The 230,686-nt window shown below is 37.0% G+C and carries 194 protein-coding genes, 5 tRNA genes and 2 pseudogenes (1 of these 201 cut by a window edge); 86 read left to right on the top strand and 115 right to left on the bottom strand.

From position 1 onward, the window contains the following. The coding region (locus tag G440_RS20920; RefSeq protein WP_157417857.1) for a type IX secretion system membrane protein PorP/SprF at positions 1 to 336 on the top strand (336 nt) is incomplete at its 5' end. Between the two features lie 98 nt (positions 337 to 434). On the opposite strand, the gene G440_RS0104485 is transcribed toward G440_RS20920, so the two are convergent. Both G440_RS0104485 and G440_RS0104490 read right to left on the bottom strand, forming a co-directional pair. After that, positions 435 to 1,148, bottom strand: a complete 714-nt coding sequence (locus tag G440_RS0104485) for a tRNA1(Val) (adenine(37)-N6)-methyltransferase (RefSeq protein WP_026450206.1) — start codon at positions 1,146 to 1,148, stop codon at positions 435 to 437. A gap of 356 nt (positions 1,149 to 1,504) precedes the next feature. Beyond that, positions 1,505 to 3,424: a chloride channel protein gene (locus G440_RS0104490; protein WP_211228190.1), complete on the bottom strand. Its 1,920-nt coding sequence runs from the start codon at positions 3,422 to 3,424 to the stop codon at positions 1,505 to 1,507. Between the two features lie 192 nt (positions 3,425 to 3,616). On the opposite strand from G440_RS0104490, the gene ruvC reads away from it, so the two are divergent. Further along, positions 3,617 to 4,168, top strand: a complete 552-nt coding sequence (gene ruvC, locus G440_RS0104495) for a crossover junction endodeoxyribonuclease RuvC (protein WP_026450208.1) — start codon at positions 3,617 to 3,619, stop codon at positions 4,166 to 4,168. Between the two features lie 106 nt (positions 4,169 to 4,274). On the opposite strand, the gene G440_RS0104500 is transcribed toward ruvC, so the two are convergent. Continuing rightward, positions 4,275 to 5,339: a transporter substrate-binding domain-containing protein gene (locus G440_RS0104500; RefSeq protein WP_026450209.1), complete on the bottom strand. Its 1,065-nt coding sequence runs from the start codon at positions 5,337 to 5,339 to the stop codon at positions 4,275 to 4,277. 166 nt (positions 5,340 to 5,505) lie between these two features. On the opposite strand from G440_RS0104500, the gene hemW reads away from it, so the two are divergent. From hemW to G440_RS0104535, 7 genes are all read left to right on the top strand, one after another. Beyond that, positions 5,506 to 6,669, top strand: coding sequence for a radical SAM family heme chaperone HemW (gene hemW, locus G440_RS0104505; RefSeq protein ID WP_051285151.1), 1,164 nt, complete (start codon positions 5,506 to 5,508; stop codon positions 6,667 to 6,669). 76 nt (positions 6,670 to 6,745) lie between these two features. After that, positions 6,746 to 7,492 carry a cyclase family protein gene (locus tag G440_RS0104510; RefSeq protein WP_026450211.1) on the top strand — a complete coding sequence of 249 codons (747 nt, stop codon included), beginning with the start codon at positions 6,746 to 6,748 and terminating at the stop codon, positions 7,490 to 7,492. Between the two features lie 2 nt (positions 7,493 to 7,494). After that, positions 7,495 to 7,845 carry a DUF4260 domain-containing protein gene (locus G440_RS0104515; protein ID WP_026450212.1) on the top strand — a complete coding sequence of 117 codons (351 nt, stop codon included), beginning with the start codon at positions 7,495 to 7,497 and terminating at the stop codon, positions 7,843 to 7,845. A gap of 4 nt (positions 7,846 to 7,849) precedes the next feature. Next, positions 7,850 to 8,458 (top strand): DUF4230 domain-containing protein, encoded by a 609-nt coding sequence (locus G440_RS0104520; protein ID WP_026450213.1) that lies wholly within the window; start codon positions 7,850 to 7,852, stop codon positions 8,456 to 8,458. Positions 8,459 to 8,542: 84 nt separating this feature from the next. Continuing rightward, positions 8,543 to 8,902 carry an MmcQ/YjbR family DNA-binding protein gene (locus G440_RS0104525; RefSeq protein WP_026450214.1) on the top strand — a complete coding sequence of 120 codons (360 nt, stop codon included), beginning with the start codon at positions 8,543 to 8,545 and terminating at the stop codon, positions 8,900 to 8,902. A gap of 77 nt (positions 8,903 to 8,979) precedes the next feature. Beyond that, a complete protein-coding gene (locus tag G440_RS0104530; RefSeq protein ID WP_026450215.1) occupies positions 8,980 to 10,752 on the top strand; it encodes a MutS-related protein in 1,773 nt (590 codons plus the stop codon). A 9-nt stretch (positions 10,753 to 10,761) separates the two neighbouring features. Then, positions 10,762 to 11,757 (top strand): metal-dependent hydrolase, encoded by a 996-nt coding sequence (locus G440_RS0104535; protein WP_026450216.1) that lies wholly within the window; start codon positions 10,762 to 10,764, stop codon positions 11,755 to 11,757. Here the strand turns inward: G440_RS0104535 and G440_RS0104540 are convergent. After that, positions 11,754 to 12,182 (bottom strand): YybH family protein, encoded by a 429-nt coding sequence (locus G440_RS0104540; protein WP_026450217.1) that lies wholly within the window; start codon positions 12,180 to 12,182, stop codon positions 11,754 to 11,756. The two genes, G440_RS0104535 and G440_RS0104540, sit on opposite strands and share 4 nt — an antisense overlap. Positions 12,183 to 12,324: 142 nt before the next feature. Here G440_RS0104540 and G440_RS0104545 point away from each other — a divergent pair, with 142 nt between their 5' ends. Continuing rightward, positions 12,325 to 13,359 (top strand): AI-2E family transporter, encoded by a 1,035-nt coding sequence (locus G440_RS0104545; protein WP_026450218.1) that lies wholly within the window; start codon positions 12,325 to 12,327, stop codon positions 13,357 to 13,359. Positions 13,360 to 13,455: 96 nt separating this feature from the next. Here the strand turns inward: G440_RS0104545 and G440_RS0104550 are convergent, their stop codons facing one another. Together G440_RS0104550 and G440_RS0104555 are read right to left on the bottom strand one after the other, a co-directional pair. Beyond that, positions 13,456 to 16,476 carry an aminotransferase class III-fold pyridoxal phosphate-dependent enzyme gene (locus G440_RS0104550; RefSeq protein WP_026450219.1) on the bottom strand — a complete coding sequence of 1,007 codons (3,021 nt, stop codon included), beginning with the start codon at positions 16,474 to 16,476 and terminating at the stop codon, positions 13,456 to 13,458. A gap of 98 nt (positions 16,477 to 16,574) precedes the next feature. After that, a complete protein-coding gene (locus G440_RS0104555; RefSeq protein ID WP_026450220.1) occupies positions 16,575 to 16,964 on the bottom strand; it encodes a lipocalin family protein in 390 nt (129 codons plus the stop codon). A 454-nt stretch (positions 16,965 to 17,418) separates the two neighbouring features. Here G440_RS0104555 and G440_RS0104560 point away from each other — a divergent pair, with 454 nt between their 5' ends. Beyond that, entirely contained in the window at positions 17,419 to 19,092 is a 1,674-nt protein-coding gene (locus G440_RS0104560; protein WP_026450221.1) for a BCCT family transporter, read from the top strand. A 39-nt stretch (positions 19,093 to 19,131) separates the two neighbouring features. Next, a complete protein-coding gene (locus tag G440_RS0104565; RefSeq protein ID WP_026450222.1) occupies positions 19,132 to 20,010 on the top strand; it encodes a universal stress protein in 879 nt (292 codons plus the stop codon). A 109-nt stretch (positions 20,011 to 20,119) separates the two neighbouring features. Here G440_RS0104565 and G440_RS0104570 read toward each other — a convergent pair whose 3' ends face one another. The 6 genes from G440_RS0104570 to G440_RS0104595 form a co-directional block, all read right to left on the bottom strand. Continuing rightward, positions 20,120 to 21,304 carry an ABC transporter permease gene (locus tag G440_RS0104570; RefSeq protein ID WP_026450223.1) on the bottom strand — a complete coding sequence of 395 codons (1,185 nt, stop codon included), beginning with the start codon at positions 21,302 to 21,304 and terminating at the stop codon, positions 20,120 to 20,122. A gap of 367 nt (positions 21,305 to 21,671) precedes the next feature. Next, complete coding sequence (locus tag G440_RS0104575; protein WP_026450224.1) at positions 21,672 to 22,637, bottom strand: HlyD family secretion protein; 966 nt, start codon at positions 22,635 to 22,637, stop codon at positions 21,672 to 21,674. A gap of 23 nt (positions 22,638 to 22,660) precedes the next feature. Further along, the gene (locus G440_RS0104580; protein WP_026450225.1) at positions 22,661 to 24,034 is read right to left on the bottom strand and encodes a TolC family protein; all 1,374 of its coding nucleotides are present in this window, start codon (positions 24,032 to 24,034) and stop codon (positions 22,661 to 22,663) included. 326 nt (positions 24,035 to 24,360) lie between these two features. Continuing rightward, positions 24,361 to 24,918: a Crp/Fnr family transcriptional regulator gene (locus G440_RS0104585; RefSeq protein ID WP_026450226.1), complete on the bottom strand. Its 558-nt coding sequence runs from the start codon at positions 24,916 to 24,918 to the stop codon at positions 24,361 to 24,363. Positions 24,919 to 25,128: 210 nt separating this feature from the next. Further along, positions 25,129 to 26,997 (bottom strand): S8 family peptidase, encoded by a 1,869-nt coding sequence (locus tag G440_RS0104590; protein WP_169718941.1) that lies wholly within the window; start codon positions 26,995 to 26,997, stop codon positions 25,129 to 25,131. 351 nt (positions 26,998 to 27,348) lie between these two features. Beyond that, on the bottom strand, positions 27,349 to 30,900 hold the full coding sequence (locus G440_RS0104595; RefSeq protein WP_169718942.1) for a beta strand repeat-containing protein: 3,552 nt from the start codon (positions 30,898 to 30,900) through the stop codon (positions 27,349 to 27,351). Positions 30,901 to 31,145: 245 nt separating this feature from the next. Between G440_RS0104595 and G440_RS0104600 the strand changes: the two genes are divergently transcribed. Next, positions 31,146 to 32,240, top strand: a complete 1,095-nt coding sequence (locus G440_RS0104600; RefSeq protein WP_026450229.1) for a diphosphomevalonate decarboxylase — start codon at positions 31,146 to 31,148, stop codon at positions 32,238 to 32,240. A 52-nt stretch (positions 32,241 to 32,292) separates the two neighbouring features. On the opposite strand, the gene G440_RS0104605 is transcribed toward G440_RS0104600, so the two are convergent. Then, entirely contained in the window at positions 32,293 to 35,502 is a 3,210-nt protein-coding gene (locus tag G440_RS0104605) for a CHAT domain-containing protein (protein WP_245574826.1), read from the bottom strand. A 578-nt stretch (positions 35,503 to 36,080) separates the two neighbouring features. Between G440_RS0104605 and G440_RS0104610 the strand changes: the two genes are divergently transcribed. Then, complete coding sequence (locus G440_RS0104610; RefSeq protein WP_026450231.1) at positions 36,081 to 37,019, top strand: mevalonate kinase family protein; 939 nt, start codon at positions 36,081 to 36,083, stop codon at positions 37,017 to 37,019. 49 nt (positions 37,020 to 37,068) lie between these two features. After that, entirely contained in the window at positions 37,069 to 37,980 is a 912-nt protein-coding gene (locus G440_RS0104615) for a geranylgeranylglycerol-phosphate geranylgeranyltransferase (RefSeq protein ID WP_026450232.1), read from the top strand. A 107-nt stretch (positions 37,981 to 38,087) separates the two neighbouring features. On the opposite strand, the gene G440_RS0104620 is transcribed toward G440_RS0104615, so the two are convergent. Further along, a complete protein-coding gene (locus G440_RS0104620) occupies positions 38,088 to 38,624 on the bottom strand; it encodes a TrmH family RNA methyltransferase (RefSeq protein ID WP_026450233.1) in 537 nt (178 codons plus the stop codon). A 367-nt stretch (positions 38,625 to 38,991) separates the two neighbouring features. On the opposite strand from G440_RS0104620, the gene mutS reads away from it, so the two are divergent. Next, entirely contained in the window at positions 38,992 to 41,628 is a 2,637-nt protein-coding gene (gene mutS, locus G440_RS0104630; RefSeq protein ID WP_026450235.1) for a DNA mismatch repair protein MutS, read from the top strand. 36 nt (positions 41,629 to 41,664) lie between these two features. On the opposite strand, the gene G440_RS0104635 is transcribed toward mutS, so the two are convergent. Genes G440_RS0104635 through G440_RS0104650 form a run of 4 tightly spaced genes read right to left on the bottom strand, consistent with a single transcriptional unit; the run spans position 41,665 to position 48,129 of the window. Then, a complete protein-coding gene (locus G440_RS0104635) occupies positions 41,665 to 43,416 on the bottom strand; it encodes a hypothetical protein (protein WP_034259028.1) in 1,752 nt (583 codons plus the stop codon). 11 nt (positions 43,417 to 43,427) lie between these two features. Beyond that, positions 43,428 to 44,603 carry a DUF4249 domain-containing protein gene (locus G440_RS0104640; protein WP_026450237.1) on the bottom strand — a complete coding sequence of 392 codons (1,176 nt, stop codon included), beginning with the start codon at positions 44,601 to 44,603 and terminating at the stop codon, positions 43,428 to 43,430. 44 nt (positions 44,604 to 44,647) lie between these two features. Further along, on the bottom strand, positions 44,648 to 47,428 hold the full coding sequence (locus tag G440_RS0104645) for a TonB-dependent receptor domain-containing protein (protein ID WP_245574827.1): 2,781 nt from the start codon (positions 47,426 to 47,428) through the stop codon (positions 44,648 to 44,650). Between the two features lie 2 nt (positions 47,429 to 47,430). After that, positions 47,431 to 48,129, bottom strand: a complete 699-nt coding sequence (locus G440_RS0104650; RefSeq protein WP_157417859.1) for a hypothetical protein — start codon at positions 48,127 to 48,129, stop codon at positions 47,431 to 47,433. A gap of 276 nt (positions 48,130 to 48,405) precedes the next feature. Between G440_RS0104650 and G440_RS0104655 the strand changes: the two genes are divergently transcribed. From G440_RS0104655 to G440_RS0104665, 3 genes are all read left to right on the top strand, one after another. Continuing rightward, positions 48,406 to 48,478 (top strand) — tRNA-Gly (locus tag G440_RS0104655). A gap of 131 nt (positions 48,479 to 48,609) precedes the next feature. Next, positions 48,610 to 48,693: transfer RNA gene (locus G440_RS0104660), tRNA-Leu, on the top strand. A gap of 202 nt (positions 48,694 to 48,895) precedes the next feature. Beyond that, the gene (locus G440_RS0104665; RefSeq protein WP_026450240.1) at positions 48,896 to 49,360 is read left to right on the top strand and encodes a hypothetical protein; all 465 of its coding nucleotides are present in this window, start codon (positions 48,896 to 48,898) and stop codon (positions 49,358 to 49,360) included. Between the two features lie 122 nt (positions 49,361 to 49,482). Here the strand turns inward: G440_RS0104665 and G440_RS0104670 are convergent, their stop codons facing one another. Next, positions 49,483 to 49,743 (bottom strand): hypothetical protein, encoded by a 261-nt coding sequence (locus G440_RS0104670; RefSeq protein WP_026450241.1) that lies wholly within the window; start codon positions 49,741 to 49,743, stop codon positions 49,483 to 49,485. Between the two features lie 450 nt (positions 49,744 to 50,193). On the opposite strand from G440_RS0104670, the gene G440_RS0104680 reads away from it, so the two are divergent. Continuing rightward, entirely contained in the window at positions 50,194 to 50,961 is a 768-nt protein-coding gene (locus tag G440_RS0104680; RefSeq protein WP_026450242.1) for a LexA family transcriptional regulator, read from the top strand. 53 nt (positions 50,962 to 51,014) lie between these two features. On the opposite strand, the gene G440_RS0104685 is transcribed toward G440_RS0104680, so the two are convergent. The 3 genes from G440_RS0104685 to G440_RS0104695 form a co-directional block, all read right to left on the bottom strand. Then, positions 51,015 to 51,251 (bottom strand): hypothetical protein, encoded by a 237-nt coding sequence (locus G440_RS0104685; protein ID WP_026450243.1) that lies wholly within the window; start codon positions 51,249 to 51,251, stop codon positions 51,015 to 51,017. A gap of 38 nt (positions 51,252 to 51,289) precedes the next feature. Then, the gene (locus G440_RS0104690; protein WP_026450244.1) at positions 51,290 to 51,502 is read right to left on the bottom strand and encodes a hypothetical protein; all 213 of its coding nucleotides are present in this window, start codon (positions 51,500 to 51,502) and stop codon (positions 51,290 to 51,292) included. A 139-nt stretch (positions 51,503 to 51,641) separates the two neighbouring features. After that, the gene (locus G440_RS0104695) at positions 51,642 to 52,883 is read right to left on the bottom strand and encodes a 3-deoxy-D-manno-octulosonic acid transferase (RefSeq protein ID WP_026450245.1); all 1,242 of its coding nucleotides are present in this window, start codon (positions 52,881 to 52,883) and stop codon (positions 51,642 to 51,644) included. Between the two features lie 220 nt (positions 52,884 to 53,103). Here G440_RS0104695 and G440_RS0104700 point away from each other — a divergent pair, with 220 nt between their 5' ends. The 3 genes from G440_RS0104700 (at position 53,104) to G440_RS20925 (ending at position 55,731) form a co-directional block, all read left to right on the top strand. Next, positions 53,104 to 54,258 carry a DegT/DnrJ/EryC1/StrS family aminotransferase gene (locus G440_RS0104700; RefSeq protein WP_026450246.1) on the top strand — a complete coding sequence of 385 codons (1,155 nt, stop codon included), beginning with the start codon at positions 53,104 to 53,106 and terminating at the stop codon, positions 54,256 to 54,258. Positions 54,259 to 54,302: 44 nt separating this feature from the next. Beyond that, positions 54,303 to 55,340 carry a UDP-glucose 4-epimerase GalE gene (galE, locus tag G440_RS0104705; RefSeq protein ID WP_026450247.1) on the top strand — a complete coding sequence of 346 codons (1,038 nt, stop codon included), beginning with the start codon at positions 54,303 to 54,305 and terminating at the stop codon, positions 55,338 to 55,340. Between the two features lie 199 nt (positions 55,341 to 55,539). Continuing rightward, entirely contained in the window at positions 55,540 to 55,731 is a 192-nt protein-coding gene (locus tag G440_RS20925; RefSeq protein ID WP_084426613.1) for a hypothetical protein, read from the top strand. A 112-nt stretch (positions 55,732 to 55,843) separates the two neighbouring features. On the opposite strand, the gene G440_RS0104715 is transcribed toward G440_RS20925, so the two are convergent. Next, on the bottom strand, positions 55,844 to 56,320 hold the full coding sequence (locus G440_RS0104715) for a hemerythrin domain-containing protein (RefSeq protein WP_026450248.1): 477 nt from the start codon (positions 56,318 to 56,320) through the stop codon (positions 55,844 to 55,846). A 192-nt stretch (positions 56,321 to 56,512) separates the two neighbouring features. Between G440_RS0104715 and G440_RS0104720 the strand changes: the two genes are divergently transcribed. From G440_RS0104720 to G440_RS0104730, 3 genes are all read left to right on the top strand, one after another. Next, positions 56,513 to 56,854 (top strand): cupin domain-containing protein, encoded by a 342-nt coding sequence (locus tag G440_RS0104720; RefSeq protein WP_026450249.1) that lies wholly within the window; start codon positions 56,513 to 56,515, stop codon positions 56,852 to 56,854. A gap of 285 nt (positions 56,855 to 57,139) precedes the next feature. Next, positions 57,140 to 57,559, top strand: coding sequence for an OsmC family protein (locus G440_RS0104725; protein ID WP_026450250.1), 420 nt, complete (start codon positions 57,140 to 57,142; stop codon positions 57,557 to 57,559). 306 nt (positions 57,560 to 57,865) lie between these two features. Beyond that, positions 57,866 to 59,191 carry a D-serine ammonia-lyase gene (locus G440_RS0104730; RefSeq protein WP_026450251.1) on the top strand — a complete coding sequence of 442 codons (1,326 nt, stop codon included), beginning with the start codon at positions 57,866 to 57,868 and terminating at the stop codon, positions 59,189 to 59,191. A gap of 131 nt (positions 59,192 to 59,322) precedes the next feature. Here the strand turns inward: G440_RS0104730 and fabD are convergent, their stop codons facing one another. The 5 genes from fabD to G440_RS0104755 form a co-directional block, all read right to left on the bottom strand. Continuing rightward, the gene (fabD, locus tag G440_RS0104735; protein WP_026450252.1) at positions 59,323 to 60,204 is read right to left on the bottom strand and encodes an ACP S-malonyltransferase; all 882 of its coding nucleotides are present in this window, start codon (positions 60,202 to 60,204) and stop codon (positions 59,323 to 59,325) included. A 98-nt stretch (positions 60,205 to 60,302) separates the two neighbouring features. Continuing rightward, entirely contained in the window at positions 60,303 to 60,800 is a 498-nt protein-coding gene (locus G440_RS0104740) for a pyridoxamine 5'-phosphate oxidase family protein (protein ID WP_026450253.1), read from the bottom strand. Between the two features lie 84 nt (positions 60,801 to 60,884). Then, complete coding sequence (locus G440_RS0104745) at positions 60,885 to 61,730, bottom strand: fructosamine kinase family protein (protein WP_026450254.1); 846 nt, start codon at positions 61,728 to 61,730, stop codon at positions 60,885 to 60,887. 104 nt (positions 61,731 to 61,834) lie between these two features. Next, the gene (locus G440_RS0104750; RefSeq protein ID WP_026450255.1) at positions 61,835 to 62,317 is read right to left on the bottom strand and encodes a dihydrofolate reductase; all 483 of its coding nucleotides are present in this window, start codon (positions 62,315 to 62,317) and stop codon (positions 61,835 to 61,837) included. Continuing rightward, positions 62,314 to 62,751: a 2TM domain-containing protein gene (locus G440_RS0104755; RefSeq protein ID WP_026450256.1), complete on the bottom strand. Its 438-nt coding sequence runs from the start codon at positions 62,749 to 62,751 to the stop codon at positions 62,314 to 62,316. The genes G440_RS0104750 and G440_RS0104755 overlap by 4 nt, the downstream gene beginning before the upstream one ends. 82 nt (positions 62,752 to 62,833) lie before the next feature. Here G440_RS0104755 and G440_RS0104760 point away from each other — a divergent pair, with 82 nt between their 5' ends. Continuing rightward, entirely contained in the window at positions 62,834 to 63,919 is a 1,086-nt protein-coding gene (locus G440_RS0104760) for an aminotransferase class V-fold PLP-dependent enzyme (RefSeq protein ID WP_026450257.1), read from the top strand. Positions 63,920 to 63,923: 4 nt separating this feature from the next. Here G440_RS0104760 and G440_RS0104765 read toward each other — a convergent pair whose 3' ends face one another. From G440_RS0104765 to G440_RS0104830, 14 genes and pseudogenes are all read right to left on the bottom strand, one after another. Then, positions 63,924 to 64,205 (bottom strand): DUF427 domain-containing protein, encoded by a 282-nt coding sequence (locus G440_RS0104765; protein WP_026450258.1) that lies wholly within the window; start codon positions 64,203 to 64,205, stop codon positions 63,924 to 63,926. A 107-nt stretch (positions 64,206 to 64,312) separates the two neighbouring features. Then, positions 64,313 to 65,284, bottom strand: a complete 972-nt coding sequence (locus tag G440_RS0104770) for an L-histidine N(alpha)-methyltransferase (protein ID WP_026450259.1) — start codon at positions 65,282 to 65,284, stop codon at positions 64,313 to 64,315. Positions 65,285 to 65,300: 16 nt separating this feature from the next. Beyond that, positions 65,301 to 66,464, bottom strand: a complete 1,164-nt coding sequence (gene egtB / locus G440_RS0104775; RefSeq protein WP_026450260.1) for an ergothioneine biosynthesis protein EgtB — start codon at positions 66,462 to 66,464, stop codon at positions 65,301 to 65,303. A gap of 101 nt (positions 66,465 to 66,565) precedes the next feature. Then, positions 66,566 to 67,048 carry an energy transducer TonB gene (locus G440_RS19485; protein ID WP_051285155.1) on the bottom strand — a complete coding sequence of 161 codons (483 nt, stop codon included), beginning with the start codon at positions 67,046 to 67,048 and terminating at the stop codon, positions 66,566 to 66,568. 1 nt (position 67,049) lies between these two features. Continuing rightward, a complete protein-coding gene (locus G440_RS0104785; RefSeq protein WP_026450261.1) occupies positions 67,050 to 67,481 on the bottom strand; it encodes an energy transducer TonB in 432 nt (143 codons plus the stop codon). A gap of 14 nt (positions 67,482 to 67,495) precedes the next feature. Then, entirely contained in the window at positions 67,496 to 68,347 is an 852-nt protein-coding gene (locus G440_RS0104790; protein WP_026450262.1) for a thymidylate synthase, read from the bottom strand. 135 nt (positions 68,348 to 68,482) lie between these two features. Next, positions 68,483 to 70,194: pseudogene (locus G440_RS19490) on the bottom strand (NupC/NupG family nucleoside CNT transporter). A 92-nt stretch (positions 70,195 to 70,286) separates the two neighbouring features. After that, a complete protein-coding gene (locus G440_RS0104800; protein ID WP_026450263.1) occupies positions 70,287 to 70,910 on the bottom strand; it encodes a bifunctional nuclease family protein in 624 nt (207 codons plus the stop codon). 188 nt (positions 70,911 to 71,098) lie between these two features. Continuing rightward, complete coding sequence (locus G440_RS0104805) at positions 71,099 to 72,064, bottom strand: electron transfer flavoprotein subunit alpha/FixB family protein (RefSeq protein ID WP_026450264.1); 966 nt, start codon at positions 72,062 to 72,064, stop codon at positions 71,099 to 71,101. A 118-nt stretch (positions 72,065 to 72,182) separates the two neighbouring features. Next, positions 72,183 to 72,923 (bottom strand): electron transfer flavoprotein subunit beta/FixA family protein, encoded by a 741-nt coding sequence (locus G440_RS0104810; RefSeq protein ID WP_026450265.1) that lies wholly within the window; start codon positions 72,921 to 72,923, stop codon positions 72,183 to 72,185. Between the two features lie 282 nt (positions 72,924 to 73,205). Next, on the bottom strand, positions 73,206 to 74,237 hold the full coding sequence (locus G440_RS0104815; protein WP_026450266.1) for a T9SS type A sorting domain-containing protein: 1,032 nt from the start codon (positions 74,235 to 74,237) through the stop codon (positions 73,206 to 73,208). A gap of 193 nt (positions 74,238 to 74,430) precedes the next feature. Further along, positions 74,431 to 78,507, bottom strand: a complete 4,077-nt coding sequence (locus G440_RS0104820) for an InlB B-repeat-containing protein (protein ID WP_084426590.1) — start codon at positions 78,505 to 78,507, stop codon at positions 74,431 to 74,433. A 98-nt stretch (positions 78,508 to 78,605) separates the two neighbouring features. Continuing rightward, positions 78,606 to 79,445: a response regulator transcription factor gene (locus G440_RS0104825; protein ID WP_034259034.1), complete on the bottom strand. Its 840-nt coding sequence runs from the start codon at positions 79,443 to 79,445 to the stop codon at positions 78,606 to 78,608. 144 nt (positions 79,446 to 79,589) lie between these two features. Continuing rightward, positions 79,590 to 81,623 carry a tetratricopeptide repeat-containing sensor histidine kinase gene (locus G440_RS0104830; RefSeq protein WP_026450269.1) on the bottom strand — a complete coding sequence of 678 codons (2,034 nt, stop codon included), beginning with the start codon at positions 81,621 to 81,623 and terminating at the stop codon, positions 79,590 to 79,592. A 302-nt stretch (positions 81,624 to 81,925) separates the two neighbouring features. Between G440_RS0104830 and G440_RS0104835 the strand changes: the two genes are divergently transcribed. The 5 genes from G440_RS0104835 (at position 81,926) to G440_RS0104855 (ending at position 86,684) form a co-directional block, all read left to right on the top strand. After that, a complete protein-coding gene (locus G440_RS0104835; RefSeq protein WP_026450270.1) occupies positions 81,926 to 82,903 on the top strand; it encodes a pyruvate dehydrogenase complex E1 component subunit beta in 978 nt (325 codons plus the stop codon). 93 nt (positions 82,904 to 82,996) lie between these two features. After that, positions 82,997 to 83,359 (top strand): four helix bundle protein, encoded by a 363-nt coding sequence (locus G440_RS0104840; protein WP_026450271.1) that lies wholly within the window; start codon positions 82,997 to 82,999, stop codon positions 83,357 to 83,359. 111 nt (positions 83,360 to 83,470) lie between these two features. Next, positions 83,471 to 85,963 carry a DUF5686 and carboxypeptidase-like regulatory domain-containing protein gene (locus G440_RS0104845; protein ID WP_026450272.1) on the top strand — a complete coding sequence of 831 codons (2,493 nt, stop codon included), beginning with the start codon at positions 83,471 to 83,473 and terminating at the stop codon, positions 85,961 to 85,963. Between the two features lie 195 nt (positions 85,964 to 86,158). Next, positions 86,159 to 86,404: a ribbon-helix-helix domain-containing protein gene (locus G440_RS0104850; RefSeq protein ID WP_026450273.1), complete on the top strand. Its 246-nt coding sequence runs from the start codon at positions 86,159 to 86,161 to the stop codon at positions 86,402 to 86,404. Continuing rightward, the gene (locus G440_RS0104855; RefSeq protein WP_026450274.1) at positions 86,397 to 86,684 is read left to right on the top strand and encodes a type II toxin-antitoxin system RelE/ParE family toxin; all 288 of its coding nucleotides are present in this window, start codon (positions 86,397 to 86,399) and stop codon (positions 86,682 to 86,684) included. Before G440_RS0104850 ends, G440_RS0104855 begins: the two co-directional genes overlap by 8 nt. Positions 86,685 to 86,830: 146 nt before the next feature. Here G440_RS0104855 and lipB read toward each other — a convergent pair whose 3' ends face one another. Continuing rightward, a complete protein-coding gene (gene lipB, locus G440_RS0104860; RefSeq protein WP_026450275.1) occupies positions 86,831 to 87,547 on the bottom strand; it encodes a lipoyl(octanoyl) transferase LipB in 717 nt (238 codons plus the stop codon). A 179-nt stretch (positions 87,548 to 87,726) separates the two neighbouring features. Between lipB and G440_RS19495 the strand changes: the two genes are divergently transcribed. Further along, on the top strand, positions 87,727 to 89,970 hold the full coding sequence (locus tag G440_RS19495; protein ID WP_051285157.1) for a zinc-dependent metalloprotease: 2,244 nt from the start codon (positions 87,727 to 87,729) through the stop codon (positions 89,968 to 89,970). Between the two features lie 634 nt (positions 89,971 to 90,604). Here G440_RS19495 and G440_RS0104875 read toward each other — a convergent pair. From G440_RS0104875 to G440_RS20930, 3 genes are all read right to left on the bottom strand, one after another. Beyond that, complete coding sequence (locus G440_RS0104875; protein WP_157417861.1) at positions 90,605 to 91,138, bottom strand: hypothetical protein; 534 nt, start codon at positions 91,136 to 91,138, stop codon at positions 90,605 to 90,607. 201 nt (positions 91,139 to 91,339) lie between these two features. Next, positions 91,340 to 92,083 carry a hypothetical protein gene (locus G440_RS0104880; protein ID WP_034259037.1) on the bottom strand — a complete coding sequence of 248 codons (744 nt, stop codon included), beginning with the start codon at positions 92,081 to 92,083 and terminating at the stop codon, positions 91,340 to 91,342. 90 nt (positions 92,084 to 92,173) lie between these two features. Next, positions 92,174 to 92,332 carry a YqaE/Pmp3 family membrane protein gene (locus tag G440_RS20930; RefSeq protein WP_084426593.1) on the bottom strand — a complete coding sequence of 53 codons (159 nt, stop codon included), beginning with the start codon at positions 92,330 to 92,332 and terminating at the stop codon, positions 92,174 to 92,176. A 324-nt stretch (positions 92,333 to 92,656) separates the two neighbouring features. On the opposite strand from G440_RS20930, the gene lysS reads away from it, so the two are divergent. From lysS to G440_RS0104900, 3 genes are all read left to right on the top strand, one after another. Beyond that, the gene (lysS, locus tag G440_RS0104890; RefSeq protein ID WP_026450278.1) at positions 92,657 to 94,348 is read left to right on the top strand and encodes a lysine--tRNA ligase; all 1,692 of its coding nucleotides are present in this window, start codon (positions 92,657 to 92,659) and stop codon (positions 94,346 to 94,348) included. A gap of 167 nt (positions 94,349 to 94,515) precedes the next feature. Beyond that, positions 94,516 to 94,965: a hypothetical protein gene (locus G440_RS0104895; protein WP_026450279.1), complete on the top strand. Its 450-nt coding sequence runs from the start codon at positions 94,516 to 94,518 to the stop codon at positions 94,963 to 94,965. Positions 94,966 to 95,057: 92 nt separating this feature from the next. Then, positions 95,058 to 95,402, top strand: coding sequence for a hypothetical protein (locus tag G440_RS0104900; RefSeq protein ID WP_026450280.1), 345 nt, complete (start codon positions 95,058 to 95,060; stop codon positions 95,400 to 95,402). Positions 95,403 to 95,491: 89 nt separating this feature from the next. On the opposite strand, the gene hemL is transcribed toward G440_RS0104900, so the two are convergent. The 6 genes from hemL to G440_RS0104930 all read right to left on the bottom strand — a co-directional run bounded on the left by hemL (position 95,492) and on the right by G440_RS0104930 (position 102,386). Next, the gene (gene hemL, locus G440_RS0104905; protein ID WP_026450281.1) at positions 95,492 to 96,784 is read right to left on the bottom strand and encodes a glutamate-1-semialdehyde 2,1-aminomutase; all 1,293 of its coding nucleotides are present in this window, start codon (positions 96,782 to 96,784) and stop codon (positions 95,492 to 95,494) included. Positions 96,785 to 96,856: 72 nt separating this feature from the next. Then, on the bottom strand, positions 96,857 to 97,693 hold the full coding sequence (locus G440_RS0104910) for a glucosaminidase domain-containing protein (protein WP_026450282.1): 837 nt from the start codon (positions 97,691 to 97,693) through the stop codon (positions 96,857 to 96,859). Between the two features lies 1 nt (position 97,694). Beyond that, entirely contained in the window at positions 97,695 to 98,615 is a 921-nt protein-coding gene (locus G440_RS0104915; protein WP_034259042.1) for a 1-aminocyclopropane-1-carboxylate deaminase/D-cysteine desulfhydrase, read from the bottom strand. An 81-nt stretch (positions 98,616 to 98,696) separates the two neighbouring features. After that, positions 98,697 to 101,036, bottom strand: coding sequence for a hypothetical protein (locus G440_RS0104920; RefSeq protein ID WP_157417863.1), 2,340 nt, complete (start codon positions 101,034 to 101,036; stop codon positions 98,697 to 98,699). A gap of 227 nt (positions 101,037 to 101,263) precedes the next feature. Then, positions 101,264 to 101,845 (bottom strand): ribonuclease HII, encoded by a 582-nt coding sequence (locus G440_RS0104925; RefSeq protein ID WP_026450285.1) that lies wholly within the window; start codon positions 101,843 to 101,845, stop codon positions 101,264 to 101,266. A gap of 280 nt (positions 101,846 to 102,125) precedes the next feature. Further along, positions 102,126 to 102,386 carry a heavy-metal-associated domain-containing protein gene (locus G440_RS0104930; protein WP_026450286.1) on the bottom strand — a complete coding sequence of 87 codons (261 nt, stop codon included), beginning with the start codon at positions 102,384 to 102,386 and terminating at the stop codon, positions 102,126 to 102,128. Positions 102,387 to 102,813: 427 nt separating this feature from the next. Here G440_RS0104930 and G440_RS0104935 point away from each other — a divergent pair, with 427 nt between their 5' ends. Continuing rightward, positions 102,814 to 104,718: a putative porin gene (locus G440_RS0104935; protein ID WP_026450287.1), complete on the top strand. Its 1,905-nt coding sequence runs from the start codon at positions 102,814 to 102,816 to the stop codon at positions 104,716 to 104,718. Positions 104,719 to 104,865: 147 nt separating this feature from the next. Here the strand turns inward: G440_RS0104935 and G440_RS0104940 are convergent, their stop codons facing one another. Beyond that, positions 104,866 to 105,417, bottom strand: coding sequence for a hypothetical protein (locus G440_RS0104940; RefSeq protein ID WP_026450288.1), 552 nt, complete (start codon positions 105,415 to 105,417; stop codon positions 104,866 to 104,868). A gap of 416 nt (positions 105,418 to 105,833) precedes the next feature. Further along, a complete protein-coding gene (locus G440_RS0104945) occupies positions 105,834 to 106,976 on the bottom strand; it encodes an acyl-CoA dehydrogenase (protein WP_026450289.1) in 1,143 nt (380 codons plus the stop codon). A 255-nt stretch (positions 106,977 to 107,231) separates the two neighbouring features. On the opposite strand from G440_RS0104945, the gene G440_RS0104950 reads away from it, so the two are divergent. From G440_RS0104950 to G440_RS0104990, 8 genes are all read left to right on the top strand, one after another. Beyond that, positions 107,232 to 108,293: an anhydro-N-acetylmuramic acid kinase gene (locus G440_RS0104950; protein WP_026450290.1), complete on the top strand. Its 1,062-nt coding sequence runs from the start codon at positions 107,232 to 107,234 to the stop codon at positions 108,291 to 108,293. Positions 108,294 to 108,303: 10 nt separating this feature from the next. Then, positions 108,304 to 109,338, top strand: a complete 1,035-nt coding sequence (locus G440_RS0104955) for a TlpA disulfide reductase family protein (RefSeq protein WP_026450291.1) — start codon at positions 108,304 to 108,306, stop codon at positions 109,336 to 109,338. A gap of 172 nt (positions 109,339 to 109,510) precedes the next feature. Continuing rightward, the gene (locus G440_RS0104960) at positions 109,511 to 110,737 is read left to right on the top strand and encodes a Glu/Leu/Phe/Val dehydrogenase dimerization domain-containing protein (RefSeq protein WP_026450292.1); all 1,227 of its coding nucleotides are present in this window, start codon (positions 109,511 to 109,513) and stop codon (positions 110,735 to 110,737) included. Between the two features lie 22 nt (positions 110,738 to 110,759). Continuing rightward, positions 110,760 to 112,139 carry a sodium:proton antiporter NhaD gene (nhaD, locus tag G440_RS0104965; protein ID WP_026450293.1) on the top strand — a complete coding sequence of 460 codons (1,380 nt, stop codon included), beginning with the start codon at positions 110,760 to 110,762 and terminating at the stop codon, positions 112,137 to 112,139. Between the two features lie 48 nt (positions 112,140 to 112,187). Next, complete coding sequence (locus tag G440_RS0104970) at positions 112,188 to 112,886, top strand: MotA/TolQ/ExbB proton channel family protein (RefSeq protein ID WP_026450294.1); 699 nt, start codon at positions 112,188 to 112,190, stop codon at positions 112,884 to 112,886. Further along, positions 112,886 to 113,278 (top strand): ExbD/TolR family protein, encoded by a 393-nt coding sequence (locus G440_RS0104975; RefSeq protein WP_026450295.1) that lies wholly within the window; start codon positions 112,886 to 112,888, stop codon positions 113,276 to 113,278. Before G440_RS0104970 ends, G440_RS0104975 begins: the two co-directional genes overlap by 1 nt. Positions 113,279 to 113,426: 148 nt before the next feature. After that, positions 113,427 to 114,245, top strand: coding sequence for an energy transducer TonB (locus G440_RS0104985; RefSeq protein WP_026450296.1), 819 nt, complete (start codon positions 113,427 to 113,429; stop codon positions 114,243 to 114,245). 27 nt (positions 114,246 to 114,272) lie between these two features. Next, the gene (locus G440_RS0104990) at positions 114,273 to 115,490 is read left to right on the top strand and encodes a bifunctional folylpolyglutamate synthase/dihydrofolate synthase (RefSeq protein ID WP_026450297.1); all 1,218 of its coding nucleotides are present in this window, start codon (positions 114,273 to 114,275) and stop codon (positions 115,488 to 115,490) included. Positions 115,491 to 115,637: 147 nt separating this feature from the next. On the opposite strand, the gene G440_RS0104995 is transcribed toward G440_RS0104990, so the two are convergent. Continuing rightward, on the bottom strand, positions 115,638 to 115,889 hold the full coding sequence (locus G440_RS0104995) for a GIY-YIG nuclease family protein (RefSeq protein ID WP_026450298.1): 252 nt from the start codon (positions 115,887 to 115,889) through the stop codon (positions 115,638 to 115,640). A gap of 40 nt (positions 115,890 to 115,929) precedes the next feature. Next, a tRNA-Val gene (locus G440_RS0105000) sits at positions 115,930 to 116,007 on the bottom strand. A gap of 400 nt (positions 116,008 to 116,407) precedes the next feature. Here G440_RS0105000 and G440_RS0105005 point away from each other — a divergent pair. Both G440_RS0105005 and G440_RS0105010 read left to right on the top strand, forming a co-directional pair. Continuing rightward, positions 116,408 to 117,388 carry a YitT family protein gene (locus tag G440_RS0105005; protein WP_026450299.1) on the top strand — a complete coding sequence of 327 codons (981 nt, stop codon included), beginning with the start codon at positions 116,408 to 116,410 and terminating at the stop codon, positions 117,386 to 117,388. A 76-nt stretch (positions 117,389 to 117,464) separates the two neighbouring features. Then, a tRNA-Val gene (locus G440_RS0105010) sits at positions 117,465 to 117,539 on the top strand. 32 nt (positions 117,540 to 117,571) lie between these two features. Here G440_RS0105010 and G440_RS0105015 read toward each other — a convergent pair. Beyond that, positions 117,572 to 118,852, bottom strand: coding sequence for a UDP-N-acetylmuramoyl-tripeptide--D-alanyl-D-alanine ligase (locus G440_RS0105015; protein WP_026450300.1), 1,281 nt, complete (start codon positions 118,850 to 118,852; stop codon positions 117,572 to 117,574). A 69-nt stretch (positions 118,853 to 118,921) separates the two neighbouring features. Further along, positions 118,922 to 120,589: a gliding motility lipoprotein GldJ gene (gldJ, locus tag G440_RS0105020; protein ID WP_084426616.1), complete on the bottom strand. Its 1,668-nt coding sequence runs from the start codon at positions 120,587 to 120,589 to the stop codon at positions 118,922 to 118,924. 222 nt (positions 120,590 to 120,811) lie between these two features. Here gldJ and porU point away from each other — a divergent pair, with 222 nt between their 5' ends. The 6 genes from porU to G440_RS0105055 all read left to right on the top strand — a co-directional run bounded on the left by porU (position 120,812) and on the right by G440_RS0105055 (position 130,317). Beyond that, positions 120,812 to 124,672, top strand: a complete 3,861-nt coding sequence (gene porU, locus G440_RS0105025; RefSeq protein WP_026450302.1) for a type IX secretion system sortase PorU — start codon at positions 120,812 to 120,814, stop codon at positions 124,670 to 124,672. A 34-nt stretch (positions 124,673 to 124,706) separates the two neighbouring features. Next, positions 124,707 to 125,876, top strand: a complete 1,170-nt coding sequence (gene porV, locus G440_RS0105030; RefSeq protein ID WP_026450303.1) for a type IX secretion system outer membrane channel protein PorV — start codon at positions 124,707 to 124,709, stop codon at positions 125,874 to 125,876. 167 nt (positions 125,877 to 126,043) lie between these two features. Then, positions 126,044 to 126,526, top strand: coding sequence for a cytidine deaminase (gene cdd / locus G440_RS0105035; RefSeq protein WP_026450304.1), 483 nt, complete (start codon positions 126,044 to 126,046; stop codon positions 126,524 to 126,526). A gap of 209 nt (positions 126,527 to 126,735) precedes the next feature. Further along, the gene (gene pdhA / locus G440_RS0105045; protein ID WP_026450305.1) at positions 126,736 to 127,734 is read left to right on the top strand and encodes a pyruvate dehydrogenase (acetyl-transferring) E1 component subunit alpha; all 999 of its coding nucleotides are present in this window, start codon (positions 126,736 to 126,738) and stop codon (positions 127,732 to 127,734) included. Positions 127,735 to 127,737: 3 nt separating this feature from the next. Then, positions 127,738 to 129,492, top strand: coding sequence for a pyruvate dehydrogenase complex dihydrolipoamide acetyltransferase (locus G440_RS0105050; protein ID WP_026450306.1), 1,755 nt, complete (start codon positions 127,738 to 127,740; stop codon positions 129,490 to 129,492). Positions 129,493 to 129,636: 144 nt separating this feature from the next. Further along, a complete protein-coding gene (locus G440_RS0105055; RefSeq protein ID WP_026450307.1) occupies positions 129,637 to 130,317 on the top strand; it encodes an SDR family NAD(P)-dependent oxidoreductase in 681 nt (226 codons plus the stop codon). Positions 130,318 to 130,651: 334 nt separating this feature from the next. On the opposite strand, the gene G440_RS0105060 is transcribed toward G440_RS0105055, so the two are convergent. Further along, on the bottom strand, positions 130,652 to 133,033 hold the full coding sequence (locus G440_RS0105060; RefSeq protein WP_026450308.1) for a TonB-dependent receptor: 2,382 nt from the start codon (positions 133,031 to 133,033) through the stop codon (positions 130,652 to 130,654). Positions 133,034 to 133,289: 256 nt separating this feature from the next. Here G440_RS0105060 and G440_RS0105070 point away from each other — a divergent pair, with 256 nt between their 5' ends. The 3 genes from G440_RS0105070 to G440_RS0105080 all read left to right on the top strand — a co-directional run bounded on the left by G440_RS0105070 (position 133,290) and on the right by G440_RS0105080 (position 136,766). Beyond that, positions 133,290 to 133,886, top strand: a complete 597-nt coding sequence (locus G440_RS0105070) for a SprT-like domain-containing protein (protein ID WP_026450310.1) — start codon at positions 133,290 to 133,292, stop codon at positions 133,884 to 133,886. Between the two features lie 364 nt (positions 133,887 to 134,250). Further along, positions 134,251 to 135,330, top strand: coding sequence for a mannose-1-phosphate guanylyltransferase (locus tag G440_RS0105075; protein WP_026450311.1), 1,080 nt, complete (start codon positions 134,251 to 134,253; stop codon positions 135,328 to 135,330). Further along, on the top strand, positions 135,330 to 136,766 hold the full coding sequence (locus G440_RS0105080; protein WP_026450312.1) for a DUF389 domain-containing protein: 1,437 nt from the start codon (positions 135,330 to 135,332) through the stop codon (positions 136,764 to 136,766). Before G440_RS0105075 ends, G440_RS0105080 begins: the two co-directional genes overlap by 1 nt. Positions 136,767 to 136,770: 4 nt before the next feature. Here the strand turns inward: G440_RS0105080 and G440_RS0105085 are convergent, their stop codons facing one another. From G440_RS0105085 to gcvP, 7 genes are all read right to left on the bottom strand, one after another. Beyond that, positions 136,771 to 137,535, bottom strand: a complete 765-nt coding sequence (locus G440_RS0105085) for an ABC transporter ATP-binding protein (RefSeq protein WP_026450313.1) — start codon at positions 137,533 to 137,535, stop codon at positions 136,771 to 136,773. Then, complete coding sequence (locus G440_RS0105090; protein WP_026450314.1) at positions 137,532 to 138,272, bottom strand: MlaE family ABC transporter permease; 741 nt, start codon at positions 138,270 to 138,272, stop codon at positions 137,532 to 137,534. Before G440_RS0105090 ends, G440_RS0105085 begins: the two co-directional genes overlap by 4 nt. A gap of 361 nt (positions 138,273 to 138,633) precedes the next feature. Beyond that, complete coding sequence (locus tag G440_RS0105095) at positions 138,634 to 139,743, bottom strand: alkaline phosphatase (protein WP_026450315.1); 1,110 nt, start codon at positions 139,741 to 139,743, stop codon at positions 138,634 to 138,636. Between the two features lie 273 nt (positions 139,744 to 140,016). Further along, positions 140,017 to 140,877, bottom strand: a complete 861-nt coding sequence (locus G440_RS0105100) for a glycosyltransferase family 2 protein (RefSeq protein ID WP_026450316.1) — start codon at positions 140,875 to 140,877, stop codon at positions 140,017 to 140,019. Next, a complete protein-coding gene (locus G440_RS0105105) occupies positions 140,877 to 141,398 on the bottom strand; it encodes a class I SAM-dependent methyltransferase (RefSeq protein WP_026450317.1) in 522 nt (173 codons plus the stop codon). Before G440_RS0105105 ends, G440_RS0105100 begins: the two co-directional genes overlap by 1 nt. Positions 141,399 to 141,510: 112 nt before the next feature. Then, a complete protein-coding gene (locus G440_RS0105110) occupies positions 141,511 to 142,569 on the bottom strand; it encodes a 3-oxoacyl-ACP synthase III family protein (RefSeq protein WP_026450318.1) in 1,059 nt (352 codons plus the stop codon). Between the two features lie 134 nt (positions 142,570 to 142,703). Beyond that, the gene (gene gcvP, locus G440_RS0105115; RefSeq protein ID WP_026450319.1) at positions 142,704 to 145,553 is read right to left on the bottom strand and encodes an aminomethyl-transferring glycine dehydrogenase; all 2,850 of its coding nucleotides are present in this window, start codon (positions 145,551 to 145,553) and stop codon (positions 142,704 to 142,706) included. Between the two features lie 229 nt (positions 145,554 to 145,782). Between gcvP and G440_RS0105120 the strand changes: the two genes are divergently transcribed. Further along, positions 145,783 to 146,601, top strand: a complete 819-nt coding sequence (locus G440_RS0105120; RefSeq protein ID WP_026450320.1) for a UbiA prenyltransferase family protein — start codon at positions 145,783 to 145,785, stop codon at positions 146,599 to 146,601. On the opposite strand, the gene G440_RS0105125 is transcribed toward G440_RS0105120, so the two are convergent. Together G440_RS0105125 and G440_RS19505 are read right to left on the bottom strand one after the other, a co-directional pair. Beyond that, the gene (locus G440_RS0105125; RefSeq protein ID WP_026450321.1) at positions 146,598 to 146,852 is read right to left on the bottom strand and encodes a hypothetical protein; all 255 of its coding nucleotides are present in this window, start codon (positions 146,850 to 146,852) and stop codon (positions 146,598 to 146,600) included. The two genes, G440_RS0105120 and G440_RS0105125, sit on opposite strands and share 4 nt — an antisense overlap. A 9-nt stretch (positions 146,853 to 146,861) precedes the next feature. Beyond that, complete coding sequence (locus tag G440_RS19505) at positions 146,862 to 147,410, bottom strand: sigma-70 family RNA polymerase sigma factor (protein ID WP_084426596.1); 549 nt, start codon at positions 147,408 to 147,410, stop codon at positions 146,862 to 146,864. Between the two features lie 168 nt (positions 147,411 to 147,578). Here G440_RS19505 and G440_RS19510 point away from each other — a divergent pair, with 168 nt between their 5' ends. Beyond that, a complete protein-coding gene (locus G440_RS19510) occupies positions 147,579 to 149,024 on the top strand; it encodes a M20/M25/M40 family metallo-hydrolase (RefSeq protein WP_051285161.1) in 1,446 nt (481 codons plus the stop codon). Positions 149,025 to 149,109: 85 nt separating this feature from the next. On the opposite strand, the gene G440_RS0105140 is transcribed toward G440_RS19510, so the two are convergent. The 4 genes from G440_RS0105140 to purK form a co-directional block, all read right to left on the bottom strand. After that, complete coding sequence (locus G440_RS0105140; RefSeq protein ID WP_026450322.1) at positions 149,110 to 151,143, bottom strand: M3 family metallopeptidase; 2,034 nt, start codon at positions 151,141 to 151,143, stop codon at positions 149,110 to 149,112. Positions 151,144 to 151,248: 105 nt separating this feature from the next. Next, positions 151,249 to 151,734 (bottom strand): 5-(carboxyamino)imidazole ribonucleotide mutase, encoded by a 486-nt coding sequence (gene purE / locus G440_RS0105145; RefSeq protein ID WP_026450323.1) that lies wholly within the window; start codon positions 151,732 to 151,734, stop codon positions 151,249 to 151,251. Positions 151,735 to 151,795: 61 nt separating this feature from the next. After that, positions 151,796 to 152,710, bottom strand: coding sequence for a virulence RhuM family protein/type II toxin-antitoxin system death-on-curing family toxin (locus tag G440_RS0105150; protein ID WP_245574828.1), 915 nt, complete (start codon positions 152,708 to 152,710; stop codon positions 151,796 to 151,798). A gap of 117 nt (positions 152,711 to 152,827) precedes the next feature. Next, positions 152,828 to 153,982, bottom strand: coding sequence for a 5-(carboxyamino)imidazole ribonucleotide synthase (gene purK, locus G440_RS0105155; RefSeq protein ID WP_026450325.1), 1,155 nt, complete (start codon positions 153,980 to 153,982; stop codon positions 152,828 to 152,830). A gap of 488 nt (positions 153,983 to 154,470) precedes the next feature. On the opposite strand from purK, the gene G440_RS0105165 reads away from it, so the two are divergent. Next, positions 154,471 to 155,010, top strand: a complete 540-nt coding sequence (locus tag G440_RS0105165; protein WP_026450326.1) for a GNAT family N-acetyltransferase — start codon at positions 154,471 to 154,473, stop codon at positions 155,008 to 155,010. A gap of 29 nt (positions 155,011 to 155,039) precedes the next feature. Here G440_RS0105165 and G440_RS0105170 read toward each other — a convergent pair whose 3' ends face one another. Both G440_RS0105170 and G440_RS0105175 read right to left on the bottom strand, forming a co-directional pair. After that, entirely contained in the window at positions 155,040 to 156,755 is a 1,716-nt protein-coding gene (locus G440_RS0105170; RefSeq protein WP_026450327.1) for a hypothetical protein, read from the bottom strand. Between the two features lie 6 nt (positions 156,756 to 156,761). Beyond that, positions 156,762 to 160,190 (bottom strand): toxin-antitoxin system YwqK family antitoxin, encoded by a 3,429-nt coding sequence (locus G440_RS0105175; RefSeq protein WP_026450328.1) that lies wholly within the window; start codon positions 160,188 to 160,190, stop codon positions 156,762 to 156,764. 247 nt (positions 160,191 to 160,437) lie between these two features. Between G440_RS0105175 and G440_RS0105180 the strand changes: the two genes are divergently transcribed. The 5 genes from G440_RS0105180 (at position 160,438) to G440_RS21180 (ending at position 163,670) form a co-directional block, all read left to right on the top strand. After that, positions 160,438 to 160,896: a hotdog fold thioesterase gene (locus G440_RS0105180; protein WP_026450329.1), complete on the top strand. Its 459-nt coding sequence runs from the start codon at positions 160,438 to 160,440 to the stop codon at positions 160,894 to 160,896. Positions 160,897 to 161,273: 377 nt separating this feature from the next. After that, a complete protein-coding gene (locus G440_RS0105185) occupies positions 161,274 to 161,588 on the top strand; it encodes a thioredoxin family protein (RefSeq protein WP_026450330.1) in 315 nt (104 codons plus the stop codon). Between the two features lie 64 nt (positions 161,589 to 161,652). After that, complete coding sequence (locus tag G440_RS0105190; protein WP_026450331.1) at positions 161,653 to 162,555, top strand: DMT family transporter; 903 nt, start codon at positions 161,653 to 161,655, stop codon at positions 162,553 to 162,555. Between the two features lie 182 nt (positions 162,556 to 162,737). After that, positions 162,738 to 163,286, top strand: coding sequence for a hypothetical protein (locus tag G440_RS0105195; protein ID WP_026450332.1), 549 nt, complete (start codon positions 162,738 to 162,740; stop codon positions 163,284 to 163,286). Positions 163,287 to 163,472: 186 nt separating this feature from the next. Then, positions 163,473 to 163,670: a hypothetical protein gene (locus tag G440_RS21180; protein WP_157417867.1), complete on the top strand. Its 198-nt coding sequence runs from the start codon at positions 163,473 to 163,475 to the stop codon at positions 163,668 to 163,670. 168 nt (positions 163,671 to 163,838) lie between these two features. Here the strand turns inward: G440_RS21180 and G440_RS0105200 are convergent, their stop codons facing one another. The 5 genes from G440_RS0105200 to G440_RS0105225 form a co-directional block, all read right to left on the bottom strand. Continuing rightward, positions 163,839 to 164,432 carry an HD domain-containing protein gene (locus tag G440_RS0105200; protein ID WP_026450333.1) on the bottom strand — a complete coding sequence of 198 codons (594 nt, stop codon included), beginning with the start codon at positions 164,430 to 164,432 and terminating at the stop codon, positions 163,839 to 163,841. A 1-nt stretch (position 164,433) separates the two neighbouring features. Next, entirely contained in the window at positions 164,434 to 165,189 is a 756-nt protein-coding gene (locus G440_RS0105205; RefSeq protein ID WP_026450334.1) for a COG4705 family protein, read from the bottom strand. A gap of 66 nt (positions 165,190 to 165,255) precedes the next feature. Further along, a complete protein-coding gene (locus G440_RS0105210; RefSeq protein WP_245574829.1) occupies positions 165,256 to 167,205 on the bottom strand; it encodes an LTA synthase family protein in 1,950 nt (649 codons plus the stop codon). 14 nt (positions 167,206 to 167,219) lie between these two features. Next, the gene (locus G440_RS0105215; RefSeq protein WP_026450336.1) at positions 167,220 to 167,579 is read right to left on the bottom strand and encodes a diacylglycerol kinase; all 360 of its coding nucleotides are present in this window, start codon (positions 167,577 to 167,579) and stop codon (positions 167,220 to 167,222) included. A 241-nt stretch (positions 167,580 to 167,820) separates the two neighbouring features. After that, positions 167,821 to 168,846: a helix-turn-helix domain-containing protein gene (locus tag G440_RS0105225; RefSeq protein ID WP_026450337.1), complete on the bottom strand. Its 1,026-nt coding sequence runs from the start codon at positions 168,844 to 168,846 to the stop codon at positions 167,821 to 167,823. A gap of 607 nt (positions 168,847 to 169,453) precedes the next feature. Between G440_RS0105225 and G440_RS21395 the strand changes: the two genes are divergently transcribed. From G440_RS21395 to G440_RS0105275, 10 genes are all read left to right on the top strand, one after another. Further along, positions 169,454 to 169,639, top strand: coding sequence for an excisionase family DNA-binding protein (locus G440_RS21395; protein ID WP_211228191.1), 186 nt, complete (start codon positions 169,454 to 169,456; stop codon positions 169,637 to 169,639). A gap of 294 nt (positions 169,640 to 169,933) precedes the next feature. After that, positions 169,934 to 171,235, top strand: coding sequence for an amidohydrolase family protein (locus G440_RS0105235; protein WP_026450338.1), 1,302 nt, complete (start codon positions 169,934 to 169,936; stop codon positions 171,233 to 171,235). Positions 171,236 to 171,378: 143 nt separating this feature from the next. Continuing rightward, on the top strand, positions 171,379 to 173,136 hold the full coding sequence (locus G440_RS0105240; protein WP_026450339.1) for a serine hydrolase: 1,758 nt from the start codon (positions 171,379 to 171,381) through the stop codon (positions 173,134 to 173,136). A 286-nt stretch (positions 173,137 to 173,422) separates the two neighbouring features. Continuing rightward, positions 173,423 to 173,995 carry a hypothetical protein gene (locus tag G440_RS0105245; RefSeq protein ID WP_026450340.1) on the top strand — a complete coding sequence of 191 codons (573 nt, stop codon included), beginning with the start codon at positions 173,423 to 173,425 and terminating at the stop codon, positions 173,993 to 173,995. Between the two features lie 184 nt (positions 173,996 to 174,179). After that, the gene (locus G440_RS19520; protein WP_034259083.1) at positions 174,180 to 174,878 is read left to right on the top strand and encodes a Dph6-related ATP pyrophosphatase; all 699 of its coding nucleotides are present in this window, start codon (positions 174,180 to 174,182) and stop codon (positions 174,876 to 174,878) included. Positions 174,879 to 175,028: 150 nt separating this feature from the next. Further along, entirely contained in the window at positions 175,029 to 176,066 is a 1,038-nt protein-coding gene (locus tag G440_RS0105255) for a hypothetical protein (protein ID WP_157417869.1), read from the top strand. A gap of 276 nt (positions 176,067 to 176,342) precedes the next feature. Next, positions 176,343 to 178,370 (top strand): T9SS type A sorting domain-containing protein, encoded by a 2,028-nt coding sequence (locus G440_RS0105260; RefSeq protein WP_026450342.1) that lies wholly within the window; start codon positions 176,343 to 176,345, stop codon positions 178,368 to 178,370. 139 nt (positions 178,371 to 178,509) lie between these two features. Further along, positions 178,510 to 179,934, top strand: a complete 1,425-nt coding sequence (locus G440_RS0105265; RefSeq protein ID WP_026450343.1) for a helix-turn-helix domain-containing protein — start codon at positions 178,510 to 178,512, stop codon at positions 179,932 to 179,934. 79 nt (positions 179,935 to 180,013) lie between these two features. Beyond that, complete coding sequence (locus G440_RS0105270) at positions 180,014 to 180,511, top strand: hypothetical protein (RefSeq protein ID WP_026450344.1); 498 nt, start codon at positions 180,014 to 180,016, stop codon at positions 180,509 to 180,511. A gap of 4 nt (positions 180,512 to 180,515) precedes the next feature. Beyond that, positions 180,516 to 180,830, top strand: coding sequence for a hypothetical protein (locus tag G440_RS0105275; RefSeq protein WP_026450345.1), 315 nt, complete (start codon positions 180,516 to 180,518; stop codon positions 180,828 to 180,830). Positions 180,831 to 180,928: 98 nt separating this feature from the next. Here the strand turns inward: G440_RS0105275 and G440_RS0105280 are convergent, their stop codons facing one another. Then, a complete protein-coding gene (locus G440_RS0105280; protein ID WP_026450346.1) occupies positions 180,929 to 181,816 on the bottom strand; it encodes a T9SS-dependent choice-of-anchor J family protein in 888 nt (295 codons plus the stop codon). Between the two features lie 294 nt (positions 181,817 to 182,110). On the opposite strand from G440_RS0105280, the pseudogene G440_RS0105285 reads away from it, so the two are divergent. Continuing rightward, positions 182,111 to 182,698 (top strand): annotated as a pseudogene (locus G440_RS0105285) (adenylate kinase); the annotation flags it as partial. A gap of 81 nt (positions 182,699 to 182,779) precedes the next feature. Beyond that, positions 182,780 to 183,778, top strand: coding sequence for a GTPase ObgE (obgE, locus tag G440_RS0105290; protein WP_026450348.1), 999 nt, complete (start codon positions 182,780 to 182,782; stop codon positions 183,776 to 183,778). A gap of 67 nt (positions 183,779 to 183,845) precedes the next feature. Here obgE and G440_RS0105295 read toward each other — a convergent pair whose 3' ends face one another. Continuing rightward, on the bottom strand, positions 183,846 to 185,012 hold the full coding sequence (locus G440_RS0105295; RefSeq protein WP_026450349.1) for an ATP-binding protein: 1,167 nt from the start codon (positions 185,010 to 185,012) through the stop codon (positions 183,846 to 183,848). A gap of 187 nt (positions 185,013 to 185,199) precedes the next feature. Here G440_RS0105295 and G440_RS0105300 point away from each other — a divergent pair, with 187 nt between their 5' ends. The 5 genes from G440_RS0105300 (at position 185,200) to G440_RS0105320 (ending at position 192,987) form a co-directional block, all read left to right on the top strand. Further along, positions 185,200 to 188,406 (top strand): T9SS type A sorting domain-containing protein, encoded by a 3,207-nt coding sequence (locus tag G440_RS0105300; RefSeq protein ID WP_026450350.1) that lies wholly within the window; start codon positions 185,200 to 185,202, stop codon positions 188,404 to 188,406. 54 nt (positions 188,407 to 188,460) lie between these two features. Next, on the top strand, positions 188,461 to 188,982 hold the full coding sequence (locus G440_RS0105305; RefSeq protein WP_026450351.1) for a DUF4136 domain-containing protein: 522 nt from the start codon (positions 188,461 to 188,463) through the stop codon (positions 188,980 to 188,982). 122 nt (positions 188,983 to 189,104) lie between these two features. Then, positions 189,105 to 190,079: a tetratricopeptide repeat protein gene (locus G440_RS0105310; RefSeq protein WP_245574830.1), complete on the top strand. Its 975-nt coding sequence runs from the start codon at positions 189,105 to 189,107 to the stop codon at positions 190,077 to 190,079. Between the two features lie 192 nt (positions 190,080 to 190,271). After that, the gene (locus G440_RS0105315; protein ID WP_026450353.1) at positions 190,272 to 191,633 is read left to right on the top strand and encodes a UDP-N-acetylmuramate--L-alanine ligase; all 1,362 of its coding nucleotides are present in this window, start codon (positions 190,272 to 190,274) and stop codon (positions 191,631 to 191,633) included. A gap of 697 nt (positions 191,634 to 192,330) precedes the next feature. Next, the gene (locus G440_RS0105320; RefSeq protein WP_026450354.1) at positions 192,331 to 192,987 is read left to right on the top strand and encodes a hypothetical protein; all 657 of its coding nucleotides are present in this window, start codon (positions 192,331 to 192,333) and stop codon (positions 192,985 to 192,987) included. A 4-nt stretch (positions 192,988 to 192,991) separates the two neighbouring features. Here the strand turns inward: G440_RS0105320 and G440_RS0105325 are convergent, their stop codons facing one another. From G440_RS0105325 to G440_RS0105340, 4 genes are all read right to left on the bottom strand, one after another. Further along, a complete protein-coding gene (locus G440_RS0105325) occupies positions 192,992 to 193,609 on the bottom strand; it encodes an FMN-binding negative transcriptional regulator (RefSeq protein WP_026450355.1) in 618 nt (205 codons plus the stop codon). Positions 193,610 to 193,747: 138 nt separating this feature from the next. Continuing rightward, the gene (locus G440_RS0105330) at positions 193,748 to 195,238 is read right to left on the bottom strand and encodes a cellulose synthase family protein (RefSeq protein WP_026450356.1); all 1,491 of its coding nucleotides are present in this window, start codon (positions 195,236 to 195,238) and stop codon (positions 193,748 to 193,750) included. After that, complete coding sequence (locus G440_RS0105335; protein WP_026450357.1) at positions 195,235 to 195,960, bottom strand: glycosyltransferase family 2 protein; 726 nt, start codon at positions 195,958 to 195,960, stop codon at positions 195,235 to 195,237. The genes G440_RS0105330 and G440_RS0105335 overlap by 4 nt, the downstream gene beginning before the upstream one ends. Continuing rightward, positions 195,960 to 196,439: a toxin-antitoxin system YwqK family antitoxin gene (locus G440_RS0105340; RefSeq protein ID WP_026450358.1), complete on the bottom strand. Its 480-nt coding sequence runs from the start codon at positions 196,437 to 196,439 to the stop codon at positions 195,960 to 195,962. Before G440_RS0105340 ends, G440_RS0105335 begins: the two co-directional genes overlap by 1 nt. Before the next feature lie 193 nt (positions 196,440 to 196,632). On the opposite strand from G440_RS0105340, the gene G440_RS0105345 reads away from it, so the two are divergent. Further along, a complete protein-coding gene (locus G440_RS0105345) occupies positions 196,633 to 197,514 on the top strand; it encodes a hypothetical protein (RefSeq protein ID WP_026450359.1) in 882 nt (293 codons plus the stop codon). Positions 197,515 to 197,544: 30 nt separating this feature from the next. Further along, positions 197,545 to 198,540 carry a fasciclin domain-containing protein gene (locus G440_RS0105350; protein WP_026450360.1) on the top strand — a complete coding sequence of 332 codons (996 nt, stop codon included), beginning with the start codon at positions 197,545 to 197,547 and terminating at the stop codon, positions 198,538 to 198,540. Positions 198,541 to 199,047: 507 nt separating this feature from the next. Here the strand turns inward: G440_RS0105350 and G440_RS0105355 are convergent. Both G440_RS0105355 and G440_RS0105360 read right to left on the bottom strand, forming a co-directional pair. Next, positions 199,048 to 200,634 (bottom strand): 4Fe-4S binding protein, encoded by a 1,587-nt coding sequence (locus G440_RS0105355; protein WP_026450361.1) that lies wholly within the window; start codon positions 200,632 to 200,634, stop codon positions 199,048 to 199,050. 65 nt (positions 200,635 to 200,699) lie between these two features. Then, positions 200,700 to 202,007 carry an NAD(P)/FAD-dependent oxidoreductase gene (locus G440_RS0105360; protein ID WP_026450362.1) on the bottom strand — a complete coding sequence of 436 codons (1,308 nt, stop codon included), beginning with the start codon at positions 202,005 to 202,007 and terminating at the stop codon, positions 200,700 to 200,702. Between the two features lie 221 nt (positions 202,008 to 202,228). Here G440_RS0105360 and G440_RS0105365 point away from each other — a divergent pair, with 221 nt between their 5' ends. Both G440_RS0105365 and G440_RS0105370 read left to right on the top strand, forming a co-directional pair. Then, positions 202,229 to 203,206 carry a glycoside hydrolase family 113 gene (locus G440_RS0105365; protein WP_034259058.1) on the top strand — a complete coding sequence of 326 codons (978 nt, stop codon included), beginning with the start codon at positions 202,229 to 202,231 and terminating at the stop codon, positions 203,204 to 203,206. A gap of 96 nt (positions 203,207 to 203,302) precedes the next feature. Further along, positions 203,303 to 204,907: a DUF4139 domain-containing protein gene (locus tag G440_RS0105370; RefSeq protein ID WP_026450364.1), complete on the top strand. Its 1,605-nt coding sequence runs from the start codon at positions 203,303 to 203,305 to the stop codon at positions 204,905 to 204,907. A 34-nt stretch (positions 204,908 to 204,941) separates the two neighbouring features. Here G440_RS0105370 and G440_RS0105375 read toward each other — a convergent pair whose 3' ends face one another. The 19 genes from G440_RS0105375 to G440_RS0105475 all read right to left on the bottom strand — a co-directional run bounded on the left by G440_RS0105375 (position 204,942) and on the right by G440_RS0105475 (position 224,260). Next, a complete protein-coding gene (locus G440_RS0105375) occupies positions 204,942 to 205,721 on the bottom strand; it encodes a TIGR04283 family arsenosugar biosynthesis glycosyltransferase (protein ID WP_026450365.1) in 780 nt (259 codons plus the stop codon). A gap of 146 nt (positions 205,722 to 205,867) precedes the next feature. Continuing rightward, positions 205,868 to 206,671 (bottom strand): DUF547 domain-containing protein, encoded by an 804-nt coding sequence (locus tag G440_RS0105380; protein ID WP_026450366.1) that lies wholly within the window; start codon positions 206,669 to 206,671, stop codon positions 205,868 to 205,870. 40 nt (positions 206,672 to 206,711) lie between these two features. Further along, positions 206,712 to 207,596, bottom strand: a complete 885-nt coding sequence (locus G440_RS0105385; RefSeq protein WP_026450367.1) for a sterol desaturase family protein — start codon at positions 207,594 to 207,596, stop codon at positions 206,712 to 206,714. 116 nt (positions 207,597 to 207,712) lie between these two features. Beyond that, entirely contained in the window at positions 207,713 to 208,531 is an 819-nt protein-coding gene (locus tag G440_RS0105390; protein ID WP_425393622.1) for a purine-nucleoside phosphorylase, read from the bottom strand. A gap of 335 nt (positions 208,532 to 208,866) precedes the next feature. Then, positions 208,867 to 209,559: a TIGR04282 family arsenosugar biosynthesis glycosyltransferase gene (locus G440_RS0105395; RefSeq protein WP_034259060.1), complete on the bottom strand. Its 693-nt coding sequence runs from the start codon at positions 209,557 to 209,559 to the stop codon at positions 208,867 to 208,869. Between the two features lie 11 nt (positions 209,560 to 209,570). Beyond that, positions 209,571 to 210,071: a rhodanese-like domain-containing protein gene (locus tag G440_RS0105400; protein WP_026450370.1), complete on the bottom strand. Its 501-nt coding sequence runs from the start codon at positions 210,069 to 210,071 to the stop codon at positions 209,571 to 209,573. A 54-nt stretch (positions 210,072 to 210,125) separates the two neighbouring features. Beyond that, the gene (locus G440_RS0105405; protein WP_026450371.1) at positions 210,126 to 210,953 is read right to left on the bottom strand and encodes a metallophosphoesterase family protein; all 828 of its coding nucleotides are present in this window, start codon (positions 210,951 to 210,953) and stop codon (positions 210,126 to 210,128) included. Further along, positions 210,929 to 212,272: an SLC5/6 family protein gene (locus tag G440_RS0105410; RefSeq protein WP_026450372.1), complete on the bottom strand. Its 1,344-nt coding sequence runs from the start codon at positions 212,270 to 212,272 to the stop codon at positions 210,929 to 210,931. Before G440_RS0105410 ends, G440_RS0105405 begins: the two co-directional genes overlap by 25 nt. 246 nt (positions 212,273 to 212,518) lie before the next feature. After that, positions 212,519 to 213,595, bottom strand: coding sequence for an arsenosugar biosynthesis radical SAM (seleno)protein ArsS (arsS, locus tag G440_RS0105415; RefSeq protein WP_026450373.1), 1,077 nt, complete (start codon positions 213,593 to 213,595; stop codon positions 212,519 to 212,521). Between the two features lie 108 nt (positions 213,596 to 213,703). Then, positions 213,704 to 214,042, bottom strand: a complete 339-nt coding sequence (locus tag G440_RS0105420) for an arsenosugar biosynthesis-associated peroxidase-like protein (protein ID WP_026450374.1) — start codon at positions 214,040 to 214,042, stop codon at positions 213,704 to 213,706. Between the two features lie 106 nt (positions 214,043 to 214,148). Then, the gene (locus tag G440_RS0105425; protein ID WP_026450375.1) at positions 214,149 to 214,901 is read right to left on the bottom strand and encodes a DUF481 domain-containing protein; all 753 of its coding nucleotides are present in this window, start codon (positions 214,899 to 214,901) and stop codon (positions 214,149 to 214,151) included. Between the two features lie 37 nt (positions 214,902 to 214,938). Then, entirely contained in the window at positions 214,939 to 215,283 is a 345-nt protein-coding gene (locus G440_RS0105430; protein WP_026450376.1) for a DUF488 domain-containing protein, read from the bottom strand. Between the two features lie 156 nt (positions 215,284 to 215,439). Beyond that, positions 215,440 to 216,342, bottom strand: coding sequence for a tryptophan 2,3-dioxygenase family protein (locus tag G440_RS0105440; protein WP_026450377.1), 903 nt, complete (start codon positions 216,340 to 216,342; stop codon positions 215,440 to 215,442). A gap of 166 nt (positions 216,343 to 216,508) precedes the next feature. Next, on the bottom strand, positions 216,509 to 218,623 hold the full coding sequence (locus G440_RS0105445) for a peptidylprolyl isomerase (RefSeq protein ID WP_026450378.1): 2,115 nt from the start codon (positions 218,621 to 218,623) through the stop codon (positions 216,509 to 216,511). 193 nt (positions 218,624 to 218,816) lie between these two features. After that, entirely contained in the window at positions 218,817 to 220,070 is a 1,254-nt protein-coding gene (locus tag G440_RS0105450) for a hemolysin family protein (protein WP_026450379.1), read from the bottom strand. 255 nt (positions 220,071 to 220,325) lie between these two features. After that, positions 220,326 to 220,904 carry an LPS export ABC transporter periplasmic protein LptC gene (lptC, locus tag G440_RS0105460; RefSeq protein ID WP_026450381.1) on the bottom strand — a complete coding sequence of 193 codons (579 nt, stop codon included), beginning with the start codon at positions 220,902 to 220,904 and terminating at the stop codon, positions 220,326 to 220,328. Between the two features lie 2 nt (positions 220,905 to 220,906). Further along, positions 220,907 to 222,271, bottom strand: a complete 1,365-nt coding sequence (locus G440_RS0105465) for a tetratricopeptide repeat protein (RefSeq protein WP_026450382.1) — start codon at positions 222,269 to 222,271, stop codon at positions 220,907 to 220,909. A gap of 19 nt (positions 222,272 to 222,290) precedes the next feature. After that, the gene (gene bamG, locus G440_RS0105470) at positions 222,291 to 223,532 is read right to left on the bottom strand and encodes a BamG family beta-barrel-assembly machinery protein (protein ID WP_026450383.1); all 1,242 of its coding nucleotides are present in this window, start codon (positions 223,530 to 223,532) and stop codon (positions 222,291 to 222,293) included. Beyond that, a complete protein-coding gene (locus G440_RS0105475) occupies positions 223,532 to 224,260 on the bottom strand; it encodes a type III pantothenate kinase (protein ID WP_026450384.1) in 729 nt (242 codons plus the stop codon). The genes bamG and G440_RS0105475 overlap by 1 nt, the downstream gene beginning before the upstream one ends. Positions 224,261 to 224,403: 143 nt before the next feature. Here G440_RS0105475 and G440_RS0105480 point away from each other — a divergent pair. Continuing rightward, a tRNA-Phe gene (locus G440_RS0105480) sits at positions 224,404 to 224,476 on the top strand. A 142-nt stretch (positions 224,477 to 224,618) separates the two neighbouring features. Here the strand turns inward: G440_RS0105480 and G440_RS0105485 are convergent. From G440_RS0105485 to G440_RS0105525, 9 genes are all read right to left on the bottom strand, one after another. Further along, positions 224,619 to 225,095, bottom strand: coding sequence for a hypothetical protein (locus G440_RS0105485; protein ID WP_026450385.1), 477 nt, complete (start codon positions 225,093 to 225,095; stop codon positions 224,619 to 224,621). Then, positions 225,092 to 226,027, bottom strand: coding sequence for a GYDIA family GHMP kinase (locus tag G440_RS0105490; RefSeq protein WP_026450386.1), 936 nt, complete (start codon positions 226,025 to 226,027; stop codon positions 225,092 to 225,094). Before G440_RS0105490 ends, G440_RS0105485 begins: the two co-directional genes overlap by 4 nt. A 155-nt stretch (positions 226,028 to 226,182) precedes the next feature. Next, a complete protein-coding gene (locus G440_RS0105495) occupies positions 226,183 to 226,428 on the bottom strand; it encodes a hypothetical protein (protein ID WP_034259062.1) in 246 nt (81 codons plus the stop codon). Between the two features lie 112 nt (positions 226,429 to 226,540). After that, a complete protein-coding gene (locus tag G440_RS0105500; RefSeq protein ID WP_026450388.1) occupies positions 226,541 to 227,854 on the bottom strand; it encodes a hydroxymethylglutaryl-CoA reductase, degradative in 1,314 nt (437 codons plus the stop codon). Positions 227,855 to 228,018: 164 nt separating this feature from the next. Then, positions 228,019 to 228,150 (bottom strand): 30S ribosomal protein THX, encoded by a 132-nt coding sequence (locus G440_RS20940; RefSeq protein ID WP_084426605.1) that lies wholly within the window; start codon positions 228,148 to 228,150, stop codon positions 228,019 to 228,021. A gap of 53 nt (positions 228,151 to 228,203) precedes the next feature. Next, positions 228,204 to 228,332, bottom strand: coding sequence for a hypothetical protein (locus G440_RS21580; protein WP_281170750.1), 129 nt, complete (start codon positions 228,330 to 228,332; stop codon positions 228,204 to 228,206). A gap of 76 nt (positions 228,333 to 228,408) precedes the next feature. Next, the gene (trpA, locus tag G440_RS0105515) at positions 228,409 to 229,176 is read right to left on the bottom strand and encodes a tryptophan synthase subunit alpha (protein WP_026450389.1); all 768 of its coding nucleotides are present in this window, start codon (positions 229,174 to 229,176) and stop codon (positions 228,409 to 228,411) included. Positions 229,177 to 229,229: 53 nt separating this feature from the next. After that, positions 229,230 to 230,411 carry a tryptophan synthase subunit beta gene (gene trpB, locus G440_RS0105520; RefSeq protein WP_026450390.1) on the bottom strand — a complete coding sequence of 394 codons (1,182 nt, stop codon included), beginning with the start codon at positions 230,409 to 230,411 and terminating at the stop codon, positions 229,230 to 229,232. 61 nt (positions 230,412 to 230,472) lie between these two features. Continuing rightward, positions 230,473 to 230,686, bottom strand: the 3' portion of a protein-coding gene (locus G440_RS0105525) for a phosphoribosylanthranilate isomerase (protein WP_245574831.1). The gene runs 440 nt beyond the window's last position; 214 of the gene's 654 nt are visible here — the last part of the coding sequence; its start codon lies off the right edge, out of view; it ends in the stop codon at positions 230,473 to 230,475.

The following is a 230,686-nucleotide window of genomic DNA, read 5'->3' on the forward strand; positions in this document are numbered from 1 at the left end:
TTCCAGTGGAGCGAACGAATGGGGGAACAGGCGGTGGACATCAACTTTAAGGCCTATCGGAAAATGGACTTCGGAGAGCTCTGGGGCGGGCTTTCCTACCGAAGGAGCCTGGACGGCGCCGAATATCGCAGCGGGATGGAGACCAAGGGGCAGAAGCTTAATTACATTACCCCGGTGCTGGGCATCAACTACAAGAACTTTTTGTTTGCCTATACCTATTCCTACCAGAGCGGCAACGTAAGGTTCGATAACGGCGGCTACCACCAGATTACCCTGGGCTATGACTTTGGCGGAAGGGGGGAACCGTATCAATGTAACTGTCCTGGGATAAATTGATGTGTATGTTCAATTAAATATAACTAGATATTTAATGAGTGGGATAAAGCAAGGCTGTATTCAGCTTAACAATCAGTTAGCAGATAAATAGATGCGAACTACATCTTCAAATAAAAATCTTTTACTAGATTTTGGTAATCTTCGGTAAAATCGTGACGTGAAGTTTCGATGGTTAGATTTTCAATTTTTGTAGGTGTCTTTTCAAACGAAAATTCTAGTATGCTTCTTTTTTCTTCAGATGCATCATTCCCCCGAACCCTGCAAATTCTGTTTGGAAACATGTTTACTTCCGAAGCCATTTTTATAAAACGCTCTTCTTCTTTCCGTGGAATGATAACTGCAAAAATTCCTTCGTCTGAAAGTAATCGTGAAGCGCTATCAATTAATTCATCAAATGGTAATGCATCGTTAAAACGAGCAATATCACGAGAGTCATTGGAGGTTTTGTAATCTTCAGAGTAGAATGGAGGATTCGAAATTATAAGATCGTATTTATCATCAATTTCCTCAATAAATTCTTCCAAAGAAGCGTGATAGCAAAAAAGACGATCGCCCCAAGGTGAGTTTTCAAAATTGTCAACACATTGTTCAAAGGCATTTTCTTCAATTTCAAGGGCATCGATCATTTCGGCATTGGAACGTTGGGCTAATTGCAAAGCTATAATTCCTGTGCCAGCACCAATATCCAAAATTGCAAAAGGATTTTTTTCTAAAGAAACCCAAGCTCCTAGCAAAACTCCATCAGTTCCAATTTTCATTGCGCAACGATCTTGTTCAATCGTAAATTCTTTAAAACGAAAAGGTTTGTTCATTAAAAATGCTTGCTATAAGGTTGTTCCTATTTTTTGGGATTACTTTTTTAAGTAGTATCAGATAGGGTTTTGTAAGACGGGAATTTCTTTAAGATTATACGCTTAAGATTTCTATCTTAATTTTTACCACAAAATCTAAATTTAAACAAAAGTAACAACTTTAGCAGACAGCTTATGGCCAAGCGACTATTAAAATTACGCCATTTTACATAATACGATTAGATTTTTATATGTTATATTGAAATTCTGTATTATTTCCTGACTAGCAGACACGTTAGTTCAGTTTAAGTAGAAAACCTAGATGGATAGTCTCGCATAACTTTAGAAATTTTTAGAGATGTAAAGCCCTTATATTTCTATTTACCTCGTAAATAGGTTCTTAGCTTTTTTCCTCTTAAAACTATTTTTAATCCTCTTCGTTTTAAAGAAACATTGGGGTGTTTTTTAAGATGTTCCTCCAAGCTATATTTATAGGTTGCAAGGATATCGCGGTAGGATAGAACGCCAATTATTTCTTTATTTTTGTTAGAGATTACAGGTAGCACATCTATATTTTCTCTTGCCATTGTTTCAACTGCAGTTCGCAATGTGTCGGTGGTTTTTATGTGTATGTTGCTATGAGTGGTTAAGGTTCCTACTTGGTTTTCCTGGATATGATTTTTGCTCAACAGTTTTGAGGAGCTTAAAATTCCTTTGTATTCTCCGGCAATGTTGGAAACAACGAAGTAATCAGGTTGATAGTCTTCCTCTTGGCTGAGCCATTCGCGGACTTCTTGAATGGTGTTTTCTTCGCCGATAATTATTCCACTATCGTCCAAGACTTGTTCCACTCTCAATTTTTCCAACGCATCAGGCACATAGGAAAGTGGAGTTGAGACACCTCTGCGCGCCATTTTTTCAGTCATTATAGTGTTTTCCATAATAAAATAAGACACAAAATATGCAGCGGTGCAGGCAGCCAATAAAGGTAACAAGGCATTGGATTGCCCAGTGGTTTCAAGTGCAAAGACGATGGAGGTAAGGAAGGCACGAGACGAACCGGCAAACATAGCGGACATACCAACCAAGGCTGCAAGGGGAAGGACGACACCTGAATTTGGAAACCATTGAATTATCTGAATTCCAATTAGAGCTCCGGCAGCCCCACCAATTGTCATTAATGGGGCAAGTGTACCGCCCGATGTACCGCTACCCAAAGCAATGGCCCACGAAATAAATTTCAAAATACAAAGCGAAAGAAGGACTTTCAGAGTCATTGTTCCAGAAAGTACATCAATAATATTGTCATAACCCACACCCAGAGTTCGAGGCGAGAAATAACCCACTAAGCCTACTCCCAGTCCACCAATGGCAGGCCACCAAGCCCAATGAACCGGAAGTTTTTCAAAACCATCTTCAATGAGATAAACTATTTTTGTGGCAAGTACGGACAATAAACCAATGACAATCCCCATCAGGCTATAAACAAAAAGAGCAGTGTTTGAGGGAAATTGTATTGCAAATTCAATAGGAAAGACAACCTGTGGCCCAAACAAAAAGTGATGTCCAGCGGCTCCCGTGATACAAGCCAACGCAACGGGGATAAAGGATCGTGGGGAAAATTCAAAAAGTAGCAATTCAATGGCCAGAAAGATTGCAGCCACAGGACTTCCAAAGATAGCAGCCATCCCGGCCGTGGCACCGGCTGCCAATAAAATCTTTCGTTCGTTATCGGTAATACGAAGCAGTTGCCCCAAAGTGGATCCTAAAGCGCCCCCCGTGGCAATAATAGGACCCTCCGCACCAAAAGGACCACCGGTACCAATGGATATGGCAGACGAAATTGGCTTTAAATAGGTAATGGCAGGATTTATTTTACTTTGGTTGGTCAGTATTTGTTCCATAGCTTCTGGAATCCCATGCCCACGGATAGCTTTAGAACCATAATAAGCCATAAGACCCACAATCAAACCACCAATAGCCGGAACAATAATCACCAGAAGCCCCAGATAATTATCTCCCGGGCTTGTATGCTCCATAGAGAAATTTCCAAAAAAGGAAATATTTGTAATTAGGCTAATTAGATGGACTAAGAATTTGGCAATAAAACTGATGCAAATAGCAACTACAACAGCCAAACAAGCGATTGTAAAGATTCTTTTTTTATTGTTTTGGTTTCCAGATAAAGAACCTTCACGCTCCATGGTATCGTCTAATGAGACTGAAACGGGAATTCCTTTTCTGAAGATGTTGCTACTTTTCATTATATACCGCGAGTGCAGTTTTTTTATTTTCAAAGAGAATAGATTATACAAATATAAAGAATAGCATAATTTTTAGACCAATTTTCAAGATTTTAGAATACTATAATCGTGGTAGGAAGCGACTTAGCAAATCGAAAAAAGAGTCTTGCTAATTAATAAAGACAATAAAATGACTTGCTTTAAAACGAACTTTAGTAAAATTATATTCGTTATTTTACACCATAGATGAAAACAGAGAAAATCATTTTAGGAATCGATCCCGGAACCACTATTATGGGTTTTGGGTTGATTAAAGTAATAGGAAAGAAAATGCAGTTTCTGCAGTTGAACGAACTTCAACTTAAAAAGTATGACGATCATTATTTGAAATTGAAGCTCATTTTTGAACGTACCATTGAGCTTATTGACACCCATAATCCAGACGAAATTGCAATTGAAGCACCTTTCTTTGGAAAAAACGTTCAGTCTATGTTAAAACTCGGTCGGGCGCAGGGAGTTGCAATGGCTGCCGGACTTTCACGAGAGATTCCTATAACGGAATATTCGCCCAAAAAAATAAAAATGGCCATCACTGGAAACGGAAATGCAACTAAGGAACAAGTAGCCAAAATGCTACAAAGTCTCTTAGGTCTAAAAGAACTGCCCAAAAATCTAGACAGCACGGATGGACTTGCAGCTGCGGTTTGTCACTTCTACAATATGGGGAAAGTTGAAGTTGGCAAAAACTACACAGGTTGGGCAGCTTTTGTTAAGCAGAATGAAGACCGCGTTAAATAAAAAAGTAGCAGTCCCGATAGCTATCGGGAGTTGCAGTTGGCAGTGAACTGTTGATCAATTTTAAAAAAACGAGGTTTATTCTCCTCCTTTGGGGGAAGGGGGCTTTCTAATTCCTAGAAATCCAATCTTCCACAATATGGGTAATTTCCTGGTTCTCCTGTAGATTTATTATTTGGAGATCCACTTTCCTTTTTAAATCGCTTCCAATAGGAAAGAGAAAACCGTAATATTGAGGCTCAATTCTTTTTTTACTCAATACAAAATCATCTTTTTTATCATCTTCAAAAATATATTCCAATGGGATTGCATCATAAATAACGGCGTCAACTTTCTTGTCCAATAACATTTGGTAGCCCTCTGAAACGTCTCCAACTGCAACTGGAGATCCGCCCACGTCTCTTACTTTATCGATGATCTTTTTGTAATTGGGAACGGCTACTTTTTTGTTTTCTAAATGTGTAAGCCCAGTAATTGTTTTATCGTCGCTTGTGCTTTTTGAAAATGTTGTAGCAATTCCAGCCACAAAAGAAGTCGCTAAAATCAATGAAGTTATCATCCAAGCGCCCAATATAAATCTTCCTGCAGCACTCCGTGGTGCCAAATCACCATAACCTACGGTAGTCATTGTTACGACGGCCAACCAAACTCCCGAAGCTGTGCCCTTAACAACGCCTTGGCCATATTCTTCAGGATACTTTCTACCCTCAACCGCCCAAAACAAAAAGCCTACAAAGGTTAATATAAACAATAGCCCTATTACCGCATATAAAAATGTTGTAGACATAAACGGTTTTATTTTACCCCAAAAACTAGTTTTCACCACTGGCGCTAAAATAGCGAGTTCCGTGTTATAGTAAGGTTGTGAGAAATTGACCAAAGCCGCTCTGGAAGAGTTTATTGTGATTGGCCCAATAAGAATATCCAGTTCTTTATTGTCAATTGCTTTTATACCATCTGCCACGGATTTATACTCTATTAAATTATAATTTCTGTTAATTCCGAAAGCAATTTCTTTCCAGATATCTATAACAATACCTTCCTCTTTTTCGCTATGCATCACAAATGGTGCCGACCCGGCATAGCCTACTTTTAGTTTGTCCTGTTTTTCTTGGGCTATTAATAAAGTGTTCGAAAAAAATAAAAGGAAGAGTAAACTGAAATATTTATGCATCGAAAATTCTGATTTTTTTAAAATTTTTAAATAGCGCTATTTCATCTAGAAATACGCTTAGAGGTAAAAATATAAGTAATTTTGAACTTATAAAAAGATTGAGCGCTATTTTGCAACTGTTTAACGGTTTTGAAAATGGCTTATCTTCTTCTGAAGTAATTTTTAAATGATAGAAAATAAATTGGACAAAAGGATTATTAACACTGCAGAAGCATCGCTTTACATCCATATTCCCTTTTGTAAACAGGCGTGTCATTACTGCGATTTTCATTTTTCAACTTCATTAAAGAAAAAAGGAGAATTGGTCAATGCGCTCTGCAAAGAACTAATGCTTCGGAAAGATGAGATAGGTGGAAAAGTAGAAACTATTTATTTGGGGGGTGGTACGCCCAGTTTACTTTCTTCGGAAGAATTGCAGCAGATTTTTGATGCTATTTATAAGAATTATAGCGTTTCTAAAACTCCAGAAATTACCATTGAAGCAAATCCAGACGATTTAACACCTACTCTAATTCAGGAATTAGCGAATTCACCTATTAACCGCCTCAGCATCGGAATTCAATCCTTTTTTCAAGAAGATTTAAAGCTAATGAACCGCGCCCACAATGCCACAGAAGCTTTGGAATGTATAAAGGAAGCAAAGAAATATTTTGAAAACATCAGCATCGATTTAATTTATGGAATTCCGGGAATGACGAATGAACGTTGGAAGAAAAACCTTGAAATTGCTCTCAGCTTGAATGTGCCTCATCTATCGTGTTATGCTTTAACCGTTGAGCCAAGAACTGCTTTAAAGAAATTCATCGATAAGGGAATCGTGCCGCCTGTTGATGAAGACATCTCCAAACAACATTATGAGATTTTAGTGGAGGAAACTGAAAAAGCCGGTTTGGATAATTACGAATTTTCAAATTTTGGCAAGACAGGTTTCCATTCCAGGAATAATACCGCTTATTGGGAAGGTAAACCCTATTTGGGCATTGGTCCCTCAGCACACGGATATGACGGAAAATCCCGAAGTTGGAATGTTTCAAACAATACAAAATATATCAAAAGTATTGAAGCAGGCATATTACCTTCTAAAAGTGAAACCCTTTCAATTGAAGATAAATACAACGAATATATAATGACCGGCTTACGCACCAAAAAAGGTGTGTCTTTGGAAAAAGTTGAAAGTGAATTCGGAATAACGTATTCTGAATACCTTTTAAAACAGGCTGAAAACCCTTTGCAAAATGAATTGCTAATCCTAGAAAACCTAACCTTGAAAGTTTCAAAAAAAGGCAAGTTTTTGAGTGATGGGATTGCTTCCGATTTGTTTATGGTTTAGCGTAAATTAGACCTCAGTCATTGTGAGAAACGAAGCAATCAAACCTGTGAGGTTTAAATAATTGAAATTTTAAGAAATGAAAACTACAATTGAAATTAACAATCAAACTATAAAAGTTGATCTTTCCAAACCTTTGGATATTTCAATTCCATTACGTGCTTCCGAAGAAAATCCGTTGGCTTGGTATCTAAGCGAACCGAAAATCGAACCAGTGAAAATGGATGATTGGACAGCCAAAGTTTCGGAAGGTGCATCGGTTAATTTCAATAATATATTTTTCAATCCGCACGCTCACGGCACGCATACCGAATGTTTTGGACATATTTCAGAAGAATTTCACTCCGTAAATGACGCCTTAAAAACCTTCTTTTTTTTAGCCGAAGTGATTTCCGTAAAACCTGAAAAAGTGGGTGATGATGGAGTTATTTCCGAAGAAAGCATCAAAAAAGTATTAGATGGAAAGACTCCCGAAGCTATTATTATCAGAACACTTCCTAATAATTCTGTTAAAAAATCAAAGCATTGGTCTAATACCAATTGGCCGTTTCTTCACGAAAAAGCAGCTTTGTTTCTACGTAAAATAGGAGTGAAACACTTGCTAATAGATTTACCTTCAGTTGACAAGGAAAAAGACGAAGGGAAACTTTTGGCGCACAAGACATTTTGGAATTATCCAGAAAACCCACGCCAAGATTGCACAATTACTGAATTGATTTATGTTCCAGATTCAATTAGCGATGGAAGTTATCTTTTAAATTTACAGATGGCTTCGTTTCACAACGATGCCTCGCCTAGTAAGCCGGTTTTATATAAAATAATCTAAAAATGCAAACAACATTAAAAATTGAAGAATTAGCCCAATTTATTTTGGGGATTGTTCTCTTTTCACAACTCGACTATGTCTGGTGGTGGTTTCTGGTGTTAATTCTAACTCCAGATATTGGTGCGATTGGATATTTGATTAATACAAAAATCGGTGCTTTCACCTACAATATTTTTCATCACAAAGCCGTGGCCATATTTATTGGCTTGATAGGTTTTTACTTCGATAATTCATTGTTAATTTTAATAGGTGTAATTTTGTTTTCCCACGCTGCAATGGACAGAATTTTTGGATATGGATTAAAATATCCGGATAGTTTTAAGAACACGCATTTGGGAAGTATAGGAAAATAATGTTATGGAATATCTGTTTATAGGTTTAGCCGTGGGCGCTGTGGTGGCTTACTTTGTTTTCGCTCGTTTTGGCGGTGGAAAAAAAGAAAAGGTCAGTACGCAGTCCGTTATTTTAATGGAGAAAATCCGCAGCGTCTGCAAATTCATTACTGTGGAAGGTGATTTTTCTGAAATCTTCTACTACGAAAATGTAAAAGACAAATGGCTCAATTTAGTGTTAGGAAAAAAGAAAGCGCTTGTTCTAATTGAAGCAAAAGCACATATTGGCTTCGATCTTACTAAGGTGAAAATGCATGCCGATACAAAAAATAGAACCATAACCTTAACTAATTTTCCACAACCCGAATTACTTACCATTGAAACTGATTTTAAATATTATGACAAACGTGAAGGTTGGGCAAATCCTTTTACTGCGAGCGATTTAACGGACATAAACCAAGAAGCCAAAAAACATATAGTAGATAAAATTCCAGAAACCGGCTTGTTTAATGAAGCCTCAAAACAGGCTTTGGAAACCATTCAGCTTATGGAAACTTTGGTGCAAACTATTAATTGGAAACTGGATTATTCGGCTTTATACGCTGCAGAGGAAACCCCAAAGTTGAAAAAATAAATACCAAACCCCAAAATTTTTTGCCTTCCTGCAAGGTGTTCCCCGCATTTTCAGCGGGCTCCTTGTAGGTCTAAATACAATAGTATGAACATAGAACAATTCAGAGAATATTGCATTGCCAAAAAAGGCGTCACCGAATCTTTCCCCTTTGGCGAACAAACCCTGGTTTTTAAGGTAATGGATAAAATATTTGCGCTGGCAGGTTTAGATACTCATCCTGCAACGGCCAACTTAAAGTGTGATCCAGAACGCGCAATTGAACTGCGAGAAGAATACGATGGCTTGATAGTTCCTGGTTATCATATGAATAAAAAACACTGGAATACCGTGGAATTGGAAAGAAATTTATCACCCAAATTGCTCACTGAATTAGTAGATCATTCTTATGATCTAGTAGTAAAAAGTCTTACCAAAAAATTACAAACCGAACTGGATAAAATGTAAACCTAACAGATCGGAACTTGTCCGCCGAAGCTTTTTTAGCGTAGGAGGAAGACCTGTTAGGTTTCAACAAAAAGATAATGAATAAACCTTCAGATTTTTACAAGCAACAAATAGAAACCCATTCAGCGGAATTAAAAAACTTAAAGCATAAACTCGCTTTTTCCAGCACGCTTAGACTGCTGGTTTTTTTGGTGGCTTGCTTTGGTGTTTATTTTTTCTTCGGAAACATAAAAGTGATACTCCCCATTATCGTTGTCGCAATAGCAGTCTTCATTTATTTGGTTACAAAACACAGCGAATTGCAACATAAACGTGATCTAGAGAAAGCCTTGATAGCACAAAATGAAACTGAACTGGAAGTTTTAAGTCGTGTTTTCCATCATTTGCCTGCCGGCGAAAAGTATAGTGATCCGCTCCATTTTTACAGTCAGGATATTGATCTGTTTGGTCGCGGTTCTTTCTTTCAGTATCTAAATAGGACTGCTTTGGAAAGTGGTTCCGATTTCTTGGCGAAACTTTTTACAGAAAATAAAATCGATTCTATCCCAGAAAAACAAGAAGCGATAAAGGAATTGTCTGAAATGCCAAAATGGAGGCAGCGGTTTTCGGCAATTGCTTCCTTGGTTAAAACAGAGGTTTCCGCAACGGAAGTTACCAGTTGGCTGAAAGATTATAAAATTTTTGTACCGAAATGGATCAAGTTGGTTGCGCCTATTTTTTCAATCATTTCCTTAGGCTTGATTGTATTGAACTATCTCGATTTAGTTTCGGGTTATGCAATTGGTGGCTGGTTCTTTTTGGGGCTGGCAATTTCAGCGAAATATTTAAAAAAGGTAAATGATCTTTCCTCCCACACAGGAAAAATACAGAGCACTTTTGAGCAATTTCATAAACTTATTTTAGAGATTGAAACTCAGGAATTCTCTTCGGAATTACTTTCCCAAAAAAAGAATCTTATTGTTAATTCATCAGTAAATGCTTCTGCAATTTTAAGGAAATTCGCCAAACATTTGGATGCCTTAGATCAGCGAAGCAATATGCTAATTGGCGTAATCGCAAACGGATTTATGTTACGAGATCTACGCCAGAGCTACAATATTGAGCGCTGGATTGAAGAACATAAAGAAAGTGTGCCAATGTGGTTTGACGTCATTACATTTTTTGACTCATATAGCAGTTTGGGTAATTTCAATTTTAACCATCCCAACTATATTTTCCCAGAAATTAATGATAGACATCCTGTTCTAAAAGTAAAAGGTGCGGGACATCCGCTATTGAATGACTCGACAATGATTCGCAATGATATCCAGATTAATTCAGAAGAATTCTTCATTGTTACCGGCGCGAATATGGCGGGGAAAAGTACTTTCCTAAGAACTGTATCGCTTCAAATTGTAATGGGAAATATCGGATTACCCGTTTGTGCGGAAAAAGCGGAATACAACCCGATAAAGCTCATCACCAGTATGCGGACAACAGATAGCTTGACCGACGATGAATCCTACTTTTTCAGTGAATTAAAACGCTTAAAATTTATTGTTGACGAAATAAAAACCGATCGTTATTTTATAATCCTTGATGAAATTCTAAAAGGAACAAACAGTACCGATAAAGCTATCGGCTCCCGCAAATTTGTTGAAAAGTTGGTAGCTAGTAATTCCACAGGAATTATCGCCACCCACGATTTAAGCCTGTGTGTTGCCGCCGAAGAATTGCCAGAAGTAAAAAACTATTTCTTTGATGCACGCATTGAAAATGGCGAACTCTTTTTCGACTATACTTTTAAGCCGGGAATCTGCCAGAATATGAACGCTTCTTTTTTGTTGAAGAAAATGGAAATAGTTGATTAGATTGCGAAAATGGATTCAGTAACACAAATTGTTTTAGGTGCTGCCGTTGGGGAAGCAGTTTTAGGAAAGAAGATTGGAAATAAAGCAATGGTTTTGGGCGCGATTGCGGGAACCATTCCAGATTTGGATGTAATTTCAAGCTATTTTACCGGCACCGTTTCTGCATTGGAAATCCATCGCGGATTTACACATTCCATCGTTTTTTCGGTAGTTTTTGGATTTCTTTTCGCTTGGCTGCTTGCACTTTGGGATAAACGTGCAAGTTTGAAGGAATGGTTTTGGTTTTGGTTCCTTTGTTTCGTGACGCATCCGTTGCTCGATGCGCATACCACTTGGGGAACGCAGCTCTTTTGGCCACTAGATCTTCGGTTGGCGTATAAAAACATCTTTGTAATTGATCCACTTTATACCGTACCGTTTTTAATTTTCTTGATTTTGGCGATGCTCCAGAAACGAGGAAGTATCAAACGGCGAAGATTCAATAACCTTGGTTTAATTGTGAGTAGCGCTTATATGGTGTTAACTTTAATACTCAAGGGAATTACATATTTTAAGTTTGAAAATGCTTTAAAAGATCAAGACATTGCTTATCTGGAGTTGCAAACCAAACCTAGCCCGTTGAATACAATTTTATGGACGGCAAACGTGGAAACCAAAGATGCTTTTTTAATTGGCGACTATTCTTTTTTTGATACCAAGCCAATTCAGTTTTTTCCACATCCAAAAAATCACGAAGCGCTTGGAGATTTAGTGAATGAAGACAAAGTGCAGCGGCTTATAAAAATTACCCAAGGTTGGTACACTATTTCGGAAAAAGAAGATGGAGTTTATCTAAACGATCTTCGTTTTGGAATGATGAGTGTGGACCAGAGCGTTGAAAAATATGCTTTTAGTTTTCGGCTTGACAAAAAAGAAGATGGCTTAGTTGTTACCGAAGAGCCCAAAGATAGAAGCGAAGGTAAAAGACTTCTCTCAGATCTTTGGAAACGGATAAAAGGGAATTAACAGCTCATATCTGCGATTATGCGCCAATCGCCATCAATTTTTTTGAAAATAATCAAGAAAACACCATTTACATCACCCGCACTTCTAATGAGATGATATTGACCCATTACGTGATAGGAGTTTTCTTCAATCTTCGTAATTGCATCGACGGTAAATTCTAAGGTTCCGGTATATTCTTTTGAGGGATATCCTTTCTTATAGTTGTCAAGCGTTTTTTGCCAACCTTTTGCAAGGCCGCCTCTGCCGTAGAATTTTAAGGAATCGCTCTTCCAGTAGCCTTGCATATATCCTTCAAGATCAAATTGATTCCAAGCTTTTTCTTGTGCAGTTAAGACAGATAGAATCGCTTTTTTGTCCGTGGTTTCGGTTTGGGAAACTGCATTTAACGTGAGCGTTAAAAATGCTAGAAGAAAAAGTTTTTTCATAAGAAAGAAGTTTATAGGTGCGTATTTGCGTAAAAGTTTAATCGCATAGCTATTATTAAAAGATACAATAGATTATTTCTGTAATTTTCCGCTAAATTTACTTTAAGGGATTAAATTCTTAATCTTACATAAAAAATCTATTTTGAGCGAGTCAAAAATAAATATTTCAGGCAGTTATTTAATAAAAGCCCTTTTAATTTTAGGCGGAATATTAGCGGTGTTTTATGTGGGTGCTGGATTGTTGATGCCCTTGTTGGTGGCTGTAATCATTGCAATTCTACTTGATATACCAACAAAAAAATTTAAGCAATGGGGGCTTCCCAATTGGCTCTCCATTACGTTATCTGTTGTTTTGATGCTTATAGCTTTTTTTCTGCTTTCTTGGCTTATCAGTTCACAGATAAATAACATTGCCGGCGACTGGCCTAAAATCAAAGATAAGGCAAGCGAAAAGTTAAACAATCTCTCACAGTGGGCAAACCAAAATTTAAATTGGGACTATCAAAATTACATTGAAAACAATAAGCGTTTGGTGCAAAAAACGGAAAGTCTTGCAACTGCCTTTTTATCGAGTATTTTTAATCTATTGTCTCAATCGCTCATCATTTTTATATATGTTATTTTGTTGTTAATGCAGAAAAGGATGTTTATTGGTTTTTTCAAAAAACTTTCCTCCAATTCCGCTGCAATGGGTTCGCTTTTAAGTGAATCTGCTAAAATTATTAGTAGTTATCTTTTAGGAAAGAGCAAAATTATGCTTTTCTTATTTGGGATATATTACTTAGGTTTTACCTTAGGTTCTGTTCCTTTTGCACTTTTTTTAGCTTTGTTTGCAGCCCTGTTTTCCATCATTCCGTATGTGGGTAATTTTATAGGTGGCGGTATTGCTGTGGTACTATCCTATTTATATGCTGGCAGTACGCCTGCGCTTATTGTAATAGGAGTAATTACCGCAGCACAATTAGTTGAAAATTATATTCTCACTCCCTGGATTATTGGTGATGAAATTAATCTAAATCCATTTATGACGGTATTCGGGGTTATACTTTTTTCAACTTTGTGGGGAATGGTGGGTGCAATTATCTCTTTACCAATAATTGGGGTTTTAAAAGTGATTTTTGAACACACAAAAGGGATGGAAGCCTATGCTCATTTATTAAAAAGGAATGATTCTTAACCATACTTGCGTCTTCGCGGCTTTGCGTGAAAATTTGCTCGCAAAGCCGCGAAGACACAAAGATTTTCTGTATTAAAATTTCAATCTTTCCTAAGCCTAGCCGAAGGACATAAAATCCTCTCCAAAAACAACTTTCAACCTGAACAGTAGCTCTTCCGCATTATCCCTGCTGAAAACCATTGGCGGTTTTATTTTTAAAACGTTGTGATCCGGGCCGTCAATACTCATCAAAATCCCCAGCTGTTTCATTCGGTTTGCTAAATAGGAAGCATGCTCTGGCATCGGATTTTTTTCGAAATCATTTAACTCAAAGCCTAAAAATAAACCTTCGCCGCGTACATCGCCGATAATAGGAAATTGTTTTTGAAGGGTTTTTAATTCAGCAATTAAAAAACCGCCAACTTCTAAAGCGTTTTGTTGTAAATTTTCTTCCTCAATAACTTCCAAAACGCTTCTTCCAATAGCACACGAAACCGGATTTCCTCCAAAAGTGTTGAAGTATTCCATTCCTGTGTTGAATTTTTCAGCAATTTCTTTTGTGCAAGCTACAATTGCCAGCGGATGACCGTTTCCGGCCGGTTTGCCCATTGTTACAATATCTGGCTTAACGTCGTAAAGTTCAAAAGCCCAAAAGGATTTTCCCATTCTTCCAAAACCTGTTTGTACTTCATCTGCAATGCAAATTCCGCCAGCTTCGCGAACGTGCTTATAAACTTTTTTAAAATAATTTTTTGGAGGAACAATCTGTCCGCCACAACTAATCATTGTTTCGCCGATAAAACCTGCGATTTCCTTGCCTTCGGCTTTTAGGTTTTCAATGATTTCCTTGGCGTGATTGGCGTAATCAATGCCACAATTTTCTCCAGTATATTTTCCTCTATAGGAATTGGGGAGCGGAAGAATATGCGTTGTTTCAGGCTTTGGAAAACCGCCTTCGCCTTCAAATTTATAGGAACTCACGTCCATCACTGCATTTGTGTTACCGTGGTAACCTACTTCTATCGCTATAATATCTTTATTACCAGTCACTGTTTTCGCCATTCGCAGTGCAAGTTCATTGGCTTCACTTCCTGAATTTACAAAATGGATTACCGATAAATGTGGTGGCAGTTTTTTTAATAGTGCTTCAGCATAAGCGATGATTTCTTCGTGTAAATAGCGCGTATTTGTATTTAAAACCGCCATTTGTTTTTGTCCTGCTGAAACCACTTTTGGATGCTGATGCCCCACGTGGTTTACATTGTTTACGGTGTCAAGATATTTTCTACCTTCAATATCAATCAAATAAACCCCTTCTCCACGGACAATATGCAGCGGTTTATCATAGGAAAGACTTAAGCCTTTTCCGAGATGCTCTTTTCTGAAGTTGATAATGTTCTTGTCAGACAGATTTTTCTTAGTAGTTTCCAATTCCTCCGCCCCGGCGGACAAGTCTTTAAAAATAAAATTTGGATCGGGACAGATACTTTTCCAAATTTCAACTTTTGAAGGCAAAGCCACACCGTTAAAGTTTTCATTATTGCCCAACAGATCCAAAATAAGTTGGAAGTGAAGATGTGGCGCCCAATTGCCATTTTCATTCGGCGATCCAATATATGCGATGAGGTCGCCTTGTTTTACTTGTTGTCCAACTTTTAGAATTTCTAGCGAACTAAGAGTAAGATGTCCATAAAGGGAATAGAATTTCTCTTCTTCAAAACTGTGTTCTAAAATTAGCATTGGTCCATAATCCTTATCGTAATTGTTGTGATGGATTATCTTTACAATGCCTTCAAAAGGTGAGTGAACTGGAGTTTGTGCAGGAACCCAGAAATCGGTGCCCAAATGTACAGTTCGATATTGCGGGCCGTTATTGCCTTCACTTTTAAAAGCTTCGGTGCTATAAAATGGACGCGCTTCCATATAACCATTAAGCAAAATGGTTTTGGGATTTTGTTTTTGAAATTGTTTTAATTTAAATTCTGAAACCTCGGGATCGTTGTATTCTAAAAGATTTCCCAGCAAGGTACTGCCAACACTCATATCGATATTTACTACTTTTTCTGAAGCAATCGTCGGAAACATCGTTATTAAAGAAATCTGATTGCGTTTTGCCCAGGTTTCAAACTTTTCTTCCAATGGATGTGCAGCATATCCGCAGGCAATTCTGAAGGAATAATATGCGAAATTTTCATTTACATCAAACCATTTCTCTAATAAATCCCAGGCAGGTTTTTCACTGATTACGAAATATTCATCATTTGGAAATTCCGTCTTTTTCAAGGAAGCGCTTGTTACCGTAATTACCAAACGCATTCCCACCAAAGTGTAAAGGCATTTTAATTCTTCTTCTGAGAATTTGTATGCTTTATTATATCCTTTTAACACTTCCAGGGCTGCCGAAAGTGGATCTGGGAGATCCATTATTGCATACGCCAAAGCGATAGCTAAGTCGTTGATGGTTTGAGTGAAAACTGAATCTCCAAAGTCTATAAACCCTGCTATTTTTGGATTACTGAAATCTTTGGAGACTAAAATATTGTAATCGTTCAAATCGTTATGAACGATGCTTTTTGGAAGGTTTTTGTATGATGAATGAATTTCTGAAAACCTATTTTGAAAATGTTGAACAATTTCTTTCTGCTTCCCCGAAAATTGATTGAGATACTCGGTGGTCCAAGCTGAATTTGCCAAATCCCATTCCAGTTTTCTGTGTGCTGCTGGATGTGTAAAATCTATTAGCGCTAAGGTTAATTGCCCTGCAGTTTCACCCAAGTTGTTCCGTAAGTTTTCGGTTTTTGGATTTACTGATGCCCAAAGGCGGCCAGGAAGCCAAGAAAGTAAACGCGCCGATTTACCTTCGGAAATTCTAACCAGCGAATTATTGTCTTTGTCAGAAGTAACTCTTGCAGTTTGAAACGCCAAGGTTTTATTGGAAAGGTGTTCCAAGATTTTAACTTGAAAGTTTAGTTGCTCTTGGTTTTCTTCTGAAGATATTTTTAATAAATATTTTTCGTCATCCGAAGTTTTAAGCAGAAAGTTTTCATCTGCATAACCATCTAGTTTTGTAGCTTCCGCGATTATATCATACTCTTTTTCTGCAATTTGCGAAGCTTGTTGTGTTGTGGTTTTGGACATAGTTATTGGAAGCTGATTCAATAACAAAATTAGTGAAAACTTGAGGTTTAAAAGTTTCTAGGGTAATTCTTAATTTAGAAATTTTTTTCACGGATAATTTAAATAGGCATAACAACCGCTAGTTTTATTCCAGTTTCAGGTAGTTCAAAAATCATTTTATTATCACTTTTTATAGGTTTAATCTTCATTTCACTATTACTGAGCTCTATGGTTTGTGTGGCTTCGTTAAAACTCCAAGTAGAGTTTTTGAAGGTGTTATCATATTCATTTGAAGCTTTACTTTTTCTTTTCAGTCTCAATTGAAAGTTATGGTCTGGATATATGTCAAAGTATGCCGCAATCATATCTTCCGCCTGTTTTGGTTGGGCACCGGCATCTACTATACTTACAACCTGCCAAGTACCTGTGATTTCTTTATCGGTCAACGATTGGCTCTGCACAGAATAAGCGAGAAACATTAGAAGGAAAAGGAAAGCTAGTTTTTTCATTGTTTTTTTGTTTTTAATTTGCGGAAAGATAGGGGTTTTTGAATGAATTTTTCTGAAGATGGATTGGGTTCTTTAAATCTAGAAAGAATAGCATTTTATAACTACTAATGGAAGTAAGGGTTAGAATTAGAGATAGCTAGAAAAGGTTTTCTTTAATGCTTCAAAAAACAAATTCTAGAATCATTTGTAAACCAAATTAATTTATGGTATTATGTCGATCGAATAATATTTATAAAAATCACTATGAAAATCCCCAAGCTCAGCTCTTCTGAAGCAAAAAAGATTCCCGATTTTTTTTATAACTTCCAATTTCAGCCTCTAATTACTCGAGGTACTTACCACTGATTCATATTCATTACTTTAACGGGAGACCACACAGGTTTTTCCTAAGATTCCTGCTTTTCCATATTTAAAGAAATAGGATCGATTTCATTTTTTTAAAATCATTTTTTATATGTCGATTAAAGTCACTCGAAAAGATAGCACCTCAACATTTCTTGGTCTTGTAGTTAACAAAACGGTGTTTTTTACAGCGATTGCTGTTGTAATTATTAGCATTGGGTTTACCCTTGTATTTGAAGATGAAGCCGAACATTATTTTGGAATTGCACAAACTGCGGTGTCTGCTCACGGTGGATGGATTTATACCTTGTCAGTAAATTTATTTATTGTTTTTTGTTTATATATGGCTTTTAGCAAATTTGGACGTATCCGGATTGGCGGTAAAAAAGCAAAACCCGAATTTAGTATGTGGGCTTGGTTTGCGATGCTTTTTAGTGCCGGAATTGGAAACGGGCTCGTACTTTTTAGTATTGCAGATCCAGTTCGCGACTTTTTGAATCCACCGCGTTTGGCAGGGGAGGAGCCTGCGCTTATTGCACAAGAGGCTATTAATTTTTCATTTCTACACCACGGAATTCACGGTTGGGCCATTTATTCTGTAGTGGGGCTTTCCTTGGCTTACTTTACTTTTAATAGAAAAATGCCTTTAACCTTACGTTCGGCTTTCTATCCACTATTGGGAAATAGAATCTACGGATGGATGGGCGATGTGATCGATATCATGGCGGTTATAACCACGCTTTTCGGATTGGCTACAACCATTGGATTCGGAGTAGGGCAGATCAACTCAGGACTTACGCACGTTTTCGGCGTTCCGAGTTCCTTGTTTTATCAAGTGATTATAATTGTAGGAGTGACCTTGGCAGCCACCATTTCTGCGTTTAGTGGGGTGAATAAAGGAGTCCAAATGCTCAGTAAGCTGAACGTACGAGTAGCAGCAACTATATTTTTGCTGGTTTTGATTTTGGGGCCAACAACCTTTATTTTTAAATCGTATATACAGAATCTCGGAAGCTATTTGGTTAACTTTATAGATATGTCTACGTGGACGGAATCTTTACGTGGCACCGATTGGCAAAAAACCAGAACTATTATGTATTGGGGTTGGTGGATTTCTTGGTCTCCATTTGTTGGGACTTTTATCGCTCGTATTTCCAAAGGAAGAACGGTAAAAGAGTTTATTCTGTGCGTCTTAATATTACCTGCGATGGTAACTTTTCTATGGTTTAGTGCCTTTGGAGGTACCACCATGCGCGATATCCTTATGGGTGATACCGCGATGATTGCTGCGGTAAACGACAATATTTCCACAGCACTTTATGTGTTTTTTGATAAATTCCCATTGGCGATTCTTTTAAAATCCTTGGGAGTGATTCTTATTTGTAGCTTTATTATTACTTCGGCAGATTCGGGTGCCTTGGTTGTTAACAGTATTACCTCTGGGGGAAAACTAAAAACACCTCCGTTTCAAAGAGTGATATGGGCTGTTGCAACTGGCTTGATTGCAGCTGTTTTGATGTATGGCGGTGGATTAAATGCACTACAAACAGTGGTGACGATTTCTGGACTGCCCTTTGCCGTTTTATTGGTGATGATGTGTTTCTCATTATATAGGGGTATGAGCGAAGATTATGAAAAATCTGAACGAAAGGAAAAACTTCTTGAAAGGGAAAGCTACCGTAAAAACATACTCAATTTGGTAAATGAGGAGCGGGAAGAGAAAAACTTAAAGAAGATTGAACCAGAAGAAGAACCTGAAAAAAAACCGGAAACAACCAATTTATAAATATTTTAAATTTTCAAAAAAAACAGTTAAGTTAGAAAGATGACAAAGAAAATAAATTTAGAAAACGAGTTGAAACTGATGGTCGCCTTAGATCTTACCGAAATGGATCCCATTCTGTTAGGCTATGTAAGCTTTCTTTGTAAAGTGTGGAACATTGAACATCTGTATTTTACTCATAATATTAAAAAATATAAGCTCTATGACTTATATGACGATTTTCTTGAAGAGGGAATTACGGTAGAAGATATAGTAGATCGCGGCTTGCAAAAAACTATCGATAAACATTATACCTCATCTGTTCCACATACGGTCCTGATTACTTCTGATGATTATACCGAAAGCATTCTCAGTCATCTTGCTGAAGAATATAAGATTGATGTAATGGTTACTGGTAATAAGAATGAATTACAAGGCACAGGTGCATTGAGTCAAAAATTGGTTCGTATGCTGGATGCTCACGTGCTTCTTGTTCCCGAAGAAGCTAAACATACAATGCAAAATGTATTGGTGCCAACCGATTTTAGCTCTGGTTCAGCTAAATGCTTTCCAGTCGCGAGTAGTTTGGTGGAAAGATCAGGCGGGAAAGTTGAAGCAATACACGTCTATAGTCTCCCTTCTTTTTTCTTTCCATATATCAATACAGAAAAGGTCATTGATAAGACCAAACTACATTTAAAGGAAAAGGTAAAGCAATTCCGGAAAAAATACAAGCTTTCAGAAGAGCTTCCGTTTCGATCTTTCGATAGAGAAGATATGTCTGTTGTGGAAGCGATAGAATTTCACGCCGAAAAAGGGGATTTTGATATTATTGTAGTTTCGGCCAGAGGCGGGAACAATATAACATCTCTATTTGTGGGCAGTGTTACTAACGATTTATTGATCAGAAATAGAAGAATGCCTTTGTTGGTTATAAAGTAGCAGGAATTCTTTTATAGCTAGAATTTGTTATTATTGCCTCTCTTGGTTTTTACCTTGAGAGGCTTTTTTATTTCAACGTTGAGAAGCTATGGAGATTTTGAGGAATCTATCAGGCTCCCAGAACTTCCGCGGTGTTTCTTCTTTTCTTCTCAAACAAGCGAATCTTCACCTGCAATAATATCACCATTACCATAAAGGCAACAGCTGTAATCAACAACAAAATTCCTATTTCTGTTTTTATTGAAGCTAGATTTCCACCGTAAAAAGCTATTTTCCGAAACCCACTTAAAAATTGGGTAAGCGGAATAAACTGTGCGATATTGGTGATTGCGGATGGAATTGCCATCGTGGGCCAAGTAAATCCACTTAAAATAAATGCAGGGGTAGAAATAACCATCAAAAGTTCGGTAGCCTTTAACTGACTGGGGATGGCGATAGAAAATAGCATTCCAATAACCATTGACGCCAATGTCAAAAGGATAGTCAAAACCAGCATCGGAAAATTAAAAATATCGGCATCAATATTAAAGTATGGAAAAAACAAACTAACGGCCAGCCACATAAACGGGAGCATCAATAAAAATGGAGTGGCTTTTAATGCGATATGATAAAGAGACGATTTGCTTTCCTTTATCAAACTTCCAAAATATCCATCTTCAAAATCCCTTGCAAAAACCAGCGCCATCGCTAAGAAAATAACCTGTTGCATAATTCCTGCCAATAAACCGGGCAACATAAATGTCACATAATTGCCAGTGGAGTTATAGAGTTTGTTAAAGTTGATCTTAAAACTTTCGTACTGACTAAAAGCTTGGGTAGGATGCATTCCTTGTTTTTTCAAACCTTCTATTTCCATTCCGGCATTCAGCGTCATTAAAACGGATTGTATGCTTTTACTGGCAGTATTGGCGTTTAGGATATTTGCCATATTTAAATCCACTCGAATCTCAGGATGCTTTTTCTGAAAAACATTCGCTTCAAAATCAGTGGGCAAAGTTACTACGGCAGCATATTGTTTTATCGGCATCTCTGCTTTTATATCTCCAGCAGAATATCGCACATCGCTTACCAATAAACTTTCATTATCCTGAAAGGCATCGATGATTTTATCGGTTGTAGGACTGCGGTCTTGATCGATAATTACGATAGGCAAATCTACAACTTTGGCCTGTTGATATACATAGCCAAACAAAAACCCATATAGAATAGGCGCCCCAAATAAGATTGCGAGGAGCACATTGTTTGAAAAAATGCGCTTAAACTCAATTCGGACTAATCTTTTAAATTTCTTCATTGTTTCATTTTTTGGACTTAAGACGTAGGAGGAGTTATGTATTTAATTACTAATTATCTAGTCTATCATCTAAATACTTTTATAAAGACTTGATGATTAATAGTTTGTGTTTATAAGGATAAATATTTGACCACTCGATTTGCACTATTGGTACAACGCATTCATAACAGACTGAAAGTCTGTTCCATTCGTGAAATCCAAATCGATCGGCTTGCGTCATCATTTTCAAAGAAAGAATTAGTGTATATTAGTGCAATTCGTGGCGGTACTTTGAACGCGAGTTAGATCAAGTTCGTAATCTCGGGCGAGCCCGAGTGAGGGATTTATGTCTTACGTCTTGTCGTCTTATGTCATTTCCGATAAAAGCCTATTGCTTTTTAATTAGCACTGTTGCATTCAAATAAAACGTCAAATCCTCAACATTTTCCGTAGGAACCACTTTCAGTTCATAAATAGATTCATCCAATTCATATAAAGGTGCGGTGCTGGTTATATCGGCATAATGTGCGAGTTGGTTGATCGCAATGATTTTTGAATAGATTTCTTCATTGGTATAGGGATTTACTAAGGTCAATCTTTGACCGGCTTTGAAATCATAGATTTTTGATTCAGGGATAGTAAATCTAAAATAAACACTGTTTTTCTTATAGCCATTAAACAAGCTGTATCCTGGGGTTAACAATTCACCTTCATCTAAACTGATGGTTTCAATGGACATATTTGCTGGAGCGATTAGATATTTTTCATTAGCGGCTGAATTCACTTCTTCCTTAGCACCCAAAGCGCGATCCAATTGTCCTTTTGCCTGTTCAATTTGTTCTGCGCGCGTTCCGTTTCTCACTTCCGAACGTTTTGCTTCCACGGCATCCACTTGTGCTTTGGCCATAGCGAGTTTCATTTTAACCTCATCAAATTGCTGCTGACTTACCAATGAATCTTTATACATATTCTCCAGACGGTTATACGATTCTTGTGCGAATTCCAATTGCGCTTTTCCAGAATTCAACTTTTGATCAATTTGACTTAGCTGTTCTGAAGTAGCGCCGTTATAGGCCATATTCAATTGTCCTTGCGCAGAGGTTATCGCCCCTTCGGCTTGCATCATTTTTGCAACAACTTCAGGAATATCGATAAAGGCAAGGGTATCTCCTTTTTTCACTTCTTGTCCTTCGGTTACATATATTTTTGAAATTCTTCCGCCGAGCTTGCTGCTGAGAGAAATGGTTTCAAATTTTACTTTTCCTCGTTCCGAAGTGATCTTTTTATCGTTACTGCAAGAACTTAAAGCTAGCAAGGAAATGAGGCCGAATAGTATGGTTTTTATTGATTTCATTTTTTATAATTTCTTTTGTGCTATTAATATTTTAAAGTCCCTTTTGCGTGAAGCAATTCTGTAACTGCTCTTCGCTGATCAAAAAGTGATTCTTTCAGTTTAAAGTTGGCTTTTTCCAGATCGTTCAATGCGTCTAATACGTCATTTATAGAGGCCAAATCGTTTTTGTATTGTTTGTTGACCATTTCATAAGTATCTTTTGCCAACTCGATTTCCTTTTCTACAATCGTCGAATTCTGTAGCGTCGATTGATACGTTTGTTCCGCTTTTACAATACTTAGATCGATCATTTCTACAGCTTCCTCAATGCGTTCTCTATATATTTCACCTTCTAACTTCGACTTTTTAGCTTTTAAATGGGATTGGTTTCCATTGAAAACATTCCATTGGATTCCTACGCCCACGTACCATTTTGGATCGAGAAGGGAGAGGTAATCTTCAATAAATTCGTAATGCCCTTTTAAGGCAACCTTCGGAATAAAATGACTTTTTTCCATTTTGGATTTATAAAGTGTAGCTTTTTCTGCTTCTTCCAAAGCCTTCACCTCATTGCGTTTTTCAGTATTTGAAGTAGAATTCAAGGTGAAAGATTCTAGTTGAGGTCTTAAGATTCTTAAGTTATCTCGACTTTCTCCTGTAAGCTGATTTAGCACTTCAATCAAGAGTATTTTGTTATGTTGAAACTCTAATTGTTTTCCAGCCAATTGCTGTTGCGCCAATTCTATTTTTTTTCTTCCGATGGGAGTTGCGAGTCCGTTTTCAATGGCTTTTTGCACAAAATGCTCTTGTTCGTCTAGGTATTTTTCGGAAGTGTTTAATACTTTTTCCGAAGCATAAACCAAAGCGAGTTTGTCATAAGTTTCTATAATTTTAAGAGCGAGTTTGTCTTTCTCTGCCATCCCTAAATAGTTGAGCGAAGATTCTTTGTGTTTACTCGCTTTTATTGCGTTGCTCGCTTCGAGTCCGCTAAAAAGTACCCAATCGACATCAACTGAAGTTTTTAGAATGTTTTTATCCTGAAGGTTTGGCGTATCCTGTAATGGAATTCCATCTGGAAACGGGGCGTTAAAGGGAAGTCCTGCGCCTTCTTTTATCAATAATTTTTGCGTGGCAACCAAAAGATTCTGGGTGTCTTGATCAAAAGTGATATCGTCGTTTAAGCGAGTATAACTTCCATTCAGGGTGACTTTTGGAATAAAAACAGATTTTGCCAGCCGTTGATCCAATTTCGCTTGTTCTGCTTCGATGGAGTTAATGTTGACCGTCTGACTTTTGTTGAGGCCTTTACTTATTAGTTCTTGGAGCACAGGGTCCAATTGCTGAGAAAAAGTCATTGTTGAAAACATGCCAATCACACTAATAAACAGACAATTGGATATGCCTTTGTTGATTTTCATTGCTACTGATTTTTAATTACAGTGCAAAGTTCAGGCGAATAGGGATGTTTTCCTTTGACCTAAATCAAAAAGGGATAATCAGTTTTAGTTTTTTAGGAGACGACTTAGGACAGTAGGACAGTAGGACGTAAGACTTAGGACTATGTGGGACACACAATAGAATACTTGTAATAATTATGTTAATTGGTATTTCTCTATATCTTTTGGCTTTTTTTTACCACAAAGGCACAAAGGGCACTGAGAAATGCGAGACAGTCTTAGGCCTTACGTCCTAGAGCGCCCGCGTGCCGCCACAGCTTTACGGAGGAGCCAGCGGTCTTAAGTCTTTATTTCCGTATGCGACTTAGCGTTTCCTGAGTCATTCCTAGATATGAAGCGATATGGCCTAGTGGCACGCGGTATGAGATATCTGGAAATTCGGCGAGCATATAATCATAGCGTTCTCTTGCCGTTTGAAATTGGATGGCATTAAGTTTATTTACAACTTTAGTTAGCATTTCAATGGAAACTAATCGACCTAACTTTTCCATTTTATGATATTTGGAAAAAAGCAAATCCATTTTCTCGTTGGAAATTGAGTAGATAACGGAATCTTCCAATGTTTCCAAATAATATAAACTTGAGCTTTGTTGAAAAAAGCTATCAACACTGCTCATAAATTTTCCCACCCCAAAAAACCATTGGGTCACTTCTTTGCCATCTTCTTTGAGATAATAGCTTCTACCCATTCCCTTCTCTATGAAATATAGTTTTTTACTGATTTGCCCTTGCGCGATCAGCAATGTGTCCTTGGGAATATTTTCCTTTTCGAAATGTGAAGTGATGTCCTGCAGCTCATCAGGAGAGAAAGCGATTATAGAAAGAAGAAAGTCGGATAGATTCATAGAAGCTAATAGCGGAAACGGATGGATGAGATTATTAAAATCAAATATATTGAAAAATGATGGGAGAGGATTTTTTTTACATAAATGAAATTTGAGACTTTGTAAAATATTCCTCAACTTCAACTTCGATTTCGAAATTGATTTCAAGAAAAATGCCCCATATTTCAGGGGCATTCCTGGCTGTGTCCAACCTCACAAGCTATTAGGGATCTATTGTTTTATAATCCTTAAAATTTTCGATCCTTCTTTAGCAGTGCTTACTTTTACGAAATAAACTCCTGCGGAAGTATTCATTTCTTGTTCTAATGTTTTTGCTGAAGCATATTTGCTTGAATAGATTTGCTGACCGAGCATATTGTATATCTGTACAGTGACATCTGTATATTCCCTGCCAAGATCTATGGCGAAATTACCAGACGAAGGGTTTGGATAAATACTAAAAGCTTTTCTTTCTAAATCATCAACTCCTAAGTTAATTGTATTTTGAATGGCGAGAAGTGCATCGAGTTTTCCATAGCCCCACGTATTGTTAGGAACAGTACCCGTAAAGGAGTCCGTTCTGCAGGAATTACGCAACACAGGTTTTATTTCTGCAGGAGTAAGATTGGGCTTCACTTCCAACATCAATGCCATTATTCCCGTAGCTAAAGGTGCCGCGGCACTAACGGCATTCTGGATACCATAAAGGCCATTGCCACCTTGAACGAGTATATTTCTTGATCTGCTATAGTAGGTATCAGGACTGGCGGCACAAAAAGCGATTTCTCCTGGTGTTGCAAAATCTGGAGCCAATCTTCCATCCTGCGTAGGTCCCTCGCTAGAGCCAGGCCAAATTTCGCCAGGATTTCCTTGCCCTGTAAAATGTCGAAATACGCCATCTAAATCATACCAACCCTCACTTATTACATAGTCTGTAGGCACAATGTTCAATGTGGAAGTGGCGAAATCATTAATACTATGGCCAGGCACCACATATGAGAGAAATTTATTGCTTACAGCAAAATTAGCAGGGTTCAGCGTACTGTAAAACTCGCCATCAGCAGAGATCGTAGCACCTTGGAGTATTACTTTATATACTCCTGTGGCCCCACTAAAATCAACCAATAACTCTCTTCGGTCACTGTCTGATCCCCAGATGTCCTGGTTTTTCCCGCGATGCGCCATAAAAATATCTCCCAAGTTTCGATCCACATAATCATTAGGTCCAGTGGGTGCAGCAAAAGGGCCTTCCACAGACCCATTAGGTCTTTCAAAACTTACTGTAAAACGATCGTTTTCGCTATACCATAAATCAAAGCGCAAATTGCCTCCAACTTCTTTTTTTACCAAGTGCTCTATGGTTTGCCCTTGTGAAATAGTTCCTGCGGCATAATTGTCACCTCCACCGTCGTCTCCGATTCCGCAAACAAAAGTATGACCATTCTGAACGTATTGATCGATGGCTCTGCTGTAAACACTGCTTCCATCTGAAGGGCCACCTATGGAACCTAAGTTCATAAGAGTTACGGAAGGAAGTCCGAGTTCAGCAATTTTGTCCGAAGCAAATTGCAACGCAATAGCAATATATGATGGATTCCAAAACGGATCTTGCCCAGGTAGGCCATTAAATGGAGGGAAATAATCTTGGGTAATTTTTATACTAAGAATAGTGGCTTTTGGTGCAACTCCATGAAATTGACCATCGGAAGTGCCACTGCCATTACCGCATATAATCCCGGTGGTTGCTGTGCCATGGCCAAATCTATCCATAGTTAGCCGAGGTGCATTATTTTGGAGTGCAGTATTGATGGCTTCGTGCGTATGGATGGTTCCTACTCCATACGGATTGTTGGGGTCATTTGCTCCTGTTGGGTCAACCATATCGTAAATATAAGCTAACCTCGTATTTCCATTTTCATCAATAAAATCTGGATGTGTATAGTCAATTCCCCGATCAATCATAACAACTAAAACGCCTTCTCCGCTTAGATTGTATTGGGTATAGACTTCGTCTAAATTAACTTCAGCTCTGGGTATTGGTCCTTGGGCAATTATGTGTAATGAAAATATCAAAAAAATAAAAATGATAGTATTTTTCATGGCTTTTAGATTTAGTATATATACAACGGAGGACTTTTGAAATGTCATCAAATTTTATTCTGAAGTAGATTTGAAAATTCTTTAAGCGTGGATCTTAAAAAACATGCGTTTCCATCAGAAGAGATTAGAAGTCTGGATTTTACCACCTACAAAGGAAATAAAGCTGATGTTTAAAATGAACTTGAGTTAGTTGGTTTCTTCGTTTTAGAAAACTTAAATCGCTGTCCCCAGATAGTTTAACATCGTCTTCAACTTCATCTTCGTCTTCATCTTCGAAAAAACCTACAAGGAGCCACCGCCGAAAAAGTAGTGGAATGCCTTGCAGGTCAACTTCACAGGCTATTGAAAAACCTATCGTTTTATAATCCTTAAAGTTTTCGATCCTTCTTTAGCTGTACTAACTTTTACAAAATAAATACCTGCGGAAGTATTGATTTCCTGCCTAATCAGTTTTGTTGAAGCAAAATTTACAAAGGAAATTTGCTGTCCGAGCATATTGTATATTTGTACAGTGACATCTGTATATTCCCTACCAAGATCTATGGTGAAATTACCGTTTGAAGGGTTTGGATACATTTTAATGCTACTTAAGGTATTTTCCTCAATACCTAAAACAATAGAATTGACTGTTAAAACTACCTGATTGCCATTCCTGCAAATCACGTCGAAATTATATATAAAGCCATCAAAATATCCACTGGCGGTTGGCTGAAGACTGCATTGAGTTATAGTTCCCGTAGTTGTAGCAACTATAAATTCATCTCCAACGTTTGCGGCAAAGCCCATCAATAAATTAATACTACCATCAAATATGGCATTTCCTTGAACTGCTAATAAATCATAATCTGTTCCTTGATTACTTCCGTTCAATTCAATTTCGAGTTCAGAAGAAGATGTTGATTTAAAATCGCCCAGAACAGTTAGTATTCCGGCGGATTCACCTGGGGCGAAAGTACCATTGTTTATAAAGTTTGCAGCCGCAGGCACGTCTATTGTTGCAATTCCCATAACTTTTCCATCTGTAGTGTTTATAAAGTTTAATCCATTTATAAACTCTAATTCTCCAATCATTACATTAACAATCCCAGAGTTTGTGGTATTAGCAAGTATCGATGTGGTACCAACTCCTGCTGATTTTTTCAACAAGCCCATATTGTTGAACACGTGTGAAGAACCTGCGGTATAGGAAAGAATATTGCCATCGGTTATTAAGTCTATTACACCCGCCGCTTCATTATTTATTATTCCATCATTAACATAAAGAATGCCAACACTCTCATAATTGATTGTTCCATCATTGTTTAAGAGGCTATTATCGAATATATATTTACTCGCACCAGAAAGAAATGTAAGTTCTCCGGCATTAACTAAAGTACCTCCTCCTCTCAAATTGCCATCCTTCCAATTTACACCAATATTTCCGGTAAAATTGAAGGTAGCTGTCTTGGTTGGCTGAACGTTTACTTCATTATTCCAAGCAATCTCTCCATCCAATACTCCTTCTAAGGTACCTTCGCAAACTATTTGTGTATTCCATTGCAGATTATTTCCGCTGGAGACATTGTAGTTTCCATCAGTTAAGTATTTTGTAAGACCTGAAAAATTAAGGCTACCGCTTTCTACCTCAACGGTGCCGTCATTATTATTTAAAACTGCTATAAATGTTGAAACACCAGTAGTTGTGGAGCGTTTTAATAATCCAAAATTATTCAAAACATGGGTAGCACCAGCAGTATAGGACATTGTAGTTCCATCCGCTTGAAAGTCGATTAGTCCCGTTGGTTGATTATTAATGGTTCCATCGTTTATATATAAGAGACCATCGCTTTCATAATTGATAATACCCTCATTATTTAACTTGGTATTATTAAAGATGTACTTACTGTTGGAAGTGACCATGCTAATCATACTTTTATTGACCAAAGTTCCTTCCCCACTTAAACTGCCATTGGACCAGTTGACTCCCGTAGATCCGGTAAAGTCAAAATTGGCAGATGTGCCTGTAGGTACATTCACTTCGCTATTCCATAAAATTTCACCATCTAAGGCTCCTGTCAAGGTTCCCGAAAGCACTATCTGCGTATTAAATGTTAAAGATGTTCCCGTAGCCACATCATAAATTCCATCGTTTAAATATTTAGGTAGTGTCACAAAATTAAGGCTTCCACTTTCTACGGAAATTGTACCATCATTATTATGCAACTCAATAATAATTGTAGATGTTCCAGTAGGAACTGTAGATTTGATTAATCCATTGTTGTTTAACTTATGCGCATTACCCGCCGTGTAAGAAATGGTACTTCCATTCGCCTTTAAATCGATGATTCCTGATGTTTTATTGTTTATTGTTCCATCATTGACGTACCAAATACCTGTACTATCATAGTTTATATCTCCGTTATTTTCTAGGATTGTATTGTCAAATATATATTTACTGTTTGCAGTTAATAATGTTATTTCACTTTTGTTATTTAAGGTTCCTCCTCCTCTCAAATTACCATTTGTCCAAATAACGCCCGTACTTCCAGTAAAATTGAAAATTGAAGTTGTACCTTGAGGTATATTAACTTCACCATTCCAAGAAATTTGGCCATTTAGCGTACCCACCAAAGTTTGGGCACAAACAATTTGACTATTCCAAAGAAGGGAGCTGTTGCTGGCCACATTATAAGTTCCATTGGTTAAATTTTTCATGAGCCCACCAAAATCCAGTATGCCGCTATCTACTGAAATGGTACCAGCATTATTGTTTAATACAATGCCAATGCTTGATGTGCCATTAGTTAAAGATCGTTTTATAGTTCCAGAATTATTCAAAACATGGGTGCTTCCTGCGGTATAGGACATATTGTTTCCATCAGATTTTAAATCAATAAGCCCTCCAGTTTCATTATTGATGGTTCCATCATTAACATAGAAAACCCCTGTACTTTCAAAATTGATAACACCTTCATTTTTTACAGTAGTGTTTCCCAAAACATACCTAGAATTAGCCGTAAGCATGGTAATTTTGCTCTTATTAGTAAGAACACCACCCCCATTTAAGGAGCCGTTGGTCCAATTTACACCCGTATTGCCAGAGAAGTTAAATGTTGCAGCAGCGGGTACGGCCACGACACCTGACCAATCTATTTTTCCATTTAGAACTCCAGTTAGCGTTCCTTCGCAGGTTACAGAGTTTATCCAATTTAAAGAAGCATTGTTACTTACATTATATACACCTCCTGTTAACTTTATTAGACCAAAATTAAAAGTCAGACTCCCAGTTTCAACCGCAATAGTTCCCCCATTGTTATGAAGCTCCGCAATGATGTTTACATCACCTGTGTTTGAGGTGCGTTTTATCAGGCCAGAATTATTTATTTTATGAGTTGCTCCCGCAGTATAACTTATGTTTCCCCCGGCAGTTTGTAAATCCATAATCCCCAATGTTTGATTGTTTATGGTTCCATCATTTATATATACAATACCAGTTCCTGTAAATTTTATTTTACCCAAATTATCTAGGACTGTATTTCCAAATATATATTTTGAGTTTCCTGTAATAAAATTTATGATGCCATTGTTGGTCATCGTGCCTCCACCCTTAATATCACCATTAGAAAAATTAATAGTTGTATTGGAGCCAAATGAAGAAGGATTTGTAAAACTCAATGAATTGGAGATATTAAATGTTGAGTTTCCTTGAAGTGTAATAGATTTCGTACTTCCAGATACATTTAAATCTACCGTGAAACCAGTTGGTATCACCACATCTTGCGCCGCGGTGGGTACCGAGTTTAAACTCCAATTAAGAGTTGTATTCCAGTTGTTATTAGCGCCGGAACCTGTCCAAGTATTTGTCTGTGCTGAAATTTTTAAGCAAAAAATACTCAATACTGAAAAAAATAATAATCGTTTCATAATATTTGGTTTTAGGATTATATAGCTACATCGAAGTGATTTTGAAATTGTCATCACTTTTTTAGAAGAAAAAAAGTCACGCATGATTGATGATGGATAACGGAAGAAAAATTGAGGCTGGATAAAGTGTTTCGGGTTTCCACAAAAACATTTGAATTATATTTTCGTATCTCTTGGATAAGGTTTTTGAAATCTCATTGATATAATCAAAAAGTATTTTATTTTTGTGATACTATTCCCAAGCCATGCCAGAACATCGTTTTATTGTTTGCAACTACTCCCATCCTTTATCTTCCGGAACCGTTTCTTGGCAATCGCCCAGCAACATCGCCTTGGTAAAATACTGGGGAAAATATGGCGAACAGCTGCCAATGAATGCTTCCATCAGTTTTACATTGAAGAATTGTAATACCAAAACAAGGCTTTCTTTTGAAAAGCGCACCTTCGCTAAAGCTTCGGAGCGTGTAGGTTTTGATTTTGAAGTTTATCTCGATGGAGAAAGAGAAGTCTCCTTTGAACCTAAGATTCAGAAATTCTTTGAAAGAGTGGAAGTGTATTTACCATTTCTAAAAGATTTCAAATTTAAAATTGAAACTGCTAATAGTTTTCCGCATAGTAGCGGCATTGCTTCTTCTGCAAGTGGTATGAGTGCTTTAGCATTGTGTTTAATGGATATGGAAAAACAAATGCAGGAAGACATTACGGAAGATTATTTCATTGAAAAAGCTTCCTTTCTTGCACGTTTGGGCTCTGGAAGTGCATGCAGAAGTTTGGAAGGCCCAATCATAATATGGGGCGAACATTCCAAAATTGATGATAGTAGCAATCTCTTCGGAACAAAATACCCTTTTAAAGTTCACGAAAATTTTGAAAATTATCAAGACACGATTCTTTTAGTTGATAAAGGTGAAAAGCAAGTGAGTAGTACCCTTGGCCACGATTTGATGTTGGATCATCCTTTTGCCGAACAACGTTTTCTTCAAGCAAAAAATAATCTCACCAAACTGCATCCTGTTCTTAAAACAGGGAATATTTCAGAATTTATAAAAATTGTGGAGAGCGAGGCCTTATCTCTTCACGCCATGATGATGACTTCGATGCCATACTTTATATTAATGAAGCCAAATACTTTGGAAATACTGAACCGTATTTGGAAATTCAGGGAAGAAACGGGAAGTAATGTCTGCTTCACTTTGGATGCTGGTGCAAATGTGCATATGCTTTATCCAGAAGTTGAAAAGGAAACAGTTATGCAGTTTATAAAAAATCAACTTTCACCATTCTGTAAAAACGACGAGTTTATTGTCGATGAGGTTGGGATGGGAGCTTTCAAAATTTAAGCTCCTTGCCCTGTCATTGTGAGGCACGAAGGAATCAGGGGAAGGTGGTTTTTCAGCTTTTTCGCTTAAAAATCGGAAGGGGCTTTATAATTACCAATGCTAATGCCAAAGCCACCACTCCAGCCATGCCATACCACCACCAAGCTAAACCGCTGTTTAAATCTATTGGAGTTACATCACCAATAAGTACTAGTGCAGCCCAATATTGAGGCGCGGCAGTTCTTCCTTCGGCTGTGGAGATATAAGTTAGTTTTGCATTTCGCAGGGCTTCGTCTTTAGGCATGCCTTCTGAAAGTTTATTATAAAAAAGCTCCACAATCTTCGCGCTGGATTCTTCATCAATTTGCCAGAGACTGGTCAAAATACTTTCACTACCCGCATAGTTGAAAGCGTGTGCTAAAGAAATCATTCCTTCACCTGCCTGATACGTAGGTTTTCCAGTTTCGCAGGCAGTGAGCATAGCGAGGTTTGAAGAAAGATCTATATTGTAAATCTCGTATGAATACAACGAGTTTTCATCATAATTTTGATTTCCTTCCGTCTTCTTTGCGAAAATTAACCGACTGAGTTCGGGACTTATATTGTTGCTTTCGGCATGAGTGCCAATATGTATTATTTTATGTTCCTTGGCTTGCTTGATAAATAAATCCTTGCTCGCGTTTTCGTTTATAAAATAATTTCCATCAAAAATCTTGGAGTAGTGTTTAACCAGATCTGCACTAAAAGGTTGGGGTAGGAGCGTGAGATAGGTTTTGTCCAACTTTACCGAATCTTTGATTGCCAATTTGTACTCCTCTTTCATGGCTTTGTTAAATCCAGGGGCAAAGGCAATATAATCTGAAGTATAATTGGCCACTTTCCCTTTATCTTTATATAGAAGAAGACTAAAATTATACGAAATATCGTATTTCGCCAACAGGCTGTTAGTGGCCATTTCCTTAAAACTTTTAATTGGTTTTGGAGTAAGGGTTTCAAAACTTAGATTGAAAAGATCTCTATCTGGAATTATTACAAGCTTACTGGTTTGCACGTATTTTTCTAGCGGAAGCCAAAGTTCTTTATAAAGCTCGAAAAGTAAGGGACTCATTTTTTCTGCTGAATTTCCATAATCACTTAAACTTGAAATATAATTTTTAACAGGTTTATAATTTAGAGGAACCATTTTTTTTAATACAGAAGAAACAACAAAAGCATACAAGCTGTCTTCAATAAATATATAACGCACCACAGTAGTACTCTCTGGAATTTTTTCCTGTAGATTATTTATAGGTTCTTCCAAAGTGGCATAGCGCATTTTATAATACTTTGGAAATCTATTCTTTAGGGAATCCAGAAAATACTCCCAATTTTGAGAATCTTTAAAGAATGACTTTATATCACTGTTTTCGGAATCATTTAAGGACGAAGCTAATTTGTTTTTCAAATCACTTTCACGAGAAATTACTTCTTTGGGAATTTGTTGAAAATCCATATTTTCCCTTAAGTTTAATCGGGAACGGATCCGATTATAAATGCTGGATTCGTGAAGGGCGATTAATTTATTTAAATATACTTTATCTTTAGTGGTATTGTATAATTCTAATCTAAGTTTTTCCGCAAAATTGAGGAGCTCTTCGTTTTCGGTTATTAGCAGATTAATATCTTCAGGGGTATTAACCACTTTTTTTCGATAATCCAAAATAGCGATACCCTCTTCTACTTGTTGCAAAAGTTCCTTCAAAACAGAAGGGGATTTATCTTCGGCTTGATAATATTTTGAAGCAGCATTAATCAGCAATGCTTGTGGTTTTCTGTATTGGCTAAGAATGGAATCTGTCGCGCTGATCTTTTCTGTTCCTTCCGAAACATTAAAACACAATGCTTCTTCGCTATATTTTTCTGCTTCTGCATAATCTTTAAGGAGAAATTGTACCTGTGCCAGATTGATGATGTGATAAAACTCTTGTAATGTGTTTTTGAAATCGCCTTGATGCGTAAAATTGTAGGTTTCCAATGCTAATGCAACAGCCTTCTCCTTTTTTTGGTTTTTTGCGGCAAAGAGGGAATATTCTAAAATATTGTCCAAAAAATCCTTGGTGTAAATTCCACCCATTGACTTGCGGTAGGTTAGTTGGGCTTTTTCATAAAAATTTGCAGCATTTTCAACATCGTCCATAGATTCATAAATAGTGGCGCGGGTTGTGAGCGCTGCAGCTTCCCAATACAAATCGGATCCCGAACTGGTTTTTAAAAGCTCCAAGGCTCGGTCTGCGTTTTCTGCAGCACCTTTAAAATCGCGACTCGCAGTTTTAGCTTCCGCTAGAATTATATTCGAAATGATGAGGTTGATATCGTTCGCATCGTAAAGTGTTTTTTTCTGCTCAAAAGAATATTCAATCAATTCCTGTGCGCGGGAATGTTCACCAAGAGTATTATAAAAAGTAGCCATATTGTCTATCACCATGCATTGATTACCCTTAGCTTTGTAGATGCGGGCCTCATCTGTAGATCGATCTATATATTCTTGAAATCCTGCAATTGATTCTTCTGAAATTGAAATTGCATTTCTGTTCTTTCCAAGAGCATTCCACAAGACAGCGAGGTTTAGTTTCACCAGTGCTGGTCTGTAGTAGCGATTCATAATATCGGTTTCATCTGTTTTTTCCAAGACTTTAACAGCTTCCTGAAAATAGAATTTGGCGCTGTCAAGTTTCGCTTCCTGCCACATCATTCCGCCAAGCGCATTATAAACTTGATTGTAGAAAACATAATCCGGCTTTCCAGTTTTTTTTAAGAGGTTTAAGGCTTTTTGATAGTGTTGTTTTGCCAATGGGAAATCACCCATTTTTGAAGCATAATAGCCGCGACGGTAAAACACCCCTGCTAAATCGGTATTTTGAGGCTCCTTATTCTGTTTTGCGAAGGGAATGGCTGTTTCCAGAAGATCGTAGGCTTTTTGATGTTTCCCGGCATCATCGTAAATCCAGCCTAATTCTGTTATTGCCTGAACAATGAAATGTGGACTGGCAGAGGTTTTAATTTCTTCGGTAAGGGCTTCGGCTTTTTTTATTGCTTGGTTTTTATCGCCATTATTCAGCTTAAAGCTCCCTTCAAACTGGATATATTTGTAAAGACTATCGTGTTTTTTCTCAGCTTTGAAATAGGTAATGGTTTTTGCAACTTCCGCACGTGCTTTTGGAAAGGAATCTTGCTCAATAAGATTTTGGATATCTTTTACTGAAGATATTTTCTCTTGGGAATACCCGTGAAAGAACACCAGCATAAATAATAGCTGGAAGAGGAATGAAAATCTCCGGTTTTTAGATAGCATAATTTAGAAAAGCTTCAAAAAGATAAAACGCAACCGGGGATAATGCTAAGAAAGATACAAATTTATTTTTATTGTCTCTGTTCTTGGTTGTAAAAATTCTTTTTAAAGCTTTTCAACTTTGCTCTTCATATTCTGTTCTGGTATGCTTACTAGTGCTTTGATCCTGGTTTGGATTACTTTGCCGAGTATTGTGTTTTTGAGATCTTCGGAACTATTTTCTTTGTTACAATTTAGATTTTCTGCGTTGTTGTTGCCAAAGGAGCTATATTAAAGTTGAAACAAACTAAAGGTTTACATGGGGAATTGAATATTTCATTCTTTGGTTGTTGACTTCCTTATAAAAGACATCGAAATAAAATTATAATGTCATCAAGCAAGAATACCATCCTTATGTACAGTGTATTAAACACTTATTTTTCAATTAATTCCTGGTGCTTTGGTGAAAGATATTTGTTAAAATAGTTATCTTTGCAGCTTGTTACAGTTTTAAGAATAAAACTTGTACTTTTATAGTTACAACACAACAGCTTATGCACGGTCCGTTATTTTACTCAAAAATTCTTCTTTTCGGCGAATATGGAATTATAAAAGATTCCAAAGGACTTTCCATTCCGTATAACTTTTATAAAGGAGCCTTAAAAATTGATAAATACCATACCATTTCTACCCATAAATCGAATGGTGCCTTAAAGCGGTTTGCTGAATATTTGGAAAACCTTCAAACGGAAAATCCAGATTTAGTTTCTTTTGATATGGAAGCATTAAAAGCCGATGTGGAAAATGGACTGTATTTTGACAGCAGTATTCCTCAGGGTTACGGCGTGGGCAGTAGTGGCGCTCTGGTTGCCGCTATTTATGATAAATATGCGAATGATAAAATTACGATTCTAGAAAATCTTACACGCGAAAAACTGCTTGTTCTCAAAGCTGTTTTTGCCGAAATGGAATCTTTCTTCCACGGAAAATCTTCTGGATTAGATCCTTTAAATAGTTATTTGAGTCTTCCAATCCTGATTAATTCTAAAGATAATATTGAACCTGCCGGAATTCCTTCCCAGACCGAAAACGGAAAAGGAGCGGTATTTTTACTAGACAGTGGCAGCACGGGCGAAACCGCGCCAATGGTTCAGATTTTTATGGAAAATATGAAACAGGAAGGTTTCCGAAATATGCTAAAGGATCAGTTTGTTAAACATACAGATGCCTGTGTAGAGAATTTTCTTCAAGGTGACGTAAAAACGCTATTTGGAAATATAAAAGAACTTTCAAAAGTTGTCTTGGATAACTTTAAACCAATGATTCCTGCACAATTCCATAAACTTTGGAAAAAGGGTATTGATAGCAATGCGTACTACCTAAAACTTTGCGGTTCCGGTGGAGGTGGCTATATGCTCGGTTTTACTGAGGATATTGATAAGGCTCGCAAAGCGCTGAAAGATTATAAACTGGAAGTGGTTTATAATTTTTAATACTGGCTTTTTTTGAAATCCTTTCCGGATTTATTCAACTTCTTACTTTATGTTAACCCGAAAACAAAAACTCTTCTTATTAAAGTTTTTTAGCCTGTTTTCAGTGGTTCGCGGCTATAATATTTTAATTATTGCAATAGCCCAATATCTCACAAGCATTTACATTCTTGCCCCAGATTTACCCGTTCGGGAAGTTTTGTTTGATGTAAATTTATTGATGTTGGTGTTAGCGTCATCATCCGCAATAGCGAGTGGTTATATTATAAACAGTTTTTACGACAGTGAAAAGGATCTTATAAACCGTCCGAGAAAAACTATGTTGGACAGGCTCGTAAGTCAGCGCACCAAGCTTTCGGCCTATTTTGTACTCAATTTTTTATCGGTTGTTTTTGCGAGTTACGTTTCGTTTAAAGCCGTTCTTTTTTTCTCCATTTATATATTCTTTCTTTGGTTTTATTCACACAAACTAAAGAAATATCCATTTATAGGAAACATTACTGCCGCCGTTCTTGCGGTGATTCCGTTTTTTGCAATTTTCGTGCATTACGGCAATTTCGATATTATAATTTTTGTGCACGCTACTTTCCTGTTTTTGCTTATTGCTATGCGGGAATTAGTAAAAGATCTCGAAAATATAAAAGGCGATCTTACCCACGGTTATAATACGATCCCTGTAATCTATGGTGAAAAAACATCAAAGAGAATGTTGACGGTTTTAAGCGTATTAACCTTGGTGCCAACCTTTCTGCTCATCACAAAATTTAAGCAAGAAATTGGTTATATGGAATACTATTTTTACATCAGCATCGCTGGGTTGGCAGTGTTTCTAGCAGTTTTATGGTATTCCAAAAACAAGATACATTATATGGTGCTCCACAATATCCTAAAGTTCGCTATCGTTCTGGGTGTTTTTAGTATTGTACTGATCCATCTTGAGTTATTGACGAGTAGACTTTTTTAGATGGGGTATCTACCTTTGCTAAAGCTTCGGAGAACGAAGGAAGAGGAAAGAATAAAGAATATTTTTTCACCACTCACCACGATCAACTACCGACTAAAGACTACCGACTACTCGCTAAGCTTCACAAACAAATCCCAAACCACAACGCCAACGCTCACTGAAATATTTAGCGAATGTTTCGTGCCGAATTGAGGGATTTCAATCACTGCGTCACTGGCGGAGACAACTTTTTGTTGTACGCCCTTCACTTCATTTCCGAAGATGATGGCATAAGTCAACTCTTTCTGAACGGAAAAGTCGTTGAGGTTAACCGCAAGTTCAGCCTGTTCAATGGAAGCGACAAAAACGCCTTCATTACTTAGCTTTTCTATAACGTCTAAAGTGTTTTCGGCATATTCCCATTCCACGCTATCCGTTGCTCCCAAGGCGGTTTTTTGAATGTCTTTATTTGGTGGTTGAGCGGTGATGCCACAGAGATATATCTTCTTTACCAAAAAAGCATCCGCAGTACGGAAAACAGAGCCGATGTTATTTAAACTTCTAATATTATCGAGAATAATAATAAGAGGTGTTTTGTCTGCAGCTTTATATTCCTCAGCATTTATGCGATCCAGTTCGCTGTTTTTTAGTTTTCTGTTTTTCATAGGTTGGCAAAGTTAATTGTTAATCTTTAATAAAAGGGCACGCAGAGGCGCAGAGTCGCAAAGTTTTGATGAGGCCAGACGGTTTTATGACCTCAAGGGAATCACATTTCCCGTTCTATTTTTTTATAAATATTTGAACTTTATCTTAGATTGGCAACATTCAGGGCATTCCCTCCGCGGCTTAGCGGCTTGGCGTGCAATGTTTTCTCGCAAAGGGGCCAAGTAAGGAGTTAATTTTGATAAATCTCCGCGATCCTCTGTGAACCTCTGCGTCACAACCTCTACATTTTATCAATAAAACTCTGCACTTCATTTTTTAAAAAACCACAATTTCGTTACATTTATCGGTTAAAGAAAATTTTGAGTTATGGCGAAGAAGGAAACCCCGTTAATGAAGCAATACAATACAATCAAGACTAAGTATCCCGATGCTTTGCTATTGTTTCGCGTGGGTGATTTTTATGAAACTTTTGGGGAAGATGCAATTCGAGCTGCGGGAATTTTAAATATTACCTTAACCGCCCGAAATAATGGGGGTGAAAAAATGGAGCTCGCCGGTTTTCCGCATCATTCCTTAAATACCTATTTGCCAAAACTGGTTATGGCGGGATGCCGTGTTGCTATCTGCGACCAATTGGAAGATCCTAAAATGACCAAAACCATCGTCAAGCGTGGGGTTACAGAACTGATCACCCCCGGAGTTGCATTTAATGATGATATTCTAAAATCCAAGTCGAATAACTTTTTGGCGGCAGTACATTTTGGTACGTCCAAAGGTGCAGCAACAGCAAAAAATATAGGAGTTTCCTTTTTGGATGTTTCCACTGGTGAGTTTTTGGTTTCTGAAGGTTCTGCGGAATATGTAGATAAATTACTTCAGAATTTTAGTCCTTCAGAAGTACTTTTCTCAAAACAAAAAAGAAAGCTTTTTACCGAAACTTTTGGCAAGGAATATCACGTTTTTCACTTGGAAGATTGGATTTTCCAAAGTGACTATGCATTTGAAACGCTTACAAAACATTTCGATACAAAAAATTTAAAAGGTTTTGGCGTTGATCATCTGGAAGAAGGGGTGATTGCTGCCGGCGCTGCACTTCATTATTTAAGCGAAACGCGACACACCAAGTTGCAGCATATTTCGCGACTCTCCAGAATTGCTGAAGATGAATACGTTTGGATGGATCGTTTTACGATTCGGAATTTGGAATTATATCATTCCAATCAGCAGAATGCGGTGACGCTTTTGGATGTTATCGATAAAACCATTTCATCCATGGGCGGAAGGCTTTTAAAGCGATGGATGGCACTTCCTCTGAAAAATTCTGAACAGATAAATCGGCGGCAGGAAGTGGTCAGCTTTCTATTGGACAATTCCGTTACCTTGGAAAAAGTTCAACAATACACAAAACGAATTGGCGATTTGGAGCGCTTGATTTCAAAAATTGCAACAGGGAAAGTGAATCCGCGTGAGGTAATTCAACTTAAAAATTCCTTGGAAGCCGTGGTTCCCATAAAAGCATTGGCTTTAAATTCAAAAAATGAGTCGCTTAAAATTATTGGCGAGCAATTACACGACTGCGAATTGCTTCGGAATAAAATAAAGGAAACGCTTTTTGAGGAAGCACCGGTAAATATTTTAAAGGGGAATTCTATAGCCGAAGGTTTTTCTGAAAGTTTGGATGAGCTTCGAAATATTTCAGCAAACGGAAAAGAATACTTAGATGAAATGCTGCAACGCGAAACGAAGCTTACCGGAATTTCTTCACTTAAAATTGCTTCAAATAACGTTTTCGGGTATTATATAGAAGTTCGAAATACCCATAAAGACAAGGTTCCTGCGGAGTGGATCCGAAAACAAACTTTAGTAAATGCCGAGAGATATATAACCGAAGAACTAAAGGAATACGAAGCAAAAATACTTGGTGCCGAAGAGAAGATACTGGCTTTAGAGCAGGAATATTTTTCAAAATTGGTGGAGTGGATGCTGCAATATATTGCATCGGTTCAGCAAAATGCGGCTTTAATTGCGCAGTTGGATTGTTTGTGCTCTTTCGCAACTCAAGCCAAAGAAGCAAATTATACGCGTCCGCTGTTTGATGATTCTTTTGATTTGGATATCAAGGAAGGTCGTCATCCCGTAATTGAAAAGCAATTGCCACCCGACGCGCCTTATATTGCGAACGATGTTTTTCTAGACCGGGAAAATCAACAGATTATTATGATAACTGGGCCGAACATGAGTGGTAAATCTGCCATTCTTCGGCAAACAGCTTTGATTGTTTTATTGGCGCAGATGGGCAGTTTTGTTCCAGCTTCGGCAGTGCGGATGGGCTGTGTAGATAAGATTTTTACTAGGGTAGGAGCCAGCGACAATATTTCGATGGGGGAATCTACTTTTATGGTGGAGATGAATGAGACGGCAAGTATTCTAAACAACCTCTCTGATCGAAGTTTAATTCTTTTAGATGAAATAGGTCGGGGAACGAGTACCTACGACGGAATTTCAATCGCTTGGGCTATTAGTGAGTATCTTCACGAACATCCTTCCCGAGGAAAAACGCTTTTTGCAACCCATTATCACGAATTGAATGAAATGACCGAAACCTTCGCCAGAATCAAAAACTATAATGTTTCGGTGAAGGAATTGAAAGACAATGTGCTTTTTCTTCGGAAATTGGTTCCTGGTGGAAGCCATCACAGTTTCGGGATTCATGTGGCAAAAATGGCTGGAATGCCACAAGCGGTACTTTTGCGCGCCAATAAAATTCTAAAAAGACTGGAAAAAAGTCATGCTTCTGAAGAACTGACAGAGGAAATGAAAGCTGTTTCCAAAGAAGATATGCAATTGAGTTTCTTTAAACTTGATGACCCGCTGTTGGAAGAACTGCGCGAGGAGATTTTAGATATTGATATTGATACCCTTACGCCAGTGGAAGCACTGATGAAAATAAACGAAATTAAAAGAATGTTGCAGCGGTCCGCTACATTAAAGGTGAAGCGCTAAGGTTTCAGAAAAAATATTATTTTTTCTGAAAAGTAGTTATTCTACAGTAAAGGTCTTAACAAACGAAACAGGCGAGCCATCCACCATAAAACCTTCTAGCCGTACCTCAAAATTTCCCGAAATATCTGAAGTGAAAAATTTTATTCCCATTTCGCCTTCTTCCATCTTTATATGGGGCTGCCATAACAATTGCCTTCTATAATCGGGAATATGTGTAGTTTTACTCTCATTGAAAGCGTTGTATTCTTGTGAAAAATAACTTTTTACAGGTTGGTCTGGCAAAAGTTGTGTTTGTAAAATAAAATCTTCGTCTAGATATTTATTAAAGTCGTTGTCTTTGGTCTGAACAATCATAACGCCCTGAAAAGTCTGTGAACCCAAATAATATCTATCTCTTAAAACACTAATGCTTTCCACTTTTGCAGCTTTAAAGTTAGCCAATAAGTCGTGAGATTGCAAAAACACGCCATCCACTAAAAGCAACAGCGGATTGTTGGTTCGGCCGTACCCTTCGGGCTCACGGACCACGAATTTGCTTCGACCATCACTATTAGTTTGTAGCCAAGCATTTTCTACTATTTCAATCATGGTTTCCTTCATGGTCGGAAAACGGGTGTATTCGTCTAATACGTAAGTAGTAAATGTTTTACCGTAATATGCCTTTTCTAAAGGCTTTGTTTTAATGGTATCTGGTTTTACGTGATAATAGGCATTTTCAATTTGATTGTGAATGCTGCGTTCTTCAATCATTTTTTGCATTTGAGGCGTGATGGTAAATTTGTTGAATTTTAAACTCGCTTTGTTTATTGAAGGAAGTGAGTCTAATTGAATATTAAAATTATCTTCAGTATCGCCAATCACTTGAAACAAAGCCTTGTTTTGGGAGTGTGGCTTATCAATATTAAAGTAAAAATTTCCGTTTTCAGCAACATCAGAAACTTTAAAAACATAATCGTCTCCAGGAATTGAGAGCGTTACTTTCTTTCCTTTTACAGACTGATTTGGATTTGTCGAAACAATTTTTCCACTGATAAGTTTCCCTCTTAATTCGGGCAATATCGATCTTGTTGTACCTTCTTTTACATTAGGGTTGTTTTGTTTTATACGATAATTAAGGCTGGTTTTTAGCTGTGGAACATCAATTTCATTTTTCTTACGTACCGATAATGAATAAGTTCCATTTTTAATGTTTTTACTTTCGGTTGAAAGGCTTAGGTTTACAGCGGACCGATTGCTGTATTTATTTTTATCTAAATGAATGGTAAAATCATAGTCCTTGCTGGTTTCTTCTGAAATATTTTTGATTGTTAAAGTGTCAGAATCTTCGGTTTTCAACTCGCTTATGGCAGTTTGATCGCCGCGATATGGATTTATGATACCAATATCCTGCTGAAAGAAGTTTTCGTCAGATTTAACCAGCATATTTTGAGTGTATCCTACAATTTTATAATTGCCGGAAACAACATCTGTAGGAATAAAAAAGTCACCTTGACTTATGCCATTTTCCAATACAAGTTGCTGTTTAAATACTGTTTTTCCATCCTCCTGAATCAATTCAACATATCCTATTTTACTTAAGCTTGTTAATTGGTTTGTTGCGGTATTCTTTACATATATCTTATAGTACAAATATTCACCCACAAAAAATAAAGAGGAATTGACGTCAAGGTATGCTGCCTCGTTCGGCACTGGAGAGACCGAAATACTTGATGAAGTCACTTGTTGCCCAATAGCCAGATTCGTGCTGCTGAGTGCTAAGAAATATAAAATAAAAAGTTTAATGTTCATTATTTTATGTTTTATTCCTCCCAAAAATCAGGGACTTCGTTACTGCCAAAAGCTCTACAATCTATGCACGCTCTTGGCATGACATAATAAGGGCCTTCGCCAAGTTCTGGTGGGTCGTCTGGACTTGCCAGAAAATAAAAACGTACTGCATTATCGTTTATTAGACTCGGAAGTGACTCGATACTAGGTCGCGATTCTTCGCAGCCTCCGGCGAATTCTCCAGGCTGTGAGCCATCAAAAAAAAGGTCTTCAAAATTGAAAAACAGTCGTCTTTCAGATACCGTAGCGACATCGAAAATACCAATTACTTTTTCATTGTTATTTTGTGTACTTTGAATATTACCAGCTATAAAACCAGGTTGAACCTGTGAAAACAAACTTTCAGAACTTGAGAAATTCCGCAGTGTTTCATAAAAAGTATATGCCTCGCGGGAGATTACGTATTGCCGCACTAAAATACTATACCTTTTTCCAATTTTTGGGCTCCTCGCATCCAAAAATCGGACAGAAAAACGTGTTAGTCTATCCTCGGCGAATGTAGAAGTGTTTGCTAAAGAGATATTATTAGACTCTAAAGTATTATAGCATATCTTTTCTTCTTCTGTTTTTTGAACGAGACTAATTCTATTGTTTTCATCTACATGAAAAGTTCTTGAAGAACTAAATTTTGACACAATTTTGTAGGTCTCTTCATACTCAAAGCGATAGTATTTAGAATTATTGGTTGCGTCATAAGAATCTAAAAATATGGAAACTCCATCTACATTTTCTCCATTTGTGCTACGCTGCGCATAAATCTGGTCAATTTCGGTTCCTGCTTTTAAAGTTACCGCTGCTGATTGATAGGTTCTGCCATTTGCTGTAGTAATATTTAAGGTGTATTGTCTGCCAACGCTCGCAGCAAACGGAGTGAGAGAAAGATATGTTCCTAGATTTTCCGTTTCTTGAAACTCATAGGTAGTATTCAGGTCATCAATTATCGTTACGGTTGCATTGCTTTCAGGTGGTGGGCCATCATCTTCAAAAGCAAAGGTTCTGCTTAAAACCACCTTTTGTGGTGCGTTTTCATTGGTTAGGCTTGCCTGTACAACTAAAGCACTTTCAAATGTTTCGGTTTTAAAGTCTATTTCTTCGGTGCAGGAGGTAAAATTCAGAATAAATACGGCAAAAAGTATTGCTGCACTCATCTTCGAAAATGTCTTTGGCTTATAATTTTTTGGCTGCATCATCATCAAAATTTAAAATTATAGGTTATGGTTGGTACGGGTACAGAAAATATGGAGCTTTGAAAAGCTTTCACATTTCCATTTTCTACTACAAAAAACACAGAATATGGATTGTTTCTACCCAACACATTGTAAACTGAGAAACTCCAAAAACTATGTGCCAATTTTTTTAACTTGTGGTTTCCTTCAATATTCAAACTTAAATCCAAGCGATAATAATCGGGAATTCTAAATGCATTTCGGTCACTGTATGTCACAAATTCTGAATTATTAATAACATAACTTCCTACCGGATATGTTATTGGCCTTCCAGTTTGGTAAACAAAATTGCCGGAAAGACTAAAACGTTGCGTAAGCTTATAGTTTGCAACGATGTTAAAATCGTGAGGCTTGTCATAATTAGAGGGAAAGAAGTCGCCGCTGTTAACTATGTCTTCACTAAAATCGCTATCCAGCCTAATCAAGGCTCGCGAATAGGTGTAAGAAAGCCAACCATTTAACTTGCCCTTTTTCTTTTTCAACAGAAATTCTATTCCATAGGCTTTGCCTTCGCCTTGAAGCAATTCAGTTTCTACATGGTCATTTAGCAATAAATTAGCACCTGTTTTAAAATCTAAAATGTTGTCAGATTTTTTATAATAACCTTCCAAGCTAAGTTCGTAAGTATCATTATTTAGGTTTTTGTAGAAGCCTAAACTATATTGACTAGCTTTTTCAGGCTCAATATTATAATCTGATAATTTATACGTGTCAGTAGGTGAAACGGTGGTGTTGTTACTTAAAGTATGAATGTATTGATAAGTATTATTGTAACCAGCCTTTACCGAAAAAGTTGGAGTAAAGGAATACCTAAATGAAAGCCTAGCTTCTGGTCCGCTGTATGTTTTAATACTTTCGTTTTTTCCGAAGCTTAAACTATCAATTACCGATGCATCGGTAATGGGCGAATTTGCTTCATATTGTCTTTGTATAGATGGTCCAAGGGCTGCAAAAAACGAATACCGAACCCCTGCGTTGATTTGGAAAGCATCGGTAATTTTAAATTCATCTTCTAAGAAAATTCCGCCTTCAAAAGCTCTTTCCTTGGGAATAACTCTATTGAACACAATAGATTCATCATTTTTAGGCTCAATTGTTCCTGGTTCTACATTGTAGAGTTTCCCTTGAATTCCATAGTTGAGGGAGTGCTTTTTCTTGACCTTGGTATCAAACTTTAATTTAAGTTGGCTTTCATTGATTTTATAACCTAAATCGAAATCCGTGTTTGTGTCACCGTCATAATTTATATCAAAGTTATATTGGCTATTGGAAATCACAAGGGATGCCTTGTTGTTATCGTTAAAACGATGATTATAAGCTAAAGAAACCAAGCTGTTGCTATAGCTAAAAATCGAATCGGAAGTTATTCTGTATTTGTCCTTACTGAAATATGCCGTTGCCTTAATACTATTATTGTCATTTATTTTATAGTTGTATTTAACAATGGCATCATAAAAGGAGGCATTACTGTTTTTCAACGATTCTTCGTCGAGCAATTTTAAAATGTAATCTGAATACGTGGCTCGCGCTCCAATCATAATGGCAGCTTTATCTTTGGTTAATGGAATTTCAAGGGCGAGATTTCCGGTTACCGGACCTATGGAGCCTTCTCCAGCAAATTTCACGGTATTGGCATCACGGGTCTTTAAATCGAAAACGGAAGAAAGACGTCCGCCGTATTCTGCGGGAATGCTGCCTTTGTAGATGTCAACACTGCCTGTTGTAAATGGATTGATTGCCGAAAATATTCCAAAAAAGTGCGACGGATTGTAGATCACGGCATCGTCCAACAATATTAAGTTTTGGTCTTCTTTCCCGCCACGAACGTTAAAACCTGTGGCGCCTTCTCCAGCTTTTGAGATTCCTGGAAGTGTTGCTGCAACTTTTAAAATATCACGCTCGCCAAGTACTAGGGGTATGTTTTTAATCGCCTTAACATCAATAGTTTCGGCACCCGTTTTTGCATCTTCAACATTTTTGTTTTTGTTGGCGGCTATTAAGACTTCTCCCAATTCTTCATAATCTTCATCCAAACTTATATCCAACGTTCCATTATTATAGAGAATCACGCGTTTTGTGAGGCTTTCCATACCCAAGAGTTTAAAATCCAATAGATTCGTGCCACTCGGAAGCGTGAGTTGATATTGGCCTTGATCGTCCGTTGTTGTGCCAACGGAGGTATTCGTGCTCAAAACTATGGCCAGATTAGGCAATGCTTGCCCATTTACAGCATTGGTTATTGTACCTTTTAAACGGTAGGTACGCTTTCTGTTTGGCGTTTCCTTGCCAATACGAACGGTTTCAATTGGTTTTCGCTTTTTAGTACTTTCTTTTTGATAAAAAACAGGAGCTACATTTTTTGATTGAGCTGTCGTTTCTGTTATGATTTCGTCTTCCATCGGAAAAAAGCCTTCCGGAAGTTCATCGTAAATAATACTGTTTTGTGTAAGGATGACGCGTTGGTCTTGGGCAATGTAAAAATTTAATAAAGTGTTGTTTAAAACAGAATCCAGTAAGCTTGTAATGCTTTCATTATCATAATCTCCCGTAATGGTAGTATTGCCAAGCCATTCATCTAGATAGAAAAAACGATAATCTGTTTTGTTTTCAATAGTTGAAATAACTTCTTTTAATGGCGTATTGTTAAACTTGAAATTTACATTTAAAGTATCTTGTGAAAAAGAGGCTTGAAAGGTCAAGAAAAGTAAACAAGTAATTAGGTAAGGCTTTATTTTTGAATGAAACATAATTAGCGGTTCAGTAAGCTATTGATTGTTTTAGTAAGTAAGATTACTTCGCTATCTGGATTGTTTTTTATCATTTTCCTATCTATTTTTTGCTCTTTTAGTTCACCTTTAAACTGTGGAAAGATTTCGATAAAGTCTTTCTTTCTATTGACTTCATGCATCTTATCATTAAATAAAAGATAATATTTTGGACTTCCCCATTTATAATGAAACAATACCGTTCGGTCTTTGATTTTGGTAGACTTTCCCTTCTGAAGTTTTTTGAAAAGCCGAATATTTCTGGAATCTTGAATTAGTTCCGAAAAGCCAGGCACTGGTTTATCTGTTTTGGATACCAATGTTTTATTTTGAATAAATTTTCTGTTATCGATACTGAAAGAGTCTACTTTTGCGGCGAAAATCTCAAAAACTTTTTCACTGGAGTTCTTGCCGATATTTACAATAACCTTATCGTCATAAACATTGAATCTTAAGGCGATGTCGTAATAGGTTTGTCCATCATAACTCACAAAACCAGTTGAAAAACTATTGGGATATAGAAATTTTGTAAAGCCGTCGGAACCTTTTTCAATTTCTATGTATTCAATGCCAGTAAATATACTTGTGTTTTCGATGCCTACTTGGTTATCAAACCAATTATAGACATCTTGATTGCTTTGGCCAAAGAATATTGATGGTGCCATGGCGAGAAGAGTGCACATCAAAAACATTTTTTTCATTACGTAAAAATAATAAATTTCTGGGCTTACGAAAATGTGGGTAGTTAAATTTTGAAGGATTAAAATTTCAAATAATAATTTATATAGGCTAGTTATATGGTTATCAGTATTTTGAAAAAGGGAGTTTTAAGAATCTCTAACCTTCAAGAAGAGAGAAAGAAATCGGAACATAATTTTACATAAAAGCCTTTGAAATTAAACTAAAAGTTTTAAATTTGCTGCCGCTTACAATGTGAGTGACGTTCATTAAATTACAATGCGAAAATAGCTCAGCTGGTAGAGCGCCACCTTGCCAAGGTGGAGGTCGCGGGTTCGAATCCCGTTTTTCGCTCAGATAGTGAAACCTTTTTAAGGTGGCGGGTTCCCCCGAAGCATCGGGTCCGTTTTTTCACTCAACTTTTAATGCCGAATGCCCTTCGGCATTTTTTGTTAAGTCCAGGTTGTAATAGACAACCTCATTATGCTGATGTGGTGGAATTGGTAGACACGCCGGACTTAAAATCCTGTGACCATTTGGTCGTGCGGGTTCAAGTCCCGCCATCAGTACTTAAACGCCTTGTAATCTATTGTTTACAAGGCGTTTTTATTTATTCCCTACTGAGAATCTGAATAGTTTAATAATTCAAGCTTATTCTTAAATCCATTTCAAGCAATTCATTAAATTTGCAGTTGAGCAATATTTTGATTCAGTGAAAGGTTTAGAAGCAAAAATTTATTCTCTTGGATCGGCACCTATAAGAAAAAGCAGATGGGATTTCATAAAACAATTTCTGAGTTTAGAGATAAACTCTCAAAATTACATGAGGGTGGTTTAAGCCTCGCTGATGTTGAGAAGTTTTATAATGACATAAACAGCTTTGATTTCCGTTTCGTATTATTCGCCGAATATTATCGAAAATATATTGAAAATCTCAATCGCTTTAAACCTAATACGGAAGACGAAAATCCTGATGTAACTTTTTTGTTGATTGCCATAAAAGAGGATAAGTGGAAGCCCACGCGTCCAACGGATGTATTTTTATATCATATACGCTATAAGTATAAACTGACATCAAAATTCTTTATTTCTCGACAAAAAAAGCAAAATCGCAAGAAATTGGATGCTACTGAAGAACTTGAAAAACAAAAAAGTAAATTCGATCCATCAAAGAAATGGACAAGGGTTCCAACTCGCCAGAATAAATGTAAGCCTGGCTGTGGTTGTTCTGAATAGGAGAGAAGTAAGTTGAACAAAAAGGAATCCTAATTTATTTGGAAGAATTCAAAAATCTCTAGCGCAAAAAAAAGCCCTTTCAAAAATGAAAAGGCTTTTAATTTTCTAAGCAAAAATTGTGCTTATTGACCGTCAGTTGCGTCTTCTACAGCATCTTTAGTGTCATCAGCAGCATCTTCGATAGCGTCGCCAGCATCCTCCATAGCATCTCCAGTTGCATCAACAGCATCATCAATAGCGTCGCCAGCATTGTCTAGTGCGTTATCAGTGTCAGCTTGAATTGATTCAGCAGTTTCTTCAGCATTTTCGCTAGTAGTTTCTCTACAAGAGTAAACAGAAGCAACTAATGCAAGAGCGGCAAGTGATAAAAATATTTTTTTCATTGTGGTAATAAATTAGTGATTAATAGTGCGCAAAAATAGTTAAATATTCGATTCAACAATTTTTTTATAATAATATTTTAACATCTATTTCAAAACTGTTTTATTGGAGCTAAATCTCTGGTATTTAATCAATTGAACTAGTTGCAGTAATAGGGGTTTTGACAGCGAGTTCTTTAAAATCGAATTGTTACTTTCGGGTTGATTGCAATTGTGGCAAAAATCTATTTTACCAATAGAAATAAAGTTTCATTTTTGGATTTTCATCCTGCTGGCTTTAGGTCCAAAGAAGGCTGTATTTTGCCGCCATTATAGCTACAGTTTATGATTTACTTACTTTTTTAAAATTTATATAAAATCTGAAATATTGAGAATATTAGGGAAATATTCCAATAAAATGAGCTAAGCTTTGATAAATATTTGGATATTTTCCAAATTGCATTATATTTGTGTATGGAATCAAAACTAAGTATTGAAGCACAGCGATTTAAAAAGATTCGCGAGGAACTGAGGCACACCCAGCAATCGTTTGCCGAACTTTTAAATATTGGTGCGACTACGGCAGATATTGAGCGTGGGAAGACCAAAATCACTGGAAAAATTGTGATGGAACTCATGGCGCAGTTCAATATAAATCCGCTGTGGCTTTACGGTAAAAGTTTTGAAAAGCATATAGATTCTTCACGTGGCGATGTGAGTCCGAAAGTTATAACCATTGACACAACGGGAGATGACAGTATCTTGCTGGTGAATCAAAAGGCAGCTGCGGGATATCCAAATAATATTCACGATATGGGTTGGTATCAAACCTTACCCGCATTTAATATTCCTTTGCCGGAATATCGAAATGCTTCCTATCGAGGTTTTCAAGTGGAAGGAGATAGTATGCTACCAAATATCAAGCCCAATGAATGGGTTTTGGGACGAGCGGTTCCGAATATTACCGAGGCTACAGATAGTAAAATTTATATAGTAGTATTAAGAGATTCAGTTTTAGTGAAGAAACTTCAAAAAGTACCGAACAGTTCCCAGGCAATCAGGCTGATTTCCCTAAATGATCAATATTTGCCAATAGATGTGAAGGTGAAAGATATTCAGGAATTATGGATGGTAAACAGTAAATTGAGTTTTGGCGTTGATGAGCCAGCAGAAAGCAACTTATTAAGACAATTACAACAATCTATGGACGAGTTAAAAGGACAAATTAGTGGTTTAAAATAAAAAGGGACGTCGTTTTAGACATCCCTTTCTTCTTTAAAAACTAAAACATAAAACTAGTCCTTGTCTTTTTTCTTTATTTTAGTATTTCCGTCGTCGTCGGTTTTTATCTTAACCTTTTCGTCTTCGGTTTCCATTTTAATTTTCTCGCCGTCGTCTTTTACTTTAACCTCGGCACCTTTATCTTGCATTTCTTCTACTAGATTTTCTTCAGTAGTTTTTTGATCTCTACAAGATGAAAGAGAAATCGCAAAAAATCCTGCGAATAAGGCAATCATTGTTAACTTTTTCATTGTTTTTAAATTTATAAGTTAGTGTTTAATACTATTGGTTAATCGTCAATTTCATTAATTTTCTCGTCAATTTTATCATTGACTTTATTATCTACTTTTTTGGCAGTTCTCTCAAGGATGCCTTCTCTTTTTTCAGGAGCTTCCTTCTCTACCTTAACTTCTCGAACTACTTCCTTTGTTTCTGTTTTATTTTCACGACATGATCCTAAAGCAATTGAAACAATTGAAATTAATACTAAAAACTTTTTCATAAATGGGTTGTTTATTATTATGGTTGGAGCAAATCTAGGTTTTAAAGGATAGAGAATTAATAATACTATCCCAAAAAATGTTAAAGGAATATGAATTTTGTGCTATTTTCTTCGATTATCTGAAAAACACCCTTCTGCATTAAGGATGATTAGCCGACATATAGGAGATTATAATTTCTGTGGCGCCCGTATTGCTGTTAACGAAATGCCCAGAAATCATTCCAGTTTTAGTCCTGAAACTGTCATTTTCAACTAGCTTTTTTAATATGGTAGAACATTCAGCAGCGTTTGATATTGAAAATAAACCTGCGAGTGATCTTAATCGTATGGCTTCTGGAAAGTCTTCATAATTATTTCCAATCACTATAGGAAGACCAAAAGTGGCAGGTTCTAAAACATTGTGCAATCCTGTTTTCCCCATTGCGCCACCAACATAAGCAATATCTGCATAGCTGTACAATTTGCTTAAAAGCCCGATACAATCAATAATCAACACATTATACCCAGCGATGTTTACTTCATCTTTATTAGAATGTAATATGGTTTTTTTAAGAATTTTACTTCTAAACGCATCAATCTTAGCTGCTTCAATTTTATGGGGCGCAAAGATGAATTTTACGTTCATGCGAGCCGTATTTATGTAATTTAAAAGTACAGCTTCATCTTCTGGCCAAGTGCTTCCACAGACAATACACAATGAATTGCCTTTGAATTCTTCGGCAAACTTTAGTGTATTATCCATTTCAATTTGATGCGAGACTCGGTCAAAACGGGTATCGCCGCTCACTGTTATATTGTTGAATCCAATATTTTTTAATAATGCTTCTGAATTTTCATCTTGTACAAAAAAGTGTTCGAAAGTAGCAAGTGCTTTTCGCATAAACCCGCCATAGCTTTTAAAAAACAGTTGGTTTTCTCTAAAAACACCAGAAACTAAAATAGTTGGGATTTTTTTCTTCTGAAGTTCAAAAAGATAATTTGGCCAAAATTCATACTTTACAAAAAGTGCGAAACTTGGATTGATGGCGGCAATAAACTTTCGTGCGTTAGACGGGGTATCCGTGGGAAGGTAAACAACGGCATCAGCCAAGGGAGTGTTTTTCTTTATTTCATAACCAGAAGGAGAAAAGAAGCTTACTACTATTTTATGATTCGGCTTTACTTTTTTTATAGCTTCCATGATTGGGACGCCTTGTTCAAATTCGCCCAAAGAGGCGCAATGAAACCAAATTGTCTCGTCGGTTGAAGCAATTTTTTCTTGTAAGGTTACAATTACAGCTTTTCTTCCGTCAACAAAAAGTTTTATTTTTTTGCTGAATAACGCTACAATTCTCAATCCGAAGGAAGCTATGTGAATTAGAAAATTGTAGAGTGTGTGCATATTGAACAAAAATACTAAATTCAGTGGTCAGTATTTCCGTTTTCTGTAATCTGTTTTAGCACCTTGCAATAGATGAATTTTCTTTAAATGAAAAATTTAAGGGACTAAGTGTTTTGAGGTCGAAGTGTTTTGATTTTGCTATTGACCTTAATTGCTTTCAAAAAGTACCGAAGTCCAAGTTTCATTTTCGTAATTTTGCACAACTTTATCCTATTCGAATATGAAGAAAATCCAAATGGTTGATCTTAAAGGTCAATATGAAAATATAAAAGAGCGTGTAAATAGCTCTATATTGAATGTTATAGAAACTACTACTTTTATAAATGGTCCCGAGGTTCACGAATTCCAAAAGGAACTTGAAGAATATTTGGATGTTAAACACGTAATTCCGTGTGCCAACGGGACGGATGCGCTTCAAATAGCGATGATGGGCTTAGGCTTGGAGCCTGGAGACGAAGTTATAACTGCCGATTTTACCTTTGCGGCAACCGTGGAAGTGATTGCACTTTTACAATTAACGCCGGTTTTGGTTGATGTAGATTCTATAAACTTCAATATTGACGTTGAGGCGATTAAAAAAGCAATCACACCAAAAACAAAGGCGATTGTTCCTGTACATCTTTTTGGCCTTGCCGCCAATATGGATGAAATTATGGAAATTGCGGAAGAACACAATTTATATGTAATTGAAGATAATGCCCAGGGAATCGGTGCAGATTATACATCAAAAGATGGCACGAAAAAGAAAACTGGAACTATTGGGCACGTTGCCTCAACTTCTTTTTTTCCATCAAAAAACTTGGGTTGTTATGGTGATGGCGGCGCTATTTTTACCAATGATGATGATTTAGCGCATCAAATTCGAGGAATTGTAAATCACGGAATGTACGAGCGGTATCATCACGATGTTGTGGGAGTGAATAGTAGATTAGATTCTATTCAGGCTGCCGTGCTTCGTGCGAAATTACCGCATTTAGATGCATATAATACGGCTCGACAAAGAGCTGCTCAGAAATATACCGATGCTTTTAAAGATCATAAACATATAATTACGCCAACGGGTTGCGGCAATTGTTCAGGAACCACTTTTGAGGCTTGCAATTGTCACGTTTTTCATCAGTACACTTTAAGAATAATTAATGCAGATCGTGATGCTTTGGTGAGCTATTTATTTGAAAATGGTATTCCAAGCGGAGTATACTACCCGATTCCGCTCCATCTTCAAAAGGCTTACAAGGATGAGCGTTATAATGAAGCGGATTTTGCAGTAACCAATCAATTGGTGAAAGAAGTAATTTCCTTGCCAATGCATACTGAATTGGATGATGAACAGATTGATTATATCACAAAAACGGTGATTGAGTTTATTGGATAAAAATATTAATTAAAGAGATACCCGTCTCTGCGCGGGCATTAACTATGAAAAAAATACTCGTTACTGGCGGTTTGGGCTATATTGGAAGCCACACCGTTGTTGAACTTCAGAAATCAGGTTATCAAGTTATTATTGTTGATAATCTCTCCAATTCTTCCTTAGACGTTTTGGAAGGAATTACAGATATCACCAAGACACCCCCAATTTTCGAAAGATTGGACCTTCGTTATAAATCAGACGTTTCCGATTTTTTTAAGGAACATAAAGATATCGCAGGTATTATTCATTTTGCAGCAAGTAAAGCGGTTGGTGAAAGTGTAGAAAAGCCTTTGCTTTATTATGAAAATAACTTGAACACCTTGATCTATTTGTTGCAGGAATGTAACTCTTACGGAATTGAAAACTTTATTTTCAGCTCTTCCTGCACCGTCTATGGCGAGCCTGATTCGCTTCCTATTACGGAAAATGCACCTATTAAGAAAGCCACTTCCCCTTATGGAAATACTAAACAAATAAGCGAAGAAATCCTCAAAGACACTTGTTCAGTCTCTTCTCTAAGATCCATAGCACTTCGTTATTTTAATCCAATAGGCGCTCATGAAACGGCTATAATTGGTGAACTTCCTGCTGGTGTGCCACAAAACTTGGTGCCATTTATCACACAAACTGCTGCGGGACTTCGCAAGCAGCTATCTGTCTTTGGCGATGATTATCCCACAGAAGATGGTAGTTGTATCCGCGATTATATTCACGTGGTAGATTTGGCGAAAGCACACGTTATTGCTTTGGAGCGATTGCTTAAAACGGATGTTTCGAATCTGCAGCACAATGAAAACTTTGAGGTTTTCAATCTCGGTACAGGTAGAGGGAGTTCTGTGTTGGAAGTTGTGAATTCTTTCGAAAAAACAACTGGCGAGAAATTGAATTATAAAATTGTAGATCGCCGGCCAGGAGATGTGATTTCAGTTTACGCTGACACCAAAAAAGCCAATGATGTTTTAGGATGGAAAGCACAGGAAACCATGGAAGATGCTTTGGCATCTGCATGGAAATGGGAGAAGAAAGTTAGAGGGATTCAGTAGTCAGTTTTCAATAGTCAGTGACAAGTAAATTAGTACTTAGCTTTTTTATTTTTCACAACTCACAACTCAATTAACCCATGTTTAACGCTTATTTCTTGGAATTGATGCTTAGGATTTGTTTCTTTGTACCTGAATAGCACTCTGAACTTTTGCTTCAAAATCAATATGTTGTGAGCCAAAGGGAGTCAAAAAAACAATGATGAGGTTAGTTTCAGTGAAACGACAAACAAAAACAGAAAAACGATTTACAGAAAAAATGGGGATGTTCACCACAAGTGTGATCTACATAAAAAAGACATTTTTAAATGTTCCCTTTAAAACAATCCACAAATACCGGGAAACCTATTATGGTAAAGTAAAAGATTGTGTGGACTGTAGCATAAACGCATAATGGATTCAAAGTTCAATAGTCAAATGTGAAATTGAACTAATAGAATTTATAAACTAAAAGCATCGAATGAAATTAATCATTCGGTGCTTTTTTTATGCTTGAATCTACCTATTTACTTAGATGAAGAAGTCCAAAACTGATCTTTCCATTCATCATCATTAAAAGCTAATTCCTGATGACTTTTCTCTATTTCCTCTAATTGTTGCGGACTCGCAATTGTTCTGATTTCATTATATAGAACACGTTCTTCAAACCCAATATAACTGCTCAATTCTTCCTCAATTTTGTTGAGTACTTTATTAAGTTCTGTAGTTTCATCAAACAATCGGTTCAGGCGTCTGTGGTTTGCTAATGCTCTTTTTACGCGTACGTTATTATTCCCAAGAATGGGAAAGATATATTTAGTTTCTATTTCAAAATGAGGATCCAAATATTTTACCTTAAACCAATCAATGTACTTTTTGATACGTTCTTCTTCTGTTTTGTTCCTAAGTCCTTCTCTAATTCGTTCACAAAAAAGTATAACCTCATTGTGCTCTTCAATCAGTGGCGTTAGTTCCAAATGCGATTTCTTTTTTTGTTTCTTCATATTTAGTTAAGGTACTTTTCAAATATACTTAATGAGCCTTTGATTTTAGAATTAAAAGACACTCCAAATTAATTTTCTAAAGTTATAAGTAGAATCAAACTAAGAATTTTTGTGCTGAATAATAAGGTTAGTCAGTATATTTTTACTAATTTTGAATCATTCTAAATAAGAAAATTTAAAACTAAAATAAATATGAAATTAGCATCACTAGTAAACAATCTTGAATACAATGAAAAAAGACCAACCATCCAGGTTTTAATGGAGACGGACGCGGGAAAAGAGATTAGAATTGCATTTAAAGAAGGCCAAGTTATGAAAGAGCATAAAACGCCTTTCCCTATTGTAGTTGAAATTTTTGAAGGCGCAATTGATTTTGGAGTAAACGGAGAAACCCACAAATTGAAAAAAGGAGATCTAATAGGTCTTGAAGGTGGTGTACCACACGATTTAAAAGCACTTGAAACGAGTACCGTAAGATTAAGTTTGAATAAAGGGGATACCGCCAAACGTGTGGAAGGTGTTGTCAACCAATAGTGAGTGCTAAAACCATTAATACCGAACAAGGCCACTGGATGCTCCCCAAAAAAGAGAGTCCTAGGCCTTGCGGTAATTAACTCACTGCTAAATTAGTTCAAGGAATTCAAGTCTAAACGTAAAGATGTTTTAGACCCTGAATTCAAAAAATCGTATCTGTTGTAATTCGTGTACATACAATAGACAGTCTGCGCTATAATAGCAGAAAAGGTATAATTAGCAGGTCGCTTTAGATCTGAGGAAAAAATTATAAACAACAAAATTATTTTAATAAACTACATTTATATGAAACGTACAGCAAATGCCGTATGGAGCGGCTCCCTAAAAGAAGGAACAGGAAAAATAACTACTCAAAGTAAAGTTTTAAACGAGAACGAATATTGCTTTAAATCCCGTTTTGGCGATGGCAAGGCTACTAACCCTGACGAATTGCTTGCGGCTGCGCATGCAGGATGTTTTGCAATGGCGCTTAGCCTTATTCTAGGGAAAGAAGGTTATACACCAGATACTTTAGATGTAACCTCAGAAGTCACAATGGATGCGGATAAACTGGAACTTACTGGTTCACATTTAACGCTAAAAGCTCGTATTCCTAATATCAGTAAAGACAAGTTTATGGAATGCGCAAACGCGGCTAAAGAAAACTGCCCCGTGAGTAAAGCTCTAAGCTTGAACATAACTATGGACGCCACATTACTTTCATAGTTTTTATAAACTTCCAGAAAGTGATTAATTAATGTTTTAGACCTAAGAGGAAAGGACTTAAGACTAAATGACGTAGGACTAAAACCTTTTAAACAGAAGCAGTCGTTTAAATTGGATGTGTTTGGTCTATCATCTAATTAAATTCAAAATTCTTATACTCTGCGTTCTTTGCGGCTTTGCGGTAAAAAATCATCGCGAGAGACGTAGAGTTCGTAAAGAAAAAATGTGCTTTATTTAAGGAAAGATTAAATTACCTACCTATTTCCTTATTAAATTTTAAGCAATCAAGATTTAAAATTTTAAAAAATGTATTCAAAAAATAAAATAGATTCATTTATAAAAGAGTCACCAATTTTAAAGGAAATTATTGACTTAAAACCTGTTGCGTGGCTCAATCCTAACAAGAAAAAAATGGCTGAAATGCCTTCATTTCCTATCAAAAAAGAGGAAATGGAAGCAGCGGAACAATTATGGCATCGCTTTGCACCATTTTTTGTAAAAGCCTTTCCTGAAACTGCAGCAACAGATGGTATTCTTGAATCTCCGCTAAAGGAAATTCAAAAGATGAAAACGCTTTTAAACCAAGAAAGTTCTATGATGCAAGGACGCCTCTTTTTAAAATGCGACAATGCCCTTCCTTTTGCTGGTTCCATTAAGGCAAGGGGAGGGTTTTTTGAAGTTCTTCATTATGCCGAACAACTTGCATTAAACGCGGGTATACTGAAAAAGGATGATGATTACAGCATCTTAACTAGTGATCAATTCAGAAAATTCTTCAGCAAGTATAAAATCGGTGTGGGCTCAACAGGAAATCTTGGTTTAAGTATTGGGATTATTAGTGCGAAACTAGGTTTTCAAGTAACTGTTTACGTATCTGGAGATGCTAAAAAGTGGAAAAAAGATTTATTGCGTTCCAAAGGAGTTGAAGTAATCGAGTTTGAAGGCGATTTTAGTAAAGCGATTCTCGCAGGAAGACAAAAAACAAACTCCGACCCAATGGGATATTTTGTGGACGATGAAAATTCCAATGAATTATTTCTGGGCTATACTGTAGGTGCAATTCGGTTAGCAAAACAATTGGAAGAGGCGAATATAAAAGTTGATGCCGAGCATCCATTGTTTGTATACTCACCTTGTGGCGTGGGAGGTTCTCCCGGAGGTACCGCTTTCGGATTAAAAAAGATTTATGGTGATAACGTACATTGCTTTTATGTGGAACCCACACATTCTCCGGCGGTTTTAACTGGATTGGTTACTGGCGAAATGAGCAACATAAGCGTTCACGATATTGGAATAGACAACAAAACCGAAGCCGATGGTTTGGCTGTTGGACGTCCTTCAAATTTTGCTACAAATATCAGTAATCACATTATTAGTGGCGAATATACTATTGAGGATGATCGACTTTTCGTCTTATTAGCGCAATTGATGGATACCGAGCAAATTTTCTTGGAACCTTCTGCAACGGCAGGATTGATTGGGCCACAAATGATTGCAAAGACCGATTATGCCGCTAAACACAATATCAATATGGAAAATGCCACTCATATTGCTTGGGCAACAGGCGGCGATTTGGTTCCCGATGAGGAACGAAAAGAGTTTTATAAAAAAGGATGTAGTTCCTTAGTTTAGAAATAGGTTTTAATCTATTCTAAATTCAAACCTATTTTTGAATTGTTTTCATTGCTACAAACTAAAAAGCGTCCAAGGTTATTTTCCTTCGACGCTTTTTTAATATTGAATTTTGAACTCTAAACCTTGAACTACGCTTCTGCTTTTTCAGTTTCTGCGGTTTTATCAATTTTCTTTACCAATCCTTGCAAAACATTTCCGGGACCAACTTCTATAAACTTGGTTGCTCCGTCTTTAATCATATTTTGGATACTCTGTGTCCATTTTACTGGAGAAGTGAGTTGGAAGATGAGGTTTTCTTTTATTTCTGAAGGTTTTGTAACTGCAAAAGTCGAAACGTTCTGGTATATGGGACAAGCAGGAGCTGTAAACTGTGTGGCCTCAATAGCAGCGGCCAATTCTTCTCGTGCAGGCTCCATTAACGGACTGTGAAAAGCACCACCTACTGGTAAAATCAATGCACGTCTGGCACCAGCTTCTTTTAAACTTTCACAAGCTAATCCCACAGCATCTACATCGCCGGAAATAACAAGTTGCCCAGGGCAGTTGTAATTTGCTGCAACTACAATTCCGGGAGTGTTTGCACAGATTTCTTCAACCAAATGGTCTTCCAGTCCTAAAACTGCAGCCATTGTTGATGGAGTTGCCTCGCAAGCTTTTTGCATTGCCAAAGCGCGTTTATAAACAAGCTTTAAGCCATCGCTAAAAGCCAGCGTACGATTGGCTACTAATGCCGAAATTTCTCCCAGTGAATGTCCAGCAACCATATCTGGTTTAAAATTGTTGCCCATTCCTTCCGCCAAGATGGTAGAGTGTAGAAAAATAGCGGGCTGGGTTACCTTGGTTTCTTTTAATTCATCGGCGGTGCCTTCAAACATTATTTTCGTAATGTCAAAACCTAGAACTTCGTTTGCCTGTTGAAACAACTCTTTCGCTTTTGAAGAGTTTTCATAGAGATCTTTCCCCATTCCGGTGAATTGTGCGCCCTGTCCGGGAAATATATATGCTTTCATCTTAGTTGATATATTTGTGAGGCCGTAAAAATAATAATAAAAATTCCCCTTTGCTAATTTATAGAAAGAGGAAAAGCGCTACATACTAGTGTAGGTTTTTACAAATCCATTTTGCCAGTAGTGCCTAAATCCTGGTCTTTTCCAGTTACCGCAGCAACTCCCATTTTAAATAAATTCACCAATTTTCCACCATCGGAACTCCAATAAGCAGCCTCATCGGGAGAAAATTTTATAGCTCTTATTTGTGGGTCATCTTCACCATCAAAATAGGCATTGTCCATTTTGCTATATAATGTTTTGATCGTATCTCTGTCATTTATTATTTCGGAGGAACCGTACACGCTAAGGAAATCTGAGCCGCCATCGCTAAAAAGCAACTGACAGTCTGCATCGCGAAGTATATTCTCGTTATGGTCGCTATTTACGCTGCTTAAAAACCATAAATTGCCAGATTCATCCACTCTTTTAGTGTACATGGGGGCCACGCTTAATGGCTTCTTGGTGAGATTGGTAGCAAACATGGCGATTTTTATTTTGTCCACCATTTCTCTGAATTTTTGCTTTGCTTCTACTTGGGATAAATTTTCTTTGCTCATAATCAGTTTTTTAGTTTCTCTAAAGTTAAAGCCTTTATGGAAGACGCGCCGCCAAATTATTACTAAAATAAGCCGAAGAGAATGTTAATGGAATTTTGAAATGATTGTTTGAACCTGATGGAGATATCCTTTTCCGAATAAATTTAAATGAACTAATAAGTAATAGAGTTGCCAAAGCGAAGTTCTTTCTTTCCATCCTGATTGTAGTGGGAAAGCAGCATAATAACAATCAAAAACTTCTTTGGGAAAACCGCCAAATAATTTCATCATGGCAAGATCCATTTCACGTGACGCAAAAGCAACCGCTGGATCTATCAAAGCTGGCAGACCTTTCTCGGAAACCATATAGTTGCCGCTCCAGAGATCTCCGTGAATCAAGGAAGGCGGCTCTTCCGAAATTGCTTCGGAAATGTTTGTGTAAAATTTATCTAGGTTTTTAAAATGAAACCCATTTTTTAAAGCCAACTTAAATTGTGGCTCTAAGCGTTGGCTGATATAAAACTCTGAAGCCGTTTTTCTAGATTCATTTTTCTGCGTAAGACTCCCGATATAATTATCGTGGTCTAAGCCAAAATCCTGCTGTGTAGTTTTGTGTAATGCTGCCAAATTCTCTCCAAATACTTGCCAGAAATTTGGAACAGGTTTTCCATTGGGAAGAAATTTCATCAACAAATAGGAAGTGCTTTCTATTATGCCTTCTCCCAAAACTTCCGGAATTTTAAAAGTTGATGTCGTATTTAATAATTCAAGTCCTTTTGCTTCAGCATAAAACATTTTAGGATATTTTGAAGCCTCATTCAACTTTGCAACAAAATTTCCTTCGTCGCAATTCAAAAGAAAAACTTGGTTGATATCTCCGCCAGGAAGCGATTTTGCGTCAATTAAATTGAGTTTGTTTTGGGATGCTATTTTTTGAAGAATGTCAAACATCTTTAATCGATCAGAAGCCTAGCGAGTGCAATTGCGAAACACGAACAAGTCTAACCTTGGAAGGCTTATAGTTCCATCCTCTTGGGGGAGGGTTAGGGTGGGGCTTATTTACGCACCCAAGTTTCATAAGTAAAGGAGTATTTATGCCTTTCATCTGTTCCGTGTTCCACTTCAGAAATAAGTTTCCATTCATCTTTTGAAAATTCTGGAAAAAAAGCATCGGCATCAAAGGTTCCGTGTACTCGTGTAAGTTCAATTTTATCGGCAAATGGAAGTCCCAGTTTATAAATTTCTCCACCTCCAATTATAAAAGGTTGTGGATCATCTTTTGCGATCTTGAGAGCTTCTTCCATACTTTGAACTACAATGGCAACTCCTTTTTTGTAATCTTTGTTATGGGTAATCACCAAGTGAGGTCGCCCCGGAAGTGGCTTGTCAAAGGAATCAAAAGTTTTTCGGCCCATAATTATGTAATGTCCTGTAGTGAGTTTTCTAAAGCGCTTAAAGTCATCTGGCAAATGCCAAATCATTCCATTGTCTTTTCCAAGTTCATTATTTTCGCCAGCGGCAGCTATCATTGTTATCATTGTACGTCTGGAGGTAAAGGGTTTTTTAATTCGGGTTTTTTTGGAGAAACTTCCTCCATTTTTGGCAATTGTAATTCTGTGTCAACTTTTTTCTGAAGTTCTGCCATGCGTTCCGCTTGGCGAGCTTTAAGTTTTTCCATTTGTCGATCTTCCCATTCTTTGCTCATAAATTTATTCATAACAAAAACATTAAAAAGATGTACCAAGAATATAAATGTCCAAATTAAAATGGCCCAAATAAACCAATCTTTGAATAAAATATCGTTCCCATATCCCAAGACAGGATTAATAATAATTAGTAATACCGAACCAACCAAATACAGAATAAAATGACGCATCAAGTTTTTCTTCTGCTTAATTCGGCGACGAGCATATTCATATTGCTCCCGCTGTTCTGGGTCGATTCTTTCAGTTTTTTTAGTTTTTGAAAACATAGTTGGTTATTTTCGTTACAGTATAACAGTGAAATGTCAGTCTTGTAAAAATACCTAATTTCACTGTTTTTAACACTCACTTATGGAAGATTTTATAAAACAGTTTCCCGCATTAGCTACCTCTACTTATCTCAATACTGCCGCTAACGGAATTGTTCCAAAAGCGGTCATTGATTGGCGACGGCAACACGATTTAGATTTAATGAACCATGCCAGCGTTTTTCGTGACAAGCATAAAACACTAATTGAGCAAGTTCGCAATACCGTTTCTGGTTTTTTTGAGGCGTCTGCTGATGAAACTGCGCTTATTCCAAACCTTTCCTTCGGAATAAATACAGTTTTGGAAGGATTACCTGAAGGACAAAAAGTGCTTCTTTTGAAAAATGACTATCCATCTATAAATTGGCCCGTGGAAACACGCGATTTTAATGTCTGTTACGCCAAGATTGATGCGAATCTTGAAAGAAATATAGAAGCAGCAGTTGCGAAACATAAGCCAAATATTTTTATTTTCAGTCTCGTGCAATGGCTTAATGGAATAAAGATAGACCTTAATTTTTTAAAGAAATTAAAAGAAGCTTATCCCAATTTATTGCTAATTGCAGATGGCACACAATATTTAGGAACTGAAAACTTCAGTTTTGCCAATAGTGCGATTGATGTTTTAGGAGCCAGCGCTTATAAATGGCTGACAGCTGGATATGGAAATGGTTTTATAATGATAAAGGAAGCGGCTCGTGAACGGATTTTTCCGAAAACTATCGGGTTTAATTCTGCGGAACGTTTTGAGAGTTTGCCCACGGAAACGGCGTTTATGAAACATTTTGAACCTGGACATCAAGATACATTGAACTATGGAAGCTTGGAGCAAGCCCTTTTATTTCAGCAAAATCACGGAGTAGAAAGCTTATATGAGAGAATAAAATCTCTTTCTAACGAAGCAAAAGATCGCTTTTCTGACATGGGATTGCTTCACCAGGATACTTTGCTCCGTCAAAACCACAGTTCCATTTTCAATTTGAAAGGCGACATAGCATTATTTAACACGTTAAAGGACCAAAAAATAATCTGTTCCCCACGCGACGGTGGAATTAGAGTGAGTTTTCATTATTACAATACTGAGGAAGATCTCGAAAAACTTGTTGAGGTTTTAAGATTAGAAGTTTAAGTGTTTATTTTTTAATAATCACGCCTTTCCAAAAGGCCACATGATTTTTTATTGCATCGGCCGCGGGTTTTGGATCTGGGTAATACCAAGCCGCATCCTTGTTTGTTTTTCCATCAACTTCAATTGTGTAATAAGAGGCTTCTCCTTTCCAAGGACAGGAAGTGTGCGTAGCACTTCTTTTAAAGTATTTTTCATTAATGGCTTCAGGAGGAAAGTAGTGATTGTTTTCTATAATTACCGTTTCTTTTGTCTCGGCGATCATTTTATTGTTCCAAAGTGCTTTCATTTTTTAAGTTTAGGCGTTTAAAAGTTTATCTACTTTTTTAAATTTCTGTCATCTGTCATCTGTCATCTGTCATCTGTCATCTGTCATCTGTCATCCGACACCCAACATCAAGCCTTTGTAAAAGCATAATTCTTATAAAACTCTTTTTCATCGGTAAAAGATGTTTCAATCCTCAGCCCAGATTCTTCAGCTAACCAACTGACGATTTTATCGTCATATTTTTGTGAAATTTCTGTGTGGATAGATTCCCATTGGTCAAAACTAACTGTGAGCTGGAGTTTTTCAATGCTTACTTTCATAGCTTCAGTAGCAACTAAAAAACTCTTAGCGGTACCCGTTTCGGGATTATAGGCTTCCCAATGCCTAAATTTTTCAACCTCAAAATCCGCTCTAAATTCACGATTTATTCTGGTCAAAATATTTCTGTTGAACGCTTCAGTAATGCCCGTTTCATCATTATATGCGTTCAAAATGGTCTGTGGATCTTTCTTTTGGTCAAAGCCCATAAAAAGCATATCTTCTGGAAGCATTGCATCTTGCAGTTTTGTGAGAAATTCAATTGCCTTGGGATGTTTGAGATTGCCAATATTACTTCCCAAAACCATAATTACTTTCTTGCGTTTGTTGAAACCTTTTAGTCTTTCCAGCACTTCAAAATATTCGCCTATCTCTGCTTCAACATTTAGTGTTGGCATTTCGTGGGCAAGGTTCTTTGAGAGCATTTCTACAGCGTTTTCGCTAATATCGATGGGTTTATACGTGAAATTAAAGTTATTTTCTGTCATATACTTCAGAAGAACCTTGGTTTTTTTACCATCGCCGGCGCCCAATTCAATTAAGTCAAGGCCTTTTTCCTTATCTCGAAAAAGCTCCCCGATTGCGACAGTGTTTTTTGAAATTATCTCGAACTCGCAGCCCGTGAGGTAGTACTCTGGCATCGCCATAATATCTTGAAAAAGCTTGTCGCCCTTTTTGTCGTAAAAATATTTTGAGGAAAGGTGTTTTGGGAAACTGGAAAGACCTTCAAAAATTTCATTTTTAAAGGTCGTGTTTCGTTGCGGTTGTGTTTTTGTATCCATATCGTTTTTGTCGAAATTATTTAGCCAGCCTTAATCCCGTGAATTGCCAGCGCAGGCCAGTTTGAAAGAAATTGCGATAGGTGTATCTAGTATGTTTTGGCGAGGTGGCAACAGAACCACCCCTGAGCACTTTTTGATTTACCATAAATTTTCCGTTGTATTCGCCTATGGCACCTGGAGCTTTGGTGTAACCAGGGTAGGGAAGATATGCGCTTTCGGTCCATTCCCAGCGACTGCCCCATTTGAAGTGTTCTTGGGAAGCTTCCCATTCAAATTCTGTGGGTAGACGGCATTCTTTCCATTGGGCATAAGCAAAAGCTTCATAATAGGAAATATGTGAAAGAGGCGCCTCAAGATCCAATTTTTTTAGGCCTTGGAGTGTATATTGATGCCAATCACCATCAATATTATGCCAATACATAGGGGCAGAAATATTATTTTGCTTCACCCAATCCAAACCTTCAGCATGCCACAGATTGAAATCTTTATAACCTCCTGCGTTTATAAATTCAAGATATTCGGAATTTGTAACGAGTTTGTTTGAAATCTTGTAATTCTGGAGAAATACCTTGTGATAACCTAATTCGTTGTCATAACAGAATTTTTCTGCATTATTGTGACCAATTTCATAAATGCCTTCATTCATTTCAATCCAATCTTGCTGAAAGTCTTGATGCGGATTTTCTGAGAAAGTATCATTGTATTTTGGCAACAATGGATTATTCCCAAGAATATATTTTATATCCGTAGTTAGAAGTTCTTGGTGTTGTTTTTCGTGATGGATTCCTATCAAGAGTATTTCTTTTATTTCATCAGAGATGTTTTCCGATAGAAACTCCTTCATTTCATTAGTTACGTAATGGCGATAATCATAAACCTTGGCTACTCCAGGTCTGGAAAGATTTCCACGGTCATTGCGAATAACACGTTTACCTACGTTTTCATAATAACTATTAAACACGAAAGCGAAGTCTTCGTGAAAGAGTTTATAGTCTGGTTTATGAGGTTTTAAAATAAATTCCTCAAAAAACCACGATGTATGGCCTAGATGCCATTTTGGGGGAGAAACATCAACAATGGGTTGGACTACATAATCTTCTATTTCCAGCGGTTTACAAATGTTTTCGGTATGTTGACGGGTTTCAGTAAAAAATGAAACCAAATTATTTGTTGCGATCATAAAAAAAGTGTCGCAGTTTTTTCTGACGACACTCTAAATATAATTATTATTATTGTTGAAGGCTATTTAAGCAACGTTAAACAGTTGTTAAACCAGTCTTGTTAGCCTTTTCTTTTATTTTTATTTTTTCGTTTTAATTCCTTTTTTGTTGGAGGTTCAATCTTGAAAATAATCGGAAGTGCATATAATACGCCTACTTCCTTTCCTTTTTGTTTTCCCGGTTTCATCTGGGGTAAATTACTCACCACGCGAACGGCTTCCTTTTCAATTGCAGGATATTCTGCACGGGCCCTCACATCTACTACATTACCTTTATTGTCAATCTTAAACTGGACGGAGGTTCTGTAAGTCTTTGGAGGTAAATCCATCGCCGCTATTTTTTTCATATCGAAATGGATATTTACAAAAGCCGAGATCTTATCAGACATGCATTTCTTCAACTTCATGTTGCTTTCGTCCGTGCATCCGGGATAAACTGGAACGTTTTCTATTACAGCAAAAGCAACATTATCAGTTTCCGACTCTTGAGCGAAGGAAACGGAATAGCAGATTATGGAGGCTAAAAACAATATCTTTTTAAACATTTTATTTTCCAGTTTTAAAAGTGAAAGGCACTTTCATTTTAATAGTGCGCGGTTTTCCTGCCATCATTCCTGGCTTAGACATTTTTGGTATGGCCATTATATTTCGCCTTGCTTCATCTTGTAAGGCTTTTGTTCCTCCAGTAACGCTATTCACCTCTACTAGGCCTTTTTCGTTTATGATAAAACTTACAATCACTTTACCTTGATCGTTGTTTTTATAAGCTTCTGCGGGATATTTAAAGTTCTTTGATATATGTGTTGCCAATTTTTGATTAAAGCAGTTGTCGCGTTCTGCTGCAGTACCATTTTCGCAACCAGGCCAAACAGGGCCGATTTCTTTAAGGGTTACCTCGTTTTTATTTACATCTCCCCATTCTTGGGCAAAAACAGAAGTTGAAACTAGTATGCAGAAGGCAATAAGTAGGTTTTTCATAGAGGAAATTTAATTTAGATGGCAACAGCGCCTTTAATGTGTGGGTGCGGATTGTAGTCCGTAAGTGTAAAGTCATCAAAAGTGAAGCCAAAAATATCTTTTACGTCTGGATTGAGTTCCATTTTTGGTAAAGGTCGCGGTTCACGAGAGAGTTGAAGTTCAACTTGTTCAAAATGATTGCTGTAAATATGTGCATCGCCAAAGGTGTGAACAAAATCACCGGCTTGATAGCCACAAACCTGCGCCACCATCATAGTTAACAAGGCATAAGAGGCAATATTGAATGGAACACCTAAAAAGATATCAGCACTTCTTTGATAGAGTTGGCAGGATAGTTTTCGGGTACTGTCGTCTCCTTCCACCGTTGGAGGGCCAACATAGAATTGAAAGAAGGCATGGCAGGGCGGAAGTGCCGCCTTTCCATTGGCAACATTTTCTGAAAAAGGTTTTGATGTATTGGGCATCACACTCGGGTTCCAAGCGCTGACTAACATTCTTCTGCTATCGGGATTACTCTTTAGCGTACTTATTATTTCTGAAATTTGATCTATTTCCTCGCTATTCCAGTTTCGCCATTGATGGCCATAAACCGGACCGAGATCACCATTTTCATCGGCCCATTCGTTCCAAATGCGAACCCCGTTTTCTTGTAGGTATTTAATATTTGTATCGCCATTTAAAAACCATAGAAGTTCATAAATAATCGATTTTAAATGAAGCTTTTTTGTGGTAACCATCGGGAAGCCTTCGCTTAGGTCAAAACGCATTTGATACCCAAAGACACTCTTTGTTCCTGTGCCTGTTCGGTCTTGCTTTTCGCTGCCGCTTTCCAGCACGTGTTTAAGTAAATCGTGATATTGTTTCATTATAAAGTAAAATTAATCAGAAAATAAATATAAATAATTAAACCAACTATTTAAACTGAAAATGGGAACATTTATTTCGAGTTGTATCGAATTGTTTTTTTTAATCTAAAATCTAGAAACCGCTAATCTTGAATTTTACCCAATTATCATTCCCGCAATTGTGGCCGAAATAAGCGAAGCAATGGTTCCGCCAATCAAAGCTTTCATTCCAAATTTTGAAAGCGTCTTCCGTTGCCCCGGCGCCAAAGATCCAATGCCTCCAATTTGAATACCGATGGAAGCAAAATTTGCAAATCCGCAAAGCATATAGGTTGCCATTATAATACTTTTCTCGTAGTTGAGGTGGAGTTCATTTGATACATTTTTAAGATCGGCTAACTGGATATAGCCAACAAATTCACTTGCTGCCAATTTAATACCTAGTAATTGGCCCATCATCATCATATCTTCTTTTGCAACCCCAATTAGCCACATCAGCGGCGCGAAAATTGTTCCGAGAATTGCTTCCAGCGAAAGACTGCCATAAGCAGAATTTGATGCAACCCAATGGTTAATGGAGGTTACATCTCCAACCCATCCAAGAATTCCGTTTAACATAGCGATAAAAGCTACAAATACTAAGAGCATAGCACCACGTTTACTGCAAGTTTTAGTCCTTCGGTCGTTCCGTTTGCAATTGCGTCCAAGAAGTTGGAGCCAATTTTTTCGGAGGAAACGTGAACATCTTTATCAATAGGTTCGGTTTGTGGATATAATATTTTTGAAATAACGATGGCTCCAGGTGCGGCCATCACTGAGGCTGCTAAAAGGTGTTTTGCAAAAGTAAGTCGCAAAGCGGGATCGTCTCCACCTAAAAAGCCGATGTAGGCCGCGAGTACTGCTCCTGCTACCGTGGCCATTCCGCCAATCATCACCAATAGTATTTCAGATTTATTCATTTTCTCCAGATAGGCCTTGATGAGGAGCGGCGCTTCTGTCTGTCCTAAAAAGATGTTTCCAGCCACGCTAAGACTTTCAGCGCCAGAAATGTGCAATACTTTCGTCAATAACCAACCCATACCTTTTACTACAATCTGAATAATTCCGAAGTAAAAGAGAACTGAGGTTAAAGCAGAGAAAAAGATGATGGTTGGCAAAACCTGAAAGGCGAAAATAAATCCGAAGGAATTGATATCCAGCATTCCCCCAAATAGAAATTCACTTCCTGCTTTGGTATACTCAAGTACGTTGACAAAAACCTGGCCTACAGCTTCGAATCCACTTTTAATAAAGCCTACTTTTAATACGCCAATTGCAATCAGCAGTTGAAAAGCAAGGCCAAGACCAACGGTTTTCCAATTGATGGCTCTTCTGTTTGAACTAAAAAGAACAGCGATTATAATCAAGGAAATCATCCCTAAAACACCGCGCCAGAGACTTTCCATGGAGAAACCTTGGCTGGGCGTTATTTCGGAAGAATTGACAACGGGCTGAAGTGCATGTGCAGCTTCAATATTGGGTGTTTTTAGTTGATATTGGAGGTTGTTTTCGGAAAGTGATAAGGTGCTGTCAGTGACTTTGGAAACGCGAAACCTGCGGATACTATCGTTTGGTTGGTTAAAGAAAAGAACCAGTAAATTATTCTGAAAAATATAATCGCCACTAGATTTTAAACTGTCTTTTGCGGCCATTTGATATTCAAAAGTGCCATCTTCGAGTTTTAAATAATCACTTTCAGGATTAACGTTGAGAATGGCAAGTCCATCTTGATCTTTAACTTCTGAAAAATGCCAAGTTTTTTCAATGCTCTGTCCAAAACCACTTCCGAAGAAAAATAGCGCGATGGCTACGAGTATAATTTTCTGCATAAATTATAAATCCCAATCCCGATAGCTATCGGAATAAATTTCAAATTTTAAATCTGTTTTTTGCCACTGCTCATTACTAATTATTATAAAAACTACTGTCTTTTAGAGATTTCATCTCTTACGCTTGCAGCTTTTTCGTAATTTTCGTTTTTTACAGCTTCGTCTAACATTTTGTTTAAGTCACTCATACTAAATTTGCTGTAATCTTCTTTTGAAGGCTTAACAGATTCTTTGTCTTCCCCTAAAATTAGATTTTCTATTACTGACTCTTCCTGCTTAGTGAGTGATTTTTTTGAAGTGGAAGTTTTTAAATAGATTCCTGCTTTGTCCAGAATGTTTTTATAAGTAAAGATTGGCGCATTAAAGCGGAGTGCCAAAGCAATGGCATCACTGGTTCTTGCATCTATAATCTCTTCAATTTTATCGCGTTCGCAGATTAGGCTGGAATAAAAAACGCCATCGACCAATTTGTGGATTATCACTTGCTTTACGACGATTTCAAATCGGTCAGCAAAATTTTTAAAAAGATCGTGGGTTAATGGCCGAGGGGGAGTTATTTCCTTTTCTAGCGCAATGGCAATGGACTGTGCTTCAAAGGCACCAATGACAATGGGGAGTTTTCGCTCGCCATCCACTTCGCTTAAAATAAGGGCATAAGCCCCGTTTTGTGTTTGGCTATATGATATTCCCTTTATGGTAAGTTTTACTAAACTCATTTTCTGTATCGGCTTTACCCCCAGCCCCTAAAGGGGAGTGTTTCTGGCTCCCTTAAGGGCTGGGGTTCGTTTTTGGTTAAACAATAGATTATAAAATTAACGAATCTATTACCAATAAAAAAAGCTGTTTAAATTAGGGCGTTTCCTTATTTAAACAGCCTTGTCTCGAGGCACAAATTAATAAAAAATTATGCGTTTTGCGCCTTAAATTCTTTTAATTTTTCTGTGAGTTTTGGCACAATTTCAAAAGCATCGCCTACAATGCCGTAGTCTGCGGCTTTAAAGAAAGGTGCTTCTGGATCATTATTGATAACCACTTTCACTTTGGAAGCATTAATTCCAGCCAAATGTTGGATTGCTCCGGAAATCCCAATAGCGATGTACAAGTTAGCGGCCACTGGTTTTCCAGTTTGGCCCACGTGTTCGCTATGTGGACGCCAGTCCATATCGCTCACAGGTTTAGAACAAGCGGTTGCTGCGCCTAAAGTAGCTGCTAGATCTTCAATCATTCCCCAGTTTTCAGGGCCTTTAAGTCCGCGACCACCAGATACCACTATTTCGGCATCGGCGATGGTTACTTTATCTGTAGCCTTGTCAACTGAAACAATTTCCATGTCGAAATCGTGTGCATCTAAGTTTGGCGAAAAAGCTTCACTTGTTGCAGCGGTTTCATTTTCTTTTAACCCATACGTGTTTTTACCTAGACCTATTATTTTAATATCGGTTTTTATTTCCGTGGATGCGAAAGCCTTGTTTGTAAAAACGTTATGCTTCACCTTAAAAGGCGAAGTGCTTTCTGGAAGACTAAATACGTTGGGAACGAAGCCAGCTTCCAAATTTACTGCCAAGGTTGGCGATAAAAATTTGCTGTTTGCACTAGAAGATAAGACGATAACTTTTGCATCTTCATTCTTGGCGGCTTGTCCGATTACATCGGCATAAGCTTCGCCATTAAATTTCTTTAATTTATCATCGGAAACTTCCAATACTTTAGAAGCGCCGTATTTGCCCAATTCCGCGGTGTCATCGGCATTGATACTCACAGCTGTAACAGTGGTCCCCATTTGGTCTGCAATTCCTTTTGCATACGAAACAGCTTCCAAAGCTATTTTTTTTATTTTTCCTTCTTCTGATTCGGTATATACTAAAATCATAGTTGTATTATTTTGTGATTAATAAGTAAAATTTGGAGTTTCAAATTACATTTCGAAAAAATCCAAATTTCAAGTACCAAATTCCAAAGTTTGGAATTTGGAATTTATGTTTTGGAATTTATATCACCTTGGCTTCATTATGAAGCAAGCTTATCAATTCGTCTACGTTGTCAACCAATTTTATGGAACCCTTTGGTGCGGGCTTTTCAAAGGAAACGGTGTTTGTTTCCGAATTTGCTTCAACAGGTTCTTTAACGTTAAGTGGTTTTTTTCTGGCTTGCATAATACCACGCATATTTGGAATACGCAAATCACTTTCCTCAACAATACCTTTTTGTCCACCAACAACAAGTGGCAATGAGGTTTTTAGTGTTTCTTTTCCACCGTCAATCTCACGGATTGCGGTAGCTTTATCGCCTTCTACTTCAAGACCGATACAGGTGTTTACAAAATTCGCTCCAATAAGTTTTGCGAGCATGCCAGGAACCATTCCCCCGTTATAATCGATGGATTCACGACCTCCGATAATCAAATCGTAAGCTCCTTCTTTTGCAACATTGGCAAGTTGTTTCGCTACTGAAAAACCATCAGTTGCTGGAGTGTTTATTCTTATAGCTTCATCGGCGCCTATTGCCAAAGCTTTTCTAAGTGTAGGTTCAGTTTCTGGGCCGCCAACGTTAATAACGTGAACAGTTGCACCTTGTTTTTCCTTAAACCACATGGCACGGGTAAGACCAAATTCATCATTTGGATTAATTACAAATTGCACACCGTTAGTATCAAACTTGGTGTCGCCATCGGTAAAATTAATCTTTGAAGTTGTATCTGGTACGTGACTTATACAGACTAATATTTTCATTTTGTACTATTTTTTGGATTGTAAATTAAATGCAAAGCATTAAGTTGTAAAACTCAAGTATTTGCTTGCGTTATCTTTCGCTTTTTAAGCTAGAGATTATTTAGATAATCCTTGGCTCTTCGAGCTTCGGACTACTCAGGTGCGAAGTTAAGAATAATTTAGGTTTTTTTTACTATGCGTGCATAATAAATTTCGGTTAAAAGTTGTGGTAAAATATAAAACCACACCGTTAAACATCTTCTTAGATTGTTCGGGGTGTGGTTTGGGTAAAACAGCTAACAATTATTCTTTTATAAATTTTTTGGTCATTGTTCCTTTGTCGGTTTCTATTTGAAGGAAATAGAGGCCAGGACTAAGATTAGATATGTCAATAGTGCTACTTGAATTATCAACTTTTATTTTTTGGCCTGCTATGTTTATAATTGATAATTTGTCTATTGTCAACTCTGAATTTGTTTCGATATTCAAAAATTTGGAAGCTGGGTTTGGATATATGGAAAACGATGTTTCGTTAAATTCTGAAATGCTTAATGCGTCACATTCGGCTTGCGTTTCAACGAAAGTAGCATTGGAATCTATATTCCAATTGGGGGGAATATTGTTTTTGTCATCGACAAAAACACAAGTGAGATTAATATTGTCAGTTGCTTCTATTGAACTTATATTAGCGTTGTTTCCATTTTTGATATTTAATGTAGAAATGTTGTTATGATCAAATAAAACCATGGCCAAGAGCGGATTATTGCTTAAATCAAGATCTCCCGTAAATTGGTTATAATTCCCACTGAAATTGCCATCCCCAATAGAAAAATAAACCAAATTTGTCCAACTTGAAAAAACAGTTGAGATATCGCCAGAAAGTAAGTTTCCGTTCAACCAAAAACTTGACATATTTGTTAGATTGGAAAATGAAGCGGGTATAGTACCGGTTAATGCATTATCCTCTAGTGAAAGGAGTTCTATTTTCGTGCAATTTCCAAGTTCATCGGGGATATTTCCAGTTAAGGTATTGTTCCAAAAAGCGAGGAATTCCAATTCTGTTAGATTTCCTATTTCATTAGGAATACTACCTACAAGATTGTTATAACTGAGATCTAAACTTTTCACATGATCTGTTCCACCGATATTCTCAACGGTTATTCCGTGCCAAGTGGAAACAGATTCTCCACTTCCCCAGTTGGTGTTATTCACCCAATTTTGACCATTGGTGCTGTTATAGAGCGCCATAAGCGCGTCGCGCTCCAGTTGCGGTACCTGAGCGATTGTTACTGTGCCGCACAGAACGACAAAGATGATGAGTAGTTGATTTTTCATGATAATAATTTTTAGTGGTTAGTCAATTATTGTTTATCAAGAATTGTTACGTGCTAAACTATTTAAGGAAACTAAAGGAAACAATACCTTGTATTGGGTATTTTTTAGGCAGTTAGGAGAAAAGTAAAACCACACCGCTAAACATCTCCCCAGATTGTTCTAAGTGTGGTTTAAAAAAAAATAGAACTCCCCACTATTTTTTTATGATTTTTTTGATAACGGTTCTTTGATCGGTTTTTATTTGAATAAAGTAAAGTCCCGCACTGAGATTGGAAACGTCAATTTGGTTTGAGAATTTAGCCTTGGTAATCATTTGTCCAGCAACATTGCTGATATTTAAGTCTTTAACTTTTTCATTATCGTAAACCTTCACTGTGATAATCTGTGAAACTGGATTTGGAAATATTTCGATTGGGTTGTCCGTGGCATAATCCACAATTCCTAATGTACAGTCTTCAGAGTAGGTGGCGCTTGGATCTTTCAGCCAAGAGGCGTAAACTCCTGTGCCAGCATTTGCTGCAGTCTCATCATCTACTTGAATACAGGTTAAATTTGGATTGTCACTGGCTAAGAAATTTGTAATGAGACCGTTATTTCCATTTTGAACATTCAAGGATTGTAGTTGTCCCATCTGACAATAAATCTCGGTTAGTTGCGTGTTTTCACTAAGATCTAAATCTGTTATTTGGTTCATTAAGCAGGAAATATATTTCAAATTAATATTTTGCGATACATCAAGGAAGCTTAAGTTGTTATCGTAACAATTTAAATATTCAAGATTAATAAAGCTGCTTACGTCCAAGTGAGAAAGATCGTTTTGTGAACAAGACAGATAAACCAATCCAATGTTTGAACCAAGGTTTAACTGTGTTAATTGGTTCTGGTCGCAGGATAAATCCGTTAAGGAATAAAAATCTTGTATTCCTGACAAATCACTGATGTTTTTGTTTTGAACACTAAGTGTTGATATATTAATTATATCTGCTGTAAACACTTGACCATTTATAATAGCATCGGTATCTATACCTAAATCAATAAGGGCTTGCTCGAAGTTTGGATCTGGAATTTGGGTGATAGCTAAGAAATTACCGGTTAAAGTTCTGTTATCTGTTACTGTAAAACTAAAAGTTGAATTGGTAGAAACAATGCTTCCGTTTTCTGTCCAGTTTACAAAGTCATATCCTGAATTTGGAGTAGCGTTAAGATTACAAGTGCTGTTGTATTGATAATTTCCACCACCAGTTATATTTCCTCCATCTGTAGGATTTGCAACAGTTGAAACAGTATAGGTATTCAAATCAAAATTGGCAATTAAGGATTTATTTTCCGTAACCGTAAAACTATAGTTGGCATCTGTAGAAATTACTGTTCCATTTTCTGTCCAGTTTATAAATGTATAGCCAGTATTTTCACTTGCCGATAAGGTGCAATTGTCTCCGTAAGAATAACTTCCTGCTCCAGTTATTGTTCCAGCATTTGTTGGGTTCGCCTCCGCAGAGATTTGAAATGTTCCCAATTCAAAATTTGCGGTAAGTGTTCTATCATCAACAACTGTAAAGCTGTAATTTGCATTTGTGGAAACTACTGATCCGTTTTCTGTCCAATTTACAAATCCGTATCCTGAATTTGGAGAAGCGGTGAGGTTACATGCGCTGTTGTATTGATAGTTTCCACCGCCAGTTATATTTCCACCATCTGTGGGATTTGAAATTGTTGAAACAGTATAGGTATTCAATTCAAAATTGGCAATTAAGGATTTATTTTCCGTAACCGTAAAACTATAACTGGCATCTGTAGAAACCACAGCTCCATTTTCGGTCCAATTAATAAACGTGTAGCCAGTATTTTCTGTTGCGGATAAGGTGCAACTGTCTCCGTAAGAATAACTTCCTGCTCCAGTTATTGTTCCAGCATTTGTTGGGTTCGCCTCCGCAGAGATTTGAAATGTTCCCAATTCAAAATTTGCGGTTAGTGTTCTATCATCAACAACTGTAAAGCTGTAATTTGCATTTGTGGAAACTACTGATCCGTTTTCTGTCCAATTTACAAAGCCGTATCCTGGATTTGGAGAAGCGATAAGATTACAGGTGCTGTTATATTGATAATTTCCACCGCCAGTTATATTCCCTCCATCTGTGGGATTTGCAACAGTTGAAATATCATAGGTATTCAAATCAAAATTGGCAATTAAGGATTTATTTTCCGTAACCGTAAAGCTATAGTTGGCATTAGTTGAAACCACTGTTCCATTTTCAGTCCAGTTATTAAATGTATAACCAGTATTTTCTGTTGCTGATAATGTGCAATTGTCTCCGTATGTATAATTTCCTGCTCCAGTTATTGTTCCTGCGTTTGTGGGATTCGCTTGTGCATTGATTTGATAGGTTTCCAATTCGAAATTGGCAATTAGATTACGATCCGCTTGGGCAAGAAAAGTATAATTCGCATTTGTTGAAACAACCGTTCCGTTTTCGGTCCAGTTGATAAACTCGTAGCCAATACTGTTGGTTGCATTCACCGTAACACTTTGTTCAAAACCATAGGTTCCATCCCCAGAAGTGGTTCCGCCTGCTGTTGGATTGGCACTTGTGGTTATATCATAAAAAATGGTTGAGGGGTCAATTCCGTAGGCTAAAGTTAAAGTAACTCCATCTGCGTAAAAGCAATAGTTTTTTGTCGGTAATACTTGGACTTCACCTGTAAAATCGGCTTCCCAAATTATTTTAGCATCATCACCACAGGCATCTTCATTAAATGCCAAAAAACTTCCATCTAAGTTATTCCTTAAGGTTAATTGAGAATCAATGGAAGATTGCCCTCCATCATCTGTACACAAAGACCAAAAATATGTTGTGCCTTCGGTAACGTTATATATAGAATAGCATAATGCAATGGTAGCGTTTGTTTGTGTAGAAGTCGTAGGGGTAAATATTGTTGTAGTGTATTGACAAGGACTATCGCAGCCAATTAAATTGTCGCTATAGGCAGCAATTATATCTTTCATTTCTCGAATAGTACGCGCGTTGTTGCCATCCATTGCATCTCCAACGGGGGTACCAAAATAGGTTATATTAGGATCGGAAAAATAATATATATGATAATGTGGTATCCCATCTGGAAAAGCTGCTCCACCCCCATAAGTTAATATCGATGCCCTTGGTATATCGTTATCTGAATTCCAACGCCAGCCAGCCGAATAATCAAAAAGTCCGGGACCAGGTTGAAAAAGCTGTTCTTTATGATGCCCTGCTCCGAATATATGTCCAGATTCGTGAATATTTAAATAATCTACGTTGTTTCCAGTAATGGTTAATGAACAGAAGGCAAAGGCTGGATCTCCATCCATGGTTTGTGGTATATAGGAAACACCTCCTCCAACAATTGTATGAAGTAGTACGACAAAATCTGCGTTCTCCTCAACCCTCAACGCATGAACTTCATCCAAATAACCATCATTTCTAATTCGAAGTCGTGATAATTGTTCTGGAAAAGTCCCTGACTCCACATAATCAGTTTTATGAGAATACACTACGTTATAATTTAAGTCTATCATTGAGTTGTCAAAAGAAGTTTGTGCAATAGTTTCCATCATCGCTATTGTATTTGCTATTGAGCCATTATTGGCAATGGCCCAATTTTCTGCTGCTTGTGTATAAACTACCATAACATCAATTTCTGTTGTGGCACTTGGCAATCTATTATTTGATTCTATACCTTCACTTGATTCATTGCTTTTAAGAGAATTTGGAAAATCTAATTGATCTATTGTTGCTAGAGGTTCATGGCATTCTGTTAAGCTCTGTTTGGCCAAGTCTGATTGTGCTAAATAAATCGTATCATTGTTAGGATCAATTTGAGTTGTATAGCTTTCCGCAGTTTCTGGAACTTCAATTCGCATCATAACTGTTCCATTACTTGCCAATGTTATTATGCAAAACCCCATTTGAGAATCTGTTAAGGTGGCTCGAATAACTAATGTGCCATTTGCATCTTGTTTTATGTCATCTATAATTGCTAAGTAGTTTTGCGAAGGAAAAAGATCCAATAATAACTCAATTCCAATATCATTTGCACTCAGTCTTTTAATATTTTGATTCAACGAAAAAGGACGTGCTTTTTTGTAAGGATATAAGAAATTTGACTCTGGAAGTGAGGTGTTTCTTGTAATTTCACTTTGGTTATAGGTGCCATCATTGATATTCAATTGTCGGTTTTGTGCCGAGAGACTTAGGACGAAGAATGTGCAAAAGAGCAGTGTAATTGTTTTCATATAGCTTGTCTGTTTGGTTGTTAGAGAAGCTAAGATGAAATTATATTACAATTATTAAAACTAAAAATGAAAATCTGCCCTAAACAAATGAAAATCTGCTATTTGAATTTCTGATATAAGAGTTCAAAGCGTTTTTCTACTTCCGGCTTATAGGTTTTGGAGATGTGGCAGATATGGTCGCCTATTTTTAAACGAATACCATTGATGCGACCATCCAGAATGTGCTCGCTGATATTAACGATTTCGCTTTCATTGATGCGGATAAAGTGATTGGGTAGCTTACCTAAAATTTCAGAGAGACTAACGGGAAGATAATAGGATTTTTCGTTAAATGTTGCAATGCGCACATAGTTGCTCTTTAGTTTTAGAAATTCAGGTTTCCCGGTGCGTTTGCTTTTTTCAAGATTGGGTTGGGTGGACTTCGTAGTGATCATGGCAATGTCCACAAACAATACAGGGAGTTCTGAAACTGTTTGGTTTCCGTGATTTTTCACATTGGTTATATAGTTTGTAAAGCATAGAATAGCATCTTTGCAATGGGTAGGTGTTTGCTTTTTATTTCGAGAGAGAGCAGTCTGTATGGCACGTACCACTTGCTTGGTATCGAGGTGTGGCTTAGTTTTTACTAGGAAATTTTCATGATGTGTTTGTAGTCCTTCAAAAAAGGTCTCATTGTCGTCATAATCGGTCACGTAGATAAAGGGAATGTTATAACTTGTGGATAGTATCTTTCCTAAGTCTATTCCAGAAAGCGCTCCTTCTAAATCAATATCTAAAAGAACTATGTCCGGCAATTTGGTCTGGAATCGTTCCAAGGCTTTTTCAACACTGGGGGTAAATCCGTCTACGCTGTAGTTTTCTTCCGAAAGTGCCATGGAAAGACGCTTGTAAAGTATGGCTTTGTCTTCTACAATAAGGATGTGGGCTTTTGGCTTCATAATAGATCTGAGATGTTAGACTTTAGAATTAGGGTATTGAATTTTTGTACTTAATTAAGTGAGTCAGTTATAACGATGAAAGATGTTTATTTTTTATTAGGAATCAATCTTCCTGCAAACTGCCACAGCTAATGCCCACTCCTTTTACGCTGCGTTTTTTGGAAAGGTGATATCCATTTTGGTTCCATTGTTTCCGTCCAATGCAAATGTGCCTTTGTATTCTTGAGTTAACAATTTTATAGTCTCCATTCCGAAGGAATTTAAACTATCAATGTCAAAACCTTCTGGTAAGCCTTTTCCGTTATCGTGCAACTGCAAATGATATTTGTTGTTTTCCTCTTTAAAGTTTATGGAAACAATTCCATTTTCATGATTTGGAAAAGCGTATTTATAGCTGTTGGTTACAAATTCGTTTACTATAAGTCCGATAGGGAAGGAGGTGTCCGCACGAAGGTTTGTGTCGGTCACGTTTTGTTTTAGGCTAATATTTTGTCTGTTGTAGGCTTTTTTTACATTTTCCACCAAAGCTGAAATATAGGTTTTGGCATTTACACTGGTAACATCCTCTTTTTTAAAGAGTTGTTTATGTACTTCGAACATGCTATTTATTCTATTTTGTAACTCGTCCAGTTTTGCGCGATAAGCGGGATCTGGGAACTTGCCTTTTGCCAAAGTGATAAAGAAATCTATAAACGAAAGATTGTTCTTTAGACGATGGTGCAGTTCACGCTGTAGTTGTTCTACCAGATCTTTTTGCTTTTCAATCTCGCGCTTTTGCTTTTGGTTTTTGCGGTAGGCAATAAAAAAGATGCCTAAGCCAGCCAGTGCAACTGTGAGTCCTCCTCCCAGGACCAGTTTTTGAGTCTTTTCCTTTTCGGTGTGCAGGGCCTGTTCTGCGTTTTGTTGTTTTAAGGCTAGATTTTCTTTTTCCTTTTTTTCGGTTTGGTATTTTGTATTTAATTCAGCTACACTTTCTACTTGACTTTTTGACAAAATTTCATAGGCCAAGCTAAAATATTTTTTATGGTAGAATAACGACTTTTCAAGTTCATTTTTCCCCTCATAAATCATCGATAGTAGAATATATGCGCTTCTCTCTGAGGTTTCAGGTAATGCAATTTTATCAATCGTATCATTTAAAGTTTTCAATATTATCCTTTCAGCTTCATTGAATTTTTTATCATAAACATTCAGTAGAGTGACGTTAATCGAGATTGTATTGATGCCGACTTTTGAATCCAATTCAGTTGCGATTTTTAATGCTTTGTCATAGTATTCGTATGCTTTTTCTCTATTATCCATTCTATTGTAAATACCTGCGGTAGTTATCAAAATGTCTAAATTGAGTAATTTATCACCATATTGTTCTAGCATAGTCAAGGCTTTGGAATTATACTCCAGTGCTTTTTCAAATTCTTTTGTTCTGGAATATGTTGTAGACAAACCTCTATAATGATTTAATGTAGTAAGAAATAAGTCGTTTTCTTCGGAAATTTTGATAGCTTTCTTGTATAATTCTTCTGCTTTTTTCTCATCGCTCAACCACATATAATTACCAGCGATTATTCCAATAGCATCGGATTCTAGTTGTAGATTATTTGTTTTTTCAGCAGTTTCCCTTGCGTTTATTGCATATCCCGTTGATGCATTATAATTCCTTTGGTTTTGTTTTACAATGCCGAGGTTTATATATGCTTTTCCAATATAGTCTAGATTATTATCCTTGCATATTTTTAATACTTTTAAATACTCATTCTCAGCTCTATTGTACAGTTGAAATTTGTTATATAAGCCACCTAAGGCTGTGTAATCTTTCGCAAGATTTAAGTAGTTGTTTGAATCAAGGTTGATTTTATTCGATTTATGGAAATATTCTAAAGCTTTTATCGAATCGCGTTTTTTCTCATATTCCCTTATCAATAATTGAAATCCATAAACCAAGGACTCTTGATCATTGGTTTCTTCTGCTACAGCTATTAATTCATCATAATACTGTTGTGATTTTTCAAGATCGTAAATCTCAGAAGATGCTTTACAGAGTTTCTTTAAAATATCTAACCGTGAGGTGTTATTTTTAGCGGTTTCCAAAACCGCCTTCAAACTATCAATCTTCCCCTGCTGCGAATAGGAAAAAGATATAATTAACATAAACACTGCGCATAATAAGATTGTTTTCATAAATAGGTTCTTGAATCTATAAAAATATATGTTAATGCTTTGTTAAACAAATATTTTTAAAGAAAACAATTTTACCGCTTTATCATCTTTTATAGTCTAGTTATCAGCTTAATGGATGTTATTTGAATTTTTACCGTAGGCATTTTGAATAATACGACGACTTGTATTAAGATAAGAATGGCTTAAATAGGGATGCTAAAAGCATTTCTGGAAATGTGAGCCACAACTCAATAATTAGTTTTATTTTTGTTCTCCTATTCTGATAGCTATCGGAATTCAGTTATTTATTTCAATTTAGAAAGATGAAAACACTACAATTTAGAGAAGCGGTTTGTGAAGCGATGAGCGAAGAAATGCGCCGCGATGAAACTATATATTTAATGGGCGAGGAAGTAGCCGAATACAACGGTGCTTACAAAGCCAGTAAGGGCATGCTCGATGAGTTTGGAGCTAAAAGAGTTATTGATACTCCTATTTCAGAAAATGGATTTTCAGGGATTGGGGTCGGTTCAGCAATGAATGGCAACAGGCCTATTATTGAGTATATGACCTTTAACTTCTCCTTGGTTGCAATTGACCAAATTATTAACAATGCGGCCAAAATGCGTCAAATGAGCGGTGGACAGTTTAATATTCCTATCGTTTTCAGAGGTCCAACAGCTTCTGCGGGACAACTTGCAGCAACGCATAGTCAGGCTTTTGAAAGTTGGTATGCCAACTGCCCTGGTCTAAAAGTGATAGTTCCTAGCAATCCAGCCGATGCAAAAGGCTTGCTGAAAAGCGCTATTCGCGATAACGATCCAGTAATATTTATGGAGAGTGAGCAGATGTATGGCGATAAAGGCGAAGTGCCAGAAGGGGAATATTTAATCCCAATTGGAGTTGCCGATATTAAGCGGAAAGGAACGGATGTAACCATTGTTTCCTTCGGGAAAATTATCAAGGAAGCTTATAAGGCCGCCGAAAAACTAGCCGAAGAAGGTATTGAGTGTGAAATCATCGATCTCCGCACCGTTAGACCATTGGATTATGAGGCTATTTATGAGTCTGTAAAGAAAACAAACCGATTGGTGATTTTAGAAGAAGCTTGGCCCTTTGGAAACGTAGCTACTGAAATTACGTATCAAGTGCAAAACAATGTTTTTGACTATTTGGATGCGCCAATCGTAAAAATAAACACTGCAGACACTCCAGCGCCATATTCACCTAATCTATTAGCAGAATGGTTGCCCAATAGTGAAGATGTGATTAAGGCAGTGAAGAAAGTACTTTATAAATAGAAAACCCAAATAACAAACTCCAAATATCAAACAAATCACAAAAACCAATTTTTAAGAAGCAAACAAAAACTCTCAAACTTCAAAAAAATTAAAATGTCTGAATCTTCAAATAATAAACCTTATGATTTGGAAGAACGAACCTTGTTATTGGCAAAAGATATTCGGATTTTCATTAAGACCTTAAAAATGACAGTTGCTAATGTTGAAGATTCAAAGCAATTGGTTAGGTCTTCTGGCTCAGTGGGTTCAAATTACATTGAAGCGAATGAAGCCTTAAGTAAAAAGGATTTCAAATTTAGAGTTAAGATAAGTAGAAAAGAAGCAAAAGAAAGTGTTTACTGGCTTAGATTGATCACTGAAACAAATGAATTGCTTAATGAAAATGAAGCTAAAGATTTAATTCAAGAAGCCACTGAGCTAAAAAAGATTCTTTCAGCTATCATAGAAAAGTCTTAAATACATTTTTGTTTTTTTATTTTTTAATATTGGGTTTTATTTGGAATTTGATTCTTGTTATTTGTTATTTTTTCTTCTAAAAAGTTTATTTTACCCCATAGCTAATCATAAATGAAGAACCTTCTAATCCTATCTCTATTAATAATTAGTGCTTCGGTTTTCGCTCAGACCAAAGTAAGCGGCGTTATAAAAGATGAAACCGGTTTTCCCGTTTCTTTTGCCAATGTGATTTTTAAGGATTCACAGGAAGGGACTATTTCAGATGAAAACGGTCGTTTTTATTTGGAAAGTGACAAGACCTACCAAACTGTAATTTTTTCATTTCTCGGTTTTACCACAAAGGAAATTGAACTTACTTCCCGTACCACCTATAATATGGAGGTCGTTATGGAAGAAAGTGCGGATGCCTTGGATGAAGTTGTTGTCTATTCTGGAAAGACTTCAAAAAAGAACAATCCTGCGCTGGATATGCTTCGGAAAATTTGGGAAAATAGAAGAGAAAATGGCGTTAAGAAATTTAAACAATATCAATACGATAAATACGAAAAACTGGAGTTCGACCTGAACACCATAGACAGTGCCCTAATCAAAAGTAAGGTTTTCAAAGGTATGGAGTTTGTTTTTGATCAGGTAGATACTTCAAACGTTACTGGAAACACCTATTTGCCCATTTTTATAAATGAAGCGGTATCAAAAGTATATGGTGATAATTCGCTAAATCAAGAGAAGGAGGTATTGCAAGGAAATAAAAACTCAGGTTTCGAAAACAATCAAACCCTTATCGCCTTTGTAAAAGATCTATACAGCGAATATGACGTCTATGATAATTACCTGAAATTTTTTGACAAAGCTTTTACGAGTCCGCTGTCACGAACTGGAATAGATGTTTATAATTACGTGTTGCAAGACAGTGCTTACCGCGACAATAAATGGTGCTATAATATTGTGTATTATCCACGCAGAAAAAATGAACTGACATTTAAGGGAAATTTTTGGGTGAACGACACTACTTGGGCTATTAAAGAAATTAATTTAAAAGCTTCTAAGAGTGCTAATCTTAACTGGGTGCGCGATGTGTATATTGAACAAGACTTCGATGTGTTGAATGATTCCACTTTCTTGATAACACGAGATTATTTTATGAGCGACTTCAGTTTTAGAAAGAAGGAAGAAGCGAGGGGGGTTTATGGAAAACGGACAACCTTATATAATAATTATGTTTTTGATATTCCCAAAGGAAAAAAATACTATACGCAACAAGTAGATCCATATAGCTTTGAAATTTATAATCGTCCAGATGATTTTTGGGATATAAACCGAATGGAAAAGTTGAGCAAAGATGAAAAAGGCGTGTATAAAATGCTCGATACGCTTAAAACAGTGGGTAGGTTTAAAGCACTCTATAATATAGGTGCTACTTTGGCAAGCGGGTATTATGAGGTGAATAACTTAGATATTGGCCCTGTGTTTTCAATATTTGGTTTTAATGAGGCCGAAGGATTGCGAATCCGTTTGGGCGGAAGAACTTACTTTGGACAAAATGACCCGTGGCGTTTGGAAGGCTTTGGGGCTTATGGGTTTAAGGATGACCGCTTTAAATACGGAATCTCTGGAAAATGGCTTTTAGACCGAAAGTCACGCTTAACCGTATTTGGCGGAAACCGGCGCGATGTGGAACAAACCGGTGCCAGTCTTACCAACAGCAATGACGTTTTGGGGCGCAGTCTTGCTTCATCATCGCTTTTCTCCGTGGGCTCTAACGATAGGCTTTCACGTATAAATCTCTCAACAATAGGTTTTGATATTGAGCCGTGGAAGAATTTTATTTTGCGGATAACGGGCTCTTATAGAACGCTAAAATCTGCAACAGATACTTTTAGTATTGACTATAAAGTACTGGAAGATGGCGTTTATACGGGCAAAATAAAAAGTGAATTGCAACAAGCTGAAATACAATTTGGTTTTATGTACACGCCGGGACGTAAAACCTCTGGTTATGGCGTGGAGCGTACGGTGATCAACAGTGGTGATTTTCCTTCTTTTTACGCCGGTTATAGTTATGGCTTAAAAGATATCATGGGCGGTGATTTTGAATATAAAAAAATACAGGCGCTCTATACCCAACCGTGGAACATTGGAGGCATAGGCCGTTTGCTCTCTACCGTTGAGGTTGGAACTACCATGGGTGCGGTACCCATTAGTCTGTTGAATCCTATACCAGGTAACCAGACCTATTTCAGTGCTTATAATTCATTTACCCAATTGGATTATTACGAGTTCGTTAGTGACACCTATGCTTCACTTCATTTAGAGCACAACTTTGGTGGGCGCATCTTTTCGCGTATTCCATTGCTGCGGAAATTGGATCTGAGGGAAGTAGTTGGTTTTCGAGCTGTTTACGGAACAATATCCCAAGAAAATATTGATTTGAACGCTTCCAATATTGTTTATAAAGCTCCCGAAGACGTCTATTGGGAATGGAGCGTGGGCGTAGGAAACATCTTCCGTGTTTTTAGATTGGACTTCAATTTTCGCGGAAATTATTTGGACATGCCAGACGCTCGTAACTTCGGGGTTACCGGAGTTTTTGGGTTTAGTTTTTAAACCTTGATGCGATGTAAAAGCGCTTATTTTCTACACAAATTTAAAAGACTTCCTGCGAAACATGACACATTGAAATTTCTTTTTCCAGCTTGGAATAAGGAACTAATGTCTTTTACCAACAGTAAAAATTCGAAGGATAGAAATAGGTTTTAAAATTAGTTTGGTGTAAATTTACACCAAATTAATTTTTTTATTATGACAAGACAAAGCATTTCCTTGACGAAAAAAAATGACGAATGGTTAAAAAATCAATTGTTAGAAGAAGAATTTGCTAGCAAGAGTGAAGCTGTAAATTATCTTATAAAACAAGCTCGAAATCAGCAAGAATATTATGATTTTCTTAGAATGAAAATAGAAAGAGGAGAGAAAAGTGGTTTAGCGAAAAAGCAAACCAAAGAAGAAATGTTAGCTGGATTTAAGAAGAACCTTCCGAATGTATAGCTACTTTTTAACTAATGAAGCGAAGGAGGATTTAAGACGGATATATTATTATGGAATTACAAGATTTGGGATTGATCAAGCAGACAAATATTTCGGAATGATGCACGATTGTTTCGATAAAATTGAATCTAATCCTTTTTTATTTCCTGCAGTACAGTATCTAAACAAAGACTTTCGCTACTGTTTTTGCGGTGTTGATACTATTTATTATAAAATAATCGAAAATAAAAAAGTTGAAATTCTAACAATTATAGGAAGACAAGATTTATCCTTTAGATAGTTCAGTTAGCAGAAGATTATTTTACAAATATTGTATTCGTATTTATTGAGAACAAAAAACAACTTCGCGTGATTAGATGGTATTTTTTTTAGAAATACTTCAGTTATCGTTCTATTAAAAACCGCATCCTTAGTATAGCTAAACCCTTATATTGCAACTTCACTACGTTTCACTTCTGCTTCAAAAAGCACTAGAAAATGTTTCAGTAATTTTTCTTTTACTTCTTCCATAGGAACTATTGCTTTTCCCAATTCAACGTTTAAAGAAGTTCCGGCTTTGTCTTTTATTCCGCAGGGAATCATATGGTCAAAATAACCTAAATCGGTATTTACGTTTAACGCAAACCCGTGCATAGTAACCCATCTGCTGGCGCGAACACCCATAGCGCATATTTTTCGAGCAAACGGCGTACCCACATCCAGCCAGACACCGGTCTCGCCTTTGCTTCTTTCAGCTTTAAGACCGTATTCGGCTAGGGTAAGAATGATCATTTCTTCTAACAACCGAAGGTATTTATGAATGTCTGTAAAAAAGTTTTCCAGATCTAAAATAGGGTATCCCACAACTTGACCAGGTCCGTGGTAAGTGATATCGCCACCTCTGTTTATCTTATAAAATGTAGCGTCAATGGCTTTTAGTTTTTCTTCAGAAATAAGAAGGTTTTCTAAATGACCACTTTTTCCCAAAGTGTAAACGTGCGGGTGTTCAACAAAAAGAAGATGATTGGGTGTGCTGCGACTTAGATTTTCTCTTTTGTTTAAGCTTTTAATGGAAAGGATCTCCTGAAAAAGTTTTTCTTGAAAATCCCAAGTTTCTTTATAATCCAAGAAGCCTAAATCCGATATTTCCAATATTCTGTTCAATGAGAGAAACTTTAAATTAAGATGTAAAATTATCACTAAATTCTTTTTTTGAAGGCGATTTCTCAAATTTTGTGATGTTTTTCGGTTTTAACTGAAAAGTTAACTTCTTAAAAATTCCTTAATTTACCTAAAGTCTATTATCTTTACGGCTCTAAACATTCAAAACAATCCAGAATACTATGAAAAAAAGTACATTAAAACACATGCTGATTTTATCCTTAGCGCTATTTTGCTTTGGGGTAAATGCACAGAACAATGCGTTGTGGACGAAAGCATCGGCCAGACAAACGCAAGACAAACAATTAGCCGAAAGAAATGCAATACCACAGGAATACGACCTGTTTGCTCTAAATACTTCTGCCTTAAAAAACATTTTGGCGTCAGCTCCGGATAGAAATTCGGTGACATCAAATGTTATTATATCGCTACCTACCAATGGTGGTGAGTTACAGAAATTTCGTGTGTACGAAGCTTCTGTTATGGAGCCTGCATTTCAAGCACAACATCCAAACCTAAGGTCTTATACTGCACAAGGTATCGATGATCCCTCTGCAATAGCGCGTTTTAGCGTTACGGATCTTGGAGTGAATGTAATGATCTCTTCTGCCAACTATTCAACAATTTATATTGATCCGTACACTCAGGATAAAAATTATTACATTTCTTATAACGTAGATCAAATTACTTCTTCAGTTGATTTTGTATGTCATTTTGAGAATGACGAAGCAATGGCAAGACCAGATGGTACAGAAAATGCAAAAGATGGCACTTTAAGAACCTACAGATTGGCATTGGCCTCTACGGCGGAATACTCTTATTACCACTGGAACCGTGCAGGAATTCCTGCCTCTGCTTCTGATGCAGAAAAAAAAGCAGCCGTGCTTGCGGCAATGGTTATTGCGGTAACCCGTGTAGATGGTATTTATGAAAGAGATGTTGCCCTAACCATGGTTATGGTTGACAATACGGATATTATTTTCCTTAATGCGGGAACTGATGGTTATGATAATTTTGATGGTTTTGCCATGCTAGCTCAAAACCAAAGTATTGTTGATACTCAAATTGGATCTGCAAATTATGATATCGGTCATGTGTTCAGTACTGGTGGTGGTGGAATTGCCGGTCTTCGTGTTCCCTGCATGAGCGGTCAAAAAGCGAGAGGAGTAACAGGTTTACCTTCTCCAATTGGTGATAACTTTTATATTGATTTTGTAGCTCACGAAATGGGACACCAATTTGGTGCAAACCATACTTTTAATAACCCTTGTGGTGGTAATAGAAATGACTCAACCGCTTTTGAGGTTGGTAGTGGTTCTACTATTATGGGCTATGCTGGTGTTTGTTCTCCAAACGTACAGGCGCATAGTGATCCATATTTTCAAGCGATAAGCATTCAAGAAATCTGGATCAACATTAAAAATGGAAATTCTTCTTCATGTCCAGAAGAAATCCCAACAAACAATTTGCCTCCAACGGCAGATGCAGGGCCAGACCGTACCATTCCAAAAGGAACTCCATTTATTTTAATGGGAACTGCTACTGACCCAGATGGAGATGCATTATCGCATTGCTGGGAGCAAATGGACAGTCAATCTGCTCAAATGCCTCCAAGAGAAAATTCAACTGTAGGGCCAGCTTTTAGATCTATTAATCCAATGGCAGAACCAGAAAGATATATGCCAGCTTTGGTAACTGTATTAGCAAACCAAACTAAAAGTAATTGGGAGGTTGTTCCGCAAGTAGGTAGAAATATGAGATTTAGATATACCGTTCGTGACAACGCTGCGGTAGGTGGTTCTAGTGCCAGTGACAATATGTTTGTTATTGTTGATGATGCTGCCGGACCATTTATGGTTACTTCTCAAGCAACCGCTACTACTTGGACTATAGGTAACACAGAAACGGTTACCTGGGATGTTGCAGGTTCTGATGTGGCGCCAGTTGATAGCCCCAATGTTGATATTCTGTTTTCTACGGATGGCGGACAAACATACCCGGTAACTATTGCCCTGAACGTACCGAACACCGGTAGTGCAAATGTTGAAGTACCAAACCTAAACACTACCACTGGTAGAATGATGGTAAGATCTTCAAACAATATTTTCTATGACCTTAACGATGCTGTTATTACTGTAAATGGAACTATAGGTGTAGAAGAATTTGCATTTGACAACTTTGCGGTTTATCCAAACCCTTCAAATGGAACCTTCAACCTTACATTTATGCCAGCTTCCAATGATAACATTGAAGTTTCACTTTATGACTTAAGAGGAAGAGCCATCAATCAATATAGTTTTGATGATGTATCTGCATCAAACACTTTCACCAAACAATTGGATTACAATTATGTGGAAAGTGGAATGTATTTCCTAGTTGTGAAAAACGGAGATAAAGTAACTACTAAGAAGGTTATTAAGAACTAAGCTTCACTAATACTCACGCATAAAAAAAGAGACGTTCAAAATTTGAACGTCTTTTTTATTTTATAGAATTTGGAAATAGTAGTAATTAAACTAAGACTCTTTTTCTCTGTGCAACTTTGCGTTTCTTTTTGATCCTCTGTGGAATAGCTGTAACCCGCTGGTTCTAGCGTCCTGCTCGTGTTTTCTAGGAAAACAAAAACCATACTGTAACTAACTATAAAATGAGGATGCCCTAAAAGAACAATTTATCATAACATAAGACAATGTCTTGCGCATGCGTAACCAATCTAAAATTAGCCCTATACAGCAATGGTAGCCGTTCCATAACATAGTTTATTATGACGCCCTTTCAGGGCTTTGGATGTTTAAGGTTTTCCCGTCATCGAGCGTTGCTCGATGTTAAGTTATTACGCTCTTTCAGGGCGAATTTATTATTTGCTTTTCAGATGTAGATTCTATTGACTTTGTAACATAGGTTATTAGTAGCATAATAATAAAATCAGGAACTTGCCAACAGAACTCGGCTGAACTTTCCGGGAGCAATGACTGCTTTGTATTCTTGACTCTATTCATTGAAGTTTTTAATCTGAGATTTTTACTTCGACTACCGACTACCGACTACCGATTAAAAACTTTACAGTTTCGTCGTCTCCCTAATATGCGAAATCACCTGAGTAGATTTTCCGGTATTGAATTTAAGGTCGAACATAATTCCTTGAGCGGTTTTTTCAACCAAAAGTTTTCCATTGATAACAGGAAAATAACCTGCATCCCTGCAGAAACAATGTTTTCCATAAAGTAAGCCCACATCACTCAAAGCGGCATTTTCCTTACTTAAATTTTTTACGCCTTCTGGGATTTCAAAATGGATGGTTTCGGTATAATCTGCATCGGCAACTCCTTCGGGTGCTGGTTTGTGATACGTGTACTCGATTACGGTGTTGTTTCCATCTACTAGATCGGGATAAAACGCACCAGTGCCATCATCTTTTACGGTCAGATTTTTATTCTGATGCACAACAACGCTACAGTTACCATCGTCTGGACAGCCGGATGATTTATTATCAATTTGTTCCATACTTGTGTTTTCTGAAGAAATTACTGTGTCCGTCTGTGTTTTACAGGCGTTGATCATTAAAAGAGGGATTAAAAAAAACAATGCTTTCATATATTTTATTTTTTGTGATTTGGGCTTCGATACTAACTTCTGTTTGCGTAGCAAACAGAAATTCACCTTCCAGAAAAAAAGGCAGGCAGGCTCAGCCACATCAATATTGGTTAATTAATTTATTTTAAACTATACAGGCCCTAGCAAAGGTGGCTGAGTGTCCGCCTCGGCGGATGTATCGAAGCCAACATCGAGCAATTATTAATGTTCTAACTCCACCTCCAAATCCAATACATCAGGATCTTTGAAATACTCAATAAAAGGTTTTTTCAAGGTTAAAGTTTTTTTGTCTGCGGAAAAAGTGGCGTCCGGATTGGATGTTGTTTTAATTTTCTTCGGAAACGTATATTTCAAAGTATAATACGATCCGCCCATAAATGCTGCGGCTTGTTGCATGCTATCCACTTGTTGCTGGTGCTGCTTTTCATCTTTAATATAAGCATCTCTTTTGAAAATACCTTTCTCGAAGGAATAATTTACGCCAATGATTTCTGGAGTATCTTTGTCTTTGCTAATGCCTTCTGGCTCGGCATCTTTGTTTGGGGCCATTTTGCTAGCTTGTTCCAGCCCATTCATAATATCGTTTGCCTCATTAACGGATTTAAAATTGGTAGAGATATCATAAAGCATTTCAGAGTTTTCCGTATTCATTTTTACGTGAATATTGAAGTTTTCCAGCTTCTTTAATTTCTCTTGTTCGGTTTTGGAAAGTTTGGAGATACTGTCTTTTTTCTCTTCCAAAAATTGTTTGATGTAAATCATGGTATCCACTTTTACCTGAGCTGTGTCCATCATCGCTGCACCACCAAATGCCATCATTTCGCTCAAGTTGACTTCAACGGACATAGAGCCACTGCCATCTTCGTTTAAAACCATGGTTTCATTAAATTGGCAACTAACTACGGAAAGAGCGACTGCGAATAAAAAAAGTAATTTCAGTTTCATCTGTATAAAATATTTGAGAAATAGGAAGATGGAATGCCCCAATATTCATCTTCAGTTGGTTTACAATTTGTTAACGGGCATTTCATACAATTAACTTTTAGGGTTGTTTAAAATGATTAGTGCAGCAATCACGCCAGGAATCCAACCACAGACGGTAAGTATTAAAACGATTAATACAGATCCACAGCCTTTGCCAATAACAGCAAGCGGTGGAAATAAAATTGCAAGCAGGACTCTCCAAAAACTCATATGCAACAAATCTACAATTAATATTTTTTATTTGAGGTTTTGTTATTTGGATTGCTTTGCTAATTGATTCATAAACGGAAATCCAAACACAAAAATTAAAAATAAATTCTCCGAGAACTTTGTGCCTCCAGTGTGTCTTTTGTGTTTAAGCCTTTAGTTGCGCTGATATTTATTTATAAATAAAATAGTATCTCGGATCCGGTTTTCAATATCTCTTATCTTTCTTCTCTAATTTCCAGATTCCCCAGTTATGATTTAGCACACCATTTGCCTATCTTTGCACCCGCCAGCCAGAGGCTGGAATTTATTTTTTATACATACTATATGCAACTTACTGAACTGGAAATCATCCGAAGAGAAAAACTCAATCAACTGCGTGAACGCGGTATCAATCCATATCCTGCAGATTTTTATCCTGTAAATATCACTTCAAAAAAGATAAAGGAGAATTTTAAGGAAGGGGAGAAAGTAGTGGTTGCAGGAAGATTAATGTCACGACGTATTCAAGGTTCAGCTTCTTTTGCGGAGCTTCAGGATGCTGATGGTCGGATTCAGGTATATTTTAACCGGGATGAAATATGTCCTGGCGAAGACAAAAGCCATTACAACGATGTTTACAAAAAATTACTCGACATCGGTGATTTTATCGGTATTGAAGGGGAACTTTTCAATACTCAAGTAGGTGAAAAAACCATTATGGTGAAGAGTTTTACTCTCTTAAGTAAAGCCTTAAAACCATTGCCACAACCGCGCGTTGATGCCGAAGGGAAAGTTCACGACGCCTTTACAGATCCGGAACAACGCTACCGTCAACGCTATGCAGATTTGGTAGTGAATCCGCACGTCAAGGAAATATTTATAAAGCGCACCAAGCTTTACAATGCCATGCGCACTTTCTTTAACGAACGTGGGTATTTTGAAGTAGAAACTCCAGTTTTACAACCGATTCCCGGAGGTGCTGCGGCGCGACCATTTATAACACATCACAATTCGCTTGACATCCCTTTGTATATGCGAATAGCCAATGAATTATACCTAAAAAGGTTGATCGTTGGTGGATTTGACGGTGTTTATGAATTTTCTAAAAACTTCCGAAACGAAGGAATGGACCGCACCCACAATCCTGAGTTTACGGCTATGGAAATTTATGTTTCCTACAAAGACTACAACTGGATGATGGATTTCTGTGAGCAATTGCTGGAATTCTGTGCTATTGAAGTAAATGGAACCTCAAAATCTACTTTTGGAAAACACGAAATAGATTTCAAGGCGCCTTATCCTAGAGTGACCATGGCGGAATCTATCCAACACTTCACAGGTTTTGACATTACTGGAAAAACAGAAGACGAAATTCGTAAAGCTGCTTTGGATATGAAAATCCCTGTAGATGAAACTATGGGGAAAGGAAAATTGATTGATGAAATTTTCGGCGAAAAGTGTGAGGGCAATTACATTCAGCCTACTTTCATTACAGATTATCCGAAGGAAATGAGTCCGTTGTGCAAGGAACACCGCGATAATCCTGAACTTACCGAACGTTTCGAATTGATGGTTTGTGGGAAGGAAATAGCAAATGCCTACAGCGAATTGAATGACCCCATTGACCAACGGGAACGTTTTGAAGCCCAATTGAAACTGGCGGATAGGGGAGACGATGAAGCAACTGCATTTATTGATTACGATTTTTTACGTGCATTGGAGTACGGTATGCCGCCAACAAGCGGAATGGGTATAGGGATGGACAGATTAATAATGTACCTAACCAACAATCCTTCTATTCAGGAAGTGCTTTTCTTCCCACAGATGCGCCCTGAAAAGAAAAAAGTGGAAATGACGGAAGATGAAAAAACAGTCTATCAACTTTTAAAAGTTAAATCTCCTGTTGCATTGGTAGAGCTAAAAACCGATAGTGGTTTAAGCAATAAAAAATGGGATAGGGCAATAAAGGGATTGACTAAAAACAAAATAGCTAAAGTTGAAAAAACGGATACTGATTTGATGGTTTCGATAATTTAAAAACTAGTATATTTTAACTATATATAGGAGGTTTCAGCAATGGAATCTCCTTTTTTTATGCTGAATAATTCCTTAACTCTGAGAGCATATTTTTTTTATAATCAGTTTCTTTAAACTATATGGAGATTTGTTGGTCATACCTATGTCGAACATTTAAAAAACATATAATGAAAAACCTAATAATAATTTTTATGGCACTTGCCACTTTTGCCGTAAACGCTCAAGACAAGAATTTAGAGAAAAAAGCGCATCGCAAGGAAATGAAATCGAACCTCACACCGGAGCAACGCGTTGATTTAAAGGTGAAAAAAATGACGTCTAGCCTAGATCTTACTACAGATCAACAAGCAAAAATGAAACAACTTTTTCTTGAAAAAAGAAATGAACGATCTGGAATGTACAAGAACAGAAAAGAAATGACAGATGCGCAAAAAGATGAAGCCAAAAAAGCGATGCTTGACCGAAGAATTACATTTAAAAACCAAATGAAGGATATCTTAACCGAAGAGCAAATAACAAAATGGAAAGATATGAAAAGTGAAAGACACAGCGTAAAACGCAATAAAGATCATAGAGGAAAGGCTAGAATGAGCCATAAAAATAGGCTTCAAGATTAAAAATGTCATAAATTCTAAGTTTCTGGCTTAGTTATTGTCTCTATTATGATAGAATTAGTTACATTAGTAACTTTAAATCAAAACCTAAAACAATGAAAAAAATAGTAACAGTTTTTGTCTTCGCGATAACAATGATTCTAGGCGTGCAAACAAGTTCAGCCCAACAATTATCGCAAGATAATAGTAGACCAGAAGTAATTGCAAAAGCCGAAACCGCTAAACTTACCGAAACTCTTGACCTAAATGGCGATCAGAGCCGTACAATTTTTAGAGCTCTTGTAGCAAAAGAAGTTGGTTATCAAAAAAGTGTGCAAGGTAAAGACGCAAAAAGTGCTGCTGTTTCTTCCGAAAAGAAAAAATTGGATGATCAGTTAAGCGCTACTATGAAAAAAACCTTAACAGCTGATCAATACGCTGAATGGCTTAAAAACGAATAATTAGTGATTAATTATAATTAAATAAAGCCCTTTCCATATTTTTGGAAAGGGCTTTATTTTAGTTTATGCTTATAAGATCTATCCTTACTTTAATCCAAAGTCTTTGCTACTTTTTTACAAGCTGCAATAGTAGCGTCTAAATCCTCGTAGCTAAGTGCTTCACAGATAAACCAAGTTTCATAAGCACTAGGTGCAATATAGATTCCCTCGTTAAGCAAACCGTGAAAGAACTTCTTAAAATAATTATTGCTAGCCGCTTCTGCAGCAGAGGTGAAGTCGATAACTGGTTTTTCGGAAAAATGCACTGAAATCATTGAACCAATACGATTGATTGTAAACTTGACATTTTCTGAAGTCAAGGCTTCGTGCAGTCCTTTATGTAAATATTCTGTTTTCTTGTTTATTGAATTGAAAATCTCATGGTTTTCATTTAATTCCTTCAGCATTGCCAATCCAGCGGCCATCGCCAAAGGATTTCCGCTTAGGGTTCCAGCTTGATAAACTGGACCAATGGGCGCCAAATAATCCATGATCTCGGTGCGTGCTGCAAAAGCGCCAACGGGTAATCCACCGCCAATTACCTTTCCAAAGGTTACAATATCCGCTTTCACACCAGATAGTTCTTGAACGCCTCCCGCAGCGAGTCTAAACCCTGTCATTACTTCGTCAAAAATTAGAAGGATATCATTTTCATCACAAAGTTTTCGAAGACCTTCCAAAAATCCATTTGCAGGGGGAATACATCCCATATTTCCGGCTACAGGTTCTAGAATGACGCAGGCTATTTCGCCTTTATTAGCAGTGATAACTTGTTCTACGTTCTCCAAATCATTGAAAACCGCCATTAGGGTGTCTTTTGCTGTACCTTCAGTAACGCCAGGACTGTTGGGAGTTCCAAAAGTTACGGCGCCACTTCCCGCTTGAATTAGAAAGGAATCGCTATGGCCGTGATAGCAGCCAGCAAATTTTATAATTTTATCTTTTCCTGTAAACCCACGTGCAAGTCGCACGGCACTCATACAAGCTTCGGTGCCACTATTCACAAAACGGATTTTATCAATATTGGGAACCATAGAAACTGCTAAGTCTGCAATTTCGGTTTCAATTTCCGTGGGCATTCCAAAGGAAGTTCCTTTTTGGGCTTTTTCTACAACTGCATTTACCACGGGCTGATGGGCATGGCCTAAAATCATGGGCCCCCAAGAATTTATATAATCTATAAATTTATTGCCATCAACATCATACAAATAGGCTCCTTTTGCTTTTTCAACAAAAATTGGGGTGCCGCCAACCGCTTTAAAAGCGCGAACAGGTGAATTAACCCCCCCCGGAATAACTTTTTGTGCTTCTGTAAATAGGGCGCTGCTTCTTTGGTACTTCATGATATTATTTCAAAAATTAAACTATTTGTTTCTATGCTACGAAATATTGATTCGGAGATTACTCTCTATCCGTTACCGATTTTTCACTGGATGGAGGTATAAAACTTGTCCGATGGATATTTCATTTCCTCTAAGTCCGTTGTACTTTTTAAGTGTCTCCACGGTAAGGTTGAACCTGCGAGAAATATTGTAAAGGGTATCGCCAGCTCGAACCGAATAGGTTCCTATTTTGGAATCATCAGGAGCTGTTCTGCCCAACTTTGTGCCTAAAACCTCATGGTCGTATTCATGCAGATTGTATCGTTCTATAATGCTAATTAGTTTTTCGGGATATCTGGGGTCGGTTGCATAACCTGCCTTCCGCAAGCCTTTTGCCCAACCTTTATAATCGTCTTTCCGAAGTTTAAATAGAGATGCATAACGACTTCGTTGCGATAAAAATAAAGAGTGATCTCTATAAGAATACTTTGGGTCGTTGTATTTTCTAAAACATTCTCCCTTTTCATCGTCGTCGTGATAGGCTCTGTCTCCTTCCCAACCGGTATGACATTTTATGCCAAAATGATTGTTGGCTTTTCGAGTAAGTTCTCCAGCGCCAGCTCCACTTTCCAAGATCCCTTGGGCCAGGGTAATACTGGCAGGAATTCCATACTGAAGCATTTCTTCCTTGGAAATGGTAGCGTATTCATTGATGTAATTTGCCACGCGTTGGTTGTAGGAAATATTTACGGGAACATCAACAACAGATGGTTCTTCGGCCTTGGTATTCTTTTCATTAACGGTTTTTTTCACTCTAACAACACGTTCGGTTTTATGTTTTTTTCGGTGTTTGGAAGCGGTTTTTTTAGATTTACAACTACTGAAACAAATAGTGCAAACAAGAAGAAGCGTTAGTATTCTGGTAATCATTCTATTTAATTATAGGTAGGTTTTTCTTTTTCAATTTTTGGTTCATTCCATCAACTCCTTGCAAGCCTCCAGTATGAATCGCGAAAATACGGCTATTTTCTTTGAAATGCCCCTTTTTTAGGAGATCCATGATGCCGTATAACATCTTTCCAGTATAGACTGGATCTAATGGAATATTGGTTTTTTCCTTAAATTCATTTATAAAACGAACTAAATCCATATCTATTTTACCATAACCTCCAAAACAATAAGAATCGGTGATTTCAAAGTTCGTTTTTGAAGTGTATTTCTGTATTTCTGAAGTCTGAAAACTGCCTTTTAATGCGGAAAATCCCAATACTTTTTGACTTTCATTTGAAGCTTTTACCAAGCCCGCCATCGTACCTCCAGTGCCCACAGGAACACAGATATAGTCGAAGGAATTTCCTTTTGGTAAAATTTCCTCGCACCCTTTTACGGCTAGTGCGTTAGTTCCACCTTCGCGAATTAGATAGAAATCATCAAATTGTTCTTTTAAATGATTTTTATATTTGGAAGTGTCTTTTAGTCTGTAGACTTCGCGCGTAACAAATTGCAAGTGCATTCCACATTTCCTTGCAAAAGAAAGGGTTGCGTTTTCGGAGATTTTCGAAATCAGTTCTTCCCCACGAATAATTCCTATAGTTTTCAAATTCAACTCCTTTCCCGCGGCGGCAACCGCGGCAATATGGTTTGAAAATGCACCCCCAAAAGTGAGCAGTGTGTTGTATTTTTGCTCTTTTGCTTCAATTAGATTGTATTTCAGTTTCCTAAATTTATTTCCAGAAACAAAAGGGTGAATAAGATCTTCGCGGCGTATAAAGAGCGAGTATCCCGTTATACCGAATTTATTTAAATTTATTTCTTCCGTAATTATTTTGGAGCTGGGGAGAAGGTATTCCATACTTGAAAAATTATTCAATAAAATCTTCTTCTGGTTAAATTTTAAGGAAGGTATGTATCTCTTGCGAATTATGGTTTGTTTTTAAAAAGAATACATTAAAACGCTATCGTTTTCGCCTCTCACAATAAGATTTATTGTTTTTCCACCTTCTAAAAATGCTTCGGAAGTCCCATAAACGGGAAACCCATTTAGAAGAGCTCCATTTTCATCAAAAACATAAACCTTTTTCTCCTGTGTCTCTGTTATTGTCACGTACACATTTCTGTTCATGCTGAACAACTGTGGTTTTGTGTACATCCCTAACGGAAGCTCAGCTAATTTACCGTCAATTCGCAATAAATTATTGTCTAGAGTCGCTTTTGTATTTCCTTCCATTGCAAACCAGTAATTACCGCCAACGTTCAATTTTATCGAAGACACTTGTCCACTTTGTGAAATCTGTTCCTTGGTATTTTCTTTGGTGATCACTACAAAATTATTACCTTCTTCGGTAATGGGAATATCAGAAAAATGGAAGCTTGTTGAAACAGAAATCCTAGGTTTTCCAACCCTGCTTAGGATATTGAGTTTTCCGCTTTTCTCTGCAATTACAATATAGTCCTTATTGCCCATTCTAATATGTACAGGCGATTGTACAATGGTGCTTTTAGCCTTGTTAAAGCCGAAACCTTTTACGACTTTCGCATGCTTATCATACATTAAAACCTCTTTGTTCTGAACCACAATAAAACGATAGTTTCTGTTGCCGTCATAGTCGAAAACTGAAAGTGGCTGCGTTACTTCGTCTTTAAATTTTATAGGGAAAGAACTTGCATCCTTTCCATTGCGGTCTAATAGGTAAAAAGCGTCTTTCGTTGTAAATGCAATATGTTTGCTTCCTGAGATTTCTACATCTTCAACTTTACCCAAAATGGCGGCACCCAGGTTTTTTGTCCATAGAATTTTTCCACCTGCGGAAATAAAATAGAGCTTATTGCTTATGTCCTGAACTACCACATTTGTGCTGCCATTATTAGTTTCAATAATTTGTGGATGGCCTAGAATGGTGTTTTCTAGTTTCAAATTGAATTTTTCCGAAACCTTCCCTGAAATACTTTTTACACTGGCACCAGACTCTTTAATGCTGAGTGTTATATGTGCAAAATTTCTATCATAACTTAGCTGTAGCGCTGCCAAAGGAAATTTTTCAAGAGAAATATTCTTAAAGTCTTTTTGGCTTGTCGCATCAAAAATCCCTGAGATGGTTTCTGAAAAATCGCCGTGCATCTTAAAAATCAATAGGGAAGAATCCGTGCTTAAATCACTTGCGGCATTTTGAAAATAAGGAGTATTTTTTAAGGTGTTGTTATTTTGAAAGTCACTGATGATTTGTTTTGCGGTGATTTCATTTTCAGTAAAAACGAAAAAGTTTTCAAGTTGAACTAAAAAGTTTGCTTTTTTCGAGCTTATAAAGGGAGAAAAAGTTTTTTCAAATAATTCTGGCTCACTAAAACTGCTGATTTTAATTTCACGGAAAGAATCTACTGCCGAAAGATATCGTGCCAAAGCATCTCCAGTCATCAGTGGATCGATACTTTTGATAAAAACGGCACTTTCGTTTTTAAGCTGAATGGATCCAACTTCGCTTATGGAACCAAAAATTCCAGTGGTTTCAATATTTTCTTTTTCGCCTCTAAATTTTCTTAGATTTCGTTGAAATTTTTCGGCATCATTAAAAGTAAAACTTATCGCACCCACAGCATCTGTTGGCACTAATTCGGAAAAATTATTTTGTTGTGGAACTTGATCTTTAAAAACATTGAGTAATTGCGGAATGGTATCGGTTGCCAAGGTAATTCCAGTTGCGGTCAAGGCTTCAGGAGCAATGTTGAAATCCAAAGCACTCCATGAAGTGAAATTTATTTTTGTAGAATCGTTTTTTGCAACTTTATTTCCACGAACCAATACGATAAATTCACTAGTAGTAGGTAAATTAAAGACTTTGGAAAAAGTGGCTTCTCTTTCGGTTTTTCTATTTAAAATATCAAGTAGCAATTCTTGGGAAGAGGAGGCAATAAAAACACTGTCAATTAATGCAGAGTAGGTTGTTTCATCGTTAATGGTAAGCCTTTGGAAGCTTTGTTCGTCGATTTTTAAGGTTTCAATAGTTTTATTTTTAATTGAATCTACCTGAAAAAGATTTTTGGTGTGTTTTGAAATGAAGGTATAGGCCGAAACTGAATCGTTGATCTTATTGATACACAGAAGGCTTTCAGATTCAGGGTGGAAGTTTTTTAGCAAGCCCGCCTTTTCGGTAAAAAAGGAATAGGGAGCGGTTTTTTTAAATTTTGACAAGAGTGAATTATTGGCAATATCTGCCTGTAAATTTTCAAAATTAGAAATCTTAAAAACCACTTCTGGGTTTTGAGGAATATAATCCATCAAAGTTCCCGTTTTTGGAGGTGTTTGATCACAACTCGTCAAAATTCCGAAGCACAGCGGTACGAAAAGTAAAACCGTGAATAACTTCCTGCTAAAATTTCCCATAGCGCAAAAATAACAAGTAAAAGTAATGATATGGTGAAATCTATAAATAGTTTATTGACGGGTTGTCAACAGTAATCCCCTGCCAGCCTCCCCAAAGGGGAGGAGCTTGTTCCCTACTGAAATTAGGGGGATAATAACTTAAAACTTTTCCTGTGAAAAATGCTTGCGCCGTGAATTCGGATGGCCTCGCGATGTTCTTTGGTGGGATAGCCTTTGTTTTGCTTCCAATTATAGTGAGGAAATTTTTCGTGAAGTTTGGTCATATATTCATCCCGATAGGTTTTCGCCAAAATGGATGCGGCAGCAATATGAAGGTACTTCCCATCGCCTTTTACCACACATTCAAACGGTGTTTTTTTAAATGGCTTAAAGCGATTGCCATCAACGGCGATAAATTCTGGAGCGCTTGAAAGCCCTTTTATGGAACGGTGCATTCCCAAAATGGAAGCGTTGAGGATATTGATTTTGTCAATTTCGCCCATCATAACGTGCACAACTTTAAAGCAGACCGCTTCACGCTCTATGATATCTTTTAATTCGAGTCGTTTTTTCTCTGAAAGTTGTTTGCTATCAGTTAAAAATGGATGTTGAAAATTGTCAGGAAGAATTACTGCCGCAGCAGTAACTGGTCCAGCCAAACATCCACGCCCCGCTTCATCAGTGCCGCATTCTAGGAGACTTTGATTTATTTTTAGTTGAAGCATCTTAAGGTTGCAAATTATAAAAATGAAGAACAATTGGAGTTAAAGTGGCAAATGTAAAAATTTCTAGACTTCGATACAAATTTCAGTTTTGCTGCGCGCACTGAAATTCACCTGCCAGAGAAAAAGGCAGGCAGGCTCAGCCAACTTGAAGTCGTCCTTGTTTTTTTATTTTAGTTTAGATACAAATTTCAGTTTCGCTGCGCAAACTGAATTATATCTGCCAGAGAAAAAGGCAAGCAGTTTTGGAATTTGGAGTTTGGAGTTTGTTGTTTGATTTAAGTTATAAATGAAAAAGAGTTTTGGGCAAAACATGGAATCCCTCTTCGTGAACTGCTGCCTCCACTTCAGTTACATTAACAAAAGCCGAAGTAAGTACGGTGATTTCTCGAGGAAAGATTTCATTGTTCAGTAATACATCACTGACTCCCTCTATTCTTAAGACAGCCTTTTTAATTTGTTCCAGTTCACTTTGATCTTTAGCATTTGTCTCGAAGATTTTTCCGTGATCTCCAGGAATAACATTTTCTGATATTATATTCAAAATTATATGTTTTTAGTTTTTATTGGTATGATAGGAATAAGTTGAAAGATACTGAATAATTTCTACAGAAATAAATCGAAATAACTGTTTTAACTTTTTATTTAACTTTGCTTTATCCACTTTATGTACACTCAAAGAGAACTATGGCAGGAGAATCCCTTGTCATTCATAATGATGATTACTGAGAAAATACGATAGCTCGGATCAGTAGGTTGAATGTTTACAATAAAAGTACATTGGTTTGTGATTTGGAATTTCATTGCCATTCTGAATTCCTTAAATTTTAGAACTAGTCATTTGAATTTTATTTGTTTTTTGGAGCTTGTAGTTTGGAATTTATTTAAAGTTGATATCTTATGATTTGGAATTTTACAGCCGATGGATTAAACCAAAAAAAATATACCTTTGCTGCAAAGTTTTCCTAAGAATGAAAAAAACACTTTTGCTATTCCTTTTTATCTGTGCCTCGGCAACTGTGTTTTCACAAACTCCTTCCACTAGAACAGAAGGGGAGACCACAAAAAAGGAGAAACCGCCAATTGATTTATACAAGATTATTTCGGCAGCACGTGATACTACCTTTGTGGACACGACACTTTCCATTCAGAAAAAGTATAAATTCAATTACCTGAGAAAGGATAACTTTGAATTGCTCCAATTTTCCAATGTTGGACAGACCTATAATTCATTGGCTTATTCGTTTGATAAATTGAACTTAAAGCCGCTTTTTGCTGCACAATCACATCATTTCAATTATAAGGAAATAGAAGATATAAATTATTATAACGTTCCCACGCCGCTAACGGAATTGTATTTTAAGACCGCTTATAACCAAGGGCAACAGCTTGATGCTTTTTTTACGGTGAATACTTCGCCTCAATTCAATTTCTCTCTTGGGTATAAAGGAGTGCGTTCCTTGGGAAAATATCAACATATTTTAACCAGTACTGGGAATTTCCTTTTCACCTCCAACTACCACACAAAAAATAAACGCTATACTGCCCGTGTACACGTTGCAGCCCAAGATAATTATAATCAAGAAAACGGTGGATTGACAGAAAATTCATTAAAGCTTTTTATAAATGATGATCCTGAATTTAGCGACCGTGGAAGACTGGATGTAAATTTTGAAGATGCTGAAAACAAATTGGAAGGTCTTCGTTTTTATGGGGATCATTATTATGAATTGCTCAGCAACCGCGATAGCACTGGATATTCTGTATTGACCATTGGTAACGTATTGAGTTATGAAGACAAGTTTTTTCGATATAATCAAAAAACCCCTTTTGAAGATTATGGGCCTTCTTACGAATCGTCAAATTTGGCCACAAAAACTAAATTGGAAGATTTCAACGTCAAGGCTTATGCAGATTTTGATAATTCGCTAATTGGAAAAATAACCGCTTGGGCCGGTTACACCGATTTTAACTATGGTTATAATTCGGTTTTAGAATTGGATGAAGAAAGAATTCCGAATAGAATAAAAGGAAACATCATTGAGGCCGGAGCCGCTTATGAAAAGGAATATCGCGGTTTTAAACTCTTCGGAAAAGGAGCAATAAATGTTGCTGGAGATTTTGATGGAAATTATATTCAAGGTGCCGCTTCCTATGATTTGAATGATGATTACAGTGCAAAAGCTTCCATAACTGTTCATTCTGTGGCGCCAAACTTCAACTTTCTTTTATACCAGAGCGATTATCAAAATTACAACTGGAAAACCGAATTGACCAATGAAAAAACACAGGAACTGAAGTTTGAGATCAACACCAAAAAATTTGGAAATGCTTCTGTAAGTTATACCGGAATTGATGACTATGTCTATTTTGGAATAAAGGCTGACGAAAGTACGCCTTCCCCAATGCAAGCTTCGGAACGGGTTAATTATCTGAAAGTAAAAGCTGAAAAGGAATTTACTTTTGGACCTTTTGCTTTAGATAATACGCTAATGTACCAACAGGTTTTAGGTGGTGAATCGGTTTTTAATGTACCACAATTAATAACCCGAAATTCGCTTTACTTTCAGGATCATTTATTTAAGCGCGCTTTGTTTTTGCAGACCGGAGTAACTTTTAAGTACTTTACTGAATATAATATGAATGCTTATGATCCAGTGCTTGCAGAATTCTATGTGCAAAACGATCAGAAATTAGGCGGTTTTCCGTTAGTTGATGTTTTCTTAAATGCAAAGATACGGCAGACACGGATTTTCTTTGTCTATGAAAATATCACGACCCTATTTGGTGGAAAAAACGAGCATTTTGCTGCTCCCGGATATCCGTACCGAGATGCTGTTTTGCGGTTTGGTTTGGTGTGGAATTTCTTTTTATAGCTTCGATACAATTTTTTATTTTTTTGTTTTACAAAAAAAATAAGAAATCACTCAGCTACCTTAAACTCTCCTTTGGATGATTGTTGATTTTAAAACAAAAAAAGTCCCGCACTTTCGTGCAGGACTTTGAGTTAATTCTAATTTGATTTATAACGATGGATCTAGTTTAGCATCAAACTTCATTTTCAATTTAATGTTTAAATTGACCGCGTCTTGAGTACTTTTAAATTTAATCACCAATTTTAAAGTTTCAGATTTAGCATATTCATCTATATATAAATCATCAATCGTGTTTAAGTCTAGGTTCGTAACTTCCGTAGGTACGTTATCTATAGTAGCAACTTCTTTATAAGGTAAATCGTCAGTTTTAATTCCTAGAGTAACTGAGTCGAGAAAATCAAAATTATCTTGATCGTCTGCGCTTACTAAGTCTATTACCATATCGTCCAATTCAATCTCTTTTACTTGATTTAAAACTTCATCAGTTCCCAGCTCATCTTCAATTAATTGGCGCAAGTCTAAGCTTTTTTCTACAGGAATTTCAAATATGTTGATAGGTAAATAATCAATGCTCAAATCTGCATTAGCTGGAATGTCATTAAGCGTTCTTAAACGATCAATTACATCATCATCGCTGCTACAAGAGCTAAATAAAATTGTAATTAAAACTACGGGTAAAAATAAAAATTTCTTTTTCATATTGAGGTTTTTTGTTTGTCCAAAGAAACTAAGAACCAAAGGAACCTAATCTCAAATAAGCGTTAATACTTAGACTAAACTTGCTAAAATTTGCTTAAAAGCAAGCGTTGACTCTATGCTTCAGAACTTTTATTTGGTTAATAATTCGCATAAAAAAACCCTCGAAAGATTCAAGGGTTTGTTGGGATTTATGATAGTTTAAATTGAAAAGATCAATCCAGCAATTTTATAGAGTGATTCGAATTCTACAAAGACAAGATTAAAAATTTTTAGCCTAATCTAAGGTAGTTGAGTGATTTTCATTCGCTAAAAAGCGAATGAAAATTGTACCGAAACCAAATTTTAAATAAAAATATGAATTAAAGGTAGTTGAGTGATTTTCATTTGCCCAAAGGCAAATGAAAATTGTACCGAAACTAGTCTCTCAAAAGTCCTCTAGAAATTACGATTTTCTGTATTTCTGAAGTTCCTTCGTAAATCTGGGTAATTTTTGCATCGCGCATCAGACGCTCTACGTGATATTCTTTTACGTAGCCATTTCCGCCGTGAACCTGCACTGCTTCAATCGACACATCCATTGCAGTTTGCGAGGCAAATAATTTCGCCATCGCACCACTCATATCATAGTCGTTGCCGTTGTCTTTGTCCCAAGCTGCTTTCATAACCAAATGACGCGCAGCGGTAATTGAAGTGTGCATGTCGGCCAATTTGAAAGCAATAGCTTGATGGTTGCAAATTTCTGTTCCGAAAGCTTTTCGCACTTTAGAATATTCGCGAGCTAAGTCATAAGCGCCAGCGGCAATTCCCAATGCTTGTGCAGCGATACCAATACGACCGCCAGAAAGAGTTTTCATAGCAAATTTAAATCCAAAACCATCTTCGCCAATTCTGTTTTCCTTTGGAACTCTTACGTCATTAAATATCAAGGAATGTGTGTCGCTTCCGCGGATTCCTAATTTATCTTCTTTTGGACCAATTTCAAAACCTTTCCAGCCTTTTTCAACAATAAAAGCGTTGATGCCTTTGTGTTTCTTTTCTTTATGTGTTTGCGCGATTACCAAATAATAATCTGCAGAGCCTCCGTTGGTAATCCAGTTTTTCGTACCGTTTAAAATGTAGTGATCGCCGTCTTCAGTTGCAGTAGTTTTTTGTGAAGTTGCATCACTACCAGCTTCGGGTTCGCTCAAACAAAATGCACCCAATTTTTCGCCAGTGGCTAGTTTTGTTAGATACTTCTGTTTTTGATCTTCATTTCCATATTTTTCAAGGCCATAACACACCAAAGAGTTGTTAACTGAAACAATCACAGAGCACGAAGCATCAACCTTACTCAATTCCTCCATCACTAAAACGTAGCTCATCGTGTCCATTCCACCACCACCGTATTTTGGGTCAACCATCATTCCCAAGAAACCGAGCTCGCCCATTTTCTTGACTTGTTCGGTAGGGAATTTTTGAAGATTATCACGTTCTATAACGCCCGGAAGTAATTCGGTACGTGCAAAATCGCGAGCGGCGTCGCGAATCATTAACTGTTCTTCGGATAGACTGAAATCCATAGGCTTTTTATAAGTAAAAATTGTGTTTTTATAGGAAAAGGCAAAGATACTGATAAAAAGCAAATTCCAAAAAACAAAGAAGTGCCAAATTCCAAAACCCAAAAAGGACAAATTTTTTGTTTGAGGTTTACTTGCCTACCGGCAGGTTTGGAATTTGGAGCTTGTAATTTGGAATTTATTTAAAATTTGGGTCTTGTAATTTGGAGTTTTTAACTTCATCCTTGGTATCTTTAAATTTCAAACAGAATTGAAAATTTGAAAAAAGAAACATATCATATTATTGGCGTAATGAGTGGCACTTCGTTGGACGGAATCGATTTGGCGGAAATAGTTTTTAATTATACTGATGAGAAATGGAGTTTTGAAATTCAGGCAGCTGAAACTGTTCCGTATTCTTCCTATTGGAAAGATAAATTACGAGATGGTATAAATTATTCCGAGGGAAAATTGGAACGGCTCGATTTTAAATACACCGAAAAGCTTTCGGAAGAAATTTTGAAATTTATAAGAGAACATAATATTCAGGAGATTGATGCTATCTGTAGTCATGGCCATACTATTCTGCATCAACCCGAAAAAGGCTTTACCTATCAAATAGGGAATTTGCCACGCATCTCGAAAATTCTTGGCCGAACTGTTATTTGCGATTTTCGAACGCAAGATGTAGCGCTTGGCGGACAGGGTGCGCCTTTGGTCCCCATTGGTGATAAGCTACTTTTTCCGGAATACGACTATTGTTTAAACTTAGGTGGTTTTGCAAATTGTTCCTTTGAAAAAAATGGCGAACGAATCGCTTTCGATATCTGTCCCGCAAATATCGTTTTAAACGAATATTCAGAAAGACTGGGGAAAGATTTTGATGAAGGTGGGAAATTGGCAGCTTCCGGAAACATCAATACACCACTACTAAATCAATTAAATGCACTTTCTTTTTATGCAGAAAAACCTCCCAAATCTCTAGGGCTGGAATGGGTTAAGCGGGCTGTTTATCCACTATTGGATGGTTTCGATATTTCTTCCGAAGATGTTTTAAGAACCTTTACAGAGCATATTGCAGTACAACTTTCCAAGCAGTTTTCGGCAAATTCTTTGGTTTTGATAACAGGTGGAGGTGTGTATAATTCTTATTTGATTGAAAGGTTGAAAAACCTGACATCGATTGAGGTGGTTATTCCTACTTCAAATATTGTAGAATACAAGGAAGCTTTAATTTTTGGACTCCTAGGGGTTTTAAAACTACGTGATGAGGTGAATTGCTTGGCTAGTGTAACTGGCGCTTCAGCAGATCATTCTTCTGGGAAAATATTTTCACTTTGAGATATAGTAAATGAAAAACATAATATTTTATAGTTTCTATTTAATCATTTCTTTACTAAGTTGTCAGGTAAAAGACAAGAGCTTCCTATTGAATGGGGAAATTAAAGGGAATTATTCTGGATATTTATTTTTGGAATATGACAAAATCATAGACAGCTGCTTGATTAAGGATAAGAAATTTCATTTTCAGGGGAAAGTCAATCGGCCAACTTCCGCATTTCTTTATGCTGAAGGATTCTCCGCAAACGACCGAAATTTTTATATTGAAAATACCGAGATGATTGTAAATGTATCATTCGAAAAAAGAAAGATTCAAAAATATGAATTAAATCATGTTTCAATTGATACGGTTATTGGGACAAAAACCTCGAAACTTTTTTATGATTTTGAAAAGTTCAAAGATCAAAATTCTATGAAGTCGAATTGGAATGAAATGTTCTATTCCAAGCTATCAGATATTTTTACAAAGAATCCTAATAGTGATTATGCAGAGAGTATATTGAAGGAATCTACTTTTGATACGATTTTAAAACCACAACAATTAAAAGATTTATATGAAAAACTCGACATTAAAAATAGGGACGCGCGAGATAATAGAAGACTGGAACGTATTATCTTTCCTGAAAGATTCCTAAATGTGGGTGATGCTATTAAAGATTTTGAGTTGCCAAATCAATTGGATTCTATTGTAAATACCAAAGATTTTAGGGGAACATATTTATTAATAGACTTTTGGGCTTCTTGGTGTAAACCTTGCCGAGAGCTGTTTCCAGAATTAAAACAAATTGCAACTAAATATAAAGAAGAAGGTTTTAGAGTTTTAGGCGTTTCAATAGATGATGATAAAGAAAAATGGATAAATGCTATTAAAACTGATAGTTTAATCTGGGTAAATGTAATTGATGGAGGTGCTTTAAATGATGATGTAGAAAATGAATATGGAATATTTTCAGTACCGAGTAATTTATTAATTGATCCCAAGGGTAAAATTGTAAAGAAGAATATTTCTCTTGATAAATTGGAAACAAAACTTCGTGAAATATAGCTCCCATAATTTTTTATTCAAAATAAATATAAACCCTAAACAAGTTTTCTATATTTGCCTTAGTTTTTTAGAGCTTTAGCGAAAAAAGATGATTATTATCCGAAGCTTTGACAAAGGACAGTATAAAACACCTCGGCATTAGCCAAAGAAAATTTTAATTCTCCAGATATTAATGAAAGAACTGCTTAAAAAGTACGAAGAAAAAGAGCCTGAAATAGTTTTCCATTGGAATGATCCTGAAACAGATGCCGAAGGTTGGACCGTAATCAACTCCCTTCGTGGTGGTGCAGCTGGTGGTGGTACTAGAATGCGAAAAGGACTTGATATGAATGAAGTGCTTTCTTTGGCAAAGACCATGGAGGTGAAATTTTCAGTTTCCGGACCTGCCATTGGCGGTGCTAAATCTGGAATTAATTTTGATCCATCCGATCCTCGTAAAAATGGGGTTTTGGAAAGATGGTTTAAAGCGGTTGCCCCTTTGCTTAAAGGTTATTATGGTACAGGTGGCGATATGAATGTGGACGAAATTCACGAAGTGATTCCTTTCACCGAGCAGGTTGGTATCTGGCATCCGCAAGAAGGTGTTTTTAATGGACACTTTATCCCAACGGAAGCAGATAAAATTAACAGAATTGGTCAGTTGCGCCATGGAGTTATAAAGATTTTGGAAAGCCCTCAATATTGTCCAGATATAACTAGAAGTTATAGAGTGGCAGACATGGTTACTGGTTTTGGAGTTGCAGAGGCTGTGAAACACTATTACGATATTTACGGTGGAAGTGTTAAAGGAAAACGCGCGGTAGTCCAAGGATTTGGAAACGTAGGTTCTGCAGCAGCTTATTATCTTTCGCAGATGGGCGCTAAGATCGTGGGGATTATTGACCGCGATGGCGGTATCATCAATAAGGATGGTTTTTCCTTTGAGGAAATTAAACAACTCTTTCTAAATAAAGATGGGAATACATTGGTGGCTGATAATATGATTTCTTTTGAAGAGATCAATAAAGAAATCTGGAAATTGGATATGGAGATCTTCGCTCCCTGTGCCGCATCAAGATTGGTTACGCAAGACCAGATTTCCGAAATGATAGATCACGGACTTGAAGTGATAAGTTGTGGCGCAAATGTGCCTTTTGCCGATAAAGAAATTTTCTTTGGGTCTATTATGGAATATACCGATGAACGCATTAGTTTAATTCCAGACTTTATAAGTAATTGTGGTATGGCGAGAGTTTTTGCTTATTTCATGGAACGCAAAGTGCAAATGACCGATGAAGCGATTTTTAATGATGTTTCAATGACCATCAAAAACGCTATTCAAAATACATATAATAATAATAGTTCTAAAATAAATATAAGTAAGACCGCTTTCGAAATTGCCCTGAAGCAATTGTTATAAACCATAATAACCAACCTCGAGTATGGCATCAATAGTTATTTTAATTTTCGTAATTGGATATTTATCCATCACCCTGGAACATCCTCTAAAATTGGATAAAACTGTGCCAGCGCTTATCATGGCTTCTTTAATTTGGGCTGTTCTGGCCATTGGTTTTACAAGTGGATGGTTTGATATAATCAATACTGAAGAACATGCTTTTAACTTTCTTTCTGGAGGAGAGGCTGCCATGGAAGGTTTTGAAGGAACCCTCCTGCATCATTTAGGGAAAACCTCCGAAATATTGATATTCCTGATAGGAGCGATGACCATTGTTGAGATAATTGACCTTCATCGAGGTTTTGAAGTATTGAAAAGTGCCGTTAAAACCAAGAGTAAACGAAAACTTTTATGGATAATTGGGATACTTGCCTTTTGTCTTTCTGCAATTATAGATAACCTTACCGCAACTATAGTATTGATTACTCTTTTGAGAAAACTCATCTATAAAAGAGAAGATCGAATTTGGTATGCAGCCATGGTTGTGATTGCCGCAAACGCGGGTGGTGCTTGGTCTCCTATTGGAGATGTAACGACCACAATGCTTTGGATTGCTAAGAAATTAAGTGCAGCAGGATTGATTGAATTCGTTGTTCTGCCTTCTATTGTATGTTTTGTAGTTCCATTTTTAATTGCTAGTTATTTACCTCCGTTTAAAGGCAAAATTGAAGTAGATACTAATGAGGAGAATACTGAAGGCGCTCTTTTAAGCAGTAAAACGATGCTCTTTTTGGGTCTGGGAATGATAGTTTCTGTGCCAATTTTTAAAACCTTGACCCATTTGCCACCCTATATGGGAATGATGCTGGCCTTGGGTGTGGTTTGGTTAGTTTCTGAATATATACATCCAGAGGAAGATTTTAGCAAAGAAAGAAGGCATTTATATTCTGCACATAAAGCATTATCACGTATTGAGATTTCCAGTATTCTCTTTTTCCTCGGAATTTTGATGGCCGTTGCAGGGCTTGAGTCCTTGGTTTACGGAGTTATTGACGGAGAACAAGTGGGAACGCTTCGTTATGTTGCGGAACTACTTCAAAATGCAATTCCCAACCAAGATGTTGTAATTCTATTACTGGGGGTGTTATCTGCAATTATAGATAACGTGCCTTTGGTTGCGGCTTCCATGGGGATGTATGATCTGCCAATGGATTCCGTGCTTTGGCACTTTATAGCTTACTCTGCTGGAACGGGTGGAAGTATGCTTATTATTGGTTCTGCTGCTGGCGTTGCTGCTATGGGAATGGAGCGAATTGACTTTATCTGGTATCTTAAAAAAATCACCTGGCTCGCCTTTATTGGCTTTATTGCAGGGGCTGGAGTGTTTCTTTTATTTGAGAGGGTACTATTTCACCATGCCTAACAATTTCTGAAACCTATTCACGTTATCCACTAAAACAAAACAATTTTTATGCTAAACTTCTTTATTCAAGAAGGTGCTGAAGTAGCACAAGATCTTGAACCTATTGCCGAAGAAAAAACCCTGTCTATTATGGACCTTCTTTTAAATGGAGGCGTGGCAGGCCAAATTATTATCGGAGTGCTTTTTGTGCTTTTATTTGTTGCAGTTTATATCTATTTTGAGCGGCTTTTTGCTATAAAGGCAGCTTCCCATCTGGACGGCAATTTTATGAAACAGATTAAGGATAATGTAGCTTCAGGTAATATTCAAGCAGCAAAAGTATTATGCGCGCAGAGTAATACGCCCGTTTCGCATTTAACTGAAAAGGGAATTTCAAGAATTGGAAGCCCGCTGGAAGATATAAATACTGCAATTGAAAATGCAGGCAAGCTTGAAGTTTACAAATTGGAAAAAAATGTTAGTGTTTTGGCAACAATCGCCGGGGCAGCACCTATGATTGGTTTCTTGGGAACCGTAATTGGGATGGTCTTGGCATTTCACCAACTCGCTACCAGCAGCGGTCAAGCTGAAATGGGAACCCTTGCCGAAGGTATCTATACCGCAATGACCACTACGGTTGCGGGATTAATAGTAGGTATTATTGCCTATATGGGCTATAATCACCTCGTGGTAAGAACCGATAAAGTGGTGCATCAAATGGAAGCCACGGCTGTAGATTTCCTTGACATGTTAAACGAGCCTACTTAATGAATTTACGAGGAAGAAATAAAGTTAGCGCTGAATTCAGCATGAGCTCTATGACGGATATTGTGTTTCTGTTATTGGTGTTTTTTCTGCTTACTTCACCTGCTATTACACCAGACGCATTAGATTTGATACTTCCGAAGGCAAAAGGAAAAACTTCTAACGTACAGAAAGCCTCTGTTAGTATAACAAAAGATGGGGCATATTATGTAGATAAGGAAAGAGTTAGTGAATACAGCATTGAAAAAGAACTTAAAAAGGTGCTCGTTGGGCAAGAAGAGCCTACGATAATATTACGTGCCGAAGAAGGAGTTCCAATTGAAGACGCTGTTTTTGTTATGGATATCGCAAATAGGAATAAATATAAAGTAGTTCTTGCCGTTAGACCAAATTAAGTAGCAGTTACCAGTTGCGGTAGGCAGTTTGCTTTCTTAATGAAATCTTTTAATTTTTTTCTAAAATCAATTGGGAAAATAATTTCCATTGAGAATCAACTATCCAGAATTTTGAATTTAAATCTCGTTTACGGAGCGAAGTCGAAGTATGAAATTTTTAAACACAGAACATGAGCGCAAGAGTATGATCATCACGGTAATCGTGCATTTGGTCATTCTAATTCTCTTGTTTTATGTGGGTATGAAGTATCTCGATCCACCAATTGAGCAAGGAATTGCAGTCAATTTTGGCACTACGGAGACTGGTAGTGGTACTATTCAGCCTACAGAAAAAATACAATCTGCACCAAAAGAAGCAACTCCTGAACCCGTTTCACAGCCCAAAGCTGAGATTAAGGAAGAGGTGGTAACTCAAGATAATGAAGAAGCACCTGTAATAAAAAAGGAGAAGCCTAAAAAGGAGCAAAAGGAAACACCTGTAAAAAAAGAACCTAAAAAAGAAGTAAAAAAGCCAGATCCTAAGCCCGATAAAACAACAACAGATGCACTTTCGAGTATTCTGAATGGCCCAAAAAGCGATGGTACTGCAAAAGGGGGTGAAGGCGACGATAAAAAACCTGGAGATAAAGGAAGTCCTGATGGTGATCCAAATGCCAGCAGCTATTATGGCACAGGTCAAGGTTTAGATGGCGATGGTAATTATTTGCTCGGTGGTAGAAAAGCACTAAATAAAGAAAAGTTTGTGCAAGAATGCAACGAAGCGGGAATTGTTGTGGTGAGTATTGAAGTAGACCGAAATGGTAAAGTGATTAATGCGACACCAGGAGTGCGTGGTACCACAAATAACGCCAGATGTCTTACTGACCCTGCAAGACGTGCCGCCATGGCAACAAAATTTAATGCGGACGATAAAGCTCCTGCAAAACAGATTGGCAAAATTATATACAAATTCAGTCTTTCTGAGTAATTTTGCAATTCATTAAACTTCACTTCTATCAATTATCCAGAAACCATAGCGTGGCTTTTTGCACAGTTACCCATGTACCAAAGAGTGGGACAATCCGCCTATAAAGCAGATCTTTCTGCCACAACAAATCTTGCCAACTATTTAAAAAACCCTGAAAATAACTTTAAAAGTGTTCACGTTGCTGGCACCAATGGAAAAGGCAGTACCAGCCATATGTTAGCTTCCGTGTTTCAGGAAGCGGGTTATAAAACTGGACTTTATACTTCTCCGCATTTAAAGGATTTTCGTGAACGAATAAAGATTAATGGCGAAATGATTCCAGAAAAAGCTGTTTCTGAATTCGTAGCAATGCACAAACCATTTTTTGAAAGCAATCAGGTTTCATTTTTCGAAATGACCGTAGGATTGGCATTCGATTTTTTCAGAAAAGAAAAAGTGGATATTGCGATTATTGAAGTTGGAATGGGAGGAAGGTTGGACAGCACCAATATTATAACTCCAGAAGTATCTGTAATCACAAATATTGGCTTGGACCACACGCAATTTTTAGGAGATACTTTAGAAAAGGTTGCCGCAGAAAAAGCTGGTATTATAAAAGAAAAGGTTCCCGTTGTTATCGGTGAATCATTACCGGAAACCAAAATTGTTTTTGAACGGATTGCTTCGGAAAGCAATGCGCCTATAACTTTTGCTGAAAATTTCGATGCAAGTTGTTATACTACAGATTTAAAGGGAATTTATCAGCAAAGGAACTTAAAAACCGTTTTGGCGACGCTGAATATCCTTCAAAAGAAAGATTGGAACATTTCCGAAGAAAACATGAATAAAGGCTTGCTGAATACCGTAAGAAATACTGGTTTAATGGGGCGTTGGCAGGTTTTAAGAACAAAGCCTAAAGTAGTTTGCGATACAGGTCATAACAAAGAGGGATTGCGCTTGGTTATGGAGCAAATAAGCAAAGAAGCGTATAAGACGCTGCATATTGTTTTAGGCGTTGTAAGCGATAAGGATTTAGCTTCCATTCTACCTTTGTTTCCAACAGACGCGATCTATTATTTCTGTAAGCCAAATATTCCACGTGGTTTGGACGCGTCACTTTTATTTTCCCAGGCCAGAGGATTTGGCTTGGTAGGTGATGACTATATTTCGGTGCTAAGCGCTTATAATGCGGCTGTAGATGCAGCCTCTGTAGATGATCTTGTGTTTGTTGGAGGAAGTACTTTTGTAGTAGCAGAAGTGCTTTAAACAAGATTTTATAAAATAAAAAAACCGAAGTTTTCACTTCGGTTTTTAAAAACTGGTGGGCGATGAGAGCCTGTTCCGAATTAACTTCGGAAGGTTCGAACCCCCGACCCTCCCGAAGTTAATTCGGGATGCTCTGTACCAAGTTAGCTATAACTGTGAATGTATCAATTTCTCAAGCATTATCCGACTCTTCCATTTTTTCATTTGCGTTTCGCGCTTTCTAGCCTCCATTTTTGTTTCAAATATTTCGGAATATTTGAGTTCCCAATCCTTGGCTTTGGCAGTAAACCCCTTATGTTTCCACAAATGCTCCTTGAGCCGTGTTGAAACATTTTCGGTTGACCCAATATAGTATCTATTGAGTTTGGCGGAATATAGGATGTAAGTGTAATAATTCATAATAAAAAAACCGAAGTTTTCACTTCGGTTTTTTAAAAACTGGTGGGCGATGAGGGGTTCGAACCCCCGACCCCCTCGGTGTAAACGAGGTGCTCTGAACCAGCTGAGCTAATCGCCCTTCTTGTTAGCGGTTGCAAAGATAGGTTACTTTTTAATTTCACCAAACATTTATTTGAAATATTTAATTAAAAATTACTGTTGTATAGTTGAAGTTTTCGCGACTTCCTAAAAATCAGGCCAATAAAGACTTTGATGCATTTGGCTTATTAACAACTCTACTTTTCATTTTATTTAAATACAAAGCAAAATTATCGGAAGGGAGGCTCAATTTGAATTTTAATAGCTGAATGTTCAGTGTTTTACACTTTATTCCTATAGATTTAGCAGACTCTTGGTTCTTTTACGAAGCGGTCTTTTATCTTTTCTCGGATAATACTGATTAAAAATAGATTTGCCTAGTTTATAAAAGTGTCAAATGCATTAACTTTGAATCTTCATAAACTCTAAACATAAAGCCTTTGGTCCCATTCTTTAAGAGAATTATAATTGAAGTAGTAAGTCTTCGTAATAAAAATAGGAAGCAACCTGCTTCTTCAGAATCCTTTAATAAAAGTGTCACCAATCTTGAGGTTGAAGTAACACATGAAATTTCGGAGTTATTTATTTTGATTCTCGGGGTGTTATCAGCATCTTTCGGGCTAAAGGGTTTCTTGATGCCGAGTGGTTTTCTTGATGGCGGTGTCACGGGGATTTCGCTAATGATAAACAGCTTGTTTGGAGTCTCGCTCTCGTTGCTCCTTGTGTGTTTTAACCTGCCGTTTTTGATTCTCGCATATTTCTCTATTGGGAAAAGATTCGCAATAAAGAGTGTCCTGGGTATTGTTTTACTGGCAGTAGCCGTAGCATTGATTCCTTTTCCGCAAATAACTGATGATAAAATATTGATAGCGGCCTTTGGAGGACTCTTTTTAGGTTTGGGAATAGGTCTTGCCATTAGAGGGGGAGCAATTATTGACGGTACCGAAGTTCTGGCTATATACATTAGCAGAAAAACAAGTCTTACTGTAGGGAATGTCATCATGCTATTTAATGTGATTATCTTTATGACGGCCGCATACATTCTCTCCACCGAAACTGCCTTATATGCAATTCTCACCTATTTTTCAGCTTCCAAAACAGTCGATTTTGTAATTGACGGTATTGAAGAGTTTATGGGAATCACCATCATTTCTGAGAAAAGTGAGGAAGTACGCTTAGCTATAATCGAAAAAATGGGACGAGGTTGCACTATTTTTAAGGCTGAAAACGGCTTTACTAAGGAAGGCGATCCCCGTAGACCCGTTGATGTGGTTTATACCGTAATTACCCGTTTAGAGATGAGTAAACTGAAAACGGAAATAGAGAAAATAGATAGTCAGGCTTTTATAATTATGACCTCGGTAAAAGATGCCAAAGGAGGAATGATAAAAAAGAAACCCATTAAAAAGTTTGATAAATAACTTTTCAACTTGTTTTTTGTTTTGGTCCCGATAGCTATCGAGATTATTATTTGTATTTTTCCGCTTTAATAGAATAGGGCCATTAACTCAGTTGGTTTAGAGTGTCACGTCGACAACGTGGAAGTCGTTGGTTCGAATCCAACATGGCCCACAATAACCTAGATTTTTCAGTAGATTTTTATTTTATAATAGATCCAGAATTCGTTCCAAAGCCATTCCCCGTGAACCTTTTATCAAGATCCTTGTATTTGTTGGGGGCTTATTCTTAATGTTTGTTTTTAATTCGTCGAAATCTTCAAATTGTTTGATATAGGAAGTTTTGTTTTTTGCTTTAAAAAAATGGCTTCCCACCAAAAATACTTTTCCGAATTCATCTTCGCTTAAAAAATCTACAATGTTCTGGTGTTCTGCTTCAGATTCTTGCCCAAGTTCAAACATATCACCTAAAAACATTATTTTATTATCGCATTTTACTTTTTTAAAGTTTTCCAAAGCGGCCATCATGCTTGTTGGATTTGCGTTATATGCGTCCATTAAGATCGTGTTGGTGTCTTTTTTTATTAATTGGGAGCGATTGTTTGAAGGGACATAGCTTTCAATTCCCGCTTTTATCTTTTCTAAAGAAACTTTGAAATAAGCCCCAATTGCGATTGCAGCCGAAAGATTGGCAAAATTATAAGCTCCTACTAGATTGCTTTGTATTACAGTGCTTTTGAATTTAATAGCAAGAAGATCTGTGCCATCTACCAACTGAATGTCGAAATCTTCACCGGTGGACCCAAAAGTGATTCGGTCTATACCTTCGGAATTATCCATTTGTATGGGATCGTCTGCATTTACAAATATCTTCCGATCGTGTTTTTTCAGAAATTGATAAAGTTCGGTCTTGCCTTGCACAACTCCTTCCAAACTTCCAAAACCTTCCAAATGTGCTTTGCCAAAATTGGTAATATACCCGTAGTTGGGTTCTGCGATTTCAGAGAGCATTTTAATTTCGCCTAAGTGGTTTGCACCCATTTCTACTATTCCCATTTCAGTATGCTTGTCCATTTTAAGCAGGGTCAAAGGGACGCCAATATGATTATTGAGGTTTCCGCGGGTTGCAACAGTTTTAAATTTTTGGGAAAGCACCGCATTAATGAGCTCTTTGGAAGTTGTTTTTCCATTACTTCCTGTAAGAGAAATGATAGGTAGGTCTAGAAATTCTCTGTGGAATCTGGCTAATTGTTGCAGACATACCAATACATTTTCTACAAGAATTGTTTTCCCATCATTTTTATGAAATTCCTCTTCGTCAATAATAACGGCTAATGCGCCTTTATCTATAGCTTCCTCGGCAAACATATTTCCGTTGAAGTTATCGCCTTTAAGCGAAAAAAAAAGACAGTTTTGATAAATGTTGCGAGTGTCTGTACTACCCCCGCTACTTTTTAAAAACAATTGATGTATAACTTCTATATTCATAAAATAAATATACTAAAAAACCCTCCGAAGCTAGATGCTAAGGAGGGCTGTTTTTTAAAAATATTTTACTTAATTTCTTGCACGTTTTTTCTTCTTGGATTTTGAACCAACGCGACTCATAGCACATCTAAACCCGATGTTGTCTGATGCCATATCTTGTGGAAAATAGCGACGTTGTGCAGGGTCTAACCAGTATGCTCTGTCTCTCCAAGAACCGCCTTTGTAAACGCGTACTTCGTTATTTACCAAGGTTGTTCTGCTTGTTGATTTATCATACTGACGATCCAGAGTTCCAGTGCTATCGGCATAAACGTGCTGTACAGGAGAATTATACATTCGGTTCGAGCCTTTTTCATCATCATCTTCTGAGAACGATTGGTAATATCTAGAGGAGCTTTTGTCACCATCTCTAAAATCACGGTTATCGCTTTTTGAGAAATTGGTACGCAAATAAGCGTCGTCTTCGGTGATAGGAACTCGAACAAGGTCGCCTGGTAAATTACGCGCGACAATTTTACCATTACTTAGGGTGTCAAAGATTATTGAATCCTTAGTTACTATTTTAACTTTTCCGTCCTCTCCAATGGCGTTTTTTGAGTAAACATTACCACGATAATAATTAAAGTCATTAAAGTCATCATCTACAATGGGGCGATAAACATCTGCCACCCATTCGGCAACGTTTCCGGCCATATCGTAAAGACCATAATCGTTTGGTTCGTAAGATTTAACTTGTGCGGTAATGTCAGCACCGTCATCACTCCATCCGGCTATTCCTCCGTAGTCACCATCTCCTTGTTTAAAATTGGCTAATTGGTCACCACGAGATTTTCTTTTTCCTGAGCGGGTGTATTGACCCTCCCAAGGATATTTTTTCTTTCCGCGATATGCATTATAATTACGGATTCCAACCAAACCTAAAGCAGCATATTCCCATTCCGCTTCGGTAGGAAGTCGGTATGATGGCATTAGCAATCCATCTTTACGTTGAATATAAAGGTTTGTACTGTCTTTGCTTCTTTTAGCCATAGACTCAGATTTTTTACCACCACGGGTAATAGAATCGTTACCTCCATAAGCTTGTGTTGGAGCATTTAAATATGTTTCTGTGCTAAAGGTTTGCCCAGGTTCTGCATCATAACGTGCATTACGAGAAGTGATTCCTGCACCTTCCAAAGCCGCTTCGTTTACACGATCAGTTCGCCAGTTGCTGAATTCAACAGCTTGAACCCAACTAACTCCTACTACTGGATATTCAGCATAGGCAGGATGACGAAGATAGTTATTGGTCATAACTTCATTAAACCCTAAACGGTTTCTCCATACAAGTGTGTCAGGCAAAGCACCTTCGTAAATTGTTCTGTAAACTTCATCCGTAGGTGGAAAAACTTTCTTTAACCAATCCAAATATTCAAGATACATAAGGTTGGTTACTTCAGTTTCATCCATATAGAAGGATTGCACGTGCTGTTGGTTTGGAGAGTTGTTCCAGTCGTGCATGGGATCGTCTTGTACTTTTCCCATGGTAAAAGTTCCTCCTTCAACAAAAATAAGGCCTGGGCCTGTTTCCTGTTCTTTGGCCTTGGGGTCATATTGGAAGCCACCTTCTTTGGCGTTCATCTTCCAGCCCGTAGCACGGGAGCTGTTCTTATAATCTCTGGTTTTGTTACAACCTACAAAAAGTGAGGCCACTACTACTGTAATAAATAGCTTAAATGCTAGGTTTTTTCTTAACATCATAGATTCAAATATGATAAAATTGGGTTCGCAATATAGTAATTAACGGTAAAAACACAATAATATTTCATTATAATTGCGTTGTGGATTCTTCTAAAGGTTTTAAGACCAACCAGTATGCAAACGTATTAGTTTTAAAATTATTATCCTAATATCATATTATAGAAAAAGTTTAAATTGTTGCCCTATACTAAGTGTATATTTGCTGCGTTAATGTTATTAATGAGAAAAGCTATACTTCTTTTTGTTTTGATTGCGATGCCCTTTTTAGGAAGAGCACAGTCAAAAAGCATTATTATAGATTGGGGTGAGGCCAGCACCTCTAGTAGTTTTAATGCTAATAAACCTAGTGTTTCAACCACGGATAGGGCGCTTGAATCACTGAAGATCCAAATGGATAAAGAGACGGTCCGTTATACCACACAGTGGGAAGACGGTGCTTTTGCAGATCCTAATTCTGTTAGGGTAACCAATGTTCGTTATGGATCGGTTTCTTCTGAAGAATTAAGCAGAATGTCTCCTGAATTATTACCAAATACCTTGGAATACGCTATTGGTAGCTCTATGGCAAGGGATGAGCTCTTGACTATCTTTAATATTTCACCCATCATAAAAAACAACGGTAGCTACCAAAAAGTGCTTTCTTTTGATGTAAATTATAGATACGGGCCACAAAATCGAAATCCGCCTCCAGCTATTGTCAATTCAGTACTGGCAACAGGACAATGGTTTAAGTTTAAAGTGGAAAAGACAGGTGTTTATAAAATTGATAAGTCTTTTCTAAATAGTTTGGGAATGAATACCGATGGTATCAACCCGAGAAATCTTAAAATTTATGGCCACGGCGGAAAATCACTACCGCTCCTTAATAGAAAAACACGTTTTTTTGATATTCCTGAAAATTCAATTCAAGTTGTAGGCGAAGAAGATGGTAGTTTTGACGGCGGTGATTATATTGTGTTTTACGGCACCAATACGGAAGGCTATGTTAGGGAAAACGACTCTAACTTAAACCCGTATAGTGATGATTCCTATTATTATGTAACCGCTGATGGTGCTGCAGGAAAACGGATAAGCACTATGGTGGAGCCCACGGGTGCGGCTACCTTGAATATTAGTGAATTTGATGAATATCAGTTTCATGAAAAAGATGAGTTTAGCCCAACCAAATTGGGAAGGAAATGGTACGGAAACCGATTCGATATTGAAAGTGAACAGAGTTATAGTTTTGAATTTCCAAACATTGTCGCGGGAAAACCAATACAATTGGTTTTAAAGGCTGCCGCTGCTTCAGAAAGTATTACTTCTTTGGCGGTTTCAGTAAACAGCACAAGCTTAAATCCAATAAACTTTTCTGCTTTGGGGGACCAAGGCTTATTAAAATTGGGGTTTTTAAAAACTTCGGTGCCGATTAATAACGAAACTGTTACAGTGGATCTGGCCTATAATAATGCTGGAAATCCATCTAGTGTAGCCTATCTTGATTATATTGGTATCTGGGCAAAACGAAAGTTGAGTGGTACCGATGGACAATTAGCGTTTCGCTTTAACGATGCCGCTACTGTTTCAGGCATTGGCGAATATCAAATTAGCAATGCTTCCCAGTTTTCGCAAATTTGGGATGTTACCAATCTTGATTTTATAACCTCCAAGCAAAACGGGGAAGGTGCTTCTTCCATCAGCTTTAAGCAGACATTGGGTCAAGTTCGTAACTATGTGGCGATTAATCCCAATGATTATTATACGCCTACAAAAATTTCAAAATCGGTAGTTCAGAACCAAAATTTAAAGGGAACTATATTTAATGATGAATCTGGCAATTTTAAAGATGTAGATTACATTATTATTACCGCGCCCTTTTTGATTCAACCAGCCTTACGCTTGGCCACCCATAATAAAAACTTGCAAGGCCTTAATGTGAAAGTAGTAACTACGGATAGAATTTATGAGGAATTCAGTTCGGGCAGACAGGAAATAAGTGCCATCCGCAACTTTATAAGATACGTTTATTACAATGCCTCAACACCATCAAAGCGGATCAAGTATGTTGGAATCATGGGCGATACTTCCATAGATTATAAGAATAGGCTTTTTAACAATAACAATATTGTTCCTACTTATCATATACAAGAAGGAACTAGTATTAGCAATTCCTTTATGTCTGATGATTTCTTCGGAAATATGGATGAAAATGAAGGTACTATTGGCGGAAATACTTATGAAAATGATGACGACCGATTTGCTTTAAGCGATATTGACCGGCTAGACATAGCCATGGGGAGAATAGTGGTTGATGATGTTTCCTTGGCCAATGCTATGGTGGATAAGATTGTTAGGTATAATGAGAAAAATTCCTATGGCAACTGGCGAAATAATTTCGTGCTAATTTCAGACGATGTTGACAAACCGACTGAAGCTATCCTACAATCAAAATTAGATGCGCTAGGCAATACTATTTCAGAACAAAAACCCTTTATAAATGTAAAAAAAATTCATTCAGATGCTTTTCAACAACAGGCTTCTGCTGGTGGTAATAGATATCCTGAAGTCAATGAAGCTATTAAAACAGCCATCGAGGCTGGCGCGATAATCATCGATTATTTTGGTCATGGCGGGGAAGACGGACTAGCCCATGAGGCTATCTATACCAAAGAAGCTGCCCAGGAATTAAAAAATAAAGATAAGCTTCCTTGTTTTATAACCGTTACTTGCGAATTTACAAAATTTGACAATCCATTGCGTATTACGGCGGGTGAATTGACCTATCAGAACAAGGAAGGCGGTGCTATTTCATTGGTTACAACAACAAGGGCCGTATTCATAAATGATGGCGTTGACCTTAATGATCTTTTGGGGGATCAACTTTTTGGTTATGATAGAGATGTGCCCGTGCCGCCTGCGGAAGGGCTCAGAAGAGCAAAAAATTTAACGGGAACAGCATTGAGACGGGTAGTTTTTTATATAGGTGATCCTGCAATGCCTCTTGCGTTTCCGAAGAAAAATATTCGCCTTACCACTTTAAATGAAGTGCCTATTGATCAGGCCACGGATACGCTTAAGGCTTTAAGCAAAATAAAACTCCAGGGTGAGGTGGTTAGTGCCTCGGGAGCTTTGTTGACAGATTATAATGGTATACTAGAAGCTAAGATTTTTGATAAAAATGTGATGCGTCAAACCTTGGATAATGATAATCAAGGAGTTGTTATGGATTTCACGACTTTAGGAGAAAGCCTCTTTAACGGACAGGCGAGTATAGCCAATGGACGCTTTGAGTTTGAATTTGTCGTGCCTCGGGATATTCAAATTCCAGTAGGAAATGGTAGAGTGAGCCTCTATGCAAAAAGAAATGATGCCTTGGAAGATCAGACTGGTGTAAACCTGGACCTAAAAGTGGGTGGTCTCAATGAGGATGCTCCTGAAGATAATGAAGGCCCATTGATACAGCTTTTTATGAACGATGAAAGCTTTGTTTCAGGAGGAATAACTGATGCCAGCCCTATACTTCTGGCCAAATTGGAGGATTCGAATGGAATAAACACCGCAAGTGGTATTGGCCATGATATTGTCGCCGTTTTGGATGGCGATGAATCCAATCCATTTTTACTCAATGAATTTTACCAAGCAGAAGTTGACGATTACACAAAAGGGAAAACCCATTTTAAGTTTCGCGATTTAGAAGACGGCTTGCATACGCTTAAACTGAAAGCTTGGGATGTTTACAATAATTCATCAACTGCCGAAATACAGTTTATTGTTGCCGGTAGCGGTAAGCTCGAAATTTCCAAAGTACTCAATTACCCAAATCCATTTGTAAATTATACCGAATTCTGGTTCAATCACAATAGACCCGATGAAACCTTAGACGTACAAGTACAGGTTTTTACCATTACTGGAAAAGTTGTATGGACCAAAAACGCTTCTTTACCGCCGTCGGGCAGCTATTTGTCAAGAGAAATAACATGGGATGGACGTGACGATTTTGGCGATCGTATAGGAAAAGGTGTCTATGTATATAAGATTACCGTTAAATCTGCGTTAACAAACCAGCGAGTTGAAAAATTTGAGAAACTCGTCATCCTTTAAAAATTAAAATTATATTTGTCCAAAATTAATTAATATGAAGAAATTATTTATTCCAATTTTGTTGGGCCTCGTGGCTTTTAAATCTGTTGCTCAAGAAGATAATGCAGGTAACACCGGAATTGAAAACCGTGTGATCACAACAGGTGTTCCGTTTATTTTGATTGGTGCAGATCCGCGTGCTGCTGGTATGGGTGATATAGGGGTCACTACCTCTGCAGATGCATTTTCACAACAATGGAACCCTGCGAAATTTGCATTCTCAACTTCAAAGCAAGGGATAGGAATAACCTATACCCCTTATTTAAGTAAATTGGTTAACGATATATTCTTAGGTAACCTTACCTATTATAACAGAATAAATGAAAGAAGTGCTGTTGCAGCAAGTTTTCGTTATTTCAGCCAAGGTGAAATAGAACTTCGCCAAACGCCAGATGACGTTGGTCTAATCGTGAAGCCAAATGAACTTCTTTTTGATGTGTCATATTCCCTTCGTCTTAGCGACCGCTTTTCTATGGGTGTTGCCGGTAGATATATACGTTCCGATCTAAAATTGCAAACATCTATTGAAGATGCTAATGCGGCAAGTTCTTTTGCAGTGGATATCTCTGGTTATTACCAGAGTGAGGAAATTCCTTACAATGATTTTGACGGACGTTGGAGAATGGGATTCAATATTTCAAACATTGGTCCCAAATTAAAGTATGATGAAGTTGGTTCAGAAAGTAGCCTGCCAACAAATCTTGCTCTTGGGGGTGGATTTGACTTCATTCTAGACGAATACAACAAAATTGGTGTTTCTGCAGAAATTAATAAGCTATTAGTGCCCACGCCAAGCGATTCTAATAATGATGGTAAAATAGATAGAAATGATGATTACTATAATGAAAGTTTCGTTAGTGGAATGTTTTCATCTTTTGGAGATGCACCTGATGGCTTTAGTGAGGAGTTAAAGGAAGTAACTTGGGCTTTAGGGGCTGAATATTGGTATCAAGACGTATTTGCTTTCAGAGGGGGGTACTTTAATGAAAGTGATGTAAAAGGATCACGAAAGTTTGCTACTATTGGAGCTGGCTTCCGTTATACTGCTATCAATATTGATATTTCGTATCTGTTTTCTACTTCCAAATTGGCAAACAGTCCATTGGACGGAACGCTTCGTTTTGGTCTAACATTTAACTTTGGTGATACTTACGACGAGTATTAAGGAAAAAGGTTTATGAGTTTAAACGTTGAGGAGTTGAGAAAAACTCAGAACATACTTTAAATTGTCTTGTCATATAAACACAAAACTCATCAACTCAAATTTAACCATCTGCAAGGCGTCATTGCGAGTGCAGCGAAGCAATCTCCTTGTAGGGCTATAATAAACTATTGAAGAAACAAAAAGTTGAAATCCAATTAGAAGTTTTTGAATCCGTTTCAGAACTTCCAAAAGATATCCAGGAATTAATGAACAAGGCGCAGCAAGCACGTGAAAATGCTTATGCGCCTTATTCGCGTTTTAAGGTGGGGACCGCAATCCAGCTTTCTTCGGGCGAAACTACCATAGGTAGTAATCAAGAGAATGCTGCTTATCCCTCTGGCCTCTGTGCAGAGCGAGTTGCGATTTTTCATACAGGAGCTCTTTTTCCCAATCAAGAAATTAAAGCAATGGCAATTACAGCGAGTTCTCCCAGCCAAGTGCTCTCAGAACCCATTGGTCCATGTGGCGCCTGCCGTCAGTCTATGGCAGAATATGAGCAAAAACAAAATGCCCCAATTGCCGTTTACTTTATGGGCGAAACGGGAAAGATTGTAAAAGTCAATAAGGTGATGGACTTGCTTCCGCTGGGTTTTGATGCGACATACCTTTAAAACGAAAGCGCCAAACTTAAAGTACCAAATTCCAAAACTAAAACTCCAAATTCCAAATTTCAGACAATTTGGAATTTGGAGTTTTTATTTTTTGGAAATTATTTGTCATTTGTTTTTTGGGATTTGGAAGTTGCATTTTCTCCTTATAAAGTGCTACTTTTGTTACCCGTTTAATAATTTTCCCCTTTGGGAGCACTTATCGCAGATAGATGAAGAAAATCACCAAAAAAACGTATCTTGACTGGTACGAGAACATGCTCTTTTGGCGCAAGTTTGAAGATAAACTAGCGCAAGTTTATATCAATCAAAAAGTAAGGGGCTTCTTGCACCTTTACAACGGTCAGGAGGCAGTTCTTGCGGGAGCACTCCACGCAATGGATCTTTCCAAAGACCGAATGATTACAGCATATCGAAACCACGTACAACCAATTGGAATGGGCGTGGATCCTAAAAAAGTAATGGCAGAACTTTATGGTAAGGCAACTGGTACCTCACAAGGGCTAGGTGGCTCTATGCATATTTTCTCTAAGGAACATCGTTTTTATGGCGGTCACGGTATCGTGGGAGGCCAAATTGCACTTGGAGCTGGATTGGCCTATGCCGATAAATATTTTGACCGTGATGCTGTTACCCTCACCTATATGGGCGATGGCGCAACACGTCAAGGATCGCTTCACGAAACTTTTAACCTTGCCATGCTTTGGAAACTTCCAGTGGTGTTCTGTGTAGAAAATAACGGATATGCTATGGGAACTTCCGTAGCTAGAACTGCAAATCACACAGATATCTGGAAACTCGGTCTTGGTTATGAAATGCCTTGTAAACCGGTTGATGCCATGAAACCTGAAGTGGTTGCAAAGGAAATGGACGAAGCTATAAAACGCGCGCGTCGCGGTGATGGCCCAACCTTTTTGGAATTGCGTACCTATCGTTACCGCGGGCATTCTATGAGTGATGCACAACATTATCGTACCAAGGAAGAAGTTGCCAAAAAGCAGGAAGAGGATCCAATTACATACGTGCTTCATCAGCTTTATGAAAATAAATGGGCAAACGAAGAAGATATAAAAAAGATTGAAAAAAGAGTAAAGGATTTGGTGACCGAGTGCGAAAAATTTGCCGAGGATTCTCCATATCCAGAGAAGAATGTAATGTTTGACGCTGTTTACGAACAGGAAGATTATCCTTTTTTATCAGATAAATTATAAGAGATGGCAGAAGTAATAAAAATGCCGCAATTAAGCGACACGATGGAGGAAGGAACGGTAGCAGCCTGGAATAAAAAGGTGGGCGATGCCGTAAAGGAAGGTGATATTCTTGCAGATATCGAAACCGATAAAGCCACGATGGAATTTGAATCCTTCTATGAAGGAACCTTATTGCATATTGGTATTCAGGAAGGAGAAACAGCTCCTGTAAATGCATTATTGGCCATTATCGGAGAAAAAGACGAGGATATTTCGAAATTGATTGACGGATCCTCAGCGAACGATGCTTCGGAAGAAGACGAGTCGAAAGGTCATGATGCTTCCAAAGAAGAAAAATCATCGGCTGCAAACGATAAAAAAGATAACGAGGATGATAAATCGTCTTCTGCTGAAGCTAAAGATGACGACGAATCTGAAAGTGATTCTAGCTCAACTGATCTACCTGAAGGTGTTGAGGTAATTAATATGCCGCGTTTGAGCGATACGATGACGGAAGGTACCGTTGCCGCTTGGTTAAAAAAAGAAGGTGATAAAGTAGAGGAAGGCGATATTCTTGCTGAAATTGAAACCGATAAAGCCACGATGGAATTTGAATCCTTCTACTCCGGAACCCTTTTAAAAATTGGTCTTGGTGAAGGCGAATCAGCGCCAGTTGATACTATGCTCGCCATTATTGGCCCAGAAGGAACAGATGTTTCGGGAATTTCTAAAAAATCCAAAAAAGAATCTTCGGCTAAAGCTTCTGATAAAAAAGAATCTGCAGCTACTGAAAATTCGAAAGATAAAGCTTCTGATAAAAAAGAATCTCCCGCTACCAAAAGTTCGGAGGAGAAAGGTTCCTCCTCTGCCAAACCTGCCCGTCCGGCAGGCGGGGCTACGGAGGACAAAGGAACATCAGAAACAATAAATGAAGGTCGTATTTTTGCTTCCCCGCTAGCTAAAAAATTAGCCGAGGAAAAGGGAATCAATTTGCGCCAAGTAAAAGGAAGTGGTGAAAACGGACGTATCGTTAAAAGCGATATTGAAAATTATCAGCCTGCTGCCAGTGGTGGACAAGCTTACGCTCCAGTTGGAACCGAAAGTTTTGAGGAAGTGAAAAACTCCCAAATGCGCAAGACTATCGCCAAACGTTTGGCAGAGTCTAAATTTTCCGCCCCTGAATACTATTTAACGATAGAGTTGGATATGGATCACGCCATTGCAGCTCGCGAAGCAATCAATGCAGCACCAGATGTCAAGATATCCTTTAATGATATGGTAATAAAAGCCTGTGCCATGGCCTTGCGAAAACATCCGCAAGTAAATAGCCAATGGACGCCTGAAGTGACCAAAATCGCAAAACACATCCACATTGGGGTTGCCGTTGCGGTTGATGAAGGATTGTTAGTTCCAGTTTTAAAGTTTGCAGATCAAATGACGTTCTCGCAAATTGGCGGACAGGTAAAGGAACTTGCAGGTAAGGCTAGAAATAAAAAAATTACTCCACAGGAGATGGAAGGAAGCACGTTTACGGTTTCTAACCTTGGAATGTTCGGAATAACTGAATTTACATCTATTATAAATCAGCCGAATTCAGCTATTTTATCCGTGGGAGCAATCGTTCAAAAACCTGTTGTGAAAAATGGGCAGATTGCTGTGGGCAATACCATGAACATTACTTTGGCCTGTGACCATAGAACTGTGGATGGCGCAACAGGAGCAAAATTCCTACAGACTCTGCGACAGTATATTGAGAATCCTGTCACGATGTTTGTGTAAATAAGAAAATCAAGTGAGTTAGACCTCACAGGTCTTCCTTCGTCATTCGTAGCTTTATGCGAAGTATGAAAGACCTGTGAGGTCTTTTATTTTTCAGACTTCCGGTAAGGATTTATAGACCTTGCAGGTATAAAATATCTTAGCATGAAAAACATAATAATTACTGGAACCTCCCGAGGTATCGGTTTCGAAATGGTAAAGCTTTTTTCTGAAGCTGGCTATAATGTATTGGCGCTTTCGCGGAATTCAAAACCCGTTTCAGCATTAAATTTGAAAAACGTAACTGCTTTAGAGTTTGATATTTCCGATCAATCTGAAATAGTAAAACTTGGCGGTTACCTTCAAACAAAAATGCAGTCTGTTGATGTCTTAATCAACAATGCTGGATATTTGATAAATAAGCCTTTTGCCGAAATCACTTCCGAAGAATTTAAACAATCTTATGATGTAAATGTTTTTGGTCCTGCTTCCTTGATAAGGACCGTCCTTCCATTTATGCACAAGAAAGGACATGTGGTGAGCGTGAGTAGTATGGGTGGAGTACAGGGAAGTGTTAAGTTTCCAGGACTCAGTGCTTATAGCAGTAGCAAAGGCGCAATCATCACTTTAATGGAGTTGCTCGCTGAGGAATACAAAGAATCTGGACCTTCCTTTAATGTTTTGGCCTTAGGCTCTGTACAAACTGAAATGCTGGAAGAGGCTTTTCCAGGGTTAAAGGCACCACTTTCTGCTTCAGAAATGGCACAATATATAATGGATTTCTCCCTCACGGGGAATAAATTCTACAATGGAAAAATAATGCAAGTTTCGAGTACAACGCCTTAAAAGCATTTTCTTGCTCCTTAAAATAATATTGGCGAACCTGTTTACAAACCTAAAAATACTTAAGACGGTATTACGTAGGGTTGAACCCTTCGGGTTAGCTTCCAAACCCAAGCATTAAAACCAATTCTAAACCAATTAATTTCTACTTATAATCCTAGGCTACACGCACCTGTTAATTAAATTTTGCGATCTCGGGCATGCCCGAGTGAAGGTCTTACGTCTTACGTCCTTTCGTCTTAGGTTCTTTTCAACCATTGGTTAAATCTACGCGCAATCATTAAAAAATAAAGGCACGACTTAACATCGTGCCTTCACTAATTAACAACTCAAACAATTAAAAATTATAGCTTAAAACGCCGGCAAAAGATCTTGGATCGGTTTGATTAATAAAACGTGTTCTATAGGCATTGTAACCTACTTTGTCAAACACATTGTTCAATAAGAACTGAAGGCTCCAGTTTTTGTTGAACTGGTATTCTGCTTGAAAGTTTACCAATGTATAGGCATCAACATTAAATGGTTTTTGGCCTGGCACAATACCTTCGTGTGTTACTGGCCCAGAAGACCAATCGTTAATTGGACGCTCTCCGGTAAAATATACACCCGCACCTACTGAAAGTCCTTCTAAAGGATTGTTTCTAAAAGAATAGTTTGCATAAGCATTAAACGTATGTTTTGGCGTATTTAAAGGTGCTGATCCATAAACATAGGAGGAATGTTCTTTATACTGCGCATCAATATAGGCGTAACCTCCAATCAATTCTAAGTTTTCAAGTGGGCGTCCTGTTAATTCCACTTCTATCCCTTGACGTTGGTCATTTCCACCTTTTGCGTAGTAGAGAATATTGGCCCAGGTTTCATCATAAACAGGAAGATTGATATTCTTGTTGTTGATTTTATAAAGCGTTAAATTAAATCGCAACCTATCATTAAGCCAAGTGGTTTTAAAACCAGTTTCAAATTGATCGTAACGCTCATTGCCCAATTCCTCTCCATTTTGCCCCAATCGGGAAGCTGTTCTTGGGTAAGAACTGTTCGTGTAAGAAGCAAAAATATTTACATTTTTAATAGGTGAAACAATAATTCCTCCTAATGGATTAAAAGCGTCACTTCGTGTGTTTTCTACTTCTGAAATTGTTTCAGTAGAGCTATAACGTGCCCCTAAAAAGGTTTTTAACCAGCTATTCCAAGAAATCACATCTTGAGCAACAAAGCCTAAGGAGTTTGTTTTTCCACCGCTAATATTAGCTTCACCGAGTGTTACATTCGGCAATGTATGTGCGATATTTTGATAGACATTAATAGTGTCCACAACTCCAGCAGATTGGCTCATAGTACTAAAATGTGAGGCACGGTAATCAAAACCAACCTGGAAAGTATGTTTTATAGAACCTGTATAAACATTATCTCCAATCAAGTCAAATTGTAGCACGCTGTTGTTATCATCACGGGTAGAAGTGGAGTAACTACGCTGACGTACATTGTAAATGGATTCTTCCCCTTCTTTTATAACTTGCCCTAAGCTTGCGCCTTTATCGTTCAACTTTAAAGAAGAGCTATAGAAAGCCCCTTTTAAGGTGAGCTGCTCGTTTAACTTTCTATCCATTCGAATGGCATAGGTAGTATTTTGAGTGATGGAACGGTCATTTTCAAAGCCCAGAAACTGTGAATGTGGCATGTCGTAAATAGCATTTACATCATTCTCGCCCAAGTTTACAGTACCTAAATCTGGCGTTCTGCTGTCATAATAATGATCCAATTCTAAAGTTACCTTAGTTTTGTCATCGATTTTCCATTCAAAAGAAGGGTTAAAGTAGAAGCTTTCTTTTTGAACCAAACTTCTATAGCTATCGGCTCTTTCCAATGCTCCGTTTAATCGGAACCCAAGATTTTTTTCTTTGTTTAGCGGGCCGTAAAAATCGAAGGTTGGTCTAACTTGTCCGTAGCTTCCACCGCGAAGGCTTACGCTTCCTCCTGTAGTATATTTAGGAGTTTTGGTAACGATGTTTATAATCCCTCCTGGACTTCCCAAATCTGTTGCAACACCTTGAGTTATAGCAGCAGTTCCTTTTAAAACCTGGATGTTGTCCACACCTTGCATATCGGTCAAGACCCCAACGCCACGGAAATCTGAATTTACGCGAACCCCATTTTTAAGAATAGGAATCCCTCTAAACCCACGGGAGGACATACTTTCACGTTTGTTGCCATACGTAGCAAAAGTATAAACGCCCGGTACATTTTTAGTGGCTTGAGAAATAGTTAGCGCACCTTGATCTTCAATCAATTTTTCGGAGAGTACTGAAATACTTTGAATCTGCTCATACGTTTTTAAAGGTAGTCTTGTTATGGATTCTATTTTATCTGGACGATCGTTACGGTTTCCAAAAACTTCTACTTGATCTAGTTCATTGTCGAAAGTAAGCTGGAAAGTAATGCCACTTAAAATAGGCTCATTTGGGTTTATGGCTATTGTTGAAGAATTATAGCCAACGGCACTTGTGGTTAGTTGCCATTCACCATAAGGAATATTGGAAATTGTAAAGCTACCATCGGCGTCGGCGGCGCCACCCTTTTTTAATTCTTGTATATATACACTGGCAAAAGGAACGGGATTATTATCTACATCGGTTACAGTTCCAGAGATTTTTGCTACTTCTTGTGCAACCATAAATTGGGCACATAGGATGAAAAATAGCGATTGAATGATTTTCATTATTTGATTGTTTTTATTTAGACTGAATTTAAATAGGCGGCAAAAATAGAACGAACTTTTATAATTTCAAAGCTTCTTTAGAACTGTTTTAAATACTATTTTATAAATGCTTGAAAGCAAAATAAATGAGAGTTGAAATTTTTTTGAAAACCAATGCTTTTTCTTTTTTTTACTGATAAAAACAGCCTTATATTGGTCTTTACTGGGTATTTTTGAACTCCTAAAGGAAGAATTAAAACCTCCATGTATAGTATTTATGACAGAAATTCTTGAAAAATACATTCCACAAGCTTCCGTGGTACCTGCTTTTGAATTGATAAAAACACATAATGTTCACCTGAAGATTGTGAACGAGCGCGTTACTAGACACGGCGATTACCGAAAAATGGCCAATGGGCAGCATCAAATTACCGTGAACGCATCTTTAAACAAATACCGATTTTTAATTACGCTGGTGCATGAAATAGCCCATTTGGAAGCATTCACGAATTATGGTAGGTTAATAAAACCACATGGGTTAGAATGGAAGCGCACCTTCCAAATATTAATGCTGCCCTATTTAAGACCAGAAGTTTTTCCCAATCAATTATTGCCACTGTTGGCACGTCATTTTAAAAACCCCAAAGCCTCAAGTGATACCGACGCCGCTCTGGCTCTGGCTTTAAAACAGTTTGACCCACCAAACGATAAAAATTATATCTTTGAAATACCATTTGGCAGTCATTTTAGATTGTATAATGGCAAAATATTTAAACGTGGAAAGCAGCGTGTAAAACGTTTTGAATGTCTGGAGGTGGCCACGGGAAGAACATACCTTTTTAATCCAAATGCGGAAGTAGAGTTTTTGAAATGAGTTGAGAGTATTTAGGTGTTGAAAAGATTAATCTTTTAAACTCAAATGAGAATAATAATTTTAAAATGTTGAATAACTTATTAAGGGTTTACCTAGTTTTCACCTAAACTAATAAACTAATAAACTCCTCAACTTTTAAACTTTTTTAGCTCCTAAAGAGGACCAGATCCTCCTACAAGGTGTAATTGCGATTCCTATACCTATCAGTAGAAGTAATCTCCTTATAGGTGTTTTAAAATAGCTGTTGCAATTATTAAAGGACACTAATTGAAATAGATAAAAAAAATTAAAGCTATAAATTAACTAGAGAAGTGCTAGATTGGGAATCTTAACGTATTGACTTCTCAACTCATCGACTATAGATATGAACAAAAACAACTATGCAGTAATTATGGCGGGCGGCATCGGGTCGCGATTCTGGCCAGTGAGTACGAAGGAATTTCCAAAGCAATTTCACGATATGTTGGGAACGGGGCAAAGCTTGTTACAAAAGACTTTTTCGAGACTTCAGAAAATAATTCCATCGGAAAATATCTATATTCTTACCAATGAAATATATCTGGAGCTTACATTGCAACATTTGCCGCAAATTTCGAAAGAGCAAATAGTTTTAGAACCTGCCATGCGGAATACGGCGGCTTGTATTTTGCTTTCTGCCTTAAAAGTTCGAAAGGAAAACCCGGACGCATTAATGCTTGTTGCGCCTAGCGACCACTGGATTGAAGACGAAAATGCATTCGCGGCAGACGTGCGAGCCTGTTTTGGCGCTGCGCAGCGGGAAGATATCCTCCTTACCTTAGGCATTGAGCCAACTTTTCCAAATACAGGCTATGGTTATATTGAAAGTGATAAAAACGATCCTTCTATAATTACAAAAGTGCAGCAGTTTCGGGAAAAGCCGGACTATAAAACAGCCAAAAAATTTCTTACTGCTGGAAACTTTCTTTGGAATGCAGGAATTTTTATTTGGAGCGCAGAAAGTATTATAAACTCCTTTGAAAAATATTTGCCCGAAATGACTTCCCTTTTCTTAAGTGGAATAGATGCTTTAAACACTTCCAAAGAAAAGAGTTTTGTAGATAATAATTATCCCAAAGCAGAAAATATCTCCATAGATTATGGAATTTTAGAGAAGGCGGAGAATGTTTTTGTGAAAAGAGCCAGCTTTGATTGGAACGATTTGGGAACTTGGGGAGCCCTGCACGAAAGGTTGGAAAAAGACGATTCAAAAAATGCTATTGTTAATGCAGAAACTTATTTAGATAATTCAAAAAATAATATGATCTTCACAGCATCTAAAAAGTTGGTTATTTTAGATGGAATTGACGATTATATTGTAGTAGATAATGAGGATGTGCTCTTGCTTTTTCCAAAGCAAAAAGAGCAGGAAATAAAAGAGTTATTGAAAGTGGTTTCAGATAAATTCGATAAAAAATATTTATAATGAGTACATCAGGTAATAAGGATGACATTAATATAACTCCAAATGATGAAGAATTTGAAAATGTAAAACTCAATACTTGGGAGAGCATAAAAAAATTCTTGATTGAGCTTTTTGACATTCGTTCAGATACTGACCGTGATGCGACCATAGATGCTGTAAAGAAGGATATTTCATTTAAAGGACACACAGCCTGGATTCTTATCTTCTCTATTTTTGTGGCCTCCATAGGGCTTAACGTTAGTAGTACGGCAGTAGTGATTGGAGCGATGCTTATATCGCCTTTAATGGGACCGATAGTTGGTATTGGTCTTTCTGTAGCCATTAATGATGTTGAAACTTTAAAACGCTCTTTAATAAACCTTGGAGTAATGGTTTTTTTAAGTGTGCTTACCGCTTTTCTCTATTTTAAGCTTTCCCCACTAACCGAAGAAACACCAGAACTTATTGCTAGAACCTATCCTACTATTCTGGATGTGTTAATTGCAATATTCGGTGGGCTAGGCTTGATAGTAGCAAAAACAAAAAGTGGAACTATTGCCAGTGTTATTTTTGGGGTTGCGATTGCCACAGCGTTGATGCCACCTTTGTGTACCGTAGGTTATGGGCTCGCAGTGGGTAGTGGAGAATATGCGCTTGGGGCGATGTATTTATTTTCTATAAACGCTGTTTTTATTGCGCTTTCCACCTTTATTGTTTCAAAAATTTTACGATTTCCGTTGGTGCGTTATGCCAATAGCAAACGCCGAAGAAGAACTGCGCAGATTGCCTCTGCTATAGCAATTGCAGTGATGGTGCCCAGCATCTATCTTTTTATTAATCTTTTGGATCAACAAGTTTTTGAAAACAAAACGAGGGATTTTGTAAGGACTATTATTAAGTATGAAGGTGCCGAAGTAGTCAAGTTCACACATGATTATAAATCGAAAAATATTGATGTTTATTTAATTGGACGGCCTGTGCCGCAAAACAAAATAAATGATTGGTTAGCTGAACTTGAAAAAACAGAGAGTTTGGAACAAACACATCTTCGCATCTATCAAGGGGCAGACCAATCAGGAGAAATGGCGGCAAAGCTTTCAGGTGAAATTAAGGCAGGAATATTGGAAGATTTATACGTAAAGAACGAACAGATAATTCAGGGTAAGGACGAGAAGATTCGGTTTTTAGAAAATCAGGTCGCACTTATGAAAGTTAGAAATGTGCCTTTTAAACAGTTGAGTGAAGAACTCAAGATAAATTATGAAAACGTAGAGACTTTTAGTTTTTCAAATAAAATTACTACCAACTTTCAGAAAATGGATACCTTGCCTGTAATAAACATTGGCTGGAAAAAAGATATATCAGCTAAAGAAAAAAAGAAAGAATTGAAGAAAATCGAGAATTGGTTAAAATATAAACTGAAATTGGATACCCTTCAGGTTTTGGAATATCAGTAGTTTTTTATCCTTCTTTTAGCTGTACTTCACGGATTTTTTTGAAAAGATTTGAGGAATACACAAAACTAGTGACGTCTTCATTATCGGTTTTAAAGATCTCTTCGTTATCTCCTTGCCAAACTAATTTACCGTTTTTAAGTAGCACTACTTTTTGACCTATTTCCATCACGGAGTTCATGTCGTGTGTTACGACAATTGTAGTAATATCATACTCGTGCGTAATTTCTTGAATTAGATTATCTATCAAAGTGGCTGTCTTAGGGTCAAGACCTGAGTTAGGCTCATCACAGAATAGATATTTTGGCTGATTTACAATAGCGCGAGCAATTGAAACTCGTTTTTGCATCCCTCCAGAAATTTCTGCTGGAAACTTTTTATTTACGTTCTCAAGGTTTACACGTTTTAGAACTTCATTTACGCGTGCTACCATATCAGATTTCTTCTGTTTTGTAAACATGCGTAATGGGAACATCACGTTCTCTTCAATATTCATAGAATCAAAGAGGGCTCCACCTTGAAATAGCATACCTATTTCTTCGCGTAGCTTTCGTTGCTTGTCATCATCCATGTCTTGGATGGCTTCGTTTTCATAATAAATACGGCCTTGTTCAGGTTTAAAGAGACCGATAAGACATTTCAGCAAAACGGACTTACCGCTACCACTTCTACCTATAATTAAATTGGTTTTTCCCTTGTCAAATTCAGTGGAAATTCCTTTTAGGATCTCTTCGTCCCCAAAACTTTTATGTACGTCTTCAATTTTTATCATGAGCTTAAAAGAAGTTGGGTTATTATAAAGTTTGAAGCAATAATAAGAACACTGGTCCAAACAAAGGAATTTGTGCTGGCCTTACCTACTTCTAAGGAGCCACCTTTCATATAAAATCCTTGCCAAGAAGGAACTGTTGCTAGAATGAAAGCAAAAACGAAGGTCTTAAAAAACGCATAAAATAGTTGATAAGGTATAAAATCCTGCTGTACTCCAGCTATAAAGTCTGATGAACTGCTAAAACCACCATACACGCCTGCAACCCAACCGCCTAAAATCCCAAGGAACATAGCGATTACTATTAAGAAAGGGTAGAACATTAAAGCAACTATTTTTGGAAAAACTAAATAGTTTAGCGAGTTGACTCCCATTACTTCCAAGGCGTCAATTTGTTCTGTAACGCGCATAGAGCCGATACTAGAAGTGATAAACGATCCAACTTTCCCCGCCATAATAATAGAAATAAATGTAGGGGCAAATTCCAATATTACAGATTGCCTGGTGGCAAAACCAATTAAAGTATCAGGAATAATAGGGTTATCCATGTTTAATGCAGTTTGGATTGCAACAACCCCGCCCACAAAAAAGGAGATAAACGAAACGATGCCTAATGAGCTGATAATCAGGTCGTTAATTTCCTTAAAAATCAAATGCTTTAAAACCGACGTTTTGGTAAAACTACCAAACACCTTCTTAAGCATTAAAAAATAAGATCCAATATCTTGTATATACTTCATAAAAACGATAGCTACGGCTAAAATACTAAAATTACAGCACTGAAATCAAAAAAGCGCGTTAAGAAAAAAGATTTCGACGGATAGTTGGTAGACGGTAGTCTTTGGTCCGTAGTCGGTAGCGAGACAGTGCTGTAAATTAGCGACAAAATTTCATCTTCAATGTAGTTGCTTGAGCTCCAGCGTAAACATTCTAAACCAAAATATTAAATCGATTAACAATCAAAGGTGGTTGCGTGAATTTCATCGCAGCCAAGCCTTATCTATCGTAATATTAAATAGGTTAACAGTCAAAGGTGGTTGAGTGAATTTCAGCGTGCGCAGCAAAGCTGAAATTAGTACCGAAACCTGCAACCTTGTTCATCTATTTCGCCAAAAGCGCTTTCATTTTATGATAAATCTCGTTGCTTTCATAAATTCCGTTGAAAAGTGAAGCTCCAGGACCTTCTGCAAAAACAGGAACCATAGTTCCAGAGTGACCTGTTGTGGAAAAAGTAGGTTTAATTTTATTGTAATTTTTACCATCGGTAGCAAGTGTAAAACCGCCAGTTTCGTGATCAGCGGTTACAATTACAAGAGTTTCTCCGTCTTTTTTGGCGAAATCCAAAACTTCCCCAATGGTTTTGTCAAAATCCAAAAGCTCTTCAATTAAATAGTCGGCATCGTTGGCATGACCGCCCCAGTCTATCTGGCTACCTTCAACCATCAGGAAAAACCCTTTTTCGTTTTTAGATAATTTTTCTAGTGCCAGTTTTGTGGCATTTGGCAAAAAATCACCTCGACCTTCGCTCATTTTTGGCATTCCGTCTTCAGCAAGAAGGATTATTTCATTGTTTCTACTTGGAGTTTTTGGAAGTTTATCAGTAAAGACATCATATCCTTTTGCTTTCATATCATCTAAAAGATTTTCTCCATCTTTTCTATCGTTGAAAAACTTTAACCCACCGCCTGCGAAAAAGTTGACGCCGCTGTTAGGTGCAAAAGCGGTAATATCTTCATAAAATCTTCGCGATTTTACGTGCGCATAAAAACTTGCAGGCGTTGCGTGTTGAATGGAAGAAGTGGCAACAATCCCAGTGCTATAACCTTCTTTTGAAAGTTGTTCCACGATTGTTGGCACGGCAATAGTGTCTTTGTCAACGCCGATTGCGCCGTTATATGTTTTTACTCCAGCGGAAAAAACCGTAGCTCCAGCTGCAGAATCGGTAACCAAGTCGCTTGAAGATGAGGTTTTGCTGAGTCCAATGGTGTTAAAGCGTTCAAAATTTGGCTTTCCATCTTTTTTATAATAAATAGCAGCAGAAACCTGACTCAAGCCCATTCCGTCACCAATAAGAAGGACGATGTTCTTTGGTTTTCTTACTTCAGAAGAAACAGCTGAAACAGTATTGTCACTAACTTTTACTGAAATGCAAGATGTTGTAATTACGGAAAATGATAAGAGAAGCGCGAGAAGGGAAAGCTTAAAATTCATTGTAGTTTGTTTTTATTGCAAAAATAGGCAATATAATAGATTTTGAAATGAAGTTGAAGTTGAAGATGAAGTTGAAGGTGAAATCGAAATCGAAATCGAAAATGATAAAAAAGTTGGCAGTTGCAGTTGGCAGCCCCAGTAATTTAAAATCTAAATCAGAAAATTCTATTTCTAATTAAACAGGGCTAAAATAGAAAAGTAAATTCTGATCAACGGTGGCTGAGTGTTTTGAAAGCAGACCATTTATATATATTGAGAGGAATAGGTAAACTTTCAAAATGTATCGAAGCCGAGTTTTTTTCGAATTTTGCGCCAGCGCAGTTTTCTTATAAATTCTCCTTCTTCTTCGGAAACGATATAATCCAGTTTCTTTTTTTTAGCTTTTTGATAGCCTTCGATACAATTCTTAAAAAACCGGAAATCTTGTTTTTTTGAAGCGAGTTTGGCTGAAGCAATCAGGGTGAGCGAGAATCCATAACGCATTTTATAGAAAGCTTCACCTTGTCGGTATTTTGCGGCTTCAGTATAAACCTTTCCAGTCGGTTTTAGGTGTTTTACCTGAAGTGAAGGATATGTTTTTACTTTCCATCCGTGAAATTGGGCGAGGAGTTCATCTACGGTGTCCCAGCCCATGGATTTTTTGAGTCCGCCTATTTCTTGAAAACATTCTTTTCGATAGGCTTTTAAAGCTCCTCGAATATGGTCTTTGTTCGTGAGGTTTTCCACAATCCAATTGCCATCTTTTTCAATAGTACAAAAGCCTCCCGCGATTCCTACTGCGGGATCGTTTTTGAAAGCTAGAGCTATTTTTTCTAAATAATCCTTTGGAAAAATTAAATCTGCATCAAATTTGCAAATAATGTCGAATTCAGTATCTAGTGTTTCTAAGCCTTTATAAAAAGCGTTTATTACCTTGCTTCCCGGCTCATGAAGTTTATCTGAGTTGTGAAAGATCCCTTTAATAAATTGGTATTTTTCTGAAAATTGATCAATTATTCTTTGTGTGCCGTCTGTGGAAGCATCGTTCACAACTATTACTTTTTTTGGAAGTAGGGTTTGTCCAACAAATGACTGGAGCATGTCGCCAATAAATACTTCTTCATTATGGGCAGGTATGACGATGTAGAAATCCATTAATCTCTTACTGCATATACCAAGTAATAGCGCGGCGTAATCCTTCGTAGAATAGGACGTATTCCGATTTTCTTAATTGGATTTGTAAATTTTTCACTTTTTACAATTCGCCATCCCGCTTTTTCCAGTAACCAGTCAAATTGCCAATCTTCAAATTCGTGGTAGTGACGGTCCCATTTGTCCGTCTTGCTTTGGTATGCTGAGGCGAACCAAAGTTTTAAGGGAATAGAAGCGACTAATTTTTTGGCTTGAATATCTTTTAAAACATTGAAGGGAGAAACTAAATGTTCAAAGATTTCAAAAGCGGTAACAACATCATATTCTTCTGTTTTTACAATAGCTGTTTTAAGATCCAGATCTTCTCCTTTGGAATTGGTAACCTTAAAACCTTCTTTCGATAAGATTTCTGAAAAAGGATTCGGAACACCCAGATCGAGAATTTTTTCTTCTTTAGAAATAACTTCGTTTAAAAAACTTAAGGTGTGCTTGTATCTTTTCTTTGGAAATTGGCCTTCGTACATTGACTTGGTTTCTTAATCGTATAATATTTTGATGCAGACTTAGGATATGTCACTTATGAAGTCTAAAACATTTTGTCTTACGTTCTAAGTCGTTTAGTCTTAAGTCTTTTTTTTAAACCTTATAAACAATCGCATTAATATTCATCCCTGCGCCAACGCTAGCAAAAATAATGACGTCACCCTTTTGAAGTGAATGTCCTTTTAGTTCACCGTTTAACACTAAATCATAAAGCGTGGGTACGGTTGCTACGCTGCTATTGCCCAGTCTGTCTATACTCATTGGCATAATATTTTCTGGCGTGGCTTTGCCGTATAGCTTATAAAAACGGTTTACGATGGCCTCGTCCATTTTTTCGTTTGCCTGATGGATCAGGATTTTTTTGACGTCATCGATTCCATATCCGCTTTTTTCCAGACAAGTTTTCATAGCGTCTGGCACGTGGTTTAAGGCGAATTCATAAATCTTTCTACCGTACATTTTAATATAGCGGCGATTGTCTTTTTTTTCTAGGTTGTTGCTTTCACCGAAATAGATAAAATGCGCCTCATCAAAAGCATACGTGGCGCTTATATGGCTAAGAATTCCACCCTCTTCATCTGTGGCTTCAACAATAGCGGCGCCAGCTCCATCACTGTAAATCATCGAGTCGCGATCGTGCGGATCTACCACTCTGGAAAGTGCCTCGGCACCAATCACCAAGCATTTTTTGGCTATTCCCGATTTTATATATGCATTGGCCTGGATCATGCTTTCAATCCATCCTGGACAGCCGAAAAGCATATCGTAACCTACGCAACTTGGGTTTTGAATTTTAAGATTGTGTTTTACACGAGTGGCAATACTGGGCACAGTGTCACTTTGTACAGAACCGTGTTTTACATCGCCATAATTATGCGCTACAATAATATAATCCAGTTCTTCCTTATTAATACCGGAATCTTTAAGGGCGTTTTCTGCCGCAAAAGATGCAATGTCTGAAGTGTTTAAAGTTTTAGGAATGTATCTGCGTTCCGCAATTCCAGTAATGGCTTTAAACTTTTCAATGATGGTTTCGTTCTCTTGGCCAAAACGTGATCCATCTTCATTGTAAAAATGATGGTTGCCAAATTGTTCATTTTTTGCAATCTCGCTCGGAATATAACTGCCTATGCCTGTAATTTTGACATTCATAAAGTAAAAGTTTCGTTAAAAATACGGAAAATTCAGTAATCAGTGGTCAGTATGCAGGAGTCAGTGAGTAATTGTAAGTAATTAAACTTTGTTTCTACACTGATTACTGGCCTCTGACCACTGAATACTATTCCTTAAGCTTCCATATAGGCTTCAATTGGGTCACAAGTACAAATTAGGTTTCTGTCGCCATAGGCATCATCTACTCTTCTAATTGATGGCCAGAATTTATTATCTGAAACATATTCTATCGGAAATGCTGCTTCTTGTCTAGTATATGGATAAATCCATTCATCTGCAGTCAGCATTTGCATGGTATGTGGTGAATTTTTCAACACATTGTTTGGATTATCCTTATCGGCTGCTTCTATTTCTTTTCTGATAGAAATCATCGCATCACAGAATTGATCCAAAGACATCTTGCTCTCACTTTCCGTAGGCTCTATCATCAAGGTTCCTGCAATTGGGAAAGATACCGTTGGCGAGTGGAAGCCGTAGTCAATCAAGCGTTTTGCAATGTCCGTTACTTCAATTCCTTTTGCTTTAAATGGACGACAATCCACAATCATTTCATGAGCTGCACGACCGCGTTCTCCAGCGTATAATACTTCGTAATGTCCTCTCAGTCTTTCTTTGATATAGTTGGCATTCAAGATGGCGTGTTGGGTAGCTTTTTTCAAACCATTTACACCAAGCATACAGATGTAGGCGTAGCTTATTAAACATACCAAAGAGCTGCCATAAGGCGCGCCTGAAATTGCCGAAATGGCTTTATCTCCACCGGTAGCTATTATAGGGTTTGAAGGCAAAAACGGAACAAGCTGCTTTGCAACGCAAATAGGTCCAACGCCTGGTCCACCGCCACCGTGAGGGATAGCGAAGGTTTTATGAAGATTTAAGTGACAAACATCGGCGCCAATTGCTCCGGGATGTGTCAGGCCAACTTGTGCATTCATATTTGCACCATCCATATAAACCTGTCCACCATTGTCGTGAATGATACCTGTAATTTCTCGAATTGCGGATTCATAAACGCCATGAGTTGAGGGATAGGTAACCATTAAACAGGAAAGATTGTCTTTGTATTTTATCGCTTTTTCGCGAAGATCATCAACGTCAATATTTCCTTCATCGGTAGATTTGGTAACCACTACTTTCATTCCTGCCATCACGGCGCTTGCGGGATTGGTTCCGTGAGCAGAAGATGGAATTAAACAAATGTTTCTATGGTCTTCTCCACGAGATTCGTGGTAGGCACGAATAACCATCAAGCCAGCAAATTCACCTTGCGCACCACTATTTGGTTGCAGCGAAGTGCCTGAAAAACCAGTGATTTCAGTAAGTTGTTTTTCTAGTTTCTTTAAAATTATTTGATAGCCTTCAGCTTGTTCCACCGGAACAAAAGGATGCACGTTGCCCCACATTGGGTCGCTTAACGGAAGCATTTCGGCAGCGGCATTCAGTTTCATGGTACAAGAACCCAATGAAATCATAGAATGGTTCAACGAAAGATCTTTGCGTTCCAGTTTTTTGATGTAACGCATCATATCGGTTTCGCTGTGGTATTTGTTGAAAACCTCCTGTTGCATAAACTCGGTTTTACGAGCTACTTCCTGAGGGATTTTGTTTCCGGTTTCCAGTTCTGTGATTTTTAGGAAATCTTTTTTGATTGCTTCGGAAAAAATTGCAAGAATCTTGTTGAGGTCTTTTACGGTTGTGGTTTCGTTTATGGAGATTGAAACCGTTTCGTTGTCTGGGTAATAGAAATTCACCTCTTTCGCTTCCGCCAAGAACTTAATTTTCGTAGCATCGGTCTTTATTGCGATGGTGTCAAAATAAGTTTCGTTTAGTTGTTCAAAACCTAGTTTTTCCAAAGCATTTGCAAGCGTTGTGGCTCCGTTATGCACTTTACGGGCAATATATTTCAAGCCTTCAGGACCGTGATAAACGGCATACATTCCTGCCATAACGGCCAATAAAACTTGCGCAGTACAAATATTTGAAGTCGCTCTGTCTCGTTTAATGTGTTGTTCGCGGGTTTGAAGAGCCATACGTAGGGCTCTATTTCCGTCAGTATCTTTTGTTACGCCAATAATCCTTCCCGGAATATTGCGTTTGTACTCATCTTTTGTAGCAAAGAAAGCAGCATGTGGCCCTCCATAACCAAGTGGAATTCCAAATCGTTGAGTAGTTCCAACAACCACATCAACGCCAAAATGGCCTGGAGATTCCAGCAATACAAGGCTTAGAATATCTGCTGCAACGGCAACTTTTATATTGTTGGCATTTGCTTTTTCAATAAAATCCTTATAGTTGTGAACTCTTCCTGTTCTGCTAGGATATTGAATAATTGCGCCAAAAAATTCTTCTGAAAAATCGAACTCTTCGTGATTGCCTACAACCAATTCTACACCAATAGGTTCTGAACGGGTTTGCAGAATAGCAAGTGTCTGCGGAAATATATCGTCAGAAACAAAGAACTTGGAGGCCTTGTTCTTTTTCTTTTCTTTTTCCCGAACGGCAAAAAGCAGTGACATGGCTTCGGCTGCGGCTGTAGATTCATCGAGAAGAGAGGCATTTGCCAGCTCCATTCCGGTTAAATCTGAAACCATAGTTTGGAAATTCAGTAACGCTTCCAGTCTGCCTTGGGCAATCTCAGCTTGGTATGGCGTGTAGGCCGTGTACCATCCCGGGTTTTCAAGAACGTTTCTTTGAATTACTGGCGGTATATTGGATTGATTATAACCCAAACCGATGTAAGTTTTGAAAATTTTATTTTTTGAAGATAGCTCTGTAATGTGCTCAAGATACTCCTGCTCACTCATTGCTGTTTCCAAATTGAGTGCTTTTTTTAGCAGAATGTCATCTGGAACTGTTTCGAAGATAAGTTGGTCAAGTGATTTTACACCAATGATTTCAAGCATTTCGGGAAGGTCGCTTTCCCGGGGACCGATATGCCTTAAAGCAAAAGAATCTGTATTCATAGTTGTGCTGTATTTCGCCGCAGCCTGTTCTTAGTACAATATAAACTTCCGCGGATATTTTTTTATTACTTTTCCGTTTTGTGCTCGGTCAACTAGAGTAAATCAATAATTGACAAAACGGTGCAAAATTACAATTTTTAAGGTGAATTTATAGGCTTTTAAGTCATTGAAAAACATAATTTTTCAACTAAATTTAAACCCTGCAAATACTCTAGCTATTCTTGAATTTATGAAGCCTTTAATCGGCGTTTTCGATTTTTATATAAACAGTAGCATTCATGTTGCGCTAGCTGTCCTAGCATTTTTGGCCATCACTGTTATGGAATATGAATTGACCATACCGCCGGCGCTGTGGGCATTTGTATTTTTTGGGACTTTAACCGGCTATAATTTTGTGAAATATTCTAAAGTAGCAGGGCTTCATCATCACAGATTGACGCGTTCTTTGAAAACGATCCAGATCTTTTCAGCCGTCTCTTTTATTTTGCTTGGCATTGTTGCTTTTCGTCTTTCAATCCAGGTATTGTTAATAACTGGTTTGTTTAGTTTGGCAACTTTTTTTTATGCGGTGCCATTGATTCATAATAAAAATCTTAGGAGCCTTTCCGGAATAAAAATCTTTGTAGTTGGCTTTGTCTGGGCGGGAGTAACTGTTATTGTTCCCGTTGTAGCTTCAGAAATGCCAGTTTCTGGAGATGTATTGCTTACTTTTCTTCAACGTGTTTTAATTGTTATTGCGCTTATTTTACCTTTTGAAATTCGGGATGTGCCTTATGATCCACTTAACCTTAAGACCTTGCCACAACAGTTGGGGATTTGGAATACTAAGATGTTAGGAGAAGCAATTCTATTACTCTGTATCGTTTTTGAATTTTTTAAAGAGGATTCTCAGATAGCTTATATTGCAAGTCTCTTAGTTTTTTGTGCAATTTTGGGGTGGGTGTTGATTATTTCAAAAGCCGATCAAAAACGATATTTTGCCTCTTTTTGGGTAGAAGGTTTGCCTATTCTTTGGTTTTTATTGTTTTTGCTTTTGGAAAAATTTTAGGGTTTAGGTGTAGTATTCATCTCTTGTTGAAGTTGCATCTTCAGGCGCTGTTTCTCTTCTGGATGAAGTGTTTTTAGTTTTGAGGCCGCTATGATGTCGGTAAGTTTTACATTCTGTTTGGAATAATTACGGCATAGTTTACAAATTGCTAAATGCATTTTCAAGATGACTATATCCCAAAATCCCGCCTCATTATACTGGCTTTTATCGCAGACATGAGCCGCTTCATTACATTTTAAAAAAAATCTCATATTAATACTTTAATTGAACCAGTTTTTCTCTAAACACTCGATTAATGATTTTCGTGCTCGATGAATTATTACCCATAAGTTAGACGGCGTAATATTGTATTCTTTACAAATGGCATCGGTATCTTGGTTTTCGATGGTTTTCTTTCTAAAGATTGCGGCTTGTTTTTCGCTGAGTTTATCTAAGCATTCCAGAATAGCAAGACCAAGTTCTTCATTTTCCATCTTGTCCTGCGCATTTTTATCGAATGGATCTGCGGCGTTTTCTTCAAGCCAATCGCCTTCGGAACCTTCATCTTTATAGGAAATATGAACCTCAGTCCTTCCTTTTTTCGAGCTTCTTTTTCGGTAATAGTCAATTATTTTTCGCTTTAAAATTGAAATAAGCCAAGTGCGTTCGGTGGCTTCCCCCTTAAAATTGTTTTTCGATTTGAGGCCTGCTAAAAAAGTTTCTGAAATCAGATCTTGGGCAACAATAGGGTCATTAACCCTAACTATGGTGTAGTTATAGAGATAATCGGCATATTTATCGACCCAGTGGTCAGGATTTAATAGTTCCAGAATGATAGTTTTAATCTATTATAAAAGTAATGAAGTTAGCGCAAGATATACGAAAACTACACGCTTTTGTATTTAAATATTTATAAAAAAAACAGTTAAAATTTTATAATTCAATGATATATTAGTGAGAAATTTTATTTTTACGGCACAAATTATATAACCTTCTCGATGAAAAAAATTACTATTGGAATATTTTCCTTCCTATTATTTACACTGACTGCTATTGCCCAAAACGGCAATTCTATTTATGCTACTATGGATGCGGAAGATGCGGCATCTTTTAAAACGCTCTATCCTAATGATGTACAGATTTTAAAAACTGAAAACAATCAATCTGCTGTTTTTATTTCTGAAGAAGTGGCACATCACATTCACGACAATGTGCAAACCCATGGTCCTGGCTATATCTTTAAAGCTTCTGAAGAAAAAGCGCTTTCGGCTTTAAATCAGTTGCAGCGCAGACCTTCAGTCTTGGACTACTCCATTACTGAAGATGCTTTTGTAAACGAATGTCTAGATTTGGTTGATAGTCAGAATATTGAGGATAACATTTTGCTGTTACAAGCTTATGGCACACGTTACCACACAAAACCACAAGCAGAGCAGGCGGTTATGGATCAGCAGGCAAAATGGGATGCGTGGATTTTGGCTTCTGGAAGAACGGATATTCATACACGAATTTATAATCACGTCAATACGCCGATGCCTTCTGTAATTCTAACTATTGATGGAGCAAATACTCCAGACGAATTTGTGATTATTGGTGGACATATAGATTCAACTTCACAAGGGGATAAAAATGATGCTCCCGGAGCCGATGATAATGCTTCAGGAATTTCCTCGCTTAACGAGATGGTGCGCGTGCTTTTGGCCAAAAACTTTGTGCCTAATAGAACTATTGAGGTCATGGCTTTTGCTGCCGAGGAGCAGGGTCTTGTAGGCTCTGCAGAAATAGCGGAGGAATATGCAGATAACGGTGTAAATGTGGCCGCGTATGTGCAATTTGATATGACAGGTTATAAAGGTTCCAGCAGAGATATTTATATAACTACCGATTATTATAATAGTTCAACTTTAAACGACTATTTATTCGCGTTGATGGATCATTACAACGCCAACGGCGCTCATAACTTTAGATATGCCACAACCGAATGCGGTTATGGTTGTTCAGATCATGCTAGTTGGGCGGCAAATGGCTATGACGCGGCTTTCCCATTTGAGGCTGCAATGAGTCAAGACAACCCTAATATCCACAGTTCTAACGATCTATATTCCTTTTTTAATACCCCGGATCACGCAACTAAATTTACAAAACTAGGCTTAGAATTTCTTATTGAAGCAGCTAAGCCAGAAACGCTTTCAGTGAATGATTTTTCTGAAAAAGCAATTACTGTTTATGTGAAGGATAAAAGTTTGAATTATCGTTTAAACAATAAGGTATCAGATGTGACAGCCATTGCCATTTATAATGTTGCCGGACAAAGAATCTATTCAGAAAAAGTGAATAATGAAAATGGAAGCTTGCAACTTCAACAATTTGCAAAAGGTTTCTATATTGCGCAGTTTGCTTTAGAAAACGGGCATACCTTAACGAAGAAGTTTATTTTGAACTAGTGTCAGGAGACATTTGGAAAAAACCTAACAGGAGATTGCTTCGTTCCTCGCAATGACGCCTGTTAGGTCTTTTTCATTCTCCCCCTTAGGTGGTTGGGGGGACTAATCCCGCACGTTTTAAAAGTGCTTCTGGATCTGGTTCTTGTCCGCGGAATTGAGTATAAAGTTCCATTGGTTCCTGAGTTCCACCTTGTGAAAGCACAAATTTTTTAAATTTGTCTGCCACGGTTTTGTTGAAAATTCCTTCCTCTTGAAAATATGCAAATGCATCTGCATCCAACACTTCAGCCCATTTATAGCTATAATATCCTGCCGAATAACCCCCTTGAAATATATGTGAAAACGAAGTACTCATGCAATTCCATTTCACATCTGGGTAAAGTTGGGTGTCGTCAAAGGCAGCAACTTCAAAAGCTTTTACATCTGTTATTCCTGAAGGATCTTGGCCGTGCCAAGCCATATCCAATAATCCAAAGCTCAGTTGGCGTAGCGTTGCCATTCCTTCATGAAAAGTAGCGGATTCCTTAATTTTTTCAATGTATTCCATCGGAATAACTTCTCCGGTTTTATAATGTTTGGCGAAGAGTTCCAAACTTTCCTTTTCATAACACCAGTTTTCTAAAATCTGACTTGGTAATTCCACAAAATCCCAATATACGCTTGTGCCAGAAAGGCTAGGGTAGTGAGTGTTTGCCAACATCCCATGTAGCGCGTGGCCAAATTCGTGAAACAAGGTTGTTACTTCATTAAAGGTTAGAAGTGAAGGCTTACTCGCTGTAGGTTTTGTGAAATTACAAACTATGGAAATATGTGGTCGATCGTTTTTACCTTCCTTTATTTGCTGAGGTTTATAAACAGTCATCCAAGCTCCATTTCGTTTTCCAGCTCTTGGGTGGAAGTCGCCATAAAAGATAGCAACCAATTCCCCGTCATTATCTTTAACTTCGTAGGTTTTTACGTCTTTGTGATATTTATCGATGTTTTGTACTTCTTCAAAATGAAGTCCGTAAAGCCTTTCAGCAACGGTGAAAACCCCTTGAATAACATTCTTTAATTCAAAATAAGGCTTTAGCTTTTCATCATCTAGATTGAAGCGCTTTTGTTTTAGTTTTTCGGAATAATAAGCACCATCCCATTTCTCTAAGTGATCGATACCATCTAGTTCTTTTGCAAAAGCCGTTAATTCTTCAAACTCTTTTTGTGCGGCTGGTTTTGCTTTTTCAAGCAGTTCATTTAAAAATGATTTTACTTTTTCAGGAGTTTCGGCCATCCGTTCTTCAAGAACAAAATGGGCGTGACTTTTATAGCCTAACAACACAGCACGTTTGTGACGTAGATTTGCAATCTGCAACACATTTTTCTGGTTGTCTAATTTATCATTGTGAAAACCCTTGGCGCCAAATGCAATGGCCAATTTTCGGCGAAGTTCACGATTGTCCGCATAAGTAAGGAACGGCACATAACTTGGGTGATCCAAAGTAAAAACCCAACCTTCTTCTCTTCCGTGTTCTTTAGCCGTTTGTTCGGCAGCTTCAATTACTCCTTCGGGAAGACCCGAAAGATCTTCTAAATCTGTAATATAAAGCTCATATTTATTAGTTTCCGCCAGAACATTCTCGCCAAACTTAAGACTGAGTTTAGAAAGTTCAGTGTCTATTTTGCGCAACTCCGTTTTCTTTTCTTCGGAAAGGTTTGCGCCGTTTCTTGAAAAGGACTTGTATTTTTTATCGAGCAGCATGTGCTGTTCTTCGGAAAGATCTAGTTCGTCTTTTTGGGTATAAACGGTTTTTATTCTTTCGAATAAAGCTTCGTTCAGCAACATGTCGTTACTAAATTCTGTAAGCAATGGTGAAACCTCCTGTGCTATTGCTTGAATTTCATCATTGGTTTCCGCAGAGTTTAAATTGAAGAAAATGCTAGTTGCCCTTGCTAGTTTTTCTCCTGTGTTTTCTAAAGCCTCTATCGTATTTTTAAAAGTTGGTGCTTCAGAATTTGAAGTGATTTTATCTATTTCGGTCTTTGTTATCGTAATCAGTGTGCTGATTGCCGGAAGAAAATGTTTGTTTTCTATTTGGGAAAATGGGGCTGTATTGTATTTTTCGAAAAGTGGATTGTTCATTATCAAGTGTAATTTTTAGCCCGCTGATTACGCAGATTTTCGCAGAAAATATATGGAATAAAAGTCTGCGAAAATCTGAGAGATCTGCGGGAAACTTTTTTGAAACTATTTGTTTAATTCTTTTGAAGCGGCTTCAACCTTAATCTTCAATTCTTCTTTATAGGCGATAATTCTATCTAAAACAGCTTTATCAGAAGCTCCTAGAATTTGCGCGGCCAAGATACCAGCATTTTTTGCACCGTTAAGTGCTACTGTTGCAACAGGAACACCGCCTGGCATCTGTAAAATTGAAAGCACGCTATCCCAGCCATCTATAGAATTGCTGGATTTTACAGGAACGCCAATTACGGGCAATGGCGAAAGCGAAGCGATCATCCCAGGAAGGTGTGCCGCGCCACCTGCTCCAGCAATGATTACTGAAATTCCGCGGGTATGGGCGTTTTTCCCGTAATCAAAAAGTTTGTCGGGGGTTCGGTGGGCAGAAACGATGTCTATTTCCACTTCAATATTAAATTCTTTTAAGATGTCTACCGCGTCCTGCATTACTGGCAGGTCGCTGGTGCTTCCCATTATTATTGCTACTTTGTTCATAAATTCCAAATTTTTAAATTCCAAATTCCAAAAGATGGACATTTGAATTTGTGTCTACTTGTTATTCTTTAGTATTCATTAAATTAATGATTACGTTAATCATCATTTCCTTTTCCGCGGGATTGCTTTCGGCAATCATCAAAGTTAAGGCAACTAGTGTATTGTTTGTTATCTTTTTTGATCCGTCTTCATTGTAAAGAAAGTTGTTTTTTGCTAAGTACCAAACAAACAGCCATGCGGCAATCCGTTTGTTTCCATCTGTAAATGAATGATTTTTAACTACTAAATACAGTAGGTTAGCAGATTTTTCTTCTAAACTTGGATAGAGGTCTTTATTATCAAATGTTTGATCTATTACAGCAATGGAGCTTTTAAACGATTGGTCTTTTTCATTTCCAAATAAACTGGAGCCGCCAAATTTTATTCTTAACTTTTCAATTGCCTTTATTGCTTCGTCATAGTCAATGCTGAATGTTACTTCTCTGTCTGTAACTGTTTTTAATAGTTTTTGATGGTCATAATCATCCAATATGTCTAGTGCTCTGGAATAGTCAGAAAGTACTTCCATCAAACCTTGCGCTTCGTCTGTATTAGATATTTGTTTCGATGCGCGTTTTACTAGCTGAATTGTTTGTTGGAGTTGTTTAAGACGTTTCTCGTTTATCGAATAACCTTTAATGAGATGATCCTTTAGTTTGTTTGTAGCCCAAATCCTGAATTGGGTTCCTTTTTTGGAATTTACTCGGTAACCAACTGAAATGATTACATCTAGATTGAAAAACTCAACTTGATATGTTTTCCCGTCAGAAGCAGTTGTTGCATTTTTTGCAACAACTGAACTTCTTTCAAGCTCACCTTCTTTAAAAACATTCTTAATGTGTCTTGATATTACTGATTTATCTTTATCAAATAAAATCGAAATTTGATTTAAGGAAAGCCAAACTGTTTCCTCGTCCAATTTTACTTGAACGTCCAAAAGACCATCGTCGGTCTTATAAATAATGATATTTGAAGTGTTGTTACTGATAATATATGTTTTTTGAACTTGGCATAAATTCCGCCAAGTTGCATTTCCCTCTTTGGGAGATAGAGGCTATGAGGCTATAACCTCAATCGTCTTCTTTACCAGCTCCGCAATTTTTCGTGCTTTGTCCAAGTCTTTGTTTACTATGGTCACATGCCCCATCTTTCTAAAAGGTCGCGTTTCTTTTTTGCCATAAATGTGCGGTGTTACGCCTTCCATGGCTAATATTTTTTCTATATTTTTATAGACCACTTGTCCAGTGTGTCCTTCTGCACCCACAAGGTTGACCATAATCCCGCCCACTTTGCTTTCTGTGTTTCCTAATGGCAAATCTAAAATGGCTCGTATCTGTTGTTCAAATTGGTTGGTATAGCTGGCTTCAATGCTGTAATGACCGCTGTTATGAGGTCTAGGTGCTACTTCGTTTACTAGAATTTCATCGTCTTCGGTTTGGAACATTTCTACGGCTAAAAGCCCTACGTGCTGAAAAGCTTCGGATACTTTAGTTGCTAAAGCTCTTGCTTTGTTGGCAACGGCATCGTCTATTCTTGCAGGGCAGATTACGTACTCTACCTGATTGGCTTCGGGATGAAATTCCATTTCTACAACGGGATATGTTTTCACTTCCCCGGAAGGATTTCGCGCAACAATTACTGCCAATTCGTTTTTGAAAGGAATCAGTTTTTCAGCAATACAAGAACCTTCTGAAAGTGGGATTACATCTTCTTCAGTCCTAATCATGCTAACGCCTTTCCCATCATAACCACCAGTGCAGCTTTTCCAAACAAAAGGGAAATGTAGCTCCTTGCGTACAATCGCTTCGTTTAAATCGTTTTTATCTTTGTAAACTTTAAAGGGAGAGGTTGGGATTTTATGTACTTTGTAAAACTGTTTCTGTACACCTTTATCTTGAATGTTTCGCAAGGTAGCAGCGCTTGGATATACTTTTACGCCTTCGTTTTCCAACTTTTCTAATGCTTCAATATTTACACCTTCAATTTCAAAAGTAAGTACATCTACTTTTTTTCCGAAGTTATAAACAGTTTCGAAATCCATTAAATCCCCTTGCTCAAAATAATCTGTGGCTATTCGGCAGGGTGCTTCGGCACTGGGATCTAGAACGTGTGTACGAATGTCCCATTTGCGGGTTTCATAAAGCATCATTTTGCCCAATTGTCCGCCGCCAAGAATGCCGAGGGTGAAGTTGGTGGAGAAGTAGTTCATTGGTTATTAATTATTAACTATTGTTATTATTATCCGTGGTGCATTTTGAACATTTCATCGATTTTTACCCTAACCCTAAAGGGAATATGGATGAAATTTCAAGTTCTTCCTTTAGGATAAGAGGCAAAAAACTTGAAATTTTACCAAAATTGAATGATATTCATCAAAATGCACAATAGGTTGTTATTTTCTATTTTGCAAAGATAGTTATTTCGTTACTTGGAGTCTGTTCAGTATAATACTTTTGTGATGGATTAATTGTCCAGTTTCAGAAGTCAGTAATTTTATTCATTTGTAGGTGAAATGGTTCTGTATTTTTAAATTAGCTTGCTGGATTTTGAAAGAAAACAGATGCTTTGAAATTTATAAAAGTAGAAAGTAGAAATTCAAAAATAGAAAATAGAACTGGGAATCACTTTTTAAAACTATTTTTGTCGTACGTCTCAAGACTCACATCTCAAATCTCCCTTCTCAAATCTCTTAAAAAAATGAAAATTCACATAGAAACAGATCGCCTGCTATTGCGCGATTTAATAGCTGAAGATGCTCAAGCCATGTTTGAAATGGACTCAGACGCTGAAGTGCATACTTTTCTGGGAAACAATCCGATTGCTTCTTTAGACGAAGCTAAAATAAATATAGCCTTTATTCAAAAACAATATATTGAAAATGGAATTGGTAGATGGGCAGTTGTTGAAAAGGAAAGCGGTGAGTTTATTGGGTGGAGTGGGTTTAAGTTTGTGACCGATGTTGTAAATGAAAGAACCGGATACTATGATCTGGGATATCGATTTCTGAAAAAATACTGGGGAAAAGGATATGCTTCAGAAACTGCAATCGCTTCCTTAAATCACGGATTTACAAAATTAGATTTTAAAGAAATCGTAGGTATTGCTGATGTTTCGCATATAGCTTCAAACTCAATATTGAAAAAAGTGGGGCTTATTAAAAGAAATGAATTTGAATATGATGGAACGCTTCATAATTTTTATTCGTTGACTAGAGAAGAATGGGAGAATGAAAAATAAAATGCAATTTGAAAAGATTTATTCCTATGTCAATCCCGAAATTTGAAGCTGTATACTTGCTCATTAGTAGTTTGACCTTCTTTCAAAATGCTCAGAGGACTTCCTGTCGATTCGTGATATTGATAAATGGTAGTATTTTTTAAATTTCCACTTTCTAGATATTTTATTTCTTCGAGTCTATTTTTAGCATCGTAGGTAAAAAAATATTGATGTCTATTACTGTCAAAATAGCTTTCCAATATTTTTCCATCATCGTCAGTCAATAGCTCTACAGAACCATTTTTCATGGCTTTAACTCCAACAACTCTTTCTTCTGAATCATAAATTAAACAATGACTATTTCCACAAGCCATATTTTCTGAATTATGACGACCATTGATACGCTCGGAAATGTCACCCACAAGATTAAATGAAATGTCATAGCGATACTTGTCGTTATAGATAAGATGATGTTGTCGGATTTTTAAATCAGTCTGTTTGTAAGAGTCGTATGGATTTCCTTGTTTTTCAAGTTCGATCATTTCTGAATAAATCAATTCCTGGTTTTTGTAATAATAAAGAGTCAGGTTTTTCCGATATCCAGTAGTTGTCACACTTTCTAATTCTTGAAAATCAGTGTATGTAAATTTTTCTTCGGAATGTATTTCTCCCTTAGAATCTCTATTTTCAATTAAGTGAATACTCTCATCTTCATTAAAAAGAAATATTTTGGAACCTTGAAATCTCTTTTCTTTATCAGAAATTTGAAAATTATCAATTTTCATTTCATAGATTTTTTTGTCGAAATCAAATAGTTTTAAAATCGTTAATTCCTCCGGACCAGATTTAAATTTGTCCAAATATATTTGTTCGTCCGCCAGTCTATCCTTGGTGGTTTTTGATGCGGGTTTTAAATTCTGAGAAAAGTATTTTTTGAATTTCGGAAACTGTGCGATAAAACTTTCCAAATCCTTGTCTTTTAATAAAAACCGAAATGATTGTCCATCCAAAATTTTTGAAGACTCAGAATAATCTGGGAATTCAAGCATTACGCCAGCAGTATAAGGAAAAATAATAGCTTCGGAATAGTCTATCTTTTTGGAGAATAAAGAGTCAGCTTGAATCGGATTATGAATTTTCGCGACATCATTCATTTCCAGTTTTTCGGTTTGCAGCAAATAGATTTTTTGGAATTCTGAAATACTAAGCGTTTCCAGTATTTTTTGTTGTTCTTTATTAGGTTTTATATCAATATTTTCAATGGAACCTGTATTTATATTTGCGCTATAAAAATACCTTGCAACAAGTTTTTTAGAAGTTCTAGAATTGGATTGATCCCTTGATTCAAAATGATACTCCAACGCATAAATCGCAAAATCGTTGACTACGCTGAGTAACTTTATCTTCAAATTTTGAAAAACGGGCTCTCCGTACTCATTTTCTTTGCGGTAATTGATAGCGATATCCTTAGTAACCTGGAGTTGTTTCTTAATGTTGGCGTTTATTTCAAAGAATGAAACTGCATTTTCAATTCTTTCTAATGCTATTTTTTTAAGTTCCGTATCAATTTTTTCCCAATCCTTATTTCCATCTTTCAATTTGTCGTGATTACCTTCTATTTCAGATGGCAGATAATCTTTGTCGAATTTTTCTTTTAAAACATAGGAAGAAACCTCGTAGCTTTTATTTTTAAAAATATCTAATATCTGTGCAGATCCAATTTGAAAGACAAAAAATGCAAGAATAAGAAGAAATTGTTTTTGCATAGTTGCTTAATTTTCTGAATAAAACTGAAGGATTAGTTTTTGCTTTTCTTCACTGAAGTTGATTCGAATTCTGTAGAAACCTTTACTTTCCAAAAAACGTTTTAAATCTTCAAAATTGATGATTTCGATTGAATTGTTCGGAATGAATTTATTTTCACCAGCTGTTTTCCCTTCAATCTCTATTTCAGCGGCAACAAAATTGGAACCTGCTAACATTTCAGTAGTCTTAGCTTTTAGGTGGATATTTTTCTCATTGTTTGTGTAAGTGAATTGTAGCTTAGCTTCTGTGATTTCAAAACCATAAAACCTGTCTATTTCATTTTTTATCAATGGAAAATCTGAAGTTCGAGGATGCCAAGAAGTCAATTCTGGTTCTATTCGCGGTTCTGCCTTTATTACTTCTACCTTAATAAAATCTTTTATGATGCCAGGGGTAAAGCAGGCATTTTTATCAGTTGCATAGTTTACATCGAGTTTCTCCTTCCGTAGATTAATGGATTTGGTGTCGAAGTAGCCGGTAAATTCTTTATTGTTTGAGGAGCTTTTTAAAGGACTGTTTTCTAAACTAATTGCAATCCGATTAGGTTGAAGGCTTCCATAGATAATCTCGTTTTTATTGTAATAATAATTAAAATTGACATCGAAGTTACTTATATAGCCTTCGGTTTTACACGGATTGAGATTGATTTTAATATGTTTGGCCAGCGGCAGGTAAAATGAGAATTCTTTAAATAAAAGTAGTTTCATACTTGAATGACCCGCGCTTTGATCATTGTCTGAGCGGAAATTGATAAAAAAAATCTTATCGTAGTTTAAGTCTTCAAAAGGAAGAAGGTAATCAGGGAAATAAGATGCAATTTTTTTATAATCACTTACTGATGATAGGGTTTGGGCAAACTTAATTTGCTCGTTGGGTAAAGATCTATCGTAGCAAGCGCAATCGGCTTCATCTTCAGCAAAAATTATAATTTCCCCTTCATTATAATGCAATATTTCATCTTTTCCATTAACATTGAAGTTGATCCATTCCCCATCTCGTTTTCTGGATTTAAAATGACCTCTTGTGAGTAACTTCCCTGCTTCATCATAGAGTTCGTAAACACCATTGGGTTCGTCATCTTTCATTTGATGAAAAGTTCGCATTTGCCCGTTTTCAAAATAAGCTTTTGATTCGCCTTCTCCAGTTCGAAGGTTTATTTCTCGAACATTTCTCAGTCTATTTCCCGAATAAAAACTTTTCGAAATGCGAATAGTATCTTTTCTTATACTTAGCAAATTACTGGAAAGCGTGTCACCTGTAGCCTCAAGATGAAGAGAGGTGTTGTTGCTGTAATTTTGCAATTCCTTTAATTTCCCGTTTGGGTAATACTCAAAATTTAAATCGGTTTTGCCTAAGGAGTCGTTGGTGGATTTTCTAATTAGTTTTCCAAATTCATCATATAGAAATGCTTCTTTTACGCGATGATTTGGATAATATTCTTGGCTACTCATTACGATTCCTCCGGATTTCTTTTTCAACCAAGTTCCTACCGGTTTTCCGTGCTCAAATTCATAATGTATAAGTGTGTCCTTGGAAACAGCGTCGTAAACTATCCATTTTCCATTTGGTAAACCTTTGTCGAATTCAATGCTGAAAAATGGGCTGCCATCTGCATATTTCCAATGGTGTTTGCCTTTTGTTTCGGCGGTTGTAACCAAGTCTTCAGTAAACCATTGCGGATTGGATTTTTTTGTAATTTCGGCAGATGTTTTAATTAGCTTTTTTTGCTTCTCTTCTTCAAATCTACCATTCGTTAATACTTGAACAACTTTGCCATTTTGGGTTAGACTTGCCGTTTGTAGGTTATAATCATCTTCGGCAATAAAGTGAATCCTTCTGAGTTGCTGGTTGCTAAAAAAATCATAGCCATATAGCGGATGGGAAGAATTGTTCATCCAAAGTACATCGGCGAGTTTTTGTTCTGGAAAAAAATCCAGTTTAAATACGCCGATTACATTTAAACTTTTTCGCAATCCATTCTCAAAATTTTCCTCTATGATATTATCTCCATCGCCTTTGGCATAAAACCTTCGCGATATTTTTCCGTTTTCGTCGTAGGTTTTATTCCATCCTATATATTTAGAATCTTTTGCATTGGATTGATAGTTGAAATCTTGATGAAGGGAACCGTTTTCATAAAAATTTTCAAGTTTTCCGTCGAGCACGCCATCTTTATAAAACATTGTTTTTTCAAGTTGACCATTGGCATAATAGACATTAAGAACCCCGTTTAAGAGTCCGTTTTTCCATTCGGCCTTTTTTTTCAATGCACCATCCTGCCAAGTTGTTTCTGTTCCCGTTTGCTGAGAAATACGCTTTTGGTCCACTTCTACAATTTCAAAATAGGCTTGGTAAACTAAATTTCCCTCCTTGTCCCAGCGTTCTTCCATTCCATCTTTTAGATCGTCCGTGTAGTTTTCACGTTTATATAGTTCTCCCGATTTATGAAAAAATGATTCCAGTGGGCCATTTTTCTTATAATTTCTCCAGTGTTCCACTCGTTCTTTCATTCCGTTTTGTTGGTAAACAATTATTTCACCCTCATAAACATTTTTGAGAATGCTATCGTTCACCATTATTTCTTGGTAGAATATTCCTTTACGTTGTGGCTTTCCATCATAGCCGAAATTGGAGTAAGGGCCGTGTTGCAAATCGTTTTTATAGGAAATTTCAGATTTTAAAGAGTTGGTTTTGTTCTTGTTGTATTCTTTACAGATGCCTTCTTTCTTGCCTTTTTTGTAATAACAGTCAGACGAAATATTGCCGTTATTATAAAAATATTTTATTCTGCCGTCCAAAACCGAGACCTCTTTTCCTTCTTCGTTGGTATGTATGATAAAGTTCTCATCACGCAGTAGAATTCCGCTGGCATCATAAGTTTTCTTTTTATTTATATGGAGTCCGTTTTTAAATCTCCCTTTTTCCCTCAGACTTCCGTTCGGATTATAAAGCCAATATTGTCCATCTTTTTTTCCATTTTTATAGTTGGTTTTGTCAACTAGCACCTCGTCGTTTTGATAGACTTTTCGAACTCCATCCAGCACCGACTTATCATCTTTCGGAATGGATTTGTAATGTTCAATTATTTGGCGGGATCCATCCCTTTGGAAATATTCTTTTTTACCGGATAACAACCCTTTTTTGAAATGGGCGATGGCACTCAAGTTTCCATTGCCACGAAATAGCTTTTGGACTCCATGTTTCTTTCCGTTTTTTATTTTACTTATTTCTAGAGTATCCTTGGAAGCATTTAAAACCAAGATTTGATTCTTTTCCCAAATGGTATCGCTTGGAACCTGATAAAGTGAATAGTCACCTGGCTGGGCAAAAGAGGTGGCTGCAAAAAGCGCGAGAATAAAGAAAAGTCCACAATGAAAGAGATATTGAAAGCGCATCGATTTTGGAATTTATAAAAACAAAGATATTGATCTCTGCTAAAGTTTGGTGCTGGGAATAGTAGTCAATTTACTTCTTTATTTCTTAAGTAAGGATATTTGATTCAATAGTCTTAAACATTGTTTCATCATCTAGGAATAGTAATTGCGGCTTTATTTTTACATTTGGAGGAATTTGAAAATAGAGTCTTCACTTTAAAAAATATAAAGATTTAGAAAATAGGGACTTATAAAATATAGAGCTAAAATGCACGAAGATAATTTTGAATTAATAAAATATACATTTGAAGATAGCATCCCAATGCATAAGTTTTTGGGATTAAAAATTGAACTACTCGAAAAAAATTTCGTCAGGATTACGGTGCCTTTTAGAAAGGAATTGGTGGGCGATTTTAGAAATAACCGATGGCACGGCGGTGTTATTGCAACTGTTATGGATTCCGTAGGTGGCGTGATTGGCGCGACGCATTTTACTTCCCTTGAAGATAAAATCTCCACTATCGATTTAAGAGTAGATTACCTGCGAGGCGCCGAACCTGAAGCGATTATGGTGGAAGGTAAAATCATTCGGTTTGGTAATAGAATCCTTGTTGCCAGAATGAAAGCATTTCAAAATGATAAGTTAATCGCCGAAGGGAAAGGGGTTTATAATTTTGTTAGAATGAACAATCCTAGCAATGAAAACGAAGATTCTCAAAATGAATAGTTGGATTGAAAACAGTTCCGAGGTTTCGAACTTACTTTAACTTGGGCCCAAAGTTCAGCCTCGAATGGCACTAATTTTCACGAATCTGCTAGCCGGTTCATTCTTTCCTTATAATGATGACGTAAATAGATTTCACGAATCTAATAGACTTTTAGTCTGTTTTGAATGCGTTATAGTATTAGTACAGAATCGTTTAGTCATATCTTTATCTTTGAATATTTTAGTTTAACTATCAAGTTGTTTCAAAACCAATTAGATGGTAGACTAAATTATTACTTTTTGAAAAACGAATATTAAGGCCAAACGATAAGAACTATTTCTTAAGAGAAGTCTGGAGTTCTAACGGGAAAAATTGAAAAGTTACAAATTTTTAAACAATGGATGTTGAAACTTTAAATAAATTGATTGCATCGGAACCAGCTGTAGCGGTTTACTTTTCTGCGCACAATTGTGGGGTTTGTCACGCTTTAAGACCGAAAGTGGAGGCCTTGTTTTCTAAAGAATTTCCAGCTGCAAAATTTATTCACATAGAAATTGATAAATCTCCTGGAGTTTCTGGAGAGTACGGTGTTTTCTCTGCGCCAACCTTATTGGTTTTCTTTGAAGGAAAAGAGTTTTTAAGGAAAGTTAGACTGATGGGAATTCAAGAATTACACGATATAATTGAACGACCTTATAAGATGGTGTTTTAACGTTGCCTACTCTTTGGACAGTCTTTTTATAAATCATACATTTAAACTTCTTAATAAGACTTAAATGAAAAATCAAAAACAGGCCTATATCTATGCGGGCGTCGCTGTTGTTTTATGGAGTACGGTTGCAACCAGTATGAAAATAGCGTTGCAAAGCTATAGCTTCTTACAATTGCTGTTTTGGTCTTCTGCAACTGCTTTATTGACATTGAGTATTCTCATGTTAGTCACTAAGAAATATGTTAATTTGGCTAAACTCCCTGCAAAAGCTTTTCTGAATTCAGCTTTTTATGGTGCCGTAAATCCGTTTTTGTATTATATCGTTTTGTTTAAGGCCTATGAACTGTTGCCTGCCCAAGAAGCGCAGGCCCTTAATTATACTTGGCCAATAATGCTCAGTTTATTGGCGGTGCCCTTGCTCAAACAAAAAATAGGGTTTAAAAATATAGTCGCAATTGGCATTAGCTTTATTGGAGTACTAATTATTGCCACTGGAGGAAACCTGATTAACCTATCGTTTACCAATGGGCAAGGTGTGATTTTCGGATTAGCTTCTGCTATTATCTGGGCCTTGTTTTGGATTTTTAATATTAAAGATGAACGCGATGAACTCAGTAAACTCTTCCTCAATTTTTTCTTCGGGTTTATATATATCCTTGTTGCCATACTCCTTACTTCAGAAATAGTCTTTATCGACTTAAAATCTTTTGGAGGAGCCGTATATGTAGGCTTTTTCGAAATGGGGATTACTTTTGTTATCTGGTCCATTGCCCTTAAAAAATCAACTACGGCTGCTAAGGTGAGTAATTTTGTTTATTTGGTGCCGTTTTTATCTTTGGTTGTAATCTATTTTGTGTTGGAAGAACCCATCGGACTCCCAACAATTATTGGGCTTTTCCTTATTGTTGGAGGACTTACTTTCGACAAGATAAGCTTTAAGCAATTGCGGTTTAGAAGTGGGAAATAGGTTTTCTTAGACATGAGACATGAGATTTGAGACGGATGTTCTTCGTTTTTAATGTCATTTCTACACTAAAAGGGATAGACTGTTTTGATGAATTCTTCTTTCATCAACATCTTGTTTTGCTGAGGTTTGCGATTGGAAGATGCATTTTGTAATTTATGGGCTACTAACTAAAACCCCAAATTATGAAAAGATCACTTCTATTATTCACAATCTTCATTCTAAACATTTCCTGTGGAAATTCTGAAAAATCAAAAGAAGGAATCAGTAGTTCCATTTTTAAATCTGAAATTGATTCTCCTTGCGAAATACTATCCGAATCCGAAATTAAAGACGCTTTAGGAATTCCAGCAGATGCAGAAACTACCATGGAGGAAAAGGAAAGAACTTTTCCCATGTGCAAGTATAAGTGGGAATCAGTTCCTTTTTCTGGCACTGTTGAGCTTCCTGGAATTGTAAAAACAAAGAAGAGTATCAGTCAACCTAAAGAGATGTATATTACTATGCTAAAGGACATGACCGATAAACAATTTGAACAAGCCACCTCCTATTATAAAGATGGTGTAAGCCTTGAGGGAATTGGGGAAATGGCCAAATGGAGCGCCAAAAAACGCCAAGTTACATTTCTGGCAGATGGGTATTTGGTTCACGTGTATTTAAGAACTTCCTCCGATGAAGCTGTCAATAAAGATGAGGTTATTAAAATGGCAAAATTGATTAGTGGGAAGTTTTAGAGTTTTGAGTTTTGAGTTGTGAGATTTTAGACTTGAGATTTGAGAGTCGCAAAAAGTACAAAGTCTTACCTGTATTTTGGGATATGAAAGATTTATTCTATGTGCGAACGTAAAGAAACCTACAATTTTATCTGTTTTTCTGAACTGGCTTATGAGTAGGAATCAACTGATAAAGAAAATGTAGAATTGAAAATAAAAAGAAGGCTGAAGTCACTAAATAAAGAGTATAACCAGTCAAGAATTGATAATATACAATTCTTAAGAAATGATTTGTTTGAAGAGATTGCGTTGCGAAATAAATCTAAGTATTTTGCAGGATCAAATGGAATGTATTTAGACATAGGTGATTTTAACTCAGGGGAAATGGTGATTGATTTTAAATAATATATGGATATAACCGAATTTGAACTGTTAATCATTTTTGAGTTTTCAATTTATCGGTTTTATGTTAGATAATTTTGAATAATCTGAAAAGAAATATATTTTGAAAACAAAGGACCAAACAATTATCACTTGCCAACTCCAGAACCTCATCAAGCAATTGATCATAGGTCATTTAAAAATTGTTTGTTGGAACTTAAGTATGTTTTCTGATTTCTGTTTGGCGAAAAGTTCACGAGCAACATCTGTATAGAAATGATGCGTTTTTAAAAATTTAAGATTTAGATCCGTCCATTCTTCATCAGTAAATATCAATCCCAAAAAGTTTGCCCATTCTTCTCGCAATTGAAGATTTTGTTCTAAAAAAGAGGCCATTCCTAAATGTGCTAAATCTGCATCGCAGATAATTTCCTCCAATAAGGTGGTTGGTTCTCTATTAATTTCGGTTGCCAAAATTATCTTTTCGATTGTTTTAATTTTATCTTCCGCATAGTTTTCTTTTTCCAAAAATTTTCGAGCGATAGAACAGCTCAACATTTCGTGTTGTCTATTAGTTTCGATATTTCCAACATCGTGGAAATAAGCTGAAATTAAAACCAGTTCTAAATCTTCTTCACTTAATTGAGATTTTACTGCAATTACTTCAACACTTTGCACAACATTTAAAGTGTGTTGGTAATTATGGAATTGCAATGATTTACACCTGCTTTTATTCAATAATTCTTCGCAATAGCTTCTAACCGTTTTCAATATGTCATTTTCCATTCTAATCCAATTTCTTTTTGTGGCTGTAAAACACCAAAAGCCCTAAAATAGTAATACTTATTAAAGTAGCAGGAATTGTACCTAGATTTAAACCACCTTGTGCAATGGGTTTGGTAAGCAAATCGCCGAAAGTGGCACCAAATGGACGCGTGAAGATGAAGGCAATCCAAAACAAAATAATATAGTTTATTTTTGTTACATAATGCAACAGAACAACTATTATAATAACTCCAGCTGTTACCATTGCACCTTGCAAATAACTCAATCCCACATTATCGCTTAAAAAATCGCCAAAAGCAGTACCAAGACTATTTGAAAAGAGAATTGCAGTCCAATAAAATAGTTCTACTTTTCTATTGAAAATAGGATAAACCTCAATTTTACCAATAGTTCTATGCCAAATCCATAATGTGTTTAGCAACAAAGTTATCAAAATTAAAGAACCGGCCAGATAACCTAGATGAAGCGTTCTGTCCATAAAATCTGATACTTCCGTGCCAACGGTTGTTGTGCCCACTATAACCAACCAAAACAAAATAGGAACATACTTTTTAGCCTTTAATTGGATAAATAATACAAGAATAAAAAACACCCCTGTAATTCCCAGTCCAAAAGCATAGCCTAATTGGAGTGTCTGTGCCAATAAATCGCCTAAAGTTTCACCTAAAGTTGTAGCGATGATTTTCATAACCCAAAATAGCAAAGTAATCTTCGCTACCTTGTTTAAATTACTTGTTGATTCGTTGATTTTTTCCATTTCATTATTTAATTGATATAAATTTTCCTTAATTCCATTTGATAAAGCCTTAAAGTAAGACACGTCTTATTTATGATTCATCAACTTGTTTTTGTATCTATAATCGTTCGTTTGGTAATAATCAATAATATCTTGTAAACGTTTAGAGTTGCTATTTTCAGAGATTAATGCGTTCGTTTTTTTATCGTATCTATAGAAATAGGACTTCTTTTGATCGCCTAATATGCTCAAGTTATTACCTCTTAACAATCCAAGTTTTCTATAGTTGCCAATAAAAGCTCTTTGTTGTGAGACATCGATGGTGTTTATGTCCATTCCGTAAAAATTAGAGGTATAATCCCATCCTAGATACCCAAACAAAGTTGGAAAAAAATCAATTTGAGAAGCTTGGGCTTTAATCTTTGTGTTTGGCGTATTTGGCAAATTGTAAATAATGGCCGGAATATGATATTTCCCTACATTCAACTCTCGTCTTCCAGCTGAACTTGAACAGTGGTCTGCCATAATTGCAATGACTGTATTGCTAAACCAAGGTTTATCTTTTATTTTATTTAGAAACTCGCCAATGGCAAAGTCGGTGTATTTAACCGCTCCATTTCTTCCGTTACCTGAAGGAATATCTATGGAGTTTTCTGGATAGGAATAAGGCCTGTGGTTAGAGGTGGTCATAATAAAATTGAAAAAAGGCTTGTTGACTTCAAAACTGAGGTCAGCTTCTTTTATAACCTGAGCATAAATATCTTGGTCAGAAATTCCCCAAGCATTTTCAAAATGTACATCTTCATCTTCAATGTTTTTTCTTTTTGCCTTAAAGGAATCGTCAAACAAATAGCCACGTCCTCTATCTACAATATCAAAACCATTACCTCCAAAAAAGTTGTTCATATTGTCAAAATAGCCATCACCTCCATAGAAAAAGGTTCGGCTGTAGCCCTTTTCTTTAAAAACATCCCCTATGTTATATAAATTGCTGTTTTCTTCACGCTTAACAATACTTCTCCCTGGGGACGGAGGAACAGAAAGCATAATGGCTTCCATACCTCGAACTGTTCTTGTTCCGGTGGCATAGATATTTTCAAAATAAACACTCTGATCAAGTAGTGAGTCTAAATTTGGGGTTAGCTTGTCTTTGTTTCCGAAATGCGTTAAAAAATTAGCATCGAAGCTTTCTAAACATATAAAAATGATATTTGGCTTTATTTCGGGATGATAACTTTTTATCTTTCTTTCAATGCTGAATTTATCGTTTGATAAAAAAGTAGCGTTTTGAGTGACTAGCTTTTCTTTTAAGCGGCTGAAAGATTGGTCAATATTCTGCGTTAAATAAAATTGGGTGTAGCTTAATTCATTATTTTGAAAAGCAGCAAAAAAGGAATAAATCCCCGCTTTTGAAATTTCATTTTCATATGTATTTTTTGACCATTCTGCATCAGAATTATGGATAAAAAAACCAAAGAATACAGGAATCAGAAGTCCGGTAATTAAGAACAAATGTTGAGCTTTGGTTCTATTGGTTGAAAAAGTTACACGAAATGCGCCTAATTTTTTTAGAATCAAAAATTGAAGGAATACAAGTGAAAATATGATAAGAAGAAGTAGCGGTATAGGATATGACTGGTTTATATTCTGAACAACTTCGTAGGTGTAAATCAAGTAATCAACAGCAATAAAATTGAATCGATTTTGAAACTCTTCCCAGAATGTAAATTCTGCAAAAAATGAAAACGTAAATATCAACGTAGTTATAAAGTAAAACCCATAAGTAAGGGTTTTATCGAATATATTTCCAATATATTTATTCGGAAACAAGAGTAAGTAAAGGACGTAAAAAATACTGAAGAATGAAATCACACCGATATCAAAGAACACGCCTGTAAATAAGATGCGTAGAAATCCAAATACGGTAAAATCAATCGCAGAAAAAGACCAAATATAAAATGCGAATCTTAGAATAAATGAAATAATTATAAACTGTAAAACAAACAAATTTAAAACCGATAGGCGGCTATTTTTCATCTTGTTAAGCATAGTTAAAAGAAATAAGGTAGATAGGTGATTAGGAAAATTGTTAAAAATGTAAAAGCAGCGAATGTCACAGCACCGGCAGCGACATCTTTAATAAATCCAATTCTTGGATGGTGCTCTTTATGGGTAAAATCTGCTAATTTTTCTAAAGAAGTATTTAAGCCTTCAACACTTAAAACCAAACCCATTCCAAGGCTTTGATTTATCCATTCTTGTTTCGATATACCTAAATAAAGTCCTAATAAAATTAGTAGCGAAAAAACAATTAATTGAGCTATTATGCTGTCTTCGGTGGTTAGTAATAAATAGAAACCCTTAAAGGCATATTTAAAACTTTGAAGGCGTCCTTTAATAAAATTATTCATTCAATTTTTTGATTATAGCTTTTTCATGTTTTACTCCAAAAAGGAAATTTCTACTGTTCGTTTTCTGAACAAAAAGAAAGGGATTGAACCTCTAAAAAAGAATGAGAAAAATGAAAGGGCGTGTAAATAATATGATTTGAACATGATGAAAATTGTTTTTCACTGTTCAAAGGACGTACAATTTGTAAGGGAAATTTAAGGGAAGATGTACAGAACAAGCTATCTGTACATGTAGACGGTTTTAAGACAGGGTTTTCTTATACTCCGTAGGCGTTAAGCCCTTGTGTTTCTTGAATGTAGCGTTAAAAGAGGATTTTGAGTTGAAGCCTACTTCATTAGCAATTGCTAAGAGTGTAAAATGGTCATTCTGGTGGTTTTTTAACCTTTTTATAAATTCTTCGACTCGATACTGATTAATAAAATCTTGAAAACTAACGTCCATATGTTCGTTCAAAACTTCGGAAATGTACTGACGTGGAATGTTTAGTTTTTCTGAAACATCGTGAATGGATAATTTGGCATTGAGATATAACTTGTCCTGTTCCATTGACTGGATTAAATCAGATTTGTATTTGGCAATCAACGTAGGATTTAGATTGGAGTTTTTGTACTTACTTATTTCGGTTTTAGGTAAAATATCATCGCTTTTCCCCAACAGTTTAAAGGCAATAAAATAGAATAAAAAAGCAACTACCAATAAAAGATAGGTGTTGAAATCCTGATTATAAAACAATGGTAATTCTGAAAATTCGAATGCTTTTAAAAGTTCATTTATGGAAGAAAGCACAAACAAAATTGCGATTGGAATAGCAAAATAAATTATCCAATGTTTCTTTTTGGTTGTAAGAATTGAATAGATAATTATGGACAAATAAACTACAAAAGTGAACTCGGTGAGGATCTCAAAAATTTCAACTATCAAATCTTCTTCATCCATTTTAATTTCAATGGCTTCTATTAAAAAGTAAATGATATTGGGAATAAAAAAGAGGAAATCGACTTTAGCGAATTTTTCTTTTCCGCTTTTGAAGTATCTAAAAAATAGAAAAAGAAAAGTTATAAAAAGTGAATTGTCAAAAAGGAACCAATCTGCACCCTCTTCGAATAAGTTATTTTGGTCATCTCCTAAAATATAGAACAGCACAGACACCAAACTTCCGAATAACAGCCAAAAGGTTGTCTTTTTATAGTCTTTACGATTGATAAACAAAACAGAAAGAACAAACAACCCTTGGAGTATCGCGATTATTTGAAGTGTTAGTAACATTGTTTTTGTAAATAATTTGGCAAGGTAGGAAATTATGTGGCTGGGATAACTGTTCCATACACTTTTAGGCCAACTACATAAACTAACGCAAAAAAGAATATTCCATTACATTGAAGAGGAACATATACAAGAAAACTTTTCAGATACTTTAGTGCTTTTAAAAACTAATTTAAATTTTAGCATTGAAAATTCTAGCATTCCTTTAACTTAAAACTTTTAACTTCACACTAGCACGCAAAAATTGATAATAAGTCACTTTGCAGTAAATTTGAGACTATAAAATCTAAAAGGAACCTCAAGATGATTTCCGCGATACTGCCTTTACACCAGACCTTATCCGTTATTTAAATATCGTTTCGATTATTTTGTTTGTTTCGATTATTTCGATTAAATTTAATTAAAAATAATAGTTATGTAAACCTTAATCAAAAGAACAACAAAAGAAGATCAAAAGATTGCTTTAAGCTCATTACAAGGATTTCAAGTTGTATCGGAAAGTATTAAATCTTCTCCAAAGCAAGGAGTCAAAATAAAAATACAAGAAACTGGAGAGTTTATAACTATTCCAAAAAAGGCTTTAACATTACTTTCTGCTATTATTCAGAATATGGCTGAAGGAAAAACGATTTCAATTGTTCCTTCAAATTCAGAAGTAAGTACACAGCAAGCTGCAGATATGTTGAATGTGTCAAGACCTCATTTAGTCAAGCTTTTAGAAGCTCAAAAAATTCCGTTTAAAAAAGTGGGAAGCCATAGGAGAATCCTGTTAAATGATATAATTGAATATAAATAACAACAAGCTAAACAGAGAGAAGCTCAACTCGATTTTTTATCCAATCAGGCTCAAAACTAAAAACTTGGTTACGAGTGATACATTCCCCAGACGGCGAAAGTTTGTAACCTACATCTTCCGTCCTAATCATATACACGGACTACAGTGCCGCAAACCTCTCGCTCGTAATCCAATCACTAACCAACTGTTGTTTTCCAACTTCGCACTACGCCAAACAATTGATAACTAATCCCTTTGTAGTATATTTGATATTAGAAAATCTAAAAAGAAGCCGATTTTCTTAACTTATCAAATATGCAAAAAGCCATCCTTTTAATCATTAGCCTCATTTTCTGCACGGCGCAGCAAGCATTTGCACAACAGGAAACTACCTACATAAAAGCTGGATTTTTATACAATAGCGAGCAAAACACCTTGCAGAAAAACAAAGTAATAGCGGTTAAGGGAAATAAAATTGTAAGCATAGGAGATTATAGTACAATTCCCCAAAATTCAAAAACCATAGATTTAACAGCTTATACTGTCCTTCCGGGATTGATAGACGCACATACGCACGTTCTTTTTTCGCAAGATGCCAATCAAGATTTTGCCGAGCATAGCATGCAAATGCTAACTATGGAAAGTGAGGCTTTAAGAACACTCAGAGGCTCTAAAAGAGCGAAGTCTTATCTAGATGTTGGGATAACAAGTATTAAGGACTTAGGTAATTCTGGACTTTTTCTGGATGTTGCGCTGCGAGATGCTATAAATGAAGGCACGATTGTAGGACCGCGGATCTTTGCTTCAGGCCCTATTATTTCTGCTACTGGCGGACAGATTTATGGGGTTAATCCTGCGCATCAACATTTGATAGATTTGGAATACAGAATTATAAAAAGTGAGGCGGACGCCAGAAATGCCGTGCGCGAGCATGTCAATCAGAAGGTGGATTTAATAAAGATTGCTACGGATAATATTCCGAATAATTCCGCACTTAGCGTTGCCGAAATGAAAAGTATCGTAAAGACTGCCCATGCATCCGGTCTCACGGTTACTGCACATTCCATTACCAACCAATCTGCTTACAATGCAATACAAGCAGGGGTAGATGGCATTGAACATGGGTTCAATCTCGCCGATTCTACTTTGACCCTAATGGCGAAGAAAAACGTGTTTCTTGTACCTACAGAAAACAGTCGCGCTTATTCGCTTATCTACAATAAACTCGCCGGCTTTGACGAGACAGATGTGGAATGGATTGACAATTATCTACAAAGAATGAAGGATAGGCTAAAGCGAGCAATAGCGAAGGGAGTGACTATAATTGCTGGTTCTGATAATTATACAGACATAGAAGTTACGCGTGGCAATTCTTCAAAAGATATGTTCCGCGCCTACTTTGAAATGAGGATGAAACCTTTGGATATTTTGCAATCTGCCACTTATCTTTCTGCGCTTCATTTTAATAAGGAAAATGAAATTGGGGTGCTGAAGCCAAATGCTTATGCAGATATTATTGCAGTGAAAGGAAGCTTAACAAATGATTTTCTTGAGACATTAAGCAATGTGGTATTTGTGATGAAGGATGGGGAGGTTTATGTTGAGAAATTTAATTAGTTTCAGAAGTGGTTTTCTTCTAAAAATTTAAGACAGAACATCTTGTTTTATAAATATTTAATTGCAATCAGTTGTAACACAGCTTATTTTCATGCGTCTTATTTACAATCAAAATAATTTATCAATCAAAAATCAATCAAATCATGAAATCAAAAACAAACACCTTTCGCAGAACTGCCATAGTTGTGGTAGTCGCTTTTGTGGCAACGCTAAGCATTAGTTTCGCACAAACAAAAACGGCGCAATTAGACGAGCTTTTAAACAAATACACTGAATACGGCCAATTTAACGGGTCGGTATTGGTGGCAGATAAAGGGAAAGTTATTTATGAAAAAGGCTTCGGAATGGCCAATATGGAATGGGATATTCCAAATTCACCTGATACCAAATTCCGTTTGGGAAGTATCACCAAGCAATTTACAAGTATGCTCATTATGCAATTGGTAGCCGAAGGAAAGTTGGATTTGCAAGCCACGGTTTCTAAATATCTTCCAGATTATTCAAAAGTGAATGGCGATAAAATCACTATTCATCAATTGCTGACGCATACTTCTGGGATTCCGAATTATACTTCCTTCCCTAATTTCTTTAAAGAACTGAGCCGAAATCCATATACGCCTACTGAAATGTTGGAGTTATTCGCAGATGCTCCCTTAGAGTTTACTCCGGGCGAGCGGTTTGCATACAGTAATTCTGGATATGTTTTGCTGGGTGCTATCATTGAAAAAGTGACCGGTAAATCTTACGAAGATGTTCTACAGGAGAAAATTTTCGATCCCTTAAAAATGAAGGATTCAGGATATGATCATCACAGTACTATTCTAAAAAAGCGAGCTTCTGGTTATGAAATGAAAGGAAGTGTTCCTGAAAATGCGCCTTATATCGATATGTCTTCGCCTTATGCCGCAGGGGCGCTTTACTCAACTGTGGAAGATCTTTATTTGTGGGATCAAGCATTATACACCGAAAAATTACTTCCGAAGAAATACAGAGATATGCTGTTTAAACAATACATTCCTGCTTTTGGACAATATTATGGCTATGGTTGGGAAATAGGCAAGATGCCAATTGGAAGTACAAAAGACAGTGTTGCAGTTATTGCCCATAGTGGTGGAATTAACGGTTTTAACACAGATATAACGCGTATTCCACAAGATAGGGCGACTATTATTCTTTTGAACAATACCGGAGGAGCGCCTTTGGGTGCTATCACCAAGGCTGTTGCTGGAATTTTATACAATAAGCCGCATGATCTCCCGAAAAAATCCTTGGCAAAATCACTTTATAATGAAATCATAAATAATAACTTAAAGGCTGGACTTGTGTTTTACGAAAAAAATAAGGATTCAAAAGAATATTCGTTAAATGAAGATGAAATGAACAGCACAGGTTACAGTTTGTTGCAAGCGGGAAAGAAGAAGGAAGCGGAAGCAATTTTTAAACTGAATATGGAAGCCTTTCCAAAATCTTCAAATGTGTATGACAGTTATGCTGAGGTGTTAATGGAACAGGGAAAGAACGACTTAGCGATTGCCAATTATAAAAAATCCATCGAACTTAATCCAGCCAACCAAAACGGGATTGATATGCTAAAAAAGCTGGGTGTAGAAACTGAAGGAATAGTGAAAGATGTAACTGTTCCGGATGCAATTTTGGAAAGCTATGTTGGCGAGTATGAACTGAAACCTGGATTTGTTCTAAATGTTACCAAAGAAGGAGATCAGCTAAAAGCGCAAGCAACGGGACAACCTGCTTTTGATATTTTTCCAAAATCTGAAACCGAGTTTTATTTAAAAGTAGTTACCGCGCAGATTGTTTTTAATAAGAATGAAGCTGGGAAGGTTGAAAGTTTAACTTTATTTCAAGGAGGACAGGAGCTTCTTGGGAAACGTATTCAGTAATCGGTGCTCAGAAAATTAGTGGCAGTAGGCAGTTTCAGTAGGCAGTGTGTTGGTATAACTGTTCCCAGCTAGGCTAAAGTTTCTGCACACGAGAATGTTGAGTTTGCAGTATATTTGAAGGGATTTTATAATTGTATTTCATTTTGTATTTTTAATCCTTAGTTGATAAACATCCCTTTAGAATAATCTACCATAATTCTTGAAAATAGCGAGAATTTAAAACGCTGGCGATAGTGGTCAATTTCAACTTGAGTATTCATTATCATACACTGAAAAACCCAACATTATGAAGAAAGTACTTTTATTAATTACTGTTTTTATTTTCGCAATAGCTTGCGGAAATTCTGAAACTTCCAAAATAGAAAATGCCGAAACCGAAACGAGTGTAGCTGAAAAAGCAACTACTCCTGACGCAACCAAAACTGCCAGCTCCCCTTGTGAGTTCGTCTCCGAATCAAAAATTAAAGAAGTATTGGGCATACCTGCTGATGCTCCCACAGAAATGAAAGACGTGATGCGAACCTACCCATCCTGTTTTTACGAATGGGAGTCAGTAACGTTTAATGTAAAACGAAATATTTCAGGAAGGGAGATGAGTCTCGATTATCCCGCAGAGGCAAGCATTGTATTAGTTAAAGATGCTTCGGAAAAAATGTTCGAAATCTCTGGGAATGTTTATAAAGATGGAGAGGCGCAGGACGGCATTGGCGGGATGGCGGTTTGGGGAGAAAAAATGTCCCAACTTACCTTTTTGGCAAAGGGAACGATGGTTCATCTGCACGTGAAGGTTTCTAGTGATCCTGCGGATAACAAAGCGAAGGCGATTGAATTGGCAGATTTAATTATTAATAAGCTTTAATAACCTAGGAAAAACTAGTTATAGAAGTGAGAGGTTAGATTTGAGACTAAATTTCAACTAATCGAAGATCATTTTTGCGCAAATCCTTTTTAAAAAGAATAAAGCTCGCAACTTGGAACTGACTTGTTTCAGAACGGATAAGAACTTGTCAGGAAAAGTAGGAAATAAAGTTAAGTTTAGAAGAATGCCAAATCAAAAAAAGACATATTTCAACTGGAGCACTGGAAAGGATTCCGCTTTGGCATTATATTACTTGCTGCAGGATAAAAATTACACGGTAGATTATTTGCTTACTTCCGTCAATGCACATTTTCAGCGGGTAAGTATGCACGGGTTATCTGTAGATTTATTACAGCAACAATTTGATGCAATCGGGATTCCACACGGAACAATTCAACTGCCAGAACAGCCCACAAATGTTGAATATGAAAACCTGATGGGTGAAAAAGTAGAACAATTAAAAGCCGAAGGATTTGAATATTCCGCATTTGGCGATATCCTTTTAGAAGATCTCAAGAAATATCGGGAGGAGCAGTTGGAGCCTTTCGGCATAAAAACAGTTTTTCCGTTGTGGCAAAAAGACACTTTGCAGTTGATGGAAGAATTTATCGCCTTGGGATTTAAAACCATTGTAGTCTGCGTAAATGCTGCCGTGCTAGACTCGTCATTTGCGGGAAGAATAATCGATAAGGAGTTTTTAGACGATCTGCCAGAAGGAGTTGATCCTTGCGGTGAAAATGGAGAGTTCCACACTTTTTGTTTTGATGCGCCCTATTTTAAAAATCCAATAGCTTTTGAAATTGGAGAAACAGTTTATAGAGAATACACGCACGGAGAATCAAAAAATGGATTTTGGTTTTGCGATCTTCTACCTAAAATATAATCGACACTTCCTATTAATCTAAGTTGGCTAAAAAAATGCTGTTTATAAGTTATATTTGTGCCCCAGCATAAATCAAAACTCTAAACAGGCATGCCTATTTTCAAATTTTCAACCTTAGCTTTGCTGTGGTGTTGCTTTCTAATGCCGCAAATGGCACAAACGCAGGAGCAACAGGAACAGGAATTTGCCAAGGAATTGCAAGAAGCCAATCTAAGTGTTTATCAAGATGCTGAAAAAGCGGTAGAGATCAGTGCTTTCGTTTATAAAAATGCCAAGAATACCAGTACAAAGATCACCGCACTTGTAACCTTAGTCAATGCTTATACGGCCCTTAACCAAAGTGGGGAGGCTTTAAAATACGCTACTGAAACTTTTGAATTGGCAAAAACTTCAGAAAATATCCAGTACAAAATCTGGGCGCTCGGACTCTTGGGGGAGCAGTATCAAGTATCGCATTTAAACGGTATTTCTCGGGAATACCTGGATAGTGCAGAAGTATTGATCCAAAATTCTAATTTATCTGAAGAAGGAATGGCCGTTTCTCGCGGAAATATTTTCGCCATTAAAGGCAACGGTTATAAAGATGAAATTGATTGTGAATACGCCATTAAAAACTATGACTTGGCGATTGATTCCTATAAATCCATCCCAAAGTATTCTGCTGCTAGAAATAATCTGGCTTTGGTATTTCTGGAAAAGGGCAATTGCCTGCTCGAACTCAACGCCCTAAATGCAGCTGAAAAGAACTTTCGTTTAACACTTGATATTGCCCAAAAAAATGGCCTCGAGGAGTATATGCAAAGAGCGGAATTGGGTTTGGCAATGATAAAATCGCGGGAGGGAGATTTTACAAATTCAAAAGACGATGCCGAAGCATTATTGGCCACAATAGATACTAAGCTCCACCCAAAGTTAAAAAATGAATTATATCTTCTGTTGCGGGATAATTATCTCGTTCTGGGAGCTATGGAAAAGTACAATTTTTACAATCAGAAATACGAAAAGTCTGCTAGGGAAATTACCGATCTTGAAAAACATCAATTTCAGCAAGTACTCCAATTTGTGGAACAGAAACCGACGCCAGCAACAAATAATATCGGAATTGAAAATATCCTGCTTTATTCACTTTTACTTTTAAGCACGGCCATTGCTTTTTGGGAACTGTTTCAATGGGCAAGGAAAAGATGAGTTTAAAAATGAATATCCACTTCATTTTTCTTCAACTATTTTTGGAAATGGCTACTTGAAAAGCACCATTTTCTCAGATTTTCCTAAATTCCGTTCTTGCATTCTATTTTTCGGTCAAATTGCCTAATCCCTTTATATATAGGTTTTTTAAGAGTTTTTTGTTTAATGAATTCACGTAATTTTCGTTGATTTCGGTAGTTCCTAGTTTTTTATTGGGTATTGTTTTTACTTGTTTTGTTTTGAAATTATCACAATTCTAAATTAAAACTTTTACAGATGAAATTGAAATTATTACTCGTATCCCTTCTCTTCAGTTTTGCAGCTGCAGTTTCACAAAACACAGAAACTCCAGCCCAGGACGCAAATACAATTAAATTGGCAGACAAACCTTCCCGTGCTTTTAAACAGTTCGATTTGAAGACGCTTAACAGGCCAAAATCCATTAGTTCTCCTTTTGAAAGCAACAACGGCGGTGCTGCTTCAGGAAATACTGCAGGACGCACTTATAATGAGCTTGAGCCTTTTGCACAAATAGACATTCCACGTTGGGGAGTGATTAGCAATATAGAAACTGGTGGAGATGTTCTTTTCTCTGCACAGCGAATAGGCAATGATTTTAACGTTAAAACCTATGACGAAGATATTGAGATTGCAGAAAGTTTTTCGATAGAAGTTCCTGAATCTGCCAATCAGGTGGAGGTGATGAACCATTACTCTTCTAATTTCTTCAGCAATGATGGTTATGCTGAGTTTATGGTTTATGTTCATTATTTTGAAGGAACAAATCCAGGGCCAGACGATCAAGTTTGGGAAGTTTGGGTTGTAAACAGTAATGGCGAAATACTTGAGAAATTGACAGGTTTTTCCGCAGAGGCTAAAATAGATGCAGCTGGCAATCATAAATTGTTCACCTATTTTGACGATGATACAACGGTATCCATAAATTCAATAGATGTTGCTACGTGGGAAACGGTGGACACGTATACGTTCGATTCAGAATTGTTAATTTTCTTCTCAGGTTCTCCAATCAATTATATTACGGTAGATGGTGAGGAATATATTGCGGTGGCTCGTTACAAACACTTGTTTATGGACAATATGACTTTTGAAGTTTTTCCAGACAATAATTTAATAATCAAATTACTGGACTATAATTTGGAAGAAGTTAAAACGATGGCCTTAGATATTGATACCCGTTATCCAGACGCTGGGGAATTTGTGATCCCTATGGCCGATTTTGGAACTTTTTATAGAGATCAGACTTACGATATTTCTAGTAATATCTTTAATGCTGACAGTAAATTAGAAGTGGCTTACGGAATCTATTATTACGATATGATTAACGACACGGAGTGGAGCACCTATATGGTTGCCAATGAAGATGGTGAAATGATTCACGAGCTTAATGAGTATATCATTGATAGCTTTAAAGAAATGAACAGCATAGAAGGTCAAGACAACCAATTGGGCTTTTTGATGGGAGAAAATGGAGAGGCAACGAACTTGGCATTTTTCAATATTGAGAGCTGGGAATTTGAATTGAATTTAGAAGCTATGCACAATGGCGACAGATTATCTAATGATTTCAACAGAATTCCAACAGACGATTCTTACCACTTTGTAATTGGCCTAGGTGCGCCAGACGAAGAAAATGGCAATATTTATGGGGTTGTAAACGAATATGAAAGAGATGGTTCTCTTTTTAACAGACAAAGATTCCTTTTGCCGGAAGACGTGGTTCTTTTTCAACCAATACTTACGCGTTATGCTTTGATTCCTAATCTTTTTGCTGATGATGACGAGTTGTATTATATGTATTTATATAAAGAAATGGAAGCCAATGGTTCTGTTTTTAACAACGTAGTTATTTCAAAAGATACTGAAGATTATCTAGTAGAATTCAGAGGTGATACAGGCATAGGCAATATCATTGGTTCCACTTTCCTTACAGACGGTAATGGTACTTTTAATAAAATGACCCTTCAGTATGAAACTGGTAATGATGGCCTGTTAACAGATTTTTACAGACTTCCTTTCGAAGATATTTTAGGAGTTGAAACTCCAACTGAAGCTACTCAATTTGCTTTATATCCGAATCCAACTTCTGATTTCGTAAATATAAAAGCGAGTATGGCAACAAAAAACATTCAGGTTTACAACATAGCTGGTACTCTTTTAATCAATAAAATTTTAGGCAATGTGCAGGAGAGTATTGATGTATCTGCCTTGGCAACTGGATTATACATTGCAAAAGTTACTATGGAAAACGGAACCTCGCAGCAGGTAAAGTTTATTAAAAAGTAATATAACTACGATTAATTGTTCATTTACTTTGTTTGCAAAACTCCCCAATCTGAATATGATTGGGGAGTTTTTTTATGAAATTGCAAAAGAGCAGCCTTGCTAAAAAGATGTAGTTTTGCAGTTCCGAACAAAGGAGCTTATGAAATTCAGATTTATTTTATTCTTTCTATTTTTAATTCTGAGTGAAACGCTAACCTATTCCCAGAATTCAGAAAGAGAAAGATTGCTTGCAGAGGCTAATCAAAGTCGTTTTAACGATCCGCTCAAATCGCTCAAACTCTATGATTATTTGCTCACAAACAGCAATAATGAAGAGGCAATAGCCATTGAAATTAAGAGAATACAAATTAACCGTTTGCTCGCTCGCTACCAAGAAGCGGTAGAAATATCCCAAGAAATTAGAAGTGAAATAGCCCCGTTATCAAATGCTAGCTTAAAATTTGAATACTGGAGAGAACTTGCGATGCTTTACAGTGATTTGGATCTTAAATTAGAAGGAGAAAAGCTAGTTAAGAAAGCTCAAGTTGGCTATAATCGTCTTTCTACTGAAGCACAAAAAAAGTATGTCATTGATTTGCAATTGCTTTTAAATAAATACAAAGAAGATAAAACTCCCGAAGCCGAAATATATCGCTTACAGAATATTCTAAAAGAGATGAATGGTGAAGATGCGCGTCGGTCTTGGCTCCAATATCAAATAGGCACACTTTACTACTCTTTCCAAAAAGACTCCGCTAAAAAATATTTTGATAAGCTCATCCAGCCAAATACCACTTCTTCACTTAATAATTCTGCTGAGGTATATTCTCAGTTGTTGGATTCCATAAAAATTGAAGATAGTGTGATTCAAGCAAGTGCTAATCGAGATTTGTTCGATAGCAATTTGCGATTGATTCTTTTAAACAACGCCATAGATTTCTGGGAAGAAAGCGTAAATCCTGACAGTTTGATATACTTTCAGAAACAACTAAATACTGCAGAAAAAGGAGCTCAACTAGAACAGCGGCAGGCCAAAGTAGCTTTACTCCAGCATATTTACAGACAGAAAAAAATTGCTGTTGATGCCGAAAATAATTTAGAAAAAAAACGAATAGGAATTGCCATTGGCTTCTTGTGTTTAATGTTGTTGATTTATTTTGGATACAAGGTTTACTCAAGGAATAAACCCGTCAAACCTGCCGAAGAAGAAGCATCCAAAAGCATTGTTATTTCCGATAAAACGGAAGAAGAGATTCTGCAAAAACTTAAAAATTTTGAAAATTCAGAATTATTCCTTGACAAACAGATGCGTGTTGCCACCTTGGCAAAGCAGTTGGATACCAACACACGTTATCTTTCTACTATTATCAACTCAGCAAAAAATAAAACTTTTAATAATTATATAAATTCGCTTCGCATTCAATATATCCTTGATAAGCTACAGACAGATCCCAAATACCATAGTTATAAGATAAGTTATCTGGCCGAAGAGAGTGGTTTTGCTTCCCAAAGTAGTTTTACAACTGCTTTTAAGGATGTCACTGGTTTTACGCCTTCCGCGTATATCAAAAAATCAACGAGCTGAAAATTTTATAAAAACAACGTGTTTTGATTTCTATTTCCTTATAAATAACTAACTTAGTGTCGGTTATAAAGTTATAGGAATGAAATCTATTCAAATCCGTTTCTCGTTTTTTACGCTTTTAAGCTTGGTTTTATTGCTTGGCTGCCAGGCAACGCTAGCACCTGCTTATGACCAAGCTATTGTAGAAAAAGTAACTGAAAGCAGCGATTTGGCCATGCGCTTTTTTGCTGAAGTTGATGAAGGAACTGATAGTGATAGTTTTTTTATGAGACAACCAAGCTATGATCAACTCATAGGTGCTTTCGAATCACTGAAACTTCAAGCCAAAGCCCGTCCAGTGCCAAATAATATGGCAATGGACAAGATAAACAAATTGCTTCAGGACCGGGGAAGTGCACCCATATCAGACAACTATCCAAGTGCCTTCGCCTTTGAACAGATAGCCAACACCTTCAAGAAAATGAAGCAAACGGATAGAGAAAAAGGCTTAAGGGAATTCGCCATTAAAGCTTTTAAGGGGCAAGTGGAAATCTTTTTGGATCAAGCAATCACCTATGAATCATTTTTAAAACGCTAACGTCATGGCCGAAAATGTAGCTACAATCATCAACGAAATAAAAAGTATCGCTTCCGGTATTTTGCAAGAAGATATTTCCGAAGTCCGTGGTTTCAGTGAGCGGCAGGTGGAAGCCATCGCCATTCAAACAGAAATTATTCAGCAAGGAATTGCTAAAGGAGATATAGATGAAGATCTCCGCGAGTTTTTTCTAGACGGACTAGAAGCAATGACGCGCAATTTTATTAATACTCTAAAAGGTATTTTGATTGTTACCCTTGAAAAACTTTGGAATGCCTTGATAAACTTTCTTTATAAAGCCGTAGGAGTTGTAATTTGAGTAGTAAGTCTATTATAAAAAATCAGAATTCATTTTATAAAAAAACCTCACAAACGCTAACGTCTGTGAGGTTGAAATCAAAAAGCCTTTGACTTTACTTATTTTTTTACGATTTTCTGTGTAGCTGTATAATTACCGTCAGTAACGTTAATCATATAAACTCCATTAGAAAGTGTAGCGATATTCAACGAGTTCGTTGCGTTAAATTTCATAACTTCTTTGCCTAACATATCAGTAACTGTTACTGAAACATTATTTGCGTCAAATTTTGAAGATAGGTCAATGTTGAAAGTGTCAACAACTGGATTCGGGTAAATTGAAGCTACCGCTGTGTTAAAATCTGAAGTGCTCAAAGTTTCAGCTGTTACCATAAAATCATCCATCATTAACAATAACCCATCATTTGTAGTACAGTGAATTGCGATATAAATCTCCTGACCATCGTAATCTGATAGATCGAAATCAAACATTTCATATTCTGTTCCCGGGTTGATCATTGCAGAGATACTGTCAAAGTCGTCAACGCTGTTTCCTGTTGTAGATACTGCGATTTCAAATTGATCTGGTCCGTAGCTGTCTGTAAGTGCTTTGGCATAAAGCGATAATTTGGCATTTGTAGCACCAACTAATGAAATTTGTGGGCTAATTGTCCAGTCATCATTTGGAAATGGAGTGCCGTTAGCACCAGCCGCGAAAAAATATAAGCCTTTATCACCTGAGTAAGCATGGTAGATCGCTCCCGGATCTGGACTGATAAGCGTTGTATTGAAAATCATTCCAGCACCTACATAATTTGCATTTGGGAAATCACCTAATTCGGTAACACCCCAAGTATCTGACCCGTCAAGATCTACCTGAACCCATTCACCAAAGTTATCATATGTAAAATCTTCATAATCTTCGAAACTATCTTCAAAAATAGTTACTTGCGCATTCATGGTTGTAATTCCAGCTAGAAGAGCTAGAGAAAGTAGAGTTTTTTTCATTGTATTTGTTTTAATTTATTAAAGTTTGGTCTCAAATATTGAATTAAATTTTCAGAAATGTTCATTTCAAATGTTAATTAACTATTGAGGTTTTAAGACAAATTACTTCATAGAAAGCGTTTTGCGTTCTTTTTCATTTAGTTAGGAGTTTGTATTAATCAAAAAAAATATTGTGTATCGTATAGGCTAAAGATTAATCTTAAAATAACTTTAGATCATTTTAGACCAATAATCCCGATCCAGCTCTTTTATTATTTCGTAAATTTGCGACTTCATTTTTTCAATCATCACCAAAAAACCATACGCAACATGACCAATATTATTTTATTTGGCCCTCCGGGTGCAGGAAAAGGAACACAAGCTAACTTTTTGAAAGAAAAATACAACCTCGTACATATATCTACTGGCGACGTTTTCAGATTTAATATTAAAAATGAAACAGAGCTTGGTAATCTTGCGAAATCTTTTATGGCAAAAGGAAAATTGGTGCCAGACGAAATCACCATCGATATGTTGAGTAACGAACTCGACAACAACAGTGATGCCAATGGTTTTATCTTTGACGGTTTCCCAAGAACAGAAGCCCAAGCAGAAGCCCTTGGCTATTTAATGGACGATAAGGACTCAGAGATACACGCTATGGTTGCTTTGGAAGTAGATGACGAAGTATTGGTGCAGCGACTTTTGGAAAGAGGTAAAACCAGCGGCAGAGCCGATGACGCCGATGAAAACATTATTAGAAATCGTATAAAAGTATATTACAACGAAACCGCTATTCTAAAGGATTATTACGATAAAAAAGATATGTACTACGGTGTTGATGGTGTGGGAAGTATTGAAGAAATCACCGAAAGATTAAATAAGGTTATAGATAGTTTGTAGTTTGGAGTTTATGGTTTGGAGTTAGTTCAACGATAAACAGCAGGAATAAATAATAAAAATTAGTAATAAACAATAGAAAAGGTGACTGAAGGCAATTTTGTAGATTACGTAAAGATCCATGTTACTTCCGGAAAGGGAGGGCAGGGTAGTAAGCACATGCGACGGGAAAAATATATTCCCAAAGGTGGGCCAGATGGTGGTGATGGTGGTCGCGGTGGACACGTAATCGTAAAAGCAAACAAAAATCTTTGGACGCTTTATCATCTTAAATTTAAAAGACACTTTAAGTCGGAACACGGTAGTGCGGGAAGCAAACAAACTAGTACTGGTGCCGATGGGGCTGATGTGTATATAGAAGTACCACTGGGTACTGTTGTTCGCGATAAGGAGAGCAATGAAATACTCTTTGAACTAACGGAAGATGGGGAAGAGAAAATAGTAGCAAAAGGCGGTCGTGGCGGACTTGGAAATGCGCACTTCAAAACCTCAACGAACCAAACTCCGCGTTATTCCCAGCCAGGGGAAGAAGGGAAGGAAATAGATATCATCGTAGAACTGAAGATACTTGCCGATGTTGGTTTAGTAGGATTTCCAAATGCCGGAAAATCCACTTTGCTTTCGGTTATTACCGCTGCAAAACCCAAAATTGCCAATTACGAATTTACAACCCTAAAACCCAATCTGGGAATTGTAGAATACCGCGATTTCCAAACTTTTGTTGTAGCCGATATACCTGGAATTATTGAAGGTGCTGCGGAAGGAAAAGGGATTGGACATCGTTTTCTTCGCCATATTGAAAGAAACTCCACTTTGTTATTTCTCGTTCCCGCTGATGCACCCGATATCAAGGAACAGTACGAAATTCTTGTAGACGAACTGCGTCGCTATAATCCAGAACTCTTAGACAAAGAGCGCCTAATTGCCATTAGCAAAAGCGATATGCTTGATGATGAGCTAAAAGCAGAAATGAAAACCATCTTAGACAAGGAGTTTAAGGATATTCCATATCTATTTATTTCTTCCGTAGCCCAACAAGGGTTGACTGAGCTGAAGGATAAGCTTTGGAAGATGCTTAACTAACAGTTGGTTGCCGAGCGGCTCGGAGGTAGGGAAAATGTTGAGCTTATTGAGGGGCGAAGTTTGACGCCTAAAATTTTAAATTCCTAAAATTAATCATTCCGTTTTCCGAGCTGAAAATATCATTTTTTCCGTCGTATATCACTTGAGTTGAAACTACATTGGTTCCTGCTACTTTTCGAAAATAATCCAAACTCGCCATAAAACTTTTGGTAAATGCCTTTGCCGATTTTATTTCATAAGCGTACAGATCAACTCCTTTTTCTTCTATAAGGTCTACTTCAATTTGCGATTTGTCGCGATAGAAATAAAAGTGTGGCTCTTTGCCTTGGTTGTACCTATGCTTGAAAAACTCCAGTACAACCATATTCTCGAAAATAGCCCCACGCAATGGATGGGTTTCAAGTTGTTTTTCATTTTCTATCCCCAATAAAAAACAGACCAGACCCGTGTCATAAAAATACAGTTTGGGCGATTTGACCAAGCGTTTTCCTATATTTCGGAAAAAGGGTGGCAGACGGAAAAGTATATAAGAAGCCTCCAAGGTGCTTAGCCATTCCTGTACCGTGGGCACAGAAACACCAATGGCATTGGAAAGTGCCGAGGCATTGAGTTCGGTTCCTATCCTGCCGGCACATAATTTTATAAATGTCTGATATTTGGTGATGTTTTTTACGTTAAGAAGCTGGCGTACATCGCGTTCAATGTATGTGTTGTAATAATTTCTCGCCACGTCCTGGACGGGAATGTTCTTTCCCCAAACGGCTGGATAGCCACCATTGAATAATAAAGTGTTGGTTTCTATTCGGGAAATACTGTCGCTCAATTCTTTTAAAGACAAGGGTAAAAGGGTCAAAACCGCTACTCTTCCTGCCAGCGATTGTGTGATCCCTTGCATTAAGGAAAAATCGCTACTTCCGGTAAGTATAAATTGAGCCTCTTTATTTTCATCAACTATTAATTGTATGTAGGAAAAAAGCTCGGGCAAATGTTGGGCTTCGTCTATAATCAAGCCTTCCAAATGTTGTTCTAAAAATGCTTTTGGAGCAGTTTGGATTTGCTCTCGTGCGCTAATGTTTTCAAGATTTATATAGTGAAAATTGGCAAATTGATTTCGGCATAAAGTGGTTTTGCCCGACTGACGGGGCCCAGTAACTACAATTACAGCGAAATCTTCAGACAGTCGAGCCAATTCGTTCGAGAGCGTTCTTTTAAGATATGTATTTTTTGTCGACACTTTTAAAGTTGCGCTTTAAATCTGTCCAAATACATAAAATATTTCCTTTTAAAGCTAATCCTTATACCATATAGCAAAGAGATTAATGTGTAAGGGTAGATTATTTTTCTAAATTCTTAAAATTTTCTTAAAAAAACTTTCATAAGTACTTTTTATTCTTTTTCTTACGACTTTGAATTTATGTATTATGAAAAAAGGATTACTCTTCGTATTATTTTTAATTTCTTTTGTTGGATTTGCACAGTGTCCTTCTGATCCAATTACGCTATCCTCCCAAGCGGAAGTGGATGCTTTTTTAATAGACTATCCAAATTGTGCCGAAATTAGTTTTGGGATTACAGTTAGCGGGAATGATGTGGTAAACTTGTTAGGGCTTGAAAATATTGAAATAATAAATGGTGAACTTAATATCCATAATGCATCGGCCTTATTGTCATTAGATGATTTACATTCCTTGGTGCAATTGGATAAACTGAGAATTGATACTACGGGAATTATTGATATTACAGCACTCGGAGGAGTAAACATCTCTCAAAGTGTATATATAAGTCGAAATTATGATTTAAACAACTGTAATATTTCTAGTATTGAGCCAATTTTAGATGTTCCAGAAACCTATATTCAGTACAATGCTTTCAATTGCGATAAAAACAGACTCTTAAATAATTTTGGCGATTGCCCCAAGGTTAACTATGAAATCACCTCTCAAACCAAAGCGAATAATTTTCCTTTGAGTTACCCAGACTGTACGCAATTAAGTGATTTTTGGATAATATCTGGCTCCGATATTAATGATTTAACGCCTTTTTCAAATATTACCAATTTTAGAAATTTAAGGATTCTCTCTAATCCCATATTAGAAAACCTACAAGGCCTTGAAAATGTAATTGCTGTTAAGGAATTAAACATCTCTGATAATCCCAATCTAATAAATCTTCACGAGCTTAACAGTATTAGTACTTTCGATAATGTATTTATAATCAATAATGATCTTTTGGTAAATCTCGTTGGGTTGGAGGGACTTACGCAACCTAACCAAAGTGCCCAAGGTATTATCACCTTACGCGATAATGATTTACTTAATAGTCTTGAGGGCTTAGATAATTTATTTGATATTGATTATTTTAATATTGAAAACAATAATTCTTTAACAACTTTTAAAGGTTTAGATGCTTTACAAACGGTGTATGAGTTAGTAGTTAAAAACAGCCCTAACCTTACTAGTATTTCGGCGCTACGGAATGTTCAAAGTTTTAATCGCCTCGAAATTAATAATACTAATGCCTTAAGTGCAATTGGGTTTGGTGCAGATTCAAACTTTACTATTGGTTATTTATATCTTAAAGGCACTTCGCTAGAAACTTTACAGGGTATGGAAAAACTGGTGGAATTAGAAAACAGTCTTCGTATAGAAAGTAATCCTAATCTTTTAAATCTAAATGGACTTCAAAATGCAACTGGAGTAAATTATCTGGAGCTTAGAGACAATACAAGTCTAAATGATATAAGCGATTTATCTGGTATTAATCGTGCAAATTCTATAAATATTATTGATAATGATAATCTCGTTTCTCTGGATGGGGTTAATTTTAACTCAACGGGCTATCTCAACTTGATTATTAAGGACAATGAGATATTAAGTGATATTTCTGTGCTTTCGGGACTTTCAGGAGAATTGGGAGGAGTAGAAATTATTAATAACCCGACGTTAGCAAGTCTGTCCAGTTTAAATAATTTTACGCAGGTGGATCAACAATTTTTCATAGAGGAAAATACAGCATTAATAAGCTTGGACGGTCTGCAAAACATTAGCCAATTTGGTTATGCCATAAAGCTTAACGTTAATAATTCATTAACAGATATCACGAGCTTAGAGAATGCCGATTTGACATATATTAATACTTTAGAAATTACAAACAATGAAAATTTATCGCAGTGCAGTATTCTTTCTATCTGTAATTTTCTAAATAATGGAACCATTACTCCTATAATTGAAAATAACGCTACGGGATGCGCTAGTAAGAATGAAGTTTTGGTTAATTGTGGTATTACAAACAACATTATTGAAGGTACAATCAATTTTGACTTTGATAATAATGGGTGCGATGGAAATGATTATGCCGTAAACAACATTTTAGTGTCTACAACGGATGGAACTTCCACTTTTACTACTACTACCAGTGAGGTTGGAACGTATTCTTTTTTTGTTGGTATAGGAACATTTAACACTGAAATTAATCCTGAATCTCTGCCAATAAATTTTCAAGTGCTTCCTAATACTATCGAAACCACTTTTACGGATTATGGAAATACTGAAAACGTCAATTTCTGTTTAACGGCCACTTCGGTATTTAATGATTTAAAAATAGTTCTTCTTCCTCTTAATGCTGCCCGTCCCGGCTTTGATGCCGAATATCAACTTCTGTATGAAAATGTTGGCACAACAGCATTAAGCGGTGAAATCACGCTACAATTTGATGATTCACGACAAACATTTTTGAATGCGGTACCCAATGCAATTAATGTAAGTGGAAACACAATTACTTGGAATTACGCAGATCTTTTACCATTTCAGTCCGAAACAATACTTATTAATTTTAATACATTACCTCCGCCAACAAACAATTCTGGAGATATTCTCGCTTTTGAAGCTATTATAAATCCTGTGACAGATGACGAAAACCCACAAAATAACACCTACAATCTGGAACAGATTATTGTAAACTCCTTTGATCCCAATGATAAACAAGTAAATCAAGGGGAAGAGATTTATGAAAGTGAAACAGCTAATTATCTTGATTATATAGTACGTTTTCAAAACACAGGAACTGCCGATGCTATAAACGTTCGTATTGAAGATTTGCTAAGTGATAAATTAGATTGGAACACTATCCGTCCTTTGTCTGCAAGTCACGAGTACAGGGTGGAAATTATAGACGGCAACCATGTTTCCTTCATTTTTGACAATATCAACTTGCCGCCAGAGGCTTCAGACCCTGAAGGCAGTAACGGTTTTGTGGCTTTTCAAATTAAACCTATTCAAAATATTGCCTTGGGCGATGTGGTTCAAAATACTGCGGATATTTATTTCGACTTTAACGCAGCCATCGTTACAAATACCGTCTCAACAACCGTGGTGGAAAATTTGGGTGTCGAGGAATTTGGTTTAGATGGAATGGTTCAATTGTACCCAAACCCCGTTTCTTCAAGCCTTCAAATAAAAATTCCCAAAATCATTTCCTTCGAAAAGGCAACAGTTTATTCTCTTTTAGGTGAACAGATTCTTCAAACTTCAGAAAAGCAATTAAATTTGGATAACCTTTCTGCAGGAATCTATTTTGTGGAAGTAGTAACCGATAAGGGAAATGTTACGAAGAAAATTGTTAAAGAATAATCAAGCTCAAAACTAGAAGTATCTTTTTTCCGTATTTTTAATAAAAATTAAGCAATGAAGTTACTCCCAATATTATTACTTTCCATATTTCTAACTTCCTGCGGCGCTAGCGTGGCGGTAGATTATGACAAACAAGTAGATTTTTCAAAATACAACACGTATAACTATTTTCCCACTATAGATTCTGGTCTTAGCGAATTGGACGATGATAGAGTCATTCAAGCAGCTGACAGTTTGTTGCAGGAACGCGGATTTGTAAAAAGTGAAAGTCCCCAACTGTATATCAATTTTTATGCACGTGAAAGTCTTTCCAATTCCCGAAACACTATTGGTATTGGTGTAGGTGGCGGGGGTCGTAATGGTGGGATTGGAGTTAGTGGAGGCATTCCTATTGGTGGAAAAGTTATAAACCAACGCTTAACCATGGACTTTATAGATGTTCAAAAAGACGATCTTGTTTGGCAAGCCATTGCCGATGGTGAAATGAAAGAACGTGCAACGCCGCAAAAGAAAGAAGCCTACTATTATTCGGTGATTCAGAAAATCTTAAAAAAATATCCTCCAAGAAAGAAGTAGGCAGTAGCAGTTGCAGTATTCAGTAGGCTCGATATTTATCCCGCGTAGAAGGTTGAAATATTAATTAATCGGTTGACTTCGGAGCAGCAAGTTTTTTAAATTTGAACATTGAACATTGAACATTGAATAATATCACTATCATCAAACGATTAACTCTTTTACTTTATATCCTTCCCTTGTTTATGGTTGCCCAAACCAACTATCAACAAGCAGAAGAATACTTTAAACAGGAAAAATTCAGTAAGGCGAGACCTGTTTTTGAAAATTATATAAAGGAACATCCCACCGACAAAAAGACGCAAGAATATTTGGGTGATATTGCGGCTTATGGCGAGGAGTGGGATAAGGCGATTTCGTATTATAAAGAATTAGTTGAAGAAGAACCAAGCAACGCCAATTACCACTTTAAGTACGGTGGAGCACTCGGAATGAAAGCCATGTCCATTAGTCGTTTACGTGCCATAACCTATATTGGCGATATTAAACGCGAATTTGAGACGGCCGCAAAGTTGGATCCAACCCACATAGATACCCGTTGGGCATTGATAGAGTTCTATATTCAGGTTCCCGGAATCTTGGGTGGAAGTGAATCCAAAGCACTTGAATATGCCAAAGATCTTTTGAAAATCTCTCCTGTAGATGGCTATTTGGCCGAAGGTTATATTGCTGAATTATCTAATAGACCGAAGGATGCGGAACGTTATTATAAAAAAGCAATTGAAGTAGGAGGTTCCCCGCACACCTATGAAAAACTTTCAAAGCTTTACGAAAACAACAATCAACCGGACAAGGCAATTGCGGTCGCTTCCAAATCCCTGAAGCTTCATAAACGCAATCAACTTAATTATCAGATAGGGAAGGTTTGTGCTAAATATGATATAGATTCCCAATACGGAATAGAGTGTTTGGGTGAATATATCGCGAATTATACAATTACAGATGGAGTGCCGAAAGAATGGGCATATTACCGACTTGCTCAGATTTATAAAAACCTCGGCGAAAAGCAATTGGCGCTTACCTGGATAAATAAAGCATTGAAGAGTCCCGATGATTTTAAGGAAGCCAAAAAGGAAAAATCGCTCATTTTAGCGATGTAAGCTTGAATTCCGTTGCGATAGATCTTGGGATGAGAATTAGAAAAAAGTATCTTTACACAACAAATATAACCCAAATCATGCCGGCACTGAGCGCAGTCAAAGTGTGGAAGGGCTAAACCTTTAAACTAATACCCCAACCCTAAAGGGAGCTATTATTCTCCCCTTTAGGGGGCAGGGGGTAAAGCAAAACATATGAGAATCCACTTTATAGCCATTGGCGGCAGCGCGATGCACAATCTTGCATTGGCATTACATCAAAAAGGAGATACGGTCACCGGTAGCGACGACGAGATTTTTGAACCTTCCAAAAGCAGATTGGATAAAAAAGATTTATTACCCGAAAAAGAAGGTTGGTTTCCGGAGAAAATCACTTCAGAAATTGATGCGGTGATCCTGGGGATGCACGCCAAAGTAGATAATCCAGAACTTCTAAAAGCAAAGGAGCTCGGACTTAAAATCTACAGCTACCCCGAGTTTTTATACGAACAGTCCAAAAACAAAACCCGCGTAGTGATTGGTGGTTCTCACGGGAAAACTACAATTACCTCCATGATTCTTCATGTGATGAGCTATCACGGAAAAGAGGTTGATTATATGGTAGGTGCACAGTTGGAAGGTTTTAATACGATGGTGAAAATAACCGAGAATAATGATTTTATGGTCATTGAAGGCGATGAATATCTGTCTTCACCTATAGACCGTAGACCAAAGTTTCATCTATATAAACCAAATATCGCTTTGTTAAGCGGCATTGCTTGGGACCATATCAACGTTTTTCCTACTTATGAAAACTATGTGGAGCAGTTCGAAATTTTTATAAAGGAAATAACCGATGGTGGCGCGCTAATTTATAACGAAGAAGATACTGAGGTAAAACGAGTTGTTGAAGAAGCTACAAACCCGATTAAAAAATATCCGTATCAAACCCCAGAATATTCCGTGGAAGATGGAACTACGCTTTTAGATACGCCAGAAGGCCCGATGCCTGTTGAAATTTTCGGAAAGCATAATCTAAACAATCTGGAAGGTGCCCGTTGGATCTGCCAATTGATGGGTGTAGATGTCGATGACTTTTATGAAGCTATTTCTACTTTTAAAGGCGCAAGCAAACGTTTGGAGAAAATTGCTGAAACTAAAAATTCTGTGGCTTATAAAGATTATGCACATTCTCCAAGCAAGGTTAAAGCAACAACCCAAGCAGTAAAAAATCAATACCCCAATAGAAAACTCATAGCATGTTTGGAACTACACACCTACAGTAGTTTAAATCCTGAGTTTCTAAAAGAATACAAAGGAACATTGGATGCAGCCGATAGCGCCGTGGTTTTCTATTCTCCACACGCCGTGCTTATAAAGCAGCTAGAAGAAATAAAAGGCGAGCAAATTGAAGAAGCTTTTGATCGAGATGATTTGGTGGTTTTTACAAATCCAGCCGATTTTAAAACCTATCTCTATTCCCAGAATTATGACGATACCTGTTTGCTTTTAATGAGCAGTGGAAATTATGGCGGTTTGGATTTTGAAGAGGTGAAGGAATATGTTGAAAGCGTTTAGGACTATCTTTTTGAGATAGAAACCCTCAGCTTCCTTAGCACCTCTGCGATGAAAAATAATCACAGAGGCACAGAGGTCACAAAGTTTAATTTGGTGCTTTGTCCTACGTCCTATAGTCCTAGGTCATTTTTTAAGTTTTTCCTCAATAAATCTTGAAGAAAACCTTCTCCTGATCAGAAATTATGCTAGGCTAGATTTTGAAGAGATCAAAGGATATTTCAATAAGAAAAAGTCAATTATAGGCCATAGCTATATCCCGGAGGGATTAAATGTTTATAGAAAACCGATACGCTTTATGATACGACCCCGTCGGGGTCGAATTTTGCGTTTTATAATTCGATCTATAAATATATGAATCCTTCGGATTCTGGGGTTTGATTTTAAATCGTAAAAGGGATATGTTGAAAGCGTTTAGAACATTGTTTTTTGAAATAGAAACCCTCAGCGTCCTCAGCGCCTTTGCGTTTATTATTCACCGCAAGGACGCAAAGGACGCAAAGTTCAATTCAGTGTTTTGTCCTACGTCTTATGTCCTATAGTCCTATGTCAATTTTTATAGATTCCTCCATAAATATTTAAGAAAACTTTTGTCTGAGTCTAGATGATAATCGATTAAATTTTGGGGTGGTGAATAGAGATTTGAAATAAACCTAGTCTTCGTCACGTTATCATAGCACTAACAACTAAAACTGAATCTATGAAATCTTTGCTCTTATCCTGCTTTGTTTTTAGCCTGATCTTTATCTCTTGTAATAAAGATGACAACCAACCTGAAGAACAGCAACAAACTGAATCGAATTTTTATGCTTTAACTATAGGAAACTCTTGGAGGTACGAATATTTTAAAAGAATTGATAGAACGGACGAATTTGAAAGTTTAAATGCTTTCGATGATGTAGCTATTACAGGAACATCTGAAATTAATGGGAACACATATTATACGTTTGAAACCACTACATCGGGAAATGATAATACTAGTATTCTTGTACCAGAAAATGGAACAGTGGTTACAAATTTAAGAGATTCCCTTGGTTATTTAATTAATGAAAATGGAGTAAAACAATTTTCCTATTCCAATCCTGATCAAGAATATTTAATTAGACAGATGACTAATGAACTTAATATATATGGTGTACTAACTGAGAGTGATAGCGCTTTGGAGGTTCCTGCTGGAAATTTTGAGTGTTTCGTTAATGAACTTTACGTGAGATTCTCAGATGGAAATACTTCCCCAGGTAGAGATTTTTATTTTTATTCTGAGAGAATTGGAAAGATAAAATCTACTATTTCGTGGGTTTCAGATTCCTTGCATAGTGCTGAAATAAGATTGGTTTCTTACAGTTTTCCTAACTAAAAACTTATTTATAAATAGCTTCAATAAATCCCGAGACATCTTTTCGGGATTTTTTTATTAATTCATTTTTTGCGTTCTCGAAATCTGCTTCGTTTTTATTTTGAGAGAGCTTAAACTTTCCTTCCCAATTGGTGATTTCAATTTCAAAAGTTTGGATGTAATTGATAAAACGTTCCATTTTTGAATCGTCTTTCTTCAGAATATACCTATCCGTCATTTTGGTGGGGTTTTGTTCACTTCGTTCTAAAACTTCAGTCATAGCAATCATGGTTTTTTTGACTGTTTCCGCATCATTTAAAAGCTTCAGTTTTCCTGTGATGTGAACTATTATATAATTCCAAGTTGGCAATTGTGGTGTTTTGTAGATGCTTGGAGAAATATAAGTATCAGGACCTTTAAAAACGATCGTAACTTCGGTACCATCCTTTAACGTTTCTATTTGCGGATTGATTCGGTCTATGTGCGCGACTAGCTTTTTTGAAGTTTCATTATAGATAAAAGGGATATGCGTTATAAATGGTTTCCTATCCTTGGCCGTAACCAACATTCCCAACGGAAAATGCTGGATTACCAAAATCATCTTTTCAATATCGTGGGATTGGTGGTGTGATGGTGGATACATATTGATTTTAGATTGCCGATTTACAATGGCTGATTTTCGAGCGAGCTACTTTGTGGTCCTTTGTGTCTACTTTGTGGCTCTCTGTGGTAAAGCTATTACGCAAAGTTGCACAAAGATTCTCAAAGTTTCACAAAGTTTTTAGGCCTTAGAGGTCAAGGATTTAAAAAACACAAACCCAAACCCTAGAAAGAGCATCAAATGAAAAGGAAACAGTCCAAAGTCGCCACCGTGATCGCCAACAATAAATGCACTATACATTCCGAAAGCGAAATATAGCATCAACACACCCTCAATTATCACATTTGGTGAAGTGTTTTTAGTGACGTATTTATTGCCTTTCCAACCATTCTTTAAATCGCCGATATTGAATTTCGGAGTTCGGATAAATTCACTTTTCTTTCCGAAATGCCCTTCCAAAACTGCAATGGAATTATGTACAGAGAAACCCATTGCTACCGAAAAGAAAGTAAAAAACATTCCTATATATTTTAGAAATCGTTTAAATCCGCCACCGTAAATACTTTTAAAAGTAAACCAATAACAAATAAAAAAGATGATTGTGCTTATCACAAAAAAGCTCATTACAAAGAAGTAAACTTTTAAATGTTCGTATTCGTTTTTAATATAAAGCATCGGAATACTTAATATCGCGACGATAAGAATATTCAAAAACATGGTACTGTTCAGCAGATGCAAAAAACTGTGAATTTTAGTTTTTGAGGAAAGATCAGGACTTTTAAAAACGCGCCAAGCCATTTTTTGAAAATTCTCTGCGCCACCTTTGTTCCAACGAAATTGTTGCGAACGCGCTGCGCTAATTACCACAGGAAGTTCGGCGGGAGTTTCCACATTTTCCAAATATTTAAATTTCCAGTTTTTCAACTGCGCACGGTAGCTGAGGTCGAGATCTTCGGTTAGCGTATCGCCTTCCCAATTGCCGGCGTCTAGAATACATTCCTTCCGCCAAACACCCGCAGTTCCATTGAAATTAATAAAATGCCCTTTAGAATTTCTTCCTACTTGTTCCAAAGTGAAATGTGCATCCAGAGCAAAGGCTTGTACACGAGTAAGTATGGAATAGTCCCGATTTAAATGTCCCCAACGGGTTTGAACCACGCCAATTTCTGGATCTTTAAAATAGGGGATTGTATTTTTTAACCAGTCTTTCTTCGGAAGAAAATCCGCGTCAAAAATAGCTATATATTCACCTTTGGCAGTTTTTAGACCTTCCTTTAATGCGCCTGCTTTAAAGCCTACTCTGTTTTCACGAGAAATATGTTGAATGTCTAAACCTGTTTTCTGAAGGGCTTGAATGTGGATAGCCGTTTCTTCAAAAGACTCATCGGTACTATCGTCCAAGACTTGTATTTCTAACTTATTCTTCGGATAATCAATTAGTGCAATATTTTCCAGCAATCTATCCATAACGTACAATTCGTTATAAACAGGAAGCTGAATAGTGACAAAAGGAATTTCTTCTTCTTGTGAAAAATCGAAAGTAGGAGAATCTTTGTGGTTTTTGCGGGCACTCAGATAGTTAAATAGCAAGTTGAGTTGCGCCAACGCGTACATAAAAATGAGGAGAAGGGCAATGGAGTAAACTGCAATGATTATTGATTCAAGAATCATTTTTTGAAACTGTATTTAAAAATCCAGGTTAGAATTTTTACGCCTGCAAATATAGCACCTTTTACTGTACCTGAAACTTTTGAAACACCAATCCGGTTTTTGTATTTCACTGGAATTTCGACATAGGTGAATTTCTTTTTGAGCACCTTCAGTTGCATCTCAACCGTCCAACCGTAGGTTTTGTCTTCCATTTCTAAAGCCAGCAACTTTTCATATTTAATGGCGCGAAAAGGTCCTAAATCTGTGAATGTGGAATTAAAGAAAAGCTTCATCAGTTTGGTTGCTAGTCCGTTGCCAAAACGTTGTGGGAAACTCATGGAGCCTTTCTCGCTGAGTTCTTTCACTCGTGCTCCCACCACAAAATCGATATTATCTTCAATAATAGGTGCGACGATTCTTGACAATTCTGTAGGATAATCGCTATAATCGCCATCTAGAAAAACAACAATATCCGGTCGTTGAGCGGAGCGTTGTGCTGAGCCTGTCGAAGTGTCGAAACGCGAAATGTGTTCCATTCCTTTTAAACACGCATATCCATAACCTGCATTGGGTTCAAAAAGTACGGTAGCTCCGGCTGATTTCGCAACTTCCGCAGTATTATCGGAGGAATTGTTGTTCACCACAATTATTTCTGAAACTATATTTGGAATTTCAGCAATCACCTTCCCAATCGCTTCTTCCTCATTATATGCGGGGATTATTACTTTTATATTTTGTTTCATTAAAAACTTGCATCTGGATTATCTTGTTTAAAGGCTGAAATGCTAGTCCAAGTACCTGTCTTCAAGTCGTTTTTATATTTTTCGGCTCTTATCAAATTATTATTTTTATAGCATAAGGCATATCCATTTTTCTTATTGCTTTCGAATTGAATCTTAGATTTATAAGGAGTGCCAATTTCGTAAAAAATCCACCAATTCTCGGCACTTCCATTCACAAAATGTCCCTCTTTTTTAAGGTTAGCACCTTCGTCAAAGAAATACCAATAACCATTTTTTTTATTGTTTTTAAAAGGACCTTTTGAAGAAAGATTTGCGTTTTGGGTATAAAACTTCCAATATCCGGATTTATAATTGTTTACGAGCCAACCTTCTGATTTTATGATCCCGTTTTCATAATAGTTTTTTATGTATTGCTTGTTGTCTGAGGGGGCGTATATATTGGTGAAAATACTTAAAGCGAAAAATAGATAAATAGACATGTATAGTATGCTAATGGTTAAGACGTGAATTTGTTAAATACTGACATTTAATCTGGCTGAAATTCCTTCAGACTTTTTCTGCGTCATCTTATCTACGACTAAACTTGGAAGGAGGTTTTATTTACCGCTAATAAAACCACTCCTTTCTTTTCTGCGTAAATGATGGTATAATCTTAAATTAAAACACTTAAAAATGAAACTACCATCAAAATTATTAGCAATGCTTTGCTTGTTGACATCCTCGTTACTACTCGCGCAAAGCCCCGTAAGCGGGTTTATGAAAAAAAACAATGAGGGCTCTGTCGTTATTTCCTATTCTATGGAAAAATATGACAAGGTCTTTTTAGTGCCCCAAGAAGTAGATGGTGTACCCGTATTTAATGAAGTTACAAATACCAGTATCTCCCTTTATGGTGAATTTGGAATTACAGACAACTTGAACGTTGTATTTAATGTTCCCTATATTAAATCTGAAGGAGAGGCTACCGAAGGAACGCTTGAATCTCTTGGATTCGAAAATACAAGAGAAGGAATTCAGGATTTAAGTCTGTATGTTAAGTACAATTTTCACACCTTTAACTTAGGTAAGAGTGACTTAAGTTTTATTGGTTCTATAGGTCTCGAGACTCCTCTTAGTGATTATGAAGCCAATGAAGGGCTTCAGTCAATTATCGCGATTGGTAACCACGCCAGTAGTTTTAATGCTCTTGGGATCGCGATGTTTAAAACCGATTCTGGGTTTTTTACAACAGGACAAGTAGGATATAGCTTTAAAGACAGTGGCGCTCCCCATGCTTTCTTGAGTCAATTGAAGGTGGGATATGCCGCATCAAAATTTTATGTTGATGGCTACATTGCAAACCAACTTTCTGAAAAAGATGGAGTAGATATTCTAGGCGAAGGTTTTACAGGTTATTTTCCTGCAACTCGTGTAAACTATACCCGTGTGGGTCTTAATGCGTTTGCACCCATTTTTGATGGCATAGGCATTTCAGCAGGTGCAAATACTTATATCGCTGGACGTAATCTTGGTAAATCCACTGGATTTTACGGCGGATTGGTCTATTCTTTCTAAAAAAACATTAATATCCTAAAAAACACTAATATGAAAAATTTATATATAAAATCAGTAATGGCATTAGCCTTAATTTTCACATTTGGCGCTTGTGAAACCGAATCAAACTTCGAAGATTCAGCACCTTCAATATCATACATTGCAGTATCAAACCCAGCTTTCAGTGCATTAGAAGCGGCAGCTGTTTATGGTGGAGTAGCTGGAGTTTTGAGTAATAGCAATCCAAACGATCCTGATGGAAACTACACCGTTTTTGCTCCAAATAATGATGCTTTCGCCCGTTTGGGTCTAAATGAAGACAATCTTGGGGTTCTTCAACAGTCTTTTTTAACCAATACCTTGTTATATCACGTTTCCAATGGAAACTCTTTTGGTAGTTCTTTTGTAAACGGTTCTACTTCAACGTCTGCACTTAGTTTGGACAGAAGGTTTATAACTAGAGGAGGAGATACTTATATAAATGGGTCAAAAATATTGGCAACAGATATCAACGCTAGTAATGGTACAGTTCACGTTATTGATAAAGTAATGATAGCCACTGGAGGCGATATAGTACAATCTGCAATAGCACTACAAAGTGCACAGGTTTTTAAAGCACCAGAGTTGACTTTTCTCGTTGAAGCTGTTGTATATGCCGATTTGGTTGGTGCTTTAACTGCTTCAGAAGGAAGTCCTTCTTTTACTGTATTTGCCCCAACGGATCAAGCTTTTAAAGATCTTGGAACCGCGCTTGGCTTGACTTTTACGCAACCAACAGATATTAGACAATTGCCAAAGGAGGTTGTTGCAACCGTATTATTGAATCATGTAATAGCCAATGGCGGTAAATTTACATCAGAACTTGATGCGGGTATACTAAGCCCATTGGGTGGAGATCCCTTAACACTTGGAGCATATACTAACGGAACCTTAACCGTTACTGGAGTTGGAAACGGGAGTGCGGTAGCAAATATGGCGATTCCAGATGTACAGGCCACGAACGGCGTTATTCACGTTATTGATAGAGTTTTATTGCCCAATCTATAGTTGTTTCTTTTTTTGTTAATTGTTAGTTTAAACAGCACCTTGAGCCCCGCTCAACGGTGCTGTTTTATTTTTATATGTATTTCGTTTTGTTTGAAGAGAATCTTCAGTTCTAAAAATATTGTAACCTTCATCTCTTTAGAAAGCTAAAGTGTTATAAAAATCATTTAGCCTACAATTTGGAACTTATTTTCAACTCAACCCCCACGACTTCTTTTACCTTAAAGTGAAGCTATCAAGAAATTTCATAATAGTGAAGGTTTTATGAATAGATAAGTTGAATAGTTTGAGTGGTAAGCTTGGAAACAGGAATCCGTGTACATTTGCGCATCAAATATTTTTCTAAAATGAAGAATGATTGAAGAGACCTTCTTGAAGAAAAGAGGATCTAGATTTGAGTGTCAATTTACTGTAAATCAGTGGTTTTATCTCTCGCAAAGTCGCAAAGCCGCAAAGTTATTTTTTATTTTTGACTACTGCTACTGCTACTGCTACTGCTACTGCTACTGGCTACTGATTCACATAATCCATTAAATTCAGATCATTCCCTAAAAGAATTTCGTTAGAGCTAATTCGGTTTTCAAGAGGTCCATTTTCAAGTTTTAAAACCCCACGCGGACAAACAGCGGCACAAATTCCGCAGCCCACACAACTAGAGCGGACAATATTCTCACCTTTTTGGGCGTAGGCGCGAACGTCGATCCCCATTTCGCAATAGGTGGAACAATTCCCACAACTGATGCACTGACCGCCATTAACGGTAATTCTAAATTTTGAAAATAATCTTTGTTGGAAACCTAATATTGCAGCCATCGGACATCCAAAACGACACCAAACCCGGTTACCTAAAAGCGGATAAAATCCAACTCCGATTACACCGCTAAAAACAGCACCAATCAGAAATCCATAAGAAGATCGCAAGGTTTCAGGGTCAAAAAGGAATAGTGTTTTTCCTGTTGTAAAATGTAAAGCTATCAAAGCGATTATAATCACAAAATAGGCAATAGAACCAATACGTGCATCTTTTTGCAATTCTTCCCTTTTAAAGATCCAAACACCTGCAAATACTATGGTTAGAAAAACTGCGACACCTATTAGAAAAGTATCTTTTGTAAGCCAATATTTTGAGCTGTCATCTCCTAAATAGGAATGTACGACTGCCGTAGTCATTAAAATCACAAAAACCAAAACGCTGTGAATCACCCATCGCTCAACTTTCCAAGCCACTTGAGTTTTATCACTTAGATGTCTAAAAGGATCACCGGCAGTTTCTGCAAGTCCGCCACAGCCACAAACCCAGGAGCAGTACCAACGTTTCCCGTATTTATAGGTTAAAATAGGTGTGATTATAAAGATAGATACAACGCCAAAAATCAACAAGCCTACACCAACATCACCAGCGGAAATAAAATCGTCTACGCGATATTGTTCGAAATTATAATAGTTAAGCGGCCAGATATTTTTTAGATCGTAATATGGAAGTGAAAAAGTTTCACTGTTTAATCGTTGCATTAGTTCAGGGATCAAAAAGGCAAAGCCAAGTTGAAAAAACATAACAGAAAAGGTTCGGAGTTTCTCGTATTTGTTATGGCGATATTTCATTATAAATTTTACGCCAAAAGCCACTATCGCCAAAGTATAAAGTGTTCCATAAACGAACCATTGACTGGCCGGGCCGCCATTGAGCAATTTGCTAAAAGGATCAAAGAGTGCAACCAATCCCTTGTTATCGCCATCCTGAACCAAACCTAGATATTGTGGAAACCAATACAGCAAGATATAAAATAAGGTAAGGGAAATCCCCATAATCCACGCCCAAAACCCTTTTGATGTTAACGACTTAAATTGCACACCATCGTTTTTTATTCCAGCATGCTTTTGGGAATAAGCCGCAATGGAAAACCAGATGGTTCCACCTCCAATGGCCGTTAAAGCAGCGGTAAGCCACAGACTTTTATTTGGAAAATTAACGTTAAAGATTGCCAATACCAATACCATTAATCCTAGCAACCCGATAAAAGACGCTATTTTCTGTTGTGTATTTATCGTTTTTGGTGGCTCCCCAGTTAGGGACATATTTCTTTGCACTGTGCTCATATTTTTTATTGTTTAAGCCTAACAGACGTCATTGCGAGGAACGAAGCAATCTGAACTGTTATGTTTTAAAGTGTTGCCGTTTCGTTTAAAGCTTGATATTTCTTTAAAATCTCTTTTTCATATCTCCTAAAAAACTCAGGATCAAAATTAGCTTTCCTTAAATTCGCGATTACATAATCCACGCTACGTTTTTCGTTTAACCAGTTATCAAAAACTTCTTGTTTCATCCGAATTCCGAAAGTATTTATTCCTAAAAATTGTCCGGTATCTTTATGATGTGAAATTGTTATACAGCGTAAATTACTCTTGCATTTCCAATGAAATTGCGCTTCATAGTCTTTTCTTCGTTCTTCCGAAAAAACCCAGCCATAGGTTTGATATTCAATATCGAAAAACTTGGCGCTGTTAAACCAATTGCCGGGATTGTAATTGAATGGATTTCCACAAATGGTTTGGGCCAATGCTTCGCCCATCATTCGGCCCGTGTACCAAACGGCTTCTACTGGCGGTCTCAGACCAACCGGAATCCGTTGTTGGGCGCAATCGCCAATTGCAAATACATTTTCTATATTGGTTTGTAAATTTCGTTTTACTAGAATTCCTCTGTCAGTTTCTATTTTTGAATCTTTTAGAAACGAAATATTCGGCTTTACCCCAGTTGCTATTCCAACAACAGTGCAAGGAATCTCTTCTCCATCTTTTGTAAGCACCGCTTTTACGTTTCCATCAGCATCACCAATAATTTTATCGAGTTCTGAGTTATTTCGAAGATCTACACCGTGCGAAATAATATGTTTCGATATCATTTCTGCATCAGAGGTTGGTAGCGCACTTGCCCAAAACTCGTCCTCGCGGATAAGCATGCTAACTTCAATGTTTCTGGTGCGCAACATTTCGGCCATTTCAATTCCAATCAATCCGCCGCCGATAATTACAGCGCGAGGACATTCTTTATTGTTTGGAGCATTCTTCTCTAGGTTTTCTAAATCCTGTTTGGTAACCAAACCTTGAACACCGTTTAATTCCAAACCTTCCCAACCAAACGTATTGGTGACGGAGCCCGTTGCAATTATTAGTTTATCGTAGGTAATGGAACCACCTTCTTTAAAATGAAGGCTTTTGTTATCGGTGTCAACCCGCTCAACGTAGGCTTTTTTCAGTTCTAGGCGGTTCTTTTTCCAAAACCAACTTTCATAAGGTTCTATGTCGCGCCATCGCATATGCCCCATATACACGTACATTAATGCGGTGCGAGAGAAAAAATGATCGGCTTCTGCAGAAATTATGGAAATCTTTTTGTCGGAAAGTTTTCGGATATGTCTTGCTGCGGTTATGCCCGCAATGCCGTTTCCGATAATGACAATATGTTCCATAATTTTGATGCGGTTTTACTTTGGTTTATAAATTTACGCAATTAGAGATGGGATGGATTGAAAAGAGCTCTTAAAGTTTTCAATTAAGTCTCAAATAAACATTACTTTCATATTTAGCTATTTTATATATGTCCATAGTACTGCGTTACAGTTTTTGTGTTTGTCTCTTTTTACTCTTTTCAAGTTGTTTTGAAAAGCGTGACTCTTTACAACTTTCTTCAATGAAAGATGAAGAAACGCTGGTTAGTAACAAGAATATTTCAAAAATAAATGGCGTGAGCTTTGTTGCCTCCCGTGATTCCCTTAAACAGAAAAATATTGAATCTATATTAAGGATCCATGCGAACTATGCCGCAATAATGCCTTTCGGATTTATAAAAAGTCTAGATCATCCCGAAGTTGTTTACAATCAAGATCGGCAATGGTATGGCGAAACTAAAAAAGGTGCGAAGCAATATGTCAATTTGCTTCATAATAACAATATAAAGGTAATGATGAAACCTCAGATTTGGGTCTGGCGTGGAGAATTTACGGGTTTGCTAAAAATGGCTTCGGAAGCAGACTGGCTGCAGCTTGAAGCTTCCTATAAAAGCTTTATAATTGATTATGCAAAGTTGGCTGAAACGGAAGGAATCGAAATTTTTTGTATTGGCACAGAACTGGAAACATTTATAGAACATAGACCGGAATATTGGCGAGAATTAATTTCTGAGGTTAAAACGGTTTACAAAGGAAAACTAACCTACGCCGCCAATTGGGACGAATATAAACGCGTCTCTTTTTGGGATCTATTGGATTATATCGGTGTAGATGCTTATTTTCCTGTTTCGGAAAGTAAAACTCCAAGTCTTGGAGAAGCAAAAGAAGGTTGGGAGCGATGGAAAAATGAATTGAAAGCATTTTCAGAAAAGGAAAATAAGAAAATCCTTTTTACTGAATACGGCTACCGAAGTGTTAACTTCAGCGGAAAGAAACCTTGGAAAAGCGATAGAGAGATGAATTCTGTAAACTTGGAGGCCCAAGCTAATTTGTTGAAAGGATTGTATCAATCTGTTTGGGAAGAAGATTGGTTTGCGGGTGGTTTTCTTTGGAAATGGTTTATTGCCCACGAAAGCGTGGGAGGATCTGAAGACAACCAATTTTCGCCTCAAAACAAACCTGCGGAAGTGATAGTTGACAACTGCTATTCTGAAAATTAATAGAGATACAGGCTTGTTATTTATTCTTTAATAATTGTGAATTTAACCGCGGCACAGAAATTGACTTCTTAAATCCGAATCAAAATAAAACCTCTTATGAAAACCTTTTCACATTCATCTTCGTCGTTAATAGCTTTTCTGTTTATAATAGCTAGCGTGCAATTTACATTTGCACAAACTGTATTAGAAACCAACGCCTCTTTATTGGATGCAACTATTTTTGGTCGCGGTGCCAGTTTGCATCATACGTCTAAAGAATTGTCTGTGCCAAGCGGAAACTCTGAATTGGTGATTAATCAAATAGCTCAGCATGTGGATCCACAGAGCATTCGTGTTACCAGTGAAAGTAGCCAAATAACAATACTTTCCGTTTCCTTTGAACGAGATTATTTAGTAAAAGGTGAAAATCAAAGCGCACAATTTTTAGAGTTAAAGACAAAATATGAAGCGGCGAAAGCAGTTTTAGACGATTTGATAAACGCCAGAAAGGGAGAGGAAAGCACTTTGGCATTGCTGGAGGAAAACAGGAAGTTTGGAGGACAAAATGGAGTATCACCAACGAGTATGGCGAATATGATAAAATATTATCGGGAAGAATATAAGTTGTTAGCGTCGAATATTATAAAGTTGAAGAGTAAAGAACAAGAACAACAGAAAAGAGTTGATAAACTAAAAAACCAAATGCAGGAAGCTGGTGGAAGTGGTCAAAATGCAGGACAATTAGTGGTTCGTATGAATTCCAGTCAGGCGGTGAAGACGAATTTTGATATTAATTATTTTACGAATAATGTTTCGTGGTCTCCTTTTTATGAAATCAGGGTTGATAATTTAAATGAACCTGTTCAATTAGTATATAAAGCGAATGTTTCCCAAAGCACAGGAATTGATTGGAAACAGGTTAAATTGGCTTTTTCCAGTGGAAATCCCAAACGAAACAATAATGCGCCGCAGTTAAATCCTTGGTGGGTAGGTTTTCAGCAGCCATTCGTACGTAACCAAAGAAAGGAAAACAAGATGGCGGGGGTACAGATGGAAAGTGCAGGTATGGATGAAGTTGTCATAACCACCGATATGGCGGTGGTTCAAGAAAACCAGTTAACTACTTCCTTTGTGGTCAATACGCCTTATGATGTGTATTCCAATCAAAAGCCACAGGCTGTACAACTGAAACAATATCAGCTTCCTGCTAAATATTCCTATTTCACTGCGCCGCGATTGGATGATGCCGCTTTCTTGGTCGCGAAGGTTTCAGATTGGAGCAAATACAATCTTTTGCCAGGAGATGCCAATTTGATAATTGACAATAATTTTGCTGGAAGTTCCTATATTAACCCGAATTCCACAGAGGATACCTTAACAATTAGCTTAGGAAGAGACGAACGTATTATCACCAAGCGCGAAAGAATTGACGAGGAGGGAAGCACGTCCTTTTTTGGAAGTTCTCAAAAACGTGTTTATACTTATGAAATCTCTGTTAGGAATTCACGAAAAGAAGCGATTGATATAGATGTGAAGGAGCAATTTCCTTTATCGACAGAAAAAGATATTGAAATCAAACTTTTGGAAACTTCCCATGCGAAAGTGGATGATAAGAAAGGTGAGTTAAGTTGGAATTTAAATTTAAAAGCAGGAGAAACCAAGAAGCTACGGTTTTCTTATTCTGTGAAATTACCCAAGGATAAGGTGATTTCGGGGATGTGATAATCAGACAGACCTAACAGGTCTCAGAGACCTGTTAGGTCTTTAAGACCTTTGGTGTTTTATTTCCAATGTATGTTTTATAATAAACGTACAACTCCTCCGCATCCGCACCAAAAAATTTCTTTAAGTGAATCATCCAGAAATGATATTGTAATCTCCAAATTCCTAGTTCCCGATAGCGTCTTGCCGATGTAGTAAGCGAATGTGGAATTACAACGAATTTTTTTCGTTTATAAAGTTCACTGATCAAAATATTATCTTCGTAAATAACATAACTTTCATCAAAACCCCCAACTTCTTCAAAAAGAGATTTCGTGATAAACTGGCTTTGATCGCCACCACGACAGCCTTGCCATTTAAATTTAGTTAGCCAACCTGCAAGTTGCAACCACCAATGATTACTGTCAAATTTCATTCGAAAACATCCGGCTGGATTTCCTTTTTCAACTTCGGAAACAATATAGCTGTCAAAATTTTTAGGAGGAAAAGAATCGGCGTGCAAAAAGTAGAGTATTTCTCCAGCCTGCCCGCCGTGGTACGAAGCTAATTTTGCACCAGCATTCATCTGTTTTGCACGTCCTTTGTTTGAAGCGATAACTTGAATGTTAAAAGACCTGTCAGGTTTTTGAAACCTGACAGGTCTGGAAAACCTCTCGACGAAATTTTTAATCACTTCTTTTGTTTCATCAGTACTTCCGCCATCTACAAGAATAACTTCTATATCATTATCTCCAGCACTGTTTTCTGAAAGATGGATTAATAGTTTTTCAATAGTTTCGGCTTCATTTAATACCGGAATGATGATGGAAAGCATTTTGAGGTTTCTAGTTTATGGTTTCAAGTTCAGGTAAAATAGATAATTAAGTGATTTTAAATTTATGAATTTGATAATAACTTTATTCTAACGAAAATGTAGAAACGTATTGAATTTTTAATTTTCGAACCTTGAACCTTGAACCTTTATTTCTGTTCGTTCAAATTCCAGTTATAATCCTTGTACATCAAAGTAGCACCAGGATTTATCTTGATTTTTGAATATTGATTGATAAAACCAATTACATCTTGCTTCCCGTTTATTCTATAGTCTTTTTGATACCAGTCAAAAATAGAGGAAACTTTAGGATTTGAAGCTGAAATATCGTTTTTGTCACTATTGATAAACTCACTTACGGCGCGATCTAATTGTTCATTGATCTTAGCTGCTGTATAAGCATCCCGCATTAATTTTGGGCAAGAAATAGAAGCACAATTTATGGCGAAGTGAATTCTTGGCTCATTCATTTTCCGAAGGATTCCATTTTCAATTCCACCTAGTGAAAGTTCTTTCTTACCGACAGCAATTCGTCCTTTAGTCCAATTACCATCAATATCCTTGATGCTTTTTACTGGATAATTTTCCACGATCAATTGTACCGTTCCTGCGTTGTAAAGGTTAATATAATAGGCCAATAATTCCTGAACGCTCCAATCATTAGAGGGGTCCTTTTCTGAAAGCATTTTTAGATATTCATCCAGTTTAGCGCTATCATTTTTAAATCCTTTGTAATCTACCATTCCTTCGCTGTTCACGTATTTCTTCAGCAATTTGTCCCAAGCGGAATGGTCAACGTTTACTGCGGAATTTGCAGTGGTAGATGTCAATGTAGATGTAACTTCTTTAGTGGGCTGCCCTTGGCTACTAACGCCTGCTGCAGAAAGTAAATTGCAACTCTGCATAAGGAGTGCGGCCAAAATTAATGTAGTAAAACTGTGTAAAACTCTCATTTTTGTTATTTTTCTTGTTCAATATTATGTACGAAAGAAATCACTTTTTGGATTTTATGGGATACATCATTTGGGGAAGAAATTTTGGTGGAAATTTTTCATCGCCATCAAAGCCTAGCTCAATGTCTCTGCCATCATAAGGAATGTGATCTGTTCTAAAAAGGTAATCCCATAAACTCAAACTTATCCCAAAATTAACACCAGCTTGTGCCTCTTTTGGCAAAACTTTGGCGTGGTGCCAAATATGCATTTTCGGATTGTTAAAGATATACTTTAGGAATCCGTAATCCCAGCCTAGGTTGGCATGGTTTAAATGGCCAATGGCAAGGGTTGAAAAATGGACTATCGCCACCGCTTCAATGTCAAAACCTCCAATAAAAGCAAGCGGGATATAAAGCAAAGACTTATAAACTATCGGCTCCATCCAGTGATAGCGTAAATGCGCCGCAAAGCCCATTTCCTTTACGGAATGATGCAATTTATGGAAGTTCCAGAGAAGAGGGGAGCGGTGTAAAAGTCGGTGGGTGTTCCATTGCACAAAATCCGTAACTAAAAAGAAAATCAAAAGACCCAGTCCATAAGGAAGCGTATTCAGTTCTAAAAGTTGAAAGTCTGAAATTTTTAATCCTATTATGTTCAAGAAATCATTAAATAACTCGGCAGTAGCATTGGAAAGGAAAATAAGCACGATTAAATTCAACAGAAAAAAGTTGAAGAACATATAAAATGTGTCCAACCAAAAATCTTTTCTAAAAACCTTCTGATTCTTTCTCCAGGGAAATAGTAACTCTAGTGCCCAAACTAATATGGAAACCAAAATAAGTCCATAGAAATAATTTTCCCAGTGGAAGTTTGTGATCTCCGACCATAGATAGTTAAAGTATCCGTGATATGAGTTTTTAAAGATTTCTATGTATTTCTCCATTGTTATATTTGGGTCAAATTTTCTCCCGCAGATTTCGCAGACTACATGAATAGATTTTCTGCGAAAATCTGCGCCCCGAGCGATAGCGAACTGGCGAAGCAAATCTGCGGGAAACTTTACAACTGCTTAATCAATTCGGTAAACAAAGTTATCATATTGGGTTCTGCTTTTTCTGCGGAAGCAATTATGTCTGCGATGTCTACAGCCTTTAAATTATCTGGGTCGCATTCATCTGTTAAAACAGAAACAGCAATCACCGGGATCTTTAAATGGTTGGCTACAATAACTTCGGGTACGGTACTCATTCCAACAGCATCTGCACCTATTATTTTTAAATATCGATATTCAGCGCGTGTTTCAAGTTGTGGGCCAACAACGCTAGCATAAACTCCTTTGTGGAGGGTTATATTTTCTTCGGAAGCAATCTGTTGTAGTTTTTTATTCATTTCAGCGTCATAAGGCGCGCTCATATCTACAAAACGTTCGCCCATTTTTTCAACACCGCGGAATGCTAGGGGAGAGTCTCCTTGCAAGTTGATATGATCGTCGATTAGCATGATTTCTCCTTTTTTGAAATTCAAGTTAATAGCGCCGGAAGCATTGCTCACCAATAGTTTTTTGATTCCCAACAAGTGCATCACCCGTACCGGAAATGTAACGTCCCGCAATGAATAGCCTTCATAAATATGAAATCTTCCCTGCATAACGACCACTTTTTTTCCTTCTAAAGAACCGTAAAGCAGTTTGCCTTTATGAAATTCTACCGTTGCAGTTGGAAAGTTGGGAATGTGATTATAGCTTACTTCAGCCTCAATTTCTACGTGGTCGATAATTTTTCCTAGACCCGTTCCCAGGATGATTCCTACTTCAGGTTGCTCAAAACCACGTTGTTTTAAATAATCTGCGGCTTCTTCAATATATTTAGTAATACTCATAATTTGTTTAGTTTTTTATTTTAATTATTACGTAGTCCAAAGAAAAGTAAGTCTCTCACTCGGGGCCGTGAAAGTTCACGAACTATATCTAACTTAAGTATTCTAACCTCCTCTTTATTAAAATGCCTTTTCTCTTTGCGTTCTCTGCGACTCAGCGGTGACTTTTTACTGCAGAGACGCAGAGGCCGCAGAGCTTAAGAATTTTGAATTTAGTTAGATGATAGACTAAATCAATTTAAATTCTGAATATTTTTGTCCTACGTCCTACGTCCTACGTCCTACGTCCTACGTCCTACGTCCTACGTCTTACCGTCCTAAGTCATTTTTTCAACTATTTATAAAAAATCATTATCTAAATAAGGAGGTAAAAATTGCTGAAAAGCAGCTTCGTCCCTAATGTCCTGATAATAATCTATATCGTTTCGCTCTTCGAGTAAAACGTATTTTTCATTTCTTAAATCTAATAAAGTGGCTTTTAAAACGGTGTCTGTACCCCAGTTTTTATTCTGAAATACGTCAGAATTCAATTCTTTCATTCCCAATAAATAATAGCCGCCATCGGTTGCTGGACCCAAAACAAATTGATTGGTCTGTAATGCTTCATAAGCATTATTCAAATCATTTTTGTCCATATCGAACATATCGCTTCCAATAATAATCGCTTTTTCATAACCCATACCGAGGATTTCTGAAAAAGCATTTTTCATCCGTTCTCCCAAATCATCGCCAGTCTGCAATTTTTTTCTGAAAATAGTTGCATCCCAAATATCGTTGCGATGGATATCTTCTGAATAAAAAACATATTTATCTACGTTTAGATCCTTGGTTATTTCTACGGTATGATCTAATAGGAATTTATAAATTTTCAAGGCACTTTCGTCTCCGATTGACTTTGCCAAACGCGTTTTTACCTTCCCCAATTCTGGGTTTCGGGTAAAAATAAGCAGTGCTTTTTTTGAGGTGGGAAAATAGAAATCTGAAGCCATTTCATTGTCGCTGTCTGTTTCTTTTGAAGAAAGTAAGCCCATTTTTTAGTGTTTTAATAAACTGGATTTCCAGCCTGTAAATACCTACTCCACATCTTCGAAAAAGTGTGGACGTTTTCTGTTTCTACTCCTGTAGAATCAATCACGGGGTAATCCTTGTTTTTCCATTCAAAGATACCACCGTAAAGGTTTTTTACATTGGTAAACCCTGCTTTTTTTAATTTTTCGCCAATTTGCTCAGAGCGGATTCCCACGGAACAATATACAATTATTGGAGTGTTTTTTTTTATTTTCTGGAGTTGTCCCTCTTCGGAAGAAAAAGTATTGAAACCAATATTCTTAGCTGAAGGAATGTGACTTACATTAAATTCGGCAGGCTCACGCGCATCGAGAATTTCTACCGTATCATTTATTTGCAACATTCGTAAGCCTTCAACGGAAATGTATGGAATGCTTCGAGTGTTATAGGTTTGCAACAACGCGTCCAACTTACTTTGAGCAAAGCCATTTACTGCGATTAAAAATAGAAGAATGAAGATTGTTTTCGTTTTCATAAACTTAAGATTCTCGCCAGAGTTTATCCTGAGCGGAGTGGAAGGACAGGAATTTTATAAGGGAATGCGAAAACCTTGCCAACCACTTTCAAGGCTTGGAAGGATTTCAGTATTATCCCAAATCCCAGTTAATATTGTTTTTGCGTATTCCTGCGGAAGTAACGCGTTTTGCATTAATTTGCTTGTGAGTGTAAAGTTGTAATCTAGTCTGCGATGCGTAAAACTGAGTTTTTCTTTTTCATCATTTAAAACCATATACCAAACTTGTGGTGTACCATCATTTGCAGGCATCCCAATAACACCGGGATTGAGCCACATTTTGTTTTCTTCCATGTGATGAAATGGTAAGCCGCAATGACCGGCGATTATTACGTCACTTTTAGTTTCTTTAAAATTTTTAAGTTTGGTTTCCCAGGGAGTTGATTTAAAAATAAATTCCGAAACATTAGAATACGAGCCGTGTACAACGGTAACTCTTTTTCCGGTATATTCAAAATGTAAACTTTCTGATAGCGTTTTTATAAATTCCAACGAACTTTTTGAAAGCTTGCTTTGGGCATAGGGATACCAAAGTTGCGAGAAACCGTCACATCTACTGCCAGCCTTAAAATCGCAACCACAATTTTCAGCTCCATCTCGGAGTTGGAGTTCCACATTTCCAGCAATACTTTTTGCACCCCAAAGCTTAAAAAGTTGAACGGTTTCTTCCGGTTGGGCACAATAGCCAACAATATCGCCTGTGCAAATGCAGTTTTCTGGGGAAATATTTTCTGCTTCAGCAATACGCTTTAGCTCTTCAAGCGCTTGAAGATTGCTGTAAACACCTCCAAAAAGAAGTACTTTCTCTTTTAAGTTTTCTATATGTTCTGTTTTTTTATCCAAGTTGGTAATAAATATAAAAGAATACAACTGCCAATGCCCCAAACGTTCACCCAAAGCAAGTCCGCATATTTTCCTTCAGTAAAGATAAGTTGCTTCGGAAATATTTCAAAAATTAGAATAAAGCCGAAGGCAATCCCTGTAAAGATACTTACGTAAAAACTCACTTTTGGGACTTTCATTTTCCAAAATAAAAATACTGGTGTCAATCCAATCACCATAGTTCCAGAAATGGTTGTGGCCGAAAGGATTTCGGCATTCAAAAATACTGGAATGGTTCCCAATAGTGCAATAATTATCATGGATAATCTTCCGAAGGAAAGACTTTTGCCCCATTTTAAATCTATTGCCAGTAATTTTGAAAAAGATGAAAATGTGGAATCCAATGTGGAAGCGGCTGAGGTTATCATTATAAAGTTGATTACCAAAAGGAAAATCAGCCCGAAGGCTTTTCCCACTTCCACAGCAGCTTGGCCTTCCATTCCTTGCGTCTGTGCATAAATACCGATTACGCTGAAAAGTACGATACTTAATCCACCCAATAACGTTGCCCATAAGAAACTTCGCAAGGTAGTTTTTGGGGAACTCAAAAAAGCGCGATCCGTCAAAACGGGATCGTGAAACGGATAACTAAATGATTGAATGATTGCCGCAAAAAACAAATTAAGTCCCAAACTAAAACTCCAGGTTCCTGAAGTAGCAACTTCCGAAACCGTAAAATCTTGTATTGAAAATACCTTCCAAAGAATAATACAAAGCAAAATAGCGAAAAGCCCCATTTGGATTATATCCGTAAAAATGGAACTGCTTAAACCACCTTTCAATGTGTAAACTAGCGTTAAGATTGTAAAGACTATAATGGACCAATAAAAGGCCTTACTGCCTTGTTCGCCAAAATAGGTTCCTATCACCATGGTGTTGCTCCAAACCTCGTTAAAAAGCCGAATGGCAATCAATACTGAAAAAACACGCATGGCGCCTTTTCCAAATTTACTTGTTAAGAAATGGTGGATGCTTTTGAAACCGCCGTTTTTTCTGAGGAAATAGATAATTATACCAGCGACGGCAAAGGACAAGTAGTAGCCCGCGTAGGCAATACCGCCTACAATTCCAAATTCCAATCCTAAATTTGCAGCATTGGTAATACTCTTGGCAAAAATCCAAGAGATAATCAAGCTTCCCGTAAGTATAAATGTATTTGGAGGTTTTTTACGTTTGCTGGCCTTAAAAAATTCTTCCGTAGTTTTTGCTAATGGCGAAAGAAAGAAAAGTATTAAGCTTGAGGTAATAATCAGACCCCATTGCCAAAGTTTTACGTCCATAAAAGGTTTAGAGATTATTCGCTATATAGAAATGTAATGCTTTTTGATTGATCCAGTAATACATTAGATTTGATTTTCGACATCCATAATTTCATCGCTTAAATCTCGTCTCTCCAAATATTATATCAGGATCCCGGAAGAAATTATTTCTGATTATTCGGAATAGAGATTGTTTCATTTCAATATTGGCGAAAAAATATTCTGAAGATTTTTCCGCCTGATAAAAATGTAGAAATAACGATCTAATTATTCCGTTACGGAACCTTGGCAACTGCTGCCAGCTCCGGCGGTACAGCCGTAACAGTGTTGTGAAATTATTATATTTCTATCATTTAAAATGTCTTCATTATATTCTGAAATGTGCTGTATTTTACTGGCAACTTTCAATTCAAGCATTTGGTTGAAATCGCAGTCGTATAGATAACCGTCCCAGCTTATTGAAATAGTATTTCTACACATTACATTCTTAACCGCAGCCGGATTGTATGCTTCCACTAACTGATACATATAATCCTCGTAGTTTTCCGAAGCAATTAAATAATCTAAAAATCGCGCCACAGGGAGGTTTGTAATAGCAAAAAGATTGTGGAAACGGATTCCGAAATCCTCGAGCAATGCTTTTTTGAAATCCTTTTCCATGCTGGCCTGATCGCCCGGTAAATAGGCACCACTTGGATTATAAACCAAATCGAGGCGCAAATCGCTGTCTGGCATTCCATAACCAACGGCGTTCAACTCCTGCAAGGCTCTTATGGAAAGATCAAAAACACCCTCACCTCTTTGTTTATCTGTTTTTCCACGAGTCCAGTGCGGCATGCTGCTAACAACATGAACGTTGTGACTTTTGAAAAAATCGGGTAAATCGTAATATTTTTTATTGGCGCGAATGATTGTTAGGTTGCTTCTAACAATAAAATCCTTGATTCCGGCTTTACTGGCTTCATCGACAAACCAACGAAAATCTGGATTCATTTCTGGGGCACCGCCTGTGAGATCCAGGGTATGCGCGCCTGTGTTTCGGATTACATCCAAACACTGCATCATGGTTTTACGCGTCATTATTTCCTTTCGGTCTGGTCCCGCATCTACGTGACAGTGCTCGCAGACTTGGTTGCACATATAGCCAACGTTAATTTGAAGTATTTCCAGTTTATTAGGGCGAAGCGGAAATTGTCCAGTTTCCTTTATTTTTTCAGAAAACGTTGGAAGTTCGCCGCTAGCAAAAATTCCGTTGGAAAGTTTTTCGAGTTGTTTATTTGCAACAGCATATTCGCTATCACGCTTATGTAGGGATTGTTGTTTTTTCTTTTTCTCTTTTAGCATAAATTTTTTCTGAAATCAATTTTTAGAATTATTCAAAGGATCCCAACAAACAGATTCGGGATGAGTGACCTCCATATTTTTCTTAAATATAGAAAACATAGAAGTTGCTCACATTTCCAATTTGTTGACCTTATTCATCATCATTACTCCGTGAGCCAAGGTCGCACCGCTTTTAATTGCAGCACCTACGTGGATGGCCTCCATCATTTCTTCCTTAGTCACGCCACGTTGTAGGCTATCTTTTGTGTAGGCATCAATGCAATAGGGGCATTGTTCCGTATGTGCAACAGCAAGAGCGATTAGCGCTTTTTCGCGGGCCGTAAGCGCACCTTCTTCAAAAACCTTTCCGTAGTAATCGAAAAATTTTTCTCCCAGCTCTTTGCTCCATTCAGTTATATTTCCAAATTTTCTAAGATCGGCGGGATCGTAATAATTGTTAGCAGCCATAATATGGTTTTATATAGTTACGAAAAAAAAACATGTTTGGTTTTTAAATGTAAATATAGAAAAGTAGTCCCTTAAAAGATGAAATGCTTACTAAAGTTTTAACTTTTTAATCGAAAGCATAAACAATTCCGCTGGTAAGTTCATATTGTGAATTTGGAATTCCAATAGCGGGTGATTCATCGAATGTGAAGGTGTAAGTGGTTTTAAGGGAAAAATTTCTATAAAGCTTTATTGCTAGGGAAGTTTCAGACGCTATTCTGAAATCGCTAAAATCCTTAAGTCTGGGTTGATAGTAGGTAGTACTTGAGATACTTAGGGTTTCGGTAGGAAAGAGACTAAACGAAAAATAGGCTGAGCCGCGGTAAATTCGCTCTATTGGTGTTACATCGTCGCTCAGTTCTTGATGTTCATACATGACTAAGGTGCCTAGATATAATTTATAATTCTCAAGCTTTGTGAGTTTAAATCTTGGTCCCGTTCCCACGAGTCCTCGAAAATTTATTTTGGACACCTTGTTGTATTGGGCTTGTGCAAAGACTTCCCAAGCTATTTGTGGATATATTTTATAGTTGTAGCGTAAATGTTGTACTCCTTTATTTTCGAAATTACTACTTTCTATTTTTTGGAATTCAATTTCATTTTTCAGCAATACTAAATGTCGGTTCATTTTATATTGCACGTTGATGTTTGTTTTGATCGAAAACTTATCGTTTACATCTCTTTTCAAAGAAAATTCCAACCCAGCTGAACCTGAAAATCCAGAAGTATCCGTTACTTTTCGTAAAGATTCCGCATTGATAACTTGAGAGAAAGCATTAGCGGATACTATAAAAAAAATAGCGAATAGTAATTGTTTCATTGTTTTGATAAAAAACCAATTGTACTTGAAAGCCTAATTATTTTAAAAGGAATGTTTTTAGCACTACAGCTTGATTATACTCTTCATTTTTGGCACCATAAAGCAGGGTAAGACGTTTCTTTTCGGCTTTGTCTTGAAGTTCTTTTACTAATTCAGGCTTGTCCTTCAGCTCCGTCTCATATTTTTTTGAAAATTCCTTAAAACGCTCTTCTTTGTGATCGAACCATTTACGTAGTTCAGAAGATGGAGCAATCTCCTTCATCCACTCATCCAGATGTGCGTCTTCTTTACTTACCCCACGCGGCCAGATTCTGTCTACCAAAATACGTGTGCCGTCATTTTTGGTGGCATCTTCATAAATACGTTTTATTTGAATATCCATAGAGTTAAAAAAAATTCCAAATATCAAACTCCAAATTCCAAACCTGCCTGCCCTCCTCAGGCTGGTGAATCAGCAGGCAGGTTCCAAAATCCAAAAGCCAAACAACAAAAATCAAAGTTCAAAAAACCAAATTGATGGACATTGACAACTTCGCTTTTATGAGCCCCAGTTTTCTATTTCGGCTTGAGACCAAAGTTCTGGGAAGAATTTGCGTTGTTGATATTTGGGGTGTAAATATTTTTTCCATTCCGAACCTCCGGTAGCTGCTTTGGTTTCACCTTTTCGGTCTAAATAGTGTTGTGCGGTGTCCAAATGTACCAAGGGCCAAGCCACGTTATAAAAATGGTCGAACTGTTTCAGTTTGTCTTTTAGTTCTTCGGAAGGATTGTCCATCTGAGCAATTCGCTCTTCAAGAGTTTTTCCTTTTACTTGTTCCGCCAAAGTTTTAAAACCAGCCTCATATTTTTCTACGAAAAGTCTAAGCGTAAGGGACGATTCTTTCGTTTTACGGTTTAATCCTGCATCTTTCCAATAAATATGACTAAAATAGTCATCGGTGGTTGGGTTTTCGGGCAGACGTTCTTTTCCTTGTTTATTAAGTAGGTTTTCAAGACGCGTACTGTATAATTCTAAGTAGCGGAAGGAAGCGCATTGAAAGCCACTAGCGGGTGTTAATGCGGCTCGAAAGATGTTGTAATCGTCATAACTCATTCCGTCTTTCATAATATCAAAAGAAGTGATGAGCATTCTTGTGTATCTTTTTAGTCGATCCAATTTTGTTATCCAAACTTCTTCAGATAGATTTTCACCTTCGGATAGCTGTTTTATTTCGTGGATCATCATTTTTAAGGTGAGTTCTGTAACCTGATGATAGATTACAAAAATTTCTTCATCCTTAAAATCGGTTCTCGTTTTTTGAAGGGAAAGAAGAGTGTCCACCTGAATATAATCCCAATATGTTATGGGTTTTGTCTGAAGTAAGCCGTTCAAATAGGTTTCAGGGTTTTCTCCAAGGTTGGTATATTTTTCTTCAATTGATTTTATGAGGTCGTTGTTCATTGGTCTGTTTTTTATGGAATGACATTCGAGTAAAAATGCCGTTCAAGAAATTCTTTATAAAAATAATAGAATATTTCGAGTTTATCTCGGATAAATTGGACTTATAAAGAAAAAGCCTTATTACGAATTTGTAATAAGGCTTTTCAGTTATTTATTGTTGTATTTCTTAATAGAAGTTTGCACGATTATCTTCTATTTCGGCTTTCTCTTTAAGTGCGTTGAAAACTGCGTTTTGAGCAGCTGGAGCTGTTTTGCTTGTCATCTGGTTTGCATAATTAACGTACGATTCCATTTTTGGAGATGGATTGAATGCTGTCACTTTAATTTTATAAACTCCTGCTTTACCATCAATCAACTGTGTAGTTTCCGCTGGTTTTGTTCCGAAGGCAATTCCAACAACTTTTGGTTCTCTATTGGAGCCAATCATTGGGTTTGCCATGGTTACACCTGTAGCATTCTGAACAGATACACCTTGTTCTTTTGCGATTTCTTGAAGCGTACTTCCTTTAATAGATTCGCGTATTTTTTGTGCTTTTTTCTCGTTGCGTAAAATTGGAGTTACTTTAGCTGAAGCATCTGCCGCTTGCATTAAACCTTTTGGATTCTTACGTGTAAGCTGTGCAATAACATATCCATCAGTTACATTAAAACGCTTGGAGTCGCCAACATTGGTGTCTTCATTAAAAGCCCAGTTAACGATGGGGCGGCTAGAGCCTAATCCTGGAATATTATCGTCCATATTCCCCAATTTATTTACAGGTTTCACTTCTAAACTTTGGTTTTTAGCTAATTCGGTAAAGTCACCTTTTTTAACGGCTACTTCAAACCTTGTGGCATCAGCAAATACCTCGTTGATAGTTTTATCTGAAGATTCGATGTTCTTTATAACGGTTGCAAGTTTAATAGCTTTTTTAGGGCTAGATTGTTTTTCAATTTCCACCACGTGATAACCGAAATCTGTTTCAACAAGACCAATAGTACCTGCTGGGTTGCTAAAGATAAATTCATCAAAAGGAGGCACCATTCTCCCAGGACTTGAATTTCCAAGATCACCGCCGTTCTGAGCTGAACCATCATCAGAGAATTCCTTTGCTAGTTCCACAAATTTTGATCTGTCTTTTTTTACAACATTTAAAATACTGTCAGCTAATTTTTCAGCTTCTTCTTTCGTTTTAGTAACTGTTTCAGGCGCACGCATAGTACCAACGTAACGAATCAAGATGTGTCTTGATTCAGCAGAATCTGGCATTTTTTTAGTGTCTAACACTTTAACTAGATTAACAGTGTTGTCCATTGAAAAAGGACCGTAAATGTCACCTTTGTTCAATTTGATTAGTGTGTCTGCAACTCTTGGTGGCAAGTTTTCCTTAAACAACCACTGCTCGAAATATGGAACATCTGAATTGGCATTTACATACTCTTCGTAGTTTTTTGTATTTCTAAAGCCAGCAATGGTGTCATTGGCTTTAGTGTCTTTATTGAATTCAATTTTATCGTTAAGCATAGCAGTAGTTTCTGTTCTTGCTGCCTCTATATCTTCCTCAGATGGTTTTTCTGAAAAAAGTACATATTGAATATCTGCTTGGGCATCCACTTGGTAATCGTTAGGATGTGCCGAAACGTATTTTTTAATTTCGTCGTCAGAAACCTTAATGTCTTCATCAGCAATTTTGCTGTAAGGCATCACTACATATTGAAAGTTTAGGTTGTCGTTTTGAAAATGATATTCTTGTTCACCCTCTGCAATTGTGGTACGCAAACCACCTTTTATCATGTTGTTATAAGTGGATTGAAGTACATTGTCTGAAATATTTTCTTCAAATGTTAACCATTGTCTATACATTTCTGGAGAGGAAGCTTGAATACTGGCAATATATTCTTGAATCTTGCCGTCATCAACTTGTCCAGCTTCGTTTAGAAAGGTTGGGTTGTTGGCCAATGCAGATTTTAAAGCATTGTCTATTTGTGCCTTCTCTACGGTAAGCCCAGCTTTTTCAATTTGCTCTTCCATGATAACGCGACGAAGTTCTCTATCCCAAACGCTGTTCATTGCTTGAGAAGCATTTCCGTTTGGTCCCATATTTCGTTGGGTAACTTCAACTTCTTCCATAAACGACTGTCTGGAAATGTCAGTACCATTTATGGTAGCAATGTTAGTTTGGCCTTTAGGACCGCCGCTACTCTTGGTTAAAACATCGCTTAAAATAAAGGCAAAAAGTGCCAATGCAATAATAAGGATAAGAAATATCCCTCTTTTTCTAATACTGTTTAAGATTGCCATTTATTGTTCAAATTTATCCTCCTTACATCCGATTATTCCGAATAGAAGGCTTTGTTTGTCATTCCTTTTAGGCCCTCATGCTAATTAAAGGGTTTTAAGGCTTTGTTTTTTAGGTGATTTTAGGTGGCGAAAATAACATTTTCCGCTCAGTAATAAAAAACTAAAGTGAAAAAAGTTATGATTTAGTTAAAAACTAATCTTCCGAGATATTTTTTAATTCAACCATTTCTATCTTCGTGCTGGAAACTTCTAGAATAGTAAATAGATAGTTGTCTATTTCTACAGTTTCTCCTCTGGCTGGAATTTCTTCGGTGTGATTAACAATCAGACCGCCTAAGGTTTCATAGTTTTCGCTTTCTTCCAGATCCAATTTGTAAGTTTCATTTAGATAATCTACTTCAAAACGTGCTGAGAATTTATAATGCCTTTCGCCCAATTCTTCCTCTATTAATTCAACGCTGTCGTGTTCGTCTTCAATTTCACCAAAGAGTTCCTCTATGATGTCTTCTACGGTAATAATACCACTCGTGCCGCCATATTCGTCAATTACTACTGCAATACTCTTTCTTTTTTTGCTAAGAATTCCCAGTACATCTTTGATAAGCATTGTTTCTGGAACAAAAACCACGGGCATTAAAACTTTTTTAATGGTAGCTGGTTTTTTAAAGAGTTCAAATGAATGCACGTAACCCAAAATATCATCTATATTCTCTTTGAAAATCAGTATTTTGGATAGGCCAGTTTCTGTGAAAAGCTTGGCGAGTTCTTTAGGGGAAGTATCAATATCTACAGCCACAACTTCAGTACGTGGTAACATAGCCTCGCGTGACTTTACTTCGGAAAAGTCTAGTGCATTTTGAAATATCTGTATTTCCGAATCCATTTCCTCCTTGGTTTCTGCTATATCCATTTGTTCTGAAATATAATTGCCAAGTTCAAGTTTGCTAAAAGTGAGTTGCACGGTGTCGCCTTCAGACTTAAAAACTAATTTCAAGACTAAGTCTGAAATCCAGATAACGAATTCAGAAATGAAGGAGAAAAGAACATAGAAGAAGTATGCTGGAATGGCGAATACCTTTATTAGATTGTTCGCGTAGATTTGAAAGAATACTTTGGGGAGGAATTCCGCGGTCAGCAGTATTACTAGTGTAGAGATAATAGTTTGAACTAGTAATCCCGTAAAACCCGCGAGCGGAATGTATTCCATTAGCAAATCGCCCATAAAGAATCCGTAGATAACTAAGGCGATATTGTTACCCACTAACATAGTGGCAATAAATTTTGAAGGGCGTTTGGTTATTTTCTTCAAAATTCCAGCTAAAAAGTTGTTTTGCTTCTTCTCAATTTCAATATGGATTTTATTGGAAGAAACGTAAGCAATCTCCATCCCCGAGAAAAAAGCGGAGAAAACAAGCATTGAGAGTATGATTATTATACTGTAATCCATCTAGAAATTTAGGGTTCAAGATTCAAGGTTGCAATTTTGATAACTTTGAATCTGAAATTTTGAATATTGAATCATTTATTCCGTTCATCCATTTTTTTTCTGAAATTTCTTTTAAAGAAAAACATAAAAATAGAGACCACAACAAAAAAGAGGAACAAATAGGCTTTGTTTGGTTGTTCGTTCCAGTTATTTATGGCTTCATAAGCAAAAAATACGGCCATGATAAGATAAGCGTATTCAAAGAAGCGAAAAATTTTATTTAGCATCGTCAATTTTATTTTTGTCAACTAATTGTACTCCTTGATTTTTTCTGGAAAGAAAGGTAGTGAAATCTTCACTGCTGTCAAATCCCACAGCGCCATCATTGTAAGAGCCGTCCTTAAATTTTATTTGGTAGGGTTTGTCTGTAAACACCCATTTATTTTTTTGGTCCCAGTAAAGCTGATCTGCTTTAAGCACAACGCTATCTGCTGTAACCAACACTACATTTTTCCGAAGATCAACCAATCCTGTTTCGTCAAACTGAATGGCATAATCTGAAGTTACGGTACTTTTTTCACCTTTGTCGTTCCAATAAAGTACTTTAATTCCGTTTGGAAATTCTTTGTAAGGAAAATCTAAATTTGAATAATCGAGTAATTTTTCAGCTATAAGATTGGTGACCAATTTTCCCGAATCCGTGTATTTAAAGTTTATGTTTTTTCCTTCGGCAATGGGCGCACCGTCTGATAGACTTAAATTCTTTACGTTTTGATAATTACTTTCACATGCAAAAAGCGTGATGGTCAATACCAAGACCATCACGCTTTTAAACATATTTATTGAGGTGTGCATCCTTATAAGTTAGGAACTCTTACGCTTCCACCAACCCAACAATTGAATTTAATGGTTTTGCCAGCCATACCTTCACTAAAGATATCACTTTTTTGAGGGGCGCGTTGTCTATATGAGTTTGCAGCGGCTTTTGCGTTTCCAGCAACAGTCCCGTCAACACGGGCAGCTTTTTCCATCATATCTGCAGCTAACCAGTACATGGCTCTCTTTTCAAAAACTGTGGTTCCACAGTTGTTTGCGCTATCTGCGTACATCGAACCTATTTTATAATAAGCAATACCTGCAGATGGTTTTACATCTAGCATTTTATTGTAGTAGCTTCTTGCTGTGCTAAGACTTCCTTTCTTACGGTAGTTTTCAGCAATACTATAATATATTCTTGCTTTTTTAGCATTATCATTTTCAAGATCTGCAGCTTGGTTAAAGTATTCTAGAGCTTTAGAAGCTTTACCATTAGCCTCAGCTTGTTTACCCAATAGATATGCAGATGTAGAGCTCGGCTCCAATTCGTGAAGGCGTACTGCCAATTTATTTGAGAGTGGGCTATCACAATCTTTAGCATCAAGTCTATTACTTGCAGATTTAATCCAATCTACATCGTTCTTTTTCTGCTCGTAGTCCTTTTCATAAAGTGGAATTAGGTTCGGGCAATCTGCCAATTGACCTAATTTTCCGCTTACACTTCCTTCAACAGTAGCATAAACACCAAGATTGTTTTCGTACACATCTTTAGCGCGTTTTTCTTTATCTGTAAGAGCTGTTCCAGCTTCTTCCTTGTCCATTAAAGGGGTTAGTTTTGCAGCAAGACTGTTTTTCTGCTCGTCTATTTTTGCTGATACTACATCGTAAAGGTTAAAAATTTCTTGAAGATCTTTTTCACCAGAATTCTGTAAATCTACAGCCAATGAAAAATAGGCGTAGAGACTTTTACCGCTGGTGAAGTTTTCAGGATCTTTCTTAAATGCTTCGTCAAAAGCATTAAACTGTTCTTCCTTAGAACCTATATTGTTATCAAACTTTATTTGAGCGATCGTTGAAAGTACATCGCCTTCTTTGGTTTTCGCTGGAAAGTTTTGAAGTCTCAATTCCCAAGCCTTTATAAGGTCTTTTACTTTGCTTTTATCACCTTTCTCATCAATAAAATATTCAAACATTTTTACCGCATACTGATAAATGGCGAGATTGTAATCTGGACATTCCTTTATCAATTTTTCATAATAAGGAAGTGCAGCATCATAATTTTTTACTTTAGCAGGTTCAGTAAAATAAGACAATGAAATTGCGCAATCATCTGGTGCTTGGGCAAATGTTATTCCTGAAATGGAAACGAGTAAAACTGTAAATAATAATGTTAATTTTGTTTTCATGGTATTGCTGTTATTGGTATTAATCGTATAATCTTTTTTCGAACCAACGGTCGTTTAATGAGAAGCTTAAAAATGTATTGACAAAGTTTTCTTGTATCAAACCAAAGTCCGTAGTTCCGCGTTTTCCGACTTCTACCCCAATGTTCACATTAGAGAATAATCGTCCTACAGGTAGTCCAGCTCCAAAAGATATGCCAAACTCGTTTATGTCGTGACCATCCACGGCTAAACCTGTTTGGTCAAATCGCACTCCAGCTCTGTAAACCACTCGTTTAAAGTATTTTCCAAACGAATTATAATTTGGAATATAAAATCCACCTATATTAAATTTAGATGCATTTTTATAGGTTACTCTTTCAATTGCTAATGAACGGTTTGTAAAATTACTACTTTTTTGGTTGGTATATTCAACGCCAACACCCCAAAATTTTGGTTTGCTTATTCCTGCGCCAATTGTGAACTCTGAAGGAAAGGTAAATTCGGTATCATCAATCGCTACATCTCTATCATCAATAGCAAATATTCCATTTGGAAGTATTGTAACACTTGCGGTATTTCTGAAGTTTTCTGAAGTGAAATTAGTTCCAGGGCTAAAGGTTACCGACCCAGTAAGTTCTAGGTTTTCGGTGATCATTCTCTTGTAAAGTGCTCCAAAATTAAAACTGAAACCTGAAAGATTGGATTTATTAATAACCCGTGTTCCGTATTGCATTTCTGGTCTTTGGGTAACAGCGGTATTTTCGATTTTTCCGAAATTGTAATTGGCATCTACACCAAGACTAAGTTCTGGAGTAACTTGATAACCCAATGAAAGAAATGCCTTGTTAAGGCCGCCATTTCCATCGAATTTTGTAACGCCGCCCTCAGGAAACTCTGTGTAAAAATCATAACCAACCGAGGTGTAAGGAATCAATCCAAAACCCATCCCGAGTTTACCCATAGGAATTCCCATGGTCAAATAATCTAAAGTGGTAGCGGAAGTATTTTGGCTATCCGATTCGTTTTTTTGATTTACAGCTTTGTTGCTTGCACCAACATTAAAATTAATCAGGCGCAATCCAGCATATCCCGCTGGGTTCTGTAGGTTTACGTGAATGCTGTCAGAGAAAACACCAAGGCCTCCCATAGATTTATTTTCCACGGTACCACGAAATTCTGTTAATCCAATGCCATAATATGAATATGGAGACTTGGTTCCATGTTGGGCTATGGCAGAACTCGCAACAACTAAAAATAAACCAATTACTATTTTTCTAAACATCAATGTTTGTTATATTCTAAAATATGGTTCAATCCCTCCAATAAAAAATTTGAGTTGGCAAAGATGTCATTTTTTAAACTATCTCGCAAAAAATGTACGTCTCCTCCTGTTAAAATAACTGTTAAATTGTTCCATTTCTTTTTGGAATCTTCTATAAACCCATCTATTTCGTATAAAACCCCATTTACAATTCCTGAATGAATTGCGGTATTCGTGGTGTTTCCAATTACTTTCTGAGGGTTGTTTGCTTCCAATAACGGCAATTTTTCGGTGAACGTGTGTAAAGATTTATACCGAAGTGAAAGTCCCGGCGAAATCGCACCGCCTAAATATTTATTCTCGGAGGTCAAAAAATCGTATGTAATACAAGTGCCAGCGTCAATAATCAGCACGTTTTTTTTAGGAAATTGTGCAGCGGCCGCACTAACTAATGCAATACGATCTATACCCAAGGTATGGGGAGTGGCGTATTCGTTATTAAAAGGAAGTTTTGTTTCATGGGTAAGATTCAAAACAGGAAACCACTGCTTTAACTCGAATAAATGTTGTTCCGTGATATTACTTACAGAAGAGACAATTGAATTCTCTATACCCGGAAAGGTCTCGGAAATAGTATTAAGCGTGTGCAGAAAATCTTTCTTTACGCAGGTTGTTCTGTGTTTAAGATGCTCTTTGTCAAACACTCCAAGTTTTATCAAAGTGTTCCCAACGTCAATTACAAGATTCATTTTTTTCTTTAAGACCGTAAAAATACGATTACAAATAGCAGGAAATTGTTAATGGGTTATTAAATTGGGAAAATATATTTTCATTTTTTTTGATTAAAGTTTTGCGAAAACGAAAATAGCTTTATATTTGCCGTCTCAATAATGGTGCCTTAGCTCAGTTGGTAGAGCAATGGACTGAAAATCCATGTGTCCCTAGTTCGATTCTTGGAGGCACCACTTAAAAACCCGAAACGCAAGTTTCGGGTTTTTTGTTTTTGGGATAAGGGTGTTCCTAGTGGATCGAGGGATCAAGTCAAAAATTGTTGTGTTTATGCAAAAATTGAGGTTAATCTATAAGAGGATGAGTCTTTAGGTTATTTTAAAATACATACTTGAAAGCATAATATACCGCTACAAACTCTTCAATTGAAACAAGACCATTCATGCTAAAAAGAACGTCGCCACTGTAATTTGAATTGCCGTCATACACCTTTCCATCACTAATGGTCATTAAGATATCACCTGAATAGCTTGAATTTTTATTATACACCTTTCCATCCTTAATGTTCATTATGATGTCTCCCGAGTAATTGGAATTACCTTTATAAACCTTTCCTTTTGATATTGAAAATAGAATATCTCCGGAATAGTTTGAATTTTTTTTGTAGATTTTATTACCGGATATGCTACAAAGGATGTCTCCTGAATAATTTGAATTTTCCTTGTAAACTTTGCTATCCTTGATATTACAGATAATATCACCGCTATAATTTGATGTTCCAGAAAATACTTTTACTTGAGATACGGATGCTTCAATACAGAAGAAAGTCAATGCAAATAGGAGGAGGAATTTCATTTTTTATGAGTTTTAATCATTTCTTCAAATGAAATAATCGTTCCAAAGCCTTTTTTTCTGAAATATTCCTGGTCTCTTTCATTTCCCGTTGCCAAAATAAAATCGCCACCCCAAGCGCCCAAACTCTTTATGGTTCTTGGATAAACGCTAAAAAGTTGTTCTTTGATTGTGGGAAGACTTATAGTTTCTGAAATAATTGATTCGTGTAAATTCATCAACTTTTCAAACTCTGAAAGTGAATTACACGTCAAGAGATTATTGCTGATGTCTGAAATTCGTTGAATGGATTTTGCCTCTACCGAAGCATTTCTGTACCTCGAAATCCCTTCTTTGCTATCCTGTTTTTGGTTTAAATGAACAAAAAATAAATGATCTGTAAAATCCCAGGGCAGAGCTACTTCTTTGAACGTGGATTTTTCATCTTTCAACTCATATAAAATAGGAGAATCATTTTGTGCAGCCGCAATATCGTAACCACTCCCGCCAAAACTCTTGATGAGTAATTTAAATGGATCTACTGCTGCCCATTGTGCAATATTGTTAATTAAGGTTGAAGAAGTACCTAAGCCCCAATTTCGAGGGAAATCTAGTTTTGTGATTACACTGATACCTTTTTCCTTGGAAAGAAAATCTGGATTCAGTTTTTTTGCTTCACGAATAATTTTTGAAAGCGTTTTTGAGATTGTATTTTCAGTATTTAGACTTTTTAAATTTTCTTGACAAAAAGTATCTTCAAACCAAACAACATCTTCTTCATCCAAACTTTTCCAGTGAATTTGTTTCTTTTCTGAATTTGTGCCTGCCGACAGATAGGTGTTAACCTCCAAGGATTGTCCATATTTTGTGGGAATTGCAAGAGCTTCAGCTCCGTCAAGAACTACATATTCACCGGTAAGCAATAATTTCCCGTTGCTGTGGAATGTTTTTTTCAAAAGTTTAATTGCTATGTTTTTTTATTAGGATTTTGACGTGTGCTAAAAAAATAGGTGGTATCTGTCTCAGTATCTCCGAAGTAAAATAAAGTGATAAATTTATAGATTACCGCTTTTCTGACAGATTTCTTCTGCGTTTTTGGTCCAGATTAAATTCATTTTAAAAAGGGAAATTTGTTGTTTACTCGCTGACGAACCTCTTCCGAAGAAAAGATTTTACCTTCCCTATAATCTTGTCTGCCCTTTTCGATTGATGCTTTTGCTGCATCGGGGAGTTCATCATACCAATCTCCAGCCGTACTTTCTTTAAGTTGGTAGATTTTTTCAATAGTTGCCTCATCTTTAAGGTGTAACAACCACTGAATCAAATCCAGTTTTTTTGACTTTACATCCATGTTCATAAAATTACAACAATTTTTAATATCTTCTCTTTGCTGCTTCCCAACTTATAGTAAAGAATCTTTCATTTTTTCTAAATTTCTAAATTTCTAAATTTCTAAACTTCTAAACTCTTCAACTTCTCATCATCTCCAAAAAATCATTCACTGTACCATGCGAGACTGCATTGTCCTTGAAATATTCCAAGGCCTCATTTTTTTCTTCTTTTGAAGCATTAAATTGATTCAATATATTCATCAAGTGCATTTTCATATGTCCTTTTTGAATTCCAACGGTAACCAGAGAGCGAATGGCAGCAAAATTTTGGGCCAAACCGGCAACTGCCATAATTTTCATCAATTGCTTGGCATCTGGTTTTTGAAGAATTTCAAAAGCCAGTTTTGTCAAGGGGTGAAGGGAGGTCAACCCGCCAACGGTTCCAACAGCCAATGGCAGTTCAATCCAAAAAGTAAAAACACCATCTTCGATTGTTGCGTGAGTAAGACTGCCGTAGTACGAGTTTCTTGCAGCATACGCATGAACTCCTGCTTCCACGGCACGGAAATCATTTCCAGTAGCCAAAACTAATGCGTCCACACCGTTCATGATGCCCTTGTTGTGGGTTACGGCACGGCGAGATTCGGTTTTTGCGATTTCAATGGCACGGATAAATTTTTCAGCAAATTGCAGTCCGTCCTGATGTTTTGTCGTTAGTTTTTCTACTTTACAACTCACTTCGGCCCGCACCAAACATTCTGGAACATAATTGGAAAGAATGCTCATCACTACTTCTGGATAAACTTCTTTTTTCTGAAATGGTTCGTAGTTTTTTGCTTCATCTTCAAAAGTATGTGCCATTTGTTCCAGACAGCTATTGATGAAGTTGGCACCCATGGCATCCAAGGTTTCAAAACTTGCGTGAATGTAAAAATATCCGTCCAAAATATGTGATTTATCCACCAACGAAAGCTCTAGAAGTCCACCGCCACGGGCTTTCATGTTTTTCTCAATAGATTGGATACTCTCTCGGAGTTTTGGTTTAACCTCTTCAAAGAAATTTTCAATATCTTTTTCACTTCCGAAGAAATCAAAATGTATTTGTCCGTTCTTTTCCGTCGAAATCACTTCGGCTTTAAATCCGCCGCGCTCCAACCAGAATTTGGCAGCATTGCTCGCCGCAGCCACAACCGAACTTTCTTCGGTAACCATTGGCAGGGCATGTAGGTCTCCATTGATTAGAAAATTTGGTGCAATTCCGAAGGGCAAGTAATAATTGGAAAGTGTGTTTTCTATAAAATCGTCATGAAGCTGCTGTAAGGAAGCATCTTCATTCCAGTAATTCTTTAAAATTCGAATTGAATCTGAGTTGTTTTGCAGGTAATTTTCTGCAAGCCATTCAATTTTTTCAGCTTTGGTTTTCTTTGAAAATCCAGAAACGGGTTGGTTCATTTAGATAAATATGAGTTCCTTGCAAATATAGTGAAGCCCCTAACCCCCAAGGGGAAATTTCTAAAAAAAAGCAATTAAAGACAAATACTCAAATCGAAAAAGGTATTCTAGAACAATAATCTGTTCTAAAATACCTTTTTCAGTTAACTTAAAACAAAATGTTATTAAGCTTCTTTTTCTTGTGCATCCTTAACTGGTGCTGGACGTACGTTAAATTTTTTACGTTTCGGCCTTAATTTTCCATAAGAGCCAATATTTATCTTTCCGCGCTTCGTTTTCTTATCTCCTTTTCCCATAATTAATTTTTTGTTTTTTAATTCCGTTGCAGACAGGCAGTGACGGAAGTCGATTATTTTTTATTTTGTTGTTTCTTTATAGTCTTTTCATTGATATCAAACTCATTGGTTTTTTGATTTGTATTACCAGTTGGGTTCGTAGGGTTCTTTTGCTCTGTTTTTCTTTCAAATTTCTTTTCCATGATCTTGATTTTTTAGTGTAGGCCTAATTTACAGAAATCTAAACACAATTTGTATTAAACCCTTGCTAAATAATGGTTAAACCTTTCGAATGGAGCTGACAAACTCTGAAATTCCATATAGCCCCTTTTCTAAAATCATTTTTATAAATGCACTGCCAATAATTGCGCCATTGGTATGGGAAGTGGCTTGTGTATAAGTTTTCGAATCCTGAATCCCAAATCCTACGATTAATGTATTGGTAAGTTCCATAGAAGAAATACGTTGAAAATATTTTTCCTGTTCTTCTCCAAAACCTTCTGAACTGCCAGTAACACTCGCGCTACTTACCATATAAATAAAGCCTTCGGAAGTAGCATCAATTTGGCGAATTCTTTCTTCTGAAGTTTGCGGAGTAATTAGAAATATATTGATTAAACCGTATTTCTTGAAAGTTTCAGCATAATGTTCTTGATATTCAGCCAATGGAAGATCTGGTATGATTAAGCCATCAATACCAACTTCCGCACATTTCTTGCAGAAATTCTCAACCCCATATTGAAGCATAGGATTAAAATACCCCATAATTATTAAAGGTATTGAAACCGTTTTCCGAACATCTTTTAGCTGTTCAAAAAGATGATTTGTTGTCATTCCGTTTTTTAAAGCGACTTGAGAACTGGCTTGAATAGTAGGGCCATCAGCCAATGGATCGCTAAAAGGCAAACCAATTTCGACCATATCTACTCCGCTTTTTTCAAGTTGTTCAAGTATTTCAACGGTATCCTCTAGTTTTGGATATCCTGCGGTGAAGTAGATGGAGAGGAGTTTTTTGTTCTGCTTTAATTTCTCTTTAATTCGACTCATAATATAGAAGATTAAACCTGACAGGTTTTAAAACCTGTCAGGTTTGGATTTGTTTATAAATTAAAATATTTGATATAAGTGTCAAGATCCTTATCTCCTCTACCACTTAAATTCACAACCACGACATCCTCCTCTTTGAATTTCCTGTTTTCAAAAATTGCGAGTGCATGACTGCTTTCGATAGCGGGAATAATTCCTTCCAGTTTGCAAAGTTCGAGACCAGCTTGCATAGCTTTATCATCGGTAATTGAAATGAATTCGCCTCTCCCGCTTCTAAAAAGATTGGCGTGCATAGGACCAACGCCTGGATAATCCAAGCCTGCGGAAATAGAGTAGGGTTCTGTGATTTGTCCGTCGTTAGTTTGCATTAACAGTGTTTTACTTCCGTGGATAATCCCCACTTTTCCTAAGGCTGAAGTCGCGGCACTTTCGCCTGAATCAATTCCTTTTCCGGCCGCTTCTACAGCTATAATTCCAACTTCGGGAATATCGAGATAATGATAAAATGCGCCAGCTGCATTACTGCCGCCGCCAACACAGGCAACAACAAAGTTTGGGTTTTCTTTGCCTTCTTTTTCTTTGAGTTGCACTTTTATTTCTTCGGAAATCACACTTTGAAACCGTGCCACCATATCGGGGTATGGATGTGGGCCAACCACACTACCTATTATATAATGTGTGTCCACAGGGTTATTGATCCAATCGCGAATCGCTTCGTTAGTAGCATCTTTTAAGGTTTTACTACCGCTAATAGCTGGAACCACTTTTGCACCGAGCATTTTCATTCTGGCTACGTTTGGCGCTTGGCGTTCAATGTCTATTTCTCCCATAAAAACAATGCACTTTAAACCCATCAGCGCACAAACTGTTGCCGTTGCAACGCCGTGTTGACCTGCCCCAGTTTCGGCAATAATTCGAGTTTTGCCCAAACGCTTCGCCATCAATATTTGTCCGATGGTGTTGTTTACTTTATGTGCGCCTGTATGACAGAGATCCTCGCGCTTTAAATAAATTTTGGTGTTGTATTTTTCTGAAAGCCGTTTTGCAAAATATAGCGGCGTTGGCCTACCCACATAATCCTTTAGCAATGCTCGGAATTCCTTTTGAAAAGATTCCTCAGCCATTATTTTCAAATAATTTTGACGCAGTTCTTCCACATTTGGATAGAGCATTTCTGGAATGTATGCTCCACCAAATTCTCCGTAATAGCCTTTTTCGTTTACATTATAATTCATAATTCAAGATTCAAAGTTTCAGGTTCAATGTGTAGTTGTGATTTATTATAGTCTAGTCCTATTAAAAACCTTGTCCATCCGGCAGGCTGGCTTGCAGAATGTTCTGAAATTCCTTCAATACGGAAACATCCTTCAGACCCGGTTCAATTTCAAACTTGCTATTTACATCTATCGCATGAATTGGGAGTTCTGTTTTCAGCAATTCTTTTAACGAATCAACTTCTTCCATACCTATGCCACCGCTTAAGATGAATGGTTTTTTTAAGGTGTACTTT

This window comes from Aequorivita capsosiphonis DSM 23843, from assembly GCF_000429125.1.
Classification (GTDB): domain Bacteria; phylum Bacteroidota; class Bacteroidia; order Flavobacteriales; family Flavobacteriaceae; genus Aequorivita; species Aequorivita capsosiphonis.

Excerpts from the sequence above, each read along its gene's own strand:
- G440_RS0104485 (WP_026450206.1), bottom strand. The coding sequence starts at position 1,148 with ATGAACAAACCTTTTCGTTTTAAAGAATTTACGATTGAACAAGATCGT.
- ruvC (WP_026450208.1), top strand. The coding sequence starts at position 3,617 with ATGAAAACAGAGAAAATCATTTTAGGAATCGATCCCGGAACCACTATT.
- G440_RS0104500 (WP_026450209.1), bottom strand. The coding sequence starts at position 5,339 with ATGCATAAATATTTCAGTTTACTCTTCCTTTTATTTTTTTCGAACACT.
- hemW (WP_051285151.1), top strand. The coding sequence starts at position 5,506 with ATGATAGAAAATAAATTGGACAAAAGGATTATTAACACTGCAGAAGCA.
- G440_RS0104510 (WP_026450211.1), top strand. The coding sequence starts at position 6,746 with ATGAAAACTACAATTGAAATTAACAATCAAACTATAAAAGTTGATCTT.
- G440_RS0104515 (WP_026450212.1), top strand. The coding sequence starts at position 7,495 with ATGCAAACAACATTAAAAATTGAAGAATTAGCCCAATTTATTTTGGGG.
- G440_RS0104520 (WP_026450213.1), top strand. The coding sequence starts at position 7,850 with ATGGAATATCTGTTTATAGGTTTAGCCGTGGGCGCTGTGGTGGCTTAC.
- G440_RS0104525 (WP_026450214.1), top strand. The coding sequence starts at position 8,543 with ATGAACATAGAACAATTCAGAGAATATTGCATTGCCAAAAAAGGCGTC.
- G440_RS0104530 (WP_026450215.1), top strand. The coding sequence starts at position 8,980 with ATGAATAAACCTTCAGATTTTTACAAGCAACAAATAGAAACCCATTCA.
- G440_RS0104535 (WP_026450216.1), top strand. The coding sequence starts at position 10,762 with ATGGATTCAGTAACACAAATTGTTTTAGGTGCTGCCGTTGGGGAAGCA.
- G440_RS0104540 (WP_026450217.1), bottom strand. The coding sequence starts at position 12,182 with ATGAAAAAACTTTTTCTTCTAGCATTTTTAACGCTCACGTTAAATGCA.
- G440_RS0104550 (WP_026450219.1), bottom strand. The coding sequence starts at position 16,476 with ATGTCCAAAACCACAACACAACAAGCTTCGCAAATTGCAGAAAAAGAG.
- G440_RS0104555 (WP_026450220.1), bottom strand. The coding sequence starts at position 16,964 with ATGAAAAAACTAGCTTTCCTTTTCCTTCTAATGTTTCTCGCTTATTCT.
- G440_RS0104560 (WP_026450221.1), top strand. The coding sequence starts at position 17,419 with ATGTCGATTAAAGTCACTCGAAAAGATAGCACCTCAACATTTCTTGGT.
- G440_RS0104565 (WP_026450222.1), top strand. The coding sequence starts at position 19,132 with ATGACAAAGAAAATAAATTTAGAAAACGAGTTGAAACTGATGGTCGCC.
- G440_RS0104570 (WP_026450223.1), bottom strand. The coding sequence starts at position 21,304 with ATGAAGAAATTTAAAAGATTAGTCCGAATTGAGTTTAAGCGCATTTTT.
- G440_RS0104575 (WP_026450224.1), bottom strand. The coding sequence starts at position 22,637 with ATGAAATCAATAAAAACCATACTATTCGGCCTCATTTCCTTGCTAGCT.
- G440_RS0104580 (WP_026450225.1), bottom strand. The coding sequence starts at position 24,034 with ATGAAAATCAACAAAGGCATATCCAATTGTCTGTTTATTAGTGTGATT.
- G440_RS0104585 (WP_026450226.1), bottom strand. The coding sequence starts at position 24,918 with ATGAATCTATCCGACTTTCTTCTTTCTATAATCGCTTTCTCTCCTGAT.
- G440_RS0104590 (WP_169718941.1), bottom strand. The coding sequence starts at position 26,997 with ATGAAAAATACTATCATTTTTATTTTTTTGATATTTTCATTACACATA.
- G440_RS0104595 (WP_169718942.1), bottom strand. The coding sequence starts at position 30,900 with ATGAAACGATTATTATTTTTTTCAGTATTGAGTATTTTTTGCTTAAAA.
- G440_RS0104600 (WP_026450229.1), top strand. The coding sequence starts at position 31,146 with ATGCCAGAACATCGTTTTATTGTTTGCAACTACTCCCATCCTTTATCT.
- G440_RS0104605 (WP_245574826.1), bottom strand. The coding sequence starts at position 35,502 with ATGCTGGTGTTCTTTCACGGGTATTCCCAAGAGAAAATATCTTCAGTA.
- G440_RS0104610 (WP_026450231.1), top strand. The coding sequence starts at position 36,081 with ATGCACGGTCCGTTATTTTACTCAAAAATTCTTCTTTTCGGCGAATAT.
- G440_RS0104615 (WP_026450232.1), top strand. The coding sequence starts at position 37,069 with ATGTTAACCCGAAAACAAAAACTCTTCTTATTAAAGTTTTTTAGCCTG.
- G440_RS0104620 (WP_026450233.1), bottom strand. The coding sequence starts at position 38,624 with ATGAAAAACAGAAAACTAAAAAACAGCGAACTGGATCGCATAAATGCT.
- mutS (WP_026450235.1), top strand. The coding sequence starts at position 38,992 with ATGGCGAAGAAGGAAACCCCGTTAATGAAGCAATACAATACAATCAAG.
- G440_RS0104635 (WP_034259028.1), bottom strand. The coding sequence starts at position 43,416 with ATGAACATTAAACTTTTTATTTTATATTTCTTAGCACTCAGCAGCACG.
- G440_RS0104640 (WP_026450237.1), bottom strand. The coding sequence starts at position 44,603 with ATGAGTGCAGCAATACTTTTTGCCGTATTTATTCTGAATTTTACCTCC.
- G440_RS0104645 (WP_245574827.1), bottom strand. The coding sequence starts at position 47,428 with ATGTTTCATTCAAAAATAAAGCCTTACCTAATTACTTGTTTACTTTTC.
- G440_RS0104650 (WP_157417859.1), bottom strand. The coding sequence starts at position 48,129 with ATGTGCACTCTTCTCGCCATGGCACCATCAATATTCTTTGGCCAAAGC.
- G440_RS0104665 (WP_026450240.1), top strand. The coding sequence starts at position 48,896 with ATGGGATTTCATAAAACAATTTCTGAGTTTAGAGATAAACTCTCAAAA.
- G440_RS0104670 (WP_026450241.1), bottom strand. The coding sequence starts at position 49,743 with ATGAAAAAAATATTTTTATCACTTGCCGCTCTTGCATTAGTTGCTTCT.
- G440_RS0104680 (WP_026450242.1), top strand. The coding sequence starts at position 50,194 with ATGGAATCAAAACTAAGTATTGAAGCACAGCGATTTAAAAAGATTCGC.
- G440_RS0104685 (WP_026450243.1), bottom strand. The coding sequence starts at position 51,251 with ATGAAAAAGTTAACAATGATTGCCTTATTCGCAGGATTTTTTGCGATT.
- G440_RS0104690 (WP_026450244.1), bottom strand. The coding sequence starts at position 51,502 with ATGAAAAAGTTTTTAGTATTAATTTCAATTGTTTCAATTGCTTTAGGA.
- G440_RS0104695 (WP_026450245.1), bottom strand. The coding sequence starts at position 52,883 with ATGCACACACTCTACAATTTTCTAATTCACATAGCTTCCTTCGGATTG.
- G440_RS0104700 (WP_026450246.1), top strand. The coding sequence starts at position 53,104 with ATGAAGAAAATCCAAATGGTTGATCTTAAAGGTCAATATGAAAATATA.
- galE (WP_026450247.1), top strand. The coding sequence starts at position 54,303 with ATGAAAAAAATACTCGTTACTGGCGGTTTGGGCTATATTGGAAGCCAC.
- G440_RS20925 (WP_084426613.1), top strand. The coding sequence starts at position 55,540 with ATGAGGTTAGTTTCAGTGAAACGACAAACAAAAACAGAAAAACGATTT.
- G440_RS0104715 (WP_026450248.1), bottom strand. The coding sequence starts at position 56,320 with ATGAAGAAACAAAAAAAGAAATCGCATTTGGAACTAACGCCACTGATT.
- G440_RS0104720 (WP_026450249.1), top strand. The coding sequence starts at position 56,513 with ATGAAATTAGCATCACTAGTAAACAATCTTGAATACAATGAAAAAAGA.
- G440_RS0104725 (WP_026450250.1), top strand. The coding sequence starts at position 57,140 with ATGAAACGTACAGCAAATGCCGTATGGAGCGGCTCCCTAAAAGAAGGA.
- G440_RS0104730 (WP_026450251.1), top strand. The coding sequence starts at position 57,866 with ATGTATTCAAAAAATAAAATAGATTCATTTATAAAAGAGTCACCAATT.
- fabD (WP_026450252.1), bottom strand. The coding sequence starts at position 60,204 with ATGAAAGCATATATATTTCCCGGACAGGGCGCACAATTCACCGGAATG.
- G440_RS0104740 (WP_026450253.1), bottom strand. The coding sequence starts at position 60,800 with ATGAGCAAAGAAAATTTATCCCAAGTAGAAGCAAAGCAAAAATTCAGA.
- G440_RS0104745 (WP_026450254.1), bottom strand. The coding sequence starts at position 61,730 with ATGTTTGACATTCTTCAAAAAATAGCATCCCAAAACAAACTCAATTTA.
- G440_RS0104750 (WP_026450255.1), bottom strand. The coding sequence starts at position 62,317 with ATGATAACAATGATAGCTGCCGCTGGCGAAAATAATGAACTTGGAAAA.
- G440_RS0104755 (WP_026450256.1), bottom strand. The coding sequence starts at position 62,751 with ATGTTTTCAAAAACTAAAAAAACTGAAAGAATCGACCCAGAACAGCGG.
- G440_RS0104760 (WP_026450257.1), top strand. The coding sequence starts at position 62,834 with ATGGAAGATTTTATAAAACAGTTTCCCGCATTAGCTACCTCTACTTAT.
- G440_RS0104765 (WP_026450258.1), bottom strand. The coding sequence starts at position 64,205 with ATGAAAGCACTTTGGAACAATAAAATGATCGCCGAGACAAAAGAAACG.
- G440_RS0104770 (WP_026450259.1), bottom strand. The coding sequence starts at position 65,284 with ATGGATACAAAAACACAACCGCAACGAAACACGACCTTTAAAAATGAA.
- egtB (WP_026450260.1), bottom strand. The coding sequence starts at position 66,464 with ATGATCGCAACAAATAATTTGGTTTCATTTTTTACTGAAACCCGTCAA.
- G440_RS19485 (WP_051285155.1), bottom strand. The coding sequence starts at position 67,048 with ATGTTTAAAAAGATATTGTTTTTAGCCTCCATAATCTGCTATTCCGTT.
- G440_RS0104785 (WP_026450261.1), bottom strand. The coding sequence starts at position 67,481 with ATGAAAAACCTACTTATTGCCTTCTGCATACTAGTTTCAACTTCTGTT.
- G440_RS0104790 (WP_026450262.1), bottom strand. The coding sequence starts at position 68,347 with ATGAAACAATATCACGATTTACTTAAACACGTGCTGGAAAGCGGCAGC.
- G440_RS0104800 (WP_026450263.1), bottom strand. The coding sequence starts at position 70,910 with ATGAGTTTAGTAAAACTTACCATAAAGGGAATATCATATAGCCAAACA.
- G440_RS0104805 (WP_026450264.1), bottom strand. The coding sequence starts at position 72,064 with ATGATTTTAGTATATACCGAATCAGAAGAAGGAAAAATAAAAAAAATA.
- G440_RS0104810 (WP_026450265.1), bottom strand. The coding sequence starts at position 72,923 with ATGAAAATATTAGTCTGTATAAGTCACGTACCAGATACAACTTCAAAG.
- G440_RS0104815 (WP_026450266.1), bottom strand. The coding sequence starts at position 74,237 with ATGAAAAATCAACTACTCATCATCTTTGTCGTTCTGTGCGGCACAGTA.
- G440_RS0104820 (WP_084426590.1), bottom strand. The coding sequence starts at position 78,507 with ATGAAAACAATTACACTGCTCTTTTGCACATTCTTCGTCCTAAGTCTC.
- G440_RS0104825 (WP_034259034.1), bottom strand. The coding sequence starts at position 79,445 with ATGAAGCCAAAAGCCCACATCCTTATTGTAGAAGACAAAGCCATACTT.
- G440_RS0104830 (WP_026450269.1), bottom strand. The coding sequence starts at position 81,623 with ATGAAAACAATCTTATTATGCGCAGTGTTTATGTTAATTATATCTTTT.
- G440_RS0104835 (WP_026450270.1), top strand. The coding sequence starts at position 81,926 with ATGAAAACACTACAATTTAGAGAAGCGGTTTGTGAAGCGATGAGCGAA.
- G440_RS0104840 (WP_026450271.1), top strand. The coding sequence starts at position 82,997 with ATGTCTGAATCTTCAAATAATAAACCTTATGATTTGGAAGAACGAACC.
- G440_RS0104845 (WP_026450272.1), top strand. The coding sequence starts at position 83,471 with ATGAAGAACCTTCTAATCCTATCTCTATTAATAATTAGTGCTTCGGTT.
- G440_RS0104850 (WP_026450273.1), top strand. The coding sequence starts at position 86,159 with ATGACAAGACAAAGCATTTCCTTGACGAAAAAAAATGACGAATGGTTA.
- G440_RS0104855 (WP_026450274.1), top strand. The coding sequence starts at position 86,397 with ATGTATAGCTACTTTTTAACTAATGAAGCGAAGGAGGATTTAAGACGG.
- G440_RS19495 (WP_051285157.1), top strand. The coding sequence starts at position 87,727 with ATGAAAAAAAGTACATTAAAACACATGCTGATTTTATCCTTAGCGCTA.
- G440_RS0104875 (WP_157417861.1), bottom strand. The coding sequence starts at position 91,138 with ATGAAAGCATTGTTTTTTTTAATCCCTCTTTTAATGATCAACGCCTGT.
- G440_RS0104880 (WP_034259037.1), bottom strand. The coding sequence starts at position 92,083 with ATGAAACTGAAATTACTTTTTTTATTCGCAGTCGCTCTTTCCGTAGTT.
- G440_RS20930 (WP_084426593.1), bottom strand. The coding sequence starts at position 92,332 with ATGAGTTTTTGGAGAGTCCTGCTTGCAATTTTATTTCCACCGCTTGCT.
- lysS (WP_026450278.1), top strand. The coding sequence starts at position 92,657 with ATGCAACTTACTGAACTGGAAATCATCCGAAGAGAAAAACTCAATCAA.
- G440_RS0104895 (WP_026450279.1), top strand. The coding sequence starts at position 94,516 with ATGAAAAACCTAATAATAATTTTTATGGCACTTGCCACTTTTGCCGTA.
- G440_RS0104900 (WP_026450280.1), top strand. The coding sequence starts at position 95,058 with ATGAAAAAAATAGTAACAGTTTTTGTCTTCGCGATAACAATGATTCTA.
- hemL (WP_026450281.1), bottom strand. The coding sequence starts at position 96,784 with ATGAAGTACCAAAGAAGCAGCGCCCTATTTACAGAAGCACAAAAAGTT.
- G440_RS0104910 (WP_026450282.1), bottom strand. The coding sequence starts at position 97,693 with ATGATTACCAGAATACTAACGCTTCTTCTTGTTTGCACTATTTGTTTC.
- G440_RS0104915 (WP_034259042.1), bottom strand. The coding sequence starts at position 98,615 with ATGGAATACCTTCTCCCCAGCTCCAAAATAATTACGGAAGAAATAAAT.
- G440_RS0104920 (WP_157417863.1), bottom strand. The coding sequence starts at position 101,036 with ATGGATTATATTCCTCAAAACCCAGAAGTGGTTTTTAAGATTTCTAAT.
- G440_RS0104925 (WP_026450285.1), bottom strand. The coding sequence starts at position 101,845 with ATGCTTCAACTAAAAATAAATCAAAGTCTCCTAGAATGCGGCACTGAT.
- G440_RS0104935 (WP_026450287.1), top strand. The coding sequence starts at position 102,814 with ATGAAAAAAACACTTTTGCTATTCCTTTTTATCTGTGCCTCGGCAACT.
- G440_RS0104940 (WP_026450288.1), bottom strand. The coding sequence starts at position 105,417 with ATGAAAAAGAAATTTTTATTTTTACCCGTAGTTTTAATTACAATTTTA.
- G440_RS0104945 (WP_026450289.1), bottom strand. The coding sequence starts at position 106,976 with ATGGATTTCAGTCTATCCGAAGAACAGTTAATGATTCGCGACGCCGCT.
- G440_RS0104955 (WP_026450291.1), top strand. The coding sequence starts at position 108,304 with ATGAAAAACATAATATTTTATAGTTTCTATTTAATCATTTCTTTACTA.
- G440_RS0104960 (WP_026450292.1), top strand. The coding sequence starts at position 109,511 with ATGAAAGAACTGCTTAAAAAGTACGAAGAAAAAGAGCCTGAAATAGTT.
- nhaD (WP_026450293.1), top strand. The coding sequence starts at position 110,760 with ATGGCATCAATAGTTATTTTAATTTTCGTAATTGGATATTTATCCATC.
- G440_RS0104970 (WP_026450294.1), top strand. The coding sequence starts at position 112,188 with ATGCTAAACTTCTTTATTCAAGAAGGTGCTGAAGTAGCACAAGATCTT.
- G440_RS0104975 (WP_026450295.1), top strand. The coding sequence starts at position 112,886 with ATGAATTTACGAGGAAGAAATAAAGTTAGCGCTGAATTCAGCATGAGC.
- G440_RS0104985 (WP_026450296.1), top strand. The coding sequence starts at position 113,427 with ATGAAATTTTTAAACACAGAACATGAGCGCAAGAGTATGATCATCACG.
- G440_RS0104995 (WP_026450298.1), bottom strand. The coding sequence starts at position 115,889 with ATGAATTATTACACTTACATCCTATATTCCGCCAAACTCAATAGATAC.
- G440_RS0105015 (WP_026450300.1), bottom strand. The coding sequence starts at position 118,852 with ATGAATATAGAAGTTATACATCAATTGTTTTTAAAAAGTAGCGGGGGT.
- gldJ (WP_084426616.1), bottom strand. The coding sequence starts at position 120,589 with ATGTTAAGAAAAAACCTAGCATTTAAGCTATTTATTACAGTAGTAGTG.
- porU (WP_026450302.1), top strand. The coding sequence starts at position 120,812 with ATGAGAAAAGCTATACTTCTTTTTGTTTTGATTGCGATGCCCTTTTTA.
- porV (WP_026450303.1), top strand. The coding sequence starts at position 124,707 with ATGAAGAAATTATTTATTCCAATTTTGTTGGGCCTCGTGGCTTTTAAA.
- pdhA (WP_026450305.1), top strand. The coding sequence starts at position 126,736 with ATGAAGAAAATCACCAAAAAAACGTATCTTGACTGGTACGAGAACATG.
- G440_RS0105050 (WP_026450306.1), top strand. The coding sequence starts at position 127,738 with ATGGCAGAAGTAATAAAAATGCCGCAATTAAGCGACACGATGGAGGAA.
- G440_RS0105055 (WP_026450307.1), top strand. The coding sequence starts at position 129,637 with ATGAAAAACATAATAATTACTGGAACCTCCCGAGGTATCGGTTTCGAA.
- G440_RS0105060 (WP_026450308.1), bottom strand. The coding sequence starts at position 133,033 with ATGAAAATCATTCAATCGCTATTTTTCATCCTATGTGCCCAATTTATG.
- G440_RS0105070 (WP_026450310.1), top strand. The coding sequence starts at position 133,290 with ATGACAGAAATTCTTGAAAAATACATTCCACAAGCTTCCGTGGTACCT.
- G440_RS0105075 (WP_026450311.1), top strand. The coding sequence starts at position 134,251 with ATGAACAAAAACAACTATGCAGTAATTATGGCGGGCGGCATCGGGTCG.
- G440_RS0105080 (WP_026450312.1), top strand. The coding sequence starts at position 135,330 with ATGAGTACATCAGGTAATAAGGATGACATTAATATAACTCCAAATGAT.
- G440_RS0105085 (WP_026450313.1), bottom strand. The coding sequence starts at position 137,535 with ATGATAAAAATTGAAGACGTACATAAAAGTTTTGGGGACGAAGAGATC.
- G440_RS0105090 (WP_026450314.1), bottom strand. The coding sequence starts at position 138,272 with ATGAAGTATATACAAGATATTGGATCTTATTTTTTAATGCTTAAGAAG.
- G440_RS0105095 (WP_026450315.1), bottom strand. The coding sequence starts at position 139,743 with ATGAATTTTAAGCTTTCCCTTCTCGCGCTTCTCTTATCATTTTCCGTA.
- G440_RS0105100 (WP_026450316.1), bottom strand. The coding sequence starts at position 140,877 with ATGGATTTCTACATCGTCATACCTGCCCATAATGAAGAAGTATTTATT.
- G440_RS0105105 (WP_026450317.1), bottom strand. The coding sequence starts at position 141,398 with ATGTACGAAGGCCAATTTCCAAAGAAAAGATACAAGCACACCTTAAGT.
- G440_RS0105110 (WP_026450318.1), bottom strand. The coding sequence starts at position 142,569 with ATGAATGTCAAAATTACAGGCATAGGCAGTTATATTCCGAGCGAGATT.
- gcvP (WP_026450319.1), bottom strand. The coding sequence starts at position 145,553 with ATGAATACAGATTCTTTTGCTTTAAGGCATATCGGTCCCCGGGAAAGC.
- G440_RS0105120 (WP_026450320.1), top strand. The coding sequence starts at position 145,783 with ATGAAGCCTTTAATCGGCGTTTTCGATTTTTATATAAACAGTAGCATT.
- G440_RS0105125 (WP_026450321.1), bottom strand. The coding sequence starts at position 146,852 with ATGAGATTTTTTTTAAAATGTAATGAAGCGGCTCATGTCTGCGATAAA.
- G440_RS19510 (WP_051285161.1), top strand. The coding sequence starts at position 147,579 with ATGAAAAAAATTACTATTGGAATATTTTCCTTCCTATTATTTACACTG.
- G440_RS0105140 (WP_026450322.1), bottom strand. The coding sequence starts at position 151,143 with ATGAACAATCCACTTTTCGAAAAATACAATACAGCCCCATTTTCCCAA.
- purE (WP_026450323.1), bottom strand. The coding sequence starts at position 151,734 with ATGAACAAAGTAGCAATAATAATGGGAAGCACCAGCGACCTGCCAGTA.
- purK (WP_026450325.1), bottom strand. The coding sequence starts at position 153,982 with ATGAACTACTTCTCCACCAACTTCACCCTCGGCATTCTTGGCGGCGGA.
- G440_RS0105165 (WP_026450326.1), top strand. The coding sequence starts at position 154,471 with ATGAAAATTCACATAGAAACAGATCGCCTGCTATTGCGCGATTTAATA.
- G440_RS0105170 (WP_026450327.1), bottom strand. The coding sequence starts at position 156,755 with ATGCAAAAACAATTTCTTCTTATTCTTGCATTTTTTGTCTTTCAAATT.
- G440_RS0105175 (WP_026450328.1), bottom strand. The coding sequence starts at position 160,190 with ATGCGCTTTCAATATCTCTTTCATTGTGGACTTTTCTTTATTCTCGCG.
- G440_RS0105180 (WP_026450329.1), top strand. The coding sequence starts at position 160,438 with ATGCACGAAGATAATTTTGAATTAATAAAATATACATTTGAAGATAGC.
- G440_RS0105185 (WP_026450330.1), top strand. The coding sequence starts at position 161,274 with ATGGATGTTGAAACTTTAAATAAATTGATTGCATCGGAACCAGCTGTA.
- G440_RS0105190 (WP_026450331.1), top strand. The coding sequence starts at position 161,653 with ATGAAAAATCAAAAACAGGCCTATATCTATGCGGGCGTCGCTGTTGTT.
- G440_RS0105195 (WP_026450332.1), top strand. The coding sequence starts at position 162,738 with ATGAAAAGATCACTTCTATTATTCACAATCTTCATTCTAAACATTTCC.
- G440_RS0105200 (WP_026450333.1), bottom strand. The coding sequence starts at position 164,432 with ATGGAAAATGACATATTGAAAACGGTTAGAAGCTATTGCGAAGAATTA.
- G440_RS0105205 (WP_026450334.1), bottom strand. The coding sequence starts at position 165,189 with ATGGAAAAAATCAACGAATCAACAAGTAATTTAAACAAGGTAGCGAAG.
- G440_RS0105210 (WP_245574829.1), bottom strand. The coding sequence starts at position 167,205 with ATGAAAAATAGCCGCCTATCGGTTTTAAATTTGTTTGTTTTACAGTTT.
- G440_RS0105215 (WP_026450336.1), bottom strand. The coding sequence starts at position 167,579 with ATGAATAATTTTATTAAAGGACGCCTTCAAAGTTTTAAATATGCCTTT.
- G440_RS0105225 (WP_026450337.1), bottom strand. The coding sequence starts at position 168,846 with ATGTTACTAACACTTCAAATAATCGCGATACTCCAAGGGTTGTTTGTT.
- G440_RS21395 (WP_211228191.1), top strand. The coding sequence starts at position 169,454 with ATGGCTGAAGGAAAAACGATTTCAATTGTTCCTTCAAATTCAGAAGTA.
- G440_RS0105235 (WP_026450338.1), top strand. The coding sequence starts at position 169,934 with ATGCAAAAAGCCATCCTTTTAATCATTAGCCTCATTTTCTGCACGGCG.
- G440_RS0105240 (WP_026450339.1), top strand. The coding sequence starts at position 171,379 with ATGAAATCAAAAACAAACACCTTTCGCAGAACTGCCATAGTTGTGGTA.
- G440_RS0105245 (WP_026450340.1), top strand. The coding sequence starts at position 173,423 with ATGAAGAAAGTACTTTTATTAATTACTGTTTTTATTTTCGCAATAGCT.
- G440_RS19520 (WP_034259083.1), top strand. The coding sequence starts at position 174,180 with ATGCCAAATCAAAAAAAGACATATTTCAACTGGAGCACTGGAAAGGAT.
- G440_RS0105255 (WP_157417869.1), top strand. The coding sequence starts at position 175,029 with ATGGCACAAACGCAGGAGCAACAGGAACAGGAATTTGCCAAGGAATTG.
- G440_RS0105260 (WP_026450342.1), top strand. The coding sequence starts at position 176,343 with ATGAAATTGAAATTATTACTCGTATCCCTTCTCTTCAGTTTTGCAGCT.
- G440_RS0105265 (WP_026450343.1), top strand. The coding sequence starts at position 178,510 with ATGAAATTCAGATTTATTTTATTCTTTCTATTTTTAATTCTGAGTGAA.
- G440_RS0105270 (WP_026450344.1), top strand. The coding sequence starts at position 180,014 with ATGAAATCTATTCAAATCCGTTTCTCGTTTTTTACGCTTTTAAGCTTG.
- G440_RS0105275 (WP_026450345.1), top strand. The coding sequence starts at position 180,516 with ATGGCCGAAAATGTAGCTACAATCATCAACGAAATAAAAAGTATCGCT.
- G440_RS0105280 (WP_026450346.1), bottom strand. The coding sequence starts at position 181,816 with ATGAAAAAAACTCTACTTTCTCTAGCTCTTCTAGCTGGAATTACAACC.
- G440_RS0105300 (WP_026450350.1), top strand. The coding sequence starts at position 185,200 with ATGAAAAAAGGATTACTCTTCGTATTATTTTTAATTTCTTTTGTTGGA.
- G440_RS0105305 (WP_026450351.1), top strand. The coding sequence starts at position 188,461 with ATGAAGTTACTCCCAATATTATTACTTTCCATATTTCTAACTTCCTGC.
- G440_RS0105315 (WP_026450353.1), top strand. The coding sequence starts at position 190,272 with ATGAGAATCCACTTTATAGCCATTGGCGGCAGCGCGATGCACAATCTT.
- G440_RS0105320 (WP_026450354.1), top strand. The coding sequence starts at position 192,331 with ATGAAATCTTTGCTCTTATCCTGCTTTGTTTTTAGCCTGATCTTTATC.
- G440_RS0105325 (WP_026450355.1), bottom strand. The coding sequence starts at position 193,609 with ATGTATCCACCATCACACCACCAATCCCACGATATTGAAAAGATGATT.
- G440_RS0105330 (WP_026450356.1), bottom strand. The coding sequence starts at position 195,238 with ATGATTCTTGAATCAATAATCATTGCAGTTTACTCCATTGCCCTTCTC.
- G440_RS0105335 (WP_026450357.1), bottom strand. The coding sequence starts at position 195,960 with ATGAAACAAAATATAAAAGTAATAATCCCCGCATATAATGAGGAAGAA.
- G440_RS0105340 (WP_026450358.1), bottom strand. The coding sequence starts at position 196,439 with ATGTCTATTTATCTATTTTTCGCTTTAAGTATTTTCACCAATATATAC.
- G440_RS0105345 (WP_026450359.1), top strand. The coding sequence starts at position 196,633 with ATGAAACTACCATCAAAATTATTAGCAATGCTTTGCTTGTTGACATCC.
- G440_RS0105350 (WP_026450360.1), top strand. The coding sequence starts at position 197,545 with ATGAAAAATTTATATATAAAATCAGTAATGGCATTAGCCTTAATTTTC.
- G440_RS0105355 (WP_026450361.1), bottom strand. The coding sequence starts at position 200,634 with ATGAGCACAGTGCAAAGAAATATGTCCCTAACTGGGGAGCCACCAAAA.
- G440_RS0105360 (WP_026450362.1), bottom strand. The coding sequence starts at position 202,007 with ATGGAACATATTGTCATTATCGGAAACGGCATTGCGGGCATAACCGCA.
- G440_RS0105365 (WP_034259058.1), top strand. The coding sequence starts at position 202,229 with ATGAAAGATGAAGAAACGCTGGTTAGTAACAAGAATATTTCAAAAATA.
- G440_RS0105370 (WP_026450364.1), top strand. The coding sequence starts at position 203,303 with ATGAAAACCTTTTCACATTCATCTTCGTCGTTAATAGCTTTTCTGTTT.
- G440_RS0105375 (WP_026450365.1), bottom strand. The coding sequence starts at position 205,721 with ATGCTTTCCATCATCATTCCGGTATTAAATGAAGCCGAAACTATTGAA.
- G440_RS0105380 (WP_026450366.1), bottom strand. The coding sequence starts at position 206,671 with ATGAGAGTTTTACACAGTTTTACTACATTAATTTTGGCCGCACTCCTT.
- G440_RS0105385 (WP_026450367.1), bottom strand. The coding sequence starts at position 207,596 with ATGGAGAAATACATAGAAATCTTTAAAAACTCATATCACGGATACTTT.
- G440_RS0105390 (WP_425393622.1), bottom strand. The coding sequence starts at position 208,531 with ATGAGTATTACTAAATATATTGAAGAAGCCGCAGATTATTTAAAACAA.
- G440_RS0105395 (WP_034259060.1), bottom strand. The coding sequence starts at position 209,559 with ATGGGCTTACTTTCTTCAAAAGAAACAGACAGCGACAATGAAATGGCT.
- G440_RS0105400 (WP_026450370.1), bottom strand. The coding sequence starts at position 210,071 with ATGAAAACGAAAACAATCTTCATTCTTCTATTTTTAATCGCAGTAAAT.
- G440_RS0105410 (WP_026450372.1), bottom strand. The coding sequence starts at position 212,272 with ATGGACGTAAAACTTTGGCAATGGGGTCTGATTATTACCTCAAGCTTA.
- arsS (WP_026450373.1), bottom strand. The coding sequence starts at position 213,595 with ATGCTAAAAGAGAAAAAGAAAAAACAACAATCCCTACATAAGCGTGAT.
- G440_RS0105420 (WP_026450374.1), bottom strand. The coding sequence starts at position 214,042 with ATGGCTGCTAACAATTATTACGATCCCGCCGATCTTAGAAAATTTGGA.
- G440_RS0105425 (WP_026450375.1), bottom strand. The coding sequence starts at position 214,901 with ATGAAACAATTACTATTCGCTATTTTTTTTATAGTATCCGCTAATGCT.
- G440_RS0105430 (WP_026450376.1), bottom strand. The coding sequence starts at position 215,283 with ATGGATATTCAAATAAAACGTATTTATGAAGATGCCACCAAAAATGAC.
- G440_RS0105440 (WP_026450377.1), bottom strand. The coding sequence starts at position 216,342 with ATGAACAACGACCTCATAAAATCAATTGAAGAAAAATATACCAACCTT.
- G440_RS0105445 (WP_026450378.1), bottom strand. The coding sequence starts at position 218,623 with ATGGCAATCTTAAACAGTATTAGAAAAAGAGGGATATTTCTTATCCTT.
- G440_RS0105450 (WP_026450379.1), bottom strand. The coding sequence starts at position 220,070 with ATGGATTACAGTATAATAATCATACTCTCAATGCTTGTTTTCTCCGCT.
- lptC (WP_026450381.1), bottom strand. The coding sequence starts at position 220,904 with ATGCACACCTCAATAAATATGTTTAAAAGCGTGATGGTCTTGGTATTG.
- G440_RS0105465 (WP_026450382.1), bottom strand. The coding sequence starts at position 222,271 with ATGAAAACAAAATTAACATTATTATTTACAGTTTTACTCGTTTCCATT.
- bamG (WP_026450383.1), bottom strand. The coding sequence starts at position 223,532 with ATGTTTAGAAAAATAGTAATTGGTTTATTTTTAGTTGTTGCGAGTTCT.
- G440_RS0105475 (WP_026450384.1), bottom strand. The coding sequence starts at position 224,260 with ATGAATCTTGTAATTGACGTTGGGAACACTTTGATAAAACTTGGAGTG.
- G440_RS0105485 (WP_026450385.1), bottom strand. The coding sequence starts at position 225,095 with ATGAAATTCCTCCTCCTATTTGCATTGACTTTCTTCTGTATTGAAGCA.
- G440_RS0105495 (WP_034259062.1), bottom strand. The coding sequence starts at position 226,428 with ATGAACATGGATGTAAAGTCAAAAAAACTGGATTTGATTCAGTGGTTG.
- G440_RS0105500 (WP_026450388.1), bottom strand. The coding sequence starts at position 227,854 with ATGAACCAACCCGTTTCTGGATTTTCAAAGAAAACCAAAGCTGAAAAA.
- G440_RS20940 (WP_084426605.1), bottom strand. The coding sequence starts at position 228,150 with ATGGGAAAAGGAGATAAGAAAACGAAGCGCGGAAAGATAAATATTGGC.
- G440_RS21580 (WP_281170750.1), bottom strand. The coding sequence starts at position 228,332 with ATGGAAAAGAAATTTGAAAGAAAAACAGAGCAAAAGAACCCTACGAAC.
- trpA (WP_026450389.1), bottom strand. The coding sequence starts at position 229,176 with ATGAGTCGAATTAAAGAGAAATTAAAGCAGAACAAAAAACTCCTCTCC.
- trpB (WP_026450390.1), bottom strand. The coding sequence starts at position 230,411 with ATGAATTATAATGTAAACGAAAAAGGCTATTACGGAGAATTTGGTGGA.